This is a genomic window from Sneathia vaginalis (genome assembly GCF_000973085.1).
Lineage (GTDB): Bacteria > Fusobacteriota > Fusobacteriia > Fusobacteriales > Leptotrichiaceae > Sneathia > Sneathia vaginalis.
Map to the genome: position 1 here is coordinate 1153429 of NZ_CP011280.1, position 176796 is coordinate 1330224.

Annotated in this window: 154 protein-coding genes, 3 tRNA genes, 3 rRNA genes, 1 pseudogene and 1 other annotated feature (1 of these 162 only partly in view); of the genes and pseudogenes, 34 read left to right on the plus strand and 127 right to left on the minus strand. The window is 29.8% G+C overall.

Features of this window, described 5'->3' with window-relative positions:
• Nucleotides 1-65: the 3' end of a GTP pyrophosphokinase gene (locus VC03_RS05685; protein WP_046329068.1), read on the plus strand. Its footprint begins 631 nt before the window's first position; only the last 65 of its 696 coding nucleotides appear in the window; the start codon falls outside the window, past its left edge; its stop codon occupies nt 63-65.
• A gap of 14 nt (nt 66-79) precedes the next feature.
• On the opposite strand, the gene dnaJ is transcribed toward VC03_RS05685, so the two are convergent.
• The 17 genes from dnaJ to tyrS form a co-directional block, all read right to left on the minus strand.
• On the minus strand, nt 80-1222 hold the full coding sequence (dnaJ, locus tag VC03_RS05690; protein ID WP_046329069.1) for a molecular chaperone DnaJ: 1143 nt from the start codon (nt 1220-1222) through the stop codon (nt 80-82).
• Between the two features lie 13 nt (nt 1223-1235).
• The gene (gene dnaK / locus VC03_RS05695; RefSeq protein ID WP_046329070.1) at nt 1236-3050 is read right to left on the minus strand and encodes a molecular chaperone DnaK; all 1815 of its coding nucleotides are present in this window, start codon (nt 3048-3050) and stop codon (nt 1236-1238) included.
• A gap of 7 nt (nt 3051-3057) precedes the next feature.
• Nucleotides 3058-3576, minus strand: coding sequence for a nucleotide exchange factor GrpE (gene grpE / locus VC03_RS05700; protein ID WP_046329071.1), 519 nt, complete (start codon nt 3574-3576; stop codon nt 3058-3060).
• 9 nt (nt 3577-3585) lie between these two features.
• The gene (gene hrcA, locus VC03_RS05705; protein ID WP_046329072.1) at nt 3586-4584 is read right to left on the minus strand and encodes a heat-inducible transcriptional repressor HrcA; all 999 of its coding nucleotides are present in this window, start codon (nt 4582-4584) and stop codon (nt 3586-3588) included.
• Nucleotides 4585-4735: 151 nt separating this feature from the next.
• Nucleotides 4736-6712 carry a YadA-like family protein gene (locus tag VC03_RS05710; protein WP_046329073.1) on the minus strand — a complete coding sequence of 659 codons (1977 nt, stop codon included), beginning with the start codon at nt 6710-6712 and terminating at the stop codon, nt 4736-4738.
• Nucleotides 6713-6931: 219 nt separating this feature from the next.
• On the minus strand, nt 6932-7291 hold the full coding sequence (locus VC03_RS05715) for a Rid family detoxifying hydrolase (RefSeq protein ID WP_046329074.1): 360 nt from the start codon (nt 7289-7291) through the stop codon (nt 6932-6934).
• A 9-nt stretch (nt 7292-7300) separates the two neighbouring features.
• On the minus strand, nt 7301-8410 hold the full coding sequence (rpoD, locus tag VC03_RS05720) for an RNA polymerase sigma factor RpoD (RefSeq protein WP_046329075.1): 1110 nt from the start codon (nt 8408-8410) through the stop codon (nt 7301-7303).
• A complete protein-coding gene (gene dnaG, locus VC03_RS05725) occupies nt 8382-10148 on the minus strand; it encodes a DNA primase (protein ID WP_046329076.1) in 1767 nt (588 codons plus the stop codon). Before dnaG ends, rpoD begins: the two co-directional genes overlap by 29 nt.
• Before the next feature lie 56 nt (nt 10149-10204).
• Nucleotides 10205-10387, minus strand: a complete 183-nt coding sequence (locus VC03_RS05730) for a DNA-directed RNA polymerase subunit omega (protein WP_046329077.1) — start codon at nt 10385-10387, stop codon at nt 10205-10207.
• Nucleotides 10374-10940, minus strand: coding sequence for a guanylate kinase (gene gmk, locus VC03_RS05735; RefSeq protein ID WP_200893842.1), 567 nt, complete (start codon nt 10938-10940; stop codon nt 10374-10376). The genes VC03_RS05730 and gmk overlap by 14 nt, the downstream gene beginning before the upstream one ends.
• A gap of 37 nt (nt 10941-10977) precedes the next feature.
• Nucleotides 10978-14949, minus strand: coding sequence for a DNA-directed RNA polymerase subunit beta' (gene rpoC / locus VC03_RS05740; RefSeq protein ID WP_046329079.1), 3972 nt, complete (start codon nt 14947-14949; stop codon nt 10978-10980).
• Nucleotides 14950-14963: 14 nt separating this feature from the next.
• The gene (rpoB, locus tag VC03_RS05745) at nt 14964-18401 is read right to left on the minus strand and encodes a DNA-directed RNA polymerase subunit beta (RefSeq protein ID WP_046329080.1); all 3438 of its coding nucleotides are present in this window, start codon (nt 18399-18401) and stop codon (nt 14964-14966) included.
• A 139-nt stretch (nt 18402-18540) separates the two neighbouring features.
• A complete protein-coding gene (gene rplL, locus VC03_RS05750) occupies nt 18541-18909 on the minus strand; it encodes a 50S ribosomal protein L7/L12 (protein ID WP_046329081.1) in 369 nt (122 codons plus the stop codon).
• A 32-nt stretch (nt 18910-18941) separates the two neighbouring features.
• Nucleotides 18942-19427: a 50S ribosomal protein L10 gene (rplJ, locus tag VC03_RS05755; protein WP_046329082.1), complete on the minus strand. Its 486-nt coding sequence runs from the start codon at nt 19425-19427 to the stop codon at nt 18942-18944.
• Between the two features lie 15 nt (nt 19428-19442).
• Nucleotides 19443-19557: a sequence feature (ribosomal protein L10 leader region), on the minus strand.
• 222 nt (nt 19558-19779) lie between these two features.
• Nucleotides 19780-21177 carry an RNA/DNA-binding domain-containing protein gene (locus VC03_RS05760; RefSeq protein ID WP_046329083.1) on the minus strand — a complete coding sequence of 466 codons (1398 nt, stop codon included), beginning with the start codon at nt 21175-21177 and terminating at the stop codon, nt 19780-19782.
• A gap of 20 nt (nt 21178-21197) precedes the next feature.
• Nucleotides 21198-22166: an FAD-dependent oxidoreductase gene (locus VC03_RS05765; protein WP_052727718.1), complete on the minus strand. Its 969-nt coding sequence runs from the start codon at nt 22164-22166 to the stop codon at nt 21198-21200.
• On the minus strand, nt 22166-23383 hold the full coding sequence (gene tyrS, locus VC03_RS05770) for a tyrosine--tRNA ligase (protein WP_046329084.1): 1218 nt from the start codon (nt 23381-23383) through the stop codon (nt 22166-22168). The genes VC03_RS05765 and tyrS overlap by 1 nt, the downstream gene beginning before the upstream one ends.
• 112 nt (nt 23384-23495) lie before the next feature.
• Between tyrS and VC03_RS05775 the strand changes: the two genes are divergently transcribed.
• Both VC03_RS05775 and VC03_RS05780 read left to right on the plus strand, forming a co-directional pair.
• Entirely contained in the window at nt 23496-24569 is a 1074-nt protein-coding gene (locus VC03_RS05775) for a glycerate kinase (RefSeq protein ID WP_046329085.1), read from the plus strand.
• 67 nt (nt 24570-24636) lie between these two features.
• The gene (locus VC03_RS05780; RefSeq protein WP_046329086.1) at nt 24637-25440 is read left to right on the plus strand and encodes a 5'-nucleotidase, lipoprotein e(P4) family; all 804 of its coding nucleotides are present in this window, start codon (nt 24637-24639) and stop codon (nt 25438-25440) included.
• Nucleotides 25441-25466: 26 nt separating this feature from the next.
• Here the strand turns inward: VC03_RS05780 and VC03_RS05785 are convergent, their stop codons facing one another.
• The 25 genes from VC03_RS05785 to VC03_RS05905 all read right to left on the minus strand — a co-directional run bounded on the left by VC03_RS05785 (nt 25467) and on the right by VC03_RS05905 (nt 60364).
• Nucleotides 25467-25907, minus strand: coding sequence for a nucleoside 2-deoxyribosyltransferase (locus VC03_RS05785; RefSeq protein ID WP_046329326.1), 441 nt, complete (start codon nt 25905-25907; stop codon nt 25467-25469).
• Between the two features lies 1 nt (nt 25908).
• Nucleotides 25909-27135, minus strand: coding sequence for a phosphoglycerate kinase (locus VC03_RS05790; protein ID WP_046329087.1), 1227 nt, complete (start codon nt 27133-27135; stop codon nt 25909-25911).
• Nucleotides 27136-27208: 73 nt separating this feature from the next.
• Nucleotides 27209-28219: a type I glyceraldehyde-3-phosphate dehydrogenase gene (gene gap / locus VC03_RS05795; protein ID WP_046329088.1), complete on the minus strand. Its 1011-nt coding sequence runs from the start codon at nt 28217-28219 to the stop codon at nt 27209-27211.
• A gap of 64 nt (nt 28220-28283) precedes the next feature.
• Nucleotides 28284-29138, minus strand: a complete 855-nt coding sequence (locus VC03_RS05800) for an RluA family pseudouridine synthase (protein ID WP_046329089.1) — start codon at nt 29136-29138, stop codon at nt 28284-28286.
• A complete protein-coding gene (locus VC03_RS05805; protein ID WP_046329090.1) occupies nt 29138-31642 on the minus strand; it encodes a DegV family protein in 2505 nt (834 codons plus the stop codon). The genes VC03_RS05800 and VC03_RS05805 overlap by 1 nt, the downstream gene beginning before the upstream one ends.
• A gap of 19 nt (nt 31643-31661) precedes the next feature.
• Nucleotides 31662-33434, minus strand: coding sequence for a ribonuclease J (locus tag VC03_RS05810; RefSeq protein ID WP_084710378.1), 1773 nt, complete (start codon nt 33432-33434; stop codon nt 31662-31664).
• Nucleotides 33421-35313 (minus strand): penicillin-binding protein 2, encoded by a 1893-nt coding sequence (mrdA, locus tag VC03_RS05815; protein ID WP_046329092.1) that lies wholly within the window; start codon nt 35311-35313, stop codon nt 33421-33423. Before mrdA ends, VC03_RS05810 begins: the two co-directional genes overlap by 14 nt.
• Nucleotides 35314-35316: 3 nt before the next feature.
• A complete protein-coding gene (rsfS, locus tag VC03_RS05820) occupies nt 35317-35631 on the minus strand; it encodes a ribosome silencing factor (RefSeq protein ID WP_046329093.1) in 315 nt (104 codons plus the stop codon).
• 7 nt (nt 35632-35638) lie between these two features.
• Complete coding sequence (locus tag VC03_RS05825; RefSeq protein WP_046329094.1) at nt 35639-36610, minus strand: LytR C-terminal domain-containing protein; 972 nt, start codon at nt 36608-36610, stop codon at nt 35639-35641.
• Nucleotides 36611-36622: 12 nt separating this feature from the next.
• Nucleotides 36623-37333: an RsmE family RNA methyltransferase gene (locus VC03_RS05830; RefSeq protein ID WP_046329095.1), complete on the minus strand. Its 711-nt coding sequence runs from the start codon at nt 37331-37333 to the stop codon at nt 36623-36625.
• Nucleotides 37327-38325, minus strand: coding sequence for a Holliday junction branch migration DNA helicase RuvB (gene ruvB, locus VC03_RS05835; protein WP_046329096.1), 999 nt, complete (start codon nt 38323-38325; stop codon nt 37327-37329). The genes VC03_RS05830 and ruvB overlap by 7 nt, the downstream gene beginning before the upstream one ends.
• A gap of 2 nt (nt 38326-38327) precedes the next feature.
• Nucleotides 38328-38921, minus strand: coding sequence for a hypothetical protein (locus tag VC03_RS05840; protein WP_144406240.1), 594 nt, complete (start codon nt 38919-38921; stop codon nt 38328-38330).
• Between the two features lie 14 nt (nt 38922-38935).
• Nucleotides 38936-40933, minus strand: coding sequence for a glycine--tRNA ligase subunit beta (gene glyS / locus VC03_RS05845; protein ID WP_046329098.1), 1998 nt, complete (start codon nt 40931-40933; stop codon nt 38936-38938).
• Nucleotides 40933-41811 carry a glycine--tRNA ligase subunit alpha gene (gene glyQ, locus VC03_RS05850; RefSeq protein ID WP_046329099.1) on the minus strand — a complete coding sequence of 293 codons (879 nt, stop codon included), beginning with the start codon at nt 41809-41811 and terminating at the stop codon, nt 40933-40935. The genes glyS and glyQ overlap by 1 nt, the downstream gene beginning before the upstream one ends.
• The gene (gene lspA / locus VC03_RS05855; RefSeq protein WP_226869161.1) at nt 41808-42287 is read right to left on the minus strand and encodes a signal peptidase II; all 480 of its coding nucleotides are present in this window, start codon (nt 42285-42287) and stop codon (nt 41808-41810) included. Before lspA ends, glyQ begins: the two co-directional genes overlap by 4 nt.
• Complete coding sequence (gene ileS, locus VC03_RS05860; protein ID WP_200893820.1) at nt 42274-45069, minus strand: isoleucine--tRNA ligase; 2796 nt, start codon at nt 45067-45069, stop codon at nt 42274-42276. Before ileS ends, lspA begins: the two co-directional genes overlap by 14 nt.
• On the minus strand, nt 45069-47249 hold the full coding sequence (locus tag VC03_RS05865) for a Tex family protein (protein ID WP_046329101.1): 2181 nt from the start codon (nt 47247-47249) through the stop codon (nt 45069-45071). Before VC03_RS05865 ends, ileS begins: the two co-directional genes overlap by 1 nt.
• A gap of 119 nt (nt 47250-47368) precedes the next feature.
• Nucleotides 47369-51877 carry a YadA C-terminal domain-containing protein gene (locus VC03_RS05870; protein WP_046329102.1) on the minus strand — a complete coding sequence of 1503 codons (4509 nt, stop codon included), beginning with the start codon at nt 51875-51877 and terminating at the stop codon, nt 47369-47371.
• A gap of 238 nt (nt 51878-52115) precedes the next feature.
• Complete coding sequence (gene malQ / locus VC03_RS05875) at nt 52116-53612, minus strand: 4-alpha-glucanotransferase (protein WP_046329103.1); 1497 nt, start codon at nt 53610-53612, stop codon at nt 52116-52118.
• Nucleotides 53612-54607: a LacI family DNA-binding transcriptional regulator gene (locus VC03_RS05880; RefSeq protein ID WP_046329104.1), complete on the minus strand. Its 996-nt coding sequence runs from the start codon at nt 54605-54607 to the stop codon at nt 53612-53614. The genes malQ and VC03_RS05880 overlap by 1 nt, the downstream gene beginning before the upstream one ends.
• A 7-nt stretch (nt 54608-54614) precedes the next feature.
• A complete protein-coding gene (locus VC03_RS05885; protein ID WP_046329105.1) occupies nt 54615-55685 on the minus strand; it encodes an ABC transporter ATP-binding protein in 1071 nt (356 codons plus the stop codon).
• A 6-nt stretch (nt 55686-55691) separates the two neighbouring features.
• On the minus strand, nt 55692-56588 hold the full coding sequence (locus VC03_RS05890) for a sugar ABC transporter permease (protein ID WP_046329106.1): 897 nt from the start codon (nt 56586-56588) through the stop codon (nt 55692-55694).
• Nucleotides 56588-58606 (minus strand): carbohydrate ABC transporter permease, encoded by a 2019-nt coding sequence (locus VC03_RS05895; protein ID WP_052727719.1) that lies wholly within the window; start codon nt 58604-58606, stop codon nt 56588-56590. The genes VC03_RS05890 and VC03_RS05895 overlap by 1 nt, the downstream gene beginning before the upstream one ends.
• Nucleotide 58607: 1 nt before the next feature.
• Nucleotides 58608-59009 (minus strand): hypothetical protein, encoded by a 402-nt coding sequence (locus VC03_RS05900; protein WP_046329107.1) that lies wholly within the window; start codon nt 59007-59009, stop codon nt 58608-58610.
• Nucleotides 59010-59065: 56 nt separating this feature from the next.
• Nucleotides 59066-60364: a sugar ABC transporter substrate-binding protein gene (locus tag VC03_RS05905; protein WP_052727720.1), complete on the minus strand. Its 1299-nt coding sequence runs from the start codon at nt 60362-60364 to the stop codon at nt 59066-59068.
• Between the two features lie 152 nt (nt 60365-60516).
• Between VC03_RS05905 and VC03_RS05910 the strand changes: the two genes are divergently transcribed.
• On the plus strand, nt 60517-61005 hold the full coding sequence (locus VC03_RS05910; RefSeq protein WP_046329108.1) for a hypothetical protein: 489 nt from the start codon (nt 60517-60519) through the stop codon (nt 61003-61005).
• Nucleotides 61006-61029: 24 nt separating this feature from the next.
• Here the strand turns inward: VC03_RS05910 and VC03_RS05915 are convergent, their stop codons facing one another.
• The 9 genes from VC03_RS05915 to recA form a co-directional block, all read right to left on the minus strand.
• Complete coding sequence (locus VC03_RS05915) at nt 61030-61437, minus strand: type II toxin-antitoxin system HicB family antitoxin (protein ID WP_046329109.1); 408 nt, start codon at nt 61435-61437, stop codon at nt 61030-61032.
• 134 nt (nt 61438-61571) lie between these two features.
• Nucleotides 61572-61967: a 30S ribosomal protein S9 gene (gene rpsI, locus VC03_RS05920; protein ID WP_046329110.1), complete on the minus strand. Its 396-nt coding sequence runs from the start codon at nt 61965-61967 to the stop codon at nt 61572-61574.
• 12 nt (nt 61968-61979) lie between these two features.
• Entirely contained in the window at nt 61980-62414 is a 435-nt protein-coding gene (gene rplM / locus VC03_RS05925) for a 50S ribosomal protein L13 (protein WP_046329111.1), read from the minus strand.
• Between the two features lie 51 nt (nt 62415-62465).
• Complete coding sequence (locus tag VC03_RS05930) at nt 62466-64184, minus strand: proline--tRNA ligase (protein ID WP_046329112.1); 1719 nt, start codon at nt 64182-64184, stop codon at nt 62466-62468.
• Complete coding sequence (locus VC03_RS05935) at nt 64150-65085, minus strand: DMT family transporter (protein ID WP_046329113.1); 936 nt, start codon at nt 65083-65085, stop codon at nt 64150-64152. The genes VC03_RS05930 and VC03_RS05935 overlap by 35 nt, the downstream gene beginning before the upstream one ends.
• Entirely contained in the window at nt 65082-67145 is a 2064-nt protein-coding gene (recG, locus tag VC03_RS05940; protein WP_046329114.1) for an ATP-dependent DNA helicase RecG, read from the minus strand. The genes VC03_RS05935 and recG overlap by 4 nt, the downstream gene beginning before the upstream one ends.
• Nucleotides 67132-67719: an RdgB/HAM1 family non-canonical purine NTP pyrophosphatase gene (gene rdgB, locus VC03_RS05945; RefSeq protein WP_046329115.1), complete on the minus strand. Its 588-nt coding sequence runs from the start codon at nt 67717-67719 to the stop codon at nt 67132-67134. Before rdgB ends, recG begins: the two co-directional genes overlap by 14 nt.
• Nucleotides 67720-67763: 44 nt before the next feature.
• On the minus strand, nt 67764-68318 hold the full coding sequence (locus VC03_RS05950; protein ID WP_046329116.1) for a regulatory protein RecX: 555 nt from the start codon (nt 68316-68318) through the stop codon (nt 67764-67766).
• Nucleotides 68287-69333, minus strand: a complete 1047-nt coding sequence (gene recA, locus VC03_RS05955; protein ID WP_046329117.1) for a recombinase RecA — start codon at nt 69331-69333, stop codon at nt 68287-68289. The genes VC03_RS05950 and recA overlap by 32 nt, the downstream gene beginning before the upstream one ends.
• Nucleotides 69334-69461: 128 nt before the next feature.
• Between recA and VC03_RS05960 the strand changes: the two genes are divergently transcribed.
• From VC03_RS05960 to VC03_RS05970, 3 genes are read left to right on the plus strand one after another with little or no spacing between them, the layout of a single operon-like run.
• Nucleotides 69462-70457 carry an AEC family transporter gene (locus VC03_RS05960; protein ID WP_046329118.1) on the plus strand — a complete coding sequence of 332 codons (996 nt, stop codon included), beginning with the start codon at nt 69462-69464 and terminating at the stop codon, nt 70455-70457.
• Nucleotides 70458-70473: 16 nt separating this feature from the next.
• The gene (locus VC03_RS05965) at nt 70474-71469 is read left to right on the plus strand and encodes a 2-hydroxyacid dehydrogenase (protein WP_046329119.1); all 996 of its coding nucleotides are present in this window, start codon (nt 70474-70476) and stop codon (nt 71467-71469) included.
• Nucleotides 71470-71477: 8 nt separating this feature from the next.
• The gene (locus VC03_RS05970) at nt 71478-72473 is read left to right on the plus strand and encodes an AEC family transporter (protein ID WP_046329120.1); all 996 of its coding nucleotides are present in this window, start codon (nt 71478-71480) and stop codon (nt 72471-72473) included.
• A gap of 11 nt (nt 72474-72484) precedes the next feature.
• On the opposite strand, the gene VC03_RS06625 is transcribed toward VC03_RS05970, so the two are convergent.
• The 10 genes from VC03_RS06625 to VC03_RS06020 form a co-directional block, all read right to left on the minus strand.
• The gene (locus tag VC03_RS06625; RefSeq protein ID WP_052727721.1) at nt 72485-74842 is read right to left on the minus strand and encodes a heavy metal translocating P-type ATPase; all 2358 of its coding nucleotides are present in this window, start codon (nt 74840-74842) and stop codon (nt 72485-72487) included.
• A gap of 77 nt (nt 74843-74919) precedes the next feature.
• Entirely contained in the window at nt 74920-75114 is a 195-nt protein-coding gene (rpmF, locus tag VC03_RS05980; protein WP_046329121.1) for a 50S ribosomal protein L32, read from the minus strand.
• 86 nt (nt 75115-75200) lie between these two features.
• A complete protein-coding gene (locus VC03_RS05985; RefSeq protein WP_046329122.1) occupies nt 75201-75896 on the minus strand; it encodes an L-ribulose-5-phosphate 4-epimerase in 696 nt (231 codons plus the stop codon).
• A gap of 1 nt (nt 75897) precedes the next feature.
• Nucleotides 75898-76749: an L-ribulose-5-phosphate 3-epimerase gene (locus VC03_RS05990; RefSeq protein WP_046329123.1), complete on the minus strand. Its 852-nt coding sequence runs from the start codon at nt 76747-76749 to the stop codon at nt 75898-75900.
• Nucleotides 76750-76756: 7 nt separating this feature from the next.
• Nucleotides 76757-77818, minus strand: coding sequence for an L-ascorbate 6-phosphate lactonase (gene ulaG / locus VC03_RS05995; protein WP_046329124.1), 1062 nt, complete (start codon nt 77816-77818; stop codon nt 76757-76759).
• A gap of 144 nt (nt 77819-77962) precedes the next feature.
• The gene (locus VC03_RS06000) at nt 77963-79405 is read right to left on the minus strand and encodes a BglG family transcription antiterminator (RefSeq protein WP_046329125.1); all 1443 of its coding nucleotides are present in this window, start codon (nt 79403-79405) and stop codon (nt 77963-77965) included.
• A 7-nt stretch (nt 79406-79412) separates the two neighbouring features.
• On the minus strand, nt 79413-80456 hold the full coding sequence (locus VC03_RS06005; protein ID WP_046329126.1) for a hypothetical protein: 1044 nt from the start codon (nt 80454-80456) through the stop codon (nt 79413-79415).
• A 35-nt stretch (nt 80457-80491) separates the two neighbouring features.
• Nucleotides 80492-80779, minus strand: coding sequence for a PTS sugar transporter subunit IIB (locus tag VC03_RS06010; RefSeq protein ID WP_046329127.1), 288 nt, complete (start codon nt 80777-80779; stop codon nt 80492-80494).
• Nucleotides 80780-80791: 12 nt separating this feature from the next.
• Nucleotides 80792-82276 carry a PTS ascorbate transporter subunit IIC gene (locus VC03_RS06015; protein ID WP_046329128.1) on the minus strand — a complete coding sequence of 495 codons (1485 nt, stop codon included), beginning with the start codon at nt 82274-82276 and terminating at the stop codon, nt 80792-80794.
• 12 nt (nt 82277-82288) lie between these two features.
• On the minus strand, nt 82289-82735 hold the full coding sequence (locus tag VC03_RS06020) for a PTS sugar transporter subunit IIA (RefSeq protein WP_046329129.1): 447 nt from the start codon (nt 82733-82735) through the stop codon (nt 82289-82291).
• A gap of 217 nt (nt 82736-82952) precedes the next feature.
• Between VC03_RS06020 and ahpC the strand changes: the two genes are divergently transcribed.
• Genes ahpC through VC03_RS06035 form a run of 3 tightly spaced genes read left to right on the plus strand, consistent with a single transcriptional unit; the run spans nt 82953 to nt 84713 of the window.
• A complete protein-coding gene (gene ahpC, locus VC03_RS06025) occupies nt 82953-83519 on the plus strand; it encodes an alkyl hydroperoxide reductase subunit C (protein ID WP_046329130.1) in 567 nt (188 codons plus the stop codon).
• A complete protein-coding gene (locus VC03_RS06030) occupies nt 83519-84112 on the plus strand; it encodes a thioredoxin family protein (RefSeq protein WP_046329131.1) in 594 nt (197 codons plus the stop codon). The genes ahpC and VC03_RS06030 overlap by 1 nt, the downstream gene beginning before the upstream one ends.
• The gene (locus VC03_RS06035) at nt 84105-84713 is read left to right on the plus strand and encodes a copper homeostasis protein CutC (protein ID WP_046329132.1); all 609 of its coding nucleotides are present in this window, start codon (nt 84105-84107) and stop codon (nt 84711-84713) included. Before VC03_RS06030 ends, VC03_RS06035 begins: the two co-directional genes overlap by 8 nt.
• Before the next feature lie 10 nt (nt 84714-84723).
• Here VC03_RS06035 and ruvX read toward each other — a convergent pair whose 3' ends face one another.
• The 5 genes from ruvX to VC03_RS06060 are packed head-to-tail and all read right to left on the minus strand — an operon-like array spanning nt 84724 to nt 92414.
• Nucleotides 84724-85161, minus strand: coding sequence for a Holliday junction resolvase RuvX (gene ruvX, locus VC03_RS06040; protein WP_046329133.1), 438 nt, complete (start codon nt 85159-85161; stop codon nt 84724-84726).
• Nucleotides 85161-85949: an ADP-ribosylglycohydrolase family protein gene (locus VC03_RS06045; protein ID WP_046329134.1), complete on the minus strand. Its 789-nt coding sequence runs from the start codon at nt 85947-85949 to the stop codon at nt 85161-85163. Before VC03_RS06045 ends, ruvX begins: the two co-directional genes overlap by 1 nt.
• 10 nt (nt 85950-85959) lie before the next feature.
• Nucleotides 85960-88536, minus strand: coding sequence for an alanine--tRNA ligase (gene alaS / locus VC03_RS06050; protein ID WP_084710379.1), 2577 nt, complete (start codon nt 88534-88536; stop codon nt 85960-85962).
• A gap of 43 nt (nt 88537-88579) precedes the next feature.
• Nucleotides 88580-91156, minus strand: a complete 2577-nt coding sequence (gene mutS, locus VC03_RS06055; RefSeq protein WP_046329135.1) for a DNA mismatch repair protein MutS — start codon at nt 91154-91156, stop codon at nt 88580-88582.
• Nucleotides 91146-92414 carry an MFS transporter gene (locus VC03_RS06060; protein WP_046329136.1) on the minus strand — a complete coding sequence of 423 codons (1269 nt, stop codon included), beginning with the start codon at nt 92412-92414 and terminating at the stop codon, nt 91146-91148. The genes mutS and VC03_RS06060 overlap by 11 nt, the downstream gene beginning before the upstream one ends.
• 114 nt (nt 92415-92528) lie before the next feature.
• Here VC03_RS06060 and VC03_RS06065 point away from each other — a divergent pair, with 114 nt between their 5' ends.
• The 16 genes from VC03_RS06065 to sppA all read left to right on the plus strand — a co-directional run bounded on the left by VC03_RS06065 (nt 92529) and on the right by sppA (nt 112194).
• Nucleotides 92529-93038, plus strand: coding sequence for an NUDIX hydrolase (locus tag VC03_RS06065; protein WP_046329137.1), 510 nt, complete (start codon nt 92529-92531; stop codon nt 93036-93038).
• Nucleotides 93035-93397 carry a hypothetical protein gene (locus tag VC03_RS06070; protein WP_046329138.1) on the plus strand — a complete coding sequence of 121 codons (363 nt, stop codon included), beginning with the start codon at nt 93035-93037 and terminating at the stop codon, nt 93395-93397. Before VC03_RS06065 ends, VC03_RS06070 begins: the two co-directional genes overlap by 4 nt.
• Complete coding sequence (locus tag VC03_RS06075; RefSeq protein ID WP_046329139.1) at nt 93378-94055, plus strand: M48 family metallopeptidase; 678 nt, start codon at nt 93378-93380, stop codon at nt 94053-94055. Before VC03_RS06070 ends, VC03_RS06075 begins: the two co-directional genes overlap by 20 nt.
• A gap of 8 nt (nt 94056-94063) precedes the next feature.
• Nucleotides 94064-95143: a M24 family metallopeptidase gene (locus VC03_RS06080; RefSeq protein WP_046329140.1), complete on the plus strand. Its 1080-nt coding sequence runs from the start codon at nt 94064-94066 to the stop codon at nt 95141-95143.
• Between the two features lie 209 nt (nt 95144-95352).
• A complete protein-coding gene (locus VC03_RS06085; protein ID WP_046329141.1) occupies nt 95353-96678 on the plus strand; it encodes a ShlB/FhaC/HecB family hemolysin secretion/activation protein in 1326 nt (441 codons plus the stop codon).
• A gap of 9 nt (nt 96679-96687) precedes the next feature.
• The gene (locus VC03_RS06090; RefSeq protein ID WP_046329142.1) at nt 96688-102333 is read left to right on the plus strand and encodes a hemagglutinin repeat-containing protein; all 5646 of its coding nucleotides are present in this window, start codon (nt 96688-96690) and stop codon (nt 102331-102333) included.
• Between the two features lie 276 nt (nt 102334-102609).
• Complete coding sequence (gene tsaD, locus VC03_RS06095; RefSeq protein WP_046329143.1) at nt 102610-103614, plus strand: tRNA (adenosine(37)-N6)-threonylcarbamoyltransferase complex transferase subunit TsaD; 1005 nt, start codon at nt 102610-102612, stop codon at nt 103612-103614.
• 8 nt (nt 103615-103622) lie between these two features.
• Nucleotides 103623-104381: a DUF4912 domain-containing protein gene (locus VC03_RS06100; protein ID WP_052727723.1), complete on the plus strand. Its 759-nt coding sequence runs from the start codon at nt 103623-103625 to the stop codon at nt 104379-104381.
• 50 nt (nt 104382-104431) lie between these two features.
• A complete protein-coding gene (locus tag VC03_RS06105; RefSeq protein WP_046329144.1) occupies nt 104432-105094 on the plus strand; it encodes a hypothetical protein in 663 nt (220 codons plus the stop codon).
• 16 nt (nt 105095-105110) lie between these two features.
• Nucleotides 105111-106925 (plus strand): NAD nucleotidase, encoded by a 1815-nt coding sequence (gene nadN / locus VC03_RS06110; protein ID WP_052727724.1) that lies wholly within the window; start codon nt 105111-105113, stop codon nt 106923-106925.
• A gap of 277 nt (nt 106926-107202) precedes the next feature.
• Complete coding sequence (locus VC03_RS06115; RefSeq protein ID WP_046329145.1) at nt 107203-108012, plus strand: Cof-type HAD-IIB family hydrolase; 810 nt, start codon at nt 107203-107205, stop codon at nt 108010-108012.
• A complete protein-coding gene (locus tag VC03_RS06120; protein WP_046329146.1) occupies nt 108009-108377 on the plus strand; it encodes a response regulator in 369 nt (122 codons plus the stop codon). The genes VC03_RS06115 and VC03_RS06120 overlap by 4 nt, the downstream gene beginning before the upstream one ends.
• Nucleotides 108378-108382: 5 nt before the next feature.
• Nucleotides 108383-108745: a CidA/LrgA family protein gene (locus VC03_RS06125; RefSeq protein WP_046329147.1), complete on the plus strand. Its 363-nt coding sequence runs from the start codon at nt 108383-108385 to the stop codon at nt 108743-108745.
• The gene (locus tag VC03_RS06130; protein ID WP_046329148.1) at nt 108738-109436 is read left to right on the plus strand and encodes an LrgB family protein; all 699 of its coding nucleotides are present in this window, start codon (nt 108738-108740) and stop codon (nt 109434-109436) included. Before VC03_RS06125 ends, VC03_RS06130 begins: the two co-directional genes overlap by 8 nt.
• Entirely contained in the window at nt 109433-110470 is a 1038-nt protein-coding gene (mnmA, locus tag VC03_RS06135; protein ID WP_046329149.1) for a tRNA 2-thiouridine(34) synthase MnmA, read from the plus strand. Before VC03_RS06130 ends, mnmA begins: the two co-directional genes overlap by 4 nt.
• A complete protein-coding gene (gene sppA, locus VC03_RS06140; protein ID WP_052727725.1) occupies nt 110467-112194 on the plus strand; it encodes a signal peptide peptidase SppA in 1728 nt (575 codons plus the stop codon). The genes mnmA and sppA overlap by 4 nt, the downstream gene beginning before the upstream one ends.
• A gap of 33 nt (nt 112195-112227) precedes the next feature.
• On the opposite strand, the gene VC03_RS06145 is transcribed toward sppA, so the two are convergent.
• From VC03_RS06145 to VC03_RS06335, 39 genes are all read right to left on the minus strand, one after another.
• Nucleotides 112228-112500: an HU family DNA-binding protein gene (locus VC03_RS06145; protein WP_046329150.1), complete on the minus strand. Its 273-nt coding sequence runs from the start codon at nt 112498-112500 to the stop codon at nt 112228-112230.
• A 204-nt stretch (nt 112501-112704) separates the two neighbouring features.
• Nucleotides 112705-112971, minus strand: a complete 267-nt coding sequence (gene rpmB / locus VC03_RS06150) for a 50S ribosomal protein L28 (RefSeq protein WP_046329151.1) — start codon at nt 112969-112971, stop codon at nt 112705-112707.
• Between the two features lie 117 nt (nt 112972-113088).
• Nucleotides 113089-113679, minus strand: a complete 591-nt coding sequence (locus VC03_RS06155; RefSeq protein ID WP_046329152.1) for a TetR/AcrR family transcriptional regulator — start codon at nt 113677-113679, stop codon at nt 113089-113091.
• 11 nt (nt 113680-113690) lie between these two features.
• Nucleotides 113691-114830 (minus strand): branched-chain amino acid transport system II carrier protein, encoded by a 1140-nt coding sequence (gene brnQ, locus VC03_RS06160; RefSeq protein ID WP_046329153.1) that lies wholly within the window; start codon nt 114828-114830, stop codon nt 113691-113693.
• Between the two features lie 10 nt (nt 114831-114840).
• Nucleotides 114841-116049, minus strand: coding sequence for a sodium/glutamate symporter (gene gltS, locus VC03_RS06165; protein WP_046329154.1), 1209 nt, complete (start codon nt 116047-116049; stop codon nt 114841-114843).
• A 3-nt stretch (nt 116050-116052) separates the two neighbouring features.
• Nucleotides 116053-116388: a holo-ACP synthase gene (gene acpS, locus VC03_RS06170; protein WP_046329155.1), complete on the minus strand. Its 336-nt coding sequence runs from the start codon at nt 116386-116388 to the stop codon at nt 116053-116055.
• Nucleotides 116373-117152: a TatD family hydrolase gene (locus tag VC03_RS06175; protein ID WP_046329156.1), complete on the minus strand. Its 780-nt coding sequence runs from the start codon at nt 117150-117152 to the stop codon at nt 116373-116375. The genes acpS and VC03_RS06175 overlap by 16 nt, the downstream gene beginning before the upstream one ends.
• Nucleotides 117153-117155: 3 nt before the next feature.
• Nucleotides 117156-117782 carry a C40 family peptidase gene (locus VC03_RS06180; protein WP_046329157.1) on the minus strand — a complete coding sequence of 209 codons (627 nt, stop codon included), beginning with the start codon at nt 117780-117782 and terminating at the stop codon, nt 117156-117158.
• 9 nt (nt 117783-117791) lie between these two features.
• Entirely contained in the window at nt 117792-118229 is a 438-nt protein-coding gene (dtd, locus tag VC03_RS06185; protein ID WP_046329158.1) for a D-aminoacyl-tRNA deacylase, read from the minus strand.
• Nucleotides 118226-119551: a ribosome biogenesis GTPase Der gene (gene der / locus VC03_RS06190; RefSeq protein ID WP_046329159.1), complete on the minus strand. Its 1326-nt coding sequence runs from the start codon at nt 119549-119551 to the stop codon at nt 118226-118228. The genes dtd and der overlap by 4 nt, the downstream gene beginning before the upstream one ends.
• Nucleotides 119552-119560: 9 nt before the next feature.
• Nucleotides 119561-120139: an IMPACT family protein gene (locus VC03_RS06195; RefSeq protein WP_046329160.1), complete on the minus strand. Its 579-nt coding sequence runs from the start codon at nt 120137-120139 to the stop codon at nt 119561-119563.
• Nucleotides 120136-120825 (minus strand): site-2 protease family protein, encoded by a 690-nt coding sequence (locus VC03_RS06200; protein WP_052727726.1) that lies wholly within the window; start codon nt 120823-120825, stop codon nt 120136-120138. The genes VC03_RS06195 and VC03_RS06200 overlap by 4 nt, the downstream gene beginning before the upstream one ends.
• Nucleotides 120826-121719, minus strand: coding sequence for a D-alanine--D-alanine ligase family protein (locus tag VC03_RS06205; protein WP_046329161.1), 894 nt, complete (start codon nt 121717-121719; stop codon nt 120826-120828).
• Nucleotides 121716-122180, minus strand: a complete 465-nt coding sequence (locus VC03_RS06210) for an STAS domain-containing protein (protein WP_046329162.1) — start codon at nt 122178-122180, stop codon at nt 121716-121718. The genes VC03_RS06205 and VC03_RS06210 overlap by 4 nt, the downstream gene beginning before the upstream one ends.
• A 2-nt stretch (nt 122181-122182) precedes the next feature.
• Nucleotides 122183-123049 (minus strand): Hsp33 family molecular chaperone HslO, encoded by an 867-nt coding sequence (locus VC03_RS06215; RefSeq protein WP_046329163.1) that lies wholly within the window; start codon nt 123047-123049, stop codon nt 122183-122185.
• 2 nt (nt 123050-123051) lie between these two features.
• Entirely contained in the window at nt 123052-123600 is a 549-nt protein-coding gene (locus tag VC03_RS06220; protein WP_046329164.1) for a hypothetical protein, read from the minus strand.
• A 46-nt stretch (nt 123601-123646) separates the two neighbouring features.
• Nucleotides 123647-126283, minus strand: a complete 2637-nt coding sequence (locus VC03_RS06225; protein ID WP_046329165.1) for a BamA/TamA family outer membrane protein — start codon at nt 126281-126283, stop codon at nt 123647-123649.
• An 11-nt stretch (nt 126284-126294) separates the two neighbouring features.
• Nucleotides 126295-130779 (minus strand): translocation/assembly module TamB domain-containing protein, encoded by a 4485-nt coding sequence (locus tag VC03_RS06230; protein WP_046329166.1) that lies wholly within the window; start codon nt 130777-130779, stop codon nt 126295-126297.
• A gap of 191 nt (nt 130780-130970) precedes the next feature.
• Complete coding sequence (locus VC03_RS06235; protein WP_046329167.1) at nt 130971-131429, minus strand: NUDIX hydrolase; 459 nt, start codon at nt 131427-131429, stop codon at nt 130971-130973.
• 17 nt (nt 131430-131446) lie between these two features.
• Nucleotides 131447-132259: a tRNA lysidine(34) synthetase gene (locus VC03_RS06240; RefSeq protein WP_046329168.1), complete on the minus strand. Its 813-nt coding sequence runs from the start codon at nt 132257-132259 to the stop codon at nt 131447-131449.
• Between the two features lie 36 nt (nt 132260-132295).
• Entirely contained in the window at nt 132296-132838 is a 543-nt protein-coding gene (locus VC03_RS06245) for a tetratricopeptide repeat protein (RefSeq protein ID WP_046329169.1), read from the minus strand.
• A 59-nt stretch (nt 132839-132897) separates the two neighbouring features.
• Nucleotides 132898-134631 carry a DUF2207 domain-containing protein gene (locus VC03_RS06250; protein WP_046329170.1) on the minus strand — a complete coding sequence of 578 codons (1734 nt, stop codon included), beginning with the start codon at nt 134629-134631 and terminating at the stop codon, nt 132898-132900.
• A complete protein-coding gene (yihA, locus tag VC03_RS06255) occupies nt 134615-135211 on the minus strand; it encodes a ribosome biogenesis GTP-binding protein YihA/YsxC (protein WP_046329171.1) in 597 nt (198 codons plus the stop codon). Before yihA ends, VC03_RS06250 begins: the two co-directional genes overlap by 17 nt.
• Nucleotides 135198-135782, minus strand: a complete 585-nt coding sequence (coaE, locus tag VC03_RS06260; protein ID WP_046329172.1) for a dephospho-CoA kinase — start codon at nt 135780-135782, stop codon at nt 135198-135200. Before coaE ends, yihA begins: the two co-directional genes overlap by 14 nt.
• A gap of 1 nt (nt 135783) precedes the next feature.
• On the minus strand, nt 135784-136221 hold the full coding sequence (gene tnpA, locus VC03_RS06265) for an IS200/IS605 family transposase (protein ID WP_046329173.1): 438 nt from the start codon (nt 136219-136221) through the stop codon (nt 135784-135786).
• 11 nt (nt 136222-136232) lie between these two features.
• The gene (locus VC03_RS06270; protein WP_046329174.1) at nt 136233-136763 is read right to left on the minus strand and encodes an adenine phosphoribosyltransferase; all 531 of its coding nucleotides are present in this window, start codon (nt 136761-136763) and stop codon (nt 136233-136235) included.
• Entirely contained in the window at nt 136756-137565 is an 810-nt protein-coding gene (locus VC03_RS06275) for a hemolysin family protein (RefSeq protein WP_052727727.1), read from the minus strand. The genes VC03_RS06270 and VC03_RS06275 overlap by 8 nt, the downstream gene beginning before the upstream one ends.
• Before the next feature lies 1 nt (nt 137566).
• Nucleotides 137567-138235, minus strand: coding sequence for a redox-sensing transcriptional repressor Rex (locus tag VC03_RS06280; protein WP_046329175.1), 669 nt, complete (start codon nt 138233-138235; stop codon nt 137567-137569).
• Nucleotides 138219-139160 carry a methionyl-tRNA formyltransferase gene (gene fmt / locus VC03_RS06285; RefSeq protein ID WP_338055756.1) on the minus strand — a complete coding sequence of 314 codons (942 nt, stop codon included), beginning with the start codon at nt 139158-139160 and terminating at the stop codon, nt 138219-138221. Before fmt ends, VC03_RS06280 begins: the two co-directional genes overlap by 17 nt.
• Before the next feature lie 12 nt (nt 139161-139172).
• Nucleotides 139173-139679: a peptide deformylase gene (def, locus tag VC03_RS06290; protein ID WP_046329176.1), complete on the minus strand. Its 507-nt coding sequence runs from the start codon at nt 139677-139679 to the stop codon at nt 139173-139175.
• Nucleotides 139680-139691: 12 nt separating this feature from the next.
• Nucleotides 139692-141611, minus strand: coding sequence for a replication restart helicase PriA (gene priA, locus VC03_RS06295; RefSeq protein WP_046329177.1), 1920 nt, complete (start codon nt 141609-141611; stop codon nt 139692-139694).
• A 7-nt stretch (nt 141612-141618) separates the two neighbouring features.
• Nucleotides 141619-143637, minus strand: a complete 2019-nt coding sequence (locus VC03_RS06300) for a PASTA domain-containing penicillin-binding protein (protein ID WP_046329178.1) — start codon at nt 143635-143637, stop codon at nt 141619-141621.
• Nucleotides 143638-143645: 8 nt separating this feature from the next.
• On the minus strand, nt 143646-145073 hold the full coding sequence (gatB, locus tag VC03_RS06305; RefSeq protein WP_046329179.1) for an Asp-tRNA(Asn)/Glu-tRNA(Gln) amidotransferase subunit GatB: 1428 nt from the start codon (nt 145071-145073) through the stop codon (nt 143646-143648).
• A complete protein-coding gene (gene gatA / locus VC03_RS06310; protein ID WP_046329180.1) occupies nt 145073-146521 on the minus strand; it encodes an Asp-tRNA(Asn)/Glu-tRNA(Gln) amidotransferase subunit GatA in 1449 nt (482 codons plus the stop codon). Before gatA ends, gatB begins: the two co-directional genes overlap by 1 nt.
• 13 nt (nt 146522-146534) lie before the next feature.
• A complete protein-coding gene (gatC, locus tag VC03_RS06315; protein WP_046329181.1) occupies nt 146535-146816 on the minus strand; it encodes an Asp-tRNA(Asn)/Glu-tRNA(Gln) amidotransferase subunit GatC in 282 nt (93 codons plus the stop codon).
• Nucleotides 146817-146834: 18 nt separating this feature from the next.
• Nucleotides 146835-147524, minus strand: coding sequence for a pseudouridine synthase (locus VC03_RS06320; protein WP_046329182.1), 690 nt, complete (start codon nt 147522-147524; stop codon nt 146835-146837).
• Nucleotides 147511-148050 (minus strand): SMC-Scp complex subunit ScpB, encoded by a 540-nt coding sequence (gene scpB / locus VC03_RS06325; RefSeq protein WP_046329183.1) that lies wholly within the window; start codon nt 148048-148050, stop codon nt 147511-147513. Before scpB ends, VC03_RS06320 begins: the two co-directional genes overlap by 14 nt.
• Before the next feature lies 1 nt (nt 148051).
• Nucleotides 148052-149110, minus strand: coding sequence for a rod shape-determining protein (gene mreB / locus VC03_RS06330; RefSeq protein WP_046329184.1), 1059 nt, complete (start codon nt 149108-149110; stop codon nt 148052-148054).
• 12 nt (nt 149111-149122) lie between these two features.
• Nucleotides 149123-151465: a DNA translocase FtsK gene (locus VC03_RS06335; protein ID WP_237223928.1), complete on the minus strand. Its 2343-nt coding sequence runs from the start codon at nt 151463-151465 to the stop codon at nt 149123-149125.
• 213 nt (nt 151466-151678) lie between these two features.
• On the opposite strand from VC03_RS06335, the gene VC03_RS06630 reads away from it, so the two are divergent.
• From VC03_RS06630 to tnpB, 4 genes and pseudogenes are all read left to right on the plus strand, one after another.
• Nucleotides 151679-152752, plus strand: coding sequence for an OmpA family protein (locus VC03_RS06630; RefSeq protein ID WP_052727728.1), 1074 nt, complete (start codon nt 151679-151681; stop codon nt 152750-152752).
• A 139-nt stretch (nt 152753-152891) separates the two neighbouring features.
• The gene (gene rplS / locus VC03_RS06345) at nt 152892-153251 is read left to right on the plus strand and encodes a 50S ribosomal protein L19 (protein WP_046329185.1); all 360 of its coding nucleotides are present in this window, start codon (nt 152892-152894) and stop codon (nt 153249-153251) included.
• 146 nt (nt 153252-153397) lie between these two features.
• A pseudogene (locus VC03_RS06745) lies at nt 153398-153472 on the plus strand (IS200/IS605 family transposase); the annotation flags it as partial.
• A 41-nt stretch (nt 153473-153513) separates the two neighbouring features.
• The gene (tnpB, locus tag VC03_RS06350; protein WP_046329186.1) at nt 153514-154653 is read left to right on the plus strand and encodes an IS200/IS605 family element RNA-guided endonuclease TnpB; all 1140 of its coding nucleotides are present in this window, start codon (nt 153514-153516) and stop codon (nt 154651-154653) included.
• Nucleotides 154654-154782: 129 nt separating this feature from the next.
• Here the strand turns inward: tnpB and VC03_RS06355 are convergent, their stop codons facing one another.
• The 16 genes from VC03_RS06355 to VC03_RS06435 all read right to left on the minus strand — a co-directional run bounded on the left by VC03_RS06355 (nt 154783) and on the right by VC03_RS06435 (nt 168919).
• Nucleotides 154783-156036 carry an L-serine ammonia-lyase, iron-sulfur-dependent, subunit alpha gene (locus VC03_RS06355; RefSeq protein WP_046329187.1) on the minus strand — a complete coding sequence of 418 codons (1254 nt, stop codon included), beginning with the start codon at nt 156034-156036 and terminating at the stop codon, nt 154783-154785.
• Between the two features lie 204 nt (nt 156037-156240).
• On the minus strand, nt 156241-157095 hold the full coding sequence (locus VC03_RS06360) for a ribokinase (protein WP_046329188.1): 855 nt from the start codon (nt 157093-157095) through the stop codon (nt 156241-156243).
• Between the two features lie 2 nt (nt 157096-157097).
• A complete protein-coding gene (gene atpC, locus VC03_RS06365) occupies nt 157098-157490 on the minus strand; it encodes an ATP synthase F1 subunit epsilon (RefSeq protein ID WP_046329189.1) in 393 nt (130 codons plus the stop codon).
• A 1-nt stretch (nt 157491) separates the two neighbouring features.
• Entirely contained in the window at nt 157492-158886 is a 1395-nt protein-coding gene (gene atpD, locus VC03_RS06370) for a F0F1 ATP synthase subunit beta (RefSeq protein WP_046329190.1), read from the minus strand.
• Between the two features lie 11 nt (nt 158887-158897).
• Nucleotides 158898-159761 (minus strand): ATP synthase F1 subunit gamma, encoded by an 864-nt coding sequence (gene atpG, locus VC03_RS06375; protein WP_046329191.1) that lies wholly within the window; start codon nt 159759-159761, stop codon nt 158898-158900.
• Nucleotides 159762-159770: 9 nt separating this feature from the next.
• Nucleotides 159771-161276 carry a F0F1 ATP synthase subunit alpha gene (atpA, locus tag VC03_RS06380; RefSeq protein ID WP_046329192.1) on the minus strand — a complete coding sequence of 502 codons (1506 nt, stop codon included), beginning with the start codon at nt 161274-161276 and terminating at the stop codon, nt 159771-159773.
• A gap of 12 nt (nt 161277-161288) precedes the next feature.
• On the minus strand, nt 161289-161816 hold the full coding sequence (gene atpH, locus VC03_RS06385; protein WP_046329193.1) for an ATP synthase F1 subunit delta: 528 nt from the start codon (nt 161814-161816) through the stop codon (nt 161289-161291).
• Nucleotide 161817: 1 nt separating this feature from the next.
• Nucleotides 161818-162315 carry a F0F1 ATP synthase subunit B gene (atpF, locus tag VC03_RS06390; RefSeq protein ID WP_046329194.1) on the minus strand — a complete coding sequence of 166 codons (498 nt, stop codon included), beginning with the start codon at nt 162313-162315 and terminating at the stop codon, nt 161818-161820.
• Between the two features lie 12 nt (nt 162316-162327).
• A complete protein-coding gene (gene atpE, locus VC03_RS06395; RefSeq protein ID WP_046329195.1) occupies nt 162328-162567 on the minus strand; it encodes an ATP synthase F0 subunit C in 240 nt (79 codons plus the stop codon).
• Nucleotides 162568-162581: 14 nt separating this feature from the next.
• Complete coding sequence (gene atpB / locus VC03_RS06400; protein ID WP_046329196.1) at nt 162582-163481, minus strand: F0F1 ATP synthase subunit A; 900 nt, start codon at nt 163479-163481, stop codon at nt 162582-162584.
• A gap of 473 nt (nt 163482-163954) precedes the next feature.
• A tRNA-Asn gene (locus VC03_RS06410) sits at nt 163955-164031 on the minus strand.
• Nucleotides 164032-164046: 15 nt separating this feature from the next.
• Nucleotides 164047-164153 (minus strand): 5S ribosomal RNA (gene rrf, locus VC03_RS06415).
• A gap of 51 nt (nt 164154-164204) precedes the next feature.
• Nucleotides 164205-167116 (minus strand): 23S ribosomal RNA (locus VC03_RS06420).
• 71 nt (nt 167117-167187) lie between these two features.
• Nucleotides 167188-167263: transfer RNA gene (locus VC03_RS06425), tRNA-Ala, on the minus strand.
• A gap of 17 nt (nt 167264-167280) precedes the next feature.
• A tRNA-Ile gene (locus VC03_RS06430) sits at nt 167281-167357 on the minus strand.
• A gap of 49 nt (nt 167358-167406) precedes the next feature.
• Nucleotides 167407-168919, minus strand: a 16S ribosomal RNA gene (locus tag VC03_RS06435).
• The 16S, 23S and 5S rRNA genes sit together here with 3 tRNA genes alongside, the layout of an rRNA operon.
• An 830-nt stretch (nt 168920-169749) precedes the next feature.
• Between VC03_RS06435 and VC03_RS06440 the strand changes: the two genes are divergently transcribed.
• From VC03_RS06440 to VC03_RS06455, 4 genes are read left to right on the plus strand one after another with little or no spacing between them, the layout of a single operon-like run.
• Nucleotides 169750-170742: a mannose/fructose/sorbose PTS transporter subunit IIA gene (locus VC03_RS06440; RefSeq protein ID WP_046329198.1), complete on the plus strand. Its 993-nt coding sequence runs from the start codon at nt 169750-169752 to the stop codon at nt 170740-170742.
• Nucleotides 170743-170750: 8 nt separating this feature from the next.
• Nucleotides 170751-171563: a PTS mannose/fructose/sorbose transporter subunit IIC gene (locus VC03_RS06445; RefSeq protein WP_046329199.1), complete on the plus strand. Its 813-nt coding sequence runs from the start codon at nt 170751-170753 to the stop codon at nt 171561-171563.
• Nucleotides 171564-171582: 19 nt separating this feature from the next.
• Nucleotides 171583-172500 carry a PTS system mannose/fructose/sorbose family transporter subunit IID gene (locus VC03_RS06450; protein WP_046329200.1) on the plus strand — a complete coding sequence of 306 codons (918 nt, stop codon included), beginning with the start codon at nt 171583-171585 and terminating at the stop codon, nt 172498-172500.
• Nucleotides 172500-172880, plus strand: coding sequence for a DUF956 family protein (locus tag VC03_RS06455; RefSeq protein WP_046329201.1), 381 nt, complete (start codon nt 172500-172502; stop codon nt 172878-172880). The genes VC03_RS06450 and VC03_RS06455 overlap by 1 nt, the downstream gene beginning before the upstream one ends.
• Nucleotides 172881-172891: 11 nt before the next feature.
• Here VC03_RS06455 and mnmE read toward each other — a convergent pair whose 3' ends face one another.
• The 6 genes from mnmE to rpmH are packed head-to-tail and all read right to left on the minus strand — an operon-like array spanning nt 172892 to nt 176333.
• Complete coding sequence (gene mnmE, locus VC03_RS06460) at nt 172892-174250, minus strand: tRNA uridine-5-carboxymethylaminomethyl(34) synthesis GTPase MnmE (RefSeq protein ID WP_046329202.1); 1359 nt, start codon at nt 174248-174250, stop codon at nt 172892-172894.
• Between the two features lies 1 nt (nt 174251).
• Nucleotides 174252-174941 carry a Jag family protein gene (locus VC03_RS06465; protein ID WP_046329203.1) on the minus strand — a complete coding sequence of 230 codons (690 nt, stop codon included), beginning with the start codon at nt 174939-174941 and terminating at the stop codon, nt 174252-174254.
• Nucleotides 174938-175615 (minus strand): YidC/Oxa1 family membrane protein insertase, encoded by a 678-nt coding sequence (locus VC03_RS06470; protein WP_046329204.1) that lies wholly within the window; start codon nt 175613-175615, stop codon nt 174938-174940. Before VC03_RS06470 ends, VC03_RS06465 begins: the two co-directional genes overlap by 4 nt.
• Nucleotides 175616-175625: 10 nt before the next feature.
• A complete protein-coding gene (gene yidD, locus VC03_RS06475; protein ID WP_046329205.1) occupies nt 175626-175832 on the minus strand; it encodes a membrane protein insertion efficiency factor YidD in 207 nt (68 codons plus the stop codon).
• On the minus strand, nt 175777-176145 hold the full coding sequence (rnpA, locus tag VC03_RS06480; protein ID WP_046329206.1) for a ribonuclease P protein component: 369 nt from the start codon (nt 176143-176145) through the stop codon (nt 175777-175779). The genes yidD and rnpA overlap by 56 nt, the downstream gene beginning before the upstream one ends.
• Before the next feature lie 53 nt (nt 176146-176198).
• A complete protein-coding gene (gene rpmH / locus VC03_RS06485) occupies nt 176199-176333 on the minus strand; it encodes a 50S ribosomal protein L34 (RefSeq protein ID WP_046329207.1) in 135 nt (44 codons plus the stop codon).
• Nucleotides 176334-176796: the final 463 nt, after the last annotated feature.

Here is a 176796-nt window from a genome sequence, read left to right on the forward strand (position 1 = left end):
AGTTAGACGATAAGATGAAAACTGTTAGAAATATTATATTAGAGCAAAAAAAGAATGAGGTTTGAACCCCATTCTTTTATTATTTAAAGAATTTTCTTATCTTTTGAAAGAATGATTCTGTTTCTCTGTAATTATCTTTTTCTAATGAAGTGTCCAATTTAGAAACTAGCTTCTTTTGATCTTCGCTTAAATTTACTGGTATTTCTATAGTATAAGTTATTATTTGATTTCCTACACTACCTTTAAATTTAAGACCTTTACCTACCAATACTTTTCTGTTTCCATATTGAGTTCCAGCCTTTATTTCAACATTTTCAGTTCCATATAAAGTTGGTATTTGCTTAGTTGTACCTAATATTGCTTCTGTTAGAGTAATTGGCACAGTTAAATATATATTTAAACCCTCTCTTTTGAATATATCGTGTTTTTTCACTTCAACTCTAATATATAGATCACCACAATCACTATCACGTCCTGCATATGATCCCATGTCTCTTAAAATCATTCTAGTACCATCTTCAATTCCTGATGGTATCTTTATTGTCTTTGAAACCTTTTCTTTCTTTATACCAGTTCCTTGACAATCTGTACATAACTTCTTAGGCACTCTACCTGTACCTGAACATGTACTACATACTACTGTTTGTTTCATATACCCTAGTATAGTCTTTGTAGTCTTTGTTATATGACCTTGTCCTTGACAATTTCCACAAGTTGTCAAATTTCCATTTTCTGCTCCTGTACCAGAACAACTACTACATTTACCATCTCTTGTATATTCAATTTTAACTTCTTTATCATTTACAATGTCTTCTAGTGTTAGTCTAACTCTATACTCTAAATCTCTTCCTCTAGATCTAGTGCTAGTGTGAAAGCCTGATGTTTGTCCACCACCAAATGCACTTTCGAATATATCAGAGAAATCAAAACCTCCAAAATTGAATCCACCAGTATTAAAGCCTTCAAATCCACCAGCTCCAGATGCACCTCCATTTTCAAAGGCAGCTTGACCGTAATTGTCATACATTTGACGTTTCTTATCATCTTTTAAAACTTCATATGCTTCTGATACTTCTCTAAATTTTTCTGTAGCTTCTTCTTTGTTATCGGGATTCAAATCAGGATGATACTTTTTTGATAATTCCCTATATGCTTTTTTGATTTCATCCTGACTTGCATTCTTATTAACACCTAACACTTCATAATAATCTCTTTTAGCCATTTTCTCTCTCTTCTTAGTTTATTATTTCTGGTTCTTCTGGGTCATCAGAAGATTTCTTTTCCCCTTCATTGTTATTAGGAGTTGCATTTTCTTTTGCAGCTTCTTGGTAAACTCTTGTTGCAAATCCTTGTGTTACCTTTGATAATTCATCTATCTTTGCTCTAATTTCTGTTATATCATCAGAATCTTTTACTTTCTTCAATTCTTCAACTGCTTTAGTTATTTCTTCTTTTTCATTTCCTTGAAGTTTAGCTTCATTATCTTTTAACATCTTTTCTGTTGAAATTGTTAATTGATCTGCCATATTTCTTGCTTCTATTAATTCTTTAAACTTCTTATCTTCTTCAGCATTAGCTTCGGCTTCTTTCTTCATTCTTTCTATATCGTCTTTTGATAAGTTTGATGAACCAGATATTGTTATTGAATTTTCTTTTCCAGTTCCCTTATCTTTAGCTGATACGTGAACTATACCATTTGAGTCAATTTCAAATGTAACTTCAATTTGAGGGACTCCACGAGGTGCTGGTAATATTCCTCCTAATGAGAATTCACCTAATTTTTGGTTATCTACTGCTTTAGCTCTTTCACCTTGGTAAACCATAATTCCAACTTCTGGTTGATTATCAACAGCTGTTGAGAATACTTGTGATTTCTTAGTAGGTATAGTAGTATTCTTTTCTATTATCTTTGTAAATACTCCACCTAATGTTTCTATACCTAATGATAATGGTGTTACGTCTAGTAATAGTACACCTTTAACGTCACCCTTTATTACACCTGCTTGTATAGCAGCACCTGCTGCAACAACTTCATCTGGGTTTATACCCTTATTTGGTTCCTTACCGAAGTATGATTTAACCCAATCTTGAACAGCTGGTATTCTTGTTGAACCACCAACAAGTAATATTTCATTAATATCTTTTGTAGTTAAACCTGCATCTTTTAATGCTGTTTGTACTGGACCTTTAGTCATATCAACAAGGTCTTTAGTTAATTCATTAAATGCAGCTCTTGTTAACTTAGTTTCCAAGTGTTTTGGTCCATTAGCATCTACTGTAATGAATGGTAATGAAATTTGTGTTTCAAGTGTAGTTGATAATTTCTTCTTAGCATCTTCTGCAGCATCTTTTAATCTTTGGTATGCCATTTTATCATTTCTTAAATCTATACCATTTTGTTTCTTAAATTCTTCTGCTAACCAGTCTATTATCTTCTTATCGAAGTTATCTCCACCTAAGTGGTTGTTACCTGCTGTTGCTAATACTTCTACTACATCGTCCCCTATTTCTAGTACTGATACGTCAAATGTACCACCACCTAAGTCAAATACTAGGACTTTTTCATTAGCTTTCTTGTCTATACCATATGCAAGTGCAGCAGCCGTTGGTTCATTAACTATTCTTTCAACCTTTAATCCTGCTATTTCCCCTGCATCTTTTGTTGCTTGTCTTTGTGCATCTGTAAAGTATGCTGGAACTGTAATAACAGCTTCCTTAACTTCTTCACCTAAGTAGCTTTCAGCATCTTTCTTTAATTTTTGTAATATCTTAGCTGAAATTTCTTGTGGTGTGTATTCCTTACCATGTATATTTACTTTGTAATTTTCACCCATATGTGTTTTTATTGAACTAACTGTTGAATCTGGTTGAGTTATTGCTTGTCTTTTTGCTATTGTACCTACAACAACTTCACCATTTTCTTTAATATTTACTACTGATGGAGTAGTTCTTTCACCATCACTATTTGGTATTATTGTATATGTACCACCATCCATAACGGCTACGCATGAATTAGTTGTACCTAAATCTATTCCTATTACTTTCATAATTTTCCTCCTATTTTTTGTTTATCTTAACCATACTTGGTCTAATAACTTTACCTTTTAATTTGTATCCCTTTTGTAGTACTTGTAATATTTCTCCATCTTCTTTTTCATCATCCTTATCCATAGATATTGCATGATGTTGATATGGATCATATACACCTTCGTTGTTTATCTCTTCAACTCCCATTTCTTTTAATTTGGCTACCATATTTTTTACAACCATATTTATACCGTCTAATAAGGCTTTATTACTATCTGTTGCATCAGTAGTTTCTATAGCTTTTTCAAGTATATCAAGATCTGAAAGTTGACTTAAAATTAAATCTTGGCAAGCATATTTTTCAAGTTCTTTAAACTCTCTATCTATACGCTTTTTATAGTTATCGAAGTCTGCAAGCTTTATTGCATATGCTTTTTTCCAATCTTCAATTTCTTTTTTTAATTTTTCTTTTTCATCTTCTTTTGTTTCTTTCGTTTCTTTTTGTTCTTTTGCTTCTTGTTGTTCTTTTTCTTTTTTAGCTTCTTCCATTTTCATCTCCTAACTTGTTAATTTTAGTATAACAGCACTATTTATAGCTTGTTTTAAAATATCTGTTACATAATTCAATAACTTAATATTTTCCTTGTATTCCATACGTTGAGGACCTATTATTCCTATCAATCCTCTTTCACCTTCATATTCATAGATTGAAAATATTATTACCATGTTTTTGAAGGCTTCGATTCCTAATTTAGATCCGAATAATATATTAACTTCATATGGATCATATTTTTCATCATCAACAATATTTTTAAATATATTCTTTAGATTTTGCTTATCTTCTATGAAGTTTATAGTCTCAATTAAGTTATCTGAATGAAGTAAGAGATTAGGTTCATTAGATATACGGAATTTAGAATCGTTTCTATCTGAAAAACCAGTATCTAATTCTCCAACTTTTTCTAAAAAATTCTTCAAATCTTGTAAAGTGTAGCTATAGTTATTTGAAACAATTAAATTATTAACATATCTAGTTGCTTCCTTTAATACCTTTTCACTAGTTATGTTGTATAAGTTAATGTTAGCTGCCTTTACAATATCTAAATCGGTTACAGCTACCACATAAGCTCTTCTATCATTTACATGTATCATGTCTATTTTCTTTATCTTATGCTTTTCAACTGACGGTTCCAATGATACTGCTGTATGCTTAGAAATTTTTGATAATAGCTCAGTAATATTTTCCAATATTAAACCGATTTGCTTACTCTTTAATTTAATATATGAATTGATGTCATTATATCCATCATCTTTTTCATCATCCATAAGTTCATCTATATATGTTCTGTATCCCTTTTCTGTTGGAACTCTACCAGATGATGTATGCATCTTATATATCAAACCCTTATCCTCAAGGTCTGCCATCGCATTCCTTATAGTAGCTGATGAAACACCAATGTCATATTTTTTTTCAATTGTTCTTGATCCAACACTTTCACCTGTTTTAATATAGTGATTTATTATTGTGTTTAGAATCTGTTTTTCTCTTTCATTCATGTTACACCTCTGTTAGCACTCTTTATCCCCTAGTGCTAATTGTATATTACAACATATTTTTCAATATGTCAACAGTTTTTTCAAAAAAAAAAAAAAAAAAAAAAAAAATAAAATAAATAAAAAAATAAGAACCCATACAGGTTCTTACTTTCTACTTATGGATAAGCTTTCTAACTACTTCTTTTAATTCATTTATTTCTTTTCTCATTTCCTTATTTTCATCTTTTAATTGTTCTATAACCTTATCCTTATTATTTACACTACCAAGCATTACTCCAGCTCCTATACCAAAGGCAAGATTTCCCTTACTATTAACTGCTCCACTTAATTTGTATGTGAAGTTTTGCTTGTCATTTGTTCCACTAAGTCCTACTGCTACTGAATGAGATCCTCCATAGTATCCATATGATGCAGCTAAATTAAACTTTCTATCTCCACTTACTTGTGGTAAGTTTGCCATTGCCACAGCACTTGATACTCCACTTAAAGCTAAATCTGTTTTTTCATTAAGTTTAGCTACTTTTTCATCTACATATGCCTTATCAGCCTTATTTTCCTTAATAGTTTTTAAGTCATTAATTACAACAACACTATCTCCATTTTCACTAGTTGATGATGCTGGTGTTGTATCTGAGCTTGTTGTATTACCATCACCTAATGAACTTTTAATATTAGAAAGTTTATGTGGTTCTTTGGCTTTTATGATAACTTCATCAACTTTACCTTCATATTCCTTATTATTTTTTTTATAATAGTATTTCTTACCATACTTATATAAACTTTCACCTTTTGTAGTAGCATATTCAAATGGTGTAGAATTATCTACATAAGTCTTCAATTCTTTCAATTGTGCAACATTGACAGCATCTGTGTCATAATAACCTGCAGCAACATTTGTTATTTGTCTTGTTCCATATCTAGGATCACCTATTGACACTACACCTAAATTTGCTTTCCATACTCTATCTTTAAACATCGCATTAAATGCTTCTTTCGCTTTTTCTCTACCTTCTTTTAAAGCTATTTCTCTTATTTTTTCTTGTGTAATTCCCTTATATTTTCCATCTATAGCACTATATGGTCTATATCCATCTTTTTCACTAGCTTCACCTGCTTTAGAACTAGAACCAAGTGCAACACTATGTTCTCCAAAAACTTCAGCACCATATCCTAATGCTGTCCCTTCTTCAGCAATTACTTTAGAATTACTTCCTAATGCAGTAGACCAATTACCATATGACATTGCATTAGCACCTATTGATGTAGAGTTTTCTCCATAACTTCTCGCATTATATCCTAAAGCAACTGCTAATTTATTTACAGCAACTGCACGAGGTCCAACAGCTGTTGCTGATCGCCCTTTTGCTCTTGCATAAAAACCAATTGCAACATTTCCATGACTATTAGAATTTTCTACTTCTGCAAGATAACCCATAACAACACTATTTTCAGACTTTTCTGCTTTATTACTTTCTCCCAATATGGTATTATAATCTGAATATCTATATAAAGATGAAGTTGCAATATCTTTTTTTATCTCCTCATCTTTTTTATTTTTTTTAGATATTACTTTCTTTATTACATCTCTATTATAATAGCCATCTGAATCAAAAGCTTTATACAGTATGTCATCATCTTCTGTAAGTTTTCTTTCTTTTACATTTTTAATAATATTATTTATTATTTCAAAATCGTATTTTGCAGCTTCGTTAGGACCTAAAGTTCTTTCTATACTTTTTAATATTTCTGCATCAGTTTCTTTTATTTCATTTTTTTCTGGTTTTTTCCCATCAGGTGTTTTATCATTTTTATTATATTTTTTATTTTCATTAGCTTTAACTATATCCAAAACTTTTTTATATTTCTTACCTAATTCTTTTGAAATCTCTTTCTTTATTTCAGCCTCACTTTTATCCTTATTAGCTATTGCAATATCTAAAAACTCATCATTTACTTCGTTATTTCTCCCACCAATAACATTATCGTAACCATTTATCTTATTATCTATACTTGGTTTTAGAATTATATTACTTGCTCCATCTATAGTTACATTGCCATCATTTTTATCACTATACCCAACACTTGCTAACATTGTTAATGCAGCACAAATTAAAATAGATTTTTTCATCTTTCCCACTTCTTCCTTTATTATTGTTTGGTTATCAGTTATATTTTACATCAAAAAAAAAAAAAAAAGGAACATTTTTTTAAATACTTTGTTTATTTCTTAACCTCTTTTTTTCTATTCTTTGTCTTCATTGAATTTGTTCGCCTTGGTTCATAATCGTTTTTTAACTAAATAAAAAAGCTCCAAAGTTTTTTTCTTCACTTTAGAGCTTGTTTTTCTCTATCTATGTGCAATTACTTCAATTTCTACTAATGCTCCTTTAGGCAAGTCCTTAACTGCAAATGCTGATCTTGCAGGATAAGGTTCATTAAAGTATGTCATATATATTTCATTAACTGGTACAAAATCATGAATATCAGATAAAAGAACTGTTGTTTTAATTACATTATCCATAGTTAAATTTTCTTTAGCTAAGATATTCTTGATGTTTTCTAATATTCTCTTTGTTTGTGAACTAAGGTCCAATTCCAATTCATTAGTTTCTGGATCTAGTCCTATTTGACCTGAAATATATACATAATCATCTACTACTCTATATGCTGAATATGGTCCTACAGCCTTTGGAATTAAATTGCTCATAATTTTCACCTATTTTCTGTAATTTTCTAAATTACTTGTATATTTTTTACTTTTTAACTTATTAATTGCCTTAACTTCAATTTGTCTAATTCTTTCCCTTGTTACATTGAAGATTTTACCAACTTCTTCTAGAGTCTTAGGAGCTCCATCATCAAGTCCAAATCTATGACGAAGAACTTGTTCTTCCCTTTCATTTAGTGCTTCTTTTAATATACTTTCTAGTTTTTCTCTTAAAAGCACTCTTGATGTAGCATCATATGGGTTCAAGAATTTATCATCCTCAACAAAATCTCCTAATTCACTATCTTCTTCACTACCAACTGGTGTTTCAAGTGAAATAGGATCTTGATTCATTTCTAATATACTTTTAACCTTGTCCATAGGAATACCTAATTTCTTAGATAATTCATCTGGAGTAGGTTCTCTACCTGTTTCTTGTAGTATTATTCTACTTTCCTTTTTTATCTTATTTATTGTTTCTATCATATGCACTGGTATTCTAATAGTTCTTCCTTGATCTGCTATTGCTCTTGTTATAGCTTGTCTTATCCACCATGTTGCATAAGTTGAAAATTTAAATCCTTTTTCATATTCAAATTTTTCAACTGCCTTCATTAGGCCCATATTCCCTTCTTGTATCAAATCAAGTAACTTAAGTCCTCTATTAGTATGTTTTTTAGCAATACTTACAACCAATCTCAAGTTAGATTCTATCAACTTTTGTTTGGCTTGCATATCACCTTCAACAACTTTTTGTGCAAGACTTATTTCTTCCTCGTGTGTTAAAAGGGGTATTTGTCCTATTTCACGAAGATACATTTTTATAGGTTCATCTACATCCATATATTCTGCTATCTTCATGATGTCATCATTTAACATCTTTTGTACTTCAGCATCATCTAGTTTTTCATATGGAACTTCAGAATCTACGTCTTCTATAATAGTAATACCTTCATTTCGTAATTTTTCAACTATTTGGACTATTTTTTCATTCGATATTCTATTTTCAAGAAGATTTTCTATCATATTTTTGCTTATTTCTTTTTTATCACGTGCTTCTTTCAATATTTTTGATATATCTTCTTTTAAACTATTTGTTTTCTTCTCCTTTTGTAGCATGTAATTTCCCCTTTTCATATTCCATATAATTGATATATACTTCTTTAATTTTTGGTAAATCCACGCTTTTTTCTATTTCTTTAACTTGGCTTACAAAAGACATATATTTAGCGTAGTCTTCATCATTCATATTTTCATATCCGTTGTAATAATCTAATATCATTTCTCTTGAATTTTTGATATAATCTAAAACCCATTCTTTGTATAGTAAAATATAGTCTATCTTACTAATATCAGTATACTTTGTTTTTAAATGAAAAACAATTTCTTTTTCTTCTTCTGAAAATTTAGAGCCATCAAACCCCTTATCTATTATACTTTCATAATAGATATTTTCAAATGAAAATGTGTTGAATAAGCTATACTTTGTTTTGTCGTATAATAAATACAGTATTGTTAGTTCTTCTAATCTTGCTTTTTTACTGATTTTTAAATTACTTTCTTTTGGTTTCTTTGTCGATACAAGATTATTACTAACAGCAATTTTACCTAAATTTGATTTTAGTGCCTCTTTTGATATATTAAGTCTTTTTGAAAATCTATCTACAAATTCATCATAATATATCATATTCTTTAATGATGAAAAATACGGCTTCATATCGCCTATTACTTGCATTTTAGTACCAAGTTTGGATATATCTTTTTCTTTCAAGTAATATTCGAATAAAAAATCAAACGCATCTTTGGACTTACTAAGGATATCCACGAAATCATTTTTACCATATTTATGTAAAATTTCATCTGGATCTTTTCCTAAATTAGAATAATCCATAACCTTAATGTTAAATTCAAATTTATTCAAAATATGTATAGCCCTTTTTTTAGCTTCAAGTCCTGCACTGTCATTGTCATACGCAATTACTATATTATTTGTAAACTTACGTATATATTCTGCTTGTTTTTCTGTTAATGCTGTACCAAGACTTGCAACAACATTCTTTATATTATTCTTATGTAATGCTAGAACATCAAAATATCCTTCTACAAGTATGCATGAGTTATATTCTTTTATCTTCTTCCCACCATCAAAGACTCCAAAAAGCTCAAAGCTTTTCTTAAATATCTTTGATTCTTTAGAATTTAGATATTTAGCTACATTAGGATTAGATGAAATATCTCTTCCACCAAAACCTATAATATCTCCCTTTACATTTAGAATGGGTATCATTATACGGTTTTTAAATGTATCATAATATCTATTTTCCGAATGTGATACAATACCAAGCTCTAGTAAATCTTTTACTGCGTCATCATTTTCATACTTTGTATATATACTATCCCATTTATCTAGTGCATAACCAAGCCTATATTCCTTAATATCATTAAGACTATATCCCCTATTTTTTAAATATTCTAGTGCTTCTTTTGAAGCTAATAGATTTTCTTGATATATCTTTGATATCTCTGATAGTAGGTTATAGTACTTTACGTTATATCTCTTCTCACTAGTAATGTTAATATTGACATTGTATTTTCTAGCTAACTCATCTACTGCTTCTAAATATGTTAGATTATTTATTAACATATAGAACTTTATAGCATCGCCACCTATATTTGAACTAAAATCTTTAAATATTTTTTTACTAGGACTAACCATAAATGATGGTGTATTTTCACTCTTAAATGGTGATAAACCTTTAAATCCTGCACCAGACTTTTTCAAGTCCACATATTCTGATATTAATTCTACAATATCAATCTTAGATAACAATAACTGCTTATCCGACTCTTTTAACATCTACATTACCTCATGCTATAGTATAATTTGATATTTGCGTTTGTCAATGAAAAATCTTAATTTTCTTCTATTTTTATTTTATCTTCCATTACTTCTTCAAAAACTATATCCATTACTTTTGACTTTGCAACTCCATTTTGTAATTTAATACGTGCTAACTTACCACATGCTATTGCTAATTCATATTTATTTGGAAACTTATTTACTAATTCATCTACTGTTATTTTATGCTTTTTCATATGATTCTTCCTTTATAATATCTATCAATTGCTTTATCGCATCATCTAATTTCTTATTAACTATCACATAGTCATACTCTTTCTCATATGACAATTCTTTTTTAGCATTTTTTAATCTTAATTCTATAATTTCTTCACTATCAGTCTTACGATTTCTAAGTCTTTTTTCTAAAACTTCTTCGTTTTCTGTTCTGCAAAAAATTAAAACTGCATCTTGTTTTCTCTTCTTAGCCTGTATGCCACCTTGTACATCTATTTCAAGTATAATATTATGTCCCTTATTTAAGCTATCTTCTACAACTTTTTCTAAAGTCCCATAATAGTTCCCATGCACAAGTGCATATTCGAAAAATTCATTATTCTTAATTTTTTCTTCAAATTCTTCTTTGGTTAGGAAATAGTAATCACGACCATCAACTTCACCAAGTCGTGGTTTTCTACTAGTTGCAGAAATTGATAAAGGAATATTTAACATATCCCTTACCTTTTTTGTGATTGTTGACTTTCCAGACCCTGAAGGTCCTGAAACTACAAATAATCTACCTTTCACAATAACTCCTAAAGTGGCAGTCAATATTTCTATTGACCGCCTATATTTCATCCTCTGATATTTCTTCTAATTCTTCTACTTTTAAATCGTTATAGTCCTTAAATCCTGTTCCTCCTGGTATCTTCTTACCAATTATTACATTTTCTTTAAGTCCTTCTAATCTATCAACTTTACCTTCTATAGCTGCATTAGCTAATACTTTTGTTGTTTCTTGGAATGAAGATGCAGAGATAAAGCTTTCTGTATTAACAGCTGCTTTAGTTATACCTTGTATAATAGGTTCATATTTAGCAGGTTGTTTACCTTCTTCTATCTTCTTTCTGTTAATATTTTCAATTAACTTCTTGTCAACTAATTCTTCTTCTAAGAATAAAGTTGAACCAGATTCAAGTATTCTAACTTTTTGGAACATTTGTTTAACAATAATTTCTATATGCTTATCGTTAACTGTAACTCCTTGTCCTCTATATACACCTTGAACAGCTTCTAGTATAAATTGTTGTGCAGCAACTTCGCCTTTAACTCTTAACATATCATGTGGTGATATAGGACCATCAGTAATTTTAGCTCCTTTTTCTATTAACATTTCGTTTGTAACAACTAAACGTTCTCCACCTTGGATTACATACTGTTTAATTTCTTCACCAGTTTCTGGATCAGTTATTATTACAGTACGTGCCCCCTTCTTATTATTCATATCTTCTTTTAGTATTACTCTACCTGCAACATCTGATAATAGAGCTTTACCTTTTGGATTTCTTGCTTCAAATAATTCTTGTACTCTTGGAAGACCACCTGTAATATCCTTTGTACCTTCAGCAGTTTTTACTATTTTTGCAATTATTTCTCCTGAATTTACATGTTCCTTTTCACTGTGCATTATATATGCCCCATATGGAATACTGTATTCTGCTAACTTCTTATTTGTCTTTTCATCGTAGATAATAGCTCTTGGGTTTATTTCGTTATTTTCACTAGGCTTAATTGCTAATTTTTCTATAACATTATACTTAATATCTACATTTTCCTTTATATATATATCTCTATATGAAATTCTACCTGCCTTAGTTGAAATTATTGGTGTTTGGAATGGGTCGAATTCTACTATTACTTCACCCTTCTTAACCTTTTCTCCATTTTTAAACATTAATGTTGATCCACTAGGTATTTCATATTTATGTTTTCCTACTATTGCCTTAGCTGTTTGTGTTGCAACAATTTCACGACCATTTTCATCAGTAATCAATTCTAGGTCTACATATTTAATCTTACCACCGTCAATTGCCTTATAGCTTGATTGAACAGCAGCTGCTTGTGCTACCCCTCCTGTATGGAAAGTACGCATTGTAAGTTGGGTACCAGGTTCTCCTATTGATTGTGCTGCAATAACCCCTACTGCTTCACCTTTTAGAATTTCTTTATGGTTAGATAAGTCTATACCATAACATTTTCTACATACCCCTTTATTTTCTAATTTACATGTTAATGGACTTCTTACCATAACTTCTGTAATACCAAGCTCTTTAATCTTTTCATTTAATTCATCTGTAACCATAGTATTGTACTTAGCAACAACTACTCCGTCATGAACTAAGTCTTGTGCTAATCTTCTACCATATATTCTTTCTGCTAATGGTTCGATTACTTCACCTGAATCAACTAAACTAGATACTAATAGTCCTTCTCCATGACATCCACAATCATCTTTTTTGATTATTACTTCATGTGAAATATCAACTAGTCTTCTTGTTAAGTATCCTGAATCGGCAGTTCTCAAGGCTCTATCTGAAGCTCCTTTTCTAGCCCCGTGTGATGACATGAAGAAATCTAATACACTAAGTCCTTCTCTAAAGTTTACTTTTATAGGTTTTTCCATGATTCTTCCTTGTGTATCTGCCATTAGTCCACGCATACCTGCTAGTTGACGCATTTGTGCGATACTACCTCTGGCTCCTGAAGTTGCCATCATGTATACTGGGTTAAATTCATCAAGGTTATCCATCATATCTTTTGTAACTTGTTCTGTAACATCTGACCAAATTTCAACAGTTCTTCTGTATCTTTCGTCATTTATTATCTTACCTTGTCTGTATTCTTCATCTACTTCTAGAACTTGCTTATCTGCTTTTTCTAATAGACCCTTCTTTGTTGCTGGGATTTCTAGATCTTCAACACTGACTGTTACCCCTGCTAATGTTCCGTAGTGGTAACCAAATGCCTTAATCTTATCTAATAATTCTGATGTTTTTTGTGCTCCATACTTCTTGTATAGTACTGCGATTAATTTTGCAATTTGTTTTTTACCATAAGTTGCACCATAATCCCTTACTTCTGGAGGTAACATTGTTGTAAACATAACTCTTCCTGGAGTTGTTTCAACTAATTTTCCATCTATTCTTACTTTAGCTACAGCGTGTGTATCAATGTTTCCTGTTTGATATGCAGTTATTAACTGATTCTTATTAGAGAACATTAATCCTTCACCTTTAGCTCCTTTTTTTGTTGTTGTCATATAGTAACATCCCATAACCATATCTTGTGATGGAACAGCTATAGGCTTACCACTTGATGGTGATAATAGGTTACTTGTTGATAACATCAATAGTTTTGCTTCCATTTGTGATTCTGGTGATAATACCAAGTGTATTGCCATTTGGTCACCATCGAAGTCGGCATTAAATGCAGCACAAACTAGAGGATGTAGTCTCATAGCCTTACCTTCTATAAGGATAGGTTCAAATGCTTGTATAGATAGTCTGTGTAGAGTCGGTGCTCTGTTTAGTAAAACTGGGTGATTCTTAATTATTTCTTCTATTAATTCCCATACACATTCATCTTCTTCTTCAACCATTCTCTTTGCTATCTTAATGTTAGAAGCTAATTCTCTTTTTACTAATTCTCTCATTAAGAATGGCTTGTATAGTTCTAAAGCCATCTTCTTAGGTAAACCACATTGATTCATTTTAAGACTTGGTCCTACGACTATAACAGATCTTCCTGAATAGTCAACACGTTTACCTAGTAAGTTTTGTCTAAATCTTCCTTGTTTTCCTTTTAACATTGAAGATAATGACTTTAATTCTCTGTTATTTTGAGATAATATTGCCTTACCTCTTCTACCATTATCTATTAGACAGTCTACTGCTTCTTGTAACATTCTTTTTTCATTTTTTATCATTGTTTCAGGTGCATTAATTTCTAATAGTTTTTTAAGTCTTGCATTTCTATTTATTACACGTCTATATAGATCATTTAAATCTGAAGTTGCAAAACGTCCACCATCTAATTGAACCATAGGTCTTAAATCAGCTGGCATTACTGGTAAAACAGTTAATATCATCCATTCAGGTCTATTTCCTGAATTCTTAAAGTCTCTTATTACCTTTAATCTCTTAACTATTTTCTTTTTCTTTTGTACTGAATTTACAGTTTCTAACTCTTCATCTAACTTAGCTTCTGCTTCATCTAGATCTATTTTTTTAAGTAAGTCTTGTACACCTTCAGCACCCATTTTAGCAACAAAATTTTCACGATTTTGAGTTTTAATAAGTTCATATTCTCTACTTTGTATTACTGAACCTGCTGGGTACTCGTCATCCCCTTCAATTACTATATATTTTGAGTGGTATAAGACAGCTTCTAAATCTTTAGTAGAAATACCAAGTAATAAGCTCATCTTGTTTGGTGTTCCTTTAGAATACCAAATATGTGCAACTGGTGATGCTAGTTCAATGTGTCCCATTCTTTCACGTCTAACTTTTGATGTTGTAACATCTACACCACATTTTTCACATTTTATACCTTTATGTTTTAGTCTTTTATACTTCCCACATGAACATTCATAATCTTTTGATGGTCCAAATATTTTTTCACAAAAAAGTCCATTTGGTTCTGGTTTTAATGTTCTGTAGTTAATAGTTTCAGCCTTAGTTACTTCTCCATAAGACCATTCTCTAATTTTTTCTGGAGAAGCTAGTTTAATTTGTATGCTGTCAAAATCTTTAATACTCATCTACAATAAGCTCCTTACATATCTACATTATTGTCTAATTCAATCTTTTCACCATCAGCACTGTATAAATTAATATCTAATCCTAGTGATTGGAATTCTTTCATAAGTACTTTGAATGATTCTGGTGCATCAGCCTCAGGCATAGGTTGACCTTTTACAATTGCTTCATAAGTCTTTGTTCTTCCATTAATATCATCAGACTTAACAGTTAGCATTTCTTGTAATACATTTGATGCTCCATATGCTTCTAGTGCCCAAACTTCCATTTCTCCTAATCTTTGTCCACCGAATTGTGCTTTTCCTCCTAATGGTTGTTGAGTTACTAATGAATATGGTCCTATTGCTCTTGCATGCATTTTATCTTCTACAAGATGGTGTAATTTTAATATGTACATATATCCAACTGTTATTTCACTATCAAATGGTTTACCTGTTCTTCCATCTATTAATTTAACTTTACCTGTCTTATTAAATCCAGCTTTTTCAAGCATTTCTTTTACTTCTTCTTCTGTTGCTCCATCGAATACTGGTGTTGCTATGTGTTTTTTCAATTTACCTAAAGCCATACCTAAGTGTACTTCTAGTACTTGCCCTATATTCATACGTGATGGAACCCCTAATGGATTTAAACAAATATCAACTGGAGTCCCATCTTCTAAGTGTGGCATATCTTCTACTGGTAATATTCTTGAAACTATACCTTTGTTACCGTGTCTACCTGATATCTTATCTCCAACTGTTATCTTTCTCTTTTCAGCTACATATATTCTAATTAATTTGTTAACTCCAGCTTTTAAGTCATCACCATTTTCCTTTGATAATTCTAGAACTTCTACTACAGTTCCTTTTACACCATGAGGTAATCTAAGTGATGTATCTCTAACATCTTTTGCCTTATCACCAAATATTGCTCTTAATAATTTTTCTTCTGCAGGTGGTTCTGTTTCACCCTTAGGTGTTACTTTACCAACTAAGATGTCATCTGGTTTAACATATGCTCCTACACGGATAATTCCGTTTTCATCAAGATCTCTTATTGCTTCTTCTGATACATTAGGTATTTCTCTTGTAATTTCTTCATCACCTAATTTTGTTGTTCTTGATTCTATATCAAATTCTTCTATGTGTAATGATGTTAAAACATCGTCTTTTCTTAATCTTTCTGAGATTAAAATAGCATCTTCATAGTTGTATCCTTCCCATGGTATAAATGCTATTAATAGGTTTCTACCTAAAGCTAAATCTCCACCACAAGTTGCTGGACCATCTGCTAATATTTGTCCTTTTTCAACTTTTTCATCTATGTCTACTATAGGTTTTTGGTGTAAGCACATAGATTGGTTTGATTTTTCAAAGTTTAATAATCTATATAGATGTTCTTTACCTTCATTATCTGTTACTATTATCTTCTTAGCATCTACTGCTGTTACAACTCCACTAGTCTTAGAACATATTACAGCTCCAGAGTCTATTGCAACTTTTCTTTCTAGTCCTGTTCCAACTAATGGGGCTTCTGTTTTAAGTAAAGGTACTGCTTGTCTTTGCATATTTGATCCCATTAACGCACGGTTGGCATCATCGTGTTCTAAGAATGGTATTAATCCTGCAGAAACAGATACTAATTGTTGTGGAGAAACGTCCATTAAATCAACCTTATGTTTGTCTATAGTAACTATTTCATCATCATATCTACAAACTGGATTAGTTAATAGGTTACCCTTATCATCAACTGGTGTATCGGCTTGTGCTATGAATAATCCTACTTCTTCATCAGCTGCTAAGTATTCTATCTTATTAAAATCTGCAACACCATTTTCAACCTTAACATATGGTGTTTCTATAAACCCATACTTATTAACCTTACCGTATGTTGATAATGATGCTATAAGCCCGATATTAGGACCTTCTGGTGTTTCTATTGGACATATTCTACCATAGTGTGAGTTGTGTACGTCACGAACTTCGAATCCTGCTCTATCTCTTGATAAACCTCCAGGACCTAATGCTGATATTCTTCTTTTATGTGTCAATTCACTTAAAGGATTTGATTGGTCCATAAATTGTGATAATTGTCCACTACCAAAGAATTCTAATATTAATGCATTTAATGGTTTTGTGTTTAATAGACTTTGTACTGATAATGCTTTAATATCTTGTATAGTAGTCATTTTTTCCTTAGCCATCTTAGCTAATTTAATCATTCCACCTTTAACTTGTATAGCAAGTAATTCTCCTACACCTCTAACACGTCTATTTGATAAGTTATCTATGTCATCAGTTGTTCCTTCACCTCTAATTAACTTTTTAAGGTAATTAATAGTTGCAACAACATCTTCTTTCTTTAAGACTACATCTGTATCAGGTAATGATAATTTTAGTCTCTTGTTTATCTTGTATCTACCAACATTAGCTAAATCATATCTTTGAACATTAGTAAACATTGGTATTATTAATTGCTTAGCACTTGTTAATGTTACAAGATCTCCTGGTCTTAATTTTCTATATATTTCTATTACTGCTTCATCTGAATCTACTGTATCATCTATTTGTATTGAGTTTGCTAAAGGTATTTCTTCAGGCTTAACTTCCCAAATATCAATTGAACTTTCTTTTGCTTCTATTAAGCTTTGTATGATACCTTCAGTAATTCTTTGACCTATTTCTACAATAAATTCACCAGTATTACCATCTATCTTATCTTCTCTTGAGAATGAACCTTCTATTCTTGATTTAATAGCACTAAGTGTTTCATCAGTAGTATAGTCATACCATTCACTTAAATCTATTGTCTTTTTTTCTAAGAATTCATCTAATATTTCATTATTATCATGGAAAAATCCAATAGCTTTTAAGAAGACTGTTGCAGGAACTTTCTTTCTTCTGTCAATTTTTACATTTAAAATATCTTTCTTGTCTACTTCAAATTCTAACCAAGTACCTTTATATGGAATTATTTTACCTACAAATAAGTCCTTACCTGTTTGCATATCTACTTCTTTATTAAATGTTATTCCTGGTGCTCTATGTAATTGTGATACTACAACTCTTTCTGCTCCATTGATAATAAATGAACCTTGTTCAGTCATTAATGGTATTTCACCAAAATGCACAAATTCTGATGGTATTTCCCCATCCTTATTTGTCAAATTAAACTTAACTTTTAACAACCCTGAAAAAGTTTTACCTCTTCTTTTACATTCTAGTTCATCATTTAATGGTTCTTCATTATCACGAATTTCATAACTTGAATATCTTAGTTGTATATCCCCATGAGAAATTTCACCAAATATTTCCCTAAAAATGGCTTCCAATCCTTTGACTTCTCTATCTTCTGGTTTAACCTTTGCTTGTAAGAAGTCTTCATAAGAATCCATTTGAAAATCAAGAAATCCAGGCATTTGCCCTCTTTCTTTAATTTTACCGAAACTGTATCTTTCTATCAGTTTACTCATTATTTCCTCCCATAAAAGATGCTTTTTAAAAAAAATTATTTAAAAATATAAATTAACGAAATTTTTTTGATTTTATTGAAATGCATAAAAGACACTCTACACAATTACTTACGTAGAGTGCCTAAATATATTAATATTATTACTTAACTTCTACAGTTGCTCCAGCTGCTTCTAACTTAGCTTTAATTTCTTCAGCTTCTTCTTTAGAAACACCTTCTTTAATTTTTGAACCTGCAGTTTCAGCTAATTCTTTTGCTTCTTTTAAACCTAATCCTGTGATTCCTCTTACTTCTTTAATTACATTAATCTTTGAAGCTCCTGCTGATTGTAAGATTACATCGAATTCAGTCTTTTCTTCAGCTGCTGCTCCTGCTGCACCTGCTGCTGCAACAGCTACTGGTTGAGCTGATACTCCAAATGTTTCTTCAATTGCTTCTACTACTTCTTTTAATTCTAATACAGACATTGCCTTTAAATCTTCTATAAATTGTTCTTTATTAAATGCCATAAATTTTCCTCCTAATTTTATTTTAATTTATTTTAGTTTTTTTGTTCAGCTACGTTTGTTAATGCAACTGCTAACATACGAACTGGACTTAATAATCCGTAAGCTACTTGAGCTAGTAATTCTTCTCTTGTTGGTAACTTAGCTAATGCTTCTATCATAGCCTTGTCTACTAATCCACCGTCAACATAACCACCTTTAATTTCTAGTTTGTTGATCTTTTTACTGTATTCGTAAACTGTCTTTGATGGAGCTACACCATCTTCATATCCAACTACAAATGAAGTTGTTCCTTCTAGTAAAGTACCATAGTCTGCATCCATTCCAACTTCTTTTAATGCTATTTGTATTAATCTATTTTTTGCTACAAAGTATTCAACATTACTATTTCTAGCAATTCTTCTTAATTCTGTATCTTCATTAACAGATATACCCTTGTAATCAACAAATACGACAGCTTTAGCATCTTTTAGTTTAGAAACTAATTTCTTAACTTCATCTACTTTATATTGTGCTGGCATACTTTTTCACCTCCTATATACGCAAAAAAACCTCTCAAGCCAGAGGTAAAAATATACAAAAATATATCATACTCACCTCGGTAGGATTTACCTTTACACCTACTGTCTTTGGCTTAGTTTTTTCATTTCAAATTATCATAGCACATTTAATTGCCTTTGTCAAATTTTTTTTAGAGCGATATTCGAGGGACATTTCGAGGGACATTTCGAGGGACATCTAAAATTCATATTTGTAACAAAGCTAATATATAAAGGGTTTTTTCGAGGGACTTCGAGGGACATTTCGAGGGACATTTCAAGGGACAAAAAAAAAAAAAAAAAACTCTTCTATTTCTAGAAGAATCTTTTTTGTCTATTCATTAATTTCCCAGTGACCATTTTTACCTACACCTACATATTTAATATTCTTAATTTCTTTAATATATCTTGTAACTGTTTTTTCACCAACATTTAATAATTTAGCCATTTCTTTACGGCTTACTTTATTATTTTCTTTAATTATATTTTTTATATTATTTTCAATTTTTTCAAATTCATTTTGAGACTCACTATATTGATACCCAACTTTTTGTGTTGCTATCTTACTTAGAGGTATAATTGTTCTAAATATATCTCCTTCTTCAAATAGAGGTTTTCTTCCTGAATAAAGTTGTGTGTACTTATATGTATTTCTCATTCCTGAACCTAATTCATCTGCAAGACCTATTTCTCTGAATACTTTAGATATAGTTGGGTTTTTAGGAAATGGTTCAAATTTTCGTAAATCTAATGCTCCAAATCCGTGAGCTAAATTACTATTTTCAACGGTAATTTTCTCATCATCAATAATCATTTTTGCAGGATAACCACTTGAGTAATCTCTATGTGCTAATGTATTAGAAACAATTTCTCTTAATATTCTATCTCTTGCATTTACATTTACAATTCCATCTAATACAAACAAGTCATTTAAATGCTTTTGCCCAAATGCTATAAGTCTTTCATAACTATCAATTAAATTTGTTATTACAACATCTCTGTCATCATATCTATCCTTATTTACAACTCTAAATATTGCATCAGTTTTGTGTTGAGGAAGAACCGACATAATTGAATTATCTTTCCCAAATAGCAAAATAGCAGCTAATGTAATTCCTTCTCGTTTTGTTTCTGGATCTGTAAGAATAAGGTTAGCACTTCTAAGTAATTCTTCATCACTCATTTCTTTCCATACATGATTTTGATTTCTTGAAATAGCCATTTTCTTTGCTTTAGCAATAACTGAAGAATCAAGAAAACTAATATCAAGATTAGGGTATACTTTATTTACAAAGTAGCTACCTTGCTTTCTTGCATATAGCTTATACACAAGTTCCGAATTATCTGTGACATTAACATCTCCCTCATAAGATCTATCCCAAATTCTACCATTATGTCTACATACTCTATATCCTTCTGGAACTCTAATATGGATTATTTTCTTATTATCAATCTCAAATACTTCTGGTAGTAAATAAAGTGGTGGATAAATTTTTTGAGGATTATTGATAGATGTTGTAAATTCTTTAATAACTTTATCTACTCTATCTTTATTAACACCAACAATCTCTCTTTTATCGTTTACCCCAAGTAAAATATGCCCTCCATTTCTATTATTAAAAGAACATACTGTATCAAATACATCTTTGGTTATGGTATCTTTAGATTCTTTAAACTCTACATCTATTTTTTCGCCATCTTGAATTAATTTTTTTACTTCATCTACCGTCATATGTATTACTTCTCCATTTTTTAGTGGTTTATAATATAATTAAAAGCTGATAGTGCTGCTTTTGCACCTTCACCCAACGCTATTATTATTTGCTTGTAAGCTACATCAGTACAGTCACCTGCAGCAAATATACCGTCAACGTCTGTTCTATTAACACTATCTATCTCTATTTCACCTATTTTGTTTGTCTTAACTAAGTCTTTAAAATTATCTGTATTAGCTTTTAGCCCTATTTCAACGAATACGCCATCTACTTTTAACTCTCTATCTTCATTAGTTTTTCTATCTGTTACTAATATATTAGTTACAAATTGTTCTCCTCTAATTTCCTTTATTGCTGTATTAGTTAGTATCTTTATCTTTTCATTTTCTTTTGCTTTTTCTTGTAAAACTTCATCTGCTTTCAATTCTGGCATAAATTCTACTACTGTAACAGATTTTGCAATATTTGATAAGTCTATGGCTGCTTCTATACCTGAATTTCCACCTCCAGCTACTACTACATCAAGATTTCTGTAAAATGGTCCATCACAAGTTGAACAGTAATGAACACCTCTACCTTTAAATTCACTTTCACCCTTAACATTTAGTTCTCTATGTTTTGCTCCAGTTGATATAATTACAGTTTTTGTTTTAAACTCTACACCATTATCAGTTACAACTGTCTTTATTTTACCATTTTCAATCTTATTCACTAAATGTCCCTTATAGAAAGGAATTTCATACTCTTTAGCGTGTTTTTCTAATGAATTTACAAATTCTGGTCCTGTTGTAGAAATAGTACCTATAATATTTTCTATACCATTAGTTGTACTTACTTGACCTCCTATAGCATCTGCAATAATCCCAACTTTTAATCCTTTTCTAATTGAATATATCGCTGCTGATATTGCACTTGGTCCTGCACCTATTACAATAACATCATAAACACTATCACTTCTCATTTCACTAAAATCTTTTTCATTTAAATTAAGACTTAAATCAAACATCAGTCCTCCTTTTTGATTCTTACAATCTTCTTCTTTCCTGCCTTTATTATCATACCATGTGATATTTCTATTACCGCCTTATTATCCTTAACCACATCGTCATTTACTTTAACAGCACCTTGTTCTATAAGTCTTCTTGCTTCACTAGTTGATTTACAAAAATCAAGTTCTTTAACTAATAGATCTATTATACCCATGCTACTAGCACTAACTTCTTTTGTAGGCAACTCTATATCAAGATTTTTCTTTGAGAATAAGTTTTCAAAATATTCTCTTGCTTTTTTAGCTTCTTCACTAGAGTAATATATCTTAACTAATTCTTCTCCTAATCTTTTCTTTGCTTCCATAGGATGAACTTCTTTTTTAATTCTTTCTATTTCTTCTAAAGGTACTTCTGTTAATTGTTCATAGTAAACGTACATTAAGTCATCAGATATAGACATAATTTTACCAAACATATCATTAGGTGTGTCAGTTATACCAATATAGTTATTAAGTGATTTACTCATTTTTTCCACACCATCTAAACCTACTAGTATAGGCATTAGCATACATACTTGTGGTTCTTTTCCAAAATCTCTTAATAAGTCTCTACCCTTTAAAATGTTGAATTTTTGTTCTGTAGCACCTAATTCAACATCTGCTTCTAAATGTACTGAATCATATGATTGAAGTATAGGATACATGAATTCAACTAATGATACAGGCTTATTCTCCTTAAGTCTTTTTGCAAAGTCTTCACGTGATATCATTTGTGAAACTGTAAATTTAGACATTAAACTTAAAAAATCTGATAAACTTAGTGATTCCAACCATTCATGGTTATACATTACTGTCATTTTATGTATGTCTAATATATTCCCTATTTGGCTTAGATAAGTTTCAATATTCTTTTCTATTTGTTCCATAGTAAGCATTTTTCTTGTTTCACTCTTACCAGTTGGATCTCCTATTCTTGCTGTAAATGTACCAATTAAGAATATTGGTTCATGTCCTAAATCTTGGAATTGTTTTAACTTTCTAAGTGGTACAGCATGACCTAAATGTAAGTCACTACCAGTTGGATCTATTCCTAATTTAACTTTTAATCCTTTACCTGTTCTAATACTTTTTTCAAGTTTTTTCTTAAACTCTTCCTCATTAATTAATTCTTCACAACCTCTTTTTAGAATGTTAAATTGTCTTTCAACTTCTTTTTGAATTTCTACTTCAGTCATAATTATCTCCTGTCAATTTTATTTTACATTTTTTATTTATTTTTTTCAAGTAGATTGTATCATATTATATAATTATGTTCAAATATTATGGTATAATTAGTTGAGGTGAAATATGAAAATACTTATTGCTCCAGATTCATTCAAGAACTGTTTAAGTTCACAAAAAATCTGCGAAATTTTTAGAAAAAATTGTATTAATGATGTAATTACTTGTCCCATGGCTGATGGTGGCGAAGGAACTGTAAATACTTTAGTTAATGCAACTAATGGAAGATATATAACAAAAAGAGTGCATGGACCTAATTACAATAAGGTTTATGCAACCTACGGTATTTTAGGTGATAAAAAAACTGCTGTAATAGAAGTTGCTAGTTGTGCTGGCATAGCATTGGTTAAAAAAAGAAATCCTTTTTACACCACTACATATGGTCTTGGAGAATTAATACTAGATGCTCTAGACAAAGGAATACGTGACTTCATAATAGGACTTGGTGGCAGTAGCACTAATGATGCTGGAATAGGTATGCTACGTGCTTTAGGGATTAAAATGTACAGTACAGATAAAACTGAAATCATACATGCAAAAGATATATGTAAGATATGTGAAATAGATAGAACACATTTTGATAAAAGAATTAAAGAATCTAATTTTTTAATAGCTAGTGATGTTACTAATCCTTTTACAGGTATTAATGGAGCCTCATTTGTTTTTGGACCACAAAAAGGTGCAACAAAAAGTATGGCTAAAAAACTAGATGATAATTTTAAACATTTTGAAAAAATTTTAGGAAGGAATTTAGAATTTAAAGGTGCTGGTGCTGCTGGAGGATTAGGTGCTTGTTTTGTTGTGTTCTTTAATGCAAACTTAGAAAAAGGCATAGATATTGTAAACCGTATCTGCAAATTAGAAGAAAAGATTCAAGATGCCGATATTGTCATTACTGGTGAGGGTAGATCAGATAGTCAAACAAAATTTGGTAAAACACCTTACGGTATCTTATGCCTAGCAAAGAAATACAATAAGCCTGTTTATCTATTCTCTGGTAGAATTATTGACAGCGAAGAACTTTTAGACTTGGGCTTTGATAAATTAGTGGAAATAAGTCCTAAGGATGTGACTATGTCATATGCAATAAGGAATACCAAAAGATTTTTAATTGAAACAATAAAACGCATAGGAATATAATAACTTACCTTGATTTTATGCATTTTTCAATATACAATATTAGTATCTTAATTAGGAGGTTTTCCAAATGAAATTATCTAAAAAAGTATTTGCTTTATTAGCAACTACTATTACTATAGCAAGTTTTGCAGCAGACAAAACTTATACATTAACTGCTAACCAATTAATGGCTAGAGAAAATACTATGAGTACTTATTGGTACCAAACATCTGTTGAAGCTAAAGCTCTATACCTTCAAGGTTACAAGCTTGCAACAAAGAACTTAGCACAAATCATTAAAAAACATCACAAAAAACCTATAGCTATTGTTCTTGATATAGATGAAACTGTATTAGATAATAGTCAATATCAAGCACAAAATATTAAAGATGGTACTGAATTTGATTCTAAAACTTGGGATGAATGGGTACAATTAGGTAAGGCTAAAGCTGTTCCTGGTGCTAAAGAATTTTTAAGATTTGCTAATAAGAATAAAGTTAAAATCTTCTTTATCTCTGATAGAGCTGGTAATCAAGTAGATATTACTAAGAAGAATCTTGAAAATGAAGGAATACCTGTTCAAAGTACAAAGAGTCTATTATTCAAAAATTTAGGTTCAAAAGTTGAAAGAATGAATAATGTTAAAAAACATTATGATATCGTAATGTTATTCGGAGATAACATCTGTGACTTTGGAGACTTTTCTACAACTTCAATGGCAGATAGAGAAAAGAAGTTAGAAGAAGTTAAAGCTGAATTTGGTGATAAATTCATTATCTTCCCTAACCCTATGTATGGTACATTTGAAAGAACTATTTACAAAGAAAAGAAAGCAAAAACAACTGAAGAAAAAATGGAAGTTAAACACAATTTACTTAAGGGATATAAATGAAAATACTAAGGCTTACGCCTTAGTATTTATTTTACAATTTTTTTCAACTCTTCTACCACTTCATTAAATGAATATACTAATTTACCATATTTTAATATTCCACCTAAAACAAAGTGATTCATTCCATATGTTGGTATATCATACTTGTTACTAGATTTTAATCTAATATCTGAATTTATTCCAATTATTATCTTCCCATATGCTATTGCTAAACCAAGTTCAACCATAACTCCAGCATCTTCATTTGTTAAATCAAATATTGCAATATCACAATTTTTTACAGCGTTTGCATCATTTGTATAAATTTCTTCTGGTGTAGGTAAACTTTGCTTATTTTCATTAAAAGGTTGATCTATTGGATTAAATATATCTAAGTTAGGAAAATTTTTTCTTAAAATTCTCCCTTCTTTTTTTCTTTGTTCTACTTCTGCTTCATTGAATAAAGCACCTGCTAAATATACCTTCATATTATTCACAGCTACATCCACAAGACTTGTTGTCTATTGCTGCTAATCCTGGTAATACTTTTCCTTCTAAGTATTCTAATGATGCTCCACCACCTGTTGAAATGTGTGAGAACTTGTCGCTGTATCCTAATTGGATTGCAGCTGCTGCTGAATCTCCACCACCTATAATTGTAATTGCATCTTTTAAGTTAGCTATAGCTTCACAAACACCTATTGTTCCCTTAGCATAGTTACTCATTTCAAATACTCCCATAGGTCCATTCCATACAACTGTCTTTGCACCTTCTAATTCTTTCTTGAATAATTCTACAGTCTTTTCCCCTATATCTAATCCCATATCATCAGAAGCTATATCTTCTACTGATACTGTCTTATGAGGTGCATCATTATTAAATTCTTTTGCAACAACTGTATCGATAGGTAATACTAACTTAACACCTTTTGCTTCAGCTTTAGCTAAAATTTCTTTAGCTAAGTCTAGTTTATCTTCTTCTAATAGTGATTTACCTGTATTTAATCCCTTAGCTTTTAGGAATGTAAACATCATTCCACCACCTATTAGTATTTTATCAGCTTTTTCAATTAAGTTTTCTATAACTGCAATCTTGTCAGAAACTTTAGCTCCACCTAAAATTGCAACATAAGGTTTTTTAGGATTATCAACTGCACCACCTAAGAACTTTATTTCCTTTTCCATTAGGTATCCAACAGCTGTATTTCCTTTTAAGTTTTCAGAAATTCCAACATTTGAAGCATGTGCTCTATGTGCTGTACCAAATGCATCATTTACGAACATATCTCCTAAACTTGCCCAGTATTTACCTAATTCAGGATTGTTCTTTGATTCAGCCTTACCATCTAAATCTTCAAATCTTGTGTTTTCAAACATTAAGATTTCACCATTTTTTAAGTTTGAAATTGCATCTTCTAATTCTTTACCTCTTGTTTGTGGAACGAATTTAACTTCTTGTCCTAAAAGTTCTGCTAATCTTTTTGAAACAGGTAATAATGTCTTACTCTTCTTATCTGCTTCTTCTTTTATACGTCCTAAGTGTGAGAATGCAATAACTTTAGCTCCTTTACTTAAAAGATATTTTAATGTAGGTAATGCTGCTTTTATTCTATTATCATCCTTAATTACACCTTCTTTAATAGGTACATTAAAATCTACTCTTACTAAAACTTTTTTACCTAAAACTTGTAAATCTTCAACAGTTTTCTTTTTCATGATTTCCTCCAAAATAAGGCTTCTGGCATAACATAATGCTAGAAGCCTTCAATAATTTTTATTTTATTAAAGCTTATTTTGATAATTCAACAAAATATTTTAATGTTCTTATTAATTGAGCTGTATATGACATTTCATTATCATACCATGCAACAGTTTTAACTAATTGATGATCTCCTGCTTCAATAACTTTTGTTTGAGTTGCATCAAATATTGATCCAAAGTGGCTTCCAACTATATCTGAAGATACGATTGGTTCTTCATTGTAACCAAATGATTCTGTTGCAGCTTTCTTCATAGCTTCATTAACTTCTTCAACTGTAACTTTTTTCTTTAAAACTGTTACTAATTCTGTTAATGATCCTGTAGGAACTGGTACTCTTTGTGCAGCACCATCTAATTTTCCTGCTAATGAAGGGATAACTAATTTAATAGCTTTTGCTGCACCTGTTGTATTAGGAACAATATTTACAGCTGCTGCTCTTGCACGTCTGAAGTCTCCCTTTCTGTGTGGTGCATCTAATGTGTTTTGGTCTCCTGTGTATGCGTGTATAGTTGTCATTGATCCACATTCAATACCAAATACTTTTTCTAATACGTTAGCCATTGGAGCTAAACAGTTAGTTGTACATGAAGCACCTGATATAACAGTTTCAGAACCATCTAAGATTTCGTGGTTTACGTTATATACTACAGTTTTAACACCGTCTCCTTTTGCTGGAGCAGAAATTACAACTTTCTTTGCTCCTGCTTTTATGTGAGCTTCTGCTTTTTCTTTCTTAACAAAGAATCCAGTACATTCTAATACTACGTCTACACCTAATTCTCCCCAAGGTAATTCTTCAGGATTTGCATTAGAGAATGATTTAATTGTTTTACCATTAACAACAAATGCTCCTTCTTCTACTTTAATTTCACCATTAAATTTCCCTTGTGATGAATCGTATTTAAATAAGTGTGCTAACATTGCAGGATCTGTTAAATCGTTTACTGCAACTACGTCAAATTCTGGATCGTTAATCATAAGTCTTAATGCAAGACGTCCTATTCTACCAAATCCATTAATTGCCACTTTTACTGACATAATATATACCTCCTTAAATTTTAAAAACTATGTTATCTTTTTAACGAATACATTATAGCATTTTTTAATCATTTTTTGAATATTTTTTTAATATTTTTTTCATATCATCATACGCTTCTATTGTTATGTCCATTTTTTCTTTTGTTCTTGGGTGTATAAATTCTAAGCTATATGAATGTAACATCTGCCTTTTGACATCGTTATTTTCTTTATCACTGTACAACTTATCTCCTAGTATAGGATGGCCTATATGTGATAAGTGTACCCTTATTTGATGCGTTCTACCCGTAAATAGTTCACACTCTACCAAAGATATATCTCTTTTTTCGTTATATTCTATTGGTCTAACCTTGGTCTTTGCATACTGACCTTTTTCATCAATTATTCTTTTTATCTCATTTTCAGGTCTATATATATTCTTTTCTATTATAGTTTCCTTTTCTAACTTACCTTCTACAATAGCTAAATATTTTTTTCTAACATTACCATAATTTTGTAAAAAAGACTGTGTATAGCTATTTTTAGCTACTATTATCAATCCTGTTGTATCCATATCAAGTCTATTATAGAACCTTGGAACAGTGTTTAAATAGTAAACCACTCCATTAGCTAAAGTTACATCAACCTTTTTTAGAGTAGGATGTGTTACAAGTCCATATGGCTTATTTATTATCAATAAATCTTGATCTTCATAGACTATATCTAATTCCATTTGTATAGGCTTAATATTTGTCTCTTTTTCTTTTTCAACAACTTTTAATGTCCCACTTGATGGTAATTTTTTAGTTAACCTTACTTGCTTATTATCCAAATATACAAGTACTCTTCTCAAACTTCTTGATGAATAATTTTGAATTTCTCGTAAATATTCAGATATTTTCATTCTGTGTGTACTTCTATCTAGTCTAAATGATTTCATTATAGTAATTTAGGTATAATTAGTATTCCATAAACAGGCCCTGCATGTGTACCAACAGTTGCACCTATTTCTTTCATTGGACTAATAACCGTAACCTTTCTATTTTGTTTGAAGATAGATGTTAACTTGCTAGCTTGTTCTACTTGACTAGAAGTTCCACCTGCTCCTGATAATAGATATATGCTATGTTTTCTAATTCTTTCATTTATTGCTTTTTCTAGATATCTAGTTATACTATTTTCTCCACCTAAAACCTTCTTTTCTACATATAAAGAACCATTGGCTATTGATAGTATAGGCTTCATATTTAATAAGTCCCCTATTGTTTGTGCTGCCTTAGAAATTCTTCCTCCTAGGTATAGGTATTTTAAGCTATCAACAACTATGTATAATTTCATATTATCTCTTAATTTATCAAGATAATTTATAGTATAGTCTATACTTCTTCCATTTCCTATTAACTTAGCTGCTTCTTGTACCATGTATCCTAATTGTACTGAAATAGCTTTAGAGTCGTATATGACAATACTGTCTTCTTTTTTTATCATTTCCCTTGCTAATTTAAGTACATTTTGAGTACCAGATAATTTACTTGACAATGGTATAACTAATATTTTCTTATACCCTCTATTAAATATTTCTGTATATGTATTTACTATATCCTTAGGTGAAGGTTGAGCTGTTCTAAATTGCTTATCTTGATTAACTAATATATCCCAGAATTCTTGTTTTGTAATATTTTCTTCGTCCCTATATTCAACTCCATCACAATCCATTCTAGTTGATAATATTGTAATACCTTTACCTATAACTTCATGTGGGCTTAATTCAGATGCTGAATCTGTAATTATTGCAACATCTGGTTGATTTTTTGGCTTATTATCTATGTAAATATAGTAATCATAATTTTCTTGCTTACCTTCAATAAACTTAACATTTTCAACTAATTTTGAATTTAATTTATTGAACTTATCACGTATATTTTGATATATTGTATTACCTTCAACAACAGTAATATTTAGTGTATATTCTGTAACTAAATTAGATATTATCTTATCTATAGCTTCTTCTAGTGTCTTAGTTACAAACATTATCTTAGTATTAACTAATACTAAATAATCATCCACCTTTATTTCCATTCCATCTACAACTGTTTCTCTTACAGCTCTTGTAATTTCAATAGAACTATTAATGCTATTTAATTTATCCTTTTCTTCTATTGTTATTTTCGGATATTTCAAATAGAACATACCTTCTAGCATAGTCTTAGTTGGAATTACAATTAGTGGTGTACTAATTTTTTCCATAGCAAGATTTGCTGCTGCTATTACATTCTTGTTATTTGGTAATACATATACATTGCTATATCCTTCTACCTTACTAACTGCATTTACTATGTCATTAACACTAGGATTTTGACCTTGTCCACCTAATATTACAACATCTGCTCCTAATTCTAGGAACTTATCTTTCAATGCTAGTGTATCAGCTAGGATTACATACGCATCTTTTCTTAAGAACTTCTTCTTATTAACAAATATTTTTGCAAGTCCTTTTTCATCCTTTAGTACATTTTCATTTTGTACTTTCATATTTTCTATTTTAACTTTTTCTAATTCTCCATTTTGTATTGCCTTATCTATTACAATTAATGGTGTATTGGTATGTATATGAACCTTAAATCTCTTACTTGATGCTGCAAATACAGCTGAATCTCCTAATTCTAGTAGTTCAGATTTTAACTGTTCTCTATCAAAGTCTTCCTTTATTTGAATGATAAACTCTGTACAAAACTTATATTTAATTTCTTCTTGATTGTGATTTATATTAAGTATAGTTTTGTCATAGTCACTTTCAACAACTGATGCTTTAGTTAGTAGCTCTAGCTCTGTTAGTATTTTGCACATACCTACAAAGAAATAGAATAATCCCTTACCTCCTGAATCTACAACTCCTGCTTCTTTTAATTTAGGTAGTAACTCTGGAGTTAACTCAACAGCTTCATTAGCAATTTCTACTATTGCGTCTATAAACTCATTAAAAGTTTCAACATTTCTTACTTCATTTGCCTTTTCAGAAACCATTCTAATAACTGTTAGCATAGTACCCTCAACTGGTGTATCAACTACTTTATACGCTAACTCTTTTGCTGCAATTAATGCATCTGCTACATCGCTAGGACTTAACCTTTTTTTGTCTCTAACACTACTTAAAAATCCTGTTATTATTTGTGATAATATAGTTCCAGAATTTCCTCTTGCACCTATTAAAACAGCATCTTCAACTACATCTGATAAAGTTTTCATATCTGTTTTATCAGTAGTATTTTCCATAATTTCATCTATCATATTCTGAACTGTCATAGACATATTCGTTCCTGTGTCGCCATCAGGGACTGGATAAACATTTAATTCATTAAGATATTTCTCATGTCTTTTTATCCATTTTGCCCCACCAATTAAGACTCTACGTAGTCTTTTAGCGTCCATATATTTTATACCCATAGGTTCTTTTACCCTCCTATTATACTTCAAGAATTATTGGTAATACCATTGGTGATCTATCTGTTTTCTTGTATAGATAATCTGATATTTTCTTTCTTAGTATTTGTCTCATCTTTGTTTTATCAGACAAATTCTTTCCTTCTATATTCTTTAATTCTAGTCTTATCATTTCTTTTGCATCACTTAATAATTGTTCTGCATCTTTAACATAAACAAAGCCTTTAGTTACTATTTCAATATTGTAGCCAAACTTACCTGTCTTATATAAAGGTATATTTGCAACAAATATTCCATCATCTGCCATACTTTGTCTATCTTTTAAAACACTATTACCTATATCACTAATTCTTGATCCATCAATTAATGTTAAGCCTGCTGGTACTTTGTCTTCTACCTTACAACTATCATGTGTTAGTGCTATTTTAAATCCATTTTCAGCTAAAATTACATTTTCAGGTTTAACACCTGTCATTATAGCAGATTCTTTATGTTTTTTTAACATACTGTATTCTCCATGTACTGGCATAAAGAAAGTTGGCTTAATTAAATTCAACATTAATTTTTGTTCTTCTTGACTTGCGTGTCCTGATACATGCACACCAACTGATCTTTCAAACACAACATCGGCTTGTTTTTTTAGAAGTTGATTTACATTTCTACTAGTAGCTTTTTCATTACCTGGTATAGGTGTTGATGAAATAATTACAGTGTCTGTTTCTCTTAATGTAATATACTTATGTGTGCCATTTGCAATTCTTGATAATGCTGCTAGTGGTTCTCCTTGAGTGCCTGTACAAATTACCATGACCTTATCTTCAGGCATTTTTTCAGCCTGTGTGATATCTATCATAATTCCCTTTGGCACATCTAAATATCCTAATTTTTCACAAATATCGAATATCTTTAGCATACTTCTTCCATCTATAGCTATTTTTCTATCAAATTGTGCTGCTACATTTATTATCTGTTGTATTCTGTGTACGTGTGATGCAAATGCTGCTAATATTACTCTCCCTTTTGCTTTTGAAACTTCTTCTGCAATATTCTTACCTACTGATTTTTCTGATGGTGTATATCCTGGTACCAATGAGTTAGTACTATCAGATAATAACATATCAACACCTTCTTCACCTAATTTTGCAAGCCCTGCAAAATCGAAGCCATCACCCTTTACTGGTGATAAATCTATTTTAAAATCTCCAGTATGAACTATTGTAGCTCCTGGTGTTCTAATACATATTGCACAAGCATCTGCTATACTGTGTGTTATACTTATAAATTCAGCTGTAAAATATTTTGATAATTTTATAACTTTTCTTGGAACAACTGTGTGTGTCTTTGGTTTTTTTATTTCTTTTTTTTCAAACTTTGCCTTAGCTAATGCTAGTGACAACTTTGTTCCATACATATCTATTTGATTACCTAATTTTTGGTATAAGAAGGGTATTGCACCTATGTGATCTTCATGACCATGTGTGATTAATAGGGCTTTTATCTTACTGACATTAGCTTCCAAATACGAAATATTAGGTATTATTAAATCTATTCCTAAATGTTCATCTGATGGGAAAGATAAACCTGCATCTACTATTATCATTTCATCCTTATACATAAATGCCGTCATATTCTTACCAACTTCTTCTAAACCACCTAATGGTATTATATATGTTTTTTCTATCTTTTCATCATCCAATGGACGTTTTTTTCTAGTTCTAAATACTCTCTTTTTTATGGTAGGCATAGAAGTTATTTCTTTTAATTTTTTTGACATTTTAACTTTATTTTCTTCCATTATCTGTTTCTTCTCCTTTCTTATAGAATTTTTCAATAAATGCTCTTGCTTTTTGCCCAGCAGCAACTCCACCGTATCCTCCGTTTTCAACTAAACAGACAAATGCTATTTGTGGATTATCAGATGGGAAATATCCTGCTATCCATGAGTGATTTGCTCCTCCACTATTTTGTGCTGTCCCTGTTTTTGCACTTACTTTAACATATGGTAGTCTTAATATCTTAGCTGTACCACTTGGTGAAGAAACTGGCAACTTTAATGCTTCTTGCATTTGCTTTATTGAGTTCATACTTATATCTAATTTTCTCTTTATTCTTGTCTTATTATTTCTTGTATTACCACTTGAATCAACAAATCTATCTACAAGTGTTGGATACAACATAACCCCATTATTTGCTATTGTTTGATATATCATTAATACTTGCATAGGTGTTAGTAATATATATCCTTGTCCTATAGACATATTAATCATATCTCCTGGTAGCCATACTTGTTGTGATTTCTTCTTGTATCTCTTCTTCTTCCATTCTGGTGTTGGAAGTACTCCTTCTTGTTCTCCAGAAATATCTATTCCTGTTCTTTGACCTATACCAAATTCTCTAGCTATTCTAAAGAAATTATCTCTTGGTATTTTCATTATGAAGTTATAGTAATACGTATTTACAGATTGTTCTATTGACTTATAGAAATTAGTATATCCATGTCCATATTGGTGTGCATCTCTAAAAGTTACTTTACCATAAGTAAATGTCCCTGTTGAGTTTACACCTTCTTGTGGACTTATACCTGAATTTAATATTGATAAACCTGTAACAGCTTTAAATGTTGACCCTGGTGGGTATAGCCCTGCTATTCCTTTATTAACTAGTGGTGTAGCCTTTGAATTAACTAAATTGTTCCAATCGTCTTTATTCATCTTAGAACTTAGTAAATTTGCATCTATTTCTGGTGAACTAACAAAGGTAATTATCTTACCTGTTTTTATATCCATAGCAATAAAGGCCCCAGGATTTGAACTAAATATATCTGTCATATATTGTTGTAAGTCTAAATCTATTGATAAATATACATTATCTCCACCAATAGCATTAGTTTCATCCAACTTTTTAATAATATTACCCTTAACATCTACTTCAACAAATTCTTGACCATCTGTCCCTTTAAGTTGCTTATCATATTGTTTTTCTATACCTTTTTTACCTATTAAATCATCAACTAAATATCCAGCATTTTTTAAAACCTTATACTCTTCTGCTGATATTAGCTTAACGTAACCTAATATGTGTGAGGCAAGTTTCCCTTTAGGGTAATTTCTTTTATTATACTCAACTATATCTATTCTATCATTTGGTAATTTTTCTACTTCTTTTAATGCAATGTCTTGAGGTATATCTTCTACAACGGTTATAACCTTATCAAACCCCATAGTAGGTGTCTTATAGAAAGTTTCTAATATTTCATCAAAACTAGAATTAGATATCTTTGAAATATATGAAATATCAAAAAACATCTCATCTAATTTTGCTTTTTTCTTACTGCTTAGTGTATTATACATACTTTTATTATTACCATTCATTTGTAATAATATGTTCTTTTCTTCCAAGCTCATAGTCTTTGTTTGAAGATGTATTATCTTATACCCTGTAACATTATCTGCTAAAATTTGACCATTAACGTCATAAATTTTACCTCTTGCAGCCTTTATTACATTTTCTCTCAAACTATTTTTCATAGCTTTTTCTCTATACATATCCCCATTTAAAATTTGAAGATAGAATAATCTTAAAATTAATAAAAGAAATATACACCCAACTATGAAAAGAAAATATGTTATTCTTTTCCCTTCACCTTCGGTGTCCATTACCCTTCTTGCTTTCATTATCTAAATTTCTCCATAAAATTTATCTAGTTCATAGTAATCTCTTGCATCCTTAGTAAATACATTTACTAAAATATCTTTCCCATCAATTAAAACCCAGTCACTATCTGCTTGTCCTTCAATTGAATTAATACTATCCATTGTATCTTTAACAGCATCTACTATTGCATCTACATTTCTTTTTGAACTACCTGTACATATTATTGAATAATCATAAAACGGTGTCTTATTTATTACAGAATAAACTTTAATATCTTCACCTTTTTTGCTTTCAATAGCATCTACAATATTCTTTATTCTTATTTCTATATCTAACATTTTTCTCCTATCTTGAACTTTGTATTATTAGACCTTGCTTTATACTATTATCTTCTTCTAGCTTAGCATCATTTAATATGCTTTGTAGCTTTTTAGCTATTAATATATCTTCCTTGTTGTATTTAATTACAACACCATCTGTAACATTTTCATCTTTTTTAACTACTACCTTATACCCTTCTAGCATATTTTGTAGTTCTGTACTTCCATTTTTTGTAAGTATATTAATAGGGTAATTAACTTTTTCATCATTTCCAGTTATTAGTACTACATCACTATCTGGTTTTAAATTAGGATCATCTAAAACTTTAATATATTTAAAGTTTAAGCTGTTAATAAGCTTAGATAATTCTTGATCTGTCAACTTATGGTTTACAATATATGTGAAATTAGAAGGTTTTCCATAGTTTTCAGCATTATATTGCATCTTCAAGTTATTAACCAAAGCATCACCTAATTCTTTTGCAAATCCTGGTATACCATTTGCATTTAATATTTCTACTTTTTTACCTTCTAGAGAAACATTAGGATCTACTTCATCACCATTTTTAACGTCTATTATATCCGTACTTAATTCACTATTAATTAGTCCTTCACCATCTTGACCAGCTAATAAATCAGCAAGTTTTACACTATCAACCATAGTCTTACCATTTACTTTGTATGTAGGTAATTCTGTATAATTACTAGGTTTAGAACCTCTTTGTATATCAGTTATACCATGTGGGAAATACTTTGTTAAATCTACTAAAAGTTTCTTTTCGTCCTTTATTTGCTTACCCATAAAACTGAAGAAATAGTCATCAACCTTAGTATCTTTAGTTAAATATGTACCACTAGGTATTTCAATTACTTCATCATCATAGTACACATAATAACTATTTCCAACTAGAACTAATCTATTCCCTTTATTTGTATCTTCTTTTATTCCACATGAAAATATACTAATTAATGATAATATTAACAAAAACTTTTTCATAATACTCCTTTTTTAATATCCATAAATATGAGCTAAAACTGCAGACACCACTATTGCTGCTGTTTCTGCTCTTAATATTCTATTACCTAAGCTAATCTCAATTGCTCCTTTTTCAGTCAATTTACTGCATTCATGTTGCGTAAATCCACCTTCTGGACCAATTATACACAAAACATTTTTATCTTGTTTTGTTACCGCTTCATTTATCTTTATACTCTCACAAGAATTTTCATAAAGATATATTACTTTATCATACAATGAAAAATCAATATCATTTAACCTCATGATATCTAATATTTCTGTTCTTCTTATTGCACGACATTGTTTCATTGATTCTGTAACTATATCTTCCCATTTATCCTTTTTTGTATCTAGTTTTACTACGACTCTTTCAGTCTTTAGAGGTATTATACCTCTAACTCCTATTTCTGTTAATTTTTGTATTAATAGGTTCATCTTATCGTTTTTTATAAGGCCAACTGCGACATCTATATTTATACTTAAATTATATATATCCTCTTCTTTATTTTCTATCTTAGCTAAAACTTCTTTTTTTGATATTTTCAAAAGACTACATAAGTACTGATAAGTTCCATCTGTAACACGGATATTATCACCTACTTTTAGTCTATATACATTAACCATATGACGTATGTCTTTTTCATTTGTTATACTAACATAATCAACATTAACATCTTTTTTATCTACGACTATACTTAGCATTCATCCACCTTTATTCCCAAATGATTATATGCTTTTTCAGTTACAACACGTCCTCTGTGTGTTCGTTTTATAAGGCCATTTTTTACTAAATATGGCTCATACACTTCTTCTACTGTTCTTTTATCTTCACCTAAAAGAAGTGACAAAGTTTCTAGTCCAACAGGTCCTCCGTTATAGTTTTCTATTATTTTAATTAATATTCTTCTATCCATAGCATCTAGTCCATATTCATCTATTTCTAGCATATCTAATATCCCTATAACTGACTTTTCATCTATGACGCCATTACCTTTAATCATAGCATAATCTCTTGCTCTTTTTAATATTCTATTGGCAAGTCTAGGAGTACCTCTACTTCTTTTTGCCATAATATCTATAGCATCATCTTCATAAGGTATTCCTAGTATATTTGCACCTCTTTTAATTATTCTAGATAATTCATCCGTAGTATAGAATTCCATTCTATGTGAAACTCCAAATCTATCACGTAATGGTTTAGATAATTTACCTGCATTGGTAGTTGCTCCAATTAAAGTAAATTTAGGTAAGTCTATACGTATACTTTTAGCACCATGTCCCTTACCTATTAGTATATCTATTTCACCATCCTCCATTGCAGGATAAAGTATTTCTTCTACACTAGTATTTAATCTATGTATTTCATCTATAAATAAAATATCGCCATCTTCTAATGAAGTTAATATTGAAGCAAGATCTCCTGATTTTTCTAAAACAGGCCCTGATGTTATTTTAATATTCCTATTCATTTCATTAGCTACTACATATGCAAGCGATGTTTTCCCTAATCCTGGTGGTCCGTATAGAAGTATATGATCTATAGGTTCATTTCTTAATTTCGCAGCTTTGATGTATAGTTTCATAGCTTCTTTTAATTTTTCTTGACCTATATAGTCATCAAAAGTTTTTGGTCTAAGATTGTTTATACTATTATCTTCTATATGTTCTGATAAATCTGTAAATCTATCTTCCATCTTTATTTTCCTCCATTGAAAGTTATAACAATCTTGTATGTTTTAACAGAATTTTCTTGTACCAACAATTTATTCTTGTCTAATTTACCATATTTTTTTTGTAACATAACACCATAACTATTTAAAATAGGTATTACTGTATTACTTTTTGACTTATTTTTATCACTATTTCCTGCTTTAACTTTTACATTTCCTATGTTTATAGTTTCGTTTATAGCATTAACTGTTCTTTTTATTTGTTCACTGCTGCTTTTCAATTCATAATTAATATTACTTTTTCTACTAATGGGCTTATTTGAGAAATTGATTATAGATATCCTATCTTGAGTATTTTGCTTATTATTTCCCTCACCCAAAAAGTATGTTATATTAAGTCCTATTGAATTACCATTTTTAAAATATGATTTTAAGTCAGAAACTCCCTCTTCTAATTCTTTTTTGTAAACAGCTTCCAATAGTATATTATCATTTTTTGTGTTTATATTAAACTTTGATTCTGCAACATTAGGATTCTTATCCTCATTTATTTTTATCCTATTGTCTGCTGCTAAAAGTGCTACAGACATCATGAAGAAGAGACAAAATATTTTTTTCATATCTCCCTCTCTATCTATATTTCTATAATATTCCCTGTTGTTTTTAGAATATTATTTAATAATGCTAATCTATTGTTCTTCATTTCAACATCTTCAACATTTATCTTAATGTTATTAAAGAAGTTATTAATTACATCCTTATTCTCAAGTAAAATATCTATAGTACTTGAGAAGTCTTTATCTTTTAGGGTTAATAAGACTTCTAATAGAGCTTTTTCTTCTTTTTCTCTTATTAAATCAGAGTTAATTTCTGTTGTTTTAACATCTTTTAATATGTTTTTTACCCTCTTTAATACATTTATTAAATCAGTAAACTTATCAGTATTTTCTAATGTCTTTAATTTGTCTAATTTAACTAAAAGATTTTTGAAATTAGTTTCGTTATTTATTACATAACTAACTAAATCTCTATCATACATATCAGATAAAACATTTTCTAATCTTTGTTTAAAGTATGTTTTGTATTCTTCTAATGCCTTAGCATACTTAACTTCCTTATTCCCCTTAAATATATTATATGCCTTATCTATTAATTGTAAATAATCTACATCTAATTTTTTATCTAGTGCTACAAGACAAATACCTTGTGTTGCCCTTCTAATAGCATAAGGGTCTTTTGAACCTGTAGGTTTTAGACCAACACAAAATGCCCCTATACTTGTATCTAGCTTATCAGCTATTGAAGCTATAGCCCCTTGTATAGTTCCTGGTAATTTGTCTCCTTGGAATCTTGGCATATAGTGTTCTGGTATTGCTTTTGAAACAACTTCATTTTCTCCTGTTTTTTCTGCATAAATACCACCCATCATACCTTGCAATTCTGTAAATTCTTTTTCATTTATTACATTTGAAACTAAGTCTGCCTTTGCTAGGTAAATAGTACGTAATGTGTCAGAATCTGCATTTAAAAATTTAGCAATTTCAGTTGATCTTTGCATTTTTTCATATATAGTTCCCATATCTTTTTGGAACATTACATTTTTTAACTTTTCTACATTATCACTTAATTTATGCTTTAAGTCTTCATCAAAGAAGAATTTAGAATCTGCAAGTCTTGGTATTATTACTTTTTCATTACCTAACTTAACACTTTCTGAGTACATAGGTGCATTTCTAATTACCACAAAATTATTTGCTAACTTACCATCAGCAAATCTTACAGGGAAGTATCTTTGATGTGTCTTCATAGTTATAGTTATCAAGTCTTCTGGAAGTACAAGATAACTCTTATCAAATGAACCCATTATAGCATAAGGGTATTCAACCAAGTTTACAACTTCTTTTAATAATTTTTCATCTATTTGTGTCTTCTTTTCTTCTGTATCACAATTAGTATGTATTTGGTCAATTATCATTTGTTTTCTTTTATCATGACTTACTATTACATAGTTTTCTTCTAATAGCTTTTCATAAGAATCTATATCATCAATTTGTATTTCTTGACTCTTAAATATTCTCATACCTCTTGTAATGTTTCCAGATTTAACTCCTTCAAATGTAAAGTCAAGTACCTTATTATCTATTAGTGCCACTATCCATTTTATAGGTCTTACAAATCTAAAAGTATTAGAACCCCACTTCATAGTTTTTTCAAATTCTAATGATTTTAAAGCTTTATCCAAAATATCTTTTAATATTTCTTCTGTTTTCTTACCCTTTATATATTTTTTTATCTTAATATATTCACCCTTTGGTGTATTTACTATACTATAGTCATTTTCACCTAAGTTATTTGAAGATAAAAATCCAAGTAATGCCTTTGTTGGCTTTTTGTCTTTTAGTGCAACACTAGTGCTAGGTCCTATTTTTTCTTCATTTAAATCTTGTTGCATTTCGTCCATGCCATTTATTCTTAAAGCTAGTCTTCTTGGAGTACTAAATGATTCTATGCTTTCATAATGAATTCTATTTTCTTTTAATTCTTTTTCGACTTCTTTTTTTAAAGCTTTTTCAGATATATCTACATATCTTGAAGGCAATTCTTCAACACCTAATTCAAATAAAAATTTCATTATTTTTCTCCTTCTTTTAATAGTGGGAAACCTAAGTTTTTTCTATTTTCCACAAATATTTCTGCACATTTCTTTGCTAGATCACGTACTCTTAATATATATGCCATTCTCTCAGTTGTACCTATAGATCCTCTTGCATCTAAGTTATTAAATGTATGTGAACATTTTAATACATAGTCATATGCAGGTAATACTAGCTTATGCTCCAAACAATTATTTGCTTCTTTTTCGTACATATCAAATAGTTTAAAATTCATAGCACTATCACTTACTTCAAAGCTATATTTTGACATTTCATATTCATATTGGAATCTTCTTTCACCATATTTAACTCCATCTGCCCAGTCAAGATCATATACATTGTCTTTGTTTTGTAAATAAAGGGCAATTCTTTCTAACCCGTATGTTATTTCCACTGGTGTTATTTCAACTTCTAGACCTCCAACTTGTTGGAAATATGTGAATTGTGTTATTTCCATACCATCAAGCCATACTTCCCAACCTAGACCCCATGCTCCTAGTGTAGGTGATTCCCAGTTATCTTCAACAAATCTTACATCATGTTCTTTTAAGTCCAAACCTAATGCTTCAAGACTTTTTAAATACAATTCTTGTATATTATCAGGTGATGGTTTCATCAAAACTTGAAATTGATGGTGTTGATACACTCTATTAGGGTTTTGCCCATATCTACCGTCTTTAGGTCTTCTTGAAGGTTCAACATAGCAAACCTTCCATGGTTCTGGTCCTAATGACATTAAAAATGTATCAGGATTAAAAGTTCCAGCTCCTGTTTCAACATCATATGGATTAGCTAAAACACAACCTTGTTTTTGCCAATACTTTTGTAATGTTAATATTATATTTTGAAAAGTCATTTTTTCTTTCTCCTTTTTAATATATATGCAATTACTATTAAGTATACACCTATGTGTATGTACATATCTGCCACATTAAATATGAAAGACCATATTGTTCTAAAATCTATCATATCTATTACATACCCTCTAAAAAATCTATCAAACATATTGCCTAATGCTCCAGCTACGATAAATAGAACACCTATCTTGGTTAAGTTTGAATATTTACTGAAGTTTTTTAGCTCTGTCACATATACATATATTATTAATATACTACTTACAATAGTAAATGCCCTTATATGCCCTTGAAATATTCCAAATATGCCTCCATGATTTTCAACATAAGTAAAACGTAAAAAATCTCCCATAATTCTAAAAGAATATCCTATTACACCATTTGCTAAACTTCTTATTGCCTGTTTAGTTAACTGATCTATACCTAGCAAAAGGACAACTATTAATGCATATACAATCTCTTCATTATTCTTTTTCATTTAGTTCTCCATTTTGTTTCATTAATCTAAGAACTTCTGCATCTCTAGGTGTTACTTGTCCAAATTCGCTATCTCCTATTTCTGTACTATACTTCCAACATCTTTGACATTTTTCACCTAATGCTCTATCTATTCTTACTGTAACTCCTTCAATTTCTGTATTTTCTAAAGGTGTTGTTTCATATGCTATTTGAGATACTAAGAAGATATCAGATAAATCCCAATCTGAATATTCTTTTACAAATTCATAGTCCTTGTTTTGTATATTTAATACTACTCTAGCATCTAGTGCTAAACCTATTTCACCTTTTTGTCTTCTTTCTTCTATCTTTTTGTTTACTTCTTTTCTTAAAGCAGATAATTTTTCCCATTTAGCTTCTAGTTTGTCATCTATATATTCTTCATGTACTGGTATCCATGATGTTAATAGAACACTTTCACTATCTTTTAATTCTTCTGGCATCTTTTCCCATATTTCTTCAGCTGTAAATGATAAAACTGGAGAAATAGCTCTAACTAATATTTTTAATATTTCTGCTAATACTGTTTGTGCTGATCTTCTCTTTAATGATGTCTTGTATTCGCAGTATAGTCTGTCTTTTATTATATCCAAGTAGAATGATGACATTTCTATAATACAGAAATATGATATTTCTTGGAAGATGTTATAGAACTCAAAGTTATCATAAAGTTTTTCTAATTTTTTCTTTAATCTTTCTAGTCTATTTAATGCCCATCTATCTATTTCTAACATATCTTTGTAGTCTACTTTGTCTTCATTAATGTTAAAGTCACTAACATTACCTAGTAAGTATCTTGCAGTATTACGTATCTTTCTATATGAGTCTGAAGTTCTATTTAATATATCTTCTGATAATCTTACGTCTTCTCTGTAATCTACTGATGATACCCATAGTCTTAATATATCTGCACCATATTTATTAATTACATCATTAGGAGCTATGGTATTACCTATAGACTTACTCATTTTTCTACCTTGTCCATCATTAACAAAACCATGTGTTAGTATTTGCTTATATGGCTTATCTTTTGTACTAGATATTGATGTTAATAGTGATGATTGGAACCATCCTCTATGTTGGTCTGAACCTTCTAAGTATAGGTCTACTGGTCGTTTGTAACCTCTTTGAACTACAACTGATCTATGAGTTACACCTGAATCAAACCAAACATCTAATATACTTCTTTCTTTTCTTATTTCATCTGCATTCAAGTTATATTTTGCTAATAGTTCTTCTCCTATTAATTCTTTGGCAGAATATTTCCACCAAATATCTGTACCTTCTTTTTCTACCATAGCTATTATTCTATCCATAATGTCACTATGATATATTATTTCATTTTGTTTGTTATAGAAGATAGGTATAGGTACACCCCACACTCTTTGTCTTGAAATAGTCCAGTCTGGTCTTACTTCAAGCATAGATTTTATTCTATTTTTACCCCATTGTGGATAAAATTTAATTTCATCTAAAGCCTTTAATGCATTCCCCCTTATATCACTATCCATTATGTTTATAAACCATTGTTCTGTTGCTCTAAATATTATTGGCTTCTTACTTCTCCAGTCATGTGGGTATGAGTGTGTTATCTCTTCTACTGATAATATATATCCTGTTTCTAACAAGTCTTGTACTATTTGCTTTTCTGCTTTTTTGTAGAATAATCCTTCATATTTACCTGCTTCATAAGTCATATGACCCTTGTCATCTACTGGTGATAATATCCCTAGATTATACTTATTCCCTGCAATAAAGTCATCTGCCCCATGTCCTGGTGCTGTATGTACACAACCTGTACCTGCTTCTAATGTTACATGATCAGCTAATATTACAAGCCCTGTTCTGTCTATAAACGGATGCTTGTAATGAGTATTTTCTAATAGGTCTCCTTTAAATTCTTTTATCAATTCATAATCTAATCCCATCTTAGAAAATGCTTGTTTTGCTAATTCTTTTGCAACTACTAGATTACCTTTTTCTGTTTTGTAAACTCCGTAAACAAAGTCCTTATTCAATGCAATACCTAAGTTAGCTGGTAATGTCCATGGTGTTGTTGTCCAAATTACTATACTAGCTTTATCTAGCCCTATTTTATCTAAACCATCTTGGCACATATCCATTTTTACATATATTGCAGGTGATGTAACATTCTTGTACTCAATTTCTGCTTCAGCTAATGCTGTTTCTGTTGTAGGTGACCAATAAACTGGCTTTAGACCTTTGTATACATATCCATTTTCATAGATTTCTTTAAATACTCTTAATTCTTCAGCTTCGAATTCAGGTTTTAATGTAATGTATGGATTATCAAAATCACCTAAAACACCTAGTCTCACAAAGTCTTTCTTTTGTTTTTCTACTTGTTTTAAAGCATATTTTTTACATTCATTTCTCAAATCAAGTACAGACATAGATGCAACTTTTTCACCTTTTTCTTGAATTATCTTCCATTCTATAGGTAATCCATGTGTATCCCAACCAGGTATATATGGTGCATTATACCCTCTCATTCTCTTGTATTTAAGTATAATATCCTTTAATATCTTGTTGATTGCGTGTCCTACGTGGATATCTCCATTTGCATATGGTGGTCCATCATGTAGGAAAAACACTGGTTTTGTCTTATCTGCTATTGATTTTTCATAAATTTTTGCTTTTTGCCAATCCCTTAACTGTAATCCTTCTCTTTGTGCTAAATTTGCCTTCATTTTAAAGCTTGTCTTAGGTAAATTTAGTGTTTTAGAATAATCTATTTCCATTATTTAACTCCTTTTCTTGATAAAGTTACTCTGTGTCTAACTTTGTCAACACTTAATACTCTTACTTTAATAATCTGACCAACAGTCAATACTTGTGTTGGATCTTTAACAAATTTTTCTGATAATTCTGATATATGTATCATAGCGTCATTTTTTAAACCTATATCAACAAATACTCCAAATTTTGTAGCATTTCTAACTGTACCTTCTAGTATCATACCTTCTTTTAAGTCTTCCATTGTTAATATGTCAGATTTTAGTATAGGCATAGGATAGTCTTCTCTTGGGTCTCTTCTGTCTTTTAATAAGGCTTCATATACGTCTTTTATTGTATCTTTACCATAAGTATCTTCCATAGCTTTTAACACTTTTTTCAAACCAAGATTATTTAACTTTTGACGTATTTCAACATAGTTAGTTCTAAATTCACTAGGGTTAGATTCTACTAACTCTAAAATCTTTTCTGCTAGAGGATATGATTCTGGGTGAATTATTGTATTATCTAGTGGATTAATTGAATCTGGTATTACAACGAATCCTGCCATTTGTTCAAAAGCCTTAGCACCCAATCCTTTTACATTTTTTAATTCTTCTCTTGACTTAAAGTCTCCATGTTCTTTTCTGTATTCCACAATATTTTTAGCTATATTCTTCTTTACACCTGATACATAGCTTAATATTGAAAATGATGCACTATTTAGATTTACTCCAACTCTATTTACAATCTTTTCTATTGTTTCTACTAGTTTTTGTTCTAGTTCTTTTTGATTTACATCATGTTGATACATACCAACACCTATAGATTTTGGATCTATCTTAACTAATTCTGATAATGGATCTTGTATACGTCTTGCAATTGAAATAGTACCACGTACAGTTACATCTAAATCAGGAAATTCTTCATGAGCTAATTTAGATGCTGAATATACAGATGCTCCTGCTTCATTTACTATGACATACTTACAATTAAGTCCTTTAATTGCATCTGCAACAAAGCTTTCAGTTTCACGTGATGCTGTACCATTACCTATTACAATAATATCAACTGAATATTCTTTAATATATTTAAGTAGTTTAACACGTGATTTTTCTAGCATTGCTTCACTGTGTGCACCTTTTACAGGATATATTACATCTGATGTAATGTAGAAACCATCTTTTGAGATTACTGCTAGCTTACATCCTGTTCTAATACCAGGGTCTAATCCTAAAATTGTTTTTTTAAGTATAGGTGGTTGTAATAGTAGTGCTTCAAGGTTAGTTGCAAATATGTTTATTGCCTCTTTATCTGCCCTATCTGTCAATGTACTTCTAACTTCATTTTCTATTGAGGGGAATAGTAATCTGTCGTAACTATCATCTACAACCTTTTGAATTAATTCTTCTTTCATATCAGCATTTGCCTTTTTAAAGAAGTGATTATACATATATCTTTTTATCTTCAACTTATCTTGATCTTCAAAATCTATGTTAACTTTCAAGATCTTTTCTTTTTCAGCACGATTAATTGCTAATATCTTATGTGATGCAATCTTTTTAACAGTTTCACTGAATTCATAATAGTTTGAATATACTAATCTTTCATCTAGACTTCTATTTTTTTCTATTACACTAGCATATACTATACCAATATTTAATGTTTGTTCTCTTAAATACTCACGTATCTTTACGTTTTCTGATAAGTCTTGTGCTAGTATTAGGTAAGCACCTTCTATTGCTTCTGCTTCATTTAAAACTTCGCTAGTTATGTACTTACTTGCTTCACTAGAAATTTTAGCTATACTTAAACCATCATATATTTCTTTAGCAAAAGGTTCTAATCCTTTTTCTTTTGCAATATCTGCCTTAGTCTTTTTCTTTTTTTTGTAAGGTAAATATATGTCTTCAACTTTTTGTAAGACATTAGCTTCTAATATTTCTTTTTTTAGCTCTTCTGTTAATTTACCTTGCTCTTCTATTAAACGAATTACTTCTTCTTTTCTTTTCTCTAAATTCTTCTCATATGTTATTTTATCAATAATTTCTCTTATTTGTTCTTCATTCAAGCCACCTGTTACTTCTTTTCTATAACGTGAAATAAAGGGGATTGTTGCTCCTTCATCATATAGCTTAAATGTATCTGAAATGTTTTTTTCATTAATACCTAATATCAATGAAACCTTTTTTACTATCTCGTCCACGACGCCTCCTAAAATGTATACTTTTACAAGATATTGTAGCACATATTTATTTATTTTAAAAGATGGACAAATTCAAAAAAATACAAGGCTAAATAATTATAGCCTTGCATTTAAACTTTTTAATGTTTATTTAAAATTTGGTTAAGTTTTCTTTCAAGTTCTTTCACCTTTATATCTGTTGCTTTTTGTCTTTCTTCGTATTCTTTTATCTTCTTATTAGCTTCCACCAAATCTTTTTCTACAGTCTTCAACTTAGTACTATATTCTGTTGTTAATCTTTCATCTTTATCACCAAGCATAACTCCAGCTCCAACACCGAACGCAAGATTACCTTTATTGTTTACTGAACCACTTAATTTGTATACAAAGTTACGTTCTTCATTAGTTCCACTAAATCCTACTGCTAATGCATGTGATCCTCCATAGTATCCATATGCTGCACTTAAATTATGTCTATAGTCAGAATAAGAATTAACTTGAACTAGATTTGCCATTGCCACTGCATTTGCTACTCCACCTAATGCTAATTCAGATTTTTCAAGTGCTACAGTAGACTTCTTATCTACTACTCCTAACGCATCATTGTATCTAGATAAGTAGGTATTAACTTGTCTATCAGTAACTAATCTATCTTTAGGTTTAGCTATGTTTGAATCTTTAGATAATTTGTCAATTAAGTTAGTTTTTCCTGTTTCACTTAAATTAGTTGCATCTGCATTTAATTTATTACCCATATCTTGTTGTAATTTAATAATGCTAGATGTATTAGTATCTGCCTTAGTTGTTAATGAATTAATGTTATTTGTATTAGTTTCTAAGCTAGTTTTTAATTCTCCAATATTAGTATTAATATTACCTAATTTAGTATTAAATATACTATTTATTGAATTATTGTTAGTTAAATCAAGATCACTTTCTAACTTTGTTTTATTAACTTTTAATGTATAATTAAATTTATCATCTTTATCAGCAGTTATATAATTATCTCCTGTTATTGATAAATCATTTTTATCTAACTTGTCATCTAACTTAGTTTTAATATTATTAATTTCTTGTGTTGTATTCTTAAGACCTTCTACAGTAGTTTTTAACGCAGTAATATCACCAGTATTTGTTGTAACTTGAGTATTAAGACCTTTATACTTATTATCTAAGTCTGTTTTAATTTCATTTAATTTAGTGTATACTTTTCCACCTGTAACTAAATTTGTATTATTTTCTGCAACTTCACCAGTTCCTAATTTATTAGTTAAAGTAGTTTTACCTGTTTCACTTAAATTATCTGCATCTGCATTCAACTTTTTAGCTAAATCTTTTGTAGACTCACTAGATAATTGTTGTTTAAATGTAGTCATATAATTATATATAGTTGAACCTGTAACTAGTCCAGCATCACCATTAGCAACTTTGCCAGTTCCTAGTTTTTCAGCCCATTTATTTACAGCTATATTATCTGCAGCTACTTTAGCATATTCAGTTGCTAAGTTTGTTGTTCCTGCTATTTCTTTTACTTTTGATTCATCTAATTTTATCTTATATGTATCTTTATGACTATTTTTATCTTCTGACTTTGTAACAACAATTCCTGAATCATTTTTACTACTTTCTTTTTTATCTTCAACTATTTCTATTGATTCTTTTGCTTTGTCTTTTATTGTATTCTTTGCTGTTTCATCAATATTCGATAATGAAATGTTTGCATATTTTCCATCTGCTACACTACTTTGTAATGCTCCATCAATTTTTGTTTTTAATTCATCTGCAAGTGCAACTGTATATTTATTAGCTGTAGAAGTTACTTTTATTCCTTCTCCTTGTTCTACACTTACCTTTGATTCATTAATCTTTGCTTTTAATTTAGTATCATCTATTCCAAGTTTATATGTTACTGAACTTATTCCGTCATCTGTACTTGGTGTTGTTGTTAATGTTATTATATCTCCTTCTTTTTCAACTTTTGTCTTTGAATTCTTAATAGCATTATACACTGTCTTTCCTGTTACTAAATTTGTTTCATTAGTTGTAATAGATCCTGTTCCTAGTTTTTCAGCCCATTTATTTACAGTTATATTATCTGCATCTACTTTAGCATATTCAGTTGCTAAGTTTGTTGTTCCTGCTATTTCTTTTACTTTTGATTCATCTAATTTTATCTTATATGTATCTTTATGACTATTTTTATCTTCTGACTTTGTAACAACAATTCCTGAATCATTTTTACTACTTTCTTTTTTATCTTCAACTATTTCTATTGATTCTTTTGCTTTGTCTTTTATTGTATTCTTTGCTGTTTCATCAATATTCGATAATGAAATGTTTGCATATTTTCCATCTGCTACACTACTTTGTAATGCTCCATCAATTTTTGTTTTTAATTCATCTGCAAGTGCAACTGTATATTTATTAGCTGTAGAAGTTACTTTTATTCCTTCTCCTTGTTCTACACTTACCTTTGATTCATTAATCTTTGCTTTTAATTTAGTATCATCTATTCCAAGTTTATATGTTACTGAACTTATTCCGTCATCTGTACTTGGTGTTGCTGTTAATGTTATTATATCTCCTTCTTTTTCAACTTTTGTCTTTGAATTCTTAATAGCATTAAATACTGTCTTCCCTGTTACTAAATTTGTTTCATTAGTTGTAATAGATCCTGTACCTAGTTTTTCAGCCCATTTATTTACAGCTATATTATCTGCAGCTACTTTAGCATATTCAGTTGCTAAGTTTGTTGTTCCTGCTATTTCTTTTACTTTTGATTCATCTAATTTTATCTTATATGTATCTTTATGACTATTTTTATCTTCTGACTTTGTAACAACAATTCCTGAATCATTTTTACTACTTTCTTTTTTATCTTCAACTATTTCTATTGATTCTTTTGCTTTGTCTTTTATTGTATTCTTTGCTGTTTCATCAATATTCGATAATGAAATGTTTGCATATTTTCCATCTGCTACAGCACTTCCACCACTGCCACCTTTATTGTCATTAATTGCTTTCTTTAATTGTGCAACAGTAACTGCATCAGAATCAGCTGAACCATCTGCAACATTAGTTAGTCTTCTTTTTCTATCTTCTTTTCCAAATGAAACTGTTTCTCCACTTGTATGGTCAACTTCTGTAAATGCACTCTTACCATTACTTTTAACTGCCAATGAATCTGCTCCTATTGCTACTGAACCACTGTGTTCTACAGCAGAGTCTTTACCTATAGCAACTGAATATTCTGATTTTTCTCCTCCAACTTCTATTCGATAAATTTTGCTAAGATCATTTTTCTTTTCTAATTCTTGTTTTGCTGCCTCAAGAGTATCAAATTCTTCAATTTTTTCTACTGTGTCTTTACCCTCAATTGTTTTAAGAACATACTTTATTTTCCCAGTTCTAGATCCTTCTCCTATGGCAACACTTGATTCTCCAAATATTATAGAATTTTTACCTATAGCTACTGAATTTTTACCTTCTGTATCTGCATTTTCTCCTATTGACACAGCACTTTCAAATCCAGATATGGCTCCTTTACCTATTGCAATTACATTATCAGCAAAAGCACTTGCATTTTTACCTAATGCTATCGCATTTTCTACTGGTTTTACTTCAAATTTATAATATCCTTTATCGTCTTCACCAGGGCTATAGAATTGTTTTGCAATATCATTCCAATTTTTTGCATCTATTTCTACCCCATTCTTATCAGAAAGAACTCCATTATCTTTTGTACTTAATGTTAGTCTTTTCTTCATTGCAATAGCATTATCACCTATAGCTATATTTGAATTACCACTTGATTTAGTTCCGTCTCCTATAACTATTGTTTTTTTGTACTCTACATTGCCTTCATTTTCAAATTTAACTATTGTATCTGGAGTATTTAAAATACGAGCTATTTGTTGACCTACTTTTCCTTTAAAAGTTTTACTAAATAGTGTCGCATCTCTTCCTATCGCTATATTACCTTCTCCATCTGCAATTGCATCTTTACCAAGTGAAATTGAATCTTTCCCTGATAGTGTATCAACACCTATAGCTATACCATTTTCTCCTTTTATTTCAGCACCTTTACCTATAGCTATACTATGTGCAAAATCTATTCCTAAATTATTAAAGTTTGTACCTAGCTTATTAATTTCATTCATTCTTTCTGTATATTCTTTATTAATTTCTTCACTATCTTTTGTTTTAAACTTTCCTTCAATTTTGTTTGATACTTTTTGGGATATTAATTTATTTGTTTCTTTTAATTTATCCATTTGTTTTTTTACATCTCTTGCTTTTTGGTTTATTTCCTTTATTTTCTTTTTATCTTTACCATTCGCTTCTTCTAATGCTACTTCTTTTAAATATCCAATTTTTTCTTTCAATAAGTCTAAATATTTATTATAATCTTTATACTCTTTAACATCCTCGTCGCTATATTGTACTGAAACAAAATGTAGACTATTTGGATAATCATAGTCTTTTAAATCTTTAATTGTTGCTGGTTTTGTTTCATCTACTGTCTCAGAAAAGTTTACTTGCGATAAAAGCAATCCCCCTGTCATTAAAAAAAATATTACCATTCTTTTGGTAACTTTCACTCTATTTTTACAAATTTTCTTTAAAAATTTTAATGCTTCATTTTTCATTTATTTGTCCCCTTACTTTTGTTAACGTTACATATTAATTGTAGTCCAAAAAAAAAAAAAAAAAGCACTTTTTTACTAAACATCAGTTTGTTTATTAACTTAAATAATTTTTTACATATTTCCCTTAATGTTTACTAGCGTTAAGTAATGGGCGTTTTTTAACTAAAAATCACAAAAATACAAATTTTTATTAAGAATTTGATATAAAAAAACAAGACACAACCCTGTGCCCTGTCCTTTATTTATTTAATCTAGAGTAAAGTTTATTGAACTTATATAGTTTTTCTGCATTTTCTTTTGTTAAATATTTTTTATCTAATCTAAATGTCCAATTTCCTAATGTAGATGGTATATTCATTCTGTAATCATTATTCAATTGGAAAAAGTCTTGTATTTGAGTTATTGCAATATTTGCAACACTACTCCATGCAGCACGCAATATTCCCCAAGCATATCCTTCTTCTTCAGTTAGGTTAAGATATCTTCTTGCAAAGTCTAATGTTGGCGTTCCCTTTTGCCATTCTATCCAACCTTGTAGAGTATCACTATCATGAGTACTACAGTATACTGCCCAATTTCTTTCTATATTATGAGGTAAAAAATCGCTTTCATTATTTGGATCAAAAGCAAACTCTAATACCTTCATACCAGGAAATCCAGTTTCAGTTCTGAATTTTACAACTTCTTTAGTTGTATATCCAAGATCCTCTGCTATTATATCTATATCTCCCAGTTGTTTTTTCACTTCATTAAATAGATCCATACCTGGACCTTTTACCCAGCTTCCAGTACTTGCATTAACACTACCCTTAGGTATAGCCCAATATGATTCAAATCCTCTAAAATGGTCTATTCTTAAGACATCACAAAGTTTTAGGCTCTTTTTTATTCTATTAACCCACCATTTGTATTTGTCTTTTTTCATATATTCCCAATCATATGTAGGATTACCCCACAATTGTCCTCCATCTGAGAATGAATCTGGTGGACAACCACCAACTAGGTCTAATCTAAATTGTTTTTCATCTGACCATACATCGCATGAATCTCCTGCACAATATATTGGAATATCTCCAACTATCTTTATTCCCTTATCATTAACATATTTTTTTAAATTTGTATATTGCTTGAAGAATTCATATTGCATAAAATATTGAAATTGTATGTCATTTTTTAATTCTTCACTGTACTTTTTTATTGCATCTTCTTTTCTATTTTTAATATCTTCATCCCAAGTGTCATATGAAGCACCATTGAAATGATTTTTTAATGCGATAAATAGGGCATAATCTTTTACCCAGTCAGAATGTTTTTCAACAAATTCATTTAGTTTGTCAAATTCTTTAAATCTTTCAAACGCCTTTTTTAGTACTGTATATCTGTTATTGTATAATTTAGCATAATCTACTTTTAGTGGATTATCTCCAAAATCTATATTAATATATTCTTCCTCTAATAGCAGTCCATCATCTTTCAAAATATCAAGGTCTATAAAATATGGATTCCCTGCAAATGATGAAAAAGATTGATATGGTGAATCTCCATAACTTGTAGGCCCTAATGGTAATATTTGCCAATAATGAAATCCTGCATTCTTTAAAAAGTCACAAAACTCATATGCTCCTTTACCAAATGTTCCTATACCATATTTTGATGGTAGTGATGAAATATGCATTATTACACCACTTTTTCTATTTGTATTTATTGCCTTATAGTCATAATCTTTATCTAACATTATTCCTCCCATAGTATGTTTGCTTGAATAATAGCATAATTTTTTTTCATTAATCTATTTTCTATTTTTTGTATCAATAGTTCACATGCTTTTTTACCTAACTCTTTTACTTTTATGTCTACTGTTGTGAAGTTATAGTTTGAAGTTTTCTTCAAGTATGTATTGTTAAATCCTGTAACAATTACATTTCTTTTATTAAGACTCTTACAAGCCTTTATTGAAGCAATAGCTAAAACATCATCCGTTGTTACAATAGCGTCTATTTTTCTATTATTACGTAAATATTCTCTTATTATATCATAAGCTGTGTCGATATTAAATAGAGATTCTATAATATATTCTTTAGATATATTTTTTTCTTTTAAGGCCTTCACATATCCTTTATATCTATAATTTGTAACCTTTAGGTTCATAGGACCTCCAACAAAACAAATATTTTTCTTTTTGTTTTGTTCAATTAACTTTTTAGTAATTGTATATGTTGTCTTTGTATTATCGTTATCCACCCATATATATTCACTAGTATCATTAGGAGTCCCTATTATACTAAAAGGAAATTGTATATTTTCTAAATATTTTAATAATTTTTCATCGTCATAGGCACGCAAGAAGATTAGACCATCTAATCTTCTTGAACCTACTAATGATTTAACATATTCTTCTTCAGTTTCACTGTTATTGCAGTGAATGTACAGGGTATAGTAATCCTTGTTTATTAAATAATCACATATACCACTTAATATTTCTGAAAAGAAATTATTTGATAAGGGATCAATGTCTTTTGAATTCAACACTATCCCTATTATTTTACTACTATTCCTTGTTAAACTTTGTGCCATAGAGTTTGGAACATAATTCAAATTATCTATAACCTTTTGTACTTTCTTCTTAGTTTCTTTGCTTATTAAACTGCTATTGGCTATAACTCTTGAAACTGTTGCTGTACTAACATTAGCTTTTTTAGCAACATCTGCTAATGTAACTCTATTCAACATAATTCACCTAAATTCTATTTCCTTCTTCATCAAAGTAGTGTAATGCTTCTGTATCAAATGTAAATTTATGTGTTTCACCTACATTATACTTAAAGTAACTAGGTACTGTTATTATCAATTGAGTGTCATCTGCTAATTTAACATATAGAGCTTTTTCTTTACCTAACATTTCAATAACGTCTATCTTTGCTTCTATAGTATTTTGAGTTCTATCTGCATCGCTTAAGAATCTTTCACTTCTTATACCAACAGTAACTTTTTTACCTTCATATTCTTTAAGTCTTTCATCTACATTAATCTTTACTACACCACTATCACTTACAAATATTCCACCTTGTATCTTACCGTTGATTACATTCATTGTAGGTGAACCTATGAATTTTGCAACGAATAAGTTTGCAGGTTTGTTATAGAATTCTTCTGGTTTACCAAATTGTTGTATTACTCCCTTGTCTAATAGGCAAATCTTTGTACCCATAGTCATAGCTTCTGTTTGGTCGTGTGTAACGTATATAGAAGTTGTTCCTAGACTTTGGTGTATTCTTACTAATTCAACTCTCATGTGTTCTCTTAATTTTGCATCCAAGTTTGATAAAGGTTCGTCCATTAAGAATACTGCTGGTTTTCTAACTATTGCACGTCCTAATGCAACCCTTTGTCTTTGTCCTCCAGAGATATCAGAAGGTTTAGAATATAGATATTTTTCTATTTGTAATATTTTTGCTGCTTCTAATACTCTTTCGTGTATTATTCTCTTATCCATCTTTCTCATTGCAAGAGAGAATGCCATGTTATCATAAACTGTCATATGTGGGTATAGAGCATAGCTTTGGAAAACCATAGCTATATTTCTATCTTTTGATGCAACTTTATTCATTAACTTACCATTGAATAATAGTTCTCCTTCTGTTATTGAGTTAAGTCCTGCTATCATTCTTAATAATGTTGATTTACCACATCCTGATGGTCCTAATATTATACAGAAATCTTTACTTTCAATATCAAGATTAATATGTCTTATTGTAAATTCTTCTCTACCTTCGTATTTTTTACCTATATTTTTTAACTCTACTTTCATAAATCCTTATCCTTTCACTGATCCACTTGATAATCCAGAAACTAATTGTTTTTGTAAGAATATAAACAATACAACTATAGGTATAGCTGTTAAGAATCCACCAGCAGCAAATACTGGTTCTAATTTTGTTCTTTCGTCATTAATTAATGTAAATAGCCCAGCTGCTAATGTATAACTCTTAGGTGATGTTAATAGTACTTTTGGTAATAGATAATCCATAAATGGTCCTATAAATGACCATAATGCAATTATTGCTATCATTGGCTTTGCAATAGGTAGAATTATCAATCTATATACTTGCATATTTGAACAACCTTCCATCTTGGCTGCTTCGTCTAATTCAACTGATATTGAATCTATATATCCTTTAAGTATAAAGGTATTACCTGCAACCCCACCGATTGCATATATTAATATTAACATCATTGTTCTTGTGAATAATGGGAATATTGCTTCTACTATTGAGTGCATAGTGTAGTATGCTGCTATACCTGCGAATGCTGGTATAACTTGTATTAGCATTATTGCCATAAGCGAACCTTTTTTACCTTTAAATCTAAATCTTGAATATACATATCCTGTATATGATACTATTATTAAAGTTATAATAGCAGTTAAACACGCTATTACAAGTGTATTTACAACCCATCTTAAGAACAATGTCTTAGTGAATAATATTTTAAATTGTTTTAGTGAAAATTGGAAATCTGATCCCATTACTATATATTGTGATTGTAATCCATTAAATGATGATATAACCATGACTAATAGTGGTATTATTATTAATAAAGCCCATATTATTAATATCGCATAGCTTATTGTTAACCCTATCTTACCAGACAATGTTAAAGGTGGTTTATCTGATAAATATAGATTAGATTTCTTTTGTTTCTTACTAGCCATTATTTTTCCTCCTTGAATGCCTTTGAATTCTTAAATCCTATGTAAGCAAACACCATTAAACCTAATGAAATAAATATAGTTATCGCAGCACCAATTGATTGATATTGTTTTTCTATAGTTAATTTATATATATATGAAATTAATAAATCTGTACTTCCTGCTATATTTCCATAATTACTTGGATCAAATGGCCCTCCACCATTGAATAGATAAATTATAGAGAAATTATTAAAGTTAAATGTATATTGTCCTATTAATAAAGGTGCTGTTTGGAATAAGACTAATGGTAAAGTAATCTTACTTAATTTTTGCCAACCTGTTGCACCATCAATTTCTGCTGCTTCATACAAGTCTTGTGGTATTCCTTGTAATACTCCTGTTGATAATAGGAATATGTATGAACTTCCAAGCCAAGTTTGTAATAATATTAATGCTATTCTAGTTAAATTTGCACTACTCTTTATTGCAAAGTTACCACCAAATATACCTTCTAGTAATTTAGTTATTTGTCCATTTGGTGAAGTCATAATACTAAAGAACATTATTGTTATAAACGCTGGTACAGCCCAAGGTAATAAGAATACTGTTCTAATTATTGACTTACCTTTTATTCTATCGTTATTTGCAAGTAATGCTAAGAAGAATCCTACTGCTATTGCACAAGTACTTGAGAATATAGTCCATATTATTGTCCATCCTAAAATTAACCAGAATGGTCCTCCTGCAATACCTTTACCTTCTATTAGTAATAGATAGTTCTTTAATCCTACCCAAGCAAATTTAGATTGGTGTTTAGGATCCATACCTGCAAATGATAACAAGATAGTTGTGAATATTGGTAATAATACTATAAACATTAATAATATACCTGTTGATACAGTTACTATGTATGGGAATCCATCATCTTGTATTGAAGTAATAATTTCAAAAGTTGTTTTAGGTCTTATACCTTTTGCTTTTGCTTTTAATACGTCACGACAATCCATAAATGCTACTGCCATAATAGTTATTGCTAATAGTATTAGTATTACTGCAACTAACCCTTCTATCATGAATATCATTGATTTGTCTAATTTTTTAGCTCCCTTAGCTAAAGTATATAATCCATAGATTCCTTGTCCTCTATAATTACCGTATCCTAAAGCATATGGAATAGCTGCAAAATAGATAAATATTGTACCTATGAATAATAGGCAAGCTTTTAGATATTGTTTGTTTAATAATTGCCCTAATCCTGGTATTATTATTGATAAAATAGGAGCTATTTTATTGACTTTTTCTATTTCTACAGGGGTTTTTCTTACTATATCCGATATATCTTGTTGAAGTATCTTGTATTTTGAATCTACTTCAACTGATGTAATATATTTTGCTACTCTTATTCTACTTTTTAAATCTTCACTAGGTATTTGTAATTTTAATACTTCTATTTTATCTTTTGCTGCTTGTTTTAATTGGTTAACTTCTTCTTCATAAGCTTTTTCAGAAATTAATCCTTCATTTCTGCTATTTTTTAATTTACCTTTATTCTTTTCTAATTCTTTTTTCAAGTCTTCTTTCTTTTGTTCGAACACTTTCTTAGCTTCTTCATTAGCCTTATTATCTAATTCTGATAATTTCTTTTTGAATTGTGCTTCTTCACATATAGTTGAAACATAAAGGTCTATTATTCCTGGAAGTCTTTCTTCCTTTAATTTATTTACTAAATATTCAAGTTCATAATCATAACTTAATTCAGTATATGGTTTATAGAATTCTGTCTTCTTTTTTGATTCCATCAATTCTATTCTTAATTTTGTTTCTTTCTTATCACATGTGCCTTTGTACTCTTGTTTCTTCTTATTTACTTCAGATTTCAATTCTAATAAGAAGGCTTTTTCTTTTTCTTTGAATGAATTTAATTCTTTAAGATATGGGTGAGTACTTTTATCAACTTTTACACCTTTTGCTAAATCTTTTAAGTAAAGATTTTTTCTTTCATGGGCATTACCTATACTATCGTAAACATATTCGTCCATATTATTTCTCCCTTTCTTTAAATACAATTATCCAAATCAGCAATATACATTGTAAAATTATACTTAAAAAGTAAAATATAGTATCTTGAGGATATACAAAAATTTTAAATAAAATATTAGCGATTATAAACAATGAAAATATCCCCTTATATAGTACGTTTATTCTTAATTTTTCATTTAGAAAATAATTATACAAATTAAATATCACAAATAAACTAACTGAACTCATATAGTTAATCATCTGATTTGTTATATACACATCCAATGACGCCCCTGTTCTTTTATGAAATTGTTCAAATAACTCTATACTTTTAACTAAATAAAAACTATTTAATGTTTCAAATAGTACTATACAAAAGGATATTACCATAAAAGCTATCATAGTCTTTTTATCTAATTTCATATATCTCCTTATAATAAAGAAGTAGGTGCTACTCTAACACCTACTCCCCTAATTTATTATTGACCTAAGTTTGTTAATAGTGCCTTAAAGCTTGCTTGTACTTCTTTATATGCATCTTGTGCTGTTTTAGGTTTCTTAGCTTCCCAAGAAATTATTGAGTTCTTCCATGTATCCCATACTTGTCCCCATTCTTCGAATAATGGTCTTGAAACGGCTACATCATAGCTTTCTAGTATAGAAGCTAGAACTTTCTTATCTAATGGGCTTAATTTATCCATCTTTTCATATTCATCTTTGCTTACATTTGGCATAATCTTACCTGTTATCTTGTACATGTCTCCTGCATATTTAGGATTCATTATTTCAGCTATAACAGCTTCTGCTAATGCCATCTTATCTTTATCTTCTTCATCTCTTGAGTTAATTCCTAATGCCCATCCACTCTTCCAGTGTTTTAATGGTTTTCCTTCCCATGTAGCATGATTTAATCCTATAACATCGAAGTCATCTCCTAGAGCTTCTGCCATTGGATTAGCATCCCATGGTCCAACTATTCTTACAGAACCAGTTTTTCCACTGTTAAAGTTATCTGTAACATATCCATCTACTGCTTTTTCGTCAAACATAGGAAGTTTCTTTTCGTGTGAAGCTTTCCAATAATTGAATAATCCTTCAAACATCTTTTGTTGATCTGGTGTTAATTCGTCCCAGTTCTTTGTTAAGTCAGAGAAGAATTTATCTCCATCTTTACCTAATAATTCAACATCAAATGCATTAGTTATTGCAACTGCATACCAAGCATTAAATACTGGTACCATTGCTACATCTGGACTTAATTTTGCTAAGTCTATATCTTTAGTTACATCGATTCCTTGAGCAGCTGCATTTTTCTTATTTAATCCTACTGCAAGTGTTTCAATGTTCATAGGGAATGCAACATAAGAACCATCTTTCTTAAGTTGTCCTCCTAAACCGTTATCGAAATCTTTGAATCCTCCAATTTTATCAGCTAATGCTTTAGCATCAAATGAAGCTAAAACTGATTTACTATTTAAGCTTTCCATTTTATCTAAAGGTAGAGCAAATACGTCTGCAACGTCCTTATTAGTTGCATCTGTCTTATCAATTATGTCTAAGTGGTCAAATGAACCTATAACCTTTAATTGAATGTCTGCATCTGGGTTCTTTTCTTTAACCCTCTTTATTGCTGCTTCATAATATGGTTGCCAAGTGTCTTCTGCTTGTACAACGATACTACCTTTTAATCCTTCTGTTTTTGGACCTTTAGCTTCTTCCTTACCTTTACAAGCTAAGATTGAGAATGCTAACAAAACTGCTGTCAAAATTTTTTTCATTCTATATCTTCCTTTCGTTTATATATGTATGCAATCGTTTGCAATAGTATTATAACTTGAAAGTAAAAAAAGACAACCTTTTTTTTAAAATTTTTAGTAAAAATGCTGTGGACATAACAAAACTATTGTATTATACTAATTGTGGTGATTTTATGAATAATATATATAATGCAAAAATAATAGGTAATGATGGTAAAGAATTTAAGACACTATGCTTCTTATTAAAAACAGATAATAAACTAGTACTTGTTCTACCTAATAATTTTAAAATTATGTTTATGAAAAACATAACAATTTCAAAATTTAGCATCAATTTTATCTTTGATATAAAGGAAGAAAATATACGATATGATAATGATCTAGTATTTATAACTATCGACTGTGTATACTTTGATGAAAATAACATATTAAAGGATAGTAGACCTCATTTTTCTATTTGTGATATGCACAAATTAGTTTATGCAACAAAAGAAGATTTTGACTATACACCATACAAAAAAGAAGACTGTTATGTCAACATCTTAAATCATGGCATAGACAAAACAATCCCTTTTGTAAATGTAGATTTCTCACTTCTCACAAAGGATAACAAAATATATGGAGTGGTTATAGGGGATAAGGTTGTGAATGTTGAGTTTTAATAAAATATAAAAAAGCATAAACACTTAGTCTATGCTTTTTATTTTCAATTCTTTTTTTAATGCTTGTTGCAATAATTGTGAACAATTTATATTTTTATTTTTAGCTAATTCAATAAGCCAACTAGGTAATGATACCATTTTGTTTTTATAAACTTGTTTTATTAAGGAATATTCATAATCTGGGTTAAAACTTACTATTCCTACAAATTGATTTTCTTTTAATCCTTTTTGCAATTCTTTGATTTTACTAGGTGAAGGGATTTTACCTGTTTCATAAATCATGGTACTAACAACTTCTAAAGCCATATTCATCGCCTCTTCTATTGTTTCTCCATATGCTCCTAATTCTAAATTAAAATCAGGTATGTTTACTTCATAAAAGTTATCTTCTGTTAAAGTTACAATAACAGGATAAATTACTTCTTTAGCCATAAAACATTATCTCCATTTCATAATTTTTTTATCTCATCAACAGAATAACATATATTTAACATATATTCAAGTTCTTTATTACTCTTTTTTGTAAACAAAAATACACCCACATTTGTAGGGTGTATTTATTTTCACTATCTCTTTGAGAATTGTGGGCTTCTTCTTGCCTTTTTCTTTCCGTATTTCTTTCTTTCAACCATTCTTGAATCTCTTGTTAAGTATCCTGCTTCTTTTAAAGCTGGTCTGTAATCTGGATCATTTTCTAGTAAAGCTCTTGCAACACCATGTCTTATTGCTCCTGCTTGTCCTGAGTTTCCTCCACCATATACATTAACTATTACTTTGAATTTATCTAATGATTCTGTTACTTCTAATGGTTGTTCAACAATTTTTGCTAATATTTCTCTTCCTTCGAAATATTCTCTCATGTCTTTTCCGTTAATTTCTACTCCTGTTTGTCCAGGTATAAGTCTTACTCTTGCAACAGAAGTTTTTCTTCTTCCTGTTCCTAAATATTGTCCTTTAGCCATTTACTCTACCTCCTACTTTTCTAACTTTTCTGGTTTTTGTGCACCATGTTTATGTTCAGCTGTTACATAAAGTTTTAATCTATTGATTTGTTGTTTTCCTAATTTATTCTTAGGTAACATTCTTTCAACTGCTTTTCTTAAAACTTCAGTAGGTTTCTTATCAAGCATTTCTTGTAAAGTTCTAACACTTAGACCACCAGGATATCCACTGTGTCTGTAATATTTCTTGTCAGTTAACTTTTTACCTGTAACTGCAATCTTATCAGCATTAACAACTACTACATAATCTCCTCCATCAACGTGTGGTGTGTATGTAGGTTTGTCTTTACCCATAAGAATTACTGCTATTTCAGTAGCTAATTTTCCTAATATTTTTCCTGTAGCATCAATTTCATGCCATTTTCTTGATACTTCTTCTTTTTTTTGTATTTTTGTATACTTATTCACTTTTTTTCCTCCTAAATTAATACGTGAATAACGGTCCTTTGTGGGAAAGGATTATAGATTCATTCTATAATATTTAATAATATTTGTCAAGTTATCTATTTTTACTTCTTCTACAACTTTTCCGTCCCTAGTTTTTAATTCAACTATACCTTCACTAGCTTTATTTCCTATTATTATTTTTATAGGAAATCCTATTAAATCTGCATCTTTAAATTTAAATCCTGCTTTTTCATTTCTGTCATCATATATTACATCAATATTTTCATCTTTTAATAGCTTATACACTTGTTCAGAAACTTTAACTATATCTTCATTTTTCATGTTTGTAGCTATTATATCCACTTCATATGGTGCAATAGATAAAGGCCAGATTATACCATTTTCATCGTTATTTTGTTCAACTGCTGCGGCTGCTACTCTTGATATACCTATACCATAGCAACCCATAATTACAGTTTGTAGTTTTCCAGTTTCATCTAGTACTTTTGCATTCATAGCTTTACTGTACTTATCACCTAATTTGAATATATGACCTACTTCTATTCCACGTGCCATTTTTAAAACTCCGTCTCCTATAGGTGACATATCACCAGCACGAGCTTTTCTTACATCTGCTACAACATCGTATCTCAAATCTTCTAAATTTACATTAGTATAGTGATAATTTTCCTCGTTTGCACCAACAACAAAGTTGTATAAATATTTAACACTTTCGTCCATTACTACTTTTACATCTTTATTAAAGTCTTTTAAAGCTCCCATATATCCCTTACATATACCTAATTTTTGTATATCTTCATCTGTAACTAATTCTAATTCTACATTAAGGTTAAATGCATTCTTTACTTTAATATCATTTACATCAAGATCTGATCTAATTATTGCCATATAGTAGTTTGTCTTATCTTCCAATACTTCTTTGAATAGAACAGCTTTTACTATTTTCTTTTTAGAAATATTTAAATATTTTTCTAATTCATCTATTGTTGTTACATTAGGTGTTTCCACTAATTCTTTTTCTTTCTTTTCTTCTTCTGGCATAACTAACTCTATTTTACTTGTTGCCTTTTCTACATTAGCTGCATAATCTGTTGTATCTGAGTATAGTATGTCATCTTCACCAGCACTAGCTAAAACCATAAATTCATGGCTTTCTGCTCCCCCTATAGAACCTGTATCTGCTTCAACTGGTCTAAAGTTAAGTCCACATCTATTGAATATATTACAATATGCTTGTTTCATATTTAGGTATTCTTTATCAAGACTTTCTTTAGTTAAATGGAAACTATATCCATCTTTCATGATAAATTCACGTCCACGCATAAGTCCAAATCTTGGTCTTATTTCATCCCTAAACTTAGTTTGTATTTGATAAAAATTAATAGGTAATTCCTTGTATGACTTTATCAATTCTCTAAATAGATATGTAACTATTTCTTCATGTGTAGGACCTAATACAAAGTCTCTTTGATTTCTATCTTTAAATCTCATAAGTTCTGGTCCATATGCATTCCATCTACCTGATTCTTTCCATAAATCTGCTGGTTGCATTATGGGCATAAGTAATTCTATTGCCCCTGCTTTATCTAATTCTTCTCTTGCTATCTTTTCAATTTTCTTTAGTACTTTTAATCCTAACGGCAAATATGTATAATTTCCTCTTGATACTTGCTTTATCATACCTGCTCTTAGCATTAATTTGTGACTTTGTGTTTCTGCTTCTTTTGGACTTTCTTTATACGTTTTTATGAATGTCTTTGAAAATCTCATTTACCTTCCTCCTAATATATTTTATTACTCCATTAGCTTCTGATAGGATTACTGCTAAAACTATGAATAATCCTCCAAAGCAAACATTTCTTGTTAACTGTTCTTTTAGTACTATATGTGCAAATATTGGTGCAAAAATTGATTCTGTTGCTAAAAATATTGAAGCTCTAACAGAACTTGTATATCTTTGAAATAGTGCTTGTAGAAATAGGCATATACCTGTTGTTACAAGCCCCATGTAAAGTACAGATACAATTTCTTTATTGGATAATATTCTAACCTTTTCATCACCTACATTAAAAATTGTTAAAAATATTACAGCTATTACAAATAGTATTGACGCTAAGCTATTTTGTATTAATATCATCTTCTCAACTGTATATTTTTTTGAATAAAAACCTGTAAGTGCTATATGTATTCCAAAAAATATTGCCGATATTATTACAAATACATCCCCTACATTTAGCGTGAATAAATTTTCTTTGGGTACATAGGAGATAAAGCCAATACCTAATAGACATAGTATAGTCGATAAATATGTAAATACATCTGGTGCTTTTCTATTTAACATCCAAGAAATATATGGAACAAACATTACATTAACTCCTGTATAAAAGGCTGCTTTTGATGCACTTGTATATTTACTCCCTACTATTTGAAACCCATATGCAAAGAACAAAACAAAAGATATTAAAAACATTTTTTTTATATCTTTTAGTTTAATTTTCTTTATTGTATCACGAAATACAAATAATAAAAAGATGGTTGCAATTACAAACCTTAATCCTAGCATATATACAGGGCTTATTCCTTCATTTAACCCTATTTTTGTTACTACAAAACCTGAACCCCATAATAGTCCTACTAGGAGTAATCCTAAATCTGCAAATCCTCTTCTCATAAATTCCCTTTCACCTTATGTTTATACTCTATATCTTTTACTAAAAAATCGTTATCTATTTTCCCATTATGTTCTATTAAATACTTAGTTACAAATTCTTTAACATGTTCAATTTCTTTAATATTCTTCACTATATCAAGTAAAACTAAATCAGAAATACCACTTTGCTTTACACCAAATATTTCACCTGAATTACGTAATTTTAAATCTTGTTCAGATATTTTAAAACCATCTGTTTCATTTTCTAAGACTTCCAACCTCTTTTTTGAAATTTCCTTTTCACTGTTAGATTCTATAAAGCAATATCCTCTATTATTTCCTCTACCTACACGCCCTCTTAATTGATGTAGTGTTGAAAGTCCAAATCTTTCTGCATTCTTTATTAGTATAATATTAGCATTACTTACATCTACCCCTACTTCTATAACAGTTGTAGAGACTAACACATCAATTTCTCCATTTTTAAACTTTTCCATTATTTCTTTTTTTTCAATAGAACTCATCTTACCATGTAGTAGACCTATACTTTTACCTGGAAATTTCTTACTAATACTTTCAAATGTTTCTTTTGCTGATGCAGCATTAATTTTTGCACTATCCTCTATCAAATATGAAACAACGTATACTTGATTACCCTCATTTATTTTTTTCAAAATGAAGTCATACATTTTTTTCTCTTCTTCTTCATTTTTTATCCACTTAGTTAAAATCTTTTTTCTACCTTCTGGCATTTCATCTATTATACTAACATCTAAATCTCCGTATATAGTTAGTGCAAGTGATCTTGGTATAGGGGTTGCACTCATAACTATTACATTTGATAATACTTCCCTTTTTCTTAATTCATTTCTTTGTTCTACACCAAATCTTTGCTGTTCATCTATTACAGCTAAACCTAAATTATTGTATTCTACCTCACTAGATAAAAGAGAATGTGTTCCTATTAAAATATTAACCTTACCTTGTCTTACATCTTCTAATATTTTCTCTCTTTTTTTACCTTTTATAGAACTAGTTAGTAGTTCAACATTAATATTTAACTTACTAAAGTTTTCAACTACTTTTTCATAATGTTGCCTTGCAAGTATTTCTGTTGGTGCCATTAAAACTGATTGATAATTATTCTCAGCCATGTATAGCATAATTATTAACGCTACTATAGTCTTACCTGAACCTACATCTCCCTGTATTAACCTATTAATATATTTACCTTGTTTTAACTCTGAATATATTGAGGTTATTACCTTCTTTTGTGAATTAGTTAGAGTGAAACTTAAACTTTCTATGTATTCCTTAACTAATTTTTTACTATCATCTAGTACATATCTATTAACATTTTTCTTGTTGTCTATATACCTTTTTTCTAAAATTCCCATTTCAAGTAGCATTATTTCTTCAAATGTAAATCTTCTAATTGATAAGTCTAATGCCGTCTTATTACTTGGAAAATGTATATTTGATATTGAACTTGTTCTAGACATTATCTTATTATCATACAAAAAATCTATAGGTATATTTTCTTTTAATAAGTCACCATACTTATCCAATACATTTTTCATTATGCTTCTCAACTTTTTTTGAGTTAGGCCCTTTGTTAAAGAATAAATTGGCTCTAAACTTACATCTTTTTGTATTGTATCTTCTTTAATACTCTTTGTATAACTAGGATTAATTATCTGTAATTTTGGGCTTCTCTTAGCTTTACCTGTTACAAGTAGTGTAGAACCTTCTTTGATATTAGAATAAATATATCTATTGTTAAACCATATCAAGTCTATATATCCAGAATTATCCATTAAAGTAGCTGTTACCATCAACCTATTTTTAGATAAATACTTCCTTGTAATTCTTGCTATTGTACCCTTTAGCACAACACTTTCATTATCTTTCACACTAGAAATATCCTTATAAACAGCACTATTTTCATACCCTTTAGGAAAGTAGTAAAAAAGATCATATACTGTGTATATATTAAGTCTTTTTAAATTATTTATACATGTCTTCGTTAGACCCTTTATTTTAATTTCCTCAATAGGAGAAAAAATCTTAGTATAATTCATTTTCAGTCAACCACTTAATTAATTTATCAAATGCTCTTTTTCTATGGCTTACTCTATCTTTTTCTTGTAGACTAGCTAAACCAAATGTCATATGTAGATCAGAACTGAAAAATATCGGGTCATAGCCATGACCATTTTTACCCATGCATTCTCTTGTAATTTGCCCCTTAGTTTCTCCACTAAAATGGTAGTATGTCCCATCTGGTTTTATTAGGGTTATAACACAAACGAATTTTGCATCTCTAGTTGTATTTTTTTCATTCACTAATTCTATTAATGCCTTACCTCTTTCTTCATAAGTCAAAAGGTCATTTCTAAATCTTGCTGTATGTATTCCAGGCTTTCCGTCTAAACAATCTATACAAAGTCCTGAATCATCTGAAACAACAGCTAATCCATTACTTACTTTCAGTGCTTCTTTTGCCTTAATTAATGAATTTTCTTCAAAAGTACTTCCATTTTCATCTACATCTGGCATTTTTATACTAACAAAATTTATACCATGCTTATTTGCCATTTCATTAAACTCTTTTACCTTACCCTTATTACTAGTAGCAAGTACTATATCTATCATTTCTATCCTTTCTAGAATAAAATGCACACTAAAAAGTGTGCAAATTACTTCATTTTATCTATTACCTTCTTTATTTTTGAATATTCATAACCTTTTCTTGTTAGTTTTAATATTATCTTAGGCAATTCTATCTTATTCTCCTTCAATTTAGCTATTTCTTTTTCTAGTTGATCTTCTTCAGTGTTTTCTGGTACATCTGTATACGCTAAATCAATATCTGCTTTTTTTATACCCTTTTGCATTAATTTAAAATAGTTTTTTTGTCTACTATTACTATGTGTTAAAATGTATGAAAGTGCATAGTCTACATCATCAATATATCCACACTCTTTCATATACATAACAGCTTCATTAATTAAGTCAATATTCGTATACTTTGCTTTTAATTTTGAAATTAATTCATAGCTAGTTCTAGGTTTTAAGTAAATGTAAAATATTGCCTTATTCTTTATTGAAGCTAGCAATACATCTGTATACTTATCTGTAATATCATCGCCCTGTCTTAGCTTATACTCATGTATAATATCTGGATTAACATCTATTATCTCTTCATTTGATAGATAAATCTTATTCTTCACTAACTTTATTATTGTTAACATTTAATTTTTCTAATACCTTTGCTTTAATTTCTTCAAATAGTTCCTTATTTTCTTTCAATAAGTTTTCAACATTTATCTTACCTTGACCAAGTTTTGTGTCACCATAGCTAAACCATGCACCACTTTTTTTGCATATTTGTAATTCAATTGCAAGATCTAGTATTTCTCCTTCTTTTGAAATACCTGTTCCATACATAATGTTAAATCTAGCTTCCTTAAATGGAGGTGCAACCTTGTTTTTAGTTACTTTTACTAATACTTCATTTCCTACAACGTCATCGCTTTGCTTAATTTGACCAACTTTTTTTACTTCCATACGTATAGTAGAGAAGAATTTTAAAGCTCTTCCACCTGAAGTTGTTGTTTGAACTCCAGGAACAAAGCTAAATCCACCTATTTTTTCTCTTATTTGGTTTATAAACACAACAACAGTTTCTGATTTACCTATAGATCCTGTTAATTTTCTCAAGGCTTTAGACATTAATCTTGCTTGTAGACCCATTTGTTGGTCTCCCATTTCACCATCTATTTCAGACTTTGGTACAAGAGCTGCAACTGAGTCTATAACTATTACATCTATTGCTGAACTTCTAACTAAAAGTTCTACTATTTCCATTGCTTGCTCACCAGTATCAGGTTGAGAAATTAATAAGTCATCTATATTAACACCAAGTGCCTTTGCATATACGGGGTCTAATGCATGTTCAGCGTCAATAAATGCTGCTATTCCTCCTTCTTTTTGTGCTTGTGCTATAATATTCAATGCTAAAGTTGTTTTCCCTGATGATTCTGCACCATATATTTCAACTATACGGCCTCTTGGAACTCCTCCTATACCAAGAGCTAAATCTAGGTTCAAACTTCCAGTCGATATTGAACTAATATTCATTCTTTGATTTTCGCCTAATTTCATTATAGCTCCATCTCCGAAACTCTTTTGTATTTGTTCAACCGCTGATTTTAACAATCTTTCCTTTTCTTCAACTATATCTGTTTCTTCTTTTTTCTTAGCCATTTTTTTCCTTTCCAAAGTTCAAAATATATATATGATTATATCATAAATTTTGTTGCAAAAAAAGGTTCTATTTGACATTTAAGTATAAGTTATATATACTTTATTTATTAATAAGAAGGGAGATAAATATGTCACATATTTTAGTAATTTTAAACACAAAATTTTTATCAGCAATTTTTTCTACAATATTCATAATATTAATTGGATATTTTTTAAGAAAAAAGAACAAAGTTACAGAACAAGGGTCAAAAATATTAAGTTCTATACTTTTGTCTGCAGCTTTACCTGCATTAGCATTTAATGCTTTCATGCAAGATATTAAGCCAGAAACATATACAACTGGTATAAATGTATTAATCTTTGGATTTGTTGCATATGTTTTATTAATCTTTTTATCTTACATTTTCTACATTAGATACGAAGGTGATGCTAAGAAAACTATGATAGTATTAACTACATTTGGTTCTACAACATTCTTTGGTATACCTATCATAAACGGTTTACTTGGTAGCACTGGTACACTATATGCAAATATATTCAATATTGCTTATAGAGTATTCCTTTATTCATTTGGGTTAATAATGATGAGTGGTATTAAATTTGAAAAGAAAAATTTAAAACAAATTTTCCTTAACCCTATAATAATTGCAACTTTCTTAGGATTAATTATTTGGATATTCCAAAAATACATACCATTTGCAAGAATAGATAAAACTGCAAAACCTATATTTGCTGGTCTTAAATATTTAGGTAACCTATCTTCACCATTAGCATGGCTTGCAATAGGTATGACTTTAGCAAATATATCATTAAAAGAAGCACTAGAAGAAGTTCAAACTCTTGTATATGGTGTTATAAAATTAATTGTAATTCCTTTAATCTTCTTAGTATTATTAATAATACTAAACTCTTTAGGAATACACTTCCAATATGAAGCAATTACAAGTATTATTATTATGCTTGCAACACCACCTGCAACTGTTGCTGTTGCTTATGCTATTAAGTTTGATAAAAAAGCTGTACTTGCATCTAATATTTCATTAGTAAATACTGTATTATCTGTATTTGCTATAATAATATGGATAGTTGTATTAACTATTACTCATGGTATGGGATTAATTTAGAAAAGAGGAATAAAAAATGAAAGTCTTATGTTATGGTGTCAGAGATGTAGAAAAACCATTCTTTGAAAAATTAAATGAAAAATTTGGTTTTGATTTAACTCTAGTTCCTGAATACTTAAATTCAGTAGAAACTGCACAATTATCAAAAAATCATGAAGCAGTAATATTACGTGGAAATTGCTTTGCAACAAAAGAAGTCCTTGATATATACAAGGAAAATGGTGTTAAATATGTTTTAACTAGAACTGTTGGTGTTAACCATATTGATAATGCTTATGCTAAGAGTATAGGTTTAAAAACTGCATTTGTACCATTTTATTCTCCTAATGCAATAGCAGAATTAGCTATTACACACGCTTTAATGCTTTTAAGAAACATGGCTTTAACAACTAGTATGACTTCTAAAAAAGATTTCAGATGTGTTTCACAAATGTTCTCACGTGAAATTAGAAATTGTACAGTAGGTGTAATTGGTTTAGGTAAGATTGGATTTACTGCAGCAAAACTATTTAAAGGTCTTGGTGCTACTGTACTAGGTTATGACCTATACAAAAAAGAAAATGTAGAAGATATATTAACTCAAGTAGATCTTGATTATTTAGTAAAAAATAGTGATATTATATCACTTCATATTCCATTTATTAAAGAAAATGGTCAACTTGTTACTAAAGAATTTCTAGATAAAATGAAAGACCACGCTATATTAATAAATACTGGACGTGGTGAAGTAGTTGATACTAAAGCCTTAATTCAAGCACTTAAATCTGGTCACTTGGCTGGTGCTGGGCTTGATACAGTAGAAAAAGAATCTGGAATATTCTTTAAAGATTTTTCAAACGGTTCAATAGGTAACGAAGAATTTGAACAATTAGTTGCTCTTTATCCTAGAGTTACTCTATCACCACATATAGGTTCATTTACAGATGAAGCTGTTAAGAATATGATAGAAACAAGTTTTGAAAATCTACATGAATATATTTCTACTGGAGATTGTAAGAATAAGATAAAATAAGGAGTTCTATGACAAAATTAAGTGAAATATTAAATACAGCATTTTTATCCGCAATAGCTTGTACTGTTATTATTATACTAATAGGATATTATTTAAGAAAGAAAAATATAGTGCCTGAAAATTGTGCAAATGCTATAAGCTCTATGTCTTTGAGTGCAACATTGCCACCACTAGCTTTTACAGCTTTTATGCAAGATATTAGACCTGAAACATTTACTACTGGAATGAATGTTCTAGTTTTTAGTTTTGTTGCCTATATATTCTTAATAATGCTAGGGTATTTATTCTACTTTAAATATACTGGTAGATACAAAAAAGCACTAATTGTATTTACAGCTTTTGGTTCAACAACATTTTTTGCAATACCAATTATAGACGGGATAATAGGGTCATCAGGTACTTTATATGCAAATATATTCAATATTGGCTATAGGGTGTTTCTATATACATTTGGTTTAATTATGATGAGTGATATGGAATTTGAGCTAAAAAACCTTAAAAAGATATTTTTAAACCCAATAATTATTGCTACTTTTTTAGGATTAGTTTTCTGGCTTTTACAAAATAGATTCCCCATACTAAGAATTGATAGATCATTTAAACCTTTATTCTTTGTATTAAAATCTTTAGCACAAACATCTGCACCTCTTGCATTCTTTGCAATAGGTATGACGTTGGCTAATGTTTCTTTAAAAGAATGTATAAAAGAAAAAATGACAATAATATACTGTATATTACGTTTAGTAGTAATACCTGCGATATTTCTAGTATTACTTGTATTACTAGACTATATAGGAATAAGATTTGAATACAACGCTGTTATAGCTATAATCATCATGCTAACAACACCACCTGCAACGGTTGCTGTTTCTTATGCTATAAAATACGATAACGAGGCTGTATTAGCATCTAATATTTCATTAATAGGAACCTTTATATCAATAATTTTAATAATATTCTGGGTAATAGTTTTAACAATTGCCCATGGTTATGGAATAATATAAAAATAGTCCCTTTAAAAATTGGGACTATTTTTTTTGATTCTTTTCGAATTTAATATAGCAACTAGGGCAACTCCTACATCACCAAACACTGCTCCCCATAATCCTGCAAGACCTAATACTCCTAGAATTATGACAATGAATTTAACTAGTAATATTATTACTATATTCTCTAGTACTATATACTTCATCTTTTTAGCTTTCTTTTTCAAAAGTGATACATTCATTAATGTATCTGTATTAAATACTATATCACTTGCACCTATAGCAACATCGCTTCCAACTCTTCCCATAGCAACACCTACATCAGCTGCAGCTATTACTGGAGCATCATTGATACCATCACCTAGATACATTATCTTATCAACTAATTTCTTTTCTTCTAAGATTCTTAATTTATCTTTAGGTAGTAGGTTATAGTAACAATCATCTATTGCTAAAGTATTTTTTACTTCAAGTGCTGATAATCTATTATCTCCTGTTAGCATTGCAATATTTTTTATGCCAACTTGTCTCATACACTTTATTGCTTCTTTTGTATCTTTTTTTATTTTATCTTTAACGTATATATTCAATACATATTGTCCATTAAATGCAACGTTTATATTCGTTCCATACTCATCTTTAATATTTTTAGCACTCTCTGGAATGTTAACCTTATTCTTCTTCATCATATTGTCATTACCAACTAAAACTAAGTACTTATCTGTTTTAAGTTTGATACCTTGACCTGCTATTTCAGACAATTCTATGACCTTTATATCCTTACCAAAAGTCTTATCTTCTATACCTGCATTTAAACTAAATTCATGATTATTACACAAGTCTTCTTCAGAATGTCCTATACGATGTCTATACTCATCAACATACATTGCCTTATCATTGTTTTTACTATGATCTTTTGGCTTATGACAACAACCACAGTGCTTACAATAACTAATAAATTCCATATATACATCATCATATTGAACCTTAGTTAATCCATATTTTGCTTTAATAAACTCAATGATACTCTTAGCAATTGGGTGATTAGAATTATTCTCAGCTATATATATATGCTCAAATATTTCTCTTTCTTCCAAGTCTCTAACGTTATCATAATATTCATTTACTTCTGATACATGGAACTTTCCTTCTGTTATTGTACCAGTTTTATCTAAAAATACTGTATCAACTTTTTCTATAGTATCAAATGTGTTTATAGCCTTAACCAATATACCCTTTTTAGCTAATGCCCCTACACCTGTAAAATATGTTAATGGAATACTTAATACCAATGCACATGGGCAAGAAATTACAAGTAAGACTATACTACTGTAAATAGACCTCTCAAATGTTACATTTTTCAAAAATAGTGGTGGTAATATTGCTACTAATATAGCTAAAACTATTATACTTGGTGTATACCAATTTGAAAATTTAGTTATGAACTTATCTGCCTTAGTCTTTTTGTGCATAGAACTCTCAATTAACTCTACCAATTTAAACATTGAAGAGTCTTCATATGTATTAGTTACTTTAAGGATAATCTTAGAATTCATGTTTATAGCACCAGCATAAACTTCTTGCCCTATATCTATATGTTTTGGCATACTTTCTCCAGTAAGTGCTGATAAATTAAATTCTCCAGATCCTTTTACTACTATTCCATCCAAAGGTACTTTTTCACCTGGTTTAACTAGAATATATGAATCTTTTTTTACATCTTCTATTTTTACTTCTTCATAAGTTTCAGTTTCATTTAATATTACATTAGCTGTCTTTTCTTTTAATTCAAGTAAATTTTTAATATCTTTTCTTGAATTAATTATTGCTATATTTTGAAAATACTCTCCTATAGCATAAAAAAGCATTACTCCACAAGCTTCTTCAAATGAACCAATTAAAAATGCGGCAATTGTAGAAATACTCATTAATACTTTTTCATCAAAAAAATCTTTTTTTGTCACACAATTATATGCCCCTATTAATATTGGAAGGCCTATAACAAGGTATGCAAAAATGTATACTGGTATGAAAAAGTAATATAGCTCATAGTCTACATATCTAAATTTTTGTAATAATTCCACTACAAAAGCAACTACAAATAGACAAAGCGAAATTATTATTAACATACGTTCTTTATCTAATGTAGCTAATTCATGGTCTGCATCTATATCTGCCTTGCTTTTATTTGCTTCCAATACACTAACATCTGGTTCTATGTATCTTATATCTTCTTTTACTTTTTCTATATCACTAGTCGATATTATCATAGTTTTAGTTGTAAAACTAATACTAACTTCATTGACATAGTCTTTTTTTAATAAATACTTTTCTAATTTTGTTGCACAATCTGCACAGTCTAAACCCTCTAGCCTATATTTTTCCATAAAAATACTTTTACCCCCAAACTATTTATAGTCAAATTATACAATATAAAAAAAAAGAAGTCAAAACTTCTAAATATTTATTCTGCTTCTTTTTCTTCTTTAGCATCTGCTAAAACTTTTCTTCCTCTATATAGCCCTGTTTCTAAATTTACTCTATGTGGTCTTCTTACTGTTCCATCTGCCTCAACTATAAATGAAGGTGCTGATATCCCATCATGTGATCTTCTCATATTTCTTTTCGCTTTAGAGGTTCTCTTCTTTGGTACTGCCATTTGAAGACTCCTTTCATTTTTTACGTTAACATAAGAATTATACTCAATTACAGTTTTTTTGTCAAGGAAAAACACTTTAATTTTTATTATTTTACATCATTACCATAATAAGCATTTTTACCATGTTTTCTATTGTAATGCTTATCTTGGATACACTTAGGAGCTTCTTTAACTTCTTTATTTATCATCTCAGTTAATATTGCCATTTTCGCTACTTCTTCTAGAACAACTGCATTGTATACAGCTTTTTTTGCATTTTCACCCCATGAAAAAGAACCATGGTTTTTACATAATATTGTAGGTGTTGCCATATAGTCTAACTTCTCAAACGTTTCTATAATAACCTTACCTGTATTTTTTTCATATGCTTCATTTATTTCTTCTTCTGTTAGGTTTCTACTACAAGGTATATCACCATATATGCTATCTGCGTGCGTTGTTCCATAACACGGTATATTTCTTCCTGCTTGTGCAAAACTTGTTGCATATGTAGAATGTGTATGAACTATACCTCCAATTTTGCTAAATGCCTTATAAAGTTCTACATGAGTTGGTGTATCAGATGATGGTTTGTATCTACCTTCTACAACATTACCTTCTAAATCAACTACAACCATATCATCTGGAGTTAATTTATCATAATCAACACCACTAGGCTTTATTACAAACAATCCCTTTTCTCTATCTATTTCAGAAACATTTCCCCATGTAAACTTCACCAAATTATACTTTGGTAAATCCATATTAGCTTCATATACTCTCTTTTTTAATTCTTCTAACATTTTAATGTTCCTTTTCTATTTCATCTAACATAGTTCTAAATGTACTTACTGCAAACCTTATATCTTTTTCAAAGTCTTCTTGTCCAACATACCATAATTCTGTAACATATCTTCTAACACCTATCTTCCACAACTCTTCTAAACACTCTCTAAAGTTTACGTGTCCTGTTAAAAATGGTATTTCTCTATAATGACCTGGAATACTTTCCTTTATATGTGCTGCAACAGTTAAATGTTTACCTTCTTTAATATCATCTAAAACATCCTCGTTATATATCAAAGATGAATTTTTAATATTACCTAAGTCTGGATATATTTTTAAAAATGGTGAATTAATATATTCTACTACTTCTTTAGCCTTTTTTACTGTATCCATAAATGGTGTTTCCATAGTTTCAAAAGCTAACATTACACCGTACTTACTAGCTATTTCTGTTGCTTTTTTTAAGTTTTCTAAGAATAATTCTTTAGTCTTTTGGTTACCTTTTTCATAATACACATCATAACCTGCAAGTTGTATTATTCTCACACCTAAACTATCAGCTAACTTAATCGCCTTTTCTATTATCTCCATACTTCTTTTACGAATATTCTCATCTAAAGAACCCATAGGATATTTTCTTTGTCCTGATAAGCACATACTTCGTATATTAAAGCCTACTTTTCTCATAGCAATAACTACATCATCTACAGTTTCTTTATCCCAATCTAAACGACTTAATTTTTCATCTGTTTCATCTATACTAATTTCCATAAAGTCATAACCAAGTTGTTTAGCTAGTTCTAATTTTTCTTTAATACTTAAACTATTAGGCATAGCTTTTTCATATACCCCTAATACATATTTTTTCATAATTCTCCTATAATATTTGTAAGAATGGTAAATCTGTCTCCATTTCAAATGCATCTTCAAATCCACGTGGGTACATATATTCCATATCATCTTTGTTATCTGGATATATGAACTTACCACCAGGTTGCCAAATATATGGTTTAAACTTGTATTTTAATCTCTTTCTTCTCATTTCCCATAATACTAATATTTCATTTGTATCTGACATAAAGTTAGTCCAGATATCATGGTGTATAGGTATAATTACATTAGTGTCTAAACTTTCAGCTACTCTTAATACATCTGAAGCTGTTAATTTATCTGTCATACCTCTTGGATTTTCTCCAAATCCTACAAACGCAACATCAACTTTGTGATCTTTTGCATGTTTTACATAATAGTTTGAATAGTGTGAATCTCCAGCATGATAAATATTTCCAGCATCTGTTTTTACTAGATAATTTACTGCCATATCATCCATATCAGGTGGTAATTTACCTTTCAATACAACATCTTCACTTACTGTTAATAACATTGTTCTATCAAATGATTCTAACATAACTATTTCCATATCTTTGATTTTTACAATATCACCTGGTCTAACACAAACTATTCTTTCTTCAGGCACTCCCCATTTTCTCCATAAATCACAACAACTCTTAGGACCAATAAATTTAGCTTCTGGACAATTTTGTGTTATTGCTGCAGCGACATTTACATCTATGTGATCACTATGACTATGAGTTGCTAATATTGCATCTATCTTTGTAATTTTAAATGGATCTATTAAGCAAGGTGTGTTTCTTAAATTTGGTTGTAATTTAACGCAACCACAAGCTCTTTGGTGTTGGTGTTTTGGTTTCATAAATTTGTTTTTCTTAGTTCTCTTACCAGTTGATAGCCATAAATCTATACAGATATTAGCACCACCATTTGTTTTAATCCATGTACCCATATTTCCAAGCCACCACATAGCGACTTTACCTTTTTCAACAACTTCTTCATCAATTTCTTCATTTAGCCAAGTTCCCCATTCAGGAAATGTGTTTAGAATCCAGCTTTCTCTTGTTATTTCATTAATTTTAGACATTGTATCTCTCCTTATGCTTTTTTTATAGAACGGTTTTTTTATATTTATTTACTTACAACTTTATTATATTTCATAAAAGAAATTAAAGAAGTCCAATTTATTACTATTGATGTGTTCAATATTGGGATAAAAAAAGAAAGGCTTTTAACCTTTCTTGTATATAGCTTTTACAATATTAACCATATCACTATCCTTAAATACACTATCTACTATTACCACTTCTTTTTCTACGTCTAAAACCTCTGTAGATACTATTAAATCTATCTTCGATAAATCTATTTTATATATCTTAGACTTTCTAATAATATCTTCTATTTTGACATTTTTTAATAAATTTTCTATTTTAACTTTTATTAATTTTTTAATAATAGCACTTTCATCTGTTACAATTAATATCCTACACTTTTTCTTTTTATACACTCTTGCAAAAGCCATAGTTAAAACTGCAATATTTTCTGCATTAAAATCATCATCTATTTCTTTTGCAATTTCATAAATTATATCATACAACTCTTTGTATTCTTTTTTTACTTTATCACAATCAATATCAAACGATATTATCTTATACTCTCTTCTAACGTATATAACTTTTAGATATGTAACTATGTCGTTTATAATCTCATCTTTATCATCTATTTTTACCTTAGTCTTTAGGCAGAACTTGTCTACCATATCTTTTGCATACTCTATATATTTTTCATACTGTTTACTCTTACTATGCACATCAAGTATTTTACCTGTACTAAGTACAATTAGAGTAAATAGCATTAATACATTATCGTTATACTCCAATTTAAGATCTACAAATAAATCCTTTAAGTATCTATACTCTAGTCTTTCCTTTAGTATATCTGTTCCTTTTATACTCTCATTCCTATTATTCAATGAAAAAAGATAAAGGTATGGGAAAGAAAATATTAAATTATCTAATTCTTTAGGTGTAATTTCTTTACCTAATTTTTCTTCAAAGTATATTAGCTTCTCTATTAGTAGTGATATAAACTCATCTGTAAATATATAGCCTAAATTACTATACATCATCAAGAAATACTGAATGAACTTAGTATTTTTTGAATTAAATATCTCTTTTAAGATACTGTATAAATACTGAATTTCAAATAGTACTGGACCTTTTAATATATATCCACCTTTTGTAGCTGTCACCAAGTCAAGTTTTTCATTGAATTTTTTTGTTCTTTTCTTAATTTCCTTTATGTCACAAATTACAGTGTTTTTTGTAACTAAAAATTTATCAACCAAATTTTCTACCGTGTGCTTTTTAGGATAAGTTAAAAGATAAACTGCCATAGCTTTTCTTCTCTCATCTGTACTTAGGGTATATTCTACATCCTTTATTAGCAATCTTAAGAAGTTTTTCTGGCTTTCATTTATACATATCCCTTTTCTTGGTATATTATACACCAAGTCTATTCCATTCTTTTTTAATTCAATATTAACTTTTTCTATAGCATAATATACTATTCTTCTACTCTTTCCTATCTTCAACGCTAAGTCTTTAACAGTTAAATTAGTACTTGAGTTTATGAAATTAAAAATCAAATCATATGTTACATTGTCTATAAACATTATACTCCTACTCTACTATGTATAAAGCAATTTCATTTGTTTCCCTATTCGCAGCTATTAGATATTGTTTACCATCTTTTTCAAAGTAGTTTACGTTTGCTGCACCAACATTTTCATCAATTATATCATATTCATAGTCATTATTTCTATAACGTAATATTATTGTTCTCATTTCTTCTCTTCTATGTCCAATAACAACAACTTTTTCTCCATTTAATTCTCCTGCCCATATTGCATGTAAGAACATCATATCTTCAGGAAATTCTTTTACTAACTTATACTTTTTATCTATTAGCTTATACACTCTCAACTTATGACCGTGGAAAGGTGATAGAACTACTAATTCCTTATTACCATCATTATCTAGATCTATTAGTGTTGCATCACTACCTGGATCACTTATCAATTGTTCAACATTCCACTTATCGCCTAATTTTTTAGGTGGTGTGTAAAGATAAACTCCACTATCACATGAAACTATTCCTTTTTCTTGACCATCTTCTACTATTCTGTAATATCCATGATTTTTTAACATATTTTCTTGTATAACTGTACAATCTTTCTCAGTTATGACATCACAATGTTCTAGATCATCTGGTAATACTGTGAAATATGTTTTACCAGGACTACGCCAGTCATCCTTGTATTCATGATTTGTCTTTAATGCACAAATTAAAAGATATTTTGTTCCATCCTCACCTTTTAATACATCAAATCTATGTGCAAATGGTACAATTGCAATTACTCTTGTCTTAAAATTATACTTTCCATCAGAAGTAACATAAACAATTTTTGCATTCTTTGAATCATTGGGTGAATAAAATTGTTGAGTTGCTAAAAACTCTCCATTTGTACCTTCTAGTGGAACTATACTCATTGTTCCACCTATACCATCCCATATTGTAGCTTTTCTTTCTAAATTGTGATTATAGATGTAACATTGGTCATCCTTTTCAGCTGCAACTATTATATGATGTTCATTATTATACATAATATTTGCTATACAGTAGCACTTTGTCAATTCATCTAAAACTTTTTTTGTTATCTTCATATACACTCCTATCTATAAAGGGTGGCACTGCCACCCTATATTATTCCATTTTCTTTTAATCTTTCTTCCATTTCTTTATCAGATATAGGATTTTTTAAACCTATGACTATCTTACCTGCTTCTATAGCTTGATTAAATTCCTTGATGAATGCTAAAGGGCATAGAGTTACATCAAACATCTTTGCTTGACCTTTACCTTCAGATAAAGAACAGTGATGTACCTTTGAACATTGTATATTATTACGTTTAATTACCTTTTCTAAAGTTAATTTCATCATTAAACTAGTACCTGCACCATTTGCACATGAAACTAAAAATGTCATAATCTTATCCTCCTATTTAATATTTTTTCTTCTCTTGTATTCTTCATAATCTTCAGTTATTAAGAAGTAATTTTCTTTGTCTTTCATATATTCTAATTGTGGTATTAGAACTAAAATAACTACTATTAAACCTACACCTATGTAGCTTAAGTACTTCATTAATACTGTGAATACTGGCCAAACAACTGCCCAATCCCACATTCCTAAATATCCACCATAAGCTGCCATTCCAACAAAACTTGCAATAAATGCTGAACCAAATACTTGCAATAATCCTGAAATGAATGGGAAAATTAATGTTGCTTTAAATCCACCTTTACTATTTGCATAAACACCTATTGTTGCATTATCAAAGAATACTGGAACGAATCCTGCTACTATTAAAACTGGTGATTTCAACATAATCAATGTTATTATCGCAACAAATTGACCTATAGCACCTGCTAAAAATCCAATAGTTATTGCATTTGGTGAACCAAAGTTATATGATATAGCACAGTCTACTCCTGGAACAGCACCTGGTAATAGCTTGTCAGATATACCTTTAAATGATTGTGTAAGTTCTGCTATAAATGTTCTAACTCCTAATTGCAATATTGCAAGATAAACTGCAAAGTGTAAGCAAGTTTCTAGAATATAGAAGAAGAAGTTTGCATCTGGTTTTAAGAATTTATGTTCTACTAAGAATGGTTTTCCTAATAGTGTTAGTATAGCTCCAAAGAATATTAGCATTAATACACCAGTTGATACCATATTATCATTGAATATTGACATAAATCCTGGTAAATTAATATCTTCTATTCTCTTACTTCCTTTTCTTCCAGCCTTCATATCTGCCTTTGCCATCTTATCAGCTAAGTATGTAAATAGTGCTACTCCAAACATTTGTTGATGGGCTATTGTAAATCCTGCACCATCTGTTAATTCTTGAGAATATTTAACTAATAGGTTTGAACCTACTGCCCAGTATAGTCCAAGTAATATAGCCATTACTATTAATAGCTTAATATCGTGAGTTAATAGACCTGGAAGAGCAAATAAGATTAACCAGTATGCTGTTGCTGCTTGTTGTAATTGAACGTGTCCTGTTGTAAATACTGATCTTAATTTTGTTATTCTTGAAAATCTAACAAGTAATAAGTTTGTAATAAAAGCTATTGCTAATAGTAAAACTACTCCTGAGAATCCTTTACCAAATACTTCTTTTACTCCTGCTTCTACAGCATTTTGACCAAAGTATGGGTCTATAACAACTGCGTGTAAATTGTATTTTTCTTTTAATCCTACTAATATAGGTCTAAAGTTTTTTACTAATCCTCCTGAACCAACTGATAAAATAAAGTACCCTATAATCGCTTTAAGTGTTCCACTTAAGATTTCATACCATGGTTTTTTCAATAGAATGTAACCTATAAGCACCATAAATCCTATAAAAAATGCTGGTTTAGTTAAAATGTTTGTTAGGAAAAACTTCCAAATCAATGCAATATATTCCATATTGTACCTCCACTATATATCATATTTCTCTGATAATTTCTTTAAATCTTCAATATTATTAATTTTAAATAATTCTTCTTTTAATTCGTCGTTCAATAAGACTTCCATTAATTTTTGTATGTTTTCTATATGAACTTCTTTGTCTTTAGATGCTAATGTGAAAAATAGGGTTGCCTCATTTTCATCATCAAATTTTACGGGCTCTTCAAATTTTGTGAAAGAAATCTTTGTATTATATACATTTTCACCTTGTTCTGTTGAATGTGGCATTGCAATACCAGGTTCTATTACTATATACGGCCCATATTTTTTTATACATTCTATTACTTCTTCACTGTACTTATCACTTACAACCTTATTATCCACCAATGCTTGACAACTTTTTCTTAAAGCATCTTCCCATGATGAAGCTGAGGTATAAAATGCATAATTTTTTTCTCTTATTATCTCTTTTAACATGTTTTTCTCCAAAAAAAATCTAAAAAAAATGGCTTATACTCAATCACACAAAAATGTGACGACATAAACCGCTCTCTATAATATGTAAGTAAATAACCTTCTATGCAAAGTATACCTTGAAAATAAAAAATGTCAAATTTTTTCTTTGTAAAATATACTTGACATAATGTGAAAGTTGTACTAAAATAGAAATATATTAAAGGAAAGAGGTATAATTATGGCAATAATCGGAAAAAAATTAGAAGATTTTACAGTTAATGCTTATCACAACGAAAGTTTAGATGTAATTAACTTTGAAAAAGATATATTAGGTAGTTGGTCACTATTCTTCTTCTATCCTGCTGACTTTACATTTGTATGTCCAACAGAATTAGAAGATTTACAAGATCATTATTTAGAATTCAAGCACTTAGGATTCAAAGTATTCTCTGTAAGTACAGATACTCATTTCTGTCATAAAGCATGGCATGATACATCTGAAAGAATAAATAAGATACAATACTCTATGATAGGAGATAAAACAGGTAAATTAGCACGTATGTTTGATGTTTATGATGAAGAAACTGGATTAGCTAATAGAGGTGCTTTCATTGTAAATCCAGAAGGTGAAATTGTTGCTTGTGATATCACAACTGATGGAGTTGGTAGAGAAGCAAGTGAAATATTAAGAAAAGCTACTGCTGCTAAGTTCATAGCAGAACACCCAGGACTAGTTTGCCCTGCAAAATGGAAAGAAGGAGAAGAAACTCTAAAACCAGGTCTTGATTTAGTAGGTAAACTATAATGCTCCTAGATGAAAATATAAAGGGACAACTAAGAGAATATTTCAAGAATATCACAAGACCTATTGTTTTTCATACAAAAAATACTAATGATAAAATGAATGAATTTTTAAATGAAATAATAACTTTAAATGAAAATTTAAAAATTGAAAAAGATGATAACTTAGATTGTCGTGATAATTCTTTTGAAATATTTGATGGTAATACTGCTACTGGCATTGTATTCTCTGGCATACCTGGTGGTCATGAATTTAATAGCTTTATACTAGCAATATTATCAATATTTGGTTTAGGTGAAAAATTAACACAAAGCCAAATAGATCTTGTAAAAGATATACATGATAAAATAAATATAGATGTATTTATCAGTCTATCTTGTACATTCTGCCCTGATGTTGTACAATCTTTAAATAGAATAGCTCTGGTTAACAAAAATATTAGAGTGAATACTATAGACGGTAACGAATATATTGATGAAGTAAGAGAAAAAAGAGTAATGGCTTCTCCTAGCTTGTATATAAACAATAAATTTGTTACATCAGGTGCTCAAAGTACAGATAAATTAATTGATATAATAAGAGGAAGACATGATTAAAGAAGCTTGTATAGGTTCAATAAAAGAAGCTCTACTTGTACAAAAAAACGGTGCAAATAGAATTGAACTTTGTGATAATTTAGAAGAGGGTGGAACAACTCCATCGTATGGGACTATAAAAAAATGTATTGATTTACTAAATATCCCTATAGCTTGTATGATAAGACCTCGTGTTGGGAACTTTACATACACTAAAGAAGAAATTGAAGTTATGATAGAGGACATCAAAGTTTGTAAACAACTAGGTGTTGAATCTGTTGTGTTTGGTGTTTTAAAAGAAGACAACACATTAGATATTGAAAATATGAAAATATTATGTGAGGTAGCAAAACCTTTAAATATTGTTTTTCATAAGGCAATTGATGAAACTAGAAACCCTTTAGATTTAGTTGATACACTATATAGTCTTGGAGTTAATAGAATCCTTACTTCTGGTACAAAAAATACTGCTATTGAAGGTAGTGATATTATTAATTCTTTAATTGAAAAATGTAGAGATAAAATAACCATAGTTGCTGCAGGTAAAGTTACAAAAGATAATCTAGAATACTTAAGTAATCTATTACATACAGACCAATTTCATGGTAAAAAAATTGTATAAAAAATTGGACTTATTCGGTCCAATTTTTCTTATTCATACTATTTTTTTTATCTAAAAATGTCTGTAATATTATTGTCGCTGCTATCTGATCAACAACTTGTCTTTTTTGCTTAGCATTTTTCTTAGAAGTTCTTAAATAGAATTCAGCTTGTTTTGTTGTCAATCTTTCATCAATATAATATATATTGATTTTAGGCTCTTTTTTCTTTAATTCTAGTGAAAACTTTTCTACCTTTTCTACCTGTATTTCACTATTACCATTAAGTCTTAAAGGTTTACCTATTACTAACTCGTAGCTGTTTTCTTCCTTACAAATTTCTAATATCCTTGTTATAGCATCTTCTTTTTGCCTATTTATCGTACAATATCCAGTAGCTAATATCTCAAGTGTATCACAAGTAGAAATTCCTATTCTTGTATCTCCATAATCAATTCCTATATACTTCATTATCTTCCTTCTATATATTTTTCAAAATCTTCTAGTATTTTAAGTAATGGTTTGTCTAAAAATTTTTTTGCTTCCTCTTGCATACTTTTTTCTATACCATAGTAAGCCTGTGCAACACCTCCACAAATAGCACCTATAGTATCACTATCTCCACCAATTGAAATTGCATTTCTTATTGCATCTTCAAAACTAGTAGATTCAAAAAATGCTTCTAGGGCTTGTGGAACACTATTTTGACAAGTTTCAGTGAACTCATAACTGTCTCTTATTTCATCTAATTTAAAGTCGATGTTATAGTAATTTTTAATTACATATTCTTTGATTTCTTCTTTACTTTTACCTATTCTAGCAAGATATATACAACATGCTATAGCTCTTGCACCCTTTATACCTTCAGGATGATTATGACTTACACTTGTTACAATATCAGATAATTTCACTGCTTCTTCTAAGTCTTTTGATAAAAATCCCACAGCACTTATTCTCATAGCAGCACCATTACCAAAGCTATTATATGGTTTAGGGTTATAGAATATCCAATCAAAAAAGTTAAGTCCATACCCACAATCTGGATAATTTCTACCTATAGTTTGCATATAGTAAATAGCTTTCTCTTTTAAATCTGAATAATCTTTTTTACTCTCCATTAGTGCTTTAGCAATAGCTAAACTCATAATGCTATCATCAGTAAAAAAGCATTCATTTGAAAAGAACTCAAAATCTTTTTTCCTATAATTATTAAACTCAAAACGTGACCCAACAATATCACCTATAATAGCTCCTAGCATGATTACCTCTTTAACATAATATATTTTCTACTTTTTCTAATGCTTCATTTAATTTTGCAACATCTTTACCACCTGCTTGTGCAAAGTCTGGTTTTCCACCACCATTACCACCTGTAATTTGGGCTACTGTCTTAACTATATCTCCTGCCTTATACTTCTTAGTTAATTCTTTTGATACTCCACAAGCAAATCCTATTTTATCATCATTTACTGTTGCAAGTAGAACTATTACGTTATCTACTTTATTCTTTATCTTGTCAATATAAGTCTTTAAGTCTTTTTGTTCTGCTTTTACCTTTTTAACTATTAGACTTACTCCATTTATATCCTTCTTTTCACTAATTATTCCAGATATTTTATGACTTATTAATTCATCTTTTAAGCTTTCAACTTCTTTTTCTAATTCTGTATTTTTTTCTATGCTCTTTTTAACTGTATCTTGTAATTGATGTACATCAGTCTTAAATTCATCTGCAACATTTTGTAGTAAATCTCTATTTTCGTTTACATAATCATACGCACCAAAACCTGTTACAGCTTCTATTCTTCTAACTCCACTCGCTTTTGCTTGTTCAGATAGAATATAGAAAGAACCTATAACTCCTGTGCTAGGACAGTGTGTTCCTCCACAAAGTTCTGCTGAATATCCAACTATATCTACTACTCTAACTATATCCTTATACTTTTCATCAAACAAGGCTATTGCACCCATTTTATCAGCAACATCCTTTGTTGTGTTAGTAACTTCTAGTTTCATATCTTTTTGTATGATTTCATTAACTCTTCTTTCAATTTTTCTTAGAGTTTCTTTATCTATTACCTTACCATAAGTAAAGTCAAATCTTAATCCCTTATCATATACTAGTGAACCTGCTTGATTAACATGATCTCCTAAGATTTCTTTTACTGCTCTATGTAAGATATGTGTTGCTGTATGGTTTCTCATTGTCTTAGCTCTAAAGTCTTTATCTACTTCTAGTTCTACTACATCTCCAACACTAGGTATTTCACCATCAATTGTAACATAGTGAATGAATATATCAGACTTCTTTATTAAATCTTTAACTGTTGCCTTGAAACTATCGTTATATATCACTCCATGGTCACTTACTTGTCCACCTTGAGCAGCATAAAATGGTGTCTTATCAAATATCATTTCATATGTATCTTCATCTTTTTTTGATATATGCAGAATTTCTGCTCTATCTTTTAGAGTTTCATAACCAGTAAACTTAGTTTCACCATGTTGTTTGTAGAAATTAGAGATAAATTCATCTTTTATCATATCACTCATAACTACTCTTGAGCTTTTTGATCTTTGCACTTGTTCTTCTAACTTCTTATTAAACTCTTCTTCAGAAACTTCTATATTATGTTGTTCACACACTAACTTAGTTAATTCAAATGGGAAACCAAATGTATCGTATAACTTAAATGTTGTACTTCCATCTATTTTTACCCCTTTAGTTATATCATCTAAAAGTAATTCTGTTCCAGCTTTCAATGTCTTAGCAAATTTTTCTTCTTCAGATCGTATAACATCTTTAATTTCTTCTTTTTTATCTACTAATTCTGGATAAGCTTCTTTCATAGTTTCAACTACAGAATCTACTATCTTATACAAGAAAGTTTCACCCTTATTAAATATTTCCTTATTTGCAATACTTCCAGCACCATAAGCTCTTCTTATTAATTTCTTTAAGATATATCCTCTTCCTTCATTTGATGGTAATACTCCATCACAAATTAAAAATGTAGCTGCTCTTACGTGGTCTGCTATTATTCTAATTGCTGTATTATCTTTTTCAGTTAAGTTTACTACATCCTTAATACTCTTAATTATCTTTTCAAATATATCTGTATCAAAGTTATTAGACTTATGTTGTACAACAGAGGCAACTCTTTCTAATCCTGCTCCTGTATCTATATTCTTTTCTGGTAATGGAACTAAACTTCCATCTTCTTTTTTATTCCATTCAGTAAATACTAAATTCCATATTTCAAGGAATCTATCTCCTTCATCTCCAGGCTTACAATTTATTTCTTCATTGTTTTTACCCATATTTAAAGTGTCATAATATATTTCACTACAAGGTCCACAAGAACCTATAGGTCCTGCTGCCCACCAGTTATCTTCATCACCTAATCTAACTATATGTGTTGGGTCTATACCTATTTCATCTTTCCATATGCTGTATGCTTCATCATCAGTCTTGTACACTGAAACATAAAGTCTGTCTTTATCTATTTTCAACACTTCTGTTATATATTCCCATGACCAACAAATTGCTTCTTTTTTAAAGTAATCTCCAAATGAGAAATTCCCTAACATTTCAAAAAAAGTATGGTGTCTTGGTGTTCTTCCAACATTTTCCAAGTCATTAGTTCTTATACATTTTTGATATGTTGTTACTCTTTTTGTAGGAGCCTTTTTTTCTCCTAAAAAGAACTTCTTAAATGGTACCATACCTGCTACTGTTAAAAGTAGAGTTTTATCTTCTGGTATCAATGAAGCACTCTCAAAATGTTGATGTTTCTTACTTTCAAAAAATTCTATAAAGCTTCTTCTTAATTCATTACCAGTCATAATTTTTTCCTTCCTATTGCTTTTTTCAATTATTATACCACACCTATTCAATATTGTTAACAAAGTCCTTTAAGTCTTGTAAGATATTTAATGCCTTTAATGGTGTTATATTATTAATATCTATCTGTTTAATTTCATCTCTTAATTCTTCTAATTCTTCATTTCTTTTTTCTTCATTCACTTTTTCTACATAACTAGGATTATCAAATAGAGATAATTGCCCTATATTCTCATTTTTCACAACCATGTTGTTTCTATCTTCTAACTTAGAAAGTATTAGCTTAGACTCTCTTAATATACTTTGAGGTAAACCTGCTAATTTAGCAACATATGTTCCATAAGATTTATCAGCACTTCCACAAGTTATTGTTCTCAAGAAAATTACACGAGAATTCTTTTCTTCCACATTTATTCTGTAATTTACCACTCTTTCATACTTAGATTCTAACTCATTTAATTCATGGTAGTGTGTTGCAAATATTGTTTTTGCACGAATATTATCATGTATATATGATGATATTGCTGTAGCTAGTGCCATACCATCATATGTTGATGTTCCACGACCAACTTCATCTAGTATGATAAGACTCTTACTTGTAGCAGTATTTAATATTTGTGAAACTTCACTCATTTCAACCATAAATGTACTTTGCCCAGTTAATATATCATCACTAGCACCTATTCTTGTTAAAAACTTATCTACTATGCATAGATTTGCTGATTTTGCTGGAACATACATTCCAATTTGTGCCATTATACATATTAGTGCTATTTGTTTCATATATGTTGATTTACCTGCCATATTAGGCCCTGTTAGTATTATGAAGTTCTTTTCTTTGGTAAAATGTACATCGTTTTCTATAAACTGCGTGGGGATAAGTTGTTCTACTATTGGATGTCTACCATTTAGTATGTGTATTACTCCCTCATCATTAAATTCAGGTAAACAATATCCATTGCTTATACTAACAAATGCATATGATGCCATTACATCTATATATGCTACTATATTAGACAATTGTAGCAAGACATCTTTTTCTTGTTTGATAAGATTGCTTAATTCTTTAAACAAGTTATACTCTAACTCTACTAATCTAGCCTTAGCATTAATTATCTTATCCTCGTATTCCTTTAGCTCTTCTGTTATATATCTCTCACAATTTGCTAATGTTTGCTTTCTAACATATCTACTCGGAACATCCTTTATATTCGTTTTTGACACTTCAATAAAGTAACCAAACACCTTGTTATACTTAATCTTTAAAAACTTAATCCCTGTTTTTTCTTTTTCCTCTTGCTCTATATTCACCAAATACTCTTTACCATGTTTAAGTATCATATTTAATTCACTAATTAAAGGATTAAAGTTTTCATTTATCATACCACCTTCTCTTACAGAAAATGGTGGATTTAGAACTAAATACCTATCTATTTCATTACATAATTCTCCTAAAAAATCTGTTTTAATACTAGAGAACTTTTCAGGCCATAGTTCTATTATTTTAATATAGCTTTTGAAAGTATAGTATAGGGCTCTAATATCCTTTGCATTTTCATTACCAAATACTATTTTACTTAATATTCTTTGCATATCATAAGTACTAGCTAAATTCTCTCTTAAATCTTCTCTTAAAAGTGTATTATCTATCAAGTATTTAACATCTTTTTGTCTTTCTATTATCTTATCCTTATCTATTAAGGGATAGTTAATATATTCTTTTAAAAGTCTTGTACCCATAGCTGTTTTACACTTATCTAGTACCCATAAAAGACTACCATAGCTTGTTTTGTCTCTCTGATTCTTTATTAACTCCAAATTCTTTGATGTATTAATATTTATACCAGCATAATTACCATCATTTATTACTGTAATCTTCGGTATGTTTATATCCACATTAATCTGTGTTTCTAATATATACTCTAGTAAACCTGCACATGAATCTATTAATGTCTTATCATCTAACCCAAAACTATCAAGACTAGTCAAAGAAAAATAGCTACTTAAAAATTCCACAGAATTTTTAGGCTTGTCTATTATACTCGTACTTATTTCTTTCCCATTCAAATATTCCTTAACATTAGGATAAGTATACTTTGTCATTAATAGTTCTTTTACATCTAGCATATATATTAATGAATTAATATTTTTTGTATCTACTATACACGCATTAAACACCCCTGTCGTTATATCCACATAAGAAAAATATGCCTTATCATTTTCTGTAATAACGCAAGCTATGTAGTTATTAGACTTTGCATCCAAATTTTCTACATCTATTACAGTACCTGGAGTAATGACTTTAATAACTTCTCTTTTTACTATACCTTTTGCAAGTTTAGGATCTTCCATCTGCTCACATATTGCGACCTTGTAACCTGCATCAACCAATTTTGAGATATATCCACTAACACTGTGGTATGGAACTCCTGCTAAAGGAACATCCTCACCTTTTTCTCTATTTCTCTTGGTTAATGTTAAACCTAAGACCTTAGATGCTATTATTGCATCGTTAAAGAACATCTCATAAAAGTCTCCCAATCTAAACATTAATATCTCATCTTTATACTTTCCCTTTATTTCATGATATTGCTTCATTAAAGGAGTTGTATTATCTTTCATTTCTTACACCTTGCTTTACAACTAACTTAAAAAATACAACCAACATACTGATTATTGTAATTATTGTAACTATTACAAAAATTATCTTTGGATCTTCTTTTACTGACTTTGAAAGTACTACATATATTCTATCACCAAAAAATATTCCAAAGGCAAAAAATGCTTGAAATATACCCATACTAATATTTCTGTTCTTTTGTTCAAAATATTGTAGTGCTATTGAGATAAGTGAAATATATGTTCCACCATAACCAAAGCCATTAAATATATATCCAAAAAAGGCTAAGTATGGATTGTTGGTAAATAGGATTATTGCATAAAAGCACAAAAAGCTCCCAAGACTTAGTAATAGCGTCTTTTCTATACCTAATTTTTTCTTGAAATATGTACCAACTAATACACTTGCTATTAACTGTGGTGTTGCAAACATAGTATCAAGATACGCTAGCATTATTGCTGGCATATTTAAGTACTTTCTAGCATACACTATCATATTAGGACCACTTGTCGAAAACTTTACAAATGATATTATTATCCCTATCACACAAACCACTAAAAATCTTTTGTTTGTTAAGACTATTCTAACTTTTTCTCTTGAAAATTGTGATTTGTTCTCGATTTCTCTCATATTCATACTTATGATAAGAGAGATTAGACCTATGGTACAAGAAAATAGCCAAAGATAATTGTAGTTCTTGTAACTCCCGTATGTCCCTATATACTGTATAGGTGCTGCCATAAATTCTGCTAATAGAGGGGCAACTGCTAAAATAGACGCTGACACTGATGCATTGCTCTCAGAAAATGTTTCAGAAAACATTACATTAAATACAGCTAGCATAGATGCACCTAATCCCATAGCTAATGAAGAATAATATACCGCCTCTATACTTGGTCTTTTAAACACTGTAAACGACGTTACTACTATTATCCCCATAGCAATTTGTATAAATACTTTTCTTTTTTGTAATATATCTGTTAAAAAAAATACTGGAAGTCTTACTATACAGCTAATAAGTCCATATGCAGATGTAACTTGAGAAGCAATTATTAGACTACCTCCAAGTCCTCCCATACTTATTGGGTCTACTATATACACCTTCCTATATGCCCTTATTATACTAATACTTGTCCAAAATAGGACTAACATCCAAAATATTATCTTTTGATTTTTGTTTAATTTGTACTTTTTAGATAATACGTAGATTATCACACCTGTAAATATTACCATTACTATTGATAAAATTATCTTCCCCATTCATTCTCCTAACTTTGTCATATTATCTCTAATTATATCAAAAATACCTAAAAATATCTATATTTGACTAAAAGTTGTAGATATAGTAAAATTTCATCATAGAAAGGACAAAAAATGGAAGGTATAAGACAAAATTTTAAATTTTTAATAGGAGAAACTAAGATACATCCAACTACAAAGATAACACTAGAATATTTAGTTAAACAAGATGCTGTATGTGCTGTAATATTTGATAATACATTAGAAAATGTATATTTAGTTAAGCAATATAGACCTGGTTGTGACGGATTGTTACTAGAAATAGTAGCTGGGTTAATAGATAAAGGTGAAGAACCAATACATGCTGTATATAGAGAAATACTTGAAGAAACTGGATTTTCTAAATCAGACTTTTCTAGATTTGTAAAACTAGAAAACGCACAATATGTAAGTCCAGGATATACAACAGAAAAACTGTATTACTATGCTGGGGTACTAAAAAAAGATGCCAAACCTAAAGAACAACATTTAGATTTAGGAGAAGATATTACTGTGGTTAAAATGAGTACTAAAGAAATACTAAAAACATCAGTAGACAGTAAGACAACTTTTGCTATCAGCTATTTTTTAGGAGTATTAAAATGAATTTAATTAATTACATTAGGTCTTTTTTTAAAGAAACTTTAGTAGTTAAAAATGACCTTGGAATTTTAAATAATAGATTTGTAATTAACTTTAAAGATGCAAAAATAGCTATGGTCAATTGTTTGAAAATTGCTATGCAACGTAGTACAGGAAATATTGGGATAATAGACCTAAAGATATCAGTATACACTGAGAATGAACTTGTAAAAGTTAAAGATTTTAAAAATTCTATGAAAATTTTATCTGGAATAAAGAAGTATAATAAGGAGAGCTTCGATTCTTTTCTTAATAAGTTTTTTAACAGTAAGATAAGAGAGACAATTGAAAGTGAATTAAAGAATGAAGATACTTGGCTATGAAATAGAAAGAAAAAGGGTTAAGAATATAAACGTAAGAATTAGACAAGATGGTAGTGTGTACATATCAGCACCTCTTAATTTACACGAAAAATATATAGAAGATTTTTTGATAAAGAAAAGAGACTGGATAGAAAAAAATGTTAGTACATTCAAGAAATTTACAAATGCTAAAAACAATCTAGAACTTTACACCGACACTTCCTTTATACTCTACCTAGGAAAAATATACACTCTTCGTGTATTTCAAAGTCAAAAATTTTTAATCAATATTAATGAGAATGTAGTAGAAATACATACAGATAAAGTGGATAAAGAGAGTATAAAAAACATTGTATATACTAAAATATACTATGCAAATGCCAAAATTCTTTTTAAAAAGCGTATGGACTACTACTTAAATTTGACTAACAATGGTAGTATAAAGGAACTTCGTTTGAGTGTTATGAAAACTAAATGGGGCATTTGTACTCCTGCAAAAAGAAAGATAACGTTGAATATAGAGCTTATGAAAAAAAGTTTAACTGAGATAGACTCTGTAATAATACACGAAATTGCACATTTAGTTCACCCAAATCACAGCAAAGACTTCTACTTATACATCGATAAATATTTTAAGAACTATAAGGAAATTAACAAAAAATTAAATAAAATATTATAGGAGGAATTATGAACGAAAAAATACAAAAGATTTTTTCAGATCTTAACATAGACGGTTTACTTTTAACCGATTATTACAACAAAAGATATTTCACAGGGTTCACAGGAACTACTGGACAAGCACTAATAACTAAGGAAAAAAAATATTTCTATTCTGACTTTAGATATATAGAACAAGCAACTTTGCAAACTAAACCTTATGGATTTACTTTTGTTCGTATTGAAAGAAGAGCAATAGACAATATTATTGAAGGTGTAGAAAAACATAATGTTAAAAGACTAGGATTTGATGATTTATCTATGTCATACAGTGATTATCAAATGTATTCTAAAGCTCTACCAAATGTAGAATTAGTTCCAGCTGGTAATGAAATGTTAAATGCAAGACAAATAAAGAGTCAAAAAGAAATTGAATATTTGAAAAAAGCTGCAAGTATAACTGACATAGCATTTAGTGAAACTTTAAAAATCATAAAAGAAGGAATTACTGAAAAAGAAATTGCTGCCCACTTAGAATATATACAAAGACTAAATGGTGCTGAAGATAAATCCTTTGAAACAATAGTTGCTAGTGGTCATAGATCATCTATGCCACATGGTGTAGCAAGTGACAAAAAGATACAACGTAATGAATTCATAACTATGGACTTTGGTTGTTTGTATAATGGATATGCATCAGATATGACAAGAACAATATTCTTCGGTGACAAGGATAAAATATCTAGTGAACAAAAGAGAATATATGACTTAGTATATGAAGGACAAAGCATGGGTATAGAAATGCTTAAACCTGGAGTAATTGGTTCAAGTGTAGAATATGCTGTTAGAGATTACTTCAAGAAAAATGGAGACATGGATAAATACTTTGGACATAGCTTAGGACATAGCTTTGGTTTAGAAGTTCACGAACCTCCTTACTGTTCAAGAGCTTGTGATGACAAATTACAAGAAAACATGGTTATGACTGTAGAACCTGGTATATATATTGAAAACTTCTGTGGTGTTAGAATAGAAGACGATATATTAATAACTAAAGATGGTCATGAAAGAATAACTAAATCACCAAGAGAATTAATATTTGTAGGATAGGGGGAAAAAACTCCTATCTTTTTTTATTTATATGAAATATATAAGGCGTTTCTAATCGTATTCTAAGATTTGCGTGATATACTTTATGTATAAATAAGAATAATAGTAGTTAATAATAATGTTTTTTTCAATCCGTGTGCCTTAGTTAAAGCTAAAGCACTTTTTTTATGCTTTTTTAGTATATAATATATTATCCAGAAAGGAGAAATATGAAAAAAATACTACTTTTCTTGCTATTCCCATATATTTTGTCAGCAAAAAATATATTGATTAGTGATAAATACAATATTTTAGATGAAAAATATCTTTCTTTTGAAAATGAAGAAGATTTAAAAAGAGAATTAAATAAATTAACTCTTGAAATGCTAAACAAGGGATATGTGAGTTCACAAATAACACAAGTTAATGGTGAAATATGCGTAAAACCTGGATATATTAATAAGGTGATTTTAAAAGAAGCCAATGCTGATATTAAAAAGAAGTTACTAGGTTTAGAAAGTTTAGAAGGTAAGATACTTAATATATCTGATATAGATAAAATAGTATCTGAGTATGAAAGATTAGAGAATAATGATATAAAGATAGAGATAAGAAAGACTCCAAACAAAGATTTTTATTCTGATATTATCGTTAATAATACTGTAAAAAGAAAGCTTAAATTCGGAGTTGTTGCCTCATATACAGACAAATTTAAATACAATGTAAACTTATCAATACTACAACCTTTTTACTTGAATGATAAATTCTCAACTAATTTTAGTATTTTAAATAAAAGTAAATATGTAGGACTTAGCTACTCTTTGCCTATATATTCTAGTGTAATAGATCTATCCTACTTCTATACTACACAGAAAATAAAGGAACATGGAAATAGCACTTCACATGAAGTGTCTTTATCTGTATCCAAGGATTTGTATAAAGACAAATTAAAAAATTTAAGTTTAGAAACCTCAACAAAATTAAATATATCCAAGGAGTATGTTTCTGACATTAAAATGAAAGATAAAATTTACTTTGACAATGATGTGAATTTGGAATATAATAATGTGCATGTCTTTAAAAATTCAATTTTAAACACTAATTTACAAACAAAAGTTGGTTTAGGATATATGTATAATAAAGAGCTTAAAACTCAGCATTTTCCTGTAACCTTTGATGTAAATGCTAATTTCAAAACAAAATATCTAGATAATATAACGCAAGTCTTTGCTTCATTGAATAATAATAACGATTCTAGATATATGTTTTCAAAAGATATAAATAGTATAAATGATATACCACTTAATATAACTGACTCTAGTTACGCATTATCAACTTGTTTTACACTTAAGTATCCTGTAACAGAAAAAGATATACTACTACAACCATTTGTACAATTAGCTGGTTGTGTAGCAAAAGGTGAAAAAAAATATATTAATCTTGGTATGGGAATTGGTATAGACGTGAGAATAAAAGATGTTTTCGCTAAACTAAAATATAGTATAGATAAAGAGAAAAATAAAAGTTTAGGAATACAAATTGGTATAAATAAATAAGGAGGTCGTATGTCTAAATTTAGAAGAGTATTACTAGCACTATTCTTAATTACTTTAGTAAGTTCTGAGGTTATGGCTAAAACAATAGTAGACACTACTAAAAGTAACAAAACAAAAGTAAAAGAAATGAATGGTACTACTGTAATTGATATTGATACACCTAATTCAAACGGCGTATCTGTAAACTATTTTAAACATTTCGATGTTGAAAAAAATGGTACTGTTCTTAATAACAGTAACTCAGATTATGTAACGTCAAAGGGACTAAAAATTTCTAAAAATGAAAATTTATCAAGCAATGAAGCTAAAGTCGCCTTATTAAAAGTAAACGGAACTGAAAAGTCAGCTCTTAAGGGTCTTTTAGAAGCCGCAAGTGGTAGCGAATTAGACGTATATATTTCTAATGAAAATGGATTAGTTGTTGACGGTTTAACATTAGAAAATATACGAAAAGCCGTATTAACTACTGGTAAAATCGATGACAATCTTAACATTACAGTTGAAAAAGGAGATATTAGAATAACTAAAAACGGTCTTAGTGGTTCAAAATTCATCGATCTTTTAACTGTTAAATTAATTAATGAAGGTAAGATAAAGGCAAATGATGAAGTTAGAGTAATTTTAGGATCAAATAATAATGATGCTAAAGTTGATGCATCTAAATTAGGTTCAATGTATTCAAACAAGATAACAATTTCATCACCTAACAAGTTCTTAAACGTTGATACACATGAACTTTTATCTAAAGAAAGTACAAATATAGATATACAAGGTGAATTAACAAATAAAGGGACTATTGCTTCTGAAAAAAATGTAACTATTAAAGCTAAAAATATTTCAAATGAAGGTAAGGTTGATTTTTCAAAAGGTGGATATGAAATAAAGTGGATAACACCTGATGGAAAGGTATTCTCATTAGAAGATATTAATAATAAATGGAAGAAAAAATATCACAAATCTTTGACACCTAGTGACACTTTCTTAGCTAACGCTGGAAAGACATTAAGTGGTTTTGTATATGATATTAATTTTACAAAAAAGAACGTAAGACAAGGTGCTTCTTTATACGATAAATTTAACGCTGTACTTGATGAACTAGACAAAGAAGATAAATATACTCTTTTAAGTAGAGAAGAAAGACAAGAATTAAGAAACAAACAAATAGATAGTGGTTTTGTAAATAAGGGGGATTTCTACACTACTGAAGCTGGTGGTAAAAAAGTACTTGAAGCATTTGCAGTAAGTAAGACAAAAGCTGACCAAGCTAAAATACTAGGAGAAAATGTTAACTTAGAAGCAAAAGAAAATGTGGTTAATAAGGATGCATTAATATTAGGTAAAGATAAGGTTAGTATAAAAGCTAAAAAATTTGAAAACAAGAACACTTTATCAAATGAAATTGAATTAAAAGATGGATATGAAAACGTTAGCTGGAGAGCTGATATAGATAAAATAAATCATTCACGTCAATACTATATGCTTAAATACGACATAGACTATGAAAGAGATTTAAGAACAGATTCTAAGACTAGAAAGACTAAAATTGCTGCAGTTAACAAGTCATTAGTATCTGGTAATAATGTTTCAATTAATGCTGAAAATGTTAATTTATCTGATGAAAAGAATACTGGTATTTCTTTAAAAGGTAAAAATATACAAGTTACTTCTAAAAACTTTAACATCAATGGGCAAAATATAGAAGCAAGTAATATTAATATTACTACAAACAAAGCTAATTTAAGTAATGCTGGAATTTATTCAGATAAGGTTAGTATAAAGGCTAAGGATATGTCTATTCTAAGCAAAAAAGAAACTGAAATTCTTTTTGATAGAGGGAAAGAAAGTATGCAAAAAGAAAATATTCTTGGTAGCATAATTCAAAGTAATAAAGATATTGATCTTTCTGTAGATAACTTAAAATTAAAAGGTTCTATCATACAATCAAAAGATGGAAAAGTTCATCTAAAAGGTAATGACTTCAACCTTGAAGCAGAAAATATTTCAAAAACATATAACGCTAATTACGATATACCTGAAACATTTAGAAAGATTAAAAATCATGAAAAATTAGAACAAGCTGTTGGAAGCTTTGTATCTGGGAAAGATATAAAAATAGAGTATAAGAAGACAAACACTAAAGGTAGTGGACTTCTAGCTAATAACATTAATATTAATGCTAATAAGGTTAATATTAATACAGCTAATATTAAACATGAATTAGATAGAAGAATAGGTGTAGATAATGGTATTCTTGGTGTAAATTACAATAAAATTAAAAAACAAGAAAACATGAGTATAGGCTCTATTATCCTATCAAAAGGTGATGTAAGTACCAAAGTAGATCAAGAATTTAACTTGATTGGAAGTAAAATTAAAGGTAAAAAAATTAATATCGAAGGTACTTCAATTAATATATCTGGTAAAACAGACACTACAACTACTGATACAGCATCTAGACATCTATTAGCAGGTGATCTACAAGGAAGTTATTCTGGTGGAGTACAAAAGAATGATATAAGTGCTAATGTAGAAATGGAAGTATACAAAAAGACTAAAGGGCATAAGGTTGAAGAAAGCAATAATAAATCACAAATACAAGGTGAAGATGTAAATATTAATGCTACTAAGAAGACTAAAATTGAAGGTTCTGACGTTGAAGGTAATAATGTTAATATACATGGTGAAAATGTAGAAATTACAAGTAAAAAAACTACAAACACTGAACACAACGAAAGTGAAATACATAAAGTAAAAGTTAATGCAAGTGTTAATTTAGGTAAAGACGGTATATCTGCTAATTCAAATAATGAATATAGTGTAGAACATAAAACTACTAACTCTGTTGAAACTACTGAAAATGGAAGCAACATAAAAGGTAAAAACATTTCAATAATTGCAGATAATAAGGTTAAGATTGAAGGTTCTAATGTTGAAGGTAAAGAGTCAGTAAAGATTAAAGGTAAAAATGGAGTAGAAATAAGTTCTAAAACTGAAGTTAAAAAATATGAAGCAGCTGTCCAATTATGTAAATTAGTACTAAATGCTAAATTTAAAGAAAAAACTCTAGGTATAGTTGGAACAATAAAGGAATTAGTTGATGAAAGAGATAATATAACTAAATATCTTTTAAATATACCTGGTGCAATAAAGAAATATAAAGATGTTAAAAAGACATTGAAAGAAAATACTGAAAGTATCAAAAAAGCTATAGCCAACATAAAGGCAAATGGTGTTGACCCTATGACATTAGGAATAAGTGTTGATCTTGAAGGTATGATTTCATACAAACCTGAATATATTAACGCACTTTATACTTCAATAAAAGAAAGTACTATTAGTGCAAAAGAAGTGGAAATCTCTTCTAATAAGGATGTAAACATTAATGGTTCTAAAGTTAAGGGTAATAAGGTTTCAATTGAAGCTGAAAACTTAAATATTAATGGTAGCAACATAGTTGAAAAGACTAACAAAACTGAAGGTAATGTAAGTGTTGGTGGAAAATATAATATAGTAACTAACGAAACATCAGGTTCAGTTGGAGTAAGTGCTACTACTAGTGGAACTAAAAAAGTAACAAATGCAAAATCTGAAATTACAGCTAATGAAGTTAATATAACTACTAAAAAAGACATGAATGTACAAGGAAGTAAAGTAGAAGCTAACTCTGGTCAAATTAATGTAGGAAAAAATTTAAATATTAAACACAAAACAGACAAAAAGACTGAATATACCGCAAATGTAAATGGTACATACAACCCAAATGATAATTCAGGTACTGTTGGTGCTAACTTAAATGTAACTCATGAAAGTAAGAAAAATGAAACTGTAATTAAAGTTAATAATATATCTGTAAATGGTAAGAAAAATGAAACTTCTGAAACAGAAGTTAATGTAAAAGTAGAAGGTAATGTTGCAGTTGATGCTAAAAAAGATGGCACAACAGCTAATGGTAATGTAGGAGCTTCAACTAAACTTAAAGGTGATCATGGAAATGGAGAAATAGGTTTAAATCTTGGTGGACAAGTTGATAAAGACGGTAAACTTGTAAATCCTAAACTTGAATCTCATTCAAAAGGTCAAGTTAATGTTGGTAATACAACAATAAACGTTGAAAATAGTATAACAGGTTCTAAAGATGGAATAACTACAAATACAAATGCTTCTGGTAATACTAATATTTCACTAGATGCTAAACACGCAAAAGGTAATGTAAACATTGGCTTTGGTGGAAATTTATCTTCTAATGAAAAAGGAAAAATAGATGCTAATGGTAACTTTAATACTAATGGTGAAGTAACAATAAAAGGACAAAAAGGTAATGTCAATGGTGAAGTTACACTAGCTGGAAAAATGGATATTACAAAAGGTACTAACAAGCCTACTGTTGCAAGTATAGATGCTGATGGTAAAGGTCATGTTACTGTACAAGGTGAAAACAAACATATCAAAGGTAATGTAACTATTAGTGCTGATGGTAAATTTGGTGCTGATAATACTAATGGTGTTAACAAGTTAGAAGGTAATGCTAATACTAATGGTACTGCTACTATTAAAGRTCAAAACAGTATTGTTAATGGTGAAGTTACTTTAAATGCTAACTCTAATGTTTCTGCTGGTAAAGGTAAGAAGACTACTGCTAGTGTTGAAGCTGATGGTAAAGGTCATGTTACTGTACAAGGTGAAAACAAACATATCAAAGGTAATGTAACTATTAGTGCTGATGGTAAGTTTGGTGCTGATAATACTAATGGTGTTAACAAGTTAGAAGGTAATGCTAATACTAATGGTACTGCTACTATTAAAGGTCAAAACAGTATTGTTAATGGYGAAGTTACTTTAAATGCTAACTCTAATGTTTCTGCTGGTAAAGGTAAGAAGACTACTGCTAGTGTTGAAGCTGATGGTAAGGGTCATGTTACTGTACAAGGTGAAAACAAACACATCAAAGGTAATGTAACTATTAGTGCTGATGGTAAGTTTGGTGCTGATAAYACTAATGGTGTTAACAAGTTAGAAGGTAATGCTAAYACTAATGGTACTGCTACTATTAAAGGTCAAAACAGTATTGTTAATGGKGAAGTTACTTTAAATGCTAACTCTAATGTTTCTGCTGGTAAAGGTAAGAAGACTACTGCTAGTGTTGAAGCTGATGGTAGAGGTCATGTTACTGTACAAGGTGAAAACAAACAYATCAAAGGTAATGTAACTATTAGTGCTGATGGTAAATTTGGTGCTGATAATACTAATGGTGTTAACAAGTTAGAAGGTAATGCTAATACTAATGGTACTGCTACTATTAAAGGTCAAAACAGTATTGTTAATGGTGAAGTTACTTTAAATGCTAACTCTAATGTTTCTGCTGGTAAAGGTAAGAAGACTACTGCAAGTATAGATGCTAATGGTAAGGGGCACGCTAATATTAATGTTCAAGTTGGAAATGTTTCAGCAACAGCTAATGTAAGTGCTCAAGGAAGTGTATCTGCTTCTACAAACAAACCAGTTAAAACAAATGTAACTGCTAATGTTTCTAAACCTAAAGTAACTATATCTAAACCTAAGGTTAATAATGTTAAACCTAAAAAATTAAAAGATAAGGTTGATATGAAAGAAATTCGTAGAAATGTACTATCTAGATTTAGAAGAAGACATAGATAATTTTGAACTACAAGGATTCAATTCCTTGTAGTTTTTTTATACAAAAAACTTTTTCAAAAAAGTTGTTCTAACTTGTATTTATATGGAATATATAAGGTGTTTCTAATCGTATTCTAAGAATTGGGTGTTATACTTAGGGTATAAAAAGTAGTGATATTAATAATAATGTTTTTTTCAATCCGTGTGCCTTAGTTAAAACTAAAGCACTTTTTTTTGTTGAAAATTAAGAGTAAATAGGGTATAATTTTGGTATATAAACAATGAAATGAGAAGATTATGAAGATATTAGGAATAGAAAGTTCTTGTGATGAAACTTCTATAGCTATTGTTGAAGACGGAAATAAAGTATACAGTAACATTATAGCTACTCAAATACCTATCCATAAATTGTATGGAGGCGTTGTTCCTGAAATAGCTTCAAGACATCACATAGAGAATATAACATACGTATTTTATCAATGCTTAGAAAAAGCAAATATGACTATGGATGACATAGACTATATAGCTGTGACTAACAAACCAGGTTTAATTGGTTCTTTACTTGTAGGTTTACTTTTTGCCGAAGGTTTAAGCTATAAGTATAATAAGCCTTTAATACCTGTAAACCACTTAGAAGGTCATATCTATTCAACATTTATTGAAAATACGGTTAAATTACCAGCAATAACTGTTGCCGCATCTGGTGGTCATACATGTATATATCTTATGGACGAAGATCATAATTTAAAATTAATGGGTGAAACATTAGACGATGCTATAGGTGAAGCATACGACAAAGTTGCAAGAATAATAGGTCTTTTCTATCCTGGTGGACCAGAAATAGAAAAAGCTGCTAAGAATGCAGAAGCCACATTAGATATACCTATACCAAATATCCCTAATTATGATTTAAGTTTTAGTGGTATTAAAACTTTTGTTACAAATTATGTAAATCAATGTAAAATGAAAAATATTGAAATAAATGTAGGTAACATTGCAAAATCTTTCCAAGTAACAGCAATAGAACACTTAAGAAGAAAAATAGTTAAAGCTGTTAAAGATACAAATTCCAAAACTTTAGCAATTGCTGGAGGAGTTTCTGCAAATAAATACTTAAGAGAAGTACTTTATTCTTGTGAAGACTTATCAAATGTTGATATATCTTTCCCTGTAAAAATGGAATACTGTACTGACAATGGTGCAATGATAGCAACTGCTGCATACTATATGTTAAAACACAATAAGGTTAAATTTGAAAAGAACTTAGATGCTACATCTACAAAAGAATTTCATAGATCTTAGGAGGAACGATGAGAACAAGTAGAAATTATCCCAGTACAAAATTAATTCCCAATATACCAGTAAGAGTTAGAAGAAAACCTGGTTATCTAAAAAGACTTTATCTTAATTACAACAAGAAAATTGAAAATCTTAATGAACAATTTTGTAAATTTAAATATGATAAAGGCCTAGATAAGTATTTTGATAAGGCTCCATTACCTGACAGATACTATACAAATCAAGTTGTGCTAATACCTAAAAATATCACAACACTTTATACTTACTGGGAAGTAAGAGAAGATACCTTCAAACACTTGAAGGATAATTTTGAAGTTTTTGATGGTGCAACTATACAACTATACAAGAATGGAACACTATTTAGAAAGATAGAAAACTTATCAAGATTTGGATCTTACTACATTCTTAACGTAGAAGCTGATAAAAAATATCAAGCTGTTTTAGGATTTGAAAATAAATATGGACATTTCTTTGAAGTTGCTACTTCAACATTTGTAATTTCTCCTAGTGGAAGAGTATCTAATAGAATTGCAACTATTTGGGGTATACCTTCATTTGTAAACGGTAAGATAAGACTAGCTAAGTATTCTAGAGAATTCTTACCTGATGAAGATAGATTTAAACGTGAAATTTTAAATACTGATAATTTATACTTAGACATCTACGGTTACGAAAGATTAATAAGTCTTGGTTCTTCTTTAGTGAAGAAAATAGGAGTAATAGGATCGTCAAATAAGCACATTGGAAGTACTAATAATTTATTTAAATAACATTTAAGAAGATGTTTATTACATCTTCTTTTTTTGAAAGGAGTAAAATAATGAAAAAAATATATCTTTTACTAAATATATTTTTTGCACTAAATTCATTCTCAATTAATTGTAAATTACTAAATGAATTAGCACTTAATAAGGCTAATAAGGTCAACAAGAAATTTACACTAGATAAGCTAACTGCGTATAAGTTGGAAAAGATTGATGAAATGCTATCTGATGTACTAAAAACTTCTGAACAATTAGTCCCTAAACAATGTTGGTACATTGATATTAAAGGAATAAAAAAAGAAGAATTCCCTCTTGCAAAAAATGCCATAAAAGTCAGCGTATTAGCTAATTCAACCATCAATCCTAATTTAAATGTATTTATTCAAAAAGACCAAGAAGCATTTAATGATATTGTTTCTTTGGTAAAAGAATATGGAATAAAGAACGTTTATCCCTACTCTAATGAAAAAGACCTAATTAAAGACATATTAAAAATTAAAGGTTCTAATTCTTCCCTTTTCCATAGAAGAATCTTGCTTCTAACAAGTTCTAAAAATATGAGGGTAGAATATTCAAAATTAATAGATGCCCTAGAAGATAATAAAGAAGACATGGTTATTGATAACTTTGCCTACCTGTATAACGATACACAAGAAAAATATGAATTTTCTACTAAACAGGATATACTAAATTCGTACAATCAAATACATTGTAAATAATTTTATTGGAGGTTTTATGAACAAGACGCTTTTATTAATGCCACTTTTAGCATTAACAACATCTTATTCAATTGCCAATACTAAGTCAACAAATAAGCATTATCCACTAAACCTTAGTATTGTTCACATTAACGATCATCACTCTCATTTAGAGCCAAATGATTTAAAATTTGTAATAAATGGTAAACCCACTGCAGTTAAAATTGGTGGATACCCTGAAGTAGTTAATGAAATAAACAAAATGAGAAAAAATTCTTCAAGAAAACCACTTGTTTTACATGCTGGTGATGCAATCACAGGTACACTTTACTTCACATTATTCCGTGGATCTGCTGATGCTGAAATGATGAATTTAACTAAATTTGATTATTTCACATTAGGAAACCATGAATTTGATGCTGGTAATGAAGGATTAAAAAAATTCCTAGACTATTTAAAAATACCTGTTATCTCATCTAATGTAATACCTGATAAGAAGAGTATCTTAAAAGGTTACTGGAAGCCTTATGCTATTAAAAATATACGTGATGAAAAGGTTGGGATTATAGGGTTAGATGTAGTTAAAAAGACTAAAGAATCATCAAGTCCAGGTCCTGATATTAAATTTACAGATGAAATCGAAACTGCACAAAAATATGCAAATATATTAAAAAGAAAAGGTGTAAATAAGATAATACTTCTATCTCACGCTGGAGCACCTAAAAACTTTGAAATTGCTCAAAAAGTAACTGGAATAGATATTATCGTAACTGGTGATACACACTGGCTATTTGGTAATGATGATATGAGAAAGTTTGGACTACCTGTTATGTCTGAATACCCTACTAAATTTACAAGCCCTAATGGAGAACCTGTTTATGTTGTAGAAGGTTGGGAATATTCAAAACTTATTGGTAAACTTGATGTTAAATTTACTAAAGATGGTATAGTTAAACAAATTAAAGGTTCACCTGTAATACCTTATCACCTAGATTCAACTTTTGAAAGAAAAGATAAAAATGGTAAAAAATATATACCTACTGGTGAAGAACGTGAAGAAATACTAAGAGAACTTGCTAAGAGTAAGTACTTTACTATTGCAAAAGCAGACAAAAAAGCAGCAGTTGTCTTAAGTAAATATATGAAAGAAAAAAAATTATTAGGTGACAAAACTATAGGTAATATTACTGGAAATATTATGCCTGGTGGTTCAGATAACAGAATACCTAATACAGCAAATCCTAAAGGTTCAGTTGCAGCAAGATTTGTTGCTGAAACTATGTTAACTCAAATGAGAAGCTTTGGTAAACAATCTCACATAGATATGACTATCCAAAATGCTGGTGGTGTAAGATCGAATATAGAGCCTAAGAATTGGACATATAATGATGCATACAACCTATTACCATTCAGTAACACTCTATACCTTTTAAAAATGTCTGGTGCAGAAGTTAAACAAGTTATAGAAGACGCATTAGAATTTGCACTTTGTGGTGGTTCTACTGGTGCTTTCCCTTATTCTGCAGGTATGCGTTATGAAGCAAACCAATACAAGGATAAAGACGGTAAGAGAATCGTTAAAATGGAAGTTAAAAATGAACAAACTGGTGAATGGGAACCTATAAATGAAGAAAAAATGTACACTGTAGGAACTAACGCATATATAGCTAAAGGTAAAGACGGATACAAAACATTTGGTAAAATTGATAAAGAACGTGGTGGTGAAGATACATTCTTACCAGATGCAGAAAGCTTTATTAAATTCTTACAACTTAACAAATCATTCAAAACATATGAAGATTCAAACGTAATCTTCCACTTTGATAAGAACAATGAAGTTAAGAAACAATAATATACAAAATGCACCTTGAGGGTGCATTTTTTTACTTTAATATTTCACATTTGGGGTATAGGTAGTGAGACACCTTCTTTAACATTTCACCTTTGGGATGTAGGTAGTGAGACACCTTCTTTAACATTTCACCTTTGGGATATAGGCAGTGAGACACCTTCTTTAAAGTACTTTTAGTATATCATATATTATGTGCTTCTACAATATCACCAAACCACCTTTATTTTTCCACCTAAGCATGGTATAATTTACAAATAAAAAAGAAATGGGTGATAAAATGTTTAAAGCTGTTGTTACTGATTTGGATGGCACACTGCTTGATAAAAATCATTTTCTTAGTCCTTATACTAAAGATGTTTTAAACAGATTCTTACAAAAAGGGTATAAGCTGTACATAGCGACTGGACGTGTAGAAAAAGGTGCAAGACTAATATCTGACCAATTAGATTATAGTTTGCCATTGATAACAACTAATGGAGCAAGAATTATAGATGAAAAAGGGAATGAAATTTTCTCAGTTACGTTAAATAAAAAGTGTAAAGACTTTATCTTAAACTTAGATTACAAAAAGTTTGGAGACGAAGTCTTTATTAATGGATATTCTGGTACAGAATGGTATGTAGTTTCTAATGAGTATAAAGAGTTTTACTCAAAAAAAAGGGTTGATAAAACCTTTGGTGCTACCGTATTATCTGTAGAAGATTTTAGAAAAAAAGAATTCAATAAGCTATTCTTTATAGGTAAATTTGAAAATTTAAAGAAAATACGTACAGTCTTACAAGAAAATATAGGGGGAGAAGCTAATATAGACTTTGTAAGTCAAAATTCTTTAGAAATATTTAATTTATCTGCAAACAAGGCAAAGGCAAGTCTAGAGTTAATAAGAAAAGATGGTATTAATCCTGATGAAGTTTTAGCATTTGGTGATGGTTTAAATGACTATATCATGTTAAAGCAGTATCCTAATAGCTTTGTTATGGGTAATGCACTAGATGAATTAAAAGAATTGCTTAAAGATAAAGAAGTACTTGAAGACAGTGATACTAATGCTGTTGCAAGAAAAATAGAAGAGGTCTTTAAAATATGAAAGTAGCTTTAGTAGTTGACGACAGTCAATATTTTAGACAAATTATTAAAAACATATTGGAAGAGTATAATTTTAAGGTTATAGAAGCAGAAAATGGCCTTGTAGGTTATGAAAAATATGTTGAGTATAAGCCAACACTAGTTACAATGGATATTAATATGCCCATACTAGATGGCTTTGGATGTATAAAGAAGATATTAGACTTCGATAAGAATGCAAAGATAATAATTTGTAGTTCTATGATGTTTTTAAATGTTTACATTGCAGAAGGTTTAGAAAGTGGTGCAAAGGCATGCCTATGTAAACCATTTACTACTTCTGAATTAATAAACGCAGTAGATACAGTTTTGATGGGGGATGATTAGAAAAAATGAATGTGTATAAGGAGATAATGTATATTTTAATTTTCTCGCTTATAGGGGAACTATTTTCAAAAGGTTTAAAACTTCCTATTCCTGGAAGTGTTATAGGAATGCTAATACTATTTGCATTTTTAGAATTTAATATACTTAAGATGAAAAAGATAGAAAAAGTTGGAGAATTTTTATTAGAAAATTTAGGAATATTGTTTGTGCCAGCAGGTGTTGGAATAATGGTTAAATTTAATTTTATAAAAGAAATATGGTTAAGTTTCTTTGTTATCGCAATATTTACTACTATATTTTCACTTATTATCACAGTTAAAATAGTGGAAATTGTTAAACAAAAATTTGAAGGAGATGAAGATGCTTAATATATTAATAAACAACCAAATGTTCGGTATTATGCTTACTATACTAGTCTATGTACTAGCTGTAAAGCTATTCACTAAAACAAATTCATCATTATTAAATCCAATTTTAATTTCAATACTTTTGATAATAGGGATATTAAAAGTATTTAAAATACCTTATGATACATACAACATAGGGGGTTCAATATTTACAACATTAATAACACCAGCAACAGTTGCTCTTGCTATTCCATTACATAAGAACTTGCACTTATTGAAAAAACATTTTGTTTCTATACTTACAGGGATTATTGTAGGGAATACTATCAATTGTATAGTTGTTGGATATGTTTGTAAGTTATTTGCGTATAAACCAGAGATTATAGCTTCATTTATGCCAAAATCTGTTACTACAGCCATTGCTGTAGGTTTAGCAGAAAATGTCCATGGGATTATACCTATAACAGTAATATTAGTAATAGTTACAGGTATTACTGGTGCAACATTAGGACCTAGCTTGTATAAGATGCTAAATGTTGATGATAAAGTTGCAATAGGTGTAAGTCTTGGTTCTGCAGCACATGCTGTTGGTACAAGTAAGGCTATAGAGATGGATAAAGAAATAGGTGCTATGGCTGGTCTTTCTATAGGTCTTACAGGTCTATATGTCATACTAGTAGCTCCTTTAATATTAAGAGTAATATTATCATGAAAAAAGTTATTGTAGGTATGAGCGGTGGCATAGATAGTTCTGTCGCTGCTTTATTATTAAAACAACAAGGTTACGAGGTTATAGGTGTAAGTATTAAACATTTATCTGATGAATTCAGTACAAGTAAGAACAAAACATGTTGCTCATTAGATGATATTAATGACGCTAGAATTGTCTGTTATTCATTAGGTATACCGCATTATGTAATTAATGTAGAAAAAGAATTTGAAAAAGAAGTAATTAAAACTTTCATAGAAGATTACAAAAAAGGTATAACACCTAATCCTTGTGTAATCTGTAATGAAAAGATAAAGATAAGAAAATTACTTGATTTAGCCAATGAGCTTAATTTTGATTATGTTGCAACAGGTCATTATGCTGTAAAAACTGAAGATGGTTTCTTAGAATATGTAGACTATATCAAAGATCAAAGCTATATGCTTTATAGATTAACAAAAAAAGACTTATCAATGATGCTATTCCCACTTGCTAGTATGAATAAAAAAGATGTAAGACAAATAGCAAAGGAAAATGGCATAATCACACACGATAAAAAAGATAGTACTGGTATATGTTTTGCACAAGATGGATATATACCTTTTTTAGAAAAGAATTTACATCCCAAACCTGGAAACTTTGTTTCAGAAACTGGAGAAATTCTTGGACAACATAAGGGATATCAACTATATACCATAGGTCAAAGAAGACATTTAGGTATTAAGCTACCTTATCCCATATTCATTCTAGAAATTAGAGCAGATAAGAATGAGATAGTATTGGGTAATTATGATAAGCTTATGACAGATACAGTTAAAATTTCTAACTATATCTTCCATGAAAAACTTGAAAATGTAGTCGGTAAACGGCTTTTTGCAAAACCAAGATTCTCTTCTAAAGGATTTTATGGAAAATTAATATTACACGATAATGATATATATTTTAAATATGAAGAAAAAAATGCACAAAATGCAAAAGGACAACATTTAGTCATATTTTACAATATGAAACTTATAGGAGGAGGCGTTATAGAATGATAAAAAATATACTTAAATATCTCTTGAAATTTATATATTTCAACTTAAAAATACTTTATGTAATATTAATAATCCCAATTATTGTCATCATATGTGTGTCATTTTCAAAAGATAGTAGTAAGATTAGTAAGTCATATAGCTATGTTACTCTATCTCTTAATGACATTTCTGATGATAAATACAATAATACAGGTTTTTTTAAGGATAAAACATATACATTTAGTAATGTAATAGAAAAAGTAGATAAGTTACGATTAAACAAAAATCTTAAAGGAATAATATTAAATCTTGATAATATTGATATTACTCCCTCACAAACAGAAGAATTAGGTAAGATACTTGATAAGTATCCTATGTCAAAAAAGAAAATATATGCTTATGGTTCAAATATTAATAAGAATAATTACAAGCTAGCTAGTTATGCTGATGAGATAATAATGCCTAACACATTGAATGCTAGATTGTCTATAAACGGATATTACGCAAATAGCCTATACTTCAAAGATATTTTTGATAAGTTCGGTGTTAATGTACAAGCTATTCATGTTGGAACACATAAATCATATGGTGAAAACTTTTATTCAAATAAAATGTCTAGTGAATTAAAAGAAGATAGTACAAGAATACTAGATAATAGATTAGATAAATTTGTTAGCACTGTTTCTAAAAATAGAAAAATTGATGAGAATATTTTAAGTAAAAACATATTAGAAGGTAAATATGATTTAATCAGTCCATATACTGCAAAAGATTATGGCTTAATTGATAATATACAAGATTTTGATGACTTCTTAGACAGTATACAGTCAAATGATGATAATACAATTAGTATCACTGACATATTAAAAGAAAAAAGTACTTACAAGTCACAAAATATTATAGCCATACTACCTCTAGAAGGTCCAATATCAAGTGGTGAAAACAGTATTAATTTCAGTATATATGAAGATAGTGTAAGAAACAAATTAGATCAAATTTCTAATAACAAAAATATTAAGGCTGTAATATTACGTATTAATTCTCCTGGTGGAGATGCACTTGAAGCTGAAATGATACACAAGCTTATTACAAAATTCTCTAAAAAATACAATATACCTATTTTCGCTTCTTTATCTGATGTTGCTGCATCTGGTGGATATTATATAGCAACTAGTGCTAAAAAAATATATGCTAATGAGGCAACTATAACAGGTTCTATAGGAGTTGTAAGTTTAATGCCTAAGTTTACAAATACTTTAAATAAATTTAGTGTTAATAATGAGGTAATATCTAAAGGTAAATTTACTGGTATATTTAATCCTTACTACAAGTTGACTGATGAAGATAAAAACCACATATTAGATACTTTAAATGATGTATATGCTGAATTTAAGCATAGAGTAAGTACAGCTAGAAATATTACGGATGATAAGCTTGAACCTATAGCTGGTGGTCGTATATGGCTAGGTGATGAAGCTAAAAAGTTAGGTCTTGTTGATGGTATAGCAAGTTTAGATGAGGTTATTGATATAGTGGCTAAGGATTGTAATTTGAGCGAATATAGCCTTTTAGAAGTAAACTCAGTATTAGATATAGATTCAATATCTAAATATATACAATCATACATATTTAAAAATTCAGCTATACAAGTTTATGATGAGGCGTATAAGAAACTATTGTTCCTAAATGAAAATAGTTGTAAGGCTCTATTCTTTGATGATGAAATGAGTAAAATAGAATTTTAGTTTTAAAAAAAACAGAGTATTTACTCTGTTTTTTTACTTAACTACTTCTGCTAATTTCTTACCAGTTTTGAATTTAACAACTTTTTTAGCACCAATTTTAATTTTTGCTCCAGTTGCAGGGTTAACTCCATTTCTTTCTGGCATTTCTTTTACATAGAAAGTTCCCCATCCAATAAATTGAACTTCTTTACCTTCTACTAAGCTTGCTTCTACTAAATCAAGAAAATCATTAATTAATTCTTCTGATTTCTTCTTAGTTTCTCCAATTTTTCCTGCATATGCAGTAACGAATTCTTTCTTGTTCATGGATAAAACTCCTTTCTTTTCATTATAGATATTTTACCCTATTTTTTATAAAAAGGCAATTATTTATTGAATTTTTTTTAAATTTCTCTTAATTTTTATAAATTTTCCTTAAGCTAAAAGTGTTGTGCGTATTTACAAGTCTAAAAAAAGCTGGACTTATTTAATCCAGCTTTCCTTTAATAGAAACAGAGTCAATAAGCTAGATTACTCTGCTTCTGAAAATAAGACTTTAGATAATCTAGAACTTAGATTTTCCTTATTCTTCATTAATATTTTTCTAACTTGATCAGAATTTTTACCTTTTAAAGTCTTCATAGCTTTTGTGCAAACTCTAACTTTAACTTCTTTACCATTAATAACTAAAGTCATTACTTGTAAATTTGGTCTCCAAATTCTCTTTGTTGCTCTATGTGAGTGGCTGACTAAGTTACCATGACTTGTTTTCTTTCCAAAAACTTCACAAACTTGCATTTTGCACCTCCTAATAATATTACTAGATTTTTATTATACCATATTAATTACTTTATTACAAGCAAATTAACTTACCTATGCATTGTAACATATCACATGATAAAATGCAATATTTAATTATTTTAATTCATTTTTATACATAATATAGTCAAATAATTGAAAGAATGTATCTATTTCCTTATCATCCTTACTTGCTTTTAATTTAAGCATAGTTCCTTCCATTTGGTTAATAAGTATCTTAGAATATATTTCTGGTTTAATATGCTTGTATCTAGGGTTAGAATTATACATCATTTGTAAAAAGATCATAAGTCTAACCTCTAGTTTACCATAGCCATCATTTATTCTTTCTCTTACATCATTATTAATATCAGACATTTCTATAGCAAGATTACCCAATAAACTACCACCATGGCAGTCATTGTCTAAAACATTGCTAAAGTATTTAAAGAAAAAACTTCTAAGCTTTACCATAGATAAATCATCTACAATTTCATCAAAGACACTAATAAGGTTTTTAATATGCAAGTCTATTACTTGATTTAATAAGTCTTCTTTATTCTTAAAATAGTAATAAAATGATCCCTTAGGTATATTACATACCTTAAGTATTTCACTTATACCTGTATTAACATAACCTTGGTAGTAGAATAATCTAGTGCTCTTTAATATTACTTCGTTTTTTTTCTTTAAAACATTACGGTCCATATTACCTCACTTTATATAAAGTTTTTTAATTGGTAGATTATAGCTAATATAAGTACTAAATATGTACTAATACGTATAATCTTATTTGTTATTATCTTACCTTTAAACACATTTAAAATTAAAATTATTATTAAAACTGGATAAAATACACAAAGTACTGGTACAGATAAATTAATTATATCATCTACTCCTAATTGTGCTATTAAGAATGACACAAATGTTATTATTATTGCTATTCTATTATATCCAAGCTTATTTTTACTTAATTCATTAAAGAAGTTACTTACTGATGATATTAGTCCTATAGCTGTTGTAACACATGCAAGTATTATTATTATAATCAAGGCATATATACCTAATTTACCTAATAACTTATTTGTAATATTCATTATTAATTCAGATCTTGAAAGATTTAGCCCATCTGCTACAGGTATTCTATTACCTAAATAAACTAATCCTGCATAAACTACTGTCAAACAAATTGCAGCAACTATACTTGCTTTAACTGAAATACCCATACGATTTTTTTCGTTTTTAACAGTATCATAAATTAATTTTGCAAATACTATTGATGCTACAGCATCTAGTGTATTGTATCCTTCTAAGAATGAGTATATAAACGGCATACTAACTTCTGTGCTTCTTGCATCTACCTTAGGACCTACTATTCCTACTATTATTAATATTACTAACATAATTATTAGTAATGGTGTTAAATATCTTCCTATTATTTCTACAACTTTTGATTTGTTAATTGAACATAATAAGCATATTGCAAAAAATACAAATGTAATAATTAGCTTATTTGCATTAGGAAATACTGGTAATACTCCCATTTCATAGCTTGTAGCTGCTAATCTTGGCATAGCAATTATAGGCCCGATTAATAGAAATGATACAAACAAATATATCTTAAAGAAGACTTCTCCCATAGGTTCAAATATTTTATGATAATCCCCTTCATTTCTAATTACTACTAATAATCCTAACAATGGTAAACCTACACCTGTCAAAACAAATCCTAGTACCGAAAGTGGAAATGCTCCACCTACCCTTATTCCTATATAACTTGGTAATAGTGTATTACCTGCTCCAAAAAACATAGCGAATAATCCGAATCCTAATATAATGCTCTTTTTTATATCTCTCATAAATAAACTCCTAACTAAATCTTGAAATAAATAAAGTAATTATTCCTACATTGAAGAAATCTATAAACAATGCCCCAACTATAGGAACGGTAAAGAAGGCAAGTTTTGAATATTGATACTTTTCACAAATTGTTTCCATATTAGTTATACCATTAGGTGTTGCACCTAATCCGAATCCACAGTGACCTGCAACTATAACTGCAGCATCATAATTTGCCCCCATTACATTAAATGTAATATATCTTGTGTATATTGCTGTTATCAATGTTTGAACTACTAGTAAAACTATAACTGGTATTGCTATACCTAGTAATTCCCATAGTCTAAGTGACATCAGGGCCATTGATAAAAATAAGTTTAGTGATACATTTTCAACTATCTTTATTTCCTCCATAGGAGAATTTACGAATGCGTCAAATATATCTGTAACATTTCTAATAATTGCTGCTACTATCATAGGTCCTAAATAGTATGGTAGCTTTTTTAAACCTATGTACTTGAAGAACATATTAAATAATGTACCTATTGCCATTGCAAGTAATATTGTAAAAAATGCCCTAGCAAATTTTTCACCATTTAATATACTTTCTTTTTGATCAAAGAAAGTTTCATCATGTTCAACATTTTCAGTACCATCTATTGGTGAGTATTTTTCCAATAATGAATGTTTTTCTATTAAACCACGTGCTATTGGTCCTCCTATCATAGAACCTGCTACTAATCCAAATGTAGCTGCTGCTATTGCAACTGTTTTTGCTACTGGATCTTGTATAGACTGTGATATTGCAGCTGCTGTACCATGACCACCTGTTAAGGCTGTTGATCCTGCCATAAGTGCTATACTCTTAGATAAGCCTAAATTGGTAGCTAATACCACTGAAACTATATTTTGTATAACTATTAACCCGACGGCTACTATTAAAAATACTAATACTTGTACTCCACCTTTTTTTAACACCTTTAAACTAGCGTTGAATCCTACACTAGTAAAGAACATTGTCATAAAGAAGTTTTGCAGTATATCATCAAACTTAAACTGTAGTATATTCAGTTCTTTAAGTATAAGTGTTAATATTGCAAATAGTAACCCTCCAACTACTGGTGAAGGTATACAAAATTTATCCAAGAATTTTATCTTTTTTCTACATTTACGCCCTATTAAAAGCAAAATTATCGCCAACCCTATAGATTGTATCATATCAAGATGTATCGTTACCATATATCACTCCTCTTCAATTATTACCATCGCTACTGCATAATGTTTCTCATGAGAAATACTTACATCTATTTTTTTATCTTTAAAGTTTATTGTAGGCTTACCTAATGCATCATTAGTTATTTCTATATCTAAAAACGAATACTTAGTAAATCCTTGCCCTAGTGCTTTTACTAAGGCTTCCTTAGCTGCAAATCTTCCTGCATAATTTTCATATTTATTTTTTCTTTTTTCGCAATAACTGATTTCATTTGCTGTAAAAACTTTTTCTCTAAAACCTTTGGTTGTTTCTATTGCTTTTTTTATTCTCTCAACCTCTACTATGTCTATTCCAAGTCCCATATATTCTCCATATTATATGCTATTATAGCATTTTTTGTAGTAATATCAACTACTTCTTCATAAGAAATATTTTTTATTCTTGCAACTTCTAGTGCAACATAACTAACCATTGTCGGCTTATTTCTCTTGCCTCTAAATGGTGTAGGTGTTAAATAAGGACTATCAGTTTCTAAAATCAACTTTTCTATAGGTAATTTTTCAACTAGTTCTTTTGTCTTCCTATTGTTTTTAAAGGTTAATGTACCACCTACATTTACGTAATATCTATCAAGTATAGGAAGAACTGCTTCATATGAACCTGGATAACAGTGTAATAATCCACCAACATCCTTGTACTCACTTAATATATTTATTGTATCATTCAGTGCATCTCTTGTGTGTATGATTATAGGCTTATTAACCCTTCTAATCATTTCAATTTGTTCTCTAAATCCTTCTATTTGGACTTCTTTAGGGTCTTTCATCCAATAATAGTCTAGGCCTATTTCACCTATACCTACTACCTTCTTATTCTCTTTTGCTATCTTTTCTAATGTAGCTAATTTTTCTTTATTCATCGTACTAATATCTGTTGGGTGAAATCCTATACTTGCATATATATTTTTATGATTATTAGCCATTTTAACGGCTTCTAAGGAACTGTTGTAATCCCATCCAGAACATACGATAAATTCCATTTCTTTTTCTACTTCTTTTATTATCTCATCTACATCATCTTTGTACATTTCGTCATTAAGATGACAATGTGCATCAACCAACTTCATATATTACCTTCTTCTTGCAGCACTTACTCTTACACCATATCTAAAGTATTGATTCCAATATGGTTCTTCAATACTTGAGATAATAACGCCTTTTGAAGATGATGCATTAATAAATAAAGAGTTACCTAAGTATACAGCCGTATGATTTACACTATTTCTTGGTCTAAAGAATAGTATATCTCCTGGCTTTAAGTTTTCACGACTAACTATATTACCCATTCTAACTTGATCTACACTTACTCTAGGTAATTCATAGCCGTTAAATACTGCCCTATACACTCTTCTTGTTAGTGCAGAACAGTCTATACCGTCTTTTGAATCTCCACCCCATCTATAGCGTGTACCTCTCCAATTATTATACGCATTCATCAAACTGTCATATAGGATAATGTTGTCAATTTGTTCGTATGCATTACTTAACTTATCCTTTAATTCTTTTGTTTTAAGACGAATAAGTGCTTCATCATGCACATATTCTTCATCGAAATTTTCTGGTTCTTCACCATTATTCCTACTTGCTCTTTCTATCATTTCATCTATATTTCTATGACGATACTTACTACCATACGCTATCTTTGGTAGTGATGTTAGTAGCATTATCAAAAATATACATAATTTACGTCTCTTCATTTTTTTCTCCTAAAAGTCTAGTACCACATTAACAGGTCCAAGGTTTATTGATGTGATATCCATATTTGTTCTAAATTCTCCACTAACAACCTTTTTATAGTTTTCTTTTAAGGTTCCCAAAAACATATCATATATTTCTTTTGCTTCTTCTTTATTTGCACTTTCATCAAAACTTAATGTAGTCCCTTTTTTTGCTGTAGCATAAAGACTAAAGTTTGATATTAGCATTATACTTCCGTCAATATCTTGTATATTTTTTTTTAATTTGCCTTCTTCATTTTCAAAAAATCTTAACTTCAAAAGTTTTGATACTGCTTTTTCTATTTTGCTCTTGTCTTCATTTTTCTTTACGCCTAAATAAACAAGTAAGCCTTTTTCAATTTCTCTTTTTTCACTATTATTTATCACTACACTTGTTCTACCCACACGTTGTATTACCAATCTCATTTATATTTATTCTCACTTTTCTTATTAATCACTATTTCTATAGGACAACCTTCAAATCCAAAATATTCCCTAAATTTCTTTTCTATATATCTCTTATATGAAAAGTGTACTAATTCAGGATTATTTGAGAAGAATACAAATTTTGGAGGTGCCACACTAACTTGTGTTACATAATTAATTTTTACTGCTCTTCCTTTTCTTGTTGGAACAGGATTTTGAGTAATTATATCAGATAATACTTGATTTAGTATACCAGTTGTTATCTTTTTATGATATTCTTCATTTAAAGTTTTAACTAATTTTAAAACTTCAAATATTCTCTTACCTGTTAATGCTGACATAGTTATTACAGGTACATAGTTAATAAATGCCATCTCATTTTTTACTTTTTCAGTAAATTCTTTTACTGAATTATTATCTTTTTCTACTAAGTCCCACTTATTAATAGCTATTATCATAGGTTTTTTTGCTTCATATATTAAGCTTGCTACCTTTTTATCTTGTTCTGTTATAAACTCATGAGCATCAAGTAAAAGCACACAGACATCTGCTCTATCTATTGCTTTTATTGCACGAAGTACACTGTAATACTCTATACTATCTTCTAATTTTGATTTTTTTCTTATACCTGCTGTATCTATTATTGTATAATTTTCACCCATATAGTTAAAATTAGTATCTATTGAATCTCTTGTAGTTCCTGCAATATCACTAACTATACTTCTTTCTTGATTTAATAGCTTATTAACAAATGAAGACTTACCTGCATTAGGTCTACCTAATACAGAGATTTTAAGACCTTGTTCTATAGATGCATTAGATAAATCTGAGAATTTTGATACAACTAAGTCTAGCATATCTCCCAAATTAACCTTATGTTCTGCAGATATTCCTATTACATCTTCAAATCCTAGTGCATAAAATTCTAATATATTTTCTTCTTCCTTTTGAAAATTGTCTATCTTATTAACTGCTACTATTACATTCTTATCTTTTTTTCTTAATATATTTGCAACTTCTTCATCTAATGCTGTAATACCAGCCTTACCATCTACTAAAAAGATAACTACATTAGCTTGGTCTATTGCAACCCATGCTTGGTCTTTAATCTTTTGCATGATAAAGTCATTATTATGTGGTTCTAAACCACCTGTATCAACTAATACAAATTCATTTCCTACCCATTCAATATTTCTATATAATCTATCCCTTGTAACACCTGGTTCATTGTTTACAATCGACACTCTATCGCCAACTAATTTGTTAAATAACGTCGATTTACCAACATTAGGTCTACCAACTATTGCTACAATATTTTTCATATTACCCCCTTACACATCTATTATTTCTACATCTTTTAAACTCTTAAAAATATCCATGCTATCTTTTGGTATTAGAATTTTCATATTAATTCTATCTAAAAAACTTTGTTCTAATACCTCTATATTATTATCCTTTATGTACTTATCAATTAATCCTTTTTTTGCATAATCAAATGATATTATTATTTTCCTTTTTTCTACATAAGTTATTAGGTTACACTGATCTATTAATTCTTTTGCAACTCTAGCATAATTTCTAATTAATCCACCTGCCCCTAACTTTATGCCACCAAAGTATCTAACAGCTACCATAGCTACATTGTATACATCTCTTCGTTCTAATATATCTGCCATGGGTTTACCTGCTGTACCTTGTGGTTCTCCATCATCATTATACTTAAAATACTCTTGAGCATTTTCTATTACTCTATATACTGGTACATTATGTGTAGCATCTTTATGTTCATTTCTTATCTTATCTATATATTTATTAGCTTCTTCTACACTATTAACTGGTTTTATGTAGCCTATAAACCGAGATTTCTTTTCAATAAACTCTATAATCTCCTCTTTTTCTATATTCTTCATATTATTAACCTTATTATCAAATGATAGATATAGTCAAAAGTTCCAATATGCATAAGAAATAGTATTATCCCTAATGATAATATTGGATTATATTCTATCATATCATAAATTCTTTTTAAATCATTAGGTAAAAATAGTCTTAAAATTCTACTACCATCTAGTGGAGGTATAGGTAGAATATTAAAAGCAATTAACCCTATGTTTATAACCACCAACATATACACAAATTCATTATTTATCCCAAACCATTTAACGGCTAATATCCCCATAAACGCTAAGACTAAATTTGCAAACATTCCTGCTATACTTACAAAAAATACTCCTACTTTTCTTGGTCTTAATTTGTAATAACTAATAGGTACTGGTTTAGCACTACCTATTACTATAGGGGAATGAACAAGTATTAGTATAAAGGGTAACAACAGACCATAAAGGTCTATATGCTTTAAAGGATTTAATGTTAATCTACCCTCTCTTTTAGCTGTATCATCACCGAATAATAGAGCCACACAACCATGTGATAATTCATGTGCAATTACAGATATTAGAAAAGCTAAAACTTGCATAGAGACAATATATATATTGTTTCTAAATAGAAAAATAGCAAAGAGTAATAATACAACAACATATTTTGCATAAGGATATTTCAGGTCATAGTATTCTATCATATATTTTAATTTTCTCATTTATTCACCTAAACTTGCTCTTATTAACAACTCAAGTGTTTCCCTATAACCTATTCCAACTGATGCTAAACTTTTTGGTAATAGACTTGTAGCTGTCATCCCTGGTAATGTATTAACTTCCATGAAATACGCCTTATCATCACGCACTAAAAAGTCTACCCTTGAATATCCCTTACACTTTGCTGCATAGTATGCTTTTTCTGTAAATTCTTTTAATTCTTTTTCTAAATTATCACTAAATTTTGTGACATATTCTCTTGCACCACCATCACTATACTTTGATGTATAATCAAAATATGTTCCTTTTAGTGCCTCTATTTTTATAGGAGGATAAGCAACACCGTCTATTATAGGGACAGACACTTCATCTCCCTCTATTACTTCTTCCATTATTGCTTCATCATCCATAGTAAATATGTCTTTTAATGCTTCATCTAATTCTTGTTGGTTGGATATAAAGTGAACACCTATACTTGAACCACCACTATTAGGTTTAACTATTAGCTTTTCGTATTCCTTTGGATATGTAAACTCTTCTCCTTTTCTAATAGTCCACCACTTAGCAGTTCTAATACCATATGTACTTAACACTCTTTTTGCAATATCTTTATCCATGCATATACCACTTGCTAAAACTCCAGGCCCTGTGTATCTAATATTCATTGCTTCTAATATTGCTTGCACTCTTCCATCTTCTCCAAATTTACCATGTAGTGCAATAAAGGCTAAGTCAACATTCATATCCTTAATTTTAAATATATCTTCTGTTTTATCTATTTTTAATTCACAAATATCATATTTATCTTTATCCAAACTTTTCATTATTTGCTCTGCAGTTTTTATTGATATTTCTCTTTCAGTTGATATACCAGCGTAAATAATGCAAATTCTCATTTTTCAACTCCTTTTCTCATTAGCTCTACAACCCTAGAAAATTCTTTTCTATTTTCTTCATTTAAATTCATTAAAATTTCATGTAGTTCTAATATATGTTTTGCTAGTTTCTTGTTGTCTATCTTCTCTACATTAACTTCTTTACCACTTATCTTTAAAGTCTTATCCACTACTATTAAAAACTTTAATATTCCTGTTCTTCTAAGACAAGTTAGTACTTCTTCTGTAGGTTTTAATATTGTAATAAATTCATCATTTTTCTTTTTAAATAGCATTGTATACTTTGCTATTAACCCTAAAAATGTACTATCTACATAGGTAGTTTCACTTAAATCTAATATTGGTGTCTTATTCATTTTATCCATAAGATCAGCTATAGCCTGACTATTCTTCATAGTTGCCTTGCCATATATTTTTAATATATCTACATCTTGTACTTTTGCTACTTCAATTTTATCCATAATTAATCAACTTCTTTAAATCTATATGCCGCATTACAAAAATTACATACTGTTTCTATATACCCATCTTTTTGTATAATATCTTGTATTTCTTTTTTAGTATAAACTCTTTTTATTACATCTAAACAGTATTCCCTTGAACAATCACATTTAAAGCTTAATTCTCTTTCTTCAAGTACCTTATACTCCTCTATATCCTCGCATATTAATTTTAATACCTTTTCCAAACTAAAATCATGTGCTAATAGTTCTTGTATTCCATAAATTTCTTTTATTCTCTTAACATATTTATCAAATACTTCATCACTACAATCTGGTAGAGCTTGTATGAATATTGCACCAGTTTTCAATATGCTATTACCCTCAGTGTACTTTATACCTGTTTTGATAATAGTTTTTAATTGTTCTGATTTGATATAGTATTCGCTTAGTGCATCTTCTATGTTCTTTGTATCATCTATATCTATCTCTGTATAATATGGACTCTTTAAACCTAAATCTGTTTCAAATCTTAGTACACCTTTACCTATTCTGTATATCTTCTTAAACTCATCTAAGTCTTTGCACTCATTTAGTTTTTCAATTTTATCTGCATCTACCTCATTACTAGATATGACACGTCCATCTATTCTTGCTCTTGCGTGTGCCTTACCTAAAAGTCCATCAGCTTTCAATACAAGTGATATCTTACCTTCCTTTGACTTAATATTACTTGATAATATTGAAATAATATTAAGTAAGGCTAGTTCTGATGTGCATAGTATGCCATCATATTCACTATTTTCTACTGCCTCTTTTGATATTTCTGTAGTATCTGCTATGGCAAATCTTACGTTTTTACTTATTCCTATTAAAATATTAGATTTCATTTTTACCTACCTATATTTGATATATTAGCTATTGAAGAATAATATCCCCCAAATATATTGTCTATATTTTTTGATGTAACATCAACTTTGTATTTTCTACCTTTTCTTACTAGAACATATTGATCTACAACCTTATTCTTTTTAAAGTTCCCACTAGATAAGACACTTAGAATTTCTTTTTCAATATTTACATCTTTTTGCCCATTAAATGTTTTTTGTAATGAACTTTGAAATACTTTTAGTAATAGATCTTGTACATCTATATTCACTATTTCAACATTTACAATTATACTCTTATCTTGCTGTTTTACTGAATTTAAAACTTTAAACTCTAAATTAGAATACAATGTATTAAAGAACATTTTTTGCATATCATTGCTAAAATTATGTTCTAGATTCTTAACAAAGTCTGGATTGTTTGATAATTCCATAGCTTTATCAACCTTTTTTTCCTTTACATCAGTTAAAAATGTTTCAACTGTTTTTTCTGGTGTTAAACCACACCCTATTGTTGTTAATAAGATTAATATTAAAAATATTAATTTTTTCATTTACTTCTCCTTATGTGTATAAGGACTAGCTATGCTAGTCCCTATATTAAAATGTTTGACCAAATCCAAATGAGAATTTTCCACCTAAATCAAAGCCTTTTTTAGGTTCTTTCTTTTCACCATCATCATGCTTTATTAATGGCCATGCATAATCTAATCTGATTACACCTAAAGGTGTTGTTAATCTTGCACCTATACCTATATCTGCCTTAACATGTTCTTTAGTGAACATTTCTTTAAAGCCTTCATATTTTCTAAGCCCTGCGTATCTTCCTTCATTTTCTTTATAGAATACTGCACCTTGTTTATCAGATAACGAATTATTATGTATACCAACTTCAGCAAATGCTACTAATTGAACATAGTCATTTATGTATGTTCTATTTTCTATAGTTGCAGTAGCTAAAATACTTGCTAATTTATCTGGATATCCTCTTAATATTGTTCCATCTGATGTATGGAATAGCATATTTTCAGGAGTTCCCTTACTTGCATAACCTAATGTCACTCTATATGCCATTGAGTTCTTATCTTTAAATACTTTATGATAAGCTCTTGCATCTAAGTTTAAGATATAGAATGGTCTTGGTTTTAATCTATTTTCTGGATTAATATGTTTTTCATCTAGGCTAGGTAATTTACCTTCAAAATATTTTGCATTATATTTTTCTAAAGCCTTATCATACTTTTCAGTAGCAGCTTTCTTTGCACCTGCATCTGTACCACTTTCAGCTGCTTTTTTAGCATCATATGCTGCTTTTAATTCATCACCTAAAGTATCTAATTCTGTCTTTTTAGCTGAGGGTTGAATAATAGATGGTTTTCCCCCTGTTGCTGAACGTTCAGTAATTGCTACTGGTGTTGCTGGTGCTTGTGCATTACCACTTGCAGTACCACCTGTAGTAGTATTTTCATTTCCAATTCCTAAAGCTTTTAATGCATCTTTATAATCAGTATAAGCTTTCTTTAAGTTAACTGTTCTTAAATTATATAAGTATTCATTCTTTAAGCTCTTTTCTCTAAAGATGTATCCTAATTCTGCTGTACCTGTGATGTATAGACCGTTTTTAGGTATGTACATATCGTCTCTTGTATCGTATGAAAGACCTAATGTTACTGATCCTAATGTGTAGTCAACTAATAATTGAGGGTTACCTTTCTTATCTTCTTTAGTAATACCTTCACCGTTATATGTCTTTATTCCAAATAATCTAGGTTTTACTGTTGCAAAAATGTTGTGTTTAAATCCTTTTCCTAATGTTAAGCTTCCACCATATATGTATGATCCTGAAGGATTTAGTACATTAACTATTTGGTATGGAACATCATTTTCAATTTTTTTATCTACAAATACAAATTGTCCATCCTTAGTTAATTCTTTATGTTTTTCTTTTGTTCTCTTGAAGAATACGTTTGCACCTAATTGTAATCTATCAGTTCCTTTTATCCATGGGTCAAAGAATGATGCATTTAAATCATAGTTTCCTCTTGTACCAAAGTTTGCTGATATTGATACATCTTGTTGTCTACCTAAGAAGTTCTTATCTGATAATGTAAGTCCTCCTGTAAATCCTTCTTTTGTTTCATAAGCAACTTGTCCATTAATTGAAGTTGTTGGTCTTTCTTCAACTAGGAATGTTAAAATCTTGTTATTTGGATTATTAGGATCACTAGTTATTCTTGGTTCTATTGAACTATATAGCCCAGTTCTGTAGAATTCTTTAATTGTTGAACCAATTTTAGCATCTGTAATTAATTCACCCTTCTTTATATTTGTCATTCTTTCAAAGATATATGGTTTTGTCTTTAAAACTACTTTGTTCTTAGATATTCTAACATTATCTTCAAATTCTATCTTTTTCTTGTATAATATGTCTGATACTTTACCTTCAGAAACTAGTATAGTTACACGTCCATCTGGTGTTGCAGTAGCTTTTTCTATTCTTGCTGCTACTAATCCATTTTGTTTGTATAATTGTAGTATTGGACTTACTTCTGGTTGTAATGCTAATATATTTAGTACTTTACCTTCCTTTATACCTGCAAATTCTTTTACTTGTTCATTGTTAAATACTGTTACACCTTCTAAGTCTACACTTTTAACAATAGGATTTTCTTTTACAGTTAATGTAATATCAACTGTCTTATTCTTTGCATTTCTAGTAACAGTAGGTACTACACTTTCAAAATATCCTGTATTTACTATTGCTTGTGCTAATTCACTTACAGTTATTGGAGTGAAGTAATCACCTACTCTTAATCTTGATGCGTTTAAAATGTTATTAATATTAACATGTTTTAAATTTGCAACTTTAACACTATTAACTTTAAAGTCTGTTCTTCTTGATGCTGCTTCTACCATTTGTTGTTGTTGTAATGCATCCATTGCATGTTCTTTTTCTTCTACTTCTATTACTAAATCTACTGTGTCATTCCCCTTGTGTTCTATAGGTTTAATCTTTATACCATCTAGTAGATTAGTACTTGCAAGTGATTTGTGAATTTCACCTAATGTCATATTAGTGTATTCACTACCTTGTCTAACTGGTAAATTTTGAAGTATAAATTCCTTTGGCAATTCTTTTAAATTCTTTACTTCAATATTATTGACCTTTGTTGCCAATGAAGTTGTTGAAACTAATACAGCTCCTAATAATGAGGCTACTTTAATCTTGTTCTTCATACTTGTCCTTTCTATTTTTTAATTTGCTTTTTATCTTGTATCAACTTTTCACGCTTTTCGAATCTATTATTTATCTTTTCAAAAAACTCACCTAGATTATTAAATTTATTTGAATAATTTACTCCAGTATAGAAATTAATATTGTTGTTAGCTCTATCATTTCTATCTAAATCATTAGATTTTATACCTACATTTGCTCCCAATCCGTCTCCTAGATTATATGACATATTTACATCATATTTGAAGTTATTTTTATTAGTATTAAATGGTATGCTAAACTTAGTATTCCAATATATGTTCTTTTTCTTTGCTATCTTACCTTGTAGGTGTAGGTTAAGTGCTGCTGTTTCTCCTAAGTTTCTAAATCCTATCTTGTCCTTATTTCCAATGTTTGTTCCTATATCGAACTTAGTTAATCCTATCTTTCTTCCTATCTTATTTGTAAATTTAGATATGAATTGATTAACTGCTGTTTCTGCAGCAATATTAACTACATTAGAACTTACGTTACCTATAGAATGCTTATCAAATTTTATACCCTTAAATGCTAATAGTGATAGTATTTCGCTTCTAGACTTATTCGTTTGTGATCTAAAGTCTATCTTCAAATTACTTAAGTTAGAATTTGCAATAATTTCTACTGTTTCACCATTAATTACTGTCACTGCTCTAAGATTTATTAATGGATCTATACCTTCATCTCTATCATCCATAGTTACATCTAGAACTTCTACAGAAAATTCACTGTTATTCAATGTGAACTTACCGTCTGAAGTATTAAATGATCCTATTATTGTTGGAATACCATTTGCAATAGTTAGTGTTGCACTTCCTTGTATTTCTCCATAAATATCTTTTAATACAAGATATGATGGTACATCTACTATTACTGGTTCATCCATATCGATATTTATATTAACAACATATCTTCTTAATATATTATTGAGTATAATATTCAATTTTTTGGTTAAGATATTTTCATCTTTCTTAGTTTTTTTACTATTAAACTTATTAACAAATGATAAGTCTTCAATTTTAGCACTATTTATCTGTACATTACCATCTAATTGTTCACCTTTTAGTGATAAGTTTGCAGATGTAACAATATCGTTTCCGCTTATAGGGAGTCTTACATGATCTACTAACATATCTAGATTCATTCTACCTATGCTGATATTGTCTAATCCTGATACATTGTCTGGAATATCTGGAATTGTAAATTCACCTTTAACTTCGGCTGTTCCTCCATTAATATTACCATTAAATTCATTTACATATACATCTTTACCTGTCATGTTAATATTAACATTTAGATTATTAATATCAACTTCTCCAGTTTTAATTCCAAAGTTCTTTATATCTATATCACCTTTAGCTACACCTTTTCTTGCACTAAAGTTAACATTTGCAATACCCGTTGCATTTGAAATGTTAGGGTAAATGTTTAAGAATTCCAAATTAAAGTTTTGTGCTACTATGTTGAATGTATAGTCTAATGGTTTGAATTTAGCAAATCCTTCAATTAATATTGGATTGTTTTGGTATTCCAAATATCCTTGGTTTATATTAAGACCATCTTTATTTATTTGTCCGTCTAATATTAAGTTAGTTATATTATGTCCATCCACTGTTAACTGCTTAGATTCTAGTACTAAGTCAGCAAATATGTTGTCTACATTTCCTTTAACTATTGTATTTACTTTCAACTTACCTGAATAATCTTTTCCTAAGTCACTTAAGTCAAATATCTTATCTTTTAAGTTATAGTCTATATTTAGATTATCCAATGCAACAACAAATGATGTGTTATATATTTTCTTTCCACTTGAATTTACTACATTAAATTTATCTACATGTAATATTCCAGTCTTTAATATATTGTTCATATTACCTTTTTCATAATATGCACTCAAGTCTATGTCTGGTAACTTCATATTCTTGTACTTAACATCAGATAATTTACCGTCTATACTCATGAATATATCATCTTTTTTACCAGCTATTTGTATATTTGTCTTTAATTTAGAACTAAAGCCATCTATCTTCAATATATCATTTAATTGTTGGTCTATATCTAATTTGATATCAATATAGCCTTTCTTTGTATCATATATACCACTAATATCATTGCCATTAAGTTTAAAGTTTAGTGATAATATATTTCCTTTTAATGTTGCTAGTCCATCTAAGTATCCTATTAATTTATCCTTTATTACAACTGTTGATGGTTCTATCTTGAACACTGCATTTATATTATCTAATCTTCCACTTGCCTCTACCTTTAAAGTTGTTACATCTAAGTTAATATCTGGTATATCATATATTGAATATATCATAAATTTATTTACATCTAATTGTGAATGTACTTCTTTAGTCTTTAAGTCGTATATAATATTACCTTTTACAAACTCATTATTAATATCTTTAATTAATAGATTCTTACCGTCATAAGTAATATCAGCACCTAGTTCTTTTAATCTATGATATTTAAACCATGCTTCATTCATATTAAGTCTAGCTTTAATATCACGTGCTTTATCATCTAGTATATGATTTGCATATCCCTTTAAATTAACATCATATGCATCTACTATGTATGCCATATGTTTTGAATTTATATCATAACTTACAGATATATCTTTTTTTACACCACTAAGTTTTGCTGATACACTAATAGGTACATCCTTATTTAATCTATCATTGTCTATATTAAACATTTGCATTAAGTCTAATGCTTGTAAATTACCTTGTATATTGTAATCATGTCTTAAATTGCTAAATGTTGTAGTACCTGATATAGCTACATTACCCATAGGTAACATAATCTTTGCATTACTTACAGCTTTTTGATTATCTATATTAGATGAAGACACAATAGATACATTTTTACCTTTAAATGTACCTGATGCATTAACTACCAAATTAGCATTAAACTTATTTGTTGTTAAGTCATATACAGCATTTTTTAAACTAGGTAATGCTTTAATATTAATATCTTTTTTATTACTATATGGTATATATTGTTTAGCATTCAAATTAGCAATTAATTTTTTGTCTTTTAGCTCAACCTTACCGTATAGTTGATTACTGTCTAAGGTTATATATCCCTTAGTCATAGGTTCTAAATTAATATCCCCTTTAATATCATCAAGTTTTACTTCTTTTATATTACTTTTAACTAGATACTTACCAAATATATTATTCTTATCCATATCATATTTAGAATTTATTTCTAAATCTATGTCTACTGGTTTTTTAATAACTTTTGACTTATATGATATATTGTATAACTTATCTTTTTCGTTCTTGTCAACTAAAAGCTTTATATCCCTTATATCAACATCTTTAACATTTAATTGATTAGATTTTAAGTCTACCTTTATATCCTTTATATTAACCTTGTCTTTTACATTAAGTTTTGTACTAATTGTTCCTTTAATAGCACCTTTAATACCAAGATTTAATTTTTTGACTGACTTGTACTTATTAATCTTATCAAAAGATAAATTATTTGTTTTAAGAACAATACCTAAATCACTAGTATTGTTAGTATAGGCAATTAAAAATCCTAATTTATCATTATTATCTAATACTATATTACCATTTACTTTAACTGTTTTACCATCCATTTTTACTTTTGCTTTAGCATTAGTAATTTCTTCGTCATAGTCCTTGTATCTTCCACTAGATATTCCAACATCTAGATCGCCGAATAAGCTTGTCTTATTCCTATAATCAACTAACTTTATACTTCCATCTAGCTTACCTTTTTTGATATCCAAAATATCTAAAGTAGCAAATTGGTATAAGGCATCGTCTATATCTAGATTCTTAAATTTGAACTCTTGTGTAGATACTGTGTCTAACTTAGACTTATTATCAAATGAAAATAGGCTTAATATTTTCATTGTTAAATTAGGCTTGTTGGTTAATCTCATACCTAACTCTTCTTTTTGTCCAGTTACACTTCCTACAGATTTACCACTTACATTTATGTCATATTCTGACTCTAGTAAATTATCTATAGTTCCAAAAACATCTGTTACCTTCTTAGTAATTGCTTTTTTAAATGTCATGTTATTGTATAACACATCTATATTTTTTATTCTTACTCTAGAAAAATATGATGTTCTAGATACTTTTTCTGAGCTTCTTAAAATCTTATTAAGATTTAATGAACCATCCTTGTATTGTGTTATCTTTAGATTACCACCTGAAAAACTAACTCTACTTAATCTTGATGGTAAAAATGGATTAAAATACAAAGATCCGCTCTTTATGTTTCCCACTTCTTCGTTGTTCAAGTCCCGAATATTTATATCTTTCATTTGTATGCATAAGCCCTTAGCCCTTATATCCCTTACAGTAATATTAGTTCCAACTATATCCTTAAAGAATGTTTTTGACACAGAGTTTATGTTAATAAACGTTAAACTAAACAGTGACACTATGCAAAAAAAGAAAAGTATTAAAGTTGTTTTTCTTATTTTCTTCATAGTTCCCAACTCTTTTACTTAGTATTATACTATATTTTACTATAATTTAGTTCATATTTCAAGAAAATTTACACCCCCAAGATTTTATTAGAAGTTTTAAAAAAATGAACCCATTTTGATTGTGAGTTCACGTTTTTTCTTTGGTAGTTTCTTTGGTAGTTTTTGTTATTTCTTTGGTAGTTATTTTTACCTTAATCCACCTCTACCTTATTTAACAACAATTTATCACCACTATACTCTGCTTTTGTCATAAAATATGAATAATCATTATTTACTATTTTTTCTATTAAGTATGCATCTGTTTCCCAAAGGTTCAATTTCTTTATATCACTCTTTTTTATCCAGTGTAATTCACCTTCATCACAGTCTATCAAACTACCTTTAAAATCCCTAGTTGAAAATACATGTATATATGTTACATCATTATTAAAGATAAATGTCATATGTCCTCTAGGAATTAGATTGTATACATCTAATCCCGTTTCTTCTTTAACTTCTCTTACTACGCAGTCATATGGACTCTCATTTTTCTCAACATGACCACCGACACCTATCCATTTTCCTTCGTTTATATCATTTTCTTTCTTGTTTCTATATAGCATTAATACTTCATCATCTTTTTCTATATAGCAAACTGTACAAATTGTCATATTTTACCTTCTTATCACTATTTTTTAGTATACCCATACACATAATCAAGATTTATATTCTTCATTGCACTAAATATTCTCTTCTTTATTCCTGGATTCTTTTCCTCTAAATCCTTTAGTAATCTTTTTATCTCTTTTCTTTTACTAGTCACCTTATTTTGTTCAACACGGCAACCACAGCTCATTGCTCTAATATTATTACTCTTTGTAAAGTTAATTATGTCCTCTTCATGTACATAAACCATAGGTCTAATCAATGATAAATTACCACTTTCAGACTGTACCTTAGGTAGCATTGTTTTTACTGTACCTGCAAAGAACATATTAATTAAAGTTGTTTCAACAACATCGTCAAAATGATGACCAAGTGCTATCTTATTATATCCCATTTTTTCTAATTCTTTGTATAGAATACCTCTTCTCATTTTCGCACATAAAAAACAAGGGCTATCTGGTGCCATCTTATTACTTACTTGCCAGATATTTGTATCTATTATCTCACAATCTATACCCATGTTTTTTAGATTTTCCTTAAATTGTTTTAAGTCTTCTTCTTCAAACCCTGGATTTAGATTTATTGCACAAAATTCAAACTTTTTTGATTTATCTTTTTTTAATTCTTGAAATAGTTTTGCCATAAGCAAGCTATCTTTACCTCCAGATATTGCTAAAGCAATTTTGTCACCATCTTCTATTAAGTTAAAATCATGTATTGCCTTAATGAATCTAGACCATATTACCTTCCTATATTTTGTTCTTATGCTTTCTTCTATTTCTTCTACACTTTTAATTTCTCCACTTATATCTAACGATAAGCTTAATTTTACCATATACACCTCATTACTAAAAATGATGGAGTAACTCCATCATTTATTAAATCTACTCTTTACATAATCTAATTTTTCTTTTAAATCCTTGTCTGATGGATCTAAATTATATGCTGCTAAGTATTCCTTATACGCCTTCTCATGTCTGCCCATGTGTTCGTATTTTCTTCCAAAATCCACATGTGCTGTTATTATATCAAAGTCTAAGAATATTGCTCTGTCATAATAGCTACAAGCATCTAATATTCTTCCTTGTCTTGAACAAATATTTCCTAAAAGGAATAGTACAAATGGTTCTTTTGAACTTAGTTCAAGCGATCTTTCAAGGCAAACCTTAGCTAAATCTAAAGTATCATTTTCGTAGTATAAATAACCTAGAAAAGCCATTATTTCATGATCTTCTGGTTTTTCTTCTGATAACTTCTCAAATATTTCTATCGCTTCATTATTGCGTTTATATGCATGATAAATACTTGCTAGTTGCTTTTGAGATTCTATATCATTTTTACTCTTAAGTTCTTTAATACTATCTTCTATATCTTCATTATATCTAAATTCTCTAAATATTAAAGTTTTAAGCATTTCTCTCTCCATTTTTGTTTTATAGAAAAATTATATCATAAAATATTTTTTAGTGCAAACTACCAACTAGATCCTCCACCTCCAGAGAATCCACCACCTGAAAATCCTCCACTACCACTTGAAAAACTTCCACCAGAATAGTTTGAATTTTCTACTTTTGGCATAGAATTAATATATATATCATTATTAATACTACTAAAGTTATATATATATCCATAATATATACCTGAATAGATATAGTCTTCATCAAAGTTATTAGTTCTTATTGCATCATCTATCTTAGATATGAATTTAGAACGTATATTTAATGCTATCGCATAAGGTAGCATCTTATTCGCATAGGCTATTAATTCTTTTTCACTATCAAAATTCTTAAATATATTCTTTTCAGTTAAATTAAAATACATTAGAAATCCTTTAATATTTCTAAGTATGTCTTTACCTTCTTTTGTAAATATCATCAATGATGAACAAGTGAAGATATTTAACAATAGAAGAGCTATAGGAAGTAATGTTGAAACATTAAATTCTAAAAGAGATATATTAATTACAAAGGTAATTATTGCTATTACTATGGTTAAAACCATAGGTAAATATACAAAACTTCCTACATTTGTCTTATATATCCCCGTAACATATCCATTAAGTTCAAGATTAGTCTTCATTAATACTTCTTTATTCTTAAGTAAATCATCTTTTGATCTAAATAGATTTAAAGCTGCCTTCTTTTCTTCTGGTGGTAATATTGGTAAGATTTTTTCTAATACTTCTGGTTCAACAAAACTATATTTCTTTTCATTTTCGTCTTCCCACTTTAGCTTATATTTTTCTTTTTCTTTTACCTTCTCACCTTTTTTTAAAATATATTCAACATCTTCATATCTATCAGTGGCTATTATCATCTTCTTAGTTAAGAAACTATAGAAAACAACTGTTAATAGGTTGTAGAGTACAGGTTTTATTGATATATTCTTCTTATACACCATATATGCTAAAGATGGACTAATCTTTTCATCTATCTTATACACAGGTTCTATAGGTCTATTATCTTTAAACTTTTTCTTTAATATACCTACTATTATGAATAAAATTAAAAGAACAAAAGAAATAGCTAGATTATATGTAAGGCTTGTATAGGCATTTATTATATTAAATATTCTATCCTTCATTGTATAGCTATATATTTTTTTATCTAAATTTAATTTAAATGTAAGCCCTTCATATGGTTTTAATTTATATTTTGTCCTTATTGTATTCTTATCTATTGTATAGTTATTAGTCTGACTTCTTAGAGGCCCTGTAAATACATACAAATCCTTTATTGCATTATTATCAACATTCAATGTTATATTAGCTTTTTCTATATCCATATCCCAGTACTGTCCTATGACATTAAGGAATATTTGAGAAGTCTTATCATCTGTTCTTATGATATTGTATATATTATAGCTATTAGTTATTAATGTAGGCTTATCTTCTGGAAGATATACATCTTTATCCCCTAATCTATATGAATTTAACTTTGTTCCTCTTTCTAACATTACAGGTAAATTAGATTCAAAATCCTTTATACCAACCTTACTATTTAGGCTAAAAATATTACCTACATTGTCTTTTACTATATATCTTATTAGACCATGCGTTAATTTACCTTCAGGGTTATATAGTATATTTTCCTTTATATTAATACTTTTATCCTTATTAACACTAACTATCACATCGTATTTCTCTATTTTTTCACCGTAACAAATTAAGGTCAAAAAAAGCACAAAAATACTAATTATTTTCTTCATTTTCCTTTATCCTTTCTTCAATGAAAGTAAGTAACTCATCTGTCCCCTTATTTGATAGTGATGAGTGGAAAAATACATCTTCATTATTAAATACTAACTTCTTCTTTATTTCTTTTAATTGTCTAAATCTTTCATTATTTGATACTTTATCATTTTTTGTAAAGATAATGTAATATTCTTGATTATAGTGTTCTAACCACTTTAACATATCTATGTCTTCACTAGATGGTATTCTTCTAATATCCAAAAGTAGAAAAATTATTTTCTTTCTATCACAAGATAAATATGATTCTATAATATTCCCCCAATTTTTTTTGACATTGGCTGGAACTTTTGCAAATCCATAACCTGGTAAATCAACAAAATATATATTATTGTTTATCAAAAAAAAATTAACAAGTTGTGTTCTACCAGGAGTCTTACTTGTTCTTGCAAGATTTTTTCTATTAGTTAATCTATTTATTAAAGAAGATTTCCCTACGTTTGATTTGCCTATAAAGGCAAATTCTACCGTCTTACTTTCTGGATAATCTTGTTTTCTTGTTGCTGATTTTATATACTTTGCATCAGTTACATTCATTTTTTATCCTTTCTACCATCTCTTTTATATCTTTTTCAAGACTTTCTATACTATGCGTATTTTCTATCACATACTTAGATAATTTTTTCTTTTCCTCTATATCAATTTGCGATAAAAGCATATCTTTTGCTTTAATTTCTGTTGTACAGTCTCTTTTCATTATTCTTTTTATTTGTTCTTTTCTACTTACGTATATTAGAATTATTTCATCAAAATACTTTTCTAAATTTAGTTCATATAGCAAAGGAACTTCTATAAAGGTAAGACCTTCTTTTTGTTTAGATATGATATCAATCATGCAAGCTATTATTCTTTTATGCATAATCTTATTTAAAGCTTTCCTTTTCTTTTCATCAGAGAAGATAAGGGAAGCTAATTTTTTCCTATCTATATTATTATCACAAAAAACATCTTTAGATATTTTTTCTTTTATTTCTTCCTTAACTTCATCCTTATTTAATAGGTCATGCGATATATCATCAACATTAAAAACCTTAAAGTTAAGCTTTTTTAAAACACTTAAAACTGTTGTTTTACCACAACAAATCCCACCTGTTATTCCTATAACCATATTATTCACCTATACAATTTTCAGTATGTTCATGATGTATTTCGTCACATTTAATATATTCTTCAATGTAGTGTAAAACTATATCATTTGAGCTTACTCCTGTTGTTATTAAGAAATAGTTAGCTTCCCACATGGCAGTACCACTTAGTTTATCTCTAACTTCTGGATAATAGTTCTTTATTTTTCTACTTGATGCACTCTTGTATGCGTTTATGAATTTATATAAATTTGTAGTAGGATATGCTTCAAATTTAAAGTGCATATGTGTTGCTTCAAAGTGTATTCCAGTTAAATTAACCTGATATGATACACTAATGTTTTTAAATATCTCTACCCCAAAATTCACTATATCTTCATTAAATATTGGTGTCTTATTCTTTGTTACTAATACAAGTTCATAGTGTAATGAAAATGCAGAATGATTGTATTCCTTAAACATTTATTCACCTTCTAATATTTTAATATTGAGTAAACCTTGTTATTATGTAGTTTTTCTCTACCATTTAAGTCTTTTAATTCTATTAAAAATGCTAATTCATATATATTTGCTTTTGCACTTTCAACTAATTTTACCATTGCTTCAGCTGTACCACCTGTTGCAAGTAAATCATCTACTATTAATACATTTGATCCTTCTGTTATTGCATCCTTATGTATTTCTATAGTATTTTTACCATATTCTAATTCATATGAAGCTTTTATTGTTTCTGCTGGTAACTTACCTAATTTTCTAGCTGGAACAAATCCTGCACCTATTTCATAGGCAATAACTGCACCAAAAATGAAACCTCTTGCATCTGCTCCTAACACATAGTCTATTCCCTTATTCTTGTATCTATTTATGAAGTCGTCTATAATTAGCTTTAACCCTTGTTTATCCTTAAGTGCTGTTGTAATGTCTCTAAAAAGTATTCCCTCTTCTGGAAAATTAGGTATGGTTCTAATCATACTGCTTAATTTTTCATTTTCTAACTTAGTCATCTTTTTCTCCCTCTTCGTCTAAAAGTATTATTCTTACCTTGACGATTCTTTTATTTTCTACACTCATAACTTTTATTATATATTTATCCAGTGTTACTTGATCATTTTCCTTAGCAACTTGCCCTAACTTATATTGCACAAACCCTGATATTGTTTCATATTCTTCAGATAAAGGAATAGATATATTAATTTCTTCATCAATTTCATCAACTGTTGTTTCACCTAATACATCATATATATTATCTGATATCTTAACTATACTATCTGCTTCAACATCATATTCATCACGTATATCTCCAACAAATTCTTCTAGTATGTCTTCTATTGTAACTATACCTGATGTACCACCATATTCATCTATGATTATAGCCATATGGTTTTGTTTGATTCTAAAATCTTCAAATAATTTTGAGATGTTCATTGTTTCTGGAACATACATGGCCTTTCTCATATATTTTTCAATCTTTTGCTTATTATCAACATTTATTATATCTTTTAAATACAAAATCCCTCGAATATCATCTATGCTTTCTTTATATACTGGTATTCTAGAGAAGCCTTGTTCTATTATTTCGTCTATATTCTCCTCCAATGTTTGGTCTTTATCCAAAGCATAAATTGATGTTCTAGGTGTCATTATTTCTTTAACTGTTGATGAGCTCAATTCCACATTACTTTCTTCAGTTTTCTCTTCTTTCTCTTCTAATATACTGACAGTCTTCTCCTGTTTTATCCGTGTAACTATTAAGTATATGTTTAATATAACGGATATTGCTAATATGAGGCCTATCCCTATTTCCATTTTATTCTCCTTTTTTGTTTATATCTATATGTCTACGCCAGAAATTTAATTCTTGAAGTTTTGCTGATATATCCACAGAAATTACTGCGATTTCTCTTGGTAATTCTATTTTAAACGCAGTTAAATTTAATATGCCCTTTATACCACTTTTTACAAGTTGTTTTGCAACTGCTTGTGCTTCTTCCTTATTAACAGCTAGTATTGCTTGATTTATATTGTATTTTCTTATATATTCATCCATTTCATCTGAACCTTTTACAATTATATCAAGACCTTCTGTTTTTTGTCCTATTTTTTCTTTGTCCTTATCAAAAACTTCTACTATTTCAAACCCTTTACCTAGTACTACACTATTAGATACTAACATAGATCCCATCTTACCATAACCTACTAGTATCAATTTATTCTTCTTGTCTATCCCTAAAATATGTTCAAGTATTTCTATTAGCTTTGCGACATCGTATCCTCTGCCTCTTACACCAAATTCGCCAAATGTTGATAAGTCTTTCCTAACTTGTGCTGCTGTACTATCCATTTTTATAGCAAGATCTAAAGAATTAATTTTCTTTTCATACTTACTTACTTCATACAAAATAGTTAAATATTCTGTTATTCTTGTTACCATGCGACTTGAAATATCTTTCGATGTAAAATCAACTTTCTTTTCCATAAAAAACATCTCCTAGTAAAACTTTTCTACCATTTACTATATCTGCACCTGATTGTATTTTTTTACCTTCAAATTTTACACTTTTTAATCTTACAGCCCCATTCAAGCATTTTACAATAGGACCTTTTTTAGTTATTTCAACTACTTGTCCCATTTTACCTTCATATTCTTTGTCTATTTTTTCAACCTCATATACTTTTATATGTTCACTACCCTTTAATATATATGCTGTTGGTGTTGGATTAAATGCTCTTACCTTGTTGTATATTTGTTCTTTTGTTAAATTGAAATCTAAAAGGCAATCAGATTTTTTAATTAAACTAACAACTACAGCCTTTGCATCATCTTGTTTAGTTCTTGTAATTGTACCTGACAAAATCTTTTTAATTGTTTTGTCTAATAAGCCATAAGACATATTAGATAATTTTTCAGTTAATGTAGCTAAATTATCTTTTTCATCTATATCAACTTCTTCTACTTCTAATATATCTCCTGTATCTAATCCTTCATCTATTAACATTATTGTTAACCCTGTCTTTTTATCACCATTTAAAAGTGCATGATGTATTGGTGATGATCCTCTATATTTTGGCAGAATTGATGAATGGACATTTATTATACCATATTTTGGTAAATCTATTAATCTTTTTGGTATAATTTTACCATAAGCTGCGACTACTATCAATTCTGGGTCAAAACTTTTTATATATTCATAAGTTTCATCATTTTTCAAACTTTTTGGTTGTAAATATTCTATATTATGCTCTATTGCAAATTCTTTTACTGGCGAATAATTTATCTTATTCCCCCTAGAATTTATCTTATCTTCTTTAGTAACGACAAGACGCAAATCTGTATTTTCATATAGATATCTTAAAGATTCCAAACTAAATTCTGGTGTCCCCATAAATATTGTTCTTATCACTACTATCCCTCCTTAGAATTCTCTTGGTTTTGAATGTCTTTTTATATTTTCCAATCTCTTTCTTATTAGACTCTTGTTTATTGGTGACAAACGGTCTATAAACATCATACCATTTATATGGTCTGTTTCATGTTGGAAAGCTTTTGCCCATAATCCTTCCATAACTTCTTCAACAACATTACCATTTTCATCTAAATATCTAACCTTTATCTTATTAGGTCTTGCAACTCTTTTAAATATACCTGGTATAGATAAACATCCTTCTTCCATTTCAACATTGTCGTCTAATACTTCTAAGATTTCTGGATTTATACATTTTTTTACTATTTCATCTATTTCCAATACAAAGTATCTTCTATCTATATCAACTTGATTAGATGCTAAACCTACACCATTTGCAAGTCTCATAGTTTCAACCATTTCATCTAAAGTTTTTCTTAATTCATCATTAATCTCTTCTTTTTCTAATGGTGTTGACTTTGTTCTTAAAATTTTTGCTTCATAAACTTGTATATTCACTTCTTTTCCTTTCTATAGCATATTATTTGGATCTACATCTACTAATATCCTTGTAACTATCCTATTTCTATTTTCTATTAATTTTCTAATAATTTTCTTTATTACCTTATCATTTTTTCTGTCATATAGTATGTTTATATTAACTCTATATCTTTTACTTGCCTTATATACCATACACTTTGCCACAGGATATATTTTAGCATAAGTCCCTAGTTTATTCAAAATATATTGATAACAACTACTAGCTATTTTATTAAGTCTATTTTCATTTGTATCGGTAAATAATATTTTTATGTGTTTCTTATATGGTGGATAACCCAATTTTTCTCTTAGCTTCATTTGTTCTTCATATATTAGGTTATAGTCATTGGTGATTATAGAGTTTATTAGAATTGAATCTTTATCATATGTTTGAATGAAAACTTGTCCTTTTTTCCCTTCTCTACCTGATCTACCTGAAGCTTGTGCTATTAACTGATAACTTCTTTCATATGCCCTATAATCTGGATACGATAACATTTGATCAGCATTTAGTATACCAACTAAAGTAACATTTGGAAAGTGAAATCCTTTTGCTAATATTTGAGTTCCTATTAGAATATCATACTTATTATTCAAAAAATCTTGGTAAGCTTTATCTATTTTTGTTTTACTTGTCATAGAATCTGCATCCATTCTTAATATTCTATCCTCATCAAAAATTTCTTTTAATCTTTCCTCTAACTTTTCTGTACCTGTACCTTTTTTTTCTAACTTCTCACTACCACAGTACTTACATCTTGTAATCATCTTATATGTCTTACCACATTGATTGCACTTTAGAATGTTGTTTTTATAGTACGTTAGACTAAAAGTACATATATCACATTCCATATTTTTTTTACAGTCTCTACACTTTAAGATAATTGAATATGCCTTTCTATTAAGTAATAGTATTACCTGTTCTTTATTTTTTAATTTTTCATTAATTCTTTCTATTAATTCATCAGTTAAAAAATCTTTTTCCTCGCTAATATCTTTTACTATATACTCAGGTAATTTTGCTCCATTATATCTATTTTTTAATATATGCTCTTCTATGTCCTTATTTTTCACCTGATACATAGTTTCAAATGAAGGAGTTGCAGAACCTAATACTACTTTTGCATTTTCAAGTAATGCCCTTTTTATTGCAACATTTTTTACATGATATCTTGGTGCTTCATCTTGTTTGTATGTACTTTCATGCTCTTCATCTATTATTATATACTTTAAATTAGAAAGATTACTAAATATTGCAGATCTAGCTCCTAAAATTACCCTTATTTTCTTTTCTTCTATGAGATTAAAGTACTTTATCTTTGCGTTCTTAGTTAATTTACTATGCCATAAGGCAATATTTTGACCAAGTGCCTTTTCCAAATTTTTCTTTAATTGACTTGTAAGTGTTATTTCTGGAACTAATAGTATGGCACTACCATCTTCTTTTAAAGCTTTTTGTATTAACTTAATATATATTTGTGTCTTACCACTACCAGTTACACCATTTATTAGATGTACTGTCTTACTAGAATTAACTATATCCAAATATACTTTTTGTTGTTCATCACTTAAATGTACTTCTTCTATTTTTGTGTTATTCTCTTTTATATCTTTATATTCTTTTTTTTCTGGTTTTTCTATTATACTAAGTAAATTACCATATGGTTCGATATAGTAGTTGTGTATAAATTGCATTAGCGAAAAAAGCTTTTCATCTAGTCTTTTATCTAGCACTTTTTCTATGTTCTTTATGCTAAACTCTTTTTTTAATACATTTACTTTCTCAACTACTATACCTTCCATTTTTTTGTTATTATAGTCAACTACACAGTATGTTCCAAGCTTTATTTCTTCATCACTTTGGTATGTGAATAGCATATTCATTTTTTTTAATTGAATATTATAGTACATAGTTCTCCTACTTTAATTCTATTATTATTGGTGTATTTTCATCTATCTTAGTACCTAACTTAACGCTTTGACTTACTACTTTTCCATGACCTTTAAATTTTATATTTTTATATTTTTTATATGATGACAATGATATTATTTGTCTTAAGCTTAAACCACTTAAGTCTGGCATCATCTTATTTTGAAGATCCAAATTAATCAATCCTAAATCACGAGGTTTACTTGTATTTTTAGCAACTACTATATTATCACTCTTATTTCTTTCTTCTATATCTGGTATATATGAAGGTTCTATTCCTTTATATTTTATGAGCTTTTCTAATAAATCTCTTGCAGGAGGTAGGGCTACTGCCGCACCATAATATGCTCCATGAGGTTCATTTATTGTTATTAACACAGAATATTTAGGTTTATCTGCTGGGAAAAATGCGAAGAATGATGAGAAATACTTTCCTTTTTCATATCCTCTAGGTCCTGCTTTTTGAGCAGTACCTGTTTTTCCACCTATTCTATAACCTGGTATTATTACACCTCTACCTGTACCTGATGTAACAACATTTTCAAGAATTTCCCTTATTTGTGCTGAAGTTGCTTCTGATATTGGAGTGTATAGAACTTGTGTCTTATTCTGTAAAACTACATTTCCATTAACATCTACTACCCTATCGACAATAAATGGTTTTAAAAGTTTTCCACCATTTATTGTAGCATTTAGTGTTGTTAACATTTGTAATTGAGTCATAGATATACCTTGTCCAAATGATACATTTGACTTTCTTACTTCAGTAAATGATTTTAATGAGAATAGTCTACCTGATGATTCAAATGAAGTATCTATACCTGTTTTTTGTGATAAACCAAATTTATGTAAGTAATTATAGAAGATATTACTGTCCATAAGTTGACCTATCTTTACCATTGCAACGTTACCTGAGTGAGTTATTATCTTAGTTATTGTAAGATCTCCTCTTGTACTTGAATCGTGGTCATGTATTATTCTATCTTTAACTTTAACATACCCATCTGAGTGTATTATTGTATCTTTATTTATTAACTTTTGTTCCATAGCTATTGAAACTGTTATTGGCTTAAATATTGAACCTGGTTCAAATAGGTCTGTTATAGGTCTATTCTTTATTTCCGACTTATTTGTAGCCTTAGGATATGAATCCATAGCAATAATACGTCCTGTATCTGCTTCCATTAATATACCCATAGCAGATTCTGCACTACTATCTTCATATGCTTTTTCCAATATTTCATCTAACCCATATTGCATAACACTGTCTATAGTTAAGTATACATTATTACCTGGTTTAGGTTCTTGTAATACCTTATCATCTATTAAAGATTGTAATGTGTAATCCTTATATGTATCTGTTGCAGGTTTATATACCTTAACCTTACCTTGTACACCTCTTAAGTACTTATCATATGAGTTTTCAACTCCGTATACTGGCTTTCCTTCCTTATTTAAAAACCCTATAACTGACTCAAACTCATTACCTACAACTGTGTATCTTTCAGATTTTTGTTGATAAAATATCCATTTACCTATAACTCTACCTTTTCCAGACTTTTTACTTTGTTTTTTATAGTCACTAATTTCCTTAACTAGTTTTTCTTTTAAGGTATAGTCTATTTCTATCTTGAAATCATAAAAATGCTTTTTCTTAAGTTTAGTATCTCTTATTGCCTTTTCAACTTCTTCTTTTGATTTACCTACGTATTTTGATAATATATTTGATATATCAGATACAAACTTATCATCCAAATTCATAGGATCAAGAGTTATATCATATTTTTCAACGTCAAAGGCTAATTTATGATTATCATTTGAGTATATACTACCCCTTTTAGCATATATTTGTTCAACTTCAAATCTCTTTTCATCAATCTTTTTTCTACCACCATCTATTGCTGAACTTATTTGAAAGTAAACTAGTTTACATAAAATTATTAATATCATAAAACAAACAACAAAACTGTAAAGTCCTATAGCACTTATTTTAATTTTAAATTTCATATTTTTACCTATTTACACTTTTCTAATATTAAATCTGTAACAAGTTTTGGATTTGCCTTACCTTTAGATAACTTCATAGCTTGACCCATTAAGTATTTCATTGCTCTATCCTTACCTGCTTTTAGATCTTCTACAGACTCCTTATTATTCTTTATTACTTCATCTACTAGGGCTTCTATAGCCTTCATATCTGTTATTTGAGCTAATCCTTCTTTTTCAACTATTTTCTTAGGTGTTAAATCTGATTGTATCATTTTTTCAAATATTTCTTTTGCAATCTTTGAGCTTATAGTCTTATCATTAATTAAGTTTATTAACTCTGCTAGTCTATCTTCTCTTATTGTAAACTCATCTATATTGCAATTTTTTTCTTTTAGTACTCTTAATACTTCTGTTAGTATCCAGTTACATGATAGTCTTGGATCATTTGTTAATTTAACAACATTTTCAAAATAGTCTGCTAATTCTGGTTCATTTGTTAGAGGTATAGCTTCTAATTCTGGTATCTTGTACTCTCTCATAAATCTAACTAATTTTTCACCAGAAAACTCAGGCATAGTCTTTCTTATTCTTTCTAATCTTTCATCACTTATTACTACTGGTGGTAAGTCTGGTTCAGGGAAGTATCTATAATCCATAGCATCTTCCTTTGATCTCATGGTTCTTGTAACTCCATTTTCTTCATCCCAAAGTCTTGTTTCTTGTACTACTCTTCCACCATTTTCTATTACTTCTATTTGTCTACTTATTTCATAATCAATAGCCTTAGCAACTGCCTTAAATGAATTTAAATTTTTAGTTTCTGTTCTTGTTCCTAACTTCTTTTCTCCCACTTTTCTTACAGAAACATTAGCATCACATCTTAATGATCCTAATTCCATACTTACATCACTAACTTTTGTGTATTTTATTCTTTCTTTTAGTGTAGTTAAATATGCATATGCTTCTTCAGAATTTTTTATACATGGTGTAGTTATTATTTCAAGTAAAGGCATAGAAGCTCTGTTAAAATTAAGTAAACTTTCTGTTGATAAGTGTATACTCTTTGCTGTATCTTCTTCTATTTGTATTCTTTCTATTGTAATTTCTGATTCCTTACCACTATTAGTCTTTACTTTTAATTTACCATTTTCAGCATATGGTTTAAAAAATTGTGTTATTTGATAATTCTTTGGTGAATCAGGATAGAAATAGTTCTTTCTATCAAAGAAACTTAATTTATTTATTTCACACCCTAATGCAAGTGCTGCTTTTATTGCGTAATTTAAAACTTCATCATTTAATTTTGGTAGTGCACCTGGTTCACCAACACAAGTAGGTGTTATACAAGTATTTGGTTCTTTTTCGTCATATTCTGCACTTGCACTACACCAAATCTTAGATTTAGTCTTTAATTGTACGTGTACTTCCAAACCTATTACTGATTCGTAATTCATTATTTTTCCTCCATTTCTGGATATTCTATTTGTCCTCTAATTTTTTCATATACATTTGATACATTTAGTATTAAATCTTCTTTGAAATAGTCTCCTATTAATTGCATACCTACAGGAAGTCCATTTTTCATACCAGTTGGAACTGAGATACTAGGTAACCCTGCCATACTTACACAAACTGTGTATATATCTGATAAATACATAGTTAATGGATCTGATATCTTTTCACCTTTTTTAGTTGCTGTAACTGGTGAAGTTGGTGTTAAAATTAAGTCAACTTCTTTAAAGGCTTTTTCAAAATCTTCTTTTATTAGTCTTCTTATTTGTGAAGCTTTTTTGTAGTATGCATCATAGAATCCTGAACATAGTACATAATTTCCTATCATTATTCTTCTTTTTACTTCTTTACCAAAACCTTGTGTTCTTGTCTTTACATACATATCTTCAACTGATTCATTAGACTTTCTATCACAGTATCTAACTCCATCATATCTTGCAAGATTAGATGCAGCTTCTGCTGAAGAGATGATATAGTATGTAGAGATTGCATATTTTGTATGAGGTAAACTTATTTCTTTAAATTTAACTCCTTCTTTTTTTAATTGTTCTATCGCTGTATTTATGCTATCTAATACATCTTTATCTAGTGTTTTAGTATAATATTCCTTTGGTAAACCTATAACTAGGTCTTTTAGTTCTTTATCTAATAGCTTTGTATATTCTGGTACTGGTATATCAGAAGTTGTAGGATCTAATTCATCATATCCCGCTATTATTTCAAGTAACCCAGCTATATCTTCTGTATTTCTTGCAAGTACTCCTATTTGGTCTAATGAAGATCCAAATGCCATTAATCCATATCTTGATACTCTACCATAAGTAGGTTTTAATCCAACTACACCACATAAACTGGCTGGTTGACGCACACTACCACCTGTATCTGATCCTAATGCTATATATGCTTCTTTTGCAGCTACCATTGCTGCTGATCCACCACTTGAACCACCTGGTATTCTTTCTAAATCAAAAGGATTAGAAACATTTTTTACACTTGAATTTTCTGTTGATGACCCCATAGCAAACTCATCCATATTAGCCTTACCAAAAGGTATTACCCCTGCTTTTTTCATTCTTTTAACTACTGTTGCATCGTATGTACCTACATAATCTTTTAATATCTTTGAAGCTGCTGTCGTTTTTTCCTTATATGATACTATATTATCCTTTAGAGCAACTGGCACTCCATAAAGTTTTGAATTAGGTTCTTTTTCATCTAATTCTTTTGCAAATTCTAATGCACTATCTTTATTTAAACTTACATATGCTCCTATTTTATCGTCTACTCTATCAATTCTTTCAGATAATTCTTCTACTACTTCACTAGAAGTTAGCTTTTTCTCTTTTATCATTTTAGCTATTTCTGTTGCACAATAATCATATATTTTCATTCTCACACCTCCATTAAACTATCTTTGGTAAAATTACAAATTCTTCATCTTTCTTAGGTGCATTAGCTAAGAAATCTTCTTTTTTTTCTGTGTTGTTTACTATATCTTGTCTTGTTCTATCTTTAAGTTCAAGAACATTGTATAAAGGTTCTACCCCTGTTACATCTACTTCATTAATTTGCTTAATATAGTCAAAAATTTCATTTAATGATTTTTCCATATCAACTAATTCTTCTTCATTAAATTCTAATTTTGACAATTTAGCTATTTTTAATACTTCTTCTCTACTTAACATATATATCTCCAATCGTACTTATAGCTTCTTTAAATATTCAATTTCATCTTTTGTTAATTTTCTGTACTTACCTACTTCTAAGTTTTTTAGAGTTAATTCTCCGACTTTAACTCTCTTTAAACTCTTAACAAAATATCCTAAAACTTCAAACATCTTTCTTATTTGTCTATTTCTACCTTCGAATATTGCAATTCTAACTTCTGTCTTAGTTAATACTTTAACCTTAGCTGGTGCTGTTTTTACACCATCTATTACCACTCCATGTGATAAAGCTTCTATGTGATCTTCTGTTATTTCTTTGTCTATAGTAGCGATATAGCTTTTGTATAATTTTTGTCTTGGATGCATTATCTTATTATACAAATCTCCATCGTTACTTATTATTATCAACCCTTCTGTTAAATAGTCTAATCTTCCATAAGTGAATAGTCTTTTATTTGAATTAATTAGTGAAACTGCTGTTACTCTTCCGAACTTATCTTCATTAGAACAAATTACTCTTTTGGGTTTGTTTAGGATATAGTACTCGTATTGGTCAAGTTTTACACGAACTCTTTCACCATCTATTCTAACTACATCATTTTCTCTTACTTCGTCACCTTTTTTCGCAACATCCTTATTTATCGTTACTCTACCTATATCTATTAACTCATCGGCTTTTCTTCTAGAACAAAAACCTGATAGAGCTATATATTTATTTATCCTCAATATTATCCTCCTTATACTCTTTCAACCATTGAGCTTTTTCCATGTTAAATAATTCTTCTTTTGATTCTATGCCAACATAGCCATAGAAATTTTCTGTAACCTCATAAAGTTTAGGATTCCCTAAACTCTTTTTTCTACCACTAGCATATATTAATTTCTTTTCAAGTAATGTTTGTATACTACCATCTACACTAACACCTTTAATGTCTTCTATTGCTGATTTAGTAATTGGACCTTTAAAGGCTATTATTGTAAGGGTTTCCATACTAGATTTTGACAACTTTTTTACTTTTACAGTAGGATTAAAGAAATCCTGTATTGCCTTACCACAGTTAGGATTGGTTACAAATTTTACCATTTCTTCCTTTATTTCTAAATTAATACCTGTATTTTCTCTTTTTTCTTTTAAGTCTAATAGAAGGGTCTTTGTTTCTTCTACAGTCTTATTCAAAAAATCTGCTAATTCTTCTATAGGAACAGGTTTATCTGACAAGAAAATTATTGCCTCTATTTCATTTAAATCCATTCTAATACTCCATATATTGTGGTACTATTATATTCCCATATTTATCAAAGTCGTCAAATATACGTGCCATACCATTAACCACTGTATGAATAGGGTCTTCTGAAATAGTAACTTTTAATTTGAATTCTTCTTCTATTCTTTGTTTTAGTATGCGTATATTTGCACCTCCACCAGTTAAATATATACCTGTTTCATAAATATCTGCTGATATTTCTGGTTCTATTTCTTCTAATGCTATCTTTATCTTTTCTACTATTTTATCAATATTTTTCTTAATAGCTGCATCAACTTGGCTACCAACTATTACTAACTCTTGAGGTAGTCCGTTTGCTGTACCCATACCCTTTATTGTTATTTCTTCTTTATCTGTTGGTGCTGAAGTTGCTAGTATTTTTAATTTTTCAGCTGAAGTTTCTCCTATTATTATACTATATTGATCCTTTATGAACTCTATTATATCAGCATCAAAATCATCTCCAGCAATCTTTATTGATTCAGACTTTGATGCTCCACCTGATGCAACAAAAGCTATTTCTGTTGTACCTGCACCAACATTTACTATTAAATGTCCTTTAGGTTCAAATATATCTATTCCTGCACCTATAGCTGCTACTATAGGTTCTTCTACTAAATATACTTCCTTTATACCTAAATCACTTACAACATTGAAAAATGATCTTTTTTCTACTTGTGTTACACCACTTGGAACACAGACTATAGCCTTACCTTGTAGTACTGCATCTTTTCCTATTCTTTCTAAAAAATCACCTAACATTTTTACAGTCATTTCATAATTTGATATTACACCATTTTTTAATGGACGAATTATTTCAATAAAATTAGGTCTTCTTCCAGCTATTCTCTTAGCATCATTCCCTATTTTATCAACTACTTCTGTTTTAATATTTCTTGAAACATATGTAGGTTCATCAACTAAAATACCATCATTTTTTACGTAAATTATTGTATTTGCAGTACCTAAGTCTATACCTATTTCTTTGTAAACTCTTGATTTAAAAACTGTGTTCTTAATCTTTTTTAATTGTTTTAATATCTTCATTTTATTCTCCCACTATATTATTTTATATCCACTATCATCTAATACACCGTTATTTTTTAACTCTTCATTTATTCTTGATGCTCTATTAAATCCTATTTTCAATTCTCTTTGCAATAAAGATATTGAAATCTTATCTTCAGCTTTTTCTACTAGTTCCAAAGCCTTAGAGTAATATGGATCTTGATCTTCTTCATCTTCTGTAGGTGTTAATATATCCATATTGTATACAGCTTCTTTTTTAGATTTTAATACTGTAGTTAAGTTAACAACCTCATCGTCTGATATGTATGCTCCTTGTATTCTTTCTAATTTTGAGCTTCCACTTTCAAGTAAAAGCATATCTCCTCTACCCAATAGCTTTTCTGCACCAACTTGATCTAATATTGTTCTTGAATCTATTTGTGATCTTAGTGCAAATGATATTCTACTTGGTAAGTTTGCTTTTATCATACCAGTTATTACATCTGTTGATGGTCTTTGAGTTGCTACTATCAAATGTATACCTACAGCTCTTGCTTTTTGAGCTATACGTGCTATTGAAGTTTCAACACTATTAGCTGAAACCATCATAAGGTCTGCTAATTCATCTATTATTATTACTATATATGGCATTTTATCATGCTTTACAAGCCTATTGTATGACTTAATATTTCTAATTCCTAATTCTGCTAATTTTTTGTATCTTAATTCCATTTCAGATACAGCCCATTTTAAAGCTATAGCCGCTTGTTCTGGATCTATTATTACTGGAACTAGCAAATGTGGTATACCATTATATGGCATTAATTCTACCATCTTAGGGTCTACAAGTATAAACTTAACTTCATCACTACTTTTCTTAGAAATCAATGTAGATACTATTGTATTTATCGCAACACTCTTACCTGATCCTGTTTGACCTGCAATTAGTAAATGTGGCATTTTAGCAATATCTATTATCTTATCTCTACCAATAATATCCTTACCTAGTACAACGCTTAATTCTCCCTGTTCTAGTGCCTTATCATGTATTAAATTTGAGAAATATACATTTTCCTTTATCTTATTAGGTGTTTCAATACCTATTGTTGACTTACCTGGTATAGGTGCTTCAAATCTTACACTTTCTGCTTCTAAATACATAGATATTTCATCAGATAATTGTGTCACCTTATTAACCCTAACACCTGTTGGTATGGTAATTTCATAACGAGTTATTGTAGGTCCAGTAGCATAATCAACTACCTTCGCATCAACACCAAATTCTTTTAAAACTTTTTCTAGTTTTTGTATATTTTCATTTATCTCTTGCTTCATTTTTAATTTTTCTTTTTCATCAACCTTTTTATACTCAAAAACTTCTTCTATTGATTTTTTTAAGTCCTCGTCGATTTTTTCTATTTTAACTTCTTTTTGTACAGGTTTTGGCTCTGTTTTTTCTTCTACTTCTGTCAATACTTCTGTTTCTTCTGCTACTACTTCTTCTTCTTTTTCTTCTTTTTTTATACTATCTTCAGCTTGTTGTATTCTTTCCTTGTTCTTTATATATTCATCCCATTTTTTTTGTTGTTCTTCTAATTCTTCTTTTGAATAATATTCAGTTTTATCAAAGTAATTTTCCTTAGGTTTTTTTGATATCTTCTTATCAAAGCTTTCATTAGATAAGGTTATTATTACATTTTTTACCTTATTCTCTCTTTCTTTTGCTAATATTTCTTTTTCTTCTCTTTCTAACTTCTTTTTAACTTCTAATATTTGCTTTTTCTTTAAGTATTCTTCTGAATTAAAGTATTTATGTGTCTGAACTACTATACTAATCCCTAAGAATATTACTCTTGAGAAAGCTAAGAAAAGAAAAATAATAGAAAGAATTAAAAGTGATAATTTGTATACCACATTATTACTCAGGAAGTATAAGGGGATTGAACTTACAGCTCCAAGTAATCCTGCACCACCTTTAGAAAATCCAAATTCTAACAATTTTTGTCCTGCTTTTATTAAACTTTGTTCTGAACTTACATCTATTTTACTAATAGTCATAAATGAAGAAAGTAATACTGAAAAGATAATATAGAAAATCTTTTTAGATAGTGAAATTTCTTCTTCTACGATTATGCTAATTATTATTACTACTAAGGCCAGTATTAGAAAATAGTACATAGACCCAAATAATATATGGAAAAATCCATTTATTTTTAATAACACTGTATTAACTACACCTGAATTAAGTTGTAGAGAATTTCTTAAAAAGTCTGTTACTAGTAAGACTAAGACTAGTATAGAACTTACAATTAATTCAAGTATATTTATCTTCTTTTTGTTTTCATTTGCTCTTATTCTTTTTTCGCTTATAGTTAAATTCTTTTTCTTCTTCACTTTTCCGTCCTTCACACTACACATTTTCACTTGTACATTTTAACATAATTTTTACTTTTTTTAAATGCTTATACTTTGCTTTTAATATTTTTATTTTCTTCGATTTTATTTGATTTTATTTGATTTTTTTTTAATAATCGATTATACTATGAATATACGGCGAGAGCCTATATATATAGTAGTCAAAAAAATCTTTATAAGGAGGAAAAAAACATGAAGAAAATAGCACTTATGGCTTTAGCATTAACTACTGTCTCTGCATTTGGTTGGGAAGTTAATGTTAAAACTGGTTATGATTTCTACAGAGGTGGAAAAAAAGTTACAACTAATACAGATAAAGATGACGTTTTAGGTAACGGATGGACACTTGGTGCAGAAGTTATACCTTTCAACAAAGGTGTAGTTGAACTTGGTGTTGGTACTGAATACAATTTTGGTACAACTAAAGATAGATTCAGTGAATATAACAATGGTGTAGAAAATAAACAAGCTCACCACTTTGCACCTATTTACGCTTTAGCCAAAGTAAATCTATTTAGATCTGAAGACAATAATTCATCAGCTTATGCTTTAGCTAGATTTGGTGGTGTTGTTTACGGAACAAAAGATAATAGTAAAGATACATACACTAACCGTGGTGGAGTTTACTATGGTGCAGGTTTAGGATTTGACTATGGTCACTTCCTAGTTGAAGGTCTATACGATGGTGCATACTTACCTAAGACTGATACAGCAACTGCTGAATTTATTAACAAAGCTGGTATAAGAGTTGGATTTAAATTTGGTGATTACAAGGTTGTAAAACCTGTTGTAGTTGAAGAAGCTCCAGCACCTGCTCCAGTAGAAATTGTAGAACCTGTTGCTCCAAAGGTAGTTAGACCTACTAAAGTTGAAACTAAAACTAAATTTATACATGCTATGTGTGATGCAGAAGCTAAGAAATGTGTAATTCACGGATTTAAGATCGACGGAAGAAAACCTAACAAGAAGGAATCTAAAGACTTAGGAGAAGTTGTTAAATTATTAAACGACTTTGCTGATTCAGGAACTATTGATATAGTTGGACATACTGACTCAACTGGTTCTGATAAATATAACCAAAAATTATCAGTAATAAGAGCACAAGAAGTTAATAAATTATTAACTCAATACGGATTAAAGAGCGAATACAAGATTAACTCTGTTTCAGGTAAAGGTGAAAAAGAACCTATGGCTACAAACAAGACTAGAGCTGGTAGAACTCTAAACAGACGTGTTGAATTATTATTTAGTGACATTGTTAGATAGTTAAAGAGAAAAGTGCAGAAATGCACTTTTTTTCTTGCAATTTTTTAAAAAAAATGTTAATATTATCTGTAATACCGAAACGGTCCTCTAGATATTATTTATCATACGAACGTTTTATAACGAAGGGAGTGTATATTTTTTGAAGGAAAGATTAATCGAACTTGTAGAAAAGAAATATCTTAAAGCTGATGTAACTAAAGAAATGTTCAAAGCTGGAGATACTATTGCAGTTTACTACAAAGTTATTGAAGGAAACAAAGAAAGAATCCAAGTATTCGAAGGAATAGTTATTAGAGTTTCTGGTACAGGAATAGCAAAAAATTTCACTGTAAGAAAAGTTTCTTCTGGTATAGGAGTTGAAAGAATAATACCTCTTAACTCACCATCTATCGAAAAGATAGAAGTTAAGAAGGTTGGTAAAGTAAGAAGATCAAGACTTTACTACTTAAGAAATCTTTCAGGTAAAGCTGCTCGTATTAAAGAAATTAGAAATAAATAAAAATAGACACAATTGTGTCTATTTTTTTAACATAACAGGCAAGAAGTCGCCCACCTCTGCAGGTTGTGTGATGAATTGCCCTATTTTTTTTAGAGAATAAAGTGATATAATCAAATCAGTAGATATATAAAAATAGGAGTAAAATAATGATATTAGATAGTAATTCTCATTCAGTATTCTTACTGTATTATCACTTAGTTCTTATTGTAAAATATAGAAGAACAAGGACAAAGGATTAAATAATTTTGAGGGATGTGGACTGATGAAACAGCTAAAAGCATATAAATTTAGAATTTATCCAAGCGATGAACAAAAGATATTTTTTAGTAAAACTTTTGGTTGTGTTCGCCTTGTATACAATCTTATGCTAAATGATAGAATTAAAGCATATGAAGAAAGTAAGGGTAATCCTGATAAAAAATTAAAATATCCTACTCCTGCAAAATACAAAAAAGAGTATGAATTTCTAAAAGAAGTTGATAGTCTTGCTCTCGCTAATGCTCAAATGAATTTAGATAAAGCATATAAAAACTTTTTTAGAAATAAATCTGTTGGTTTCCCTAGATTCAAATCTAAGAAAAATCCTGTACAGAGCTATACAACTAATAATCAAAATGGAACTGTAAATATTTTTGAAAAATGGTTAAAACTTCCAAAATTAAAAGAATTAGTAAAAATAAAAGTGCATAGGAAAGTAAATGGTATAGTAAAATCTGCTACTATTTTGCGTAATGGAAGTGGTAAGTATTTTATCTCTTTGTTATGTGAAACAGATATTCAAGAAATGTCAAAAACTAATTCATCTGTAGGAATTGATTTAGGTATAAAAGATATAGCTATTTTATCTACTGGAGAAAAAATAGAAAATCTTAAATTTAGAAAGCAATTAGAAAATAAATTAAAAAGAGAACAAAGAAAATTATCAAAAAGATTTTTAGTTGCTAAAAAAGAAAATAGAGAATTAAGCGAATCTAAAAACTATCAAAAACAAAGAATTAAAGTAGCCAAGATACATGAAAAAATTATGAATATGAGAACAGATTTCTTAAATAAGTTGAGTACATATATTATCAAAAACCACGATATTATTTGTATTGAAGACTTAAATACAAAAGGACTACTTCATAATAATAAATTATCTAAATCTATTGCTGATGTATCTTGGGGTAATTTTGTAAATAAACTTGAGTATAAAGCGAAATGGTATGGTAAAGAGATAATAAAAATAGATAGGCTATATCCATCAAGTCAAATATGCTCTGTATGTGGGCAACGTGATGGCAAGAAAACTCTTGATGTAAGAGAGTGGACTTGTACAATTTGTCATGCTCATCACGACAGAGATATAAATGCAAGTAAAAATATATTGACAGAAGGTCTAAGAATAAGACAAGCAGTCTAAAAGGAAGTATAAAGAACCGTAGGAACTACGGGGATAGCTTGGTAAATATAGTTGGCTAACGAAAGCAACTACTTCCCAAGAAGAAGCTCCCACTTCAAAAATTACAAAGTAATTTTAAGTGGGAGAGGTTCACTCTAAAGGTACACCAGCTGGTAAACCTTCTTCTTGTTGCATTTTTAATAACTTTTCATAATACTTTGCTAAACCGCTAGTAGATGTTTCCCTATAACCTTGACGCAAATCCTTACCTGTTTCTGCCATAGTCACTATTACATCATCAAAACTTATTATATGATCTGGATCTACTGACATTACATAATTTGCTGTATTAAGTGCCTTTACAGAAAATACTGCATTACGTTCTATACATGGTACTATTACATATCCTCCTATAGGATCACAAGTCATACCAAGTGCATGTTCCATTCCACTTTCTGCTGCATATTCTATTTGATTAGCATTACCACCCATAAAATATGTTGCCATAGCTGAAGCCATAGAACAAGCTGAACCTATTTCTGCTTGACATCCACCTTCTGCTCCTGAAACTGTCGCATTTTTCTTTATTATCGATCCTACAAGACCTGCAATTGCTAGTCCACGTATTGCTCTTTTTCTATCTATATTAAATTCTTCGACCATAGCTACTAATACTGCTGGTATAACGCCACAGGCACCACAAGTAGGGGCTGTAACAACCTCTCCAGCACTAGCATTTTCTTCAGATGATGCAAGTGCATATGCAAACATCTTCTTAGTTAATTTAAGTGATTCTGGTGCAATCATAGCTTTTTCATACATTTCCTTTGCTTTTCTTTTAAAACGTAATTTAGCAGGTAGTAAACCTTCTTTTTTTATACCTCTTTTTACACATCTATACATTGCATCATATATATCATCTAAATACTGTTCTATATCCTCATTCTCAAATACATATTCCCACATCTTTTTATTATTCTTTTTACACCAATTAACAATATCTGTCATATGTTCAAGCTTATATGGTTGTTCTACACTACTTTGTTCTACAACACCATTCTTTATTTCTCTTATAGACCCACCACCTATAGAAAAGACTTCCATAGTGTCTAAAATATTGTCTTTTTCATCAAGTGCAACTAATTTCATATAGTTTGTATGATATGGATGGATAAAACTTGGATCCCAGAATACTGTTGTTGGTTTTGGCATAAATGTTTTTTCTATTATCCAATCTGTCATGTGTCCCTTACCAGTAGCTGCAAGACTTCCGTATAGATAAGCCTGATACTTTTTAGCATCTGGGCATCTTTTTTTAAATTCTTTTGCTGCTCTTTCAGGTCCCATGGTATGTGAAGATGAAGGACCACAACCAATCTTAAATACTTCTTTCAAACTTTCCATAAACACAGTTCCTCCTATGAAAATGATAACATATATTTAAAAATATTTTCAAGTGATAAAAATATATTAAAAACGGCTAGATTTTACTCTAGCCACATAACAATTTTTTAGGGTTTAAAAGGGTGTGATATAAATATATCGCAGTTATATTTACATATATATTATACAACTTTTATAAATTTTGTCAACTATTAATTTTTCATTTTATTTTATTAATGAAATTTTCTTAACTTGTGCCCCTGTATATTGAACAACAACGCTTGCAACCCTAGTTGCAAAATCTAATGATTTTTGTATATCCCCTTCATTATACATACTGAAGAATGCCCCCATAAATGCATCTCCAGCTCCTGTCGTATCTACAGCATTCACTTTTTCTGCATCACATTCAATTTTTTCTTTTTTTGTAATATACTTTGAACCTTTTTTACCTAAAGTTAAAAGTATACTTTTTACACCAAGATCTAATAATTCCTCTATGCTCTTACCTAAAAATTTTAGTTCAATTTCATTTACAACTAAACAATCTAATTGTTTTAGGTATTCATCAGGAATATGTCTTGCTGGTGCTAAATTTAATGCAACGTATTTACCTTTTTCCTTTGCTTTGTTTATGATATAGTAATTAGTTTGTTCTGGGATTTCATTTTGCAATAAGATGATATCATTTTTTTCTATTAAATCCATATTTTGTTCTACAACACTAGGGGTTAATAGGTTATTTGCCCCTGGGGTTATAACTATCATATTTTCTGAATCATCAGATACCATAACTATTGCTTTACCTGTACTTTCATCACATTCTTTTATACTACAATTACAAAAACCTAAATCAGACAGATATTTTTTTACTTCTACACCATCACCATCAGTTCCAACACAAGCTAAAAAATCAACATTAGAACCTGTTAGTTTTGCACTAAATGCTTGATTACAACCTTTTCCACCATATTGTTTTTTAAAGCTTTTTGCAGTTATTGTTTCAGATGGTTTAGGCATATTTTTTACATTGAAAATGTAGTCTATATTCACACTTCCAACTACTAGTATATTATTCATAACTACCTTCTTAAACTATCTTGTATTCTCTTTTTAGTTCCTAGAATATCTCTATCTTCTTTAATTTTTTCTTCAGTTGCCTTCTTAATTGCTTGTTCTCTTTGTAAACGAACTGCACTTTCTTGTGATGCTTCTATAATATCTTCTGCTAAAACTGTAACTACGTTTTCTTTGATTTCTAAAAATCCTCCAGAGACGACATATAGTTTTTCATCTTCATCTTTTAAACGTATTAACATTTGCCCACTACCTAATGAAGTAACATAATCTATGTGGTTTGGCAAAATCCCTATATCTCCTCTTGCTCCTTTTACTTTAATAAAAGTAACATTAGAAAAAGTATATTTTTCACCTGTTGGACTAACTACCAAAACTTCTAAAAGGTTATTATTCATTTTATTCACCTTCCAATGATCTTGCTTTTTCTACAGCTTCATCTATTGTACCAACGAATAAAAATGCTTGTTCTGGTAAATCATCATATTTACCTTCAAGAATTTCTTTAAATCCTCTTATTGTTTCTTTTAATGGTACATATTTACCTTTCATACCTGTAAATTGTTCAGCTACTGAGAAAGGTTGAGAGAAGAATCTTTGTATTTTTCTTGCTCTATTAACTATTACCTTATCTTCTTCACCTAGTTCATCCATACCTAATATTGCTATTATATCTTGCAATTCTTTGTATCTTTGTAATACTTTTTGAGTTTCACGTGCTACCTTATAGTGTTCATTACCAACTATATCTGGTTCCAATATTCTTGATGTTGAATCCAATGGGTCAACAGCTGGATAAATACCTAATGAAGCTATTTGTCTTGACAATACTGTTGTTGCATCCAAGTGTGAGAATGTTGTCGCTGGTGCTGGGTCAGTTAAGTCATCCGCTGGTACATATACAGCTTGTACTGATGTTATTGATCCTGTTTGTGTTGATGTTATTCTTTCTTGTAATGCTCCCATTTCTGTTGATAAGTTTGGTTGATATCCAACAGCAGAAGGCATTCTTCCTAATAGGGCTGAAACTTCTGCCCCTGCTTGTGTAAATCTAAATATGTTGTCTATAAACAACAGTACGTTTTGTCCTTGCTTATCTCTAAAGTATTCTGCCATTGTAAGTGCTGTTAATGCGACTCTTAATCTTGCCCCAGGCGGTTCGTTCATTTGTCCATAAACCAATGCCGTATTATTAATTACACCACTTTCTGTCATTTCGTTGTATAAGTCTCTACCTTCTCTTGTTCTTTCACCAACTCCAGCAAAAACTGATAATCCTCCATGACCTTTGGCAATATTATTTATTAATTCTTGTATTAATACTGTTTTACCAACTCCAGCTCCACCAAATAGTCCTATCTTACCACCTTTTAAGTATGGTGCTAATAAATCGACTACCTTGATACCTGTTTCTAGGATTTCAAAACTTCCTCCTTGTTCTTCAAAACTTGGAGCTTCCTTGTGGATAGAATCCATTTGTTCTGTTTTAATTTGTCCCTTGTTATCAACAGTTTCTCCTAAAACATTAAATATTCTACCTAATGTTTCTTTACCTACTGGAACTTTAATTGGTGCTTCTGTATCTAATATTTCTAATCCTCTTTTTAGTCCATCTGTATTTGACATTGCTACAGCTCTAACAGTGTTATTACCCAAATGTGAATGTACTTCTGCTACTATTCTTTTACCATTTAGATAAACTTCTAGAGCATTGTATATATCAGGCAATTTTTTTTCAAATTTAGCATCTATTACTGGACCTATTATTTGAGTGATTATCCCTTTATTTTCCAATATTGCACCTCCTATTTAAGAGCTGATGCTCCTCCAACTATTTCGTTAATTTCTTGTGTTATCTTTGCTTGTCTTATTCTATTGTATTCTAATGTCAATTGCTTTATTAATTCTTCCGCATTATCACTTGCATTCTTCATAGCCATCATTCTTGCAGAATGTTCACTTGCTGTAGTTTCTAGTAATGCTTGATAAAGTTTAATGTTTAACATCTGTGGAATAAGTTCTATTAATACATCTTCTTCATTTGGTTCAAAGATTGTACTAGTAGACTTTTTACCTTTCACATTACTTTCAAAAGGCAATAGTCTTTCTTCTAAAAGTTTGTATTCGATAACAGATACAAACTTAGAATAAATTAAATATACTTCATCATAATTATCTGATAAGTAATTATTAACTATATCAAGACTTATAGTTTTTGCTTTTTCAAACATTGTTTCTGGTATTAATTGTATATATTCACTATCAACATTAACATTTCTTGCATCACAATAATCTCTTGCTTTTTTACCTATGGAAATTACTGAAACACTTTTACCTTCTTTTGTAAACTTATTTATCATATTTTCCATTCTCTTTAAAGCATTACTATTAAAGCTTCCGCATAGACCTCTATCAGAACTCATAACAATTAAGCAAACTTTTTTTACATTCTTTTTACCATCAAATAGAATATGATTTTGACCAACAACACTTCCTAGAATGTTTTCAAAAACAACATCTAATGCATCTGAATATGCTCTTGACTTAAAAGTTAATGTTTGAAACTTTTTAAATTTTGTAGATGATACTATATTCATAGCATTAGTAATTTGTCTTGAATTTTTAATACTATTTATTCTTTCTTTAATTTCTTTTGTATTTGATGCCATTTTTTACCTCTAATGAACATAATCTTTCTTGAAATTAGTCATGAATTCTTCTATTTCTTCTTCTATTTCAGGTGTAATAGCTTTCTTTTCCTTTATATGTTTCAACAAATCAGTTGTATTTGCAGCTGATGCTAACATTTCTTCTTCAAAGTTTCTTACATCTTCTATATCAATATCATCTAATTTTCCATGTGTTGCTGCATAGAATACTAATACTTGTTCTTCTACCTTATATGGACTGTATTGAGGTTGTTTTAGAATTTCCATTATTCTTTCCCCTCTATTTAATTGGTCTCTTGTTGCCTTATCAAGATCTGAACCAAATTGAGCGAATGCTAATAGTTCGTTATATTGTGCTAATTCCAATTTTACTCTTGATGCTACTTGTTTCATAGCCTTTATTTGTGCTGATCCACCAACTCTTGAAACTGATAAACCTGCATTAATTGCTGGTCTAAATCCTGAATTGAATAAGTCAGTTTCCAAGAATATTTGTCCATCTGTAATTGATATTACGTTTGTAGGGATATATGCAGATATATCTCCTGCTTGTGTTTCAATTATTGGAAGTGCTGTTATACTTCCTCCGCCTAATTCAGGAGATAATTTTGCTGCTCTTTCCAACAATCTTGAGTGTAGATAGAAGACATCCCCTGGATAGGCTTCTCTTCCAGGCGGTCTTTTTAATAGTAGTGACATTTCTCTATATGCTACTGCATGTTTTGATAAATCATCATAAATGATTAAAACATGTTTACCATTATCCATGAAATATTCACCCATAGTTACTCCTGAATATGGAGCTAAATATTGCATAGATGCTGGTTCAGAAGCTGTTGCCGCTACGATTATAGTCTTATCCATTACGCCTTTTTCTTCTAATTTTTTTGCAATATTTGCAACAGTAGATCTTTTTTGTCCTATTGCAACATATATACAATAAACATCTGTATCTTTTTGATTAATTATTGTATCAATAGCTATTGCTGTTTTACCAGTTTGTCTATCTCCAATTATTAATTCTCTTTGTCCACGACCTATTGGAACCATTCCATCTATTGACTTTATACCTGTTTGTAATGGTTCACTAACTGGTGCCCTGTCAATTATTCCAGAAGCAGTACGTTCTACATCCATATACTTTGTAGCTTCTATACTTCCTTTACCATCTATAGGATTACCTAATGAATCAACAACACGACCTAGTAAGACTTCTCCTACTGGTACTCTTGTAATATTTCCAGTTCCTTTAACTAAGTCACCTTCTTTTATACTACCGTTTGTCTTCAACATTACAGCACCTACATTGTTTTCTTCAAGATTAAGTACCATTCCTATTGATCCATTAGAAAATTCTAGCAATTCTCCAGCCATCGAATCTTTTAAACCGTAAATATTTGCTATTCCATCACCTATTTCAACAACAGTACCCACATTCTTTATATCTAAATTTTTCTTGTAACCTGATATTTCAGAACGTATAATCTTGCTTACTTCATCTGGTTTTATACTCAAAGTATTCACCTCCTAAAATCTTTTTCGTATTTCTTTTATTTGTGTAATAATAGATCCATCTATTACTTCATCACCTATTTTAATAATACCACCTGCTATTATTTCAGGATCTATTGTTATATGAAGTAATACTTTTTTCTTTTTCATTATTTCTAATTTTCTTACTAGTTTTTCTTTTTGTTCTTGTGATAATTCTTTAGCAAATATTCCTGTTACTATTAATTTATCATGATCTTCATAATATATATTTAAATATTCATCACGAATTTCTTTAATATTCCCTAGTCTTTTCTTTTCTATTAAATAGTTTAATACTTCAACTGGAACATCTTTAATATCTTGATATATTACATTTAGTATTTGCTTTTTCACATTATCATCTATTATTGGATATTCTAAGAATTTTCTAAATTCTATATCATCTTTAATGTGAGTTAAAAGAACTTCTAACATTTCTAAAACTGGAAAAATTTGTTCTTTTTTCTTTGCTATTTCATATATAGCCTCAGCATAAACCTTTGCAACCTTTATATCACTCATATTATTCACCTATTTCATCAATAAAAGTATCTATGGTTTTATCTTGTAAAGTATCATCCTTAGAAATGTTTTCTTTAATTATTTTTTCAGCTAATTCAACCGCAAGTTCTCCGATTTCATTTTGTAATTCACTCTTTGCTTTTTCCTTCATTTTTGCGATGTCTGCCTCAGCTTTCATAAGCATTCTTTCTCTTGTTTGACCAGCATTTGCTAATATTTGTTCTTTTCTTTCATCTGCTTGTCTTTCTGCTTTTATAATAATATCATTAGCTCTTCTTTTTGATTCTTTTCTTAATTTTTCAGATGCCTCTTTTTGATCTTCAAGACTTTCTCTTTCTTTCTTAACTTTTTCTAAATCCTTTAAAGCTAATTTCTTTCTTTCTTCAATAACTCCACCAATTTTTTTACCGAATAATTTCCAAAAAACATAAACTAGTATAAGAAAATTAATCATTTGAATTACCATAGATAAGTCTATAGATATCAAGCTATTTTCCATGTTTTTTTACCATTATCCTTTCAATAATATTAGTATTAATGCAACAAGTAATGCATATATACCTGTTGATTCAGTTATGGCACACCCTATAAATAATGTACTCATAATTTGGCTTTTTGCCTCTGGTTGTCTTGATATTGCTTCTACTGCATATGCTGATGTTAGACCTTGTCCAAGACCTGCTCCTATACCACCACATGCAGCTATTCCAGCTCCTAACAGTGCAGCTGCTTTAACTATTTCAACTCCCATTATTTCTCCTCCTTTTAATCTTCGTCTCCTATTAATGCTTGTTCAACGTATACTGATGATAGTACTGTAAATACAAACGCTTGTAATATACCGATAAATAAGTCTAAATAAAGTTGTAATATCGCTGGCCAAATTACAGCTAATGAGAAACTACCTCTCATAAGGTGTAAAGTCAACGATGATAGAACATTATTAAAGCTTATACCGTATAATAACCCAATAATTACAAGCCCTGCGAACATATTACCAAACAAACGCATTGATATGTTTATGGGCTTTGCTAATTCACCAATTATATTAATTGGTAACATAATAAAGAATGGATGACACAATTCTTTAAATACACCTATTATACCTTGTCTTTTAATCCAACAAGTTACAAATAGTACAGTAACAATAATAGCTAATCCTAAGGTTGTATTAATGTCTGCTGTCGCTGTTCTAAAGAACGGTTTTATCAACCAAGTATTTCCCTTTTTCTCCCACATAAATATGTATGGGAACAAGAAAACACTCAAATTGGAAAATAGTATAAAGGCAAACAAAGCTGAAAAGAAAGGTAAAAACTTTTCTTTATAATTCTTGTAATTTGCCAAAAATGTTGATTCTATAAAGTTATAATATTCTTCTAACAATAACTGTAATCCCTTAGGATTTTCTATACTAAGATTTCTAGAACCGAAGAATAAAATCACAATGATTAATAACATTAATGCCCAGCTATTAACTATAGTTTGGTTAATTTGGAAGACATATCTACCTATTTTAACTATTCCAAAAACTCTAGGAGCTTCTATTAAATCACTAGGTTTCAAAAATGAAATAGGGAAAATTGTAGAGAATATTCCAAGTATAAAGTTAATAATTAATGTGATAACTATAAAATACAGAATAACCTTACCAGCTTTTTTCAATTCTTATGCACCTTCTTTCTTAAAAAATTTAAAATATACATAAAATAGCATATTAACTTGAACGAGCATAAACCTAATGCACAAATCAACACAGAATATATATTAGAACAAAAAAAATATGTTAGATATAATGTGAGTGCATATAGTGCATATGCTAATAAAAATCTAAAATATGAGATGTAGCTTTTATAGCCCTTATAAACCAATAAATATACTGTAAATAATAAAATTGCATTAGACACAAGTGAACATAGAACACCTAATGAAAATGCAATATACAAAAATTTAATATTTAATAATAAGCCCAAAAAAAATGCTAATAGCCCCATTAAAAAGTTCATAGCAAATATTCTATTTATTTTTGATGGTATAACTTCTAGCATTACTCTACTCCTATATCTTGATAAATAAATAATAACACTTTTCATTCAATTTTTCAACATATTATATGCCTGAAAAAAAAACAAAAAAAATGGCGTCCTCGGATGGATTCGAACCAACGACCCTTTGGTTAACAGCCAAATGCTCTAACCTGCTGAGCTACGAAGACACACATTAAAACAAAACTTGGCAGTTACCAATCTTCCCCATTACTGAGTATTGTAGGCGTTTACAGGCTTAACTTCTAGGTTCGGTATGTAACTAGGTGTACCTCTGTAGCTTACCACCAAGCTTTCTTAGGACAATTAGAAATAAATAGTAGTAGTAAAAAAGAATTTTTTTCCTGTAAAGCTTTCGGATTATTAGTACTGGTCTGCTGAATATATCTCTATACTTACACACCCAGCCTATCTACCATATGTTCTCTATGGATCCTATAGAATATTCATCTCAAAGTGGGCTTCTCACTTAGATGCTTTCAGCGATTATCCCTTCCAAACGTGACTACCCAGCCATGCATCTGGCGATACAACTGGTACATCAGAGGTTTGTCCATCCCGGTCCTCTCGTACTAAGGACAGATCTTTTCAATATTCTTACGCCTGCAGTGGATAGGGACCGAACTGTCTCACGACGTTCTGAACCCAGCTCGCGTGCCTCTTTAATGGGCGAACAGCCCAACCCTTGGGACCTTCTACAGCCCCAGGATGAGACGAGCCGACATCGAGGTGCCAAACACTTCCGTCGATATGGACTCTTGGGAAGTATCAGCCTGTTATCCCCGGGGTAGCTTTTATCCGTTGAGCGATGGCCTTTCCATTCAGTACCACCGGATCACTAAGTCCTACTTTCGTACCTGCTCGACCCGTCAGTCTCGCAGTCAAGCTCCCTTCTGCCTTTACACTCTTCGGTTGATTTCCATCCAACCTGAGGGAACCTTTGAACACCTCCGTTACTCTTTTGGAGGTGACCGCCCCAGTCAAACTGCCCATCTAACACTGTCTTACTTTCATAATTAGAATTTCAACAATCTATGGTTGGTATTCCACCAGTGACTCCTTACATACTTGCGTACATATATCTTCGTCTCCCAACTATCCTATACACACATTGCCAAAACCCAATGTCAAACTACAGTTAAGCTCCACGGGGTCTTTCCGTCCTACTGCAGGTAAGCGGTATCTTCACCGCTATTACAACTTCACCAGGCCTCCAGCCAAGACAGCTCCCAAATCATTGCACCATTCGTGCAGGTCAGAACTTACCTGACAAGGAATTTCGCTACCTTAGGACCGTTATAGTTACGGCCGCCGTTCACTGGGGCTTCAATTCGAGACTCTCATCCCTCCTCTTAACCTTCCAGCACTGGGCAGGTGTCAGCCCATATACGTCGCCTTTCGGCTTAGCATAGACCTGTGTTTTTGGTAAACAGTTGCTTGGGACTCTTCACTGCGGCCTATTTTAGCTTAAAGTTTTTCTCTTCTCACCTAATAGGCACCCCTTCTCCCGAAGTTACGGGGCTATTTTGCAGAGTTCCTTAGCTAGAGTTAGCCTGTCGGCCTCGGGTTTCTCACCCTGTCCACCTGTGTCGGTTTGCAGTACGGGCACTTATTCTCCTTGGTAGAAGTTTTTCTCGGCAGTGTAGGATTTGCGACTTATACACGTTACATGTACTTACTCATCAGTCATCATGTTTAGATATACGGTTTTGCCTATATATCCACACTTCCTCCTTAAAATGGCATCCGTTAGCCATCTCGCATACCTTCCTGCGTCACTCCATTCCTTCAAACGTTAAATAAGTGGTATAGGAATATTAACCTATTTTCCATTCGCCTTAGCATCTCTGCCATAGCTTAGGTCCCGACTCACCCATGGTTGACAAACATTGCCATGGAATCCTTGGACTTCCGGCCAGAAGGATTCTCACCTTCTTTCTCGCTACTCATTCCTGCATTCTCACTTCTGATACCTCCAGATCGTCTTTCAACTCTCCTTCTACGGCCTACAGAACGCTCTCCTACCAACATACCTATCGGTATATTACAAAGCTTCGGTTTATGTCTTAGCCCCGTTAAATCTTCGGCGCAGATACTCTCGACCAGTGAGCTATTACGCACTCTTTAAAGGTTTGGCTGCTTCTAAGCCAACCTCCTGGTTGTTTAGGAATATCCACCTCCTTTCCCACTTAGACATAATTGGGGACCTTAGCTGTTGTTCTGGGTTCTTTCCCTCTCGTCCACGGACCTTGTCATCCATAGACTCACTCCTAATTATTAATATATGGTATTCGTAGTTTGCTTGACTTCAGTAAGCTATATGCCCCCTAGGTCATACAGTGCTCTACCCCCACATATCTTCTATTAAGGCTGCACCTAAATGCATTTCGGAGAGAACGAGCTATCTCCTAGTTCGATTGGCTTTTCACCCCTAGACCTATCTCATCTCCCAACATTTCAACGGCGGTGAGTTCAGTCCTCCACTGGGTCTTACCCCAGCTTCAACTTGGACAGGCCTAGATCACTAGGTTTCGCGTCTATAACATACGACTATCGCCCTCTTAAGACTCGGTTTCCCTTCGGCTCCGCTTCCTTAACCTCGCCATATATCATAACTCGCAGGATGATTAACCAAAATCCACGCAGTCACATATTTCTATGCTCCTACCGCTTGTAAGCATACGGTTTCAAATTCTATTTCACTCCCTTACTCAGGGTTCTTTTCACCTTTCCCTCACGGTACTCTGCACTATCGGTTAGTAAAAGTATTTAGCCTTATGAGATATGGTCCTCACTGATTCACACCAAATTCCTCGTGCTTGATGCTACTCGGGTAATATTCATAACTCGTATATTGTTCGTTCTACAGGACTATCACCTTCTTTGGTTTAGCTTTCCAACTAATTCCTCTTCTTTTATACTCGTTACTGATATATAGAGTTCTATCTGAATATCCCCTCTACCCCATAATAGAAACGTCCTCCAACTTTTACTCTACTATGGTTTAGGCTCTTTCCCGTTCGCTCGCCGCTACTTGGAAAATCGTTTTTACTTTCTTTTCCTCCTGTTACTTAGATGTTTCAGTTCACAGGCTTACCTTCTTCACGTATATTCTCCTAATATACAGGTTTCCCCATTCGGATATCTCGGGATCTCTGATTATGTGCATCTCCCCCAAGCTTTTCGCAGCTTATCACGTCCTTCTTCGGCTTTTACTACCTAGGCATCCTCCGTACGCCCTTTTTTAGCTTCTCATTCTAACTCTTTTTTTAAGTTGTAATTCTTTTTTACCTACTATTCATTTCTCATTGTCCTAAATCTTTATTTGGTGGAGATAAGCAGGATCGAACTGCTGACCTCCGCAGTGCAAGTGCGGCGCTCTCCCAGCTGAGCTATATCCCCATTTGTTAGTCGTGTATTGGTGGGCATGAATGGACTCGAACCATCGACCCCTGCGTTATCAGCACAGTGCTCTAACCACCTGAGCTACACGCCCATTTTAATGAAAGTTAGCAAACAAGTGTTACTTGTCTTTTTCTCCTTAGAAAGGAGGTGATCCATCCGCACCTTCCGGTACGGATACCTTGTTACGACTTCACCCCAATCACTATCCACACCTTCAGTACCTCCCTCCTTACGGTTAGGCCGGTAATTTCAGGTGCAAACAACTCTCGTGGTGTGACGGGCGGTGTGTACAAGGCCCGAGAACGTATTCACCGTGACATTGCTGATTCACGATTACTAGTGATTCCAACTTCATGAAGTCGAGTTGCAGACTTCAATCCGAACTAAGAATAGCTTTTTAAGTTTCGCCATGTATCGCTACAAAGCTTCTCTTTGTACTACCCATTGTAGCACGTGTGTAGCCCAGATCATAAGGGGCATGATGACTTGACGTCATCCCCACCTTCCTCCTACTCTTCGTAGGCAGTTTCATTAGAGTCCCCAACTTAATGATGGCAACTAATGATAGGGGTTTCGCTCGTTGCGGGACTTAACCCAACATCTCACAACACGAGCTGTCGACAGCCATGCACCACCTGTCTCTCGGTTCCCGAAGGCACAAGTATACTTCTATACTCTCCCGAGGATGTCAAGATCTGGTAAGGTTCCTCGCGTTGCGTCGAATTAAACCACATGCTCCACCACTTGTGCGGGCCCCCGTCAATTCCTTTGAGTTTCATTCTTGCGAACGTACTCCCCAGGCGGATCACTTATCGCTTTTGCTTCGGCACAGAGACTTCGCATCCCCACACCCAGTGATCATCGTTTACAGCTAGGACTACCAGGGTATCTAATCCTGTTTGCTCCCCTAGCTTTCGCACTTCAGCGTCAGTTTCTGTCCAGTGAGTTATCTTCATCATCGGCATTCCTACACATATCTACGAATTTCACCTCTACTCGTGTAGTTCCACCCACCTTTCCAGTACTCTAGTTCAACAGTTTTGTAGGCAAGCCTATGGTTGAGCCACAGGTTTTCACCTTCAACTTGTCTTACCGCCTAGATGCCCTTTAAGCCCAATAATTCCGGATAACGCTCGCAACATACGTATTACCGCGGCTGCTGGCACGTATTTAGCCGTTGCTTCTTCTGTAGGTACCGTCATTTTTTTCTTCCCTACTAAAAGTGTTTTACAGTCCTAAAACCTTCTTCACACACACAGAATTGCTGGATCAGAGTTCCCTCCATTGTCCAATATTCCCCACTGCTGCCTCCCGTAGGAGTAAGGGCCGTATCTCAGTCCCCTTGTGGCCGTCCACCCTCTCAGGCCGGCTACCTATCATCGCCTTGGTAAGCTCTTACCTTACCAACTAGCTAATAGGACGCAAAGCTCTCCTTTAGTGCCGTAGCTTTCATTTGCATATCATGCGATATACTAACTTATCCAGTATTATCAGAAGTTTCCCTCTGTTATCCCAGTCTAAAGGGCAAGTTCTTTACGCGTTACTCACCCGTCCGCCATGAGTCCATTTAGCAAGCTAAACTTCCTCATAGACTTGCATGTGTTAAGCATTCTGTCAGCGTTTATCCTGAGCCAGGATCAAACTCTTCATTCTTTATCTTTTTTTCTTCTTGTATTCACCTTTTGTCTTTTTCTTAACATCTTGTTTGCTATTTTTTTCTTCCATTGTCCTTGTCTTTATTGACAATCACTATATTACCAAATTTAAACCCCTTTGTCAATATCTTTTTTTTTATTTTTTTTCATTATTCCTTTATTTACATACTTTGTGGTATAATAAATTCAAAAAAAAAGACTACTCACTAAAATGTGAATAGTCCTTTTAAGTATGAATATTCTAATATTTCATAATCAGTTCTAAAACCAAATTTTTCATATAAGGCATCAGTTAATTTTGTTCTAATATAATTAGGTAAGTTTGTAACTTTTTCTTTTTGAATTTGTAATTCTATACCTTTTAATGTACTTTATATTTCCTTATAAATGAGATTCTCTATCTTCTATTGTTTTAAAAATCTTTTTCAAAAAAAATGTACCCTGTATTACAAATCCTTCTTTCATTAAGACCTATTAATTTACCTTCAGAAAGACTGATATAAATCTCCTTATTTTTTCTTTTTCTTTCCTTTTCTAACTGATTTTCTTACGTAAAAGTTAGCAGAATTTTTTGATTTAGTTATTGATAATACCATAAAACATCACCTACATAAAATACCAATACATTATACAACACTAGTCAAGATAAAAAATTTTTAATTATATAACAAGCATTATCCTTAGAAAAATCAAATATTCAAGGCAATAGACTAATCCATTATATATGTTTTTTTTATTGTAATCGTTTGCATTTTACTTTTTTCATTATATAATTTATTGATTAAGTTACATTTTGGTAACACATTTTATTAGAAAGGATGTGGATGTATGGTTGGAATTATTCTAGCAACTCATGGTGAGTTCGCTAAAGGAATTCTTCAATCTGCAAACATGGTTTTTGGTGAACAAGACAATGTTGCGGCTTGTACTTTCCTACCTGGTGAAGGACCTGAAGATATTAAGAACAAAATTGTTACAGCTATCAATTCATTTAATAATTGTGATGAAATATTATTCTTGGTTGATCTATGGTCAGGTACTCCATTCAATCAATCAGCATTATTAATGGCTGAGCATAAAGATAAATGGGCAATGATATCTGGACTTAACTTACCTATGCTAATAGAGGTATTAAGTGCACGTTTAGACGATTCTTCTGCTCATGAAATTGCATCTAGCGTATTAGCTACTTCTCGTGAAGAAATTAAGGTTTACCCTGAAGAATTAGAAAAGAAGAGTGAAAAAACTACGTCTTCTGCTACTGATGAACCTAAAGGTAAAATACCTTATGGAACTGTTATAGGGGATGGTAAGATTAAATATGTACTTGCACGTGTAGATACAAGATTATTACATGGTCAAGTCGCTACTGGTTGGGTTAAAGAAACAAAACCAAATAGAATTATCGTAGTTTCTGATACAGTTTCAAAAGATACTTTAAGAAAGAGTATGATAGAACAAGTTGCACCTCCAGGGGTTAAAGCACATGTTGTGCCTGTTAAAAAGATGGCTGAGGTTGCAAAAGATACTCGTTTTGGTAATACAAAAGCTTTACTATTATTTGAAAAACCATCTGATGCTCTAGAAGCATACAATATGGGTGTTAAATTTGACTCTCTAAACGTTGGTTCTATTGCACACGCTAACGGAAAAGTTTTCGTTACAAAAGTTTTATCTATGGATAATGAAGATATTTCTTCACTTAGAAAACTTATGGACTTAGGTGTTAAAATGGATGTAAGAAAAGTTCCAAGTGATAGTCCTGAAAATATTGAACATATTTTGGAAAAAGCTGAAAATGAATTAAAGAATAAAAACTAGGAGGAAATATGAGCGGATTAACAATTGTGTTAATTATTATAGTAGCCCTACTTGCTGGTATGGAAGGAATTTTAGACCAATTCCAATTCCATCAACCTGTAGTTGCATGTACTCTAATAGGTTTAGTAACAGGGCATTTAAAAGAAGGGATCATATTAGGTGGTTCACTTCAAATGATAGCTCTTGGATGGGCTAATATAGGGGCAGCTGTAGCTCCAGATGCTGCACTTGCTTCTGTTGCATCTGGTATTATTATGGTATTAGCACTTGAAACAAATGCTACTGATACTACAACTGCGATAAATACAGCTATAACATTAGCAATACCTTTATCAGTTGCTGGATTGTTCTTAACAATGATATGTCGTACTATAGCTATACCTTTAGTACACTTAATGGATAGTGCTGCAGAAAAAGGTAATATTGCTGGTGTAGAATTCTGGCACATCATCGCTATTTTAATGCAAGGTGTTCGTATTGCAATACCTGCTGCTATATTATGTTTCATTCCATCAAATGCTGTTCAAAGTGCATTACAAGCTATGCCTTCATGGCTTGCAGGTGGTATGGCAGTTGGTGGTGGAATGGTTGCAGCCGTTGGGTACGCAATGGTTATAAACATGATGGCAACAAAAGAAGTTTGGCCTTTCTTTGTTTTAGGTTTCGTGTTTGCAGCAATCAATTCATTAACATTAATAGCTCTTGGTGCTATAGGAGTTAGCTTGGCATTAGTTTATTTAGGATTAAAAGAATCAGCTGGTTCATCTAATAATGGTAATGTATCTGGTGACCCACTTGGTGATATCTTAAACGATTATTGATACTTGAAGGAGGTAAATTATGGACAAAAAGATTAAATTAACAAAAAATATACGTTTTAAAGTTGCATTACGTCACCAATACCTTCAAGGTTCATGGAATTACGAACGTATGCAAAATGGTGGTTGGGCATTTTCAATTATTCCAGCAATTAAAGCTCTATATTCAAATAAAGAAGATAGAATAAAAGCTCTAAAAAGACACTTAGAATTCTATAACACTCACCCTTACGTTTCATCACCAGTTATGGGAGTTACATTATCATTAGAAGAAGAAAAAGCAAATGGTGCTAAAATTGATGACGCTACTATACAAGGTGTTAAGGTTGGTATGATGGGACCTCTTGCAGGTGTTGGAGACCCAGTATTCTGGTTCACAGCAAGACCTATACTTGGTGCATTAGGTGCTTCACTTGCACTTAGTGGAAGTATTATGGGACCATTACTATTCTTCGTAGTTTGGAACGTTATTCGTTTTGCATTTATGTGGTATACACAAGAATTTGGTTACAAGGTTGGAACTAAGATTACAAAAGACTTATCTGGTGGATTATTAAATAAGATTACAACTGGTGCTTCAATACTTGGTATGTTCATTATCGGTGCATTGGTTCAAAGATGGGTTAGTATATCATTTGCTCCTATCGTTTCAAAAGTTACTCAATCTCAAGGAGCATACATTGAATGGGATAAACTTCCTCAAGGAGCAGAAGGAATAAAGAGTGCACTTGCTCAATATAGTGCATTAGGTGCTAATGGTCTTGATGCTGTAAAAGTAACTACTTTACAACAAAACTTAGATCAATTAATACCAGGGCTTGCTGCTTTATTACTAACATTACTATGTTGTAAATTATTAAAGAAGAAAGTTTCACCTATAACAATAATTATTGCTCTATTCGTAGTCGGTATTGTTGCTAGGGTAATAGGATTAATGTAATGGTTAAATCAATGAATACAAAAGTGGATTTAAGTATTAAAGCAACTTCGTTTTTTAGAATTACTAGTTACGGAGATGTTTTGATAGGTGATAAAGCTTTTGAGTATTATAACGAAAAGAATACAAATGACTATATTCAAATACCTTGGACACAAATTAACTATATTGCAGCAAGCGTTATGTTCAAAGGAAAAATTATTAGCCGTTTTGCAATATTTTTAAAAGATGGTCACAATTTATCTTTTTCTACAAGAGATAATAAGTTGGTATTAAGAACTATAAGTAAATATATATCTAAGGATAAACTAGTTAGATCATATACATTCTTCGAAATAATAACTAAGGGAATTCGTTCCCTACTAAAAAAAGTTGGTATTTAATACCAACTTTTTTATTTTCCAACACAGAAGCTTTTAAATATATGATCTAATATATCTTCTGATGTTATTTCTCCTGTTATTTCTGATAACGAATCCAATGCTTCTTTTAAATCTACTGATATTAGATCTAAAGGCATTTCATTATCTATTGTTAAAAACATATTTTCTATAGCCTGTTTTGTTTTTTCTAATGCTGCTTTATGTCTTACGTTATTTAATATACATTCTTGCCCTGTATTATCAACCTTATTACATGCAATATATCTATATATATATTCTTCCATTTCATCTATACCAATATTTTTCATAGCTGAAATAGACACCGTATTACCTAAGTAGCTAAAGTCTTTTGCACCAGGCTTATCATTTTTATTTAATATGTATATTACCTTTTTATTATTTTTCTTTATGTAGTCTATAATCTCTTTATCGTCTTCACTAATGTCTTTTGTGATATCTAAAAGCATTAATACCAAATCTGACTTAGAGATTAAATCTCTTGATTTTTGAACACCAATACTTTCTACTATATCATCTGTTTTTCTTATACCTGCAGTGTCAACTAAGATTAAAGGAATTCCTTTAATCATAATTTTCTCTTCTATGGTGTCTCTAGTAGTACCTGCAACTTCCGTTACAATGGCCCTATCTTCGCGTAGAAGAGCGTTTAAGAGAGTTGACTTACCTACATTAGGCTTACCTACTATAACGGTCTTTATACCGTCTTTTAGGACTTTACCTTTATCATAACTTTCTATAAGTCTTGTAGCTTTTTCATGTACTTTTTTTAAATCATCTAGTAATTCTTGTGGTATGGGGTCTTCTATACCTTCTTCAGGATAATCTAGCACCACATTAACGTGTGCTGCAATATCAAGAAGAGTCTTTTTAAAATCTTTAACCATATCTTTTAAATCTCCTCTTAATTGATTTAAAGATACATCTAAGGCTTTTTCAGAATTCCCGTTTATTATATCTATAACAGCTTCTGCTTGTGATAAATCTATTCTTCCATTCATAAAAGCTCTTTTTGTAAATTCACCACGCTGTGCCATTCTAGCACCATTTTTTAATACCAATTGCAAGACTCTATTTGTCATTAATTGTCCACCATGGCAATTTATCTCAACTACATTTTCACATGTATATGATCGTGGAGCTTTCATTCTAACAGCCATTACTTCATCTATTATCTTATCTCCATCATGTAAATTACCATATTTTAGTCTATAGTACCCTATTTTTGTATTATTTATCGGTGTAAATATTTTATCTAATATTTCGAATGATTTATCACCAGATATTCTGATTATAGCAACTCCACCATCACCTTTAGCTGTAGCAACAGCTGCTATTGTATCAAACAACATATTAATCCTCTTTTTCTTCTCTGTATTTAATAACTAGAAATCTCTTAGGTTCTTCGCCATAACTTTCAGTCTTTAAATTTTCATAATTAGAAATTTCTTCATGTATTATTTTTCTTTCTCTTGCTGACATAGGACTTAATTTGCAATTACTCTTTGTTTTTAAAACCTTTTCAGCTTTCTTTCTAGCTATATTTCTTAATGTTTCTTCTCTTTTTTCTTTATAATTATTTGAATCTATTTGTATTCTATAACCCCTAAATTCTTTTATTGAATTTAGTAAACATTCAGTCGCATTTAAAGCTATACCTTTTTCACCTATTAGGTATCTAACATCTTTACCTGTAATATTTAATACTACAACATTCTTTTCGACCCTTATACTTTCAATTTGAACATCTAATTCTGCATTTTTTACAAATTTTGTAAATATACTAGTTAACTTTTCAGATACAGGTAACTCTTCTTCTTTAACTTCTTCTTCAATTTCTTCATCTATTTTTTCTATTCTATCTAGTTCATCTTTTTTTAGTATAGTTATTTCGTATTTTCCCTTAATTTTTAAGAAAAGAAAATCTATAGGTTTTTTAATTTCTTTGATTACATATGTTTCATCATCTTGTAATGAAATGTTTACTTTAATCAAATCTTCAAGCTCTTTTTTGTTTTTAGCTTGTAAAATTATCTTGTTCATTTTCTCGCCTTCTTTACGACATAAATTTGAATTAATATAGATATAGCTGTATTGACTACGTAGTATAAGTTTAATCCTGAAGGGAATTTATAGAATATGAATAACATCATAACTGGCATTAATAGCATTGTTGATTGCATTACGCTATTTTCCCCTTCACCTGATTGTGGAGTCATTAATTTTTGTTGAATTATCATTAATAATGCACTGATTATAGGTAAAATGTTTAATGAAAACTTACCTATAGTATAGATTGCATCTGGTTTTTTTAGGTTGAACCATAAGAATGTTGCTGTTTGTGGTATTTCATTGCTCATAAATGCATAATATAGGGCAACGAAAATAGGCAATTGTATTATTAATGGTAAACATCCTGAAAAAGGATTTACATTCTTTTCTTTGTATAATTTTGCTGTTTCTTCATTTAATTTTGCCTTGTCATCTTTATATTTCTTTTGTATTGCTTCTATTTCTGGTTGTAATTCTTTCATTTTTTGCATTGATTTTTCTTGTTTCAATGATAGTGGGAAAAGAATTAGTTTTATTAAAAGCGTTGTTAGTATTATTGCTACTCCATAATTTCCAACTAATGAATTAAAAAATTTAAGTATCTCTACTGCAATTGTTTCTAAAAATTTTACTCTAAAAAGAGCTAATGCTATTATACCTTTCATTATTCCTCCGTTAATTTAATGGATCGTATCCACCTTTAAATAAAGGGTTACATCTTAATATCCTAAAAATTGTTAATACTGTCCCCTTTATTATACCATATTTTTCTAATGCTTGTATCGCATATGTAGAACAAGTCGGATAAAATCTACAGACTCTTCTATTACTTTTTGTGACTTTTTGATATATTCTTATTATCTTTATTAAAATTTTTTTCATGTCTTTTGAGTCCTAAAAGAATATCTTTTTCAATCTTTTCATATTTTAGTGTTTCAAAATCTTGGCTACATGTTTTTTTTGCAACTATAACATACGCACAATAAGGAGAAAACTTATTCATATTCAAACGTACAACTTCTCTAAATATTCTTTTTAACCTATTTCTAACAACTGCATTACCAATTTTTTTACTAGCAACAAACCCAAATGTTGGTGTATAGATATATTTGAATATTAATGTGTATTTTGTATGTATTTTTTCTCCTTTATTGTAAATTACAGAAAACACTTCTGATTTTTTTATTGTTTCCATTATTATTCCTTAAATTTTTAAAAAAATCGGTGAATTATAGGCCACCGATTTTACTAAGCAGATAATTTAGCTCTACCTTTATTTCTTCTTCTTTTTAATACGTTACGACCTGATTTAGTCTTCATTCTTAATCTGAAGCCATGATCTTTTTTTCTTTTTCTATTATTAGGTTGAAATGTTCTTTTCATATTTGTTCCTTTCTTTAAAGTTAGTTTAGTACAATATATGATAATAAAAAAAATGAGAAATGTCAAGGTATATTTATTGTCGATTTAAAAAAATTTTTAACTTTTCCATATATATATTATTCCTTATTTTAAATATTATTATTATTATGCACTGTTAATTTGTTGATATATATGAAATTAAAGGGTTTGAGTTTGATTTTTTTGTTGAAAACGTGTTGATATGCTTTTGATAACTTGTTGAAAACTTTTTGCTGTTAAAAAAATTTTTTTTTGTTGATTTTTTCTTTTTAAGTATTGAAAATAAAGGGTTTGTGGCAATTGTTGAAAACTCTAAAATTTGTTGAAAACTTTTTTTCGCATTGATTTTACTATGTTTTTTTGTTGGAAACTCTGTTGAAAAGTTGAAAACTTTGTCGTTTGATAAATTTAAAATCATATGGTATATTTGAGGTAACAAAAAAAA

Bases quoted from the DNA above. Each gene is read 5' to 3' on its own strand.
- VC03_RS05775 (WP_046329085.1), top strand. From the start codon at position 23,496: ATGAAAATACTTATTGCTCCAGATTCATTCAAGAACTGTTTAAGTTCA.
- ulaG (WP_046329124.1), bottom strand. From the start codon at position 77,818: ATGTCTAAAATTAATGAAATAACAAGAGAAAGCTGGATTCTAAACACA.
- VC03_RS06020 (WP_046329129.1), bottom strand. From the start codon at position 82,735: ATGTTAAAAGAGATAATAAGAGAAAAAAATTATGCATTTTATACCTCA.
- recG (WP_046329114.1), bottom strand. From the start codon at position 67,145: ATGAATTATACTAAGATTTTTTCTCCTATTGAGGAAATTAAAATAAAG.
- VC03_RS05905 (WP_052727720.1), bottom strand. From the start codon at position 60,364: ATGAAAAAAATTTTGACAGCAGTTTTGTTAGCATTCTCAATCTTAGCT.
- gatA (WP_046329180.1), bottom strand. From the start codon at position 146,521: ATGAAAATATATGATTATTGTGCAACAGAAATAGCTAAAATGATAAAA.
- ruvX (WP_046329133.1), bottom strand. From the start codon at position 85,161: ATGAAGTATATAGGAATTGATTATGGAGATACAAGAATAGGAATTTCT.
- VC03_RS06450 (WP_046329200.1), top strand. From the start codon at position 171,583: ATGGACAAAAAGATTAAATTAACAAAAAATATACGTTTTAAAGTTGCA.
- atpG (WP_046329191.1), bottom strand. From the start codon at position 159,761: ATGGCATCAAATACAAAAGAAATTAAAGAAAGAATAAATAGTATTAAA.
- VC03_RS06625 (WP_052727721.1), bottom strand. From the start codon at position 74,842: ATGGAAAAATATAGGCTAGAGGGTTTAGACTGTGCAGATTGTGCAACA.
- rplL (WP_046329081.1), bottom strand. From the start codon at position 18,909: ATGGCATTTAATAAAGAACAATTTATAGAAGATTTAAAGGCAATGTCT.
- VC03_RS06010 (WP_046329127.1), bottom strand. From the start codon at position 80,779: ATGACATTTTTAGTTTCATGTGCAAATGGTGCAGGTACTAGTTTAATG.
- VC03_RS06115 (WP_046329145.1), top strand. From the start codon at position 107,203: ATGTTTAAAGCTGTTGTTACTGATTTGGATGGCACACTGCTTGATAAA.
- VC03_RS05780 (WP_046329086.1), top strand. From the start codon at position 24,637: ATGAAATTATCTAAAAAAGTATTTGCTTTATTAGCAACTACTATTACT.
- VC03_RS05810 (WP_084710378.1), bottom strand. From the start codon at position 33,434: ATGGAAGAAAATAAAGTTAAAATGTCAAAAAAATTAAAAGAAATAACT.
- tnpB (WP_046329186.1), top strand. From the start codon at position 153,514: ATGAAACAGCTAAAAGCATATAAATTTAGAATTTATCCAAGCGATGAA.
- gltS (WP_046329154.1), bottom strand. From the start codon at position 116,049: ATGGTAACGATACATCTTGATATGATACAATCTATAGGGTTGGCGATA.
- ruvB (WP_046329096.1), bottom strand. From the start codon at position 38,325: ATGGAAGATAGATTTACAGATTTATCAGAACATATAGAAGATAATAGT.
- VC03_RS06250 (WP_046329170.1), bottom strand. From the start codon at position 134,631: ATGAAGAAAATAATTAGTATTTTTGTGCTTTTTTTGACCTTAATTTGT.
- VC03_RS06240 (WP_046329168.1), bottom strand. From the start codon at position 132,259: ATGGTAAAATTAAGCTTATCGTTAGATATAAGTGGAGAAATTAAAAGT.
- sppA (WP_052727725.1), top strand. From the start codon at position 110,467: ATGATAAAAAATATACTTAAATATCTCTTGAAATTTATATATTTCAAC.
- VC03_RS05950 (WP_046329116.1), bottom strand. From the start codon at position 68,318: ATGTTAACAATAATAAAGTTAGTGAAGAATAAGATTTATCTATCAAAT.
- VC03_RS06125 (WP_046329147.1), top strand. From the start codon at position 108,383: ATGAATGTGTATAAGGAGATAATGTATATTTTAATTTTCTCGCTTATA.
- rpmF (WP_046329121.1), bottom strand. From the start codon at position 75,114: ATGGCAGTACCAAAGAAGAGAACCTCTAAAGCGAAAAGAAATATGAGA.
- atpH (WP_046329193.1), bottom strand. From the start codon at position 161,816: ATGAGTGATATAAAGGTTGCAAAGGTTTATGCTGAGGCTATATATGAA.
- rpmH (WP_046329207.1), bottom strand. From the start codon at position 176,333: ATGAAAAGAACATTTCAACCTAATAATAGAAAAAGAAAAAAAGATCAT.
- VC03_RS06445 (WP_046329199.1), top strand. From the start codon at position 170,751: ATGAGCGGATTAACAATTGTGTTAATTATTATAGTAGCCCTACTTGCT.
- VC03_RS05765 (WP_052727718.1), bottom strand. From the start codon at position 22,166: ATGTTTGATTTAAGTCTTAATTTAAATGAAAAAGATTTTAGTGAAATG.
- ileS (WP_200893820.1), bottom strand. From the start codon at position 45,069: ATGGAAATAGATTATTCTAAAACACTAAATTTACCTAAGACAAGCTTT.
- mnmA (WP_046329149.1), top strand. From the start codon at position 109,433: ATGAAAAAAGTTATTGTAGGTATGAGCGGTGGCATAGATAGTTCTGTC.
- VC03_RS06630 (WP_052727728.1), top strand. From the start codon at position 151,679: ATGAAGAAAATAGCACTTATGGCTTTAGCATTAACTACTGTCTCTGCA.
- VC03_RS05730 (WP_046329077.1), bottom strand. From the start codon at position 10,387: ATGAAAAAGCATAAAATAACAGTAGATGAATTAGTAAATAAGTTTCCA.
- VC03_RS06235 (WP_046329167.1), bottom strand. From the start codon at position 131,429: ATGACAATTTGTACAGTTTGCTATATAGAAAAAGATGATGAAGTATTA.
- atpF (WP_046329194.1), bottom strand. From the start codon at position 162,315: ATGGAAAATAGCTTGATATCTATAGACTTATCTATGGTAATTCAAATG.
- VC03_RS06175 (WP_046329156.1), bottom strand. From the start codon at position 117,152: ATGAAGTTGGTTGATGCACATTGTCATCTTAATGACGAAATGTACAAA.
- mreB (WP_046329184.1), bottom strand. From the start codon at position 149,110: ATGAAGATATTAAAACAATTAAAAAAGATTAAGAACACAGTTTTTAAA.
- VC03_RS05760 (WP_046329083.1), bottom strand. From the start codon at position 21,177: ATGACGGTAGATGAAGTAAAAAAATTAATTCAAGATGGCGAAAAAATA.
- VC03_RS06000 (WP_046329125.1), bottom strand. From the start codon at position 79,405: ATGTTTATAGACAATGTAACATATGATTTGATTTTTAATTTCATAAAC.
- VC03_RS06130 (WP_046329148.1), top strand. From the start codon at position 108,738: ATGCTTAATATATTAATAAACAACCAAATGTTCGGTATTATGCTTACT.
- VC03_RS05965 (WP_046329119.1), top strand. From the start codon at position 70,474: ATGAAAGTCTTATGTTATGGTGTCAGAGATGTAGAAAAACCATTCTTT.
- VC03_RS05715 (WP_046329074.1), bottom strand. From the start codon at position 7,291: ATGAGCAATTTAATTCCAAAGGCTGTAGGACCATATTCAGCATATAGA.
- VC03_RS05880 (WP_046329104.1), bottom strand. From the start codon at position 54,607: ATGTTGAATAGAGTTACATTAGCAGATGTTGCTAAAAAAGCTAATGTT.
- VC03_RS06145 (WP_046329150.1), bottom strand. From the start codon at position 112,500: ATGAACAAGAAAGAATTCGTTACTGCATATGCAGGAAAAATTGGAGAA.
- VC03_RS05930 (WP_046329112.1), bottom strand. From the start codon at position 64,184: ATGAGATTTTCAAAGACATTCATAAAAACGTATAAAGAAAGTCCAAAA.
- VC03_RS06225 (WP_046329165.1), bottom strand. From the start codon at position 126,283: ATGAAGAACAAGATTAAAGTAGCCTCATTATTAGGAGCTGTATTAGTT.
- VC03_RS06065 (WP_046329137.1), top strand. From the start codon at position 92,529: ATGGAAGGTATAAGACAAAATTTTAAATTTTTAATAGGAGAAACTAAG.
- gatB (WP_046329179.1), bottom strand. From the start codon at position 145,073: ATGAATTACGAATCAGTAATAGGTTTGGAAGTACACGTACAATTAAAG.
- rpoB (WP_046329080.1), bottom strand. From the start codon at position 18,401: ATGAGTAAACTGATAGAAAGATACAGTTTCGGTAAAATTAAAGAAAGA.
- rpsI (WP_046329110.1), bottom strand. From the start codon at position 61,967: ATGGCTAAAGGACAATATTTAGGAACAGGAAGAAGAAAAACTTCTGTT.
- VC03_RS05960 (WP_046329118.1), top strand. From the start codon at position 69,462: ATGTCACATATTTTAGTAATTTTAAACACAAAATTTTTATCAGCAATT.
- nadN (WP_052727724.1), top strand. From the start codon at position 105,111: ATGAACAAGACGCTTTTATTAATGCCACTTTTAGCATTAACAACATCT.
- VC03_RS06075 (WP_046329139.1), top strand. From the start codon at position 93,378: ATGAAGATACTTGGCTATGAAATAGAAAGAAAAAGGGTTAAGAATATA.
- VC03_RS05840 (WP_144406240.1), bottom strand. From the start codon at position 38,921: ATGAAAAAAATATTTTGTCTCTTCTTCATGATGTCTGTAGCACTTTTA.
- rsfS (WP_046329093.1), bottom strand. From the start codon at position 35,631: ATGTTAGATATAGAAATAAGAATAAAGAATATTGTAGATGCTATTGAA.
- atpE (WP_046329195.1), bottom strand. From the start codon at position 162,567: ATGGGAGTTGAAATAGTTAAAGCAGCTGCACTGTTAGGAGCTGGAATA.
- der (WP_046329159.1), bottom strand. From the start codon at position 119,551: ATGAAAAATATTGTAGCAATAGTTGGTAGACCTAATGTTGGTAAATCG.
- VC03_RS06080 (WP_046329140.1), top strand. From the start codon at position 94,064: ATGAACGAAAAAATACAAAAGATTTTTTCAGATCTTAACATAGACGGT.
- priA (WP_046329177.1), bottom strand. From the start codon at position 141,611: ATGTACTATAATATTCAATTAAAAAAAATGAATATGCTATTCACATAC.
- VC03_RS06030 (WP_046329131.1), top strand. From the start codon at position 83,519: ATGCTCCTAGATGAAAATATAAAGGGACAACTAAGAGAATATTTCAAG.
- VC03_RS06230 (WP_046329166.1), bottom strand. From the start codon at position 130,779: ATGAAGAAAATAAGAAAAACAACTTTAATACTTTTCTTTTTTTGCATA.
- VC03_RS06360 (WP_046329188.1), bottom strand. From the start codon at position 157,095: ATGAATAATATACTAGTAGTTGGAAGTGTGAATATAGACTACATTTTC.
- VC03_RS06440 (WP_046329198.1), top strand. From the start codon at position 169,750: ATGGTTGGAATTATTCTAGCAACTCATGGTGAGTTCGCTAAAGGAATT.
- VC03_RS06120 (WP_046329146.1), top strand. From the start codon at position 108,009: ATGAAAGTAGCTTTAGTAGTTGACGACAGTCAATATTTTAGACAAATT.
- lspA (WP_226869161.1), bottom strand. From the start codon at position 42,287: ATGAAAAAGAATAATGAAGAGATTGTATATGCATTAATAGTTGTCCTT.
- VC03_RS05990 (WP_046329123.1), bottom strand. From the start codon at position 76,749: ATGAAAAAATATGTATTAGGGGTATATGAAAAAGCTATGCCTAATAGT.
- VC03_RS06005 (WP_046329126.1), bottom strand. From the start codon at position 80,456: ATGAAGATAACAAAAAAAGTTTTAGATGAATTGACAAAGTGCTACTGT.
- rplJ (WP_046329082.1), bottom strand. From the start codon at position 19,427: ATGCCAGCACAATATAAAGTAGATGAAGTTAAGAAATTAGTTTCTAAA.
- VC03_RS05985 (WP_046329122.1), bottom strand. From the start codon at position 75,896: ATGTTAGAAGAATTAAAAAAGAGAGTATATGAAGCTAATATGGATTTA.
- VC03_RS05890 (WP_046329106.1), bottom strand. From the start codon at position 56,588: ATGGCTAGTAAGAAACAAAAGAAATCTAATCTATATTTATCAGATAAA.
- atpC (WP_046329189.1), bottom strand. From the start codon at position 157,490: ATGAATAATAACCTTTTAGAAGTTTTGGTAGTTAGTCCAACAGGTGAA.
- VC03_RS05785 (WP_046329326.1), bottom strand. From the start codon at position 25,907: ATGAAGGTATATTTAGCAGGTGCTTTATTCAATGAAGCAGAAGTAGAA.
- VC03_RS06085 (WP_046329141.1), top strand. From the start codon at position 95,353: ATGAAAAAAATACTACTTTTCTTGCTATTCCCATATATTTTGTCAGCA.
- VC03_RS06220 (WP_046329164.1), bottom strand. From the start codon at position 123,600: ATGAAAAAATTAATATTTTTAATATTAATCTTATTAACAACAATAGGG.
- VC03_RS06210 (WP_046329162.1), bottom strand. From the start codon at position 122,180: ATGGATAAAATTGAAGTAGCAAAAGTACAAGATGTAGATATATTAAAA.
- yihA (WP_046329171.1), bottom strand. From the start codon at position 135,211: ATGAATGTAACTGATGCAAAGTATATAAAATCAGCAACAAGAAAACAA.
- tnpA (WP_046329173.1), bottom strand. From the start codon at position 136,221: ATGTTTAAGGAATACAATCATTCTGCATTTTCATTACACTATGAACTT.
- alaS (WP_084710379.1), bottom strand. From the start codon at position 88,536: ATGACTGGTAATGAATTAAGAAGAAGCTTTATAGAATTTTTTGAAAGT.
- VC03_RS06275 (WP_052727727.1), bottom strand. From the start codon at position 137,565: ATGGAAATAGGGATAGGCCTCATATTAGCAATATCCGTTATATTAAAC.
- scpB (WP_046329183.1), bottom strand. From the start codon at position 148,050: ATGGATTTAAATGAAATAGAGGCAATAATTTTCTTGTCAGATAAACCT.
- VC03_RS06215 (WP_046329163.1), bottom strand. From the start codon at position 123,049: ATGAAATCTAATATTTTAATAGGAATAAGTAAAAACGTAAGATTTGCC.
- dtd (WP_046329158.1), bottom strand. From the start codon at position 118,229: ATGAGATTGGTAATACAACGTGTGGGTAGAACAAGTGTAGTGATAAAT.
- VC03_RS06355 (WP_046329187.1), bottom strand. From the start codon at position 156,036: ATGGAAAGTTTGAAAGAAGTATTTAAGATTGGTTGTGGTCCTTCATCT.
- recA (WP_046329117.1), bottom strand. From the start codon at position 69,333: ATGGCTAAGAAAAAAGAAGAAACAGATATAGTTGAAGAAAAGGAAAGA.
- VC03_RS06105 (WP_046329144.1), top strand. From the start codon at position 104,432: ATGAAAAAAATATATCTTTTACTAAATATATTTTTTGCACTAAATTCA.
- VC03_RS06155 (WP_046329152.1), bottom strand. From the start codon at position 113,679: ATGGACCGTAATGTTTTAAAGAAAAAAAACGAAGTAATATTAAAGAGC.
- rpmB (WP_046329151.1), bottom strand. From the start codon at position 112,971: ATGCAAGTTTGTGAAGTTTTTGGAAAGAAAACAAGTCATGGTAACTTA.
- VC03_RS06465 (WP_046329203.1), bottom strand. From the start codon at position 174,941: ATGAACAAGATAATTTTACAAGCTAAAAACAAAAAAGAGCTTGAAGAT.
- rnpA (WP_046329206.1), bottom strand. From the start codon at position 176,145: ATGGAAACAATAAAAAAATCAGAAGTGTTTTCTGTAATTTACAATAAA.
- VC03_RS05800 (WP_046329089.1), bottom strand. From the start codon at position 29,138: ATGAAATCATTTAGACTAGATAGAAGTACACACAGAATGAAAATATCT.
- VC03_RS06195 (WP_046329160.1), bottom strand. From the start codon at position 120,139: ATGAAGAATATAGAAAAAGAGGAGATTATAGAGTTTATTGAAAAGAAA.
- VC03_RS05710 (WP_046329073.1), bottom strand. From the start codon at position 6,712: ATGAAAAAATCTATTTTAATTTGTGCTGCATTAACAATGTTAGCAAGT.
- ahpC (WP_046329130.1), top strand. From the start codon at position 82,953: ATGGCAATAATCGGAAAAAAATTAGAAGATTTTACAGTTAATGCTTAT.
- VC03_RS06100 (WP_052727723.1), top strand. From the start codon at position 103,623: ATGAGAACAAGTAGAAATTATCCCAGTACAAAATTAATTCCCAATATA.
- VC03_RS06200 (WP_052727726.1), bottom strand. From the start codon at position 120,825: ATGAGAAAATTAAAATATATGATAGAATACTATGACCTGAAATATCCT.
- VC03_RS05910 (WP_046329108.1), top strand. From the start codon at position 60,517: ATGAATAATATATATAATGCAAAAATAATAGGTAATGATGGTAAAGAA.
- VC03_RS06300 (WP_046329178.1), bottom strand. From the start codon at position 143,637: ATGAAATTTAAAATTAAAATAAGTGCTATAGGACTTTACAGTTTTGTT.
- VC03_RS05885 (WP_046329105.1), bottom strand. From the start codon at position 55,685: ATGAAAGTAGAGTTAAAAAATATAGGTAAAAAATACGAAGGTAGAGAA.
- VC03_RS06270 (WP_046329174.1), bottom strand. From the start codon at position 136,763: ATGACTAAGTTAGAAAATGAAAAATTAAGCAGTATGATTAGAACCATA.
- mnmE (WP_046329202.1), bottom strand. From the start codon at position 174,250: ATGTTGTTTGATACAATAGCAGCTGTTGCTACAGCTAAAGGTGATGGT.
- VC03_RS06060 (WP_046329136.1), bottom strand. From the start codon at position 92,414: ATGGGGAAGATAATTTTATCAATAGTAATGGTAATATTTACAGGTGTG.
- VC03_RS05935 (WP_046329113.1), bottom strand. From the start codon at position 65,085: ATGAGAAGAGGATTTGCAGATTTAGGATTACTCCTAGTAGGACTATTA.
- tyrS (WP_046329084.1), bottom strand. From the start codon at position 23,383: ATGACTGAAGTAGAAATTCAAAAAGAAGTTGAAAGACAATTTAACATT.
- brnQ (WP_046329153.1), bottom strand. From the start codon at position 114,830: ATGAGAGATATAAAAAAGAGCATTATATTAGGATTCGGATTATTCGCT.
- yidD (WP_046329205.1), bottom strand. From the start codon at position 175,832: ATGAAAAAAATTTTAATAAAGATAATAAGAATATATCAAAAAGTCACA.
- VC03_RS06035 (WP_046329132.1), top strand. From the start codon at position 84,105: ATGATTAAAGAAGCTTGTATAGGTTCAATAAAAGAAGCTCTACTTGTA.
- VC03_RS06070 (WP_046329138.1), top strand. From the start codon at position 93,035: ATGAATTTAATTAATTACATTAGGTCTTTTTTTAAAGAAACTTTAGTA.
- VC03_RS06045 (WP_046329134.1), bottom strand. From the start codon at position 85,949: ATGCTAGGAGCTATTATAGGTGATATTGTTGGGTCACGTTTTGAGTTT.
- VC03_RS05970 (WP_046329120.1), top strand. From the start codon at position 71,478: ATGACAAAATTAAGTGAAATATTAAATACAGCATTTTTATCCGCAATA.
- VC03_RS06015 (WP_046329128.1), bottom strand. From the start codon at position 82,276: ATGGAATATATTGCATTGATTTGGAAGTTTTTCCTAACAAACATTTTA.
- malQ (WP_046329103.1), bottom strand. From the start codon at position 53,612: ATGTTAGATAAAGATTATGACTATAAGGCAATAAATACAAATAGAAAA.
- VC03_RS05825 (WP_046329094.1), bottom strand. From the start codon at position 36,610: ATGAAAAAGTTTTTGTTAATATTATCATTAATTAGTATATTTTCATGT.
- tsaD (WP_046329143.1), top strand. From the start codon at position 102,610: ATGAAGATATTAGGAATAGAAAGTTCTTGTGATGAAACTTCTATAGCT.
- VC03_RS06470 (WP_046329204.1), bottom strand. From the start codon at position 175,615: ATGAAAGGTATAATAGCATTAGCTCTTTTTAGAGTAAAATTTTTAGAA.
- VC03_RS06455 (WP_046329201.1), top strand. From the start codon at position 172,500: ATGGTTAAATCAATGAATACAAAAGTGGATTTAAGTATTAAAGCAACT.
- dnaG (WP_046329076.1), bottom strand. From the start codon at position 10,148: ATGTTAAAAGAGTCGGATAAGCAGTTATTGTTATCTAAGATTGATATT.
- grpE (WP_046329071.1), bottom strand. From the start codon at position 3,576: ATGGAAGAAGCTAAAAAAGAAAAAGAACAACAAGAAGCAAAAGAACAA.
- VC03_RS06280 (WP_046329175.1), bottom strand. From the start codon at position 138,235: ATGGAAAAGAAAGTTGATTTTACATCGAAAGATATTTCAAGTCGCATG.
- VC03_RS05790 (WP_046329087.1), bottom strand. From the start codon at position 27,135: ATGAAAAAGAAAACTGTTGAAGATTTACAAGTTTTAGGTAAAAAAGTT.
- mrdA (WP_046329092.1), bottom strand. From the start codon at position 35,313: ATGAAAGCAAGAAGGGTAATGGACACCGAAGGTGAAGGGAAAAGAATA.
- glyS (WP_046329098.1), bottom strand. From the start codon at position 40,933: ATGAAATTTTTATTTGAATTAGGTGTTGAAGAATTGCCTTCAAGATAT.
- VC03_RS06205 (WP_046329161.1), bottom strand. From the start codon at position 121,719: ATGAGAATTTGCATTATTTACGCTGGTATATCAACTGAAAGAGAAATA.
- VC03_RS06245 (WP_046329169.1), bottom strand. From the start codon at position 132,838: ATGCTTAAAACTTTAATATTTAGAGAATTTAGATATAATGAAGATATA.
- rdgB (WP_046329115.1), bottom strand. From the start codon at position 67,719: ATGATAGATATAGTACTTGCTACTAGTAATAAGGGTAAGGTAAAAGAG.
- hrcA (WP_046329072.1), bottom strand. From the start codon at position 4,584: ATGAATGAAAGAGAAAAACAGATTCTAAACACAATAATAAATCACTAT.
- mutS (WP_046329135.1), bottom strand. From the start codon at position 91,156: ATGAAAGATAATACAACTCCTTTAATGAAGCAATATCATGAAATAAAG.
- dnaJ (WP_046329069.1), bottom strand. From the start codon at position 1,222: ATGGCTAAAAGAGATTATTATGAAGTGTTAGGTGTTAATAAGAATGCA.
- rpoD (WP_046329075.1), bottom strand. From the start codon at position 8,410: ATGCTACAAAAGGAGAAGAAAACAAATAGTTTAAAAGAAGATATATCA.
- VC03_RS06180 (WP_046329157.1), bottom strand. From the start codon at position 117,782: ATGAAGAGACGTAAATTATGTATATTTTTGATAATGCTACTAACATCA.
- VC03_RS05870 (WP_046329102.1), bottom strand. From the start codon at position 51,877: ATGAAAAATGAAGCATTAAAATTTTTAAAGAAAATTTGTAAAAATAGA.
- VC03_RS05900 (WP_046329107.1), bottom strand. From the start codon at position 59,009: ATGAAATTAGATAAAAAGACTATGATAGCTTTTATGGTAATATCCTTT.
- rpoC (WP_046329079.1), bottom strand. From the start codon at position 14,949: ATGAGTATTAAAGATTTTGACAGCATACAAATTAAACTAGCTTCTCCA.
- coaE (WP_046329172.1), bottom strand. From the start codon at position 135,782: ATGGTTATAGGAATAACAGGTGGGATTTGTTGTGGTAAAACAACAGTT.
- VC03_RS05805 (WP_046329090.1), bottom strand. From the start codon at position 31,642: ATGGGTATAAAATATATGGACGCTAAAAGACTACGTAGAGTCTTAATT.
- glyQ (WP_046329099.1), bottom strand. From the start codon at position 41,811: ATGACTTTTCAAAATATAATATTAACATTACAAAAGTATTGGCAAAAA.
- acpS (WP_046329155.1), bottom strand. From the start codon at position 116,388: ATGGGACTTGGAATAGACATAGTAGAGGTTGAGAGAATAAAAAAAGCA.
- gap (WP_046329088.1), bottom strand. From the start codon at position 28,219: ATGTCAGTAAAAGTGGCAATTAATGGATTTGGTAGAATAGGACGTCTT.
- VC03_RS05830 (WP_046329095.1), bottom strand. From the start codon at position 37,333: ATGCTAAGTATAGTCGTAGATAAAAAAGATGTTAATGTTGATTATGTT.
- VC03_RS05915 (WP_046329109.1), bottom strand. From the start codon at position 61,437: ATGGCTAAAGAAGTAATTTATCCTGTTATTGTAACTTTAACAGAAGAT.
- gatC (WP_046329181.1), bottom strand. From the start codon at position 146,816: ATGTTAAGTAGAGAAGAAGTATTAAAAATAGCTAAATTGTCAAAATTA.
- VC03_RS05895 (WP_052727719.1), bottom strand. From the start codon at position 58,606: ATGGACGAATATGTTTACGATAGTATAGGTAATGCCCATGAAAGAAAA.